The sequence below is a fragment of the Enterococcus sp. DIV1059_2 genome, assembly GCF_051713685.1.
In the GTDB taxonomy this organism is placed as follows: Bacteria; Bacillota; Bacilli; order Lactobacillales; family Enterococcaceae; genus Enterococcus_D; species Enterococcus_D casseliflavus.
The window spans coordinates 983,358-1,214,043 of record NZ_JBIOQK010000001.1 but is presented as its reverse complement, the minus strand read 5'-3'; the positions used below and the strand labels follow the sequence as shown (position 1 = coordinate 1,214,043).

The 230,686-nt window shown below is 43.4% G+C and carries 202 protein-coding genes, 1 tRNA gene, 1 pseudogene and 2 other annotated features (2 of these 206 only partly in view); of the genes and pseudogenes, 43 read left to right on the top strand and 161 right to left on the bottom strand.

Translation table 11 applies throughout. The annotated features are described in order from the left end of the window. Window positions 1-969, bottom strand: partial view of a dipeptidase PepV gene (gene pepV / locus IGI72_RS05695; protein ID WP_005225493.1) — the 5' portion only. Its footprint begins 456 nt before the window's first position; only the first 969 of its 1,425 coding nucleotides appear in the window; its start codon is at window positions 967-969; its stop codon lies beyond the left edge, outside the window. Between the two features lie 159 nt (window positions 970-1,128). Here pepV and IGI72_RS05690 point away from each other — a divergent pair, with 159 nt between their 5' ends. Beyond that, entirely contained in the window at window positions 1,129-1,965 is an 837-nt protein-coding gene (locus IGI72_RS05690) for an NAD(P)H-hydrate dehydratase (RefSeq protein ID WP_034868393.1), read from the top strand. Between the two features lie 73 nt (window positions 1,966-2,038). Here IGI72_RS05690 and IGI72_RS05685 read toward each other — a convergent pair whose 3' ends face one another. From IGI72_RS05685 to IGI72_RS05645, 9 genes are all read right to left on the bottom strand, one after another. Further along, a complete protein-coding gene (locus tag IGI72_RS05685) occupies window positions 2,039-4,093 on the bottom strand; it encodes a beta-galactosidase (RefSeq protein ID WP_413152770.1) in 2,055 nt (684 codons plus the stop codon). Further along, window positions 4,090-6,327 (bottom strand): alpha-galactosidase, encoded by a 2,238-nt coding sequence (locus tag IGI72_RS05680; protein WP_413152769.1) that lies wholly within the window; start codon window positions 6,325-6,327, stop codon window positions 4,090-4,092. Before IGI72_RS05680 ends, IGI72_RS05685 begins: the two co-directional genes overlap by 4 nt. Before the next feature lie 8 nt (window positions 6,328-6,335). Beyond that, on the bottom strand, window positions 6,336-6,803 hold the full coding sequence (locus tag IGI72_RS05675; protein ID WP_413152768.1) for a hypothetical protein: 468 nt from the start codon (window positions 6,801-6,803) through the stop codon (window positions 6,336-6,338). A 52-nt stretch (window positions 6,804-6,855) separates the two neighbouring features. Further along, a complete protein-coding gene (locus IGI72_RS05670; RefSeq protein WP_008379001.1) occupies window positions 6,856-8,190 on the bottom strand; it encodes a PTS sugar transporter subunit IIC in 1,335 nt (444 codons plus the stop codon). Between the two features lie 100 nt (window positions 8,191-8,290). Then, window positions 8,291-9,325: a LacI family DNA-binding transcriptional regulator gene (locus IGI72_RS05665; RefSeq protein WP_413152767.1), complete on the bottom strand. Its 1,035-nt coding sequence runs from the start codon at window positions 9,323-9,325 to the stop codon at window positions 8,291-8,293. A 141-nt stretch (window positions 9,326-9,466) separates the two neighbouring features. Next, the gene (locus IGI72_RS05660) at window positions 9,467-10,069 is read right to left on the bottom strand and encodes a hypothetical protein (RefSeq protein WP_115232086.1); all 603 of its coding nucleotides are present in this window, start codon (window positions 10,067-10,069) and stop codon (window positions 9,467-9,469) included. Next, window positions 10,066-10,926, bottom strand: a complete 861-nt coding sequence (locus IGI72_RS05655; RefSeq protein ID WP_005225484.1) for a carbohydrate ABC transporter permease — start codon at window positions 10,924-10,926, stop codon at window positions 10,066-10,068. The genes IGI72_RS05660 and IGI72_RS05655 overlap by 4 nt, the downstream gene beginning before the upstream one ends. Beyond that, on the bottom strand, window positions 10,926-11,837 hold the full coding sequence (locus IGI72_RS05650; protein ID WP_005234717.1) for a carbohydrate ABC transporter permease: 912 nt from the start codon (window positions 11,835-11,837) through the stop codon (window positions 10,926-10,928). The genes IGI72_RS05655 and IGI72_RS05650 overlap by 1 nt, the downstream gene beginning before the upstream one ends. Before the next feature lie 132 nt (window positions 11,838-11,969). Next, complete coding sequence (locus tag IGI72_RS05645; protein ID WP_008379010.1) at window positions 11,970-13,286, bottom strand: ABC transporter substrate-binding protein; 1,317 nt, start codon at window positions 13,284-13,286, stop codon at window positions 11,970-11,972. A 242-nt stretch (window positions 13,287-13,528) separates the two neighbouring features. On the opposite strand from IGI72_RS05645, the gene IGI72_RS05640 reads away from it, so the two are divergent. Further along, window positions 13,529-14,047, top strand: a complete 519-nt coding sequence (locus tag IGI72_RS05640; protein ID WP_010747758.1) for an isochorismatase family protein — start codon at window positions 13,529-13,531, stop codon at window positions 14,045-14,047. Between the two features lie 55 nt (window positions 14,048-14,102). Here IGI72_RS05640 and IGI72_RS05635 read toward each other — a convergent pair whose 3' ends face one another. After that, window positions 14,103-14,387, bottom strand: a complete 285-nt coding sequence (locus IGI72_RS05635; protein WP_026008050.1) for a hypothetical protein — start codon at window positions 14,385-14,387, stop codon at window positions 14,103-14,105. 287 nt (window positions 14,388-14,674) lie between these two features. On the opposite strand from IGI72_RS05635, the gene IGI72_RS05630 reads away from it, so the two are divergent. The 4 genes from IGI72_RS05630 (at window position 14,675) to IGI72_RS05615 (ending at window position 17,441) form a co-directional block, all read left to right on the top strand. After that, a complete protein-coding gene (locus IGI72_RS05630; RefSeq protein ID WP_438753399.1) occupies window positions 14,675-15,808 on the top strand; it encodes an alcohol dehydrogenase catalytic domain-containing protein in 1,134 nt (377 codons plus the stop codon). A 19-nt stretch (window positions 15,809-15,827) separates the two neighbouring features. Then, a complete protein-coding gene (locus tag IGI72_RS05625) occupies window positions 15,828-16,172 on the top strand; it encodes a YrhK family protein (protein ID WP_015509287.1) in 345 nt (114 codons plus the stop codon). 28 nt (window positions 16,173-16,200) lie between these two features. Next, entirely contained in the window at window positions 16,201-16,416 is a 216-nt protein-coding gene (locus tag IGI72_RS05620) for a DUF378 domain-containing protein (RefSeq protein WP_008379021.1), read from the top strand. A 182-nt stretch (window positions 16,417-16,598) separates the two neighbouring features. Continuing rightward, entirely contained in the window at window positions 16,599-17,441 is an 843-nt protein-coding gene (locus tag IGI72_RS05615; RefSeq protein ID WP_005225476.1) for a hypothetical protein, read from the top strand. A gap of 51 nt (window positions 17,442-17,492) precedes the next feature. Here the strand turns inward: IGI72_RS05615 and IGI72_RS05610 are convergent, their stop codons facing one another. From IGI72_RS05610 to IGI72_RS05565, 10 genes are all read right to left on the bottom strand, one after another. Next, window positions 17,493-18,356, bottom strand: a complete 864-nt coding sequence (locus IGI72_RS05610) for a formylglycine-generating enzyme family protein (protein WP_413152766.1) — start codon at window positions 18,354-18,356, stop codon at window positions 17,493-17,495. Window positions 18,357-18,371: 15 nt separating this feature from the next. Continuing rightward, a complete protein-coding gene (locus IGI72_RS05605; protein WP_153883336.1) occupies window positions 18,372-19,148 on the bottom strand; it encodes a sulfite exporter TauE/SafE family protein in 777 nt (258 codons plus the stop codon). After that, window positions 19,145-20,257 (bottom strand): radical SAM/SPASM domain-containing protein, encoded by a 1,113-nt coding sequence (locus IGI72_RS05600; protein ID WP_074932219.1) that lies wholly within the window; start codon window positions 20,255-20,257, stop codon window positions 19,145-19,147. Before IGI72_RS05600 ends, IGI72_RS05605 begins: the two co-directional genes overlap by 4 nt. A gap of 29 nt (window positions 20,258-20,286) precedes the next feature. Beyond that, entirely contained in the window at window positions 20,287-21,774 is a 1,488-nt protein-coding gene (locus tag IGI72_RS05595) for a sulfatase-like hydrolase/transferase (protein ID WP_142973759.1), read from the bottom strand. 13 nt (window positions 21,775-21,787) lie between these two features. Continuing rightward, a complete protein-coding gene (locus IGI72_RS05590; RefSeq protein ID WP_159160617.1) occupies window positions 21,788-23,722 on the bottom strand; it encodes a beta-glucoside-specific PTS transporter subunit IIABC in 1,935 nt (644 codons plus the stop codon). Between the two features lie 111 nt (window positions 23,723-23,833). Beyond that, window positions 23,834-24,655, bottom strand: coding sequence for a PRD domain-containing protein (locus tag IGI72_RS05585; RefSeq protein WP_010747748.1), 822 nt, complete (start codon window positions 24,653-24,655; stop codon window positions 23,834-23,836). A gap of 214 nt (window positions 24,656-24,869) precedes the next feature. Next, window positions 24,870-26,183, bottom strand: coding sequence for a DUF438 domain-containing protein (locus tag IGI72_RS05580; protein WP_438753395.1), 1,314 nt, complete (start codon window positions 26,181-26,183; stop codon window positions 24,870-24,872). Then, window positions 26,180-26,413: a DUF1858 domain-containing protein gene (locus IGI72_RS05575; RefSeq protein ID WP_010747746.1), complete on the bottom strand. Its 234-nt coding sequence runs from the start codon at window positions 26,411-26,413 to the stop codon at window positions 26,180-26,182. Before IGI72_RS05575 ends, IGI72_RS05580 begins: the two co-directional genes overlap by 4 nt. A gap of 113 nt (window positions 26,414-26,526) precedes the next feature. Continuing rightward, complete coding sequence (locus tag IGI72_RS05570; protein ID WP_086294841.1) at window positions 26,527-27,261, bottom strand: ABC transporter permease; 735 nt, start codon at window positions 27,259-27,261, stop codon at window positions 26,527-26,529. Then, complete coding sequence (locus tag IGI72_RS05565; protein ID WP_438753393.1) at window positions 27,258-27,977, bottom strand: ABC transporter ATP-binding protein; 720 nt, start codon at window positions 27,975-27,977, stop codon at window positions 27,258-27,260. The genes IGI72_RS05570 and IGI72_RS05565 overlap by 4 nt, the downstream gene beginning before the upstream one ends. 96 nt (window positions 27,978-28,073) lie before the next feature. On the opposite strand from IGI72_RS05565, the gene IGI72_RS05560 reads away from it, so the two are divergent. Genes IGI72_RS05560 through IGI72_RS05550 form a run of 3 tightly spaced genes read left to right on the top strand, consistent with a single transcriptional unit; the run spans window position 28,074 to window position 30,256 of the window. After that, window positions 28,074-28,826, top strand: coding sequence for a polysaccharide deacetylase family protein (locus IGI72_RS05560; protein WP_179190629.1), 753 nt, complete (start codon window positions 28,074-28,076; stop codon window positions 28,824-28,826). Then, window positions 28,823-29,800, top strand: a complete 978-nt coding sequence (locus IGI72_RS05555) for an ABC transporter substrate-binding protein (RefSeq protein WP_005225471.1) — start codon at window positions 28,823-28,825, stop codon at window positions 29,798-29,800. The genes IGI72_RS05560 and IGI72_RS05555 overlap by 4 nt, the downstream gene beginning before the upstream one ends. Before the next feature lie 51 nt (window positions 29,801-29,851). Further along, a complete protein-coding gene (locus IGI72_RS05550) occupies window positions 29,852-30,256 on the top strand; it encodes an arsenic metallochaperone ArsD family protein (protein ID WP_413152914.1) in 405 nt (134 codons plus the stop codon). A gap of 56 nt (window positions 30,257-30,312) precedes the next feature. Here the strand turns inward: IGI72_RS05550 and IGI72_RS05545 are convergent, their stop codons facing one another. Both IGI72_RS05545 and IGI72_RS05540 read right to left on the bottom strand, forming a co-directional pair. Beyond that, a complete protein-coding gene (locus tag IGI72_RS05545) occupies window positions 30,313-31,575 on the bottom strand; it encodes a PTS sugar transporter subunit IIC (protein WP_413152762.1) in 1,263 nt (420 codons plus the stop codon). Between the two features lie 109 nt (window positions 31,576-31,684). Then, complete coding sequence (locus IGI72_RS05540; protein WP_010747739.1) at window positions 31,685-32,341, bottom strand: YczE/YyaS/YitT family protein; 657 nt, start codon at window positions 32,339-32,341, stop codon at window positions 31,685-31,687. Between the two features lie 92 nt (window positions 32,342-32,433). Here IGI72_RS05540 and IGI72_RS05535 point away from each other — a divergent pair, with 92 nt between their 5' ends. Further along, entirely contained in the window at window positions 32,434-33,105 is a 672-nt protein-coding gene (locus tag IGI72_RS05535) for a cyclic nucleotide-binding domain-containing protein (protein WP_005225467.1), read from the top strand. A 120-nt stretch (window positions 33,106-33,225) separates the two neighbouring features. Here IGI72_RS05535 and IGI72_RS05530 read toward each other — a convergent pair whose 3' ends face one another. From IGI72_RS05530 to IGI72_RS05520, 3 genes are all read right to left on the bottom strand, one after another. After that, window positions 33,226-34,668 (bottom strand): glycoside hydrolase family 32 protein, encoded by a 1,443-nt coding sequence (locus IGI72_RS05530; RefSeq protein ID WP_015509273.1) that lies wholly within the window; start codon window positions 34,666-34,668, stop codon window positions 33,226-33,228. Window positions 34,669-34,710: 42 nt separating this feature from the next. Continuing rightward, entirely contained in the window at window positions 34,711-36,087 is a 1,377-nt protein-coding gene (locus tag IGI72_RS05525; RefSeq protein WP_015509272.1) for a PTS transporter subunit EIIC, read from the bottom strand. 146 nt (window positions 36,088-36,233) lie between these two features. Then, window positions 36,234-37,229 carry a LacI family DNA-binding transcriptional regulator gene (locus tag IGI72_RS05520; protein ID WP_086294834.1) on the bottom strand — a complete coding sequence of 332 codons (996 nt, stop codon included), beginning with the start codon at window positions 37,227-37,229 and terminating at the stop codon, window positions 36,234-36,236. Window positions 37,230-37,593: 364 nt separating this feature from the next. Between IGI72_RS05520 and mazE the strand changes: the two genes are divergently transcribed. Beyond that, the gene (gene mazE / locus IGI72_RS05515; RefSeq protein ID WP_413152761.1) at window positions 37,594-37,824 is read left to right on the top strand and encodes a type II toxin-antitoxin system PemI/MazE family antitoxin; all 231 of its coding nucleotides are present in this window, start codon (window positions 37,594-37,596) and stop codon (window positions 37,822-37,824) included. A 283-nt stretch (window positions 37,825-38,107) separates the two neighbouring features. On the opposite strand, the gene IGI72_RS05510 is transcribed toward mazE, so the two are convergent. From IGI72_RS05510 to IGI72_RS05490, 5 genes are all read right to left on the bottom strand, one after another. Next, complete coding sequence (locus IGI72_RS05510) at window positions 38,108-38,449, bottom strand: DUF7006 family protein (RefSeq protein ID WP_413134665.1); 342 nt, start codon at window positions 38,447-38,449, stop codon at window positions 38,108-38,110. Between the two features lie 177 nt (window positions 38,450-38,626). Continuing rightward, window positions 38,627-44,155 carry a MucBP domain-containing protein gene (locus tag IGI72_RS05505; RefSeq protein WP_438753387.1) on the bottom strand — a complete coding sequence of 1,843 codons (5,529 nt, stop codon included), beginning with the start codon at window positions 44,153-44,155 and terminating at the stop codon, window positions 38,627-38,629. 247 nt (window positions 44,156-44,402) lie between these two features. Continuing rightward, window positions 44,403-45,881, bottom strand: a complete 1,479-nt coding sequence (locus tag IGI72_RS05500) for a helix-turn-helix domain-containing protein (protein ID WP_413152759.1) — start codon at window positions 45,879-45,881, stop codon at window positions 44,403-44,405. Between the two features lie 551 nt (window positions 45,882-46,432). Further along, window positions 46,433-47,743, bottom strand: a complete 1,311-nt coding sequence (locus tag IGI72_RS05495) for an NCS2 family permease (protein ID WP_016610053.1) — start codon at window positions 47,741-47,743, stop codon at window positions 46,433-46,435. Between the two features lie 160 nt (window positions 47,744-47,903). Beyond that, window positions 47,904-48,503 carry an NUDIX hydrolase N-terminal domain-containing protein gene (locus IGI72_RS05490; protein ID WP_115232071.1) on the bottom strand — a complete coding sequence of 200 codons (600 nt, stop codon included), beginning with the start codon at window positions 48,501-48,503 and terminating at the stop codon, window positions 47,904-47,906. A gap of 189 nt (window positions 48,504-48,692) precedes the next feature. Here IGI72_RS05490 and IGI72_RS05485 point away from each other — a divergent pair, with 189 nt between their 5' ends. Then, the gene (locus IGI72_RS05485; RefSeq protein ID WP_413152758.1) at window positions 48,693-49,697 is read left to right on the top strand and encodes a DUF389 domain-containing protein; all 1,005 of its coding nucleotides are present in this window, start codon (window positions 48,693-48,695) and stop codon (window positions 49,695-49,697) included. Window positions 49,698-49,740: 43 nt separating this feature from the next. Here IGI72_RS05485 and IGI72_RS05480 read toward each other — a convergent pair whose 3' ends face one another. The 23 genes from IGI72_RS05480 to IGI72_RS05370 all read right to left on the bottom strand — a co-directional run bounded on the left by IGI72_RS05480 (window position 49,741) and on the right by IGI72_RS05370 (window position 72,094). Continuing rightward, a complete protein-coding gene (locus IGI72_RS05480; RefSeq protein WP_438753385.1) occupies window positions 49,741-50,367 on the bottom strand; it encodes a kinase in 627 nt (208 codons plus the stop codon). Further along, window positions 50,368-51,234, bottom strand: a complete 867-nt coding sequence (locus tag IGI72_RS05475; protein ID WP_010747730.1) for a class II fructose-bisphosphate aldolase — start codon at window positions 51,232-51,234, stop codon at window positions 50,368-50,370. A gap of 22 nt (window positions 51,235-51,256) precedes the next feature. Further along, the gene (locus IGI72_RS05470) at window positions 51,257-51,649 is read right to left on the bottom strand and encodes a hypothetical protein (protein WP_005225457.1); all 393 of its coding nucleotides are present in this window, start codon (window positions 51,647-51,649) and stop codon (window positions 51,257-51,259) included. Between the two features lie 18 nt (window positions 51,650-51,667). Next, the gene (locus tag IGI72_RS05465; RefSeq protein WP_008379073.1) at window positions 51,668-52,957 is read right to left on the bottom strand and encodes a PTS sugar transporter subunit IIC; all 1,290 of its coding nucleotides are present in this window, start codon (window positions 52,955-52,957) and stop codon (window positions 51,668-51,670) included. Between the two features lie 31 nt (window positions 52,958-52,988). Then, window positions 52,989-53,291 carry a PTS sugar transporter subunit IIB gene (locus IGI72_RS05460; protein ID WP_413152756.1) on the bottom strand — a complete coding sequence of 101 codons (303 nt, stop codon included), beginning with the start codon at window positions 53,289-53,291 and terminating at the stop codon, window positions 52,989-52,991. Between the two features lie 24 nt (window positions 53,292-53,315). Then, window positions 53,316-55,385: a BglG family transcription antiterminator gene (locus IGI72_RS05455; protein ID WP_413152755.1), complete on the bottom strand. Its 2,070-nt coding sequence runs from the start codon at window positions 55,383-55,385 to the stop codon at window positions 53,316-53,318. 235 nt (window positions 55,386-55,620) lie between these two features. Then, on the bottom strand, window positions 55,621-56,670 hold the full coding sequence (locus IGI72_RS05450; RefSeq protein WP_074534970.1) for an FUSC family protein: 1,050 nt from the start codon (window positions 56,668-56,670) through the stop codon (window positions 55,621-55,623). A 261-nt stretch (window positions 56,671-56,931) separates the two neighbouring features. Next, entirely contained in the window at window positions 56,932-58,152 is a 1,221-nt protein-coding gene (locus IGI72_RS05445; protein WP_270273334.1) for an NAD(P)H-dependent oxidoreductase, read from the bottom strand. 26 nt (window positions 58,153-58,178) lie between these two features. Next, entirely contained in the window at window positions 58,179-58,784 is a 606-nt protein-coding gene (locus tag IGI72_RS05440) for an NADPH-dependent FMN reductase (RefSeq protein WP_413152754.1), read from the bottom strand. A 24-nt stretch (window positions 58,785-58,808) separates the two neighbouring features. After that, window positions 58,809-59,747, bottom strand: a complete 939-nt coding sequence (locus IGI72_RS05435) for an FAD:protein FMN transferase (RefSeq protein ID WP_413152753.1) — start codon at window positions 59,745-59,747, stop codon at window positions 58,809-58,811. Between the two features lie 201 nt (window positions 59,748-59,948). Next, window positions 59,949-60,800, bottom strand: a complete 852-nt coding sequence (locus tag IGI72_RS05430; protein WP_208773389.1) for a helix-turn-helix domain-containing protein — start codon at window positions 60,798-60,800, stop codon at window positions 59,949-59,951. Window positions 60,801-60,866: 66 nt separating this feature from the next. Then, window positions 60,867-61,589 carry a deoxynucleoside kinase gene (locus IGI72_RS05425; protein ID WP_005225447.1) on the bottom strand — a complete coding sequence of 241 codons (723 nt, stop codon included), beginning with the start codon at window positions 61,587-61,589 and terminating at the stop codon, window positions 60,867-60,869. A 15-nt stretch (window positions 61,590-61,604) separates the two neighbouring features. Beyond that, window positions 61,605-61,862 carry a nucleoside 2-deoxyribosyltransferase gene (locus IGI72_RS05420; RefSeq protein WP_413152752.1) on the bottom strand — a complete coding sequence of 86 codons (258 nt, stop codon included), beginning with the start codon at window positions 61,860-61,862 and terminating at the stop codon, window positions 61,605-61,607. A gap of 177 nt (window positions 61,863-62,039) precedes the next feature. After that, window positions 62,040-62,618 (bottom strand): LOG family protein, encoded by a 579-nt coding sequence (locus tag IGI72_RS05415; RefSeq protein ID WP_438753379.1) that lies wholly within the window; start codon window positions 62,616-62,618, stop codon window positions 62,040-62,042. 322 nt (window positions 62,619-62,940) lie between these two features. Next, window positions 62,941-63,348: a helix-turn-helix domain-containing protein gene (locus IGI72_RS05410; protein WP_413152750.1), complete on the bottom strand. Its 408-nt coding sequence runs from the start codon at window positions 63,346-63,348 to the stop codon at window positions 62,941-62,943. Window positions 63,349-63,649: 301 nt separating this feature from the next. Further along, window positions 63,650-63,802, bottom strand: coding sequence for a hypothetical protein (locus IGI72_RS05405; RefSeq protein WP_413152749.1), 153 nt, complete (start codon window positions 63,800-63,802; stop codon window positions 63,650-63,652). Between the two features lie 11 nt (window positions 63,803-63,813). Further along, window positions 63,814-66,363, bottom strand: coding sequence for a WxL domain-containing protein (locus IGI72_RS05400; protein WP_413152748.1), 2,550 nt, complete (start codon window positions 66,361-66,363; stop codon window positions 63,814-63,816). 24 nt (window positions 66,364-66,387) lie between these two features. Then, window positions 66,388-66,807, bottom strand: a complete 420-nt coding sequence (locus IGI72_RS05395) for a hypothetical protein (protein ID WP_413152747.1) — start codon at window positions 66,805-66,807, stop codon at window positions 66,388-66,390. Window positions 66,808-67,359: 552 nt separating this feature from the next. Next, the gene (locus tag IGI72_RS05390) at window positions 67,360-68,583 is read right to left on the bottom strand and encodes an amidohydrolase family protein (protein WP_086338556.1); all 1,224 of its coding nucleotides are present in this window, start codon (window positions 68,581-68,583) and stop codon (window positions 67,360-67,362) included. Window positions 68,584-68,599: 16 nt separating this feature from the next. Next, window positions 68,600-69,961 carry a hypothetical protein gene (locus tag IGI72_RS05385; RefSeq protein ID WP_005225442.1) on the bottom strand — a complete coding sequence of 454 codons (1,362 nt, stop codon included), beginning with the start codon at window positions 69,959-69,961 and terminating at the stop codon, window positions 68,600-68,602. Between the two features lie 27 nt (window positions 69,962-69,988). Continuing rightward, window positions 69,989-70,126, bottom strand: coding sequence for a hypothetical protein (locus IGI72_RS05380; protein WP_153883351.1), 138 nt, complete (start codon window positions 70,124-70,126; stop codon window positions 69,989-69,991). A 184-nt stretch (window positions 70,127-70,310) separates the two neighbouring features. Then, window positions 70,311-71,234: a peptide-methionine (S)-S-oxide reductase MsrA gene (msrA, locus tag IGI72_RS05375; RefSeq protein WP_413152746.1), complete on the bottom strand. Its 924-nt coding sequence runs from the start codon at window positions 71,232-71,234 to the stop codon at window positions 70,311-70,313. Window positions 71,235-71,548: 314 nt separating this feature from the next. Then, window positions 71,549-72,094, bottom strand: a complete 546-nt coding sequence (locus tag IGI72_RS05370; RefSeq protein WP_035006689.1) for a cysteine hydrolase family protein — start codon at window positions 72,092-72,094, stop codon at window positions 71,549-71,551. A gap of 120 nt (window positions 72,095-72,214) precedes the next feature. Here IGI72_RS05370 and IGI72_RS05365 point away from each other — a divergent pair, with 120 nt between their 5' ends. Then, entirely contained in the window at window positions 72,215-72,622 is a 408-nt protein-coding gene (locus tag IGI72_RS05365) for an Lrp/AsnC family transcriptional regulator (RefSeq protein ID WP_373193323.1), read from the top strand. Window positions 72,623-72,661: 39 nt separating this feature from the next. Continuing rightward, a pseudogene (locus IGI72_RS05360) lies at window positions 72,662-72,897 on the top strand (recombinase family protein); the annotation flags it as partial. Window positions 72,898-72,936: 39 nt separating this feature from the next. Here IGI72_RS05360 and IGI72_RS05355 read toward each other — a convergent pair. From IGI72_RS05355 to rlmH, 7 genes are all read right to left on the bottom strand, one after another. Further along, a complete protein-coding gene (locus IGI72_RS05355; RefSeq protein WP_096741485.1) occupies window positions 72,937-73,287 on the bottom strand; it encodes a type II toxin-antitoxin system PemK/MazF family toxin in 351 nt (116 codons plus the stop codon). Further along, on the bottom strand, window positions 73,281-73,571 hold the full coding sequence (locus IGI72_RS05350; RefSeq protein ID WP_413128560.1) for an AbrB/MazE/SpoVT family DNA-binding domain-containing protein: 291 nt from the start codon (window positions 73,569-73,571) through the stop codon (window positions 73,281-73,283). Before IGI72_RS05350 ends, IGI72_RS05355 begins: the two co-directional genes overlap by 7 nt. Before the next feature lie 773 nt (window positions 73,572-74,344). Next, entirely contained in the window at window positions 74,345-74,443 is a 99-nt protein-coding gene (locus IGI72_RS05345) for a type I toxin-antitoxin system Fst family toxin (protein WP_123906405.1), read from the bottom strand. A gap of 87 nt (window positions 74,444-74,530) precedes the next feature. Continuing rightward, a complete protein-coding gene (gene map / locus IGI72_RS05340) occupies window positions 74,531-75,289 on the bottom strand; it encodes a type I methionyl aminopeptidase (protein ID WP_413152745.1) in 759 nt (252 codons plus the stop codon). 42 nt (window positions 75,290-75,331) lie between these two features. Next, window positions 75,332-76,069 (bottom strand): tRNA pseudouridine(38-40) synthase TruA, encoded by a 738-nt coding sequence (gene truA, locus IGI72_RS05335; RefSeq protein WP_005225435.1) that lies wholly within the window; start codon window positions 76,067-76,069, stop codon window positions 75,332-75,334. Between the two features lie 187 nt (window positions 76,070-76,256). After that, a complete protein-coding gene (locus tag IGI72_RS05330; protein ID WP_074534952.1) occupies window positions 76,257-77,117 on the bottom strand; it encodes an LEM-3-like GIY-YIG domain-containing protein in 861 nt (286 codons plus the stop codon). 43 nt (window positions 77,118-77,160) lie between these two features. Further along, on the bottom strand, window positions 77,161-77,640 hold the full coding sequence (rlmH, locus tag IGI72_RS05325) for a 23S rRNA (pseudouridine(1915)-N(3))-methyltransferase RlmH (RefSeq protein WP_270273305.1): 480 nt from the start codon (window positions 77,638-77,640) through the stop codon (window positions 77,161-77,163). 372 nt (window positions 77,641-78,012) lie between these two features. On the opposite strand from rlmH, the gene IGI72_RS05320 reads away from it, so the two are divergent. Further along, entirely contained in the window at window positions 78,013-79,317 is a 1,305-nt protein-coding gene (locus IGI72_RS05320; protein WP_015509239.1) for a S1C family serine protease, read from the top strand. Between the two features lie 68 nt (window positions 79,318-79,385). Here IGI72_RS05320 and ytpR read toward each other — a convergent pair whose 3' ends face one another. The 4 genes from ytpR to pepA all read right to left on the bottom strand — a co-directional run bounded on the left by ytpR (window position 79,386) and on the right by pepA (window position 82,555). Then, entirely contained in the window at window positions 79,386-80,000 is a 615-nt protein-coding gene (gene ytpR / locus IGI72_RS05315) for a YtpR family tRNA-binding protein (RefSeq protein ID WP_005225431.1), read from the bottom strand. Window positions 80,001-80,550: 550 nt separating this feature from the next. Further along, the gene (locus tag IGI72_RS05310) at window positions 80,551-81,012 is read right to left on the bottom strand and encodes a universal stress protein (protein WP_005225429.1); all 462 of its coding nucleotides are present in this window, start codon (window positions 81,010-81,012) and stop codon (window positions 80,551-80,553) included. Between the two features lie 12 nt (window positions 81,013-81,024). Then, the gene (locus IGI72_RS05305) at window positions 81,025-81,345 is read right to left on the bottom strand and encodes a thioredoxin family protein (RefSeq protein ID WP_026008043.1); all 321 of its coding nucleotides are present in this window, start codon (window positions 81,343-81,345) and stop codon (window positions 81,025-81,027) included. A 133-nt stretch (window positions 81,346-81,478) separates the two neighbouring features. Continuing rightward, the gene (gene pepA, locus IGI72_RS05300; protein ID WP_005225427.1) at window positions 81,479-82,555 is read right to left on the bottom strand and encodes a glutamyl aminopeptidase; all 1,077 of its coding nucleotides are present in this window, start codon (window positions 82,553-82,555) and stop codon (window positions 81,479-81,481) included. 292 nt (window positions 82,556-82,847) lie between these two features. On the opposite strand from pepA, the gene IGI72_RS05295 reads away from it, so the two are divergent. After that, window positions 82,848-83,192 (top strand): peptidase, encoded by a 345-nt coding sequence (locus tag IGI72_RS05295; RefSeq protein WP_005225425.1) that lies wholly within the window; start codon window positions 82,848-82,850, stop codon window positions 83,190-83,192. Window positions 83,193-83,252: 60 nt separating this feature from the next. On the opposite strand, the gene IGI72_RS05290 is transcribed toward IGI72_RS05295, so the two are convergent. The 3 genes from IGI72_RS05290 to IGI72_RS05280 all read right to left on the bottom strand — a co-directional run bounded on the left by IGI72_RS05290 (window position 83,253) and on the right by IGI72_RS05280 (window position 85,190). Then, on the bottom strand, window positions 83,253-84,278 hold the full coding sequence (locus tag IGI72_RS05290) for a hypothetical protein (RefSeq protein ID WP_413152744.1): 1,026 nt from the start codon (window positions 84,276-84,278) through the stop codon (window positions 83,253-83,255). Window positions 84,279-84,355: 77 nt separating this feature from the next. Then, window positions 84,356-84,757: an Ohr family peroxiredoxin gene (locus tag IGI72_RS05285; RefSeq protein ID WP_005225423.1), complete on the bottom strand. Its 402-nt coding sequence runs from the start codon at window positions 84,755-84,757 to the stop codon at window positions 84,356-84,358. Window positions 84,758-84,941: 184 nt separating this feature from the next. Continuing rightward, window positions 84,942-85,190, bottom strand: coding sequence for a GlsB/YeaQ/YmgE family stress response membrane protein (locus tag IGI72_RS05280; RefSeq protein WP_005225422.1), 249 nt, complete (start codon window positions 85,188-85,190; stop codon window positions 84,942-84,944). Between the two features lie 406 nt (window positions 85,191-85,596). Between IGI72_RS05280 and IGI72_RS05275 the strand changes: the two genes are divergently transcribed. From IGI72_RS05275 to IGI72_RS05265, 3 genes are all read left to right on the top strand, one after another. After that, entirely contained in the window at window positions 85,597-86,856 is a 1,260-nt protein-coding gene (locus tag IGI72_RS05275) for an ABC transporter substrate-binding protein (protein ID WP_271292472.1), read from the top strand. Window positions 86,857-86,948: 92 nt separating this feature from the next. Beyond that, complete coding sequence (locus tag IGI72_RS05270; RefSeq protein ID WP_010747712.1) at window positions 86,949-87,821, top strand: carbohydrate ABC transporter permease; 873 nt, start codon at window positions 86,949-86,951, stop codon at window positions 87,819-87,821. Beyond that, on the top strand, window positions 87,811-88,662 hold the full coding sequence (locus IGI72_RS05265) for a carbohydrate ABC transporter permease (protein ID WP_010747711.1): 852 nt from the start codon (window positions 87,811-87,813) through the stop codon (window positions 88,660-88,662). The genes IGI72_RS05270 and IGI72_RS05265 overlap by 11 nt, the downstream gene beginning before the upstream one ends. 72 nt (window positions 88,663-88,734) lie before the next feature. Here the strand turns inward: IGI72_RS05265 and IGI72_RS05260 are convergent, their stop codons facing one another. Continuing rightward, on the bottom strand, window positions 88,735-89,676 hold the full coding sequence (locus IGI72_RS05260; protein ID WP_270266296.1) for a magnesium transporter CorA family protein: 942 nt from the start codon (window positions 89,674-89,676) through the stop codon (window positions 88,735-88,737). Between the two features lie 186 nt (window positions 89,677-89,862). Here IGI72_RS05260 and IGI72_RS05255 point away from each other — a divergent pair, with 186 nt between their 5' ends. Together IGI72_RS05255 and IGI72_RS05250 are read left to right on the top strand one after the other, a co-directional pair. Beyond that, window positions 89,863-90,690 (top strand): manganese catalase family protein, encoded by an 828-nt coding sequence (locus IGI72_RS05255; RefSeq protein ID WP_223597415.1) that lies wholly within the window; start codon window positions 89,863-89,865, stop codon window positions 90,688-90,690. Between the two features lie 135 nt (window positions 90,691-90,825). Further along, complete coding sequence (locus IGI72_RS05250; protein WP_016610001.1) at window positions 90,826-91,665, top strand: aldo/keto reductase; 840 nt, start codon at window positions 90,826-90,828, stop codon at window positions 91,663-91,665. 351 nt (window positions 91,666-92,016) lie between these two features. Here the strand turns inward: IGI72_RS05250 and IGI72_RS05245 are convergent, their stop codons facing one another. The 12 genes from IGI72_RS05245 to IGI72_RS05190 form a co-directional block, all read right to left on the bottom strand. Next, complete coding sequence (locus IGI72_RS05245; RefSeq protein WP_438753368.1) at window positions 92,017-93,546, bottom strand: hypothetical protein; 1,530 nt, start codon at window positions 93,544-93,546, stop codon at window positions 92,017-92,019. A gap of 67 nt (window positions 93,547-93,613) precedes the next feature. Then, on the bottom strand, window positions 93,614-95,146 hold the full coding sequence (locus IGI72_RS05240) for a hypothetical protein (protein ID WP_438753365.1): 1,533 nt from the start codon (window positions 95,144-95,146) through the stop codon (window positions 93,614-93,616). Window positions 95,147-95,334: 188 nt separating this feature from the next. Then, window positions 95,335-96,852: a hypothetical protein gene (locus IGI72_RS05235; RefSeq protein WP_438753363.1), complete on the bottom strand. Its 1,518-nt coding sequence runs from the start codon at window positions 96,850-96,852 to the stop codon at window positions 95,335-95,337. 67 nt (window positions 96,853-96,919) lie between these two features. Next, window positions 96,920-97,762 carry a hypothetical protein gene (locus tag IGI72_RS05230; RefSeq protein ID WP_438753361.1) on the bottom strand — a complete coding sequence of 281 codons (843 nt, stop codon included), beginning with the start codon at window positions 97,760-97,762 and terminating at the stop codon, window positions 96,920-96,922. A 165-nt stretch (window positions 97,763-97,927) separates the two neighbouring features. Continuing rightward, a complete protein-coding gene (locus tag IGI72_RS05225; RefSeq protein WP_438753359.1) occupies window positions 97,928-98,440 on the bottom strand; it encodes a hypothetical protein in 513 nt (170 codons plus the stop codon). A 90-nt stretch (window positions 98,441-98,530) separates the two neighbouring features. Continuing rightward, the gene (locus IGI72_RS05220; protein ID WP_413152913.1) at window positions 98,531-100,045 is read right to left on the bottom strand and encodes a hypothetical protein; all 1,515 of its coding nucleotides are present in this window, start codon (window positions 100,043-100,045) and stop codon (window positions 98,531-98,533) included. Window positions 100,046-100,208: 163 nt separating this feature from the next. Then, complete coding sequence (locus IGI72_RS05215; protein WP_413152742.1) at window positions 100,209-104,357, bottom strand: S8 family serine peptidase; 4,149 nt, start codon at window positions 104,355-104,357, stop codon at window positions 100,209-100,211. A gap of 399 nt (window positions 104,358-104,756) precedes the next feature. Further along, the gene (locus tag IGI72_RS05210) at window positions 104,757-105,494 is read right to left on the bottom strand and encodes an SIS domain-containing protein (protein WP_413128531.1); all 738 of its coding nucleotides are present in this window, start codon (window positions 105,492-105,494) and stop codon (window positions 104,757-104,759) included. Then, a complete protein-coding gene (locus IGI72_RS05205) occupies window positions 105,495-106,745 on the bottom strand; it encodes a PTS ascorbate transporter subunit IIC (RefSeq protein WP_016610654.1) in 1,251 nt (416 codons plus the stop codon). 2 nt (window positions 106,746-106,747) lie between these two features. Beyond that, a complete protein-coding gene (locus IGI72_RS05200; RefSeq protein WP_005225413.1) occupies window positions 106,748-107,029 on the bottom strand; it encodes a PTS sugar transporter subunit IIB in 282 nt (93 codons plus the stop codon). 12 nt (window positions 107,030-107,041) lie between these two features. Continuing rightward, window positions 107,042-107,470 carry a PTS sugar transporter subunit IIA gene (locus IGI72_RS05195; RefSeq protein WP_368264150.1) on the bottom strand — a complete coding sequence of 143 codons (429 nt, stop codon included), beginning with the start codon at window positions 107,468-107,470 and terminating at the stop codon, window positions 107,042-107,044. Then, window positions 107,467-109,107, bottom strand: a complete 1,641-nt coding sequence (locus IGI72_RS05190) for a BglG family transcription antiterminator (RefSeq protein WP_087627097.1) — start codon at window positions 109,105-109,107, stop codon at window positions 107,467-107,469. The genes IGI72_RS05195 and IGI72_RS05190 overlap by 4 nt, the downstream gene beginning before the upstream one ends. A 201-nt stretch (window positions 109,108-109,308) precedes the next feature. Here IGI72_RS05190 and ypfJ point away from each other — a divergent pair, with 201 nt between their 5' ends. Further along, a complete protein-coding gene (gene ypfJ, locus IGI72_RS05185; RefSeq protein WP_010747705.1) occupies window positions 109,309-110,199 on the top strand; it encodes a KPN_02809 family neutral zinc metallopeptidase in 891 nt (296 codons plus the stop codon). A gap of 285 nt (window positions 110,200-110,484) precedes the next feature. Here the strand turns inward: ypfJ and IGI72_RS05180 are convergent, their stop codons facing one another. Together IGI72_RS05180 and IGI72_RS05175 are read right to left on the bottom strand one after the other, a co-directional pair. Continuing rightward, on the bottom strand, window positions 110,485-110,736 hold the full coding sequence (locus IGI72_RS05180) for a hypothetical protein (protein WP_438753356.1): 252 nt from the start codon (window positions 110,734-110,736) through the stop codon (window positions 110,485-110,487). Between the two features lie 288 nt (window positions 110,737-111,024). Beyond that, window positions 111,025-112,350, bottom strand: a complete 1,326-nt coding sequence (locus IGI72_RS05175; protein ID WP_438753353.1) for a DNA cytosine methyltransferase — start codon at window positions 112,348-112,350, stop codon at window positions 111,025-111,027. A gap of 65 nt (window positions 112,351-112,415) precedes the next feature. Here IGI72_RS05175 and IGI72_RS05170 point away from each other — a divergent pair, with 65 nt between their 5' ends. Then, window positions 112,416-113,594, top strand: coding sequence for an MspI family type II restriction endonuclease (locus IGI72_RS05170; protein WP_123834253.1), 1,179 nt, complete (start codon window positions 112,416-112,418; stop codon window positions 113,592-113,594). An 817-nt stretch (window positions 113,595-114,411) separates the two neighbouring features. On the opposite strand, the gene IGI72_RS05165 is transcribed toward IGI72_RS05170, so the two are convergent. The 6 genes from IGI72_RS05165 to IGI72_RS05140 form a co-directional block, all read right to left on the bottom strand. Next, window positions 114,412-115,227, bottom strand: a complete 816-nt coding sequence (locus IGI72_RS05165; RefSeq protein WP_438753351.1) for an ABC transporter permease subunit — start codon at window positions 115,225-115,227, stop codon at window positions 114,412-114,414. Further along, window positions 115,224-116,108: an ABC transporter ATP-binding protein gene (locus IGI72_RS05160; protein WP_156235938.1), complete on the bottom strand. Its 885-nt coding sequence runs from the start codon at window positions 116,106-116,108 to the stop codon at window positions 115,224-115,226. The genes IGI72_RS05165 and IGI72_RS05160 overlap by 4 nt, the downstream gene beginning before the upstream one ends. Before the next feature lie 444 nt (window positions 116,109-116,552). Then, entirely contained in the window at window positions 116,553-117,383 is an 831-nt protein-coding gene (locus tag IGI72_RS05155) for an energy-coupling factor transporter transmembrane component T family protein (protein WP_074534935.1), read from the bottom strand. Then, window positions 117,373-119,082 carry an ABC transporter ATP-binding protein gene (locus IGI72_RS05150; protein ID WP_438753348.1) on the bottom strand — a complete coding sequence of 570 codons (1,710 nt, stop codon included), beginning with the start codon at window positions 119,080-119,082 and terminating at the stop codon, window positions 117,373-117,375. Before IGI72_RS05150 ends, IGI72_RS05155 begins: the two co-directional genes overlap by 11 nt. A gap of 26 nt (window positions 119,083-119,108) precedes the next feature. Then, a complete protein-coding gene (locus IGI72_RS05145; protein WP_270273278.1) occupies window positions 119,109-119,663 on the bottom strand; it encodes an ECF-type riboflavin transporter substrate-binding protein in 555 nt (184 codons plus the stop codon). Next, window positions 119,660-120,508: an SAM hydrolase/SAM-dependent halogenase family protein gene (locus IGI72_RS05140; RefSeq protein ID WP_413152739.1), complete on the bottom strand. Its 849-nt coding sequence runs from the start codon at window positions 120,506-120,508 to the stop codon at window positions 119,660-119,662. Before IGI72_RS05140 ends, IGI72_RS05145 begins: the two co-directional genes overlap by 4 nt. A 91-nt stretch (window positions 120,509-120,599) precedes the next feature. Beyond that, window positions 120,600-120,839, bottom strand: a binding site (T-box leader). A gap of 631 nt (window positions 120,840-121,470) precedes the next feature. On the opposite strand from IGI72_RS05140, the gene IGI72_RS05135 reads away from it, so the two are divergent. Next, a tRNA-Leu gene (locus IGI72_RS05135) sits at window positions 121,471-121,552 on the top strand. Between the two features lie 93 nt (window positions 121,553-121,645). Here IGI72_RS05135 and IGI72_RS05130 read toward each other — a convergent pair. After that, window positions 121,646-123,298: a peptide ABC transporter substrate-binding protein gene (locus IGI72_RS05130; RefSeq protein WP_413152738.1), complete on the bottom strand. Its 1,653-nt coding sequence runs from the start codon at window positions 123,296-123,298 to the stop codon at window positions 121,646-121,648. A 561-nt stretch (window positions 123,299-123,859) separates the two neighbouring features. Between IGI72_RS05130 and IGI72_RS05125 the strand changes: the two genes are divergently transcribed. Further along, window positions 123,860-124,312, top strand: coding sequence for a DIP1984 family protein (locus IGI72_RS05125; RefSeq protein ID WP_005225396.1), 453 nt, complete (start codon window positions 123,860-123,862; stop codon window positions 124,310-124,312). Window positions 124,313-124,547: 235 nt separating this feature from the next. Here the strand turns inward: IGI72_RS05125 and IGI72_RS05120 are convergent, their stop codons facing one another. The 4 genes from IGI72_RS05120 to IGI72_RS05105 all read right to left on the bottom strand — a co-directional run bounded on the left by IGI72_RS05120 (window position 124,548) and on the right by IGI72_RS05105 (window position 127,816). Then, window positions 124,548-125,264: an NADPH-dependent F420 reductase gene (locus tag IGI72_RS05120; protein WP_413152737.1), complete on the bottom strand. Its 717-nt coding sequence runs from the start codon at window positions 125,262-125,264 to the stop codon at window positions 124,548-124,550. Further along, entirely contained in the window at window positions 125,257-126,318 is a 1,062-nt protein-coding gene (locus IGI72_RS05115) for an LLM class flavin-dependent oxidoreductase (protein WP_413152736.1), read from the bottom strand. The genes IGI72_RS05120 and IGI72_RS05115 overlap by 8 nt, the downstream gene beginning before the upstream one ends. Before the next feature lie 152 nt (window positions 126,319-126,470). Continuing rightward, complete coding sequence (locus tag IGI72_RS05110; protein ID WP_010747697.1) at window positions 126,471-126,833, bottom strand: TIGR02328 family protein; 363 nt, start codon at window positions 126,831-126,833, stop codon at window positions 126,471-126,473. A gap of 14 nt (window positions 126,834-126,847) precedes the next feature. Next, complete coding sequence (locus tag IGI72_RS05105; protein ID WP_015509211.1) at window positions 126,848-127,816, bottom strand: NADP-dependent oxidoreductase; 969 nt, start codon at window positions 127,814-127,816, stop codon at window positions 126,848-126,850. Window positions 127,817-128,083: 267 nt separating this feature from the next. On the opposite strand from IGI72_RS05105, the gene IGI72_RS05100 reads away from it, so the two are divergent. The 3 genes from IGI72_RS05100 (at window position 128,084) to IGI72_RS05090 (ending at window position 132,186) form a co-directional block, all read left to right on the top strand. Further along, window positions 128,084-129,163 carry an ABC transporter substrate-binding protein gene (locus tag IGI72_RS05100; RefSeq protein WP_159160243.1) on the top strand — a complete coding sequence of 360 codons (1,080 nt, stop codon included), beginning with the start codon at window positions 128,084-128,086 and terminating at the stop codon, window positions 129,161-129,163. Continuing rightward, the gene (locus tag IGI72_RS05095) at window positions 129,164-130,768 is read left to right on the top strand and encodes an amidohydrolase (RefSeq protein WP_428209435.1); all 1,605 of its coding nucleotides are present in this window, start codon (window positions 129,164-129,166) and stop codon (window positions 130,766-130,768) included. Window positions 130,769-131,601: 833 nt separating this feature from the next. Beyond that, window positions 131,602-132,186: an SOS response-associated peptidase gene (locus IGI72_RS05090; RefSeq protein ID WP_005225388.1), complete on the top strand. Its 585-nt coding sequence runs from the start codon at window positions 131,602-131,604 to the stop codon at window positions 132,184-132,186. Window positions 132,187-132,267: 81 nt separating this feature from the next. Here the strand turns inward: IGI72_RS05090 and IGI72_RS05085 are convergent, their stop codons facing one another. Continuing rightward, window positions 132,268-132,873: a short chain dehydrogenase gene (locus IGI72_RS05085; protein WP_438753342.1), complete on the bottom strand. Its 606-nt coding sequence runs from the start codon at window positions 132,871-132,873 to the stop codon at window positions 132,268-132,270. Between the two features lie 201 nt (window positions 132,874-133,074). Beyond that, window positions 133,075-133,306 (top strand) — a binding site (T-box leader). A 49-nt stretch (window positions 133,307-133,355) separates the two neighbouring features. Between IGI72_RS05085 and IGI72_RS05080 the strand changes: the two genes are divergently transcribed. Next, the gene (locus IGI72_RS05080) at window positions 133,356-134,195 is read left to right on the top strand and encodes a MetQ/NlpA family ABC transporter substrate-binding protein (protein WP_413152734.1); all 840 of its coding nucleotides are present in this window, start codon (window positions 133,356-133,358) and stop codon (window positions 134,193-134,195) included. 135 nt (window positions 134,196-134,330) lie between these two features. Beyond that, the gene (locus IGI72_RS05075; protein ID WP_413152733.1) at window positions 134,331-135,242 is read left to right on the top strand and encodes a LysR family transcriptional regulator; all 912 of its coding nucleotides are present in this window, start codon (window positions 134,331-134,333) and stop codon (window positions 135,240-135,242) included. A 137-nt stretch (window positions 135,243-135,379) separates the two neighbouring features. On the opposite strand, the gene IGI72_RS05070 is transcribed toward IGI72_RS05075, so the two are convergent. From IGI72_RS05070 to fdrA (IGI72_RS05020), 11 genes are all read right to left on the bottom strand, one after another. Next, complete coding sequence (locus IGI72_RS05070; RefSeq protein ID WP_413152732.1) at window positions 135,380-137,128, bottom strand: ABC transporter ATP-binding protein; 1,749 nt, start codon at window positions 137,126-137,128, stop codon at window positions 135,380-135,382. Further along, on the bottom strand, window positions 137,112-138,866 hold the full coding sequence (locus IGI72_RS05065; RefSeq protein WP_010747689.1) for an ABC transporter ATP-binding protein: 1,755 nt from the start codon (window positions 138,864-138,866) through the stop codon (window positions 137,112-137,114). The genes IGI72_RS05070 and IGI72_RS05065 overlap by 17 nt, the downstream gene beginning before the upstream one ends. Before the next feature lie 463 nt (window positions 138,867-139,329). Next, complete coding sequence (locus IGI72_RS05060; RefSeq protein WP_159160236.1) at window positions 139,330-140,973, bottom strand: peptide ABC transporter substrate-binding protein; 1,644 nt, start codon at window positions 140,971-140,973, stop codon at window positions 139,330-139,332. Between the two features lie 28 nt (window positions 140,974-141,001). Further along, window positions 141,002-141,712, bottom strand: a complete 711-nt coding sequence (locus tag IGI72_RS05055) for a gamma-glutamyl-gamma-aminobutyrate hydrolase family protein (RefSeq protein ID WP_060791746.1) — start codon at window positions 141,710-141,712, stop codon at window positions 141,002-141,004. Window positions 141,713-142,005: 293 nt separating this feature from the next. Further along, a complete protein-coding gene (locus IGI72_RS05050; RefSeq protein ID WP_438753336.1) occupies window positions 142,006-142,488 on the bottom strand; it encodes a single-stranded DNA-binding protein in 483 nt (160 codons plus the stop codon). A 227-nt stretch (window positions 142,489-142,715) separates the two neighbouring features. Next, window positions 142,716-143,777 (bottom strand): ureidoglycolate dehydrogenase, encoded by a 1,062-nt coding sequence (gene allD, locus IGI72_RS05045; RefSeq protein ID WP_015509198.1) that lies wholly within the window; start codon window positions 143,775-143,777, stop codon window positions 142,716-142,718. Between the two features lie 48 nt (window positions 143,778-143,825). Further along, a complete protein-coding gene (locus IGI72_RS05040) occupies window positions 143,826-145,043 on the bottom strand; it encodes a dicarboxylate/amino acid:cation symporter (RefSeq protein WP_015509197.1) in 1,218 nt (405 codons plus the stop codon). A gap of 13 nt (window positions 145,044-145,056) precedes the next feature. Next, window positions 145,057-145,989 (bottom strand): carbamate kinase, encoded by a 933-nt coding sequence (gene arcC, locus IGI72_RS05035; protein ID WP_438753333.1) that lies wholly within the window; start codon window positions 145,987-145,989, stop codon window positions 145,057-145,059. Beyond that, window positions 145,986-147,236, bottom strand: coding sequence for an MFS transporter (locus tag IGI72_RS05030; protein ID WP_213356970.1), 1,251 nt, complete (start codon window positions 147,234-147,236; stop codon window positions 145,986-145,988). Before IGI72_RS05030 ends, arcC (IGI72_RS05035) begins: the two co-directional genes overlap by 4 nt. Before the next feature lie 15 nt (window positions 147,237-147,251). After that, a complete protein-coding gene (locus tag IGI72_RS05025; RefSeq protein WP_438753330.1) occupies window positions 147,252-148,073 on the bottom strand; it encodes a DUF2877 domain-containing protein in 822 nt (273 codons plus the stop codon). After that, window positions 148,063-151,071 carry a DUF1116 domain-containing protein gene (gene fdrA, locus IGI72_RS05020; protein WP_142973709.1) on the bottom strand — a complete coding sequence of 1,003 codons (3,009 nt, stop codon included), beginning with the start codon at window positions 151,069-151,071 and terminating at the stop codon, window positions 148,063-148,065. The genes IGI72_RS05025 and fdrA (IGI72_RS05020) overlap by 11 nt, the downstream gene beginning before the upstream one ends. Before the next feature lie 117 nt (window positions 151,072-151,188). Here fdrA (IGI72_RS05020) and IGI72_RS05015 point away from each other — a divergent pair, with 117 nt between their 5' ends. The 3 genes from IGI72_RS05015 to IGI72_RS05005 all read left to right on the top strand — a co-directional run bounded on the left by IGI72_RS05015 (window position 151,189) and on the right by IGI72_RS05005 (window position 154,909). Then, window positions 151,189-152,766, top strand: a complete 1,578-nt coding sequence (locus IGI72_RS05015) for a PucR family transcriptional regulator (protein WP_270273236.1) — start codon at window positions 151,189-151,191, stop codon at window positions 152,764-152,766. Then, window positions 152,763-153,560, top strand: coding sequence for an alpha/beta hydrolase (locus tag IGI72_RS05010; protein WP_413152728.1), 798 nt, complete (start codon window positions 152,763-152,765; stop codon window positions 153,558-153,560). Before IGI72_RS05015 ends, IGI72_RS05010 begins: the two co-directional genes overlap by 4 nt. A gap of 203 nt (window positions 153,561-153,763) precedes the next feature. Then, entirely contained in the window at window positions 153,764-154,909 is a 1,146-nt protein-coding gene (locus IGI72_RS05005) for a cation:proton antiporter (protein ID WP_015509193.1), read from the top strand. Between the two features lie 156 nt (window positions 154,910-155,065). Here IGI72_RS05005 and abc-f read toward each other — a convergent pair whose 3' ends face one another. The 4 genes from abc-f to IGI72_RS04985 all read right to left on the bottom strand — a co-directional run bounded on the left by abc-f (window position 155,066) and on the right by IGI72_RS04985 (window position 160,798). Then, window positions 155,066-156,535, bottom strand: coding sequence for a ribosomal protection-like ABC-F family protein (gene abc-f, locus IGI72_RS05000; RefSeq protein WP_121262035.1), 1,470 nt, complete (start codon window positions 156,533-156,535; stop codon window positions 155,066-155,068). Between the two features lie 359 nt (window positions 156,536-156,894). Next, the gene (locus IGI72_RS04995; RefSeq protein ID WP_074932367.1) at window positions 156,895-158,163 is read right to left on the bottom strand and encodes a dicarboxylate/amino acid:cation symporter; all 1,269 of its coding nucleotides are present in this window, start codon (window positions 158,161-158,163) and stop codon (window positions 156,895-156,897) included. Window positions 158,164-158,181: 18 nt separating this feature from the next. Beyond that, on the bottom strand, window positions 158,182-159,432 hold the full coding sequence (locus IGI72_RS04990) for an MFS transporter (protein ID WP_005225368.1): 1,251 nt from the start codon (window positions 159,430-159,432) through the stop codon (window positions 158,182-158,184). Window positions 159,433-159,583: 151 nt separating this feature from the next. Then, complete coding sequence (locus IGI72_RS04985) at window positions 159,584-160,798, bottom strand: pyridoxal-phosphate-dependent aminotransferase family protein (RefSeq protein ID WP_005225367.1); 1,215 nt, start codon at window positions 160,796-160,798, stop codon at window positions 159,584-159,586. A gap of 130 nt (window positions 160,799-160,928) precedes the next feature. Here IGI72_RS04985 and IGI72_RS04980 point away from each other — a divergent pair, with 130 nt between their 5' ends. Beyond that, window positions 160,929-162,560 carry a PucR family transcriptional regulator gene (locus IGI72_RS04980; RefSeq protein WP_060791737.1) on the top strand — a complete coding sequence of 544 codons (1,632 nt, stop codon included), beginning with the start codon at window positions 160,929-160,931 and terminating at the stop codon, window positions 162,558-162,560. 30 nt (window positions 162,561-162,590) lie between these two features. Here the strand turns inward: IGI72_RS04980 and arcC (IGI72_RS04975) are convergent, their stop codons facing one another. The 7 genes from arcC (IGI72_RS04975) to allC are packed head-to-tail and all read right to left on the bottom strand — an operon-like array spanning window position 162,591 to window position 170,559. Further along, entirely contained in the window at window positions 162,591-163,526 is a 936-nt protein-coding gene (arcC, locus tag IGI72_RS04975) for a carbamate kinase (protein WP_194194823.1), read from the bottom strand. Next, window positions 163,499-164,362, bottom strand: coding sequence for a DUF2877 domain-containing protein (locus IGI72_RS04970; protein WP_005225364.1), 864 nt, complete (start codon window positions 164,360-164,362; stop codon window positions 163,499-163,501). Before IGI72_RS04970 ends, arcC (IGI72_RS04975) begins: the two co-directional genes overlap by 28 nt. A 38-nt stretch (window positions 164,363-164,400) precedes the next feature. Beyond that, window positions 164,401-165,663: a DUF1116 domain-containing protein gene (locus IGI72_RS04965; RefSeq protein WP_005234461.1), complete on the bottom strand. Its 1,263-nt coding sequence runs from the start codon at window positions 165,661-165,663 to the stop codon at window positions 164,401-164,403. Window positions 165,664-165,675: 12 nt separating this feature from the next. Beyond that, entirely contained in the window at window positions 165,676-167,430 is a 1,755-nt protein-coding gene (gene fdrA, locus IGI72_RS04960; protein WP_375353979.1) for an acyl-CoA synthetase FdrA, read from the bottom strand. Between the two features lie 8 nt (window positions 167,431-167,438). Then, window positions 167,439-168,515 carry an ureidoglycolate dehydrogenase gene (allD, locus tag IGI72_RS04955; protein WP_213356958.1) on the bottom strand — a complete coding sequence of 359 codons (1,077 nt, stop codon included), beginning with the start codon at window positions 168,513-168,515 and terminating at the stop codon, window positions 167,439-167,441. A 13-nt stretch (window positions 168,516-168,528) separates the two neighbouring features. Further along, entirely contained in the window at window positions 168,529-169,314 is a 786-nt protein-coding gene (gene allE, locus IGI72_RS04950) for a (S)-ureidoglycine aminohydrolase (protein WP_005225360.1), read from the bottom strand. A 15-nt stretch (window positions 169,315-169,329) separates the two neighbouring features. Continuing rightward, a complete protein-coding gene (gene allC, locus IGI72_RS04945; RefSeq protein WP_223597438.1) occupies window positions 169,330-170,559 on the bottom strand; it encodes an allantoate deiminase in 1,230 nt (409 codons plus the stop codon). Between the two features lie 169 nt (window positions 170,560-170,728). On the opposite strand from allC, the gene IGI72_RS04940 reads away from it, so the two are divergent. Continuing rightward, window positions 170,729-171,592, top strand: coding sequence for an alpha/beta hydrolase (locus IGI72_RS04940; RefSeq protein ID WP_375353977.1), 864 nt, complete (start codon window positions 170,729-170,731; stop codon window positions 171,590-171,592). A gap of 278 nt (window positions 171,593-171,870) precedes the next feature. Here IGI72_RS04940 and fucO read toward each other — a convergent pair whose 3' ends face one another. The 4 genes from fucO to rhaB form a co-directional block, all read right to left on the bottom strand. After that, window positions 171,871-173,022, bottom strand: a complete 1,152-nt coding sequence (gene fucO / locus IGI72_RS04935) for a lactaldehyde reductase (RefSeq protein WP_142972809.1) — start codon at window positions 173,020-173,022, stop codon at window positions 171,871-171,873. Between the two features lie 84 nt (window positions 173,023-173,106). Continuing rightward, window positions 173,107-173,931, bottom strand: coding sequence for a rhamnulose-1-phosphate aldolase (rhaD, locus tag IGI72_RS04930; RefSeq protein ID WP_005234418.1), 825 nt, complete (start codon window positions 173,929-173,931; stop codon window positions 173,107-173,109). 7 nt (window positions 173,932-173,938) lie between these two features. Continuing rightward, window positions 173,939-175,192: an L-rhamnose isomerase gene (gene rhaA, locus IGI72_RS04925; RefSeq protein ID WP_115232019.1), complete on the bottom strand. Its 1,254-nt coding sequence runs from the start codon at window positions 175,190-175,192 to the stop codon at window positions 173,939-173,941. After that, a complete protein-coding gene (gene rhaB / locus IGI72_RS04920; protein WP_375354786.1) occupies window positions 175,189-176,604 on the bottom strand; it encodes a rhamnulokinase in 1,416 nt (471 codons plus the stop codon). The genes rhaA and rhaB overlap by 4 nt, the downstream gene beginning before the upstream one ends. A 199-nt stretch (window positions 176,605-176,803) precedes the next feature. On the opposite strand from rhaB, the gene IGI72_RS04915 reads away from it, so the two are divergent. Further along, window positions 176,804-177,685: an AraC family transcriptional regulator gene (locus IGI72_RS04915; protein ID WP_005225353.1), complete on the top strand. Its 882-nt coding sequence runs from the start codon at window positions 176,804-176,806 to the stop codon at window positions 177,683-177,685. Between the two features lie 57 nt (window positions 177,686-177,742). On the opposite strand, the gene IGI72_RS04910 is transcribed toward IGI72_RS04915, so the two are convergent. Further along, on the bottom strand, window positions 177,743-179,557 hold the full coding sequence (locus IGI72_RS04910) for a beta-glucoside-specific PTS transporter subunit IIABC (protein ID WP_375353974.1): 1,815 nt from the start codon (window positions 179,555-179,557) through the stop codon (window positions 177,743-177,745). Further along, the gene (locus IGI72_RS04905; RefSeq protein ID WP_375353972.1) at window positions 179,554-182,211 is read right to left on the bottom strand and encodes a glycosyl hydrolase; all 2,658 of its coding nucleotides are present in this window, start codon (window positions 182,209-182,211) and stop codon (window positions 179,554-179,556) included. The genes IGI72_RS04910 and IGI72_RS04905 overlap by 4 nt, the downstream gene beginning before the upstream one ends. 152 nt (window positions 182,212-182,363) lie before the next feature. On the opposite strand from IGI72_RS04905, the gene IGI72_RS04900 reads away from it, so the two are divergent. After that, window positions 182,364-183,332 carry an AraC family transcriptional regulator gene (locus IGI72_RS04900; protein ID WP_005225350.1) on the top strand — a complete coding sequence of 323 codons (969 nt, stop codon included), beginning with the start codon at window positions 182,364-182,366 and terminating at the stop codon, window positions 183,330-183,332. A gap of 71 nt (window positions 183,333-183,403) precedes the next feature. On the opposite strand, the gene IGI72_RS04895 is transcribed toward IGI72_RS04900, so the two are convergent. From IGI72_RS04895 to IGI72_RS04810, 18 genes are all read right to left on the bottom strand, one after another. Further along, window positions 183,404-185,233 carry a lantibiotic ABC transporter permease gene (locus IGI72_RS04895; protein WP_375353970.1) on the bottom strand — a complete coding sequence of 610 codons (1,830 nt, stop codon included), beginning with the start codon at window positions 185,231-185,233 and terminating at the stop codon, window positions 183,404-183,406. Next, the gene (locus IGI72_RS04890) at window positions 185,208-187,472 is read right to left on the bottom strand and encodes a glycosyltransferase family 2 protein (protein ID WP_375353968.1); all 2,265 of its coding nucleotides are present in this window, start codon (window positions 187,470-187,472) and stop codon (window positions 185,208-185,210) included. The genes IGI72_RS04895 and IGI72_RS04890 overlap by 26 nt, the downstream gene beginning before the upstream one ends. Next, window positions 187,469-188,509, bottom strand: coding sequence for a glycosyltransferase (locus tag IGI72_RS04885; RefSeq protein ID WP_375353966.1), 1,041 nt, complete (start codon window positions 188,507-188,509; stop codon window positions 187,469-187,471). Before IGI72_RS04885 ends, IGI72_RS04890 begins: the two co-directional genes overlap by 4 nt. A gap of 59 nt (window positions 188,510-188,568) precedes the next feature. Further along, complete coding sequence (locus tag IGI72_RS04880) at window positions 188,569-189,369, bottom strand: GGDEF domain-containing protein (protein WP_438753319.1); 801 nt, start codon at window positions 189,367-189,369, stop codon at window positions 188,569-188,571. Between the two features lie 60 nt (window positions 189,370-189,429). Continuing rightward, on the bottom strand, window positions 189,430-189,621 hold the full coding sequence (locus tag IGI72_RS04875; RefSeq protein ID WP_438753316.1) for a hypothetical protein: 192 nt from the start codon (window positions 189,619-189,621) through the stop codon (window positions 189,430-189,432). 332 nt (window positions 189,622-189,953) lie between these two features. Next, window positions 189,954-191,063 (bottom strand): GGDEF domain-containing protein, encoded by a 1,110-nt coding sequence (locus IGI72_RS04870; protein WP_015509170.1) that lies wholly within the window; start codon window positions 191,061-191,063, stop codon window positions 189,954-189,956. A 4-nt stretch (window positions 191,064-191,067) separates the two neighbouring features. After that, window positions 191,068-191,775, bottom strand: coding sequence for an EAL domain-containing protein (locus tag IGI72_RS04865; protein WP_375353962.1), 708 nt, complete (start codon window positions 191,773-191,775; stop codon window positions 191,068-191,070). A 375-nt stretch (window positions 191,776-192,150) separates the two neighbouring features. Further along, complete coding sequence (locus tag IGI72_RS04860; RefSeq protein WP_005237322.1) at window positions 192,151-192,558, bottom strand: NusG domain II-containing protein; 408 nt, start codon at window positions 192,556-192,558, stop codon at window positions 192,151-192,153. A gap of 25 nt (window positions 192,559-192,583) precedes the next feature. Next, window positions 192,584-192,979: a hypothetical protein gene (locus IGI72_RS04855; RefSeq protein WP_015509167.1), complete on the bottom strand. Its 396-nt coding sequence runs from the start codon at window positions 192,977-192,979 to the stop codon at window positions 192,584-192,586. Between the two features lie 37 nt (window positions 192,980-193,016). Further along, window positions 193,017-193,187, bottom strand: coding sequence for a 50S ribosomal protein L32 (gene rpmF, locus IGI72_RS04850; protein ID WP_005225341.1), 171 nt, complete (start codon window positions 193,185-193,187; stop codon window positions 193,017-193,019). A gap of 29 nt (window positions 193,188-193,216) precedes the next feature. After that, the gene (locus IGI72_RS04845) at window positions 193,217-193,351 is read right to left on the bottom strand and encodes a putative metal homeostasis protein (protein ID WP_015509166.1); all 135 of its coding nucleotides are present in this window, start codon (window positions 193,349-193,351) and stop codon (window positions 193,217-193,219) included. A 15-nt stretch (window positions 193,352-193,366) separates the two neighbouring features. Continuing rightward, window positions 193,367-193,636 (bottom strand): 30S ribosomal protein S14, encoded by a 270-nt coding sequence (rpsN, locus tag IGI72_RS04840; RefSeq protein WP_005225340.1) that lies wholly within the window; start codon window positions 193,634-193,636, stop codon window positions 193,367-193,369. 16 nt (window positions 193,637-193,652) lie between these two features. Beyond that, window positions 193,653-193,805, bottom strand: coding sequence for a 50S ribosomal protein L33 (rpmG, locus tag IGI72_RS04835; RefSeq protein WP_005225339.1), 153 nt, complete (start codon window positions 193,803-193,805; stop codon window positions 193,653-193,655). Window positions 193,806-194,106: 301 nt separating this feature from the next. After that, window positions 194,107-196,086 (bottom strand): S9 family peptidase, encoded by a 1,980-nt coding sequence (locus IGI72_RS04830; RefSeq protein WP_375353960.1) that lies wholly within the window; start codon window positions 196,084-196,086, stop codon window positions 194,107-194,109. Between the two features lie 90 nt (window positions 196,087-196,176). After that, window positions 196,177-197,121 carry a tocopherol cyclase family protein gene (locus tag IGI72_RS04825; RefSeq protein ID WP_034858240.1) on the bottom strand — a complete coding sequence of 315 codons (945 nt, stop codon included), beginning with the start codon at window positions 197,119-197,121 and terminating at the stop codon, window positions 196,177-196,179. 118 nt (window positions 197,122-197,239) lie between these two features. Next, window positions 197,240-198,073 (bottom strand): hypothetical protein, encoded by an 834-nt coding sequence (locus IGI72_RS04820; RefSeq protein WP_375353958.1) that lies wholly within the window; start codon window positions 198,071-198,073, stop codon window positions 197,240-197,242. A gap of 6 nt (window positions 198,074-198,079) precedes the next feature. Next, window positions 198,080-198,397: a PadR family transcriptional regulator gene (locus IGI72_RS04815; RefSeq protein ID WP_008377296.1), complete on the bottom strand. Its 318-nt coding sequence runs from the start codon at window positions 198,395-198,397 to the stop codon at window positions 198,080-198,082. A 153-nt stretch (window positions 198,398-198,550) separates the two neighbouring features. Then, entirely contained in the window at window positions 198,551-199,588 is a 1,038-nt protein-coding gene (locus IGI72_RS04810; protein WP_375353956.1) for an NADH:flavin oxidoreductase/NADH oxidase, read from the bottom strand. A gap of 263 nt (window positions 199,589-199,851) precedes the next feature. Here IGI72_RS04810 and IGI72_RS04805 point away from each other — a divergent pair, with 263 nt between their 5' ends. Next, window positions 199,852-201,993, top strand: coding sequence for a HelD family protein (locus IGI72_RS04805; RefSeq protein ID WP_375353955.1), 2,142 nt, complete (start codon window positions 199,852-199,854; stop codon window positions 201,991-201,993). A gap of 160 nt (window positions 201,994-202,153) precedes the next feature. Here IGI72_RS04805 and IGI72_RS04800 read toward each other — a convergent pair whose 3' ends face one another. Continuing rightward, a complete protein-coding gene (locus IGI72_RS04800; RefSeq protein WP_375353953.1) occupies window positions 202,154-203,530 on the bottom strand; it encodes a CHAP domain-containing protein in 1,377 nt (458 codons plus the stop codon). A 391-nt stretch (window positions 203,531-203,921) separates the two neighbouring features. On the opposite strand from IGI72_RS04800, the gene IGI72_RS04795 reads away from it, so the two are divergent. Next, a complete protein-coding gene (locus IGI72_RS04795) occupies window positions 203,922-205,322 on the top strand; it encodes a metallophosphoesterase (protein WP_375353951.1) in 1,401 nt (466 codons plus the stop codon). 451 nt (window positions 205,323-205,773) lie between these two features. Here IGI72_RS04795 and IGI72_RS04790 read toward each other — a convergent pair whose 3' ends face one another. The 8 genes from IGI72_RS04790 to IGI72_RS04755 form a co-directional block, all read right to left on the bottom strand. Continuing rightward, window positions 205,774-206,127 carry a nuclear transport factor 2 family protein gene (locus IGI72_RS04790; protein ID WP_005225332.1) on the bottom strand — a complete coding sequence of 118 codons (354 nt, stop codon included), beginning with the start codon at window positions 206,125-206,127 and terminating at the stop codon, window positions 205,774-205,776. A 553-nt stretch (window positions 206,128-206,680) separates the two neighbouring features. Continuing rightward, the gene (locus IGI72_RS04785; RefSeq protein WP_015509157.1) at window positions 206,681-206,881 is read right to left on the bottom strand and encodes a cold-shock protein; all 201 of its coding nucleotides are present in this window, start codon (window positions 206,879-206,881) and stop codon (window positions 206,681-206,683) included. A 259-nt stretch (window positions 206,882-207,140) separates the two neighbouring features. Continuing rightward, window positions 207,141-207,893, bottom strand: a complete 753-nt coding sequence (locus IGI72_RS04780; protein WP_375353947.1) for a hypothetical protein — start codon at window positions 207,891-207,893, stop codon at window positions 207,141-207,143. Then, window positions 207,890-209,116 (bottom strand): glutathionylspermidine synthase family protein, encoded by a 1,227-nt coding sequence (locus tag IGI72_RS04775; protein ID WP_375353945.1) that lies wholly within the window; start codon window positions 209,114-209,116, stop codon window positions 207,890-207,892. The genes IGI72_RS04780 and IGI72_RS04775 overlap by 4 nt, the downstream gene beginning before the upstream one ends. 11 nt (window positions 209,117-209,127) lie before the next feature. Further along, window positions 209,128-210,003, bottom strand: a complete 876-nt coding sequence (locus IGI72_RS04770) for a hypothetical protein (protein ID WP_375353943.1) — start codon at window positions 210,001-210,003, stop codon at window positions 209,128-209,130. Between the two features lie 340 nt (window positions 210,004-210,343). Beyond that, the gene (locus IGI72_RS04765; protein ID WP_438753305.1) at window positions 210,344-211,654 is read right to left on the bottom strand and encodes a PTS sugar transporter subunit IIC; all 1,311 of its coding nucleotides are present in this window, start codon (window positions 211,652-211,654) and stop codon (window positions 210,344-210,346) included. A gap of 11 nt (window positions 211,655-211,665) precedes the next feature. Beyond that, a complete protein-coding gene (locus IGI72_RS04760; RefSeq protein WP_225001336.1) occupies window positions 211,666-213,078 on the bottom strand; it encodes a glycoside hydrolase family 1 protein in 1,413 nt (470 codons plus the stop codon). Between the two features lie 156 nt (window positions 213,079-213,234). After that, window positions 213,235-214,017: a GntR family transcriptional regulator gene (locus IGI72_RS04755; protein WP_428212236.1), complete on the bottom strand. Its 783-nt coding sequence runs from the start codon at window positions 214,015-214,017 to the stop codon at window positions 213,235-213,237. Between the two features lie 209 nt (window positions 214,018-214,226). On the opposite strand from IGI72_RS04755, the gene IGI72_RS04750 reads away from it, so the two are divergent. Beyond that, the gene (locus IGI72_RS04750; RefSeq protein ID WP_010747631.1) at window positions 214,227-214,811 is read left to right on the top strand and encodes a polymer-forming cytoskeletal protein; all 585 of its coding nucleotides are present in this window, start codon (window positions 214,227-214,229) and stop codon (window positions 214,809-214,811) included. 191 nt (window positions 214,812-215,002) lie between these two features. Here IGI72_RS04750 and IGI72_RS04745 read toward each other — a convergent pair whose 3' ends face one another. The 4 genes from IGI72_RS04745 to IGI72_RS04730 all read right to left on the bottom strand — a co-directional run bounded on the left by IGI72_RS04745 (window position 215,003) and on the right by IGI72_RS04730 (window position 219,571). After that, complete coding sequence (locus IGI72_RS04745) at window positions 215,003-216,667, bottom strand: peptide ABC transporter substrate-binding protein (protein ID WP_016610573.1); 1,665 nt, start codon at window positions 216,665-216,667, stop codon at window positions 215,003-215,005. 228 nt (window positions 216,668-216,895) lie between these two features. Continuing rightward, window positions 216,896-217,843, bottom strand: coding sequence for a hypothetical protein (locus IGI72_RS04740; RefSeq protein ID WP_060792887.1), 948 nt, complete (start codon window positions 217,841-217,843; stop codon window positions 216,896-216,898). A gap of 108 nt (window positions 217,844-217,951) precedes the next feature. Beyond that, window positions 217,952-218,791, bottom strand: coding sequence for a Cof-type HAD-IIB family hydrolase (locus IGI72_RS04735; RefSeq protein WP_375354784.1), 840 nt, complete (start codon window positions 218,789-218,791; stop codon window positions 217,952-217,954). A 156-nt stretch (window positions 218,792-218,947) separates the two neighbouring features. Then, window positions 218,948-219,571, bottom strand: a complete 624-nt coding sequence (locus IGI72_RS04730; protein ID WP_375353941.1) for a GNAT family N-acetyltransferase — start codon at window positions 219,569-219,571, stop codon at window positions 218,948-218,950. A gap of 73 nt (window positions 219,572-219,644) precedes the next feature. Here IGI72_RS04730 and IGI72_RS04725 point away from each other — a divergent pair, with 73 nt between their 5' ends. After that, window positions 219,645-220,433 (top strand): MerR family transcriptional regulator, encoded by a 789-nt coding sequence (locus IGI72_RS04725; protein WP_332283293.1) that lies wholly within the window; start codon window positions 219,645-219,647, stop codon window positions 220,431-220,433. Window positions 220,434-220,519: 86 nt separating this feature from the next. On the opposite strand, the gene IGI72_RS04720 is transcribed toward IGI72_RS04725, so the two are convergent. Both IGI72_RS04720 and IGI72_RS04715 read right to left on the bottom strand, forming a co-directional pair. Then, entirely contained in the window at window positions 220,520-222,292 is a 1,773-nt protein-coding gene (locus tag IGI72_RS04720) for an oleate hydratase (RefSeq protein WP_008377255.1), read from the bottom strand. 244 nt (window positions 222,293-222,536) lie between these two features. Then, complete coding sequence (locus IGI72_RS04715) at window positions 222,537-224,180, bottom strand: SH3 domain-containing protein (protein WP_332283291.1); 1,644 nt, start codon at window positions 224,178-224,180, stop codon at window positions 222,537-222,539. 612 nt (window positions 224,181-224,792) lie between these two features. On the opposite strand from IGI72_RS04715, the gene IGI72_RS04710 reads away from it, so the two are divergent. Continuing rightward, on the top strand, window positions 224,793-224,933 hold the full coding sequence (locus tag IGI72_RS04710; protein WP_005237363.1) for a hypothetical protein: 141 nt from the start codon (window positions 224,793-224,795) through the stop codon (window positions 224,931-224,933). A 74-nt stretch (window positions 224,934-225,007) separates the two neighbouring features. On the opposite strand, the gene IGI72_RS04705 is transcribed toward IGI72_RS04710, so the two are convergent. Continuing rightward, window positions 225,008-225,886 (bottom strand): DMT family transporter, encoded by an 879-nt coding sequence (locus IGI72_RS04705; RefSeq protein WP_118214739.1) that lies wholly within the window; start codon window positions 225,884-225,886, stop codon window positions 225,008-225,010. 114 nt (window positions 225,887-226,000) lie between these two features. Between IGI72_RS04705 and IGI72_RS04700 the strand changes: the two genes are divergently transcribed. Then, the gene (locus tag IGI72_RS04700; RefSeq protein ID WP_332283288.1) at window positions 226,001-226,840 is read left to right on the top strand and encodes an AraC family transcriptional regulator; all 840 of its coding nucleotides are present in this window, start codon (window positions 226,001-226,003) and stop codon (window positions 226,838-226,840) included. 255 nt (window positions 226,841-227,095) lie between these two features. Here the strand turns inward: IGI72_RS04700 and IGI72_RS04695 are convergent, their stop codons facing one another. From IGI72_RS04695 to IGI72_RS04680, 4 genes are all read right to left on the bottom strand, one after another. After that, window positions 227,096-227,554, bottom strand: coding sequence for a GNAT family N-acetyltransferase (locus IGI72_RS04695; protein ID WP_005225310.1), 459 nt, complete (start codon window positions 227,552-227,554; stop codon window positions 227,096-227,098). A 72-nt stretch (window positions 227,555-227,626) separates the two neighbouring features. After that, entirely contained in the window at window positions 227,627-227,926 is a 300-nt protein-coding gene (locus tag IGI72_RS04690) for a MazG-like family protein (protein ID WP_332283287.1), read from the bottom strand. A 151-nt stretch (window positions 227,927-228,077) separates the two neighbouring features. Then, window positions 228,078-229,391 (bottom strand): PTS sugar transporter subunit IIC, encoded by a 1,314-nt coding sequence (locus IGI72_RS04685; protein WP_016620624.1) that lies wholly within the window; start codon window positions 229,389-229,391, stop codon window positions 228,078-228,080. A gap of 11 nt (window positions 229,392-229,402) precedes the next feature. Further along, window positions 229,403-230,686: the 3' portion of a glycoside hydrolase family 1 protein gene (locus IGI72_RS04680; RefSeq protein ID WP_332283286.1), read on the bottom strand. 96 nt of this gene lie beyond the right edge of the window; 1,284 of the gene's 1,380 nt are visible here — the last part of the coding sequence; its start codon lies off the right edge, out of view — the gene reads right to left on this strand; it ends in the stop codon at window positions 229,403-229,405.

The following is a 230,686-nucleotide window of genomic DNA, read 5'->3' as shown; positions in this document are numbered from 1 at the left end:
GTCTTCGTACGCCACACCTAATTTTTCACCGTAGAAATCTTCATGGACATAGGCTGCTGCTGCATGGATGAATTGTTTTGCGCCGCCGCCAAAGGCATAGTTATCTAAGAAGACTGCTAAGAAAGTCCCCGCATTGATTCCTGATTGTGGGCTGGCACCATGAGCACCTTTACCGACTAATTCGATCGTCACTTGTTCATTTTCTGTTTCAATCGTCCCCGTCACTGGATTGGCTTCAACGTAATCGAAAAAGGCTTTTTCGATCGCTAATGCTTCTTCTGTTGATGGAGCAATGAAGCTTGCTGTTGCCGTTCCTGGTACCATATTTTCTCGCAAGCCAGCAGTAAAGCTTTGCAGCGTGAAGTCTCCTTCATTGTTGCCTTGGAAATGGATCCCTAATGTCACATTTCCTTTTTCTCCATTAATGATTGGGAAATTGGCATCTGGTGAGAAACCAAAATCAGGCTTTTCTTCATGCTCAAAGTAGTAATCCATATCTGCCCAGCCGCTTTCTTCATCAGAACCAACGACAAAACGGATTTTTTTCGATAATGGCAAGCCCAATTCTTTGATGATCTTCATCCCATAATAGGCAGCCATTGAAGGACCTTTATCATCAGAAGAACCACGAGCATAGATTTTGTTGTCATTGATGACTGGATCATAAGGATCGGTTGACCAGCCGTCACCTGCAGGAACAACATCCATGTGGCCGAAGATCCCTAATGTTTCGTCTCCTTCACCAAATTCGATGTGACCAGCGTAGTTATCGACGTTTTTGACTGTGAAGCCATCACGTTCGCCATAAGCTAGCATGTGTAGCAACGCATCACGAGGTCCAGGACCAAATGGCGCATCCGCAGTCGCTTTATCATCTTCTCTTTCACTTTTCACTTTCAATAGATCAATCAAGTCGTTCAGCAAATCGTCTTTGCGGGCTTCGACCTCTTTTTTCCAATCGATTGTCATAGTGTTCCCTCCATTTCTGTTCTCGCTATTTATGATAACACTCTTAAACCAAAAAAGGAAAAAAAATTGCGCCTTTTTCCATGGGTCTTTTCTATGAAATTTCTAGGAAACAGGTATAATAAATATAACTCGATTTTGATTAACGAAAGGAGTCATTGCATGGAGCAACTTGATTCTGCAATTTTATCCAAAGTGATCCAACAGCGCCCGACAAAAAGCCACAAAGGCACTTTTGGCCGAGCCGTTTTAGTAGGGGGCAACCGCCAATTCGGTGGGGCGATCTTAATGGCTGCGCAAGCCTGTGTGTATGGGGGAACTGGTTTGACCACCGTGATCTCCGATGGCGTCAACCGAACCGCCCTGCACGCCCGCTTGCCTGAAGCGATGTTTGTCGATTGGCAGCAAACAGAACTGATCGATACGGTCACCGAATCGGCGGACGTCCTACTGATTGGTCCTGGATTAGGCGAAGGAAAAAGCAATTTTGATCTGCTGCAGCGGATCGTTTCTGCCCAAAAAGAACACCAATGGTTGGTGATCGATGGTTCGGCGATCAATTTGGCTGCCAAATATCCGCTGATCATCCCCTTTCCTGAACAAGTCGTCTTCACGCCGCATCAGATGGAATGGCAACGGCTCAGCGGACTGGCAATTGCCGACCAGACAGAGGAAAACAATCAGCAAGCCCAACAAAAACTCGGAAGTCTGGTAGTCTTAAAAAGCCATCGCACACAAATTTACGGCAGTAGCATCGCCCAAAATCCCCTCGGAACACCCGCAATGGCGACTGGTGGGATGGGTGATACGCTGGCAGGCATGATCACCAGCTTTTTGGCACAGTTTGAAAAAACAGAGGAAACGATCCAAGCGGCTGTCTATCTCCATAGCCTGATTGGCGAAGCATTGGCAAAAGAGCACTATGTCGTTTTGCCGACACAAATCAGTGCCGCATTGCCTCAATGGATGAAAAAGCACCAAGCAGCCGATTCAGAATGATTTCTGATAAACCATTCATCAAAAAAACGTCCCTTTCTGCATTTGTCGAAAGGGACGTTTTTCCAATGGTCAGCTAATTGTTAAAATAAACCACTCGCACTTCATACGGCGCCAAGGTTGCTGTTTGAGGGACTGCTTGATTGGTCTCTAAATCAACGACTTCTTTGATCAAGTGTAGTGTCTGCTCTTTCTCAGAAAAATTCATGATGAAAAAGTACGTTCGTTCTGGACTGAACCTGCCTTGGATCGAGACTGCAGGATTGGCATGCGCGATCCTTTCCTCTGCCAAGGACAGCTCACGGACCAAAGAGGCATAAAACTGTTCGAAAAAGTCATAGTTGGTGCGAGCCGCCAGATAGTAAGCGGTGCCTGCACCAAAGGCATGTTTGGTGATCGCAGGTGTTCCTTGGTAAAAATCCGCTTGATACTCCCCTAGCACCTCCGCTGTTTCGGCTTCAATGATTGCAGAATAGTCCCGTGTTTCAAAGGGCTGTCCTTGAAAAACCACTTGATTGTGTTCAGTGTCAAAAAGAGTTTCCAGCTCCAGCACGTTGATGCCTAATAATGCTCGCAACGGCTGTGGCAAGCCCCCCAGATACAACAGGTCGGTTTCATTGACCATGCCGCTAAAGTAACTGGAAATCAAGGTACCACCAGCTTCCGTGTACTGGCAAAGTTTTGCCATCGTCTCCGATGACATCAAGTAAAGCATCGGAGCGATCACCAACCGATAGTCAGAAAAATCTTGCTCTGGCGTCAAAATATCGACAGCGATGTCTTGTTCCCAGAAATAACGATAATGCTCCTGCAACGTTTGCGGATACCGTCTGGTTGGTCGACCAAACCCGCCGCCTCGCTTCAATGCCCAGTTGCTTTCCCAGTCAAATAGGATCGCCACTGCTTTTTTTCTTGTGGTTCCTTGAATCTCTTTGATTTTTTCCAAGCGCTTGCCGTAAGCCGCAACTTCTTTGAAGACTCGATTCTCCGTGGAATCATCATGTCCCACGACTGCCCCATGGAATTTTTCTGAATTGCCGCGGGATTGGCGCCATTGAAAATACAAGGTACTATCTGAGCCATGGGCGATCTGCTGCATGGCACTCAACTGATGGACACCAGGCTTTTTCGCTTTGTTGAAGGAATGCCAGTTAACAAAACTCGGCGTGCATTCCATCACTAAAAAGGGCTGTTTCTTCAATGACCAGTACTGGTCATGGACATAGGCGGATTTCATCGCTGTCGCTGCCAAGGATTCAAAGTTGTTGTTCCAATCAGGGTAACTATCCCAGCTAACGATGTCCACATGACGAGCGAACTTGCTGTAATCAATGCCTTCTAAAGGAATAAAATCTTGGGTAGCATGTCCTTCCGCCATAAAATTCGTCGTCACAGGAATGTCCGGTGTCAGCTGACGGATCGGCGCACATTCATGCAAATAAAAATCGATCGTCCTATCTGTGACAAATCGTTTCCAATCAAGATCCATGCCATGCACTTTGTGTTCCCCTAAAGGTGAAGGCGGTAAAACCTGCGACCAATCAGAGTACGTACCGCCCCAAAAAGAAGTCCACCAGGCATGATTCAACGTGGCTAAATCACCATATTTTTTTTGCAGCCAGCTGCGCCAGTTTTCCTGACAATAGGAGCAAAAGCATTCCCCAGAGTACTCATTGGAGATATGCCACATGGCTAATGCCGGATGCTTGCCGTAACGTTTTGCCAACTGTTGATTGATTTGCGTCACCTTTTCCCGATAGATCGGTGAAGAGTAACAGTGATTGTGGCGAAACCCATGGGTATGTTTTTGTCCTTGGGCGTTGGTCCGATTGACTTCGGGATACTTTTGACTCAGCCATTGAGGACGCCCACCGCTAGGAGTGGCCAAAATGACTTTGCCGCCGATGTCATGGATCTGATCAAACACACGATCCAACCAGTCAAACTGATAAACACCTTCCTGTGGCTCCAAGGCACTCCAAGCAAACACCCCTAATGTGACGGTATTGACATGGGCTTGCTGCATATAGGCAAGATCCTTTTGCAAGATTTCTGGATAAGCCAGCCATTGATCGGGGTTGTAATCCCCGCCATGCATAAACTGCTGATCAAACAATTGATTGCTCATCATTCTACTCCTTTTTTGGCTTGTAACTGGTAGACAAATGATTGAAAATCGCCAGTGACTTGCGCTGTTCCATGGTTGACGGCATTAAACTGATAGGGTTTACGCAAGCCTAATTGCCTTAACAGCTGACCAGAGACAGTTTCGCCATTGACCTGGTACACCTGTTGGGCATTGAGAAAGGCTGCGGGCAAAAAGTCTTCCGCCGTCGGATTGGCTTGTGCCAACACGCGAAAGAAAGCAATCAATGCTTCTTCGTTTTGCGGATCATACACCGCCCAAGTCGTTTCATTGGCATGGTCCAACTGCTGCAGCTGGTAAAAAGTGCCAAAGGTCAGCAATTGCCGCTGTTTTTTATAAAAGACGATTTGGGATTTGATTGCCTGCTTTTCAGCTTCAGACAAATGAAAGAGATCGAGTTCATACCCCAAAGGCCCAAACATTGCGACGGTTTGCCGAAAGGCTAAAGACGTTGCCCGGCCGACTTGGTGGTTTGGTGCCGCCGACACGTGATTGCTGAAAGAGGACAAAGGATACCCTAACAACGTTCCGCTTTGGATGGCTAAACGTTCCACTGCATCACTATCATCACTAGGCCAAATCTGCGGACTGTAAAATAAGATCCCTAAATCGTATCTGCCCCCGCCGCCAGCACAGCCTTCGATCAAAAGGGTCGGAAACGCCGCTAAGATTTTTTCATATAAGCGATAAAGACCTAAAATGTAGCGATGATAAAACTCCGTCTGAGAAATCCCCTGTTCTGCTAAATAGGGAGAGTAAGCTTCAGTGATATTGCGGTTCATATCCCATTTGATGTAATCTAGCTTGGTTTCAAGGATCACTTTTTGCATCGCTTCGAAAATCGCCTCGACCACTGCTGGATTGGCAAAATCCAACACGTATTGCCCGCGCCCCACAGAGATCCGCTCATAAGGATGCTTGACTACCCACTCAGGATGCTCTTGGTACAACTGACTATCTGGCGAAACCATTTCTGGTTCAAACCAAATCCCCAGTTGCAGCTGCATGGCATGAATTTTCTCAGCAAAAGACCCGATTCCTTTTGGAAATTTGGCAGGATCCGCCACCCAATCGCCTAATGAACTGCGGTCGTCGTTGCGTTTTCCAAACCAACCATCGTCCAGCACAAAGCACTCCATCCCTAATGCCTTGCTTTCTTGGGCTAAAGTCAACAGCTTTTCTTCATTAAAATCAAAATAAGTCGCTTCCCAATTATTAAAGACGATCGGCCGCTGCCGCTTTTGCCAATAAGGGGCAATCACATGCTTTTCGATAAATTGGGCGGATTCTTGACTCAAGCCATTCAGACCATCAGCGGTGAAGGTGAAGAGACATTCTGGGGCTTCAAAGGTTTCTCCTTGTGAAAGCTGCCAGCTGAAATGCTCAGGATGTATCCCCAACATCAATCGAACGTTGTCCCACTCATCCATTTCCGCTTGCGCCAAAAAGTTGCCCGAATAAATCAGGTTGGCACCATAGACGTGACCAGTGTCATTGGTGGCTTGCTGTTCTTTTAAGGCGACAAAAGGATTGTGCTGATGACCAGACGCTCCTTTTAACGAGCCGACACTGATCGTCCCTTGGGTCAAAGGGACCGTCTTGATGTGCCGTTCTTTCAGCCATGCGCCTGAAAGATGCAGCAGTTCAAAATCGCGATTTTTCAGCTCCAAGACACCACTCAAAAAGCGCTGGATGGTTCTAGGCTTGCTCCCCGTATTGGTCAGTGTTTGCTGCCGCGTGATGGTTCCCGATCCTTTGAAGATCGTATAGGTGATCGCCATTTCCAGCTGCCGCTCTTGATCTACTAATTCAAAGACGATGCTTTGGCTTTCATCAGCAGAAGCAAAGCTGGCTGGTTGCGCCAGCTTTCGTTCTTTGCCCTCAAAACAGTGAAAAGCCACAAGTTTAAAATCAACATAAAGTGGGGTTTCTTCCTCAAAAACCGACACTGCCCCTTCTCGAAAATCAGAAGTCCCATACGTTGGCAATTCTTGAAAACGGTCCGCCAAAGTAAAAAGATTGTCTGCTTCAAAAAATTTGACGGTTCCTGCCGATTTATTCTCTTTTTTCTCAAGGTACGCTTGATCAAACGGCGCCAGTGTGCCTAGAGATGGCCCAAAATAGACATGACCCAGTTGCTGATTTGGTAACACATTTATGATATAACTGATTTTTTCATTGTATAAGTGAAAGAGTTGTTCATTCCTAATTTCTATCATTGCTATCCTCAATTTTCCCCATTTTTTTCATTTGTCCCTGCTCGTTGACAAGCTGCTTCAAGATAACGCAAGCGTTTTTTGACGCCGCGATTGAAAAAGAATTTGTAAAACAGCGCCGCCAGCATAAAACTGTAAGTTGTTTTCTGCTGCGCAAAACGGCTTTGTTCCGAATACGTGACTTGCAGCTTCCCTTTTCGTCCTGGAGCAAAACTGTACCGTTGATCGATCACTCCTTCTTCATGGGTCGTACGAAGCCACAGCTCATCCGCGGCAATTTTTTTGACCGTCATGACGGCAGGTACCAACCGCGGGGAGGTTTTGGTTTGGATCATCGTTTCAATACGGCAGCCTTCCCCGAACGGTTCTTGGGCTTGTTTGGCTAGAAAGAATTTCTCTTGTTCCGCCAATAACACACGGGAAAAGTCCGTAGGTGTGGTATTCATTTGATAACTGCAAGACAATGTATCGGTTCTCATCACAAATTCCTTTCTAAAGGGTGCGCTATTGCATTCCTTTCCGTTTCTGGGCTTATCTTTCTTCTACCCTTTGATTGATCGTTTCAGATGCCGCTTGTTCATTTAATGCCGCTTCCGCTTTTTCTTCTTTCAAGTACCCGCGATCCATTACGATCAAGAATGGCACCCAGATCAAGGTCATTACGGCAACCGTCACTAACTGTAAGATTGCGCCGGCAACAGAACCCGTGCCTAACCAACCAGATAAGAAAACAGGGGTCGTCCAAACCACCGTTGCTCCGATTGGTCGTGGCACCAAGCCTGCGGCGATCGCAAAGTAAGAGATCGTCGTACTGGCTAATGGCGCTAAGATCCATGGGACAAAAGCGATCGGGTTCAAGACGATCGGCAAACCAAAGGTCATCGGTTCAGATACGTTGAAAACAGATGGAGCGATCACCGTCTTCATTAATTTTTTCATCCGAATCGAACGAGCGATAAAGAAGGCCATCGTAATCGAGATCCCCAGCTGCATTCCTTGATTGACGAACACGCCCATAAACGTAGTGTTAATGATATGGGGCAGTTGTTCCGCCCCTGCTTTGTAAGCTTCATAGTTTTCGATCGCTAACGCATTCATGATTGGATCGATCACCGCATTGACCACTAGTGTTCCGTGAATCCCAAACCACCAGAAAAATTGGGTGAACAAGACGGCGATCAGTACTGCTGGCAACGTACCGCCTAAGCCCATTAATGGTTTTTGCAAAATCTCATAAACGAAGTCAACGGCATTGCCCCATGAAGTAAAGGTGAACAAGTAGCGGATCAAATTGAAAAGGAACAACGGTGCCGCCCCAGGAATGATGGCGACAAAGGATTCTGCGATCATTGGCGGAACCGAATCTGGCATTTTGATCGTCAGCCCAGCCGCACTGATTTTGCAATAGATCTGCGTAGCGATAATGGCCGTGATGATTCCGACAAACATTCCCTCAGCCCCTAATTTCGACAAGGGGATCACTGTACCTAACTCTTCGGATGAGCCAAAAGGCAGCAGCATCAAAAACGAAGACAGTGAGATGGCACCCGCAAATAATTTGGCTTGTCCATACTTGCCAGCCAACTGATAGCCGATCCCAAAAACAACGAAAATAGCGGTGATACTCATGGTCGCATTTCCGATAGGACCAAAAAAGTCGTTTAGAAACGTGATGAATCCCTCTGGAAGTTTTTCCGAGAGTCCGAAAGTAGCAGGCAGATTTTGAATAATAATCATAATTGACGCAAACATTGTTGCAGGAAAAGCGACCATAAACCCATCACGAAGACTTAACAAGTATTTGTTGTTGGCAATGATCTGAGCAAAAGGCACCATCTTTTCGGCTAATTTATCAATAAACTTCATTTCGTTTTCTCCTTTATTTTTAACTGTAAACGTTTACTACAATCAGTATAGTTGTTTAGTTAATGTTTACACAACCCCTAAAATAAAAAAAGATCAGACGTCACTGATCTTTTTCGGCAATCGATTCTCTAATGATCAATTCACTGCCACAAACGACGCGAACAGGCATCGTCCGCACCCCAAGGATTTTATTTTTCGCTAATTCGACACTCATCTGCCCCATCTCTTCAGCTTTCATCTTGACGGAAGACAGTGCGGGCGTCATAAATTGCGCCATTTCGATATCATCAAAACTAACGACTGACACATCTTTAGGAATCGATAGCCCCGCTTCAGCGAGTGCCTTGTAAACCCCGACAGCCATAGGATCGCTGGCAACGACGATCGCTGTGGGGCGAGGATTCATTTGCGCGATCTGCTGACCAAAATGCAAACCAGTCTCTGGTGACCATTTCCCCTGCAGCACGGTTGTGAACTTTTCCAATTTATTGAGCAGCATCCATTGGCGATAATTTTCTGCTCGAATCTCTTGTTCATCGTAAACGACTTCGCCAGAAATCGTCACTCGGCTGGCAACACCGCCCACAAAGGCAATATTCTCATGGCCCTTCTCTTTTAACAACGTGAGGATCTGGTGAGTCTTTTGGGCAAAATCGGTTTGGATGCAATCGTAGCTGGGTGCTTCACTATAATTATCCACCAGGATAATATTGGCATTTTGCTGACTGATCTCTGCCAAAGCATCGCTGGTCATCTCTCCAATAATAATGACTGCGCCATACTTCGCCAATTGTGTCAAATCTTTTTGAGGCTCCCGCATGGAAAAGGCCCGAATCGTTTTTAAGCGCCACTTCGCCGCTTCCTTTTCGATCCCATTGCGGATCATCATAAAATACGGATCGTTTCTTTCCGACTCTCGATCGTGGCGGGTAATGATGGCAATCGTGTTTTGGTCACCGACTTCACGGGAATGGGGTTGATTTTTTTCTTTTGAGTAGTTCATTTGGTTGGCGATCTCAATGACTCGTTGCCGCGTGTGTTCATTGATACTGAAGGTTTCATCATTGTTAAGGATTCTAGAAACACTTGCTACCGACACCCCGGCTAATTTCGCGATATCTCTCATACTTGCCATAGCTGCACCTCATCTGTTTACTGTTTACTAAATTTACATTCAGCATAGGCATAATTTTTGACCCTGTCAACCTTCTTTTCACAAAAAAACCGAAACTCCTTAGCTTTTCACTAAGGAAGTTTCGGGATACCCGTTTGTTTTCTATTTGAGCGCTTGATCACAGAGCAAGACATTGACTAAATACAAGGTGCTGATTCCTAAGACCAATAAGTAGACAGGACCAAACAGCAAAAAGGTCAAGACAAGCGTCACCGTTGCTAGAAGATGTGCCAGTACTCGTTTGGGTGAACGAGCAAACTGATAAAAACTATAAAACAATGAGCTGGGCTGCTGCGGATAGGTGTGAAGCAGCCTCGTTTGATAAAGTAAGACCAAGCAAAACAAGCCAAAGGTGAACGCTAACGCGTAACTAGCGATCTGAAACAGCGGGTGCTGCAAACGGCTAAAGATAAAGCTGTCCGCCAAAAGCAGCAGGAAGAATAGACTGAGCAAACGGTCTTGCCCTTTTCTTGTTGCCCACTGCTGATGAAATGCTTGCTGAAAACGAGCTTTGCTGCTTGCCTCCAAGCCATCGTTCCGCAGTTCCGTCAACGTCTCGATCAATGCTCGACTAGCGGTGGTACTCGTGATCAAAGGCAAGGAATACAACAGCCACATGCCTTGTAAAACCAGTAAATGCGGAAGCCAGTTGATGCCAGTCAACAGCGCTTGGTTTAAGCGTTGCGGGGTAACTTTTGTTCTCATCCTTTGGAACCTCCCGTCAGATCCATTCCCTCAATAAAGTAGCGTTGAGCGAGGAAGAACAGCAAGATCGTCGGCAATAGCACAAGCGTTGCTCCTGCCATCAAGTAGTTCCACTGGGTCGTTGATTGGTTTTGGAAGACTTGCAGGCCAATCTGCAGCGTGTACTTTTCTTGGTTTTGAATATACAGTAATGGTCCTAAGAAATCATTCCACGCCCCATTGAAGGAGTTGATGGCAATCGTGATCAGCGCGGGTTTCGTCAATGGGATCATTAGATGGCTCCAAATATAGAGATGATTGGCGCCATCGATCTTAGCGGCTTCGATCAATTCATTGTTGACGGACAAGTAAAACTGCCGCATCAAGAAAATGTTAAAGGCGTTGCCGAAAAACGCTGGAACGATCAGCGGCAGATAGGTGCCGACCCAGCCGATTTTGGAAAACAAGACATATTGCGGGATCATCGTCACAAAGCCAGGAATCATCATCGTAGACAAGACGAGGGCAAAGATCAGATTTTTTCCTGGAAAGGCCAATTTTGCAAACCCATAAGCAATGAAGGAATTTGATAAGACATTCCCGAAGACCACTAAGACGGTAATGAATAACGTATTTTTTGCATACTGCCAAAATGGAAAGGCGTTGATAGTCTCCAAATAATTGCCAAGATTGATTTCTTCTGGGAAAAAGGTCGGCGGGTAGCGCACGATCTCCTCCATCGGTTTCAATGACGTAAAGACCATCCACAGCAACGGAATCAGCAGCACGATCCCGATGATCGACATCACCACATAGCTGATGATTTTTTTGACTCGCTGTTGGCTTGATTTGCTTCGTGTTTTTGTCGTCATTTCCATTAGCTGCCACCTCCGGTATAGTGAACCCAGCGTGGTGCCAGCTTGAGATTGATAAAGGTCAAGACTAAGACGATCAAGAACAAGATCATCGACATGGCCATCGCATAGCCCATATCAAAGGCGACGAAGGCTTTGTTCCACATATGCAAATTATAGAAGAGCAGCGAATTTGCAGGACCGCCGGTACCATTTTTGGTCATCACGTATGCTTCTTGGAAAATTTGAAAAGAACCGATCGTTGAAGTAATCACATCATAGAAGATGATTGGCGTGATCAAAGGGATCGTAATATTTTTGAATTTCGCCCAGACTCCCGCCCCATCGATCTCAGCCGATTCATACAGCGTCGGTGAAATATTTTGCAAGGTAGCTAGATACAAGAGCATCGCGCCCCCCGAACTCCAAATCTTCATCAAAATCAACGCTGGTTTCGTCCATTCGGGATCAAACAGCCATGCTGGACCTTTGATATTGAACCAGCTCAAGAAGGTATTGATCAATCCTGCGGAAGGAGATAATAATTGCATCCATAAGACGTAGACGGCAACCCCTGAAAGGATCGCTGGCAAGTAAAAGGTGGTTCGGAAAAAACTGATTCCGCGGATTTTTTGATTCAATAACGTGGCTAGAAAGACACTGAACAACGTGGTTAAGGGAACATTGAAGAGTACAAAATACGCCGTGTTATAGAGAGATTTCCAAAACAGGGTATCTTGCGTAAACATGCGGGTAAAGTTCTTAAAGCCGATAAAATTCATTTTCGACGTCAGATTGTAATCGGTAAAGCTTCCTACGAAGGAAAACAGCATGGGCCCTAACATAAACACCACGAACCCAAGCAAAAATGGTGCTACGAAGAAGTAGCCCCAAAGAGCTTCTTGCCGTTTACTTTTTGAACGCTTCTTTGGCATTCCTTCCACTCCATTCTATTTTTACTCATTGTTTGTTCAAGAAAACATGTCCGCTTCGCAAAGCAGAAAGCAAAGCCCAGTCCGCTAACCGACTGGACTTTCCTTCTTTTTTAAAAACGCTCGTTTTGAGGTTTATTTGTTTTGCTCAACAAGATCTTCCACCGCTTTTTGCGCATCTGCCAACCCTTCAGCCGGTGTTTTGCTGCCTAGCATGATTTGGTCGATCTGTTCATTGACAAGACTGCTGAAGTCAGGCGCTGTCAATGGCACAGGCGTGATCACCGTATTGGCAAAGTTTTCATCCGCCATTTGGTAGATCATTTGGCCATTTTCATCTAGATTGTCGTTGTTGACCAAGTTTTCGTTGGCTGTCCGATTCGCCATGATATCAAAGCTCTTCTCACCAAATTTCTCTTGAACTTCTGGTGTCGACAAGTATTTGATAAACTCATAGGACGCTTCAGGATCTTTGGCACCGTATGGCACTTCTAGGACGAACCCGCCGCCCCATGACCAGTGACCAGAGCCGCTTTCTTTTTCAGGAATTTGAATGACCCCAAATTCAAAGTCATCTGGTGCATTTTCCGCCAAACTTGAGTAGTAGTTGATGTTTTGCGCACGCATCGCCACTAATCCAGAAATGAATGGATCGGCAACCCCTGAACCAAATTCAGCTTCTAAGCGGTTGATGGTATCTTGACCATAATACTCTTGCCAGTCTAAGATCCATTCCAACGCTTCCACTTTGTTGTCTGTATCGATTTTGACGTTCTCGTCCTTGTCAAACCAGCTGACGCCATCGTCGGCATTCAACGCCCACACGTCAGCGCCTAAATTCCACAATGGGTAAAAGCCGATCCGCTCAAAGTCATCACCGTTTTTGACATCTAATTTCCGAGCAACTGTTTCTAACTCCTCCCACGTTTGTGGCAGTTGCTCTTCACTGATACCAGCCTCTTTAAAGAGTGTCTTATTGTAGAAAATCACTTGCGTATCTGTATTGAAAGGAACGGCATAGGCATCCCCTTCGTACTCCACTGTATCCCATAATTGCGGATAAAATTCATCAGAAAAGCCCTCTTCGATATACTCGCTTAAATTCGTTGCTTGCTGCGCTTCTGCCCGCTGAGCAACAGAATTGATATCTTGTACAATAACATCAGGCGGATTGCCAGCAGTGATTGACGACAGTGATTTTGTCCAAATATCGCCCCAAGGCTGGTAGCTGTATTTGACCTCGATTTTATCTTGTGACGCATTAAAATCATCAATAATTTCTTCAATTACTTCTTGTCTTGCACCAGACCCCCAGAAGGACCAAAAGTCCAACGTCGTTTTGCCATCTGCTGACTCATTCCCCGAGGAATCAGCGGTTTCACTGTTGCCGCATCCTGCCGCCAGTACACCAACTGAAAAAAGCAAAGTCCCCATATAAAATAACTTTCTCATTTAACCTAACCTACTTTCATTTATTTTTAATGTACTATTTAAAAGCTATCACTACTTCTTCTTTTCAGCAAACAAAAAGCATCGTGATTCGAATAAAAAAATAACGTTTTTACCGTTTCTCGACAAGAAGAGCGTTTTCTTTGAAAATATAAAAAAAGTGGGGCATCATAGAAATAGCACCTATTTTTCAACCTCACGTCAGTCCATTTGACAAACGATGTTTATAGAAAGGGAGTAACCACATGCTAGTCATTGTCGATATGCAAAACCAAATTCTCGATGAAGAGAACGAAGCGTATGTGCCAGATGGCGCCGCTCTCGTCAAACGAATCGCCAAGCGCCTAGAACAAGCACGGGCGGATGGGGAGTACATCTTACACACCCGCGACATTCCAATCGAAGTCAAAGGAACACCTGATGAAGAAGCCGATGCCCTGCAGCTGATCCCAGAACTTAAGCCTCTCGAAAATGAAAAAGTCGTCAAGAAATACTATTACAGTATTCCACCTGAGGTATTGATAGACATTAAGAAAAATCTATTTGAACCTGAAGAAGAAAAGAAAATCGAAATCACCGGTGTTGAAACCAACATCTGTGTCCTTTCCAATACCATCGAGATCCAAAGCGCCTTTCCTGACGCTGATTTTACTATCAATAAAACATTAGTCGCTGGTAAAAACCACGAGTCACAAGGACTCGACATCTTACGAGACTTCAATGTCCAAATCATTGATGGCACAAAACAAACCAATGACCAATAGGTAACGAAAGCTCCCTGTTCAAGGAACAGAGAGCTTTTTCAATTTGATTATTCATTTAATTCATTGAGCCATCTAATAGCTCGGTCGGAATCTCAATCCGAACCTCATTTTCAGTCTGACAGTTTGGACATACGAAGGTTCCTTCGATGGCTTCCTTCACTTCCCCGTAAGCATAATGAATAGCGATTTCATCTTCTGCCAATTCATTCGTTTCCAACGGTGGTACCATGGTTAATTGCCCCTCGCTGTCTTCTTGTAAATGAACGACCAGCTTCCCATCAAAGTTTTCATTGCAATTGGTGCAGGAAGCCTTTCCTCGAATCGTTAGATCCATGATCATCCCTCCTCATTTCTTGTCACTGGTTGATGCAGGTTCCGTTAGATACTCGTAACGCATGCATGCTTCACTTTAATAGTGTCACGCTTTCACTTTTTTAGCAAATCATCTGTTTTTCTTTTTTTAAACCATTGATGAAGAAAAAACAAATCAACCATTTTGAGCGTTTTCGTTGTCAAATCGTTAAAATCCTTGCAGAATTAAATTATCTGTTACTAAAAAGTAAAAACGTGTTGTTGAAAAAATTAGTGATTGTCCGAACTTATCTGAACAAACAAGGAGGAAAAATGATGCAAGCAGTAACCTGGCAAGAAAATCAAAAAATGGACGTTCGTCGTGTAGAAGATCCAACGATTTTAGAACCGACGGATGCGATCATCCGAATCACCGCAACTGCGATCTGCGGCTCTGATCTCCACCTTTACCACCATGGCGGCTCGGTTTTGGAAGAAGGCTATGTCGTTGGTCACGAACCAATGGGTATTGTCGAAGAAGTTGGCAGTCAAGTACAGAAACTAAAAAAAGGCGACCGTGTCGTCATCCCTTTCAATATCGGGTGCGGCCATTGCCACTTTTGTCAAAATGAAATGGAAAGTCAATGTGACAACTCTTCAGAAGATACATTGTATGGTGGCTTATTCGGTTTCGGAAAAATGAACGGTAACCACTGGGGCGGTCAAGCCGAATTCTTGCGGGTTCCTTTCGCAGATTTCACCTCGTTTATCGTACCTGAATCAACGATCCCTGATGAAAAAGTATTGTTTTTATCTGACATCTTACCTACAGCGTATTGGAGTGTCCAAAATGCTGGCGTCAAAAAGGATGATACCGTGATCGTCTTAGGCTCAGGCCCAGTTGGGTTGTTTGCCCAAAAATTTGCCGTGATGGCAGGCGCTAAGCGGGTGATTGCCGTGGATCCTGTTGCTCATCGCTTAGAAAAAGCCAGCAGCTACAATCAAGTCGAAACATTCCAATTGGATGATTTGGCTACTAGTGCTGATGAACTGTATGAGCTGACCAAAGGTGGCGCTGATGTGATCATCGACTGTGTTGGGATGGATGGTTTAGAACCCGTCAAAGAAAAAGCCAAAAACCTAGTCAGCTTGCAAAGTGGAACGATCTCACCGATCCAGATGGCCGCCAAAGCAGTCAAAAAATTTGGTACCGTCCAAATCACTGGCGTTTACATGACACCAGCTTCTTCTTATCCATTGCAAGAATTCTTTATGCGCAACATCGATGTCAAACACGGGCAAGCACCTGTGATCCATTTGATGCCAAAAATTTATGACATGATTGCGGACGGTTTGTTTGACCCGTCACAGATCATCACCCACACGATGCCTTTAGCAGATGCTGCCAAAGCGTATGAGATTTTTGACAAAAAAGAAGACAAGAACATCAAAGTTGTCTTGAAACCTTAGCACAAATAAAGGAGCAGTGATGGCACCTATGCCAAAAATCAAACGGAGTGAACATCAATTCGATCCGGGAAAAGAAGAAGATGTGATCATCAAGGCAAGTCGCTTTCGCATCTATTTTCAAAATCGCTACATGTTGATCTCACTTACGAATGATATTTTGACGGGCTTGTTTTATATTTTCGGAAGTATCGTTTCATTAACTAGTTTGCCTGCGATATACGGAACGATCGCCTATTTGATCGGCGGTGTCTTTTTGACCATTCGCCCGCTGATTAAAATCGTTCGCCATGTCTATATCTATAATGAGCGCAATCAAGAAGGCGAAAAAGAAAAAGATGTCACCATCACCGACGATGAACGTTGATGGGGCGACAACTAGAGAGGAGTCTCCTATGTTAAAAACATTTGATGGGATCGCACTGACCTTATTGATCATCGGTGGAATCAATTGGCTGCTGGTCGGCGCCTTCGAGTTTGACCTTGTTGCAGCGATCACCGGCGGCAGCACGTCGATCATTGCCCGCGTCATTTATATTCTAGTTGGGATCAGCGCCTTGTATAGCCTGAAATTCTTTCCAGCTATCGCCCGCCAACAAACCCTCGACTAAATGAAAATAAAACCTGCATCTGCGATGTCCTGACCCCAAAAAAGTTAGATTTTTGGTCTAACTTTTTGAGGTCGCATCTGTGGATGCAGTTTTTTTGTCTACAATCATTGAAAAAAAACACCAGTTGTACTACCCTTGTATTTAACCTACTATTTTCGAAAAAAACAAAAAGGACGTGACTCATGACCCCACCTACTAGACCCTCGCTGATACGTCGGATACTCGGTCGGATGCTTTTGCTATTGATTTTCTTATTTATTCTAAGTATTATTGGCGGAATCATTGTTTTAAATAACCTCACCATCGCGGAAAACTGGTTTGGTCTGAATGAATACCAAGTCGTTGAAACCAGGCATCAGATCATTCGTTTGTTCCCCTACTTTTGGGTAGCAGGGATCCTGCTGGTCTTTTTGATCGGTCTGATCATCGGCATCAAGAAACGCAAAAAATCGCCATTCTATTGGTTATTCTCATTGCTCTTGCTGCCAGTGATTCTCTTTTGTATTGGCGTAGTTTCCACCTTTTTACCTGTAGACCGCCAACTCTTTCGAGAAGAAGCCAGTGCCAAAGAAATTATGGCTGCGCTGCCGAACCAATCCTCACTCAAGGACAAAGAGCTGCAACTGGTCAGCTATAGTTTTCACATCCGCAATGTCCCGCTAAAAAGCGGCATTTATGCAGTTGCGCGAGTGATCAATCCAAACACAGGCCTGCAAGACGAGTATTGGTATTACCCAGAAAATCTGTTGACCAAATGGAAAAAAGACGACGATACGATCGAGCTTTCGATGGAAGATACCATTGCCTTTGATGCCATCGATTGGGGCGTCATTCCCAAGATCATCAAGGATTCTGAGGCACGAGCAGCTCAGCTGGATCACTATGTCCCTGGCGTCAGCATCGTCATTTTAAACGGCTTCCAAGGTGAATGGACTTGGACCGTTGGTTTAAATGGGATTCGTAATCGCACCGAGATCAATTATGTTTATGATCTCAAAGGAAATTATCAATCCGAATGGCAATAAAACAAGCGGCACCTATCTTCGTGAATAGGTGCCGCTTTTGCTTTTATCGGTTTACGGATCCAAGTCTTTGACACACCGAAACCCTAAATTATTGGCTGCCGACATCCCAGAATTACCATTTCTAGCGGCAATTCGGTATCGTTTGCAATAGGATTCGTGGCACAAAAACGAACCACCGCGAGTCGCATACACTTGATCATCTTGTGTTTGATTCCTTGCCCAAAAGGTTTGTCCCGTCTGTTGTTGAAACTGCGTCAGCGGGATGCGGGCAGGATTGACGCACCATTCCCAGACGTTACCGATCACTTGATACAGACCAAAACCGTTGGGCTCATACCATTTCGCTGGCGCTGTATTGGCAAAGCCATCTGCTCGCGTGTTGCTTTTTGGAAACTCTCCTTGCCAAATATTGCAATGATAGGTATTTTCTGCAAAAAATTCCCTTCCCCAAGGATATTTTTCAAAACTTGTCCCGCCTTTTGCAGCGATCTCCCACTCTGCTTCTGTCGGGAGGCGTTTTTTTGCCCATTGGCAATAGGCGATCGCATCGTTGCGAGACACCTGAACCACTGGGTGATCCATCCGCTGGGCAATCGTTGAATCAGGTCCTTCAGGATGACGCCAATCTGCGCCACTAACTGCATACCACCAAGCCATATTCGGTATCTTTTGACTGCGGTGTTTCGTTTGCTCACTTAAAAAATAGTGAAAAACGAACGACCAGCCAAAGCGCTCGGCTTCTGTGACATATCCTGTTGCTTCCACAAAAACTTGGAAAGCTTGGTTCGTCACCGTCGTGGCATCGATGGCAAATGCTGGGCTGTCGAGGCTGATTTGCGGTCCCTCAAGATCCTCGGCAAAGCCGTCCATCGTATTCGTGCCGATTCGATAAGTTCCTGCTGGAATCGTGGGCATCTGTTTGCCTCCTTTTTACAATAATTGATAGCCATTGTACAGATTGATCAGTAACACCAGCACGATCACAGTTTGAAATACCAGTGTCACTCGCTGCGGTGACAGGACGTTGCTGGCCTTGGCGCCTAATAGTCCTCCCACGATCGCGGCTGGAATAACAAACCACAAAATTTGCAGATCATACGCACCAAAACCTGTCGTAAAAGCGATCGTCAAAATTTTTGCCAGCTGTGAGAAAAAAATCGTACAAATTGAATAAATCGTCGCCTCTTTGATCGGCATGGCAAACAGCAGCATCAATAAAGAAACATTGATGGGTCCGCCGCCGATCCCCAGCAAACTGGCTAGAAAGCCGAGAATCAAGCCACAAGCTGCATACCAGCCGACTTTTTCCAGCGCAAACCCGCGCCAGTTATATTTTGTATACAAAAAAGCAAACAATAGTGTCAGCACGGTCACAAGGATTTGGATCAGCTGAACCATCTTGTCGTCTCGAAAGACCAGCAATAGCTGTTCAAAGGCAACATTGCCTAAAACACCGCCTAACACAGCGCCGCCAGAAACCCACAAGGCAATCGACCACTTGATTTTCCGTCCACTGGCTAATTGTCTAGCTGTCGAAACGATGGACATCGTGAAGACCGCTGTCGCCGAGTAAAAAGAGATCGCAGCAACAGAATGGGCGCCGATAAAATCGAAAATCGGTTTGATCAGCACGCCGCCTCCCATGCCCGAAACTGCCCCTACGGCATTTGCTAAGACGATCACGAGAAAATAAATCAGTCCGATCATTGTCTCACCCCTTGCAAAAGCCCCAGTATCTCATTGATTCTAGGTGTAAAGTCTTTTAACAGCTCCTGATAGCCGCAAAAACCCTCACTATCCACGTACATTGCATCTTTCATTCGTTTACAGCCTCCTCGGCACATTTTTTGGAAAGGACATTGCGTACACTTCGAAGGCATGTCTTTTTTCTGGCACAAAAACTGCTGCGAACAGTCTTGAGAAAACAATTCCCGCAACGTTTGCTCTTGGATATAGCCCATGCGAAACTCATCTAATACATAAAAGTCACAAGGATAGACACTGCCGTCGGCTTCGATCACATACTGCACTTGGCAATTGCCTAGAATCCCGCAGGCAGTTACTTGCTGCCGCACCAATAGATTCAATAAGTCATCGAACAGCTTGATACTTAGGTAGTGCCCTTGCGTCAATTCCTGCAGCCAAAACGCCAACAGCTGCTGATAAAAGCCAGCAAAGCTTTTTGGTGTCAAGGCATAGTCGTTGGTTGATGTGGCATCCAAATCAGCCAAACAAGGAATGAACTGCACAAATGCAATCTGCTCTTCCTTGAGAAAATCAAACACACGCTGGGCTTCCTTTGCTAACGGATTTGTCAACACGCACAAGACATTGTACTCGATCTGATAGGCATCCAATAACCGCTTGGTCTGTAAAACCCGCGCAAAGGTTCCCCGCCCTTTGGCGTCTAATCGATGACGATCGTGCGCAAGCGGATGCCCATCGATCGACAGCCCGACTAAAAAGCGATGCTCTTTCAAAAAACGACACCACTTGTCATTGATCACCATGCCGTTGGTCTGGATCGCATAGTGTACTGTCACTTGCTTTTTTTGCGCCGCAACATAAGCCGTTAGTTTTCTAAAATAACTCAGCCCCGCCATCGTCGGCTCTCCGCCTTGAAATGCCAACGTCAAATGATCGCCAGCTTCTAAGTCTGCATAAATGTTTGCAATCATCTTTTCCATTACATCCTCTTTCATTTTGCCAAAGGAACGCACTTCACGCAAGGAACTGACGTTGGCATAAAAGCAATAGGTGCAGCGCAGATTGCAAAGAGAGGATGCTGGCTTGATCAATACGGAGATGTGTTTCATGTGGAGGCCTCGATTCTTTTTTTACTTATTTAGCGTTTGTCCCGTTTCATCGGAACAAAATCAGTCGTTTCCATATAAAAACGAGTAACGCGTTGTTTCATTTTCTCGACAATTTCAGCGTATTCTTTTTCTAGCGCCAAGTTTTTGATTTCCATTGGGTCTTTTTCCAAATCATATAATTCGTCATGCTCATAAAGACGCATCACATATTTATAGTTTCCCATCTTGCACATAACTGCTTTTGTATGTTCCGGACCTTCGCTATACTGTGTCGCAAGCCGCGGCCAATACGGAGATTTCGGTCCATGCCCCAGCTCCATCGCTTGTGTCTCGCCATGAATGCGTCCGCCTTCGCAAAAAACAGCATCTTTGTGCTCTTCGGCTCCTTTGATCACAGGAACCAAGGATTTTCCAAATTGTGTATAGGAAAGATCAAACTCAGCCAGTTCGGCGATCGTTGCTGGTAAATCTAGCAGTTCCGCTTGTGCTTTGGTGATTCGCGGCACACTTTCAATCGTTTTAGCAGGTTTGATGACCAATGGGACATTCGTGATCGGCTCTTCAAAACAGTTTTGGACTTTTTCAGTGATCGTGTAGTCACCAGTATAGTCTCCATGGTCACTGAAAACAATGAGGTTTGTTTCATCATAAAAGCCTGTTTCACGCAGCTTCTCTTTGATCATGCCCAGTTGATGATCAAAACGCGAAACCATTGCTAAATAGGTAGCTCGTAATTCATCAAAACGCTCTTCTGTCCAACCGTTCAAATTCTGTTTCTCATTGATGCCATACAGCATTGAGGCTTTGTTAGGAATATCTTTGATATTCGGCCGGCGTTTCGGCAGTTTCTGACGATCAATACTCGAATACCATGGATCTTCGCAAGCATAGGGTGGATGCGGGAATGAGATCGTACAATAAACGAAAAATGGTTTGTCTGTCTTTTCCTGACTGCGGCGTTCAAGATAGTCCAACGCCTTTTTCACACAATTCCAGTCCGTTTTGCCATAGCCCTCACTGTCTGGTAATTTTCCCATATAAAATGAATAATACGTATCTCCTGAAAGCATCTGGTCGTACAGCTGTTTACTGGCTTCGTTCATATCAGCAGAATGATTGACTTCACTATTTTGAGCATCCCGAGTGTTTTCGTCTACCACACCGTCATAATATTCATCACAATAGTCTGTTTTTGGTTTATCCCCTGGAACCACATCATTTCTGCCGATCCAGATGACTTCATAGCCTTGATTCTTCATTTCTTTCAAAATATTGGGTTCATCTTCTCTTTGCAAATAGTGCATCGTTCGATGCCCATTGACATGTGGATAAAAACCCGTCAGAAAACTATTTCTAGAAGGCACACAGACAGGGTTTTGGCAGTAGGCATTTTCAAATGAAACCCCTTCTTCTGCCAGTTCATCAAAGTTAGGGGTGATTGATGCGGGATTCCCCATATGTGCGAGTGCGTCATTTCTCATCTGATCTGCTACGAATAAAAAGATATTTTTTTTCAACTTGTCTTTCCTCCTAACCGATGACCGTTAATAAGGTATCTTGTTTTTCAACATCTTGTTTGTCTGTTTCAACAATATCTAGGTAATCCGCCGTGTTTGAAATAATAATCGGTGTCACGATGGAATAGCCTTCTTTTTCCAATGCGTCTTTATCAAAACTCAAAAGTAATTGTCCCTTCGTTACTGAGTCTCCTTGGGCAACGGCTGGCTGGAAATACTGTCCTTTCAAATTCACTGTATCCATCCCTACATGAATCAGAACTTCAACACCATCTGCGGTCGTGATTCCCACAGCATGATTTGTCGGAAAAAGTGTTGAAACGATTCCATCTGCTGGTGCGTAGACCTTTCCTTCTGACGGAATGACAGCTAATCCTTTCCCTAACAATCCGCTAGAAAACGCTTCGTCTTTTACTTCTTTTAGTGGGATGATCGTTCCTCTAACTGGTGTTGCTAAATCATAGAGAACAGTTTGTCCAAGTTCATGATTCAGTGTCGATGGCTCCACGTTTTTTTCCTGGGTGCCTTCACTAGCTGGTTCGTCATCACTTTTAGGATTATAGGCATAAAAGAACGTGATCAAAAATCCTAATCCAAAGGCAACGGCACTAGCTAAGGCAAACCCGATAAAGCTGTTATCAATACCATTTTCTGGGTGAATAAATCGTGGTAAAGCGAAAATACCTGTCCCACCATTGATATAGACTCTCGTTTTGAACAATCCCATGATTCCTCCTGCAACAGCGACTGCGATGGAGGTAGTATAAAATGCTTTTTTCCTAGGTAAGGTTACCCCATACAGTGCCGGCTCCGTGATACCAAAGATTGCCGAAAGAAAAGCAGGGAAGGCAATTTCTTTTAATTTTTTGTTTCTAGTTTTCAAAAAGATTGCGAGGGTGACTCCCGCCATCGCCACGGGTGTTGCCAGACCAGCCATCATCACGACATCGTACCCTAGTGTGGCATAGTTGTTCAAAGCGATCGGCACAAAGCCCCAATGCAGGCCAAACATAATGAAGACTTGCCAAAATCCACCGATAACAATACCCGCGATAATCGGACTAAACTCGTAAGCAGCTGACAATGCTTGCCCTAATAATAATCCTGCCCAAGTAGTAATCGGTCCAACGATTAGAAAGACTAATGGAACTGTGATGATCAAGGTCAGAAAAGAAACAAAGAAACTCCGCACTGCTCGTGGAATCAATAAAGAAAAGAAAGCTTCTAGTTTTGATGCCAAATAAGTAGCTGCAATAATTGGAATCACGCTTGAAGTATAGCTCATCAATATAACAGGGATTCCAAGAAAAGTAATATAGATTGGAGATTCTAAGACAGAACCTGCAAATAAGGTATACATCGCTTCGCTTCCGCCATTTGCTGCTACGATCGTCGGATAAACTAATGCTGCCCCGATCGCCATTCCGATAAAGGGTTTACCCCCAAATTTTTTCGAAGCAGTGTACCCTAGAAAGAGTGGGAAGAAATAAAACAATCCATCCCCTGTCGCATTTAAAATCAAATACGTCCCTGATGCTTTATCCAGCACTTCAAATGTTGTCAATAAAGCAAGTAACCCTTTGATCATCCCTGCTGCCATCAAGACATTGATGATCGGCGTAAAAATACCAGCGACAATATCGATAAATCGGTTTAAAATCCCTTTTGGTTCTTCCTCTTGTCCAGAAGTTTCTTCCGTATTCATATCGATCATGTCCGTAAATTCTTTATAAACTTCTGCTACGTGATTTCCGATAACTACTTGATATTGTCCCCCACTTTGGACGACGGTGACAACCCCCGGCAAATTTTTGATCGTTTGGGTCTGGGCTTTTGATTCATCTTTAAGTTTAAACCGAAGACGGGTAATACAATGCGTCAATCCAGCAATGTTTTCTTTTCCGCCGATATTCTTTAAAATTTGTTCATTCAATTCTTGGTATTGCATCTCATTCATTCCTTTCTCTACTATAAAACCAATAAAAAAGGCAAGACCAAACAACACTACATTTCTTGTAGCCTTGTCAAGTCTTGCCTGCTTTACCAGTAACACCTTGAATTATTGATCGATCAATTTTTGTACATGAAGCGTTAAATACAATTGTTCATCGTCATATAATGTTTTATTCAAATATTCGCCAATCAAACGGGTGGTTTCATAGGCTTTAGGATATTTATCAATCACGTGGACTAACAGAGGATTCCCGACGCCTTCAACGATTTCCTTGTTTTCAATCCGTTTAAAAAAGAATCTCAAATGGGTGACGAAGCGATCGAAAGCTAAACTATTCTCATCAATGTGCACACGATTGTGAATACGAATAAGTGAAATAATGTCTTTGATTTTTTGTGTCAGCAATTCGATATCTTCCATCTTCTCTGAATCGTCATTGATTTGCGCATTAATAAAATGCATGGCGATATTACTGATCTCTGCCTCATTTAGGGAGAATTGCGTTTTGCTTTCAATCAATCGAACCGCATGCTCTCCTACTGCATACTCGTTGGGATAGAAACGCTTGATTTCCCAGGTCAAGCGATTGTTAATGCTGATCCCTTCTTCTTTCAAGCGAATCAAATTATAGATGTGATCCGTCAAAGAGATGTAAATGGAATCACTTAATTGGTAGGAAATGACTTGCTTTCCATAACGGATAATATCATCCGCAAGAGACGCATATTGGATTGGAATGTTCTCTAGCAATTCCATCAAACGATCAGAGGATTTCTTATGAAGCACAAACACTTTTTCAATTTTTGATTCATCGGCGGTTTGTCCTGGTTTCATTTTGAAGCCAAGGCCGGTACCGATCCAGATAAAATCTTTGCCATCTTGTCCGACCAAAACTGCATTATTGTTTAAGATTTTTTTGATCTTCAAGACGCTTCTCACCTCCTTAAAATGAAAAAAGGCGATACCTTAATACATGTGTAGGATCCATACACACGTAAAAAGGTATAGCCTGCATTATCAGTAACTACCCATTTGATTGCCTTTACTATACTATTTTTCTAGAAACGTTGCAAGCGTTTTATTGATTTTTCTTTTTTTGCTTCGTTTCAAATAGACACGGATCAGCCTTTCTCCAAACTGCTCACTGATCCAGCAACCGGCTTTGCCCTTCGATTGTTTGGATCTTTGTAATGTCTTGCGTGACTTCTAGACAACCTAAATAGATGCCTGCTTCATTTTTTAATGCAAAGTAGCGAATATAGATTTTACGGCCCCGCATATCGATCCAAAATTCTGCTGTCTCCCTGGTACCCGCTCGAAAATCATCCAAAATCTGTTGCACGAGATGCATGCTTTTCGGTGGATGGCAGTTGACGACTTCACGACCTAAAACCGAATTCGTTCGTGGAAAGACGCGACTCTTGCCTTCTGAATAAAAGCGCACCCGCTCTTCACTATCTACAAAGGTCAAGTCCACTGGCAACGTTTGAAAAATGGCCACCAATTGCTCAAATTGCAGATTACCAGTAGGCAATGAAACGGTCGGCTGTTCAGCAATTTGCGGCGAATCTTCCGTTTCTGTGACTTGAAAGTCATTGAATCCTAAACCGGCTGCGATGCCAGCGGTTGTTTCTTGGGCTTGTTTGATCGCCGCTTGCCGTGCGGGTTCTGCCGCCTGTTCCTTTTCAAGGGCTTCTTGGCTCGGTTTCCAAGGAAGCGGTTCTGGGATAAAGGCAAAGCCGATGTCAAAACTGTCAGCCGCGATTTGTTCCCAATCTTTAAGACTGAAGACATCCAGCGTCATGGGCACCATGATTTCTTCTTCTTTGAAAATCATCTCTTCGATCTCGTTTTTGACTGCTTCCCATTGGATAGCGATTGGATTATAGGCAGCTTTTTCGGATGCCAAAAGCTCATTGAGCGCTTTGATCATAACCCGAATATCATCATCAACACCCCACATCACTTTTGGCGGCGCAGTGATGCCATACTTCTCCATGTAAGAAAAAATCAACGTTTCTTTTCGCGTATAGTGTTTGTCGATGTGCATTAAATCATTGCAGGCAGCTTGTAGACGCTTTTTAGGCGTCCAGTCACCGGTTTTGATTTTGGCTAAGAGGCTGTCGATCTCATCGGTCAACAGGGATTGCAGGACTTGGTTCTCCAATTTCAGGGTATGAACAGGATGGCCTGGTTGCCCATATTCTTCATTGGAGTGATGGATCTCATTGATCGATCCTTGGAAAACAGCAGCATGAATATTGCACAAACGCTGAATCTCAGAAGGGTCCAACCCCGTTTGGATCAAAGCTTTTTCAGCAGCAGTGATCTCCGTCACATCCACACCATCAAATTCTTCGTTAAACAAGCGTTTAGCTTCTTCAAAGGAACCGCCTTGGTGAAGCAAACTCAGTATTTCGACGATCCGTTCTTGTCTTTGACTGTTGGTTTTCATTTCGTCGCTCCTTTCACAAGAAACCCTTGTTTTTCGAAAGCGAGACAAACCATTTCCAAGGGGATCTTCTTCATCTGAGCACCTTTGGGTATCGTCATATAACGTCCAGCAGTTTGCAGCATCCCTGGTTGATTGATCGCCGTAAACCCTAGTTGACTCATGATTTCTTGTATTTCAGGGTATTGTGCCACAAGTTCATAGAGCGTTTTTGACAGATCGATTTCTTTCATAGTAAGGTCTTCCTTTCAGTGAGAATGATTCTCAATAAGATATCCTTAGTATAAATCATTTTGTTCAAAAATACACGAACTGCCGCAAACATTCATCAATCGATCATTTTTTTCTAAGATTGTCGGTAACGGCACACCACTTTTTCCAACCAATCGATACTGGCAAAAAGCAGATAGCCCATCAAAGCAATCAGGAGGATACCCGAAAGCATTTGTGGGTAGTCCATTTTTGACCACGCACTTAAGATCAGATAGCCGACACCATACGTCGTGTTATAATTTTCGGCAAAAAAGAGGGAAGCCAACGCGATCCCGATACTGACCCGCACACTGGCAAAAAGCGCGGGCATGAGCGCGGGCAAAATAACGAAGCGCAAAACATGGCGCCATTGGTTGGTATAATTTTTCATGACCTGAAAATACGCTGGTGGGATCTTCGTGACTGCATCACGAATCGAGACGATCACTTGAATGACGATCACCGCAAAAATCAAGAGAATTTTTGAGAGATTGCCTAAGCCAAAGAAAATCATAAAGACGGGTAAAAACGCAACTTTAGGAATCGGATATAAAAAGTAAAGCAGTGGACCAAGCAGCCGATCCACTCTTTGGGATCGCCCAATCAAGATCCCTAACGGCACCCCGACTAGCAACGCCCCACTCAACGCCGCAAATACCCGCAGCAAACTGGCACCTGCGTGGATCAGTAAGACTTCTCGCAATGCCCAAAAACGTTCAGCCGTTTCTAAAGGATTAGGCAGTGAGCGATTGTTGGTCACCCAGCTTACACCCCACCAAACCACGACAAACGAACAGAAGCCCCAAGCAAAAGATTTGATGGTTTTCATTGCCTCGCCTCCCTCATTTGTTCTTTCAACTGCAAGACGACTTCATAAAATGCCAATGAGTCTCGTTCCTGCTGGCTGCCGTAAAAAGGATTACTGATCGGCGTAACACCCTGATCTTTTAGCAGCAAAATTGTCTGCCCCAAAAACACTGCCTCTTCTGGATCGTGGGTCACCACGATCAAGCTGTTTTGTCTGCGCTGCTGTTGGGCAGCGATCATGGCTTGGGCGTTTGCTTTGGTTTCTTGGTCCAGCGAAGCAGTCGGCTCATCCAATAATAAAACATCGGGCTGTGTGATCAGTCCCCGCCCCATGGCGGTCCGCTGTTTTTGACCGCCGCTAAGCTGATGCGGATAGCGGTCCTGCACCTGCGTCAATCCCAACTCAGCCATACAGCTGGCGACCCGTTTTTTACGGCGCTCACTAGGGGTTTGGTTGATAATCAGCGGCATTTCCAGTGCTTGGTAGACTGTTTGCCAAGGAAACAAATGCAGTTCTTGGAAAACGACCTCGATGTTGTCAGGGGAACAGCCTTGGTAAGTGATCGTGCCCGATTGCGGTCGCTGCAACCCTTTGATCAAGGATAAAAGCGTGCTTTTGCCAATGCCCGATTCTCCCAGCAGCACATAGGTCGCGCCTTGTTCAAAACAAAACGAAAGGTTTTTAAAAATGGCGGTATCTCCATAGGTAAAGGAAACGGAATCGAATAGAATACTCATCAGAGAATAAACTTCTTTCTTCAAATTATTTGTGTTGGTTTTCACATTTTGTGCTATACTATTTTTTGCGTGATTGACAAGAAAGGATGGTTTATGATGTTTCAGACCCTCGTATTTCATGAAATACGTCCCGAAGCAGAACTTTATGATCAGGTTCGCCCGATCAAAGTCGCAGACGGGTATCAAGATGCCTTGCCTCTGCCCTTATTCAATAGCACTTCTCATTTTAAACAACAAATCGACTTTTTGAAAGCAGAAAATTACCATACGTTGACCCTTGCAGAAGTCAAAGATTTTTATTTCCAGCAGCAGCCGCTACCAGAAAAATCCGTGTTGCTGACCTTTGACGACTGCTATCAATCGATGAAAGAATATGCCTACCCACTGTTGAAAGAAGCTGGTTTCAAGGCAACAGCCTTTGTCGTGACTGGCTGGCTTTTTGATGCCCCTCAGCCTTACGAGCCAGAAGTTTCGCGGACATTGAGCAGCGCCGAATTAGCCGAAATGAGCGATGTCTTCGAGTATGCCAACCATACCGATCATTTTCATGAACGCAAGGACCAGCAAGGGCGTTCAATGTGGGAAACACCAGCAGCCTTTGCGCAAGACTTACGAAGCTGCAATCAGCACGTGGCCATCAAGGATGTTTTTGCCTATCCCTTTGGCTTTTATGATCCGCAGACGATCGCTACCTTGGAAAAGGAAGGCTTTGTTCTAGCATTTACCACCAAACCAGGTATCAACACGGCACAAACCAAGCCAATGGAACTCCATCGGGCCGTCATCCCGTTCTCACTACCAATGGCTGCTTTTGAACAACGATTTAGAAACGAGGAAATGAACCAATGAAAAAAACGATTTTAGCAAGTATCCTAGCACTATTCGCTGTTGGCGCTGCCGCCTGCGGCAACACTGGCGAAACAGCAAGTACCAGCAATTCCAGCACTAGCAGTACAGAAGCTGCGGTCACAGATCAAACATTGACGATCGGGGTGTTACCAGCAGAATCAGCGATTCCGATCATTCTAGCAAAAGAAGAAGGCTTTTTCGAAAAGCAAGGATTGACTGTGGAACTCAAATCCTTCACTTCCCCGAATGACCGCAATGTGGCGGTGCAGGCAGGCGAGCTGGATGGTACGATCAGCGATGTCATGACAGAAGCGACCTTTAAGCAAAACGGCATTGATATGACGATCACTTCTGATATTTTGGAAAACTTCAAGATTCTCGCTTCACCGAATTCAGGGATCACTGAGATGAAAGGGTTAGCGGATAAAAAAATCACCCTTGTACCGAATTTCATTTTAGAATACATCATGGACCAATTTGCACAGGAAAATGATTTTACCTATGACATCGTGGATATCGCTTCTTTTTCTGCCCGTTCCGAAGCATTGCTCAATGACCAAGTCGATGGCGCTGTTTATACGGAACCGCAAGCCAGCATGTTGGCTGCCCAAGGGGCGATTGTTTTAGGCAGCTCTAAAGATGCTGGCATCAAAGGCGGCACACTGCAATTTATGGACGAAGTTATCCAAAATCGCCCGCAAGACCTAAAAGCATTCTACACTGCTTACAACGAAGCCATCGATTACATGAATGCTCATTCAGCAAAAGACTATGCCGACATCTTGGCAGACTATCAATTTCCCGATGCTATGAGTACTTACTTAGACAGCCAGGAAGACTATCCGTATGCCCAGGCAGTGCCGCAAGAGCAATTCGACGCAATCATTGCTTGGACGAAAGACAAGGGTCAAATCGACCAAGCGTATTCTTACAACGAGTTGACCAATTTCGATTTTTTACCCGCTGACGAATAAGAAAAAACAAAAAAGACGCATTTGCGTCTTTTTTTGTTTTTTCACTTCTTTTTGATACTCTTTTTTGCTCGTGGCAAGAAATTCAGGTATACTTTTGACAAATCAGCTGCCATGAAAGGATTTGATGCAATGCCAACGATCGCTGTTTATGCCGACCAGAAAGAAGATACTTGGGAAGCCCACTTGACTCACCAGTTAAAAATAAATGAAGAAAGGACCCAGGCTCATCAAACATTCCATAACGAACCTTTAACGATCGACGAATACTTCTTTACAGAAGATCCTGCCCCTTTTCATACGAATCAAGCCATCAGGCAGCAATTAGCAAGCAATGGCCGCAGCTGTCTGCCACTCGTGTATGTCGACGATCAGCTATTTTGCCAAGGTCGCTTGCCAACGATCCGTGAATGGGAACAATTGACGAAATCTGGGATCACTGTGCAATTTGATGCGTAGCAGCCACTGTTTTCTTTGCCAGACAAAACAATGCACCACGTGCCAATCATCAGCGTTTAGTTCTCCCCCTTAGCGGCAACTGCGTCGGTAACGCCTTTTTCTTCTTCTGTTAAACTTCGTTCGCTGATTTTAAAGAATGGATAGTAGATCGCCACACTAATCAGTAAGGAAGCGATACTCCAAAGAACAGCAGGGATATTGCCGCCGGTTGCAAGGTAAGTATTGATAAAGGGCGGTGTGGTCCACGGTGGATTGAACATGATTCGCCCAATGACATTGGTGATCGACAAGAAATACGTTCCGACACATAATACAAGGGGTGTCAGGATGAAAGGAATCATCATAATAGGGTTCATCACGATCGGAAACCCAAAAATGATTGGCTCATTGATACAAAAAATAGCAGAGGGCAAAGCCATCTTCCCTAGGGAACGATAGGCTTTTTTCTTTGAAACTAACATGTTGATGATCAGCCCCAGTGTTGAACCAGTGCCTCCATAGCACAAAAACATGATATAAAACCCGCCTGCAAAAATGTTCGGTAACGGTTCGCCTGCAGTGTAGGCTTCGGTATTGGCTGCTAATAAAGCTAGAAAAATCGGATCGCCGATACTCCCCATCACATTGCTGCCATGAATCCCTAAGCACCAAAGCAACAAAATCAAAAAGGTATACAACAGCATCCCAGGCAATGTGTTTAGACCAACTGCCAGCGGTGAAAAGATGGCTTGCACGAATTGATTGACATTAAATTCCAACAAGACCCGAATCACCCAGGCACCAGTGATGATGGCAGCTCCAGGAAGCAAAACCGAAAAACTCTTGGCAACTGCGGGCGGCACTTCTGCTGGCATCCGAATCACTAAGCGGTGCTTGAGAAAAAAGCGATGGATCACTACTGTCGCAATCGCTGTGACGATTCCTGTAAACAGACCAGACGCCCCCAAAGAAGCTGGATCGATCGTCCATTCTTCCCCTGCCTGCAGCAGCAAAAACGCGCAGACTGCCAACACGACAGAACCGATCCGATCGATCTCATACGAAGCCGCCAAATAGTAGGCGATCCCGATACAAGCGGCCAGTCCCAAAATTCCAAATGTAAAATTGCTGGCGGCGCCTAGTTTGACGCCAAATTCCCCGACAAACTCGGTCCAGCCAGGAAAAGGCAGATTGGCTAAAATCAAAAAGAGACTGCCGATTATCGTCAGCGGCATCGTAACGGCGACTCCGTTGCGCACGGCAACTAAAAACCGATTTTCACTGATCCTAACCAATTTTGGTGCAAAATTTTCCTGAAACCCTTCAATCAACCGATTCATCCTGTCTCCTCCTACTAAATATCTCGCTTTTTTAATAAGAGTAGCATAAAAAACGCTTTCTGCATTTTTAGAACACTCGACGCCTTCCCAATTCCAAGAATACTACTGGCTAACTGTTTCTTTGCCAAATGGGTAAAGCCGCTGCCAAATCACGTTCCTTCGACCAAGCGATGGCACCTGACAGCAAAAAGAAACTAATGACCGTCCCTTCCCTCACCGCTAGCGGTAAGCCCAAACTGATCGCTAGCAAGAGTGCCCCCGAAATACAGACTGCATCAACGCCATAACGGTACTGCTTAAATGTCCAACGACTGCGTTGCGCCAGCAAATGACACCAGTGCTCGATTGGAAATTTCAAGACCTGCAACCGTAGGACTTGCCCCGTCGCCGTTCCAGAAATCAAGATCCCACCGATCAAAGCAGCTAGTTGGCTCCAATAATTCGTCAAGTGCAGCGATGCCAAGAAGTAGTAAACAAAGCCATTGATCAAATAGCCGAATGCCAGCAAAGCAAAAAACATAATCAAGTACTCACTGCCTTTTTGTTTGAGGGACGTCTGCCGCCGATCCAATAGCCAACAGGCAGCTAAAAAGCCCAAGTTGATGGCTGTTGTGATGGTACCGACTTTGATTCCTGACATCGTTGCCAGCGTAACATTCAAGGCATTAAAACTACTGACCCCAACGCTTGCTTTAATGGTCAAGCTGATCCCGAATGCACTCAGCCCATAAAAAATCCCTGATCCTATCCATTGCTTTTTATTCATTTTTTCTCCCACACTTTCTTTTTTGCTTTTCTAAGTATGTGCTATACTGACTAAAAACAAATAGGAGATTTCTCCTAGTTCGGAGGAAAAAAGTGAAAAAAACCGCTTATGCGTTGGCAATAAAGCAGGTACCAATCAAAGAAAGCTGCCCCTTGCCGATTCCTGAGGAGATTTTACAACAAAGTGCCCTCTGGACCTTTGATCATCGAGAAGCGATCCAAAAAGAAACGGTGCCGATGTCGGTCTTTTTCGTCCTATTGACTGGCAAAGCCAAGATCATTCAAACGCAAGAAAACGGCAAACGTGCCTTGCTGCAGTTTCTCCATCCTGGTGATTGCATTGGCGATCTCACGTTGATTGGCGCCGAAACAGTACCGAAAACCGTGGTTGCGATCGGTGAAACAACATGTCTGGGCATTCCGATGCAAGCAGCAGCTCACGGGCTTATGCAAGACCTGGCTTTCGTACAAACACTAGGCAAAACTATCGGTGAAAAATTGCTGCTGCGTATGGATCATTTTTCCGTCAATCAAACCTATCCCTTAGCTTGGCGCCTTGCCCATCTACTGTTGGAAGCTTCGATCGATGATCTTTTTCAAGAAAAATTAACGGAGACCGCAGAATACTTAGGCGTGAGCTATCGCCATTTGACGTATACCTTAAAAGATTTCAAAACGCAAAAACTAGTCACAAAAACTGCAGACGGCTATCGAATCGATGCACCTGCGCTGCAGACCTTTATCCAAAACCAACAAAAGCAGTAACAAGCGAATAACGACAGCAAAATAGTTGGTATGATGCCCCCCTAAAACCAGAGAAAAAGCTGACTCTTGGGGGTGCAACAAGAAAAACCAACTGTTTGCTGTCGTTTTCGGATCGTTGCTTTATTTTTTCGCCAATGCCCAAGCATTGACACAAACCGTGCCGGTTCCGCTGAGAGCGATCGCCTCGGTCTGTTTGGGATACACGCGAGAGGTCAAACAATATTGCCCACCATTTAGGAAGATCTCAATCGAAGACGTATCGACAAAAATCTGCAGCTGCGTCAGTTCATCGACCTTGACACTGCGCTGTTTACGACCGTAGCCAGAAACGCCATGATGGATCGTGAAGACACCAGCTTCATAAGCCAAAGTCGTATCTTGCAAAAGTCCAAGCTGAAACTGCTGCACTGGGACTTCCGCCGTAACTTGCAACTCATATGCCAATTCATCGAAAGACAAGTGCTGCGGTTTCTCTGAAAGCACAATTTTTTGGCTGACTTGCTTGTCTCGCAATTTTTGGAATTCTGGCAAAGGTTCTTGATACAACTGGTCATTTTTGACCGAAAGCTGTCTTGGCAGCGTTGCGGCATGCTGCCAGCCGCGAGGGATCGTAGGATTGCTGTATTCAGGACTGGTATCCCCTAGCCCCATCCAGCCCCACAAGATCCGACGTTTCTGCTCATCTTCAAAGGTTTGCGGGGCATAGAAGTCAAACCCATAATCAAGTTCACGAAACGCAGAAGTTTCTTTAAACGTCAGGTTTTCCCAATCCACCTCACCAATCAGATACCCTGATTGATGAATATTTTGGTAGGCATGTTCTTTGGCTGCCAAGCCTTGCGGTGAGAAGACCAACACATCTTTACCATCTAAATGGAAGTAGTCTGGGCATTCCCACATGTAGCCTAGAGCATAGTCCTCACCGAAAAAGATTCCTCGATAGGTCCATTCATTTAAATCCGTCGATTCATAAATCAAAATTTTGCCTTCGTTTTCCAACGTACGCGCGCCTAGCAGCATATAGTAGTTATCTTCGTGGGCAAAAACCTTTGGGTCACGAATATGATCGGTAAATCCTTCAGGGTAGTCCTCATGAGGAATCACGACTTCTTGCTTTTCGACGGTATAGCCGTCTTTGCTGATTACATGGACCGTGTTTTGTTCTCGTCCACTAAAGGTATAGTCATGATCACCAGGATGTTTGACATTCCCAGTATAGAAGAAATGGATCGCGTCATTCTCGATAAAGGCAGAACCCGAGTAGACCCCGTCTTTGTCATAGTCGTGTTCGGGAGAAAGAAACAGCGCTTCTTCTTGAAACGTGACATAATCCGTCGACGTTTTGTGTCCCCAGTGGGGTGGTTCCCCGCCATGGGGCGTTTGCGGTACATATTGATGGTAAAAATGAACCACGCCTTTGAATTGGCAAAGACCATTCGGGTCGTTCATCCATCCTGTTTCTGGCATCAAATGATAGTTCAAGCGCCACGCATCAGCACTGATTTTTTCTGCTAAATCGTTTTGGGTTTGGGCAAGCTGTGCCCAGTATTCCTTCGTTAACAATGTGGTACCTCTTTTCTCTTGCGATGAACAGCAAGGGATTATTTATTGGTTCAACTCTTTGGCTAGCGGTTTGCGCTGCAATTGGACACCAGCAAAACCGACACCAAAGGCAATCAAAATCACGACAACGTATTTCAGCATGGCACCGAAATCTCCAGTATACAACAACAGTCCTGGTATAAAAGTGATGCCCATCCCAGTGGCAGCTAATTGGAAGACATACGTCGCAAACCCGCCGACTGCGCCTCCCAGCATGCCTGCGCCAAAAATGCGCATCGAGCGTAAGTTGACCCCAAATAGTAAAGGTTCCGTGATCCCAAATAAGGTTGGAACCGCCGCACTGATGGCATTTGAGCGTTTGACTTTGTTTTTATAAATAAATGCCGCAGCGATCGCAGCCCCAAATTGTCCCGCCATACTTGCTGTACCTAAGACTTGTAGGACGTTTTCGCCTGTCGTATTCAATAACCCTAACTCAATAATACTTAACGAATGGTGCAATCCAGTGATTACGATCACTTGCTGAACCCCTCCGTAAATGATATAACCGATGCCCAATGGTGCTTGCACCAAGTAGACGATACTGTTGATGACTGCTCTTTCAGCTACTTGCAAGATTGGTCCTAACGCAAACAAAATCAAACCTAAAGTAATGACAATCGTTAAGAATGGTGTCACGATCAAGTCCATCATTTGCGGAACAAATTTACGGAACCATTTTTCTAGCTTAGAAACTAAGATCCCGACAATAATTGCTGGAAAAATCGACCCTTGATACCCAGAGATCGATAAACCGAATAAGTGCAATGGCTCTGCATCCCCGCTGGCAACTGCCCAAGCGTTCGGCAATTGCGGTGCCACCATCATCAATCCTACCACGATCCCAATGATCGGATTACCGCCGAATTTTTTCGTCGCACTATAGGCGATCAAAACAGGTAAAAAGGCAAACGCTGTATCCGTTAACATTTCAAACATAGCTAACCAGTCAGCACTATAAGTGACCCCCAACTCGGTCAATAATCCCCGAATCCCCATCAAAAGCCCCGTCGTTACCAAAGCTGGAATCAATGGCACCAAGACATCTGACAACGTGCGGACAACTTTTTGGACGGGCGACAGATTCGAATACACATCATCTTTGAAGCCAGCTTTATCAGCGGAAGCGTCATTGCCCATTTCTGCTGCGAAGGCTTGATAAACTTCATTGACTTTTCCTGTTCCAAAAATGAACTGATGCTGTCCCGTGTTGAAAAAATAGCCCTTGCTGCCCTCAACTGCTTCCGCTTTGTCTTTATCTACTAACTGATCGTCTTTCAAAATCAAGCGCAAACGTGTGGCACAGTGTTCAAAGTTTTTGACATTTTCTTTGCCGCCAACAGCTTCTAACACTTGGTCGATCGTTTTTTGTTCCTTCATTTTTCCCACTCCTTTGATCGTCGGTCCATTTGTGGAACCGGTTCTACATTTGTAGATTAACAGAAACCGTTTGCAATTGCAAGCAAAGAAAATAAAAAAACAGAACGCCGCAACTGGACGTCCTGTTCTCTCTAAAAATGTTTGCTTTATTTCTCCTGCTTGTCAAGCTTGGCAGTCGACTGTTTGACCACTAATCGATTCGGTAATTCGATCACCTCAGGAACCTCTTCCCCTTGCGTCAGTTTTTGGATCGTTAAGACGGCATCGATGCCTAATTGGACATAGGGATATTGGGTCGTTGTGATGGTCGGATAGACATAATCCGTCGAATCATAGCCGCCAAATCCGTTCAAGGAAAAGTCTTGCGGCACTTGATACCCTAGTTCATGGGCGGCTTTCAATACAGCAACAGCAATATTGTCGGTAGCACAGGCGATGTACGTTGCCGTTTGATCTTTCAAGAACACAAGGGCTTTTTGGTACGTTTCTCTTCTTGAAAAGGAGGTTTCGATAAAGTCGACTTTGACGTTAGGCGTTTGTGCCAAGACATCAAGAAATCCTTTTTTCCGCAAGACACCTACCGCATAATCATTTTCGCTGACTCCAACAAATAAATAACGTCGGTGGCCAGCGCTGACTGCATATTCTGCCATGGTTTTGCCAGCTTGATAATCTTCATGGACGATGGAATGAATGCCAGCTAACTGTTGGCCTAACAATAAAACCGGCATAGGAACCTCTGCCAGCACCGCTTGTAGCTGCGGCGTGATTTTGCGCGCAAACAGGATCATCCCTGCTACTTTTTGTTTGACCAGCATTTCGATATTTTCTAATTCCCGTTCATCGCTTTGATCAGAGTTGGTGATTAGCATTTGATAGCCGTTTTCCCGTGCCGTCGTATCGATCCCTTTCAACACATCATTTGTCGATGGTGAATTCAGTCGAGGAATGATCACGCCCAGCAATTTCGTGTCTTGGGCTTTCAGCGAACGAGCAAATGTATTGGGGCGATAGCCAGTTTCAGCAATGATCTGATCAATTTTTTTGCGCTTTTCTTCACTGATATAGCCATTGTTCAGATAGCGGGAAACCGTACTTTTCGCTACTCCCGCCTTTTCAGCAATGTCCTTGATCGTTGTCATGATTTCCCACCTTTGCGTTTTCTTTTATTATAACAATAACAGAAAGAAAAGCGCAGGTTTTGCGTGAAAATTGTTGGGATGGGCGGTTTTGGAATGAAGCTTCACTTTTTCGTTGCTTTAATACCCTGATCATTGGTGTGCCATAAATGATCCATCTAAAAAACTTCGTAATTCTGCTTAAAATCTAACATCTATTTTTCTGAGATGTTCATCCATCTTTTCAAACAATATTTCATTGCGGTTTCTTATCTATCTTATGTAAAGTGCGTTTTGAACTTTTGATGTGTTCAAAATACATTAAATCTCACTGTTGTCTTCTCCTTCCATAGTATTGCAAGGTATACTATCTCTAAGAGGTGATATTATGCTTATTACTAAATCAAGTCTACAAGGCAATTCCATCGTCGTTACGCTTCCTTCTGATAACGGAAAAAATCCTCCTGAAAACCAAGAATATATTGTTGTCTACGCAGAGGATGGGACGATCATTCTTGTTCCTAAAATTGAAGATCCTTTTAATGGTGGAGTGAAATCAGAGTTTTATGAAAAAGATGCGTGGGAAGACCTTTCATCTGAAGGGAGAATGATTTTTTAGTAACTAATGTTCAAACATACATTTCCAAAAAGCGACTATCGCTTGGATCGACTTTGCCCCTTCGGCTGGAAAGGAAATTCAAAAAAAGACGTCCTGGCTTAGATATTTAACCGTTATTCGATTCTGATCATTTTTATAGCAAGCAGCATATAATAAAAAAACCAGCTAAGCTGCGCTTAACTGGTTTTTTCATTAGTAGAAATCGTACTTTAACTTTACTTTAAATCACCTCTACCCACGGTCCATCTTAACCCCGATGCTTTTTCCGATAAGTTACTATTTTTCAGCAGACATTAAATACCATTGAATACTTCGTTTGCATACTAAGATCGTACCCACACAATTCTTTAAAATAATTTTGATAATCACTTTCAATAATTCTTATAATGTCGGCTTCTGAAAAATCCTCATACTTTGATAAATCAGCTAATAGACTCAGTTTCGCATCAATCCCAAGAATTTTAGGAAAAACCTTCCAAAACGTTTCTTTCGAAATTTCATCTATCAATTGATTTAACCGTTCCAGTTGTTTTTTTAAGTAGTCTTCCAGCATGTCTTTCTCTCTTGGCAGAGATCTAATCTCTTCTAGAAAATATTCGTTATATTCTTTTTTCGTCGAAAACATCAATTCAATTGAACTCCTTTCCACTTTTTACTGATTATTACCATCTACTATAAAAGTAAACCGTGATCCTCTTCATTTAGTGAATGATTTTTCTGAAGTTTTTTTAGATTTGAGAAAGCAGCAAAACCTCCACGGGCTTTGCTGCTTTCTTTTTATATTGACTATTCTAAAAACTAATTATCTTGTTTTTTTCTTCTTGTCAAAGATAATGAAAATGGCAAATAACAGTAGTAGCGATCCAACAATGATCATGATTCGTTGTCCAACCATCGCTTCCCCAGTATTGGGAAGTTTTGGATCGTTAGAATCTTCCTTCTCATTTTCTGGATTCTCTTTTTCAGGTGTATTTTGCCCACCGTTATTTTCTTCTTTATGATAGACATAAATCACTTCTTGCACGTCATTCGTAAACGTTCCAGATGCGTTATCTGGTATTTCCTTCACGGTCCAACCAGAAATTTCTTTTGGCTTACTCTCGTATGGCAGACCGACTTTTCCGCTTAGAATCGTTGGTTCAGATAGTTGATTTCCTTCGGTGTCTTCATATTTGACTGTTACAGGTGCCGCATCTGAACGGTCATAGATATAGATTACTTCTTGCGCTTCTTCAGTAAACGTTCCAGACACATTGCTTGGCATTTCTGGAACATACCAGCCTAGAATTTCTTTCGGTTTGCTTTCATATGGCAGACCAACTTTTCCGCTTAGAATCGTTGGTTCCGAAAGCTGATTCCCTTCGGCATCCTCATACTTAACTGTTACAGGTGCCGCATTCGAGCGGTCGTAAACATAGATCACTTCCTGTGGATCTTCGCTAAAAATTCCACGAGCATTGCTTGGCATTTCTGGCACATACCACCCTGGAATTTCTTTTGGTTCGCTTTCGTATGGTAAGCCAACTTTCCCACTTAATATCGTTGGCTCCGAGAGCTGATTCCCTTCGGTATCCTCATACTTGACTGTTACAGGTGCCGCATCCGAACGGTCATAGACATAGACCACTTCTTGCGCTTCTTTTCCGAAAATTCCACGGGCATTGCTTGGTGTTTCTGGTACATACCACTCTGGAATTTCTTTCGGTTCGCTCTCGTATGGCAGACCGACTTTTCCACTTAAGATCGTTGGTTCCGACAGTTGATTCCCTTCGGTGTCTTCATATTTGACTGTTACAGGTGCCGCATCTGAACGGTCATAGATATAGATTACTTCTTGCGCTTCTTCAGAAAACGTTCCATGAGCATTGCTTGGCATTTCTGACACATACCACCCTGGAATTTCTTTTGGTTCGCTTTCGTATGGCAACCCAACTTTTCCGCTTAAAATCGTTGGTTCTGACAATTGATTTCCTTCGCCATCTTCATATTTGACGGTTATAGGTGCTGCATCGGAGCGGTCATAGACATAGACCACTTCTTGCGCTTCTTTTCCGAAAATTCCATGAGCATTGCTTGGTGTTTCTGGCACATACCACCCTGGAATTTCTTTCGGTTCGCTTTCATATGGCAAGCCAACTTTTCCGCTTAATATCGTTGGCTCCGAAAGTTGATTTCCTTCGGTATCTTCATACTTAACTGTTACGGGGGCTGCATCCGAACGGTCATAGATATAGATTACTTCTTGCGCTTCTTCAGTAAACGTTCCAGACACATTGCTTGGCATTTCTGGAACATACCAGCCTGGAATATCTTTCGGTTCGCTTTCATATGGCAGGCCAACTTTTCCGCTTAGAATCGTTGGTTCCGACAGTTTATTTCCTTCGCCATCTTCATACTTGACCGTCACTGGTGCCGCATCCGAACGATCATAGATATAGATTACTTCTTGCGCTTCTTTTCCGAAAATTCCATGAGCATTGCTTGGTGTTTCTGGCACATACCACCCTGGAATTTCTTTTGGTTCGCTTTCGTATGGTAAGCCAACTTTTCCGCTTAATATCGTTGGCTCCGAGAGCTGATTCCCTTTAGTATCCTCATACTTAACTGTTACAGGCGCTGCATCGGAACGGTCATAGACATAGACCACTTCTTGCGCTTCTTTTCCGAAAATTCCATGAGCATTGCTTGGTGTTTCTGGTACATACCAGCCTGGAATTTCTTTTGGTTCGCTCTCGTATGGTAAGCCAACTTTCCCGCTTAAGATCGTTGGTTCCGAAAGTTGATTTCCTTCGGTATCTTCATACTTGACCGTCACTGGTGCCGCATCCGATCGATCGTAAACATAGAGCACTTCCTGTGGCTCTTCGCTAAAAATTCCATGAGCATTGCTTGGCGTTTCTGGCACATACCAGCCTGGAATTTCTTTTGGTTCGCTTTCATATGGCAACCCAACTTTTCCGCTTAAGATCGTTGGTTCCGAAAGTTGATTTCCTTCGGCATCCTCATACTTGACGGTTACAGGTGCTGCATCCGATCGATCGTAAACATAGAGCACTTCCTGTGGGTCTTCGCTAAAAATTCCATGAGCATTGCTTGGTGTTTCTGGCACATACCACCCTGGAATTTCTTTTGGTTCGCTCTCGTATGGCAACCCGACTTTCCCTCTTAATATCGTTGGCTCCGAAAGTTGTTTTCCTTCAGTATCCTCATACTTGACTGTCACCGGTTCCGCATCTGAGCGGTCGTAAACATAGATCACTTCTTGCGGTTCTGCGGTAAATGTTCCAAAAGCGTTACTCGGTGTTTCTGTCAAGGACCAGCCTGGTATTTCCTTTGCTTCAGTTTCATAAGGAAGGCCTATCGTACCGTTTAAAATTGTCTCAGTTGACAATGGATTCCCATCGACATCCTCATATCGAACTGTAACTGGTTGTGCTTCCTTTTTTTCCCACACATAAGTACCAGTCTTGCTTCCGTCATATTCATGAAAAAAGTTAGTTGGTGTCAGGGTTAAATGTTCGGTTGAAAGATTTCCCTCAAGGTCTTTTTCAAAGATCCAATTACCTGTATACAAGTCGGCAGGCATCACATTCTCCGGTAAAGTAGGCCGACGATTTTCAGCAAGATTTAAAAAGGTCGTCTTCTCTCCTAAATGTAATCTTTTGAGGCCGTTCATTCCTCTAAACATACCTCCAGCATTAGCGTTTGTAGAAGTAGAAGAGTCCATATTACTTGTGTTCCAATTTGATAAGTCTAATTCTTCTATTTTCGGTGTTACTTCAAATAAATTACGCATACTACTAACACTTGAGGTGTCCCAATTTGAGACATCCAAATGAACTAAGTTTCTAGCTCCTCCAAACATAGACGACATATCTTCAATATTAGAAGTATCCCAATTTGAGACATCAATCGTAGTCAATTTACTGACCCAGTCACCGGTCAAATTGTTGTAAAACATATAATCTGTTCGTTTTACTTTAGAGGTATCCCAATTCGAGACATCGATTTCTGTTAAGCTAGCAGTATTTTGAAAGACCCCCTGCATCCCTTCTACTTTAGAGGTATCCCAATTTGAGACATCCAACTTGGTCACTCTTCTAACACCATTAAACATGTTGTTTATATTCGTGACATTGCCTGTTTTCCAATTGGAGACATCCAGCTCGGTTAATTGACTCGCATTTTGAAACATAAAGAACATACTTGTGACATTAGAGGTATCCCAATTTGAAACGTCCAATTCAGTTAAGCTGCTGTTTCCATTAAACATGTAGTTCATGATTGTTCCATTAGAAGTATCCCAATTTGAGACATTTACGGAACGTAAAGCGCTAGCTCTATGAAACATGTAACCAAAGTTTGTTACATTCGAGACATCGATTTTCTCTGCATTTTCGATTGTCTCCAAACTTGTTAATGGTGTATCTAAAGTATGCCCAGAAAACATGTATGCTGAGTTGGCTGGAAAAACGACCGTACCATTTACAACAATTCGAGCAACATTTCTATAGCTTGTTCGCCAAGGGGATGTGTGTGGTGCGCCGGCTGTTCCTTCTTCTAACTCAACTGTTCGAGTTTCTTCATCCCATGTCCACGGAACGGTTCCCCACGTTCCTCTGACTAATGAATCTGATCGCTCATAAACATAAATGACTTCCTGTTCTTCTTCTGTAAATCTACCTGATGCATTAGCTGGTGTTTCTATAACAGACCAACCGGGAATCTCTTTGGGTTCACTTGTGTAAAGTTCTCCCACCTCCCCATTTAATATGTCTGGTTCGGATAATTCATTTCCTTCAGTATCTTCATACCGTATAGTCACTGGTGCTGAGATTAACCTTTCCCAAACATATGTCCCTGGGTTACTGCCATCATACTGATTCATAAACTCATCAGATGAAGCATAAATTACTGGAGTTGGACCGTTATCCCCCCCATCATTGATACGCTCTATCCATCTTCCAGAGTAGGGTAGACCTGCGTTGATTCTTGGCAATCTTACGTTTGAAGCAAAAATCGATTTCTCACCTAAGGTCAGTTCACGTAACGATTGGGTCATGTCAAACATATTATTCGTATTTGTAACATTCGTTACATCCCAGCTCGAAAGATCAAGACTCGTTAAAGATCTAGCCGAACTGAACATACTCAGCATCGATGTGACATTCGACACGTCCCAGTTTGACACGTCAATAGTAACTAATGAAGTCGCTACTCCAAACATATTCGACATGTTTGTTACACTCGAAACATCCCAACGTGAAAGATCCAAGCTTGTGAGAGAGTTAACCGCATTAAACATCAAGCCCATATCAGTTACACTGGAAACATCCCAGTTTGAAAGGTCTAAGTCGGATAGGGATCTGGCTAGACCAAACATGCTACGCATATTCGTCACGCTTGATACGTCCCAACTTGCAACATCCAAACTCGTTAAAGACTCTGCTGAATTAAACATTCCTCCCATATTTTGTACATTTGATACATCCCAATTTGACACATCTAAGCTTGCTAAAGATCTGGTTTGTCCAAACATTCCATTCATGTCCGTCACATTCGATACATTCCAATTTGATACATCAATATTTTTTAGTGTAGTAACGCCATGAAACATGCGATCCATGTTTGTCACATTTGACACATCGATATTTCCTACATGCTCAATCGTCAGCAAATCTGTTAGACGTTCTGCCGCTTGCGCTTGCGGTGATCCAAACAACCATGAAACGTCTTCTGGAAAAATAACCTTGCCATTAACAGAAATTTGAACAACATTCGTGTAGGTTTTCCAAGGTGCTGTGGCTGACGTGCCGGCTGCCCCTTCTTCTAACACAATTGTTTTCGTTTCTTCATCCCACGTCCACGGAACAGTTCCCCATACGCCTTCCACATTTTCATCTGACTCTTCATGACTGTCTTCCTTACTACTGTCTTCTGCACTACTATCTACTGATTCTTCATGACTGTCTTCTGTACTACTATCTAATGTAGCTTCAGTGGAGCTTTCAGATGAAGAGCTTTCAGATGAATCTGCCTCTATACCACTGTCTGTTTCGGTATGTTCCCCAGATCCATTGGTACTTATGTTTTCTTCAGTTGCTGTCGACGGTTGATCGTCTTTTTTCAATTGGCTTTCTTCATAACGATCTGCATTTCCATCCGCCAATTCACTTAGAAACCCTTCAGCAACAGGAACATCCGTCATTTCCAAATTATTTTCTAAGCTGTCGTTTTGAGAGCCATCCTTTACTGTATTAGCAAATACAGTGAGCGGCTGTCCTAGAGTCATTGCAATGACCAACATTATGTAACCTAACTTGCGTATCACTTCCCTAACACTCCTTTTCTTTTTAACGTAAACTTCTTGAAACATGAAAAATAATTATTCATGCAGACACTGCCGAATTGGTAGAATAATCTATCACAAGCTTGGAAGTTCTAAACAAAAGTATATAAGGATGTTTTTTAATAAAAAAATCATGTTTTTCACCCTAGGGGGAAATTAAGTATAAAAAAACCTATGCAAAAGGCTTTCTTTCCTTCTGAATAGGTAAAAAATAGGGTTATTATTTTAATTATTTTATAAGTTCGAACATTTTTGGTTCGATCGTTTTGAATAAGAGTTCCCAATCTTGTTTATCTGGAACTGTTTTCAATAATAGGCAGTTGGTGCTCACCTTATACTCTGACAAGTATTCACTGTAGTTTGTCACAATTAAATCAATATCTTCTTGGTTTAAGAATTCTTCCGTCAAAGCTGGAATCGTAATAAAAAAGATTTGATGACGATCACCAAAGTATTGATATACTCGCGATCTTATCAATTGACAGACATACAGATCGCCTTCTAATAAAAAAACAATTCTCTTGCTTTTGTACAAATACTGTTCTTTCAATCTTTCTCCCAGCAAAGTTAAGCTCGTCGTAATATCTTCCAAAAAGTCTTCTGTTATTCCTGATTCAGCGAAAAAGGAGCGCAAAAAGTGATGATTGTTGATGTATGATTCTTTGCATTCATGTTTTGTTTTCTCTATGATTTCTGACATTATTCTATTTTGAACTGGTGAAATTAGATGATTCACGTACCTAGAAAGGAAGAACGCACGATAGATCCATAAAAGTTCTGATGTATACAACTCAGGCGAGCAATTCTTGAGATAGTTTTCAGTTAAATGAGCAAAAGAATCAATGCGCTGCAATTGCGTACAGAATACCTTATCTTGGTCTATTTGATCAAAAGGCCGTTTGGCAATCGTTACTAAAAATAGCCAACAGAGCTCATCTGCACATAATTCCACTTGATAGATCTTTTGAATTCTTTGCTGAATCAAGAATAAATTAAGAAAATCCTTGTTATTCCTAACACTCTTGTAAAGATTTGTTGGTACATTGATCCTCTTTCCCTGACGTACTCGCTCGATAGCAATATATAAATTATAGTAAAATTCATTTGGAGAAGTACCTGTACCAATCGTAATTTCCTTGATTTTAGATAAAAAAGTTTGATAGATCAATTCATGAATCTCTTTTGGAGGAACCAACGTATGAGGGGTCATTTCCCCTTCATAGTAAAAATCTTTGAAAAACTTTCGGATATTTGCTTCATCGCCTTTTAAATCAATTGGAGTGAGTGATAGTTTTAATCCGTATTCTTTAAGAACCGGCTCAATTTGTCTCAAATAGCGTCGAAATGACGTTTCTGATATGTGAAATCGGTCAATTAATTCTGCTACGTCCTCTAGCTCTCCATAGAAAACGTTTCCCAATAATTCAAACAAAATTTCATTTTGCAATAGTTTTTCTTTTTGTTCAATAAATCGAAGGGAGTTCTTTTTTTCGAAAAGGTACCCATTGTTCGTTGAAACAATTTGCGCACTATCAGAAAAATACTCCTTTAGCTTATTTATATCAGTTAAAATCGTCCGTTCTGAAACCTCATTTAGTTTAGCTAATTGACCCTTAGTCGCTTTTTGTGTCCGCTCAAAAAGATTCAATATACGAAACCAGCGAATAGTTGTTGGATCAACAATAAACTTTAACTGCAGATCTTTCATCCTAACACCTCCCAACTTTATAGAAAATCATACCATGTATTTTTAACCCATAATCATTTTTTCATTCCTTTTCTAACTTACTACATTTTCTCAATGATGTGAACGTCACTTGTAAATGAATATTTTTTTGCTATTGATTAAAGACTCTAGTTAAAAAATCTCGAAACGATTACTGCTGAAAAGAAGGCGTTATTTATCTAATCTAAGCAAAGAACAAATGAAGTAAGAAAACCTATACAAAATCAGCTACGCCAAACCTTTTCCTTTTATATGTGCTATCATTTGATTGAAGAAAATTATAAGTTAGAATCAATGATTCGTTTTTTAAAATCAGAATAAAATCATATGAATGTTAGGTAAAAATAGATTGCCTTAACCACTCCTCGTATTTGTAAAAAATGAAAAAAACTACTATTCAGCATCCATCGCTTTAATAAACACTGTTTTTACTTTTTTCAGTTTGTATTTATCAACTCTTATTCTCAATACAAAAAAAACAGCTAAGCCACAAGCTTAACTGTTCTTTCTTTTATAATTGATAAACGTCTCTTTCACACATTCAAAATCCACATAAACCCAAGAAAGACAAAGAACAAGCCGTACATGATTGGTGAGACTTCTTTGCCGCGTTTGGCTGCTAACATGGTGATTGGGTAAAAGATGAAACCCAAGGCGATCCCATCGGAGATGCTATAGGTCAACGGCATGCCTAGTAGAATCAAGAAGGCTGGGATTGCGATTTCCATTTCGTGCCATTTGATTTCTCGTAGCGATTGTGCCATCAGCACACCTACGACGATCAAAGCTGGTGCCGTCACTTGGGAAGTAACAACGGATAGCAATGGTGAAAAGAACAAGCCGAACAAGAAGAAAACTCCAGTCGTCACGGCAGTCAAGCCAGAGCGACCGCCCACGGCGATCCCAGCGGAGGATTCCACATATGCGCCTACTGGTGAGGTCCCTAATAAAGAACCAGCGAGCATGGCGGTGGAGTCAGAAGCAAGTGCTTTGCCGACCCGCGGCATTTTGTTGTCTTTCATAAAGCCCGCTTGATTGGCAAGTCCCACCAAGGTGCCTGCCGTATCAAAGAAAGTGACGAGTAAGAAAGTCAGTACTACGACCCACATTTGCAGGGAGTTGATGTCTCCTACATGGTTTAGCGCCACTAAGAATGTGGACGAAATACTCGGTGCAGCAGAAACGATACTGGATGGTGCTTGAATCAAGCCAGTCAAAAGACCTAAAACAGTTGTTGCGGCCATCCCGATAAAAATTCCACCAGGAACTCTGCGAACCATCAAGACGGCAGTGATCACTAAACCAAAAATCGTCAGCCACGTCGTACCGACACTCAATGAACCTAGTGCCACAAGGGTCGAATCGTCGGAAACGATGATCCCGCCTTCGCTCAATCCCAAAAAGGCGATGAACAGACCGATCCCCCCAGAGATGGCATATTTTAAATCAGCAGGGATCGCATCAATGATCAGTTCCCGTAATTTAAAGATTGTGATCACGATGAAAATCAGTGATGCCACAAACACACCCGCTAATGCTGTTTGCCATGGAACCCCCATTCCAATACAGACTGAATAAGAAAAGAAAGCGTTGATCCCTAATGCGGGTGCCGTAGCGATCGGGTATTTTGCTAAAACCCCCATCAAGATGCAGCCCAATGCGCTGGCTAACGCCGTTGCCGTAAAGACGGCACCTTCGTCCATCCCAGATGCCCCAAGGACCGTTGGATTGACGAATAAAATATAGGCCATCGAGATAAAGGTGGTAAAACCAGCTAAGATTTCTCGTTTGACCGTTGTTTGTAAGGCATCCAGCCCAAAAAAGGAATTGATTTGATTCTTCATTTTTACTCCTCCAGCAATCAAGCAAAGGTGTCGCCATTGCTTGATTTTTTATAATGAAAACGACGAAATCAATCATAAACCAACTTTATCTGCAAGTAAATATTATCCAGTTAAAAAAACCAATAAAACGCTTTTTCCAACATCTTACCCTTAGCTGTTTTTAATCAACGTGTAACGACTTCTCATTCACCAATTGCTCCAGTTGTTCCTTGGTGGTGCGCTTGATGGAAAGCTTCGGCAGCTCCTTCAACGAAAAGTAATCGCTGTTGGAGGTTTCACTGTTTTTGATGAAGTCCCCTGCCAAAACATCACAGGCAAAGACCAGCTTATAGTATTGGAACACTTGCGGAATGTCTGGTCTTAGATTCGTATCAAAAATTGCTCGCAGCTCCTTGACCTCAACGAGTAAGCCAGTTTCTTCCAGCACTTCTTTTTTGATGTTTTCCCGTGGCGTCAAGCCAATTTCTGCATAGCCTCCTGGCAGTGACCATTCTTTCGTCAGGCTGTCTTCCACCAGCAAGATTTTTTCGCCTTTTTGGATCAATGCTCGTACATCGACTTTGGGCGTAGGATAGCCCTCATTTTTTTCTGTTAAAAGGGTCAACGCAGCTGCGTCTTGATCCACGACGGTACTCATCAAATGCAATGCCAACTCTTTGATCTCTTGGTAACGTTCCTTATCGTAGACATCTTTGCCATAGTACAAACCTGCTTCAGCGATCGATAACAGGCGTTTGTATTGCGCAAAATAATCTTTCATCCATTCCCCGCCTTTTCCATTTCTCTGTTATGCTTCTTATTCTAGAGGAATTCGGCGGTTTTGCAAAAGATTGGCAACCCAATCATTGAATTCTCGTTGCTATCATCACGTGATAGACGCAGATTTTTGTAAAATCGGCCGATTTAAGGGACAATGAAAAGAGCAGAACGATTTTTCTCAGAAAGGATGATGAAGGTGAACTTAACGCCTGATTTAGTTTCCAAAGAACAATTGATTGGAAAAATTCAAAAAGATATGGACCAAACGATGCTCGTCTATGCACTTTTAGTTTGTGCAACGCTGATTGCTTCGATTGGTTTGAACTACAACTCTACGACAACGATTATCGGGGCGATGTTAATTTCGCCACTTTTAAATGGGATCAACGGGATCGGCTTTGGTTTAGGTCTTTCCCATTTACGTTTGGTTAAAAAAGGACTGCTGGTCTTTAGCATCCAAGTCATCATCGTACTTATCATCTCATTTGCCTTTTTCTTACTCACGCCAGTCAAAGACACAACACCTGAGATCATCACCCAAACGTCTGCGACGATTTGGGATATTTGCGTCGCATTGATCGGTGGTTCAGCACTGGCTTTTGCCAAAGTCAGGGGCCGCGACAACGATGTTATTATCGGCGTCTCCATCGGGACGTCCCTGATTTTGCCGCTTTGTGTGACGGGTTATGGGCTGTCGATCAAAGACTATTCGATTTCATGGGAGTCTGCTCAACTCTTCTTCACCAATTCCTTTTTGATTTGTTTTTCCTTGTTCATTACCATCTGGCTGTTGCAGTATGGCGATTTCCGTCACCAAAAATGGTGGAAGTTTGCCGTGGTTGCCTTACCGATCACGGTCATTGGGAGTTTCTTCGTTTATACGACGATCCAAACGACCATCGCGGAATACCATGCCAAGCGTTTTGTAGAAGCTAAACTGGGGGAACATTATTTGCTGGAGCAAACACTTAATGAGCAGAAACAATCCCTTGAATTAAAACTCGTCGGTGAACCACTCTCGAAACAAGCGGTCGCGCAGCTTGAAGCAAGTCTTAAAAACTATGCTTTGCCCGACTACCAGCTGAAGGTCAATGTCTATTCTGCCAATAAAGAGGGGCAATTTGATGCCAAAGTATTAGCCGAAATCCTACAAGTCCAAAACCAAGGAACTTCGAAATTTTTGGGCTTAGACTAAAAAAACAGGCGCTGCCCTTTTCAGGTGTAGCGCCTGTTTTTCTTCAATTTAAGTCATTGAGTTGTTCATCGATTCTCTCGATCAACGGGCGATAATCCACTTGCTCGTAATCTTCCACATTGACTTCGATAAGCGTTCCTAACTGAAAGTCATCGTAACGGCGATTAGTGATGATTTGCCGAAACGCTTCTTTGGTTATATGGTTGGTTGCAGCTTGTCTATCTTCCAGTACATCCCCGTAATGGTACCGTTCCATGATGAAACTTAAATGACGGTCATCCGCTTGATCACGTAAGTGACGTCTTTCCCATAAGGTTTCAAAAGAAGCAGTCAAGCGAATGGTCAAGCACTCATAACCATAGCTTTGGGCGAGAAATGTTAGCAATGGCTTCTGTTTTTCACTAAAAGGGTATTCCGAGACCACCAAGCGTTTTCCTAAAGACATGTACAAGCCCAATGCCTGATAGTAAAAAGGCCAAACATACTGCTTTTCGATCTGGGCTTTTTCTGCCAATGAATCAAAGCCGAGGGATTCGGCATAGCACTCTTTGATTTCATCTGGCGTAAGAGCGAAAAGATCAGGAAAACGTTTCTTCAACAGATTCAGTAAATAACTTTTTCCAGTTCCAGGGCTGCCTGCTAATAAAACAAGCATCTTTTTGCGTACCATCTATTTGCCGATCGCAGTCGGCGCTTTCGTATTCATGAAAAGGCCGATCTTGTGCTTGACGATTTCTTTGATGGCTTCATTGGATGGGATCACGTTGTGGCGCAAAGATTTGTTGACTTCCGTTGCCCCAAAATTTTCTTTCGCAATCTTCGTCCAATTGACCAACAATTCAGTACCTACATTAAACTTGCGAATGCCGTTATTGATCAATTCAGGATAATCTTCTTCTTTGACGCCAGTTCCTCCATGAATGACTAGCGGCACGTCGACGACTGCATGGATCTCCTTCAATAACTCAACATTCACTTCGGTTTTGGAGCGGAATTGACCGTGATTGGTTCCGATAGCGATGGCTAGCGCATCGACGCCAGTAGCAGCGACAAACTCTACCGCATCTTCTGGGCGTGTGAAGACTTTATCGTCTTCTTCCACATGAATGCCTTCTTCTGTGCCGCCGATCGTTCCTAGTTCTCCTTCGACGGACACCCCATGGGCATGAGCGTATTCTACGACTGCGCGCGTTTTCAAAATGTTTTCTTTGAAGGGCAAATGCGAGCCATCATACATCACCGAGCTATAGCCGCTATCAATCGCTGCTTTGATCTCATCGAAATCTCTGGCATGATCCAAATGCAAGACAGCATCTACTAGCTCGTGATCGGCAATCGTTTTGACGACATTGACCAAGACATCATAGCCGATGTATTTCGCCGTATCGATACTTGTTTGAATGATGATGGGTGCCCCCATCTCTTTGGCTGCCCGCAGCATACTTGGCAGCATTTCTAAATTATGGGTATTAAAAGCCCCCACTGTAAAATTCAATGCTTCTGCTGTTTTCGTTACTTCTTTTAATGTTGTATACATCCTTGATTCCACCTCGTCTAGTTTAATTGCCGCTGATCGTAAGTTGTTTGGCGATTTGCCGCATTTCTTCCATTTTGTCCATGTAATAGTCGATCTTTGCATCGTCGCCGTTTCGTGCGGCGGCGGCACGTTGAGCATTGTAAAGGGACATCAGTTTTTTATAGCCGTCCCCGATCGATTTTTTCGCCTGCAAGCTTTTTTCCAATGCGTCGATCGCTTCTTCTGTGCGGGAAAGTTTTGCCTGCGCTAAGCCTAACGCTTCATACAATTTTGCTTGTTCGTCGATGTCGGTTTCTGCTTGCAACTGACTTTCTAGATTTGCAATAAGCGCTTCTGCCTCTTGGCTTTCTTCAGCGGTCAAAGGAACCGCTGGTGTTTCTGTGGGCTTTTTTTCTTTTTTGAAAAAAGAGAACATGCGTCTTCCTCCTAGCGATTAAAAGTTTTTCAATAAGGGACTGATGATCCAAGCATATAGCAAGGCTGCCGTAACGGTATCCACATCAGTTGCCGTAGCGTTAACAAAGCCCATTTGATTGAAGATCGTTACAAGTAGGGCTGGCAGTAACGTAATGAAGAAGCCGTGAAAGATCCCTCCGATGATCGCCCCTCGACGTCCACCGACCGCATTGCCGAAGATCCCAGCGGTCCCGCCTGCAAAGAAGTTCGTCAGCATCCCTGGCAAGATCATCGCCAAGCCAAAGACTGGTAAAACGAACATGGCGATGACTGTCCCAATCGTTGTAGTAATGAAGCCTAAAATAACTGCATTTGGGCTATATGGGAAGAACACTGGGCAATCGAGTGCTGGTTTTGCATCAGGCACCAATTTCATGGCGATCCCACGAAACGCAGGGACGATCTCGCCTAAGAGCAACCGAACGCCAGCTAACAAAACATAGACCCCAACCACGAATTGAATGGCTTGCAAGAAGGCATACATGATGTAATTTTGATCACCAGAGAGCGTAGAAGCAAAGGTTTCTCCAGCAAATAAGACCGTCACGATATACAGTGGAACCATCACGACCATGACAGAAAGATAGGTATCTTGTAAAAATTCAAAAGAACGTGGCAGTTTGATGTCTTCGATCGATTTTTTCTTCTCGCCTCTTTCTCCAAACAGATAGGCAACGCCTGCTTCAAAGAGGTAGCCGATCGTACAGAAATGTCCGAGAGCAATGTCGTCTGACCCAGTGACTTTGCGGATGATGGGCTGAGCCATCGCTGGCATCGCTACGGCAAAGATCGCCCCAATCAACCCACCGACAAGAATCAAGACAACGCCGCGTAAACCAGCGAAATAGCCAAAGACCGTCGTCATGGTCGCCATCCATAAAATGGCTTGACCCGTCAAGAAGATATATTTCCATTTTGTAAAGCGTGCCAATAAAATATTAAAAACAAAGATGGCTAAAAATGTCAGCGCTATGTCCCGACCCAAGCCCAACTCATTCATCGCTTGCCCGTTGATGGCTTCGATGGAAGGAATTATGCCTTGCATGTCGAATCCTTCTGTGAAAATCTCGCCGAAATAGGTCAGACTACCGACGATGATGCTAGAACCAGCGCTTAAAACCTGGAAGCCCAATAGCGTCTTCAAACTTCCTGAAATGACTTGACCTGCTGACTTTTTCTGAAGCAGCAGCCCTAACATCGCGATCAAAGCGATCGTGATCGATGCCTGCGTTAAAATATTATCAATGATAAAATTGATGATGCCCATTTTTTCAAACTCCCTTCGTCATGCCTCTTCCTTACAGTGCGCCTTTTTCCGTTAATACTGGGATGATTTTTTCTTCGATTTCTGGTTTTGAAACGATGTTGCGTAAATAAATGATTGCGGTTGTCGGGTCCAAGGTAAACTTTTCAAATTGCGTTCGGAAATTCTCTGCTGTAATGATGATGTCTGGTTTCATTGATACCGCTGATGAGATATCGACATGATCCAATTTCGCCTCCACTCCTAATTTCGTTAAGACATCTTCTGTTGACATTTGAGCCGCAAAGCTGCTGCCAAGACCTGCACCGCATACGAATAAGATCGATAATTTGTTCATGATTTTTTCCCCTTTTCTTGTTTTTTATGAAAATAGCAATGATTGAAACGCTTCGATCGTAGAGCAAGCCAGCAACTGCGTGACTTTTTCTTCATCATTGATCAGTTCGATCAATTCCTTCATGATGGCAAGATGAGAGTAGGAGTCCACCGCAGCCAAGCAAAAAATGATTTTGACGGGGTCCATTTCTGGGTTCCCAAATGCGACTGGCGGCGCCAAGGTGAGGACACTCACACCCAACTGCTGGGCGCCATCTTCTGGTCGTGCATGCGCCAGCGCCAAATGTTTGCCAATGACGATATAAGGACCGTATTCCTCCACCGCCGCAACCATTGCCTCGATATAGCGTTTTTCGATGATCTGTTCTTTTACTAGCGGCTGCGCAGAGCGTTCAATGGCTTCTTCCCAATTTTGAACAGGAACGTTTAATTGAATATGATTAGCGGATAAAACATCTTTTAACATTGGCTGAATCTCCCTTGCATTAATGGCTAATTGATTTTGTTCAAACAAGTGTGTCAATTTGCGATAGGCGGCAGCATCGACTGTCCCGCCGCTTTCTTCAATCACTGTAAGCAACTGATTGAAGAACAGCGTGGCATTTTTTTGGTCAAAGGCGATCCGCTTGAATTGTTCATTGTTGTTTAAGAAACGTCGGATCACTTGGTGATTTTCTTCATTGATGATCGGTGGGATCAGTAATACCGGCTTTTCTCGATAATCGATCTCATAGGTTGAAAAAACCAGATCCACATCGAATTTCGTAATCAAATTGACTTCTTGTGAATTCAAGACTGCCGCAACTTCTACTTCTGGAAACTTCTCCTTGAGGCTGGCTGCCAGCAGATTGCCGGTTGCCATTCCATGGTTACAGACGACGACCGCCTTATAGCTCGTAATGAGCTCGTGGTTCAATGAACTTAGGGCTGTAGAAAAATGGATCACGAGAAATGTCAGTTCATCTTCTGATAGTGGTTGACCGACGATCTCTTCGATCGTAGGAGCGAAGCCCTTGACGGCTTGGTAGATTTGTCCATAATTTTTGCGAACGGTCTCTTTGATCGGATTGGGTACTTGAATGCCGCTCTTGGCTCGAACGATCAGCGCGGCCATATGTTTATACAATCCCTCTAACAGCTCTTCTTCCTTTTTACTAAAAGGGATCTTGGTTTGGCATTCGACAAATTGGATCAGCTGCAGCGACAAAAGTTGCGCATGCGCCCATTCGATGGAATTGGACAAATCTTTAAAGTTCAGTGACTCGATGATGAAAGAAAGATAGTTGACTTCGATTTCTGGTGGCTGGATCGAAAAGGTTTCAGCGATCGCCTGGATATAGGCTGACCCTTGGAGCGGATTGCTGGAAGTAGACCAGTTCATGCGAGTGATAAATTCCTTCATTCTGATACGCATCAGCCAAATGGCGGTAAACAATAAGATTTGGCTGCTATACAACTCATTTTGATTTGGCGGCAACACAGCTTGCATCACTAGTTGGATCTGTTTGATTTCTTTTTGCGGCAAATAGCGATAAAGCAATTTCGTAAAGACTAAATCTGGGGTCTGTTTATCAAGTGGCAACCTACCGATCCGCTGATTGATGATGTCAAAAATCATCGTCCGAATCGCTCGTTCCGATCCATTCAACCGCAGTCCTTTTTTTCCTAGGCTGATGATCTCAATGCCATATTTATTGATGTCCGCCCGCAAACGGCGCATGTCTTCATCCATGCTGCTTTTTGATATCTGGTACGCTTCTTCTTTTTTATTCAACACCAGGATCTCTTTTGAAAATGTCAGATGCAGCAGCAGATCAAAACGACGCTCTTCACGGGTCATATATTCCGACTGTTGTGCGTGTAATGCCTGCCAAACGATGGCTTGCTGTTTCGAGGTCAGTTTCAAAAGGATGCCCTTTCCTCGAAGGGTTTGGATCGGTCCGATGTGTAAGTCAGCAAGAAACGTGTTGATCTCATTCAAATCATTGCGGATCGTCCGCCCACTGGCTGCGGTCTCTTCTGCCAGTTGCTCGATGGATAGTGGATAATCAGTCACTAACAGGCGATGCAAAACATCTACGATTCGTTTTTTCACAACTTTCTCTCCTTCTCTGATTTGAGTATATGATTTCGCTTACAACAAAAAAAGTAGATGTTTCTGCCACTTTAGTTTGCAAAAATGTAAACGCTTCTATTTCAAAATAGGAACCTTTGCTCGATTATTTCATATTTCCCTTATTTTTCCTATCCGATGGAGATAACGTTTAGATAGAGAATCAAAGGCAAAAAAAGCAAGAGCTACAGCTCTTGCTTATCGATGATGGTGCATTCTATTGTGTTTGATCCGTCGTGTCTTCTGGTTTGTTTCCCAGTGCTTGCTCCATTTGCTTTACTGCCCAATCCATTAGAAAGATCAACAGCATTGCCAGCACGCTGCCGATCAATGCCCCTGAAAAACGCAATGGGATCAATTTCAGCGGCGTAAAACTAGTACCGATGGTCATTAACAGCAGCACTTGCGGATTGGTAAAAAAATTAGCAACGGTATAATTGACTGGCATAAAAAACTCCGTCAATATGTTTAGAATGATCAAGACCACTGCGATCGCTTCAAGGGGCATATGCAAGGACATCAATAAGAAACCCAGCAGCAGCCCCACGATTCCTCCCAGTACCCTGCCGATCGTGCGATTTTTGATTTTTTCCATATGTTCTCCTGCCAAGACGGCAGCAGCAGAAATCAAGATCCAATAGCCGTTGCTGTCCCGCAACAGATAGGCAATGTAGGTCGCAATGAACAATATCAAAGAAAAGTGCAGCGCCTTGATGACCATTTCTGGTTGCTGAGATAATGCTAGCGAATATTTCTCGTGCAAGCTCAGTTGTTGAAAGGCCGTTTTTTCTTCTTTCAACGGCAGCTGTTCAGCCAACGAAATCACCAGTCCAGCAAGCAGTGAGCCTGCGATGCCATAAAGCAAATAGGAACTGTGGTGCAAGATCTCTCCAAGGTGCGCTGCGTGAAAATTAAAGCCGGTGGCATAAAGCATCAACACGAAGAAATAATCGGGCTTGGGGATTCGCATCACTTTTGACAACAAAAACGCAGAAAACGATAACGCACCGATGATAAAAGGTGCGCTCCAAGGAATCAGTGCTGTCCCAGCGCCTAAAATAAATGCCAGCAGCAGCGCAGCGCCGTGGGTCAAAATGGCGCGCAGATTATAAAAAAGGGTCCGATGTTGAAAAGCCAAGTAGGAAAAAGCCCCCATCGCCCCCACAGAACTTATCAAAGGGTCCTGAACGAGGATCCCTATAAACAAAGGAACCGCCATCGCAAACCCTGATCCTAACGGACGCAAGACTTTTCGTTTGTCTTTCATGCAATTCCTCCTATCAAAAAATATGTACGATGATACAGCCGTTTTATAAGCAACGTCCTAAACTAGTATACGAAGCAAAAGATGAATATGCAAATTTTTTTCAGAAACTTTGTGAAATCTTCGCAACGATGTCCTTGATCAACTCAATCGCTCATAGAAAACCGTTCATTCATGAAAAAGCAGCAAAAAGAGAAGCATTCGCTTGGCAACTGATTGCAAGCGAATGCTTCTAGCGATTCCTTTTCTCCCTTTAGACAACCCTTATTTCACTGAAGCGCTGGTGACCGCATCTGCTGCAGGTGCGTCATGAGTACTGGCACTAGTGACCGCATCGGTCGGTTCTTGGTGCACAGAAGCACTGGAAATGGCGTCTTCATTGCCGACAAGTTTTTGACCGGTTTGTTGCAAATACCATTCGATGATTGGCTTGAAATCAAGGATGTATTCGTTGATCCCCGCATATTCACCGTTTTCATCGTGCATCGCTTGATAATTGTGGACGATGTATTTTTCTGGCACCTGTTTCGGCACATGGACCCGAACCGCGTCGGTCGCTCCACTGCGCAGCTGTTGGATCACCCACTCAACATTTTTGAAGGATTTTTCAGGATGGCATTTTGCTAATGGATTGCCGACTTGTCCTGGCACACGTGCTGCCAGCATATTTTGGGCTTCTTCCCGAAGATTGTAATACAAGAATTGGTTGTTGCTATCGGCAAATGTCAATTCCATCGGCATCGAATCTAAGAAGTAATTGATCTGATCGACTGTCAGCAAGCCGCGATTTAGTTTGACGTAGGTATTGCCAGAAACGGCACCGACTGCTTCAGCGGCTTTTTCCAGCCATTGATCATCATACATATCCACCCCTTCCACGGTGGTTGCGATTTTCCCTGTGGCGTAGAGGTCTTCGGGCGGCAATTGTTTGGGACCCGCTAAAGCAGAAACGACTTTGATAAATTGCAAGAAGCTGTTGATCGTCGCATCTAAAAAAGCAACCGTTCGGGCATCGATCAAATCACCCGCTTCATCGAAAGCTTCTTTGGCTTTGCCCAACAAAAACTCATTTCCTGGCATCACTAAAGCATTGACTCCCGGTGCGTCCAAAATCTGGCGCAGATGCAGCTGGGCCCTTGAAGTTCCTTGATCATAGTAAGAGGCACCCACGATCATTACTGGTTTGTTTTCCAGAGGATGGATCTTGAATGAAAGCCATTCTAGCAAGCTTTTCAGTCCTGCCGTCACGGTATGGTTGTGCTCTGGTGTAGCAATGATCACACCGTCTGCCATCAATAATTGCCGATTCAAACGCTGGATGGCTGGGCTTTGGGTTTGATCTTCCTCTTGATTAAAGAGAGGAAAGTCTTTGATCTCTACAAGTTCTAACGTGAATTCCTTTTTGTATTGCTTTTTGATAACGTTCAGCAGCTGACGATTGGTGGAGACTTCAGCGGCTGATCCGACGATTCCGATCAATTTCATTGTCTTTACGCTCCTATCTTTTGCGATTAGATGGTTTCCCATGAAAATTCAGCAGCTTCTTTTTGATTGGCGGCATGGGCGTGCTGCAACTGGCTGGTAATTTTTACAAATAAAAGAAAATCGTTGAACAGTCCTTGCAGTTTTTGGGTCTGCTCTTCATCGATCAAGTTGCCTTGCTCGTCAAACGCTTGCAGCGAATGACCTAAGAGAAATTCAGAGCTAGGCATGATCCGTGCTTTTAACTCTGGAGAGTCCAGAATCTGTCTTAGATGGGCTTGGGCACGAGAAGAACCTAACGTCCCATAAGAAGCACCAGTGATCATCACTGGCTTGTCAACAAACGGGAAAATTCCATAGGACAACCAGTTCAGGGCATTGATCAACGCTGCGGGTACGGCATGATCATATTCTGGTGTGCTGATGATCACACCGTCTGCTGCCGTGATTTTTTCGGCAAGCTGGGTTACTTTTACGGGCAACTCCTTTGATTCTGGTTTGTTGAACATTGGAAGATCTTTGATCTCGACTAGTTCGATCTCTGCCTCATTGGCAAACATTTTTTTCATAAACTGCAACAACGTGCGATTGGTGGAACGAGTGGCATTGGTTCCTACGAATCCGATAAATTTCATCCTGTCTCTTCCTTTCTGGTTGGGCTATCTTAAAAGTCTTGCCTGAATGCCTTTAGAGGCAATGACTTCATTTTCTTTGGTTACGATGATTCCTTCGATTTCTGGCTGCTGCTGAATCTCTTGCAAAACAACTGGAATTGGCTTGCCAAACAAGCGCGAAGTCCAGATTTCCCCCAGTAACGATGTCGCTGCAATGATCGTGATGCTCATATACCCACATTCGATGGGAAAGCCACTCTGAGGATCAATCAAATGATGATACGTTCCTTCAGCGGTGGTCAAGACCCGCTCATAGATCCCCGAAGTGACGACGGTTTGGTCCTTGATTGGTAGAATGCCCAAGGTGTCTGCCCGACCGCCTTGGGGATCTCGGATCCCGATCCGCCAATGCCCGTCCGCATGATTTGGTGCAGGACCGAAACAGACAATATTTCCGCCTAAGTTGATCAATCCATACGCTACGCCACGGGCTTGGCAAAGGGTGCGTAATTTATCAGCGATGTAGCCTTTTGCTAATGCTCCGAGGTCGATCCTCATTCCAGCTTTTTTCAAAAAAACCTTGCCTGCTGCCAGTTGGATCTGTTGCGGGTCTGTTAGCGCAAGCAATTCTTTGACCTGCGTCTTGGATACGGTGCGAGCATCTTCAAACCCGATGCGCCATGCTTGGACCAGTGGACCGATGGCAATATTCAGCTGACTGTGGGGAGCACAGCTATGATGTTTGCCGATTTCGATCAGCTGGTACAATTCTGGATCAAGCACAAGCCCCTTTTGTCCTGCCAACTGATTCAGCTGATTCAATTCCGATCGCGGATCATTGGCACTAAAGCGATGGTCGTATCCTTTCAGCTGGTTCTCCAGCTCGTCCAGTACACTTTCTGGTTTTGTATGAGCGACTTTTAACTCAATGGACGTGCCCATCCGCTGAATCGTGCGAGCGGCTTCTCTCACTGCTGCCTTCATAAAATCCCTTCTCCTAAAAACGATATACCTCAAATTATGTTAGTTTTTTCACAATTAAAGAATACTCCCGATATATTTTTTTGTCAACACGATTATATATTTTTTTATATAATGAAAATCAAAAAAAGCAGTCCCTTCGTCGAAAGGACTGCTAGTTATCAAGCATTTGCGCAACAAAACTTTTTTTTCGAAAATATATTTTTAATCGATCGTTTCCTCGATCGATTTTAAATGCGCCAGTAATTTTACGTTTTTATTGATTTTGGCATACGCTCGTGCATCGTGTAACATTTCCAAAATTGTTTCTTTCGGCTGTTGTTCACGAATGGCATTTTCGGTCAGTTGGGCTGCCGCGCGAGCCAAGTAGTAGGTCAAATGATTGTCGGAACAAATCGCCAACACATAATTCAACAAGGTATCACTAGTTTCCAAATCATCGACTTTCGCATAAAAGACGCCGCAATGAAAGACGATGTTCAACACCCGCCACGTGTCTTCGATCGTTTTGATCGGATAGGTATAAATTTTCTCAAAGACCTTCGTCACATAAAACTCAGCCTTTGCCCATTCCTCTTCTCTGGCATACACCAAACCGATCCCAGTATACGCTAAGAGATCAAACAATTCCTCCGCCGTTTCATTCATCAATAACTGATCGAATTGAAACAGGACATCGGTAATCGCAGCTTCATTAAAAATCATTTCAAAGCCTTTTAAATAATCATATTGCGCTTTTAATGCTGGTTCATCGATCAGCTTCACTTCGATTTGACTTAGCAATGCAGCCAACTGTTCATACTCGCTTGTGATCAAGTAGAATTCGGCTTTTGCTAATTCTTCTTTGATTTTGGTCGTTGCGACATTCATGGAAGAAAACAAGTCGACCAATGGCAAGCCGATCCGATTACACAATTTGATCAAAATTTTGAGGGACGGTGCTTGACCGTTGTTTTCAAATTTACTCAAAGTGGCTTGCGTACAGATTCCTTCCGAAAGTTCTTGCTGCGAGAAGCCCGCCTGTTTCCTCGCTTCAATAAATCGTTCAACATTCATCGCCTTGCTCCCTCCCATTGTCGATAAGACACTTGTTTTTTCCCTAAGCCGTCCTCAACTGCTGGATCAGCTTGTCACAGATGCTGCATTTTTCTTAGAAAAATCACCTTTTGCGATGGCTTTGTCCGTACAATAGTGTCCTTTGCCATGGGTCTGACGGACTTCCGCCAATTTTTCTTGGATCATCTCGAGGATCACCATGAGGTTGTCTTCATTGGCAACAAAGTCCAATTGATCCCCATCAATTTGCATTTTCGGACAAACGTCAAAGTTTTCATACCATTCATCATATCGCTGATTCAACTCTTTGTAATAGTCGTACAATGTCGGATCGTTGGCAATTTGTTCATAGGAACGACCACGTTTGTTGATCCGTTCAATCATTGTATCCAAGGAAACCTTGATATGAACCATTAGATCTGGATGCTTCAACGGCGCTGATTCTTCCAATTCCCGCAACATCGTGTTCAACAGGTTATCGTATTGTTCGACTTCCATCGGTGCGATGCGACCTAGATCCGCATTTAGATGAAACATCAAGCTATCCTCATAGATGGAGCGGTCAATGACATTGTCATCATTGGACAAAGCTTCCCGCATCCCTAAAAAGCTTTTGTTTAAGAAAAAAATCTGCAATAAAAAGGCGTATCGTTCTGGATTGGAATAAAACAATGGCAGAACATCGTTGTCCTCCACGTTTTCATAGAAAGGCTTCGACGCCATTTCCTTCGATAAAAAATCAGTCAAACTGCTTTTTCCTGCCCCGATCGTTCCTGCGATTAATAACACATTCATCATCCTTTATTAAATATAGTCACCGACAAATGCTCGGTGCGCCATCGCTTCAAAATCATACGCTCTTCGTGCCGCCAAATCAGTCAAATACGCTTGCTCCGACTCCGTCAACATCAGATTGACCGCCGCGGCTTTTTCCTGAAAAGCGATCACTGGTTTATTTCGTACGTGTGCTGCGCCGATTTCACAGGCTGTTCCCGGATCGGAGATCCCTTCATGGTCATCCAAAACGGCAACGACGACGTCGGCTCGTGTCAATTCCAGCATGTCTTTTTCAAAAATTCTCTCGCCTATTCTGGTGTATTGGGTTCAGATGAACCTTCTTGATACAAACGCGGCGAATAGACCGCCAAAGGCTGCGGGTTTTCAGCTAAACTGCGTTCTACCTGTTTGAGTCGGGCGACTTGTTCGTTTGAAAAATAGGTCCCGTTAAATAGACATGCTTCATCCTGCCAAGCACTCCTTTCTTGACCCCTTCGCAGCCAATCGTTGGATCAACGACTCAACGTCAGATAGGAAAAAGAGCGTTTCAGACAGTTCAGCCCAAGCAAAGCTGGAAGCTTCAACCATTTTTAGCAGCGGCTTCAGTCCATCATTTAAGCCTTCGGTCATCAACACACCGATCGGCTTGCCTGACAATGGCCCAAGAGTCGTAAAAGAGCATACTGATGACAACTCCTCTAGTGTACCAAATCCACCAGGTAATACAAGGTAGGCATCGCTCATTTCCAGCAATTGTTGCGTTTGTTCCTCCCTCGTATCCGCATAGAACTCGGTATAGGTGCTTGATCCAGCGACGATTGGTGGCAATTCTTCTGCAAAGGAACCTGATGGATAGATCCCTGTCACTGCGCCTTCTTTCTCAAAGACCCCTTTCACGATCTCCCTCATCAAGCCAGCCAAAGGGCCGCAATAAACCAACTCGGTGTGATTTTTTGCCAAGGCATTGCCGATGGCACGAGCGGTCTTTACCAACTTTTTCTCATTTTCTAAACGGGTCCCGCAACATACAGTTACTCTCAAAAACAACAGCTCCTTCTTCACTACACCTGCTATTTTACACAATCTCTTAAAAAAGTAAATACTATATATTGTGCTTCATTTAGATAAAAACCGTTCTATTCACTATATATTGTATATAGCCATTAGCATCTTTTCTCTTTTTCTTAAACGTTACAAACCTTGAAAATAGCAGAAAAGAAAAAGTAGAATCAGCTTTCATCGATTGCCTCAACCCTTTTTCATCCCACATAAAAAAACACGACGCAGCTAGGCTCGTGTTTTTTTATCCATCACTTTTTTTCTCTTGTTCAAGCAAAATTCAGCAAAATACTGCATAAAAAATTTATTTTTCGTCAGTGGCTGCTTTCAGTTTTTTCATCTCCTCTTGCTCGACAAAAAAGGTCACTTCTCCTGTTTCTAAATCGACGGATGCTTTGACTTCAACCCCTTTTGGGAAAAACTTGCTGGCATCGGTCTCGATTTTCAAACGCATCGTTCCATCTTTCAATCCAGCACCATAGGTCATCGTACGAAAGTTCTTTTTCATTCCTGCTCGCTCCTTTTTTAATAGCTCATCGACACTGCACCCATAAAGGGTACTCAGTTTTAATAAATTCAAACTGTCTGGGACCGTCTTGCCGGTTTCCCAATTTGAGATCGATGTGCGGGTCACTAAAATTTTTGTTGCTACTTCTTCTTGGCTCATTTGCTGTGTGACTCGATGGTTCTTTAGTGCTTCCCCAATCGTCATCTTGGCCTCCTTCTCCTACCTTAACGCAGACCTGCTGTGATTTCTGCTCAAATCCATTGATATTACAGCATTGTCAAGCAGCTTTGACAGGATTTTCTTAAACGAACTCTCCGTGATAGCGGTTTTCTTTCTATCATAGTTGAAAAAAGAACAAATGACTAGAAAATGATCTTCTTATTTTTAAGGAAACATTTGGCGAAGGACTACATTTTTAGTGACAGAATGTTTCCGAACGGTTTCTAGCCCTTCAACGTGAAGGAATAAAAATCAGCATCTGCTCTAGTAAACGGAATGAATCCCCTCATTTCTCTAAGCAAAGAAGATCCGCCAAAGCACAATGGGCGCTATCAGTGATTTCATCATCGATGGCTGCTTGCAGATAAAAAAACAGCTGCAGATTTTCTCTGCAGCTGCTGTCTCTATTTTCTTCCTTTTTCCGATTACTGAGAAACATTTGGGCGACTCTCAGTCCATCTCTGGAACAAAGCTTAATTCCCAATGAATGATGCCCGTATAGCTTGTTGCTTGCGGCGTAGCGTTGACAGGAACTTCCAGCATCACACTTTGATCCATTGTTTCTCCATCACCAAAGCGTTGGATCCATGTCCCGCTACCTTGTCCCTCTTCTGCTTTTGCCAAGATTTGTCTGCCTGTATTTAATTCACGGCTTTCCCAGTAGGTTGGGGTGCTGGATGTATTCGAACTTGTCGTTGCCATGCGGATATTGTTGAGTAAGAGTTGTACTCCCCGCAGCTGATGGCCTTCCTCACTGACAAACCCTGCTTCATCTAGCCGTGCGCTCAGTGTCCAGCCGGTGGACTCCTCACGCCGATCCGAGATTTGAACATAATTCGGACGTTCTTCACCAGCAGGATCATCCTCCGCATTCCGCAGCTTTTGCGGCAGTGCTGGATAATAGGCTTGACTCGAACGAATCGGCACGTGTCCGAAATCAAATTGCGAGATAAAGTCGATACTGATCAATCCTTGATTTTCAGGAAGCGTCGGGCGATTATCTGGATCAACATCTACATCAGGATTCAGAGGATCCCGAGGATCGACACCGTCTACGATGACGGAGGTCTCATTGCGTCGTCCGTTTAAAAATGCCGTTGCCGTTACAACTTCTTGCCCGCGGAAATAATCAAAGTCATCAAATTGGGAAAGATCAAATTCAAAGGAGCCATCTTCTTCGGCAATGACATGGAACCATTCTGTTTCGCCCTCAGCATTTACAACAGTATCTAAGGTTGGTTCTGGTAAACTCAGATCCCTACTGAAACGAACGTAAGCGCCGGGACTGGTTTCTCCCGTGATCGTATAGGAATTGCGTTGAGAGCGATCATTGGTCAGAGGATCAAGCACGATCTCGACAGGAGGAATATTCTCAAACAAGAGACGTTGCGCTCTTGGCGTAAAGTTCGCTCTAGCATGTTCTGCTATATTGGGGTCTAATGCGCTAACCGTATTAGTCGGTATTCCTGCTCCGTTAATATTCGCGTTCAACCTCAAGATATTCTCCCAATCAAAATTAGGATTCTCGTTTGTATTTCCAGGGATCCATTGCTTAATCGACTGATTACTTACATTTAGTATTGCATTTCGAATCACGTGTGCCGTACTTGAGGTGATTGATCTAGTCTTTTGTAAATTTACCCTTGCAGCATCATCTATATTGATCGTTGAGTTATTCGTATTATTATTGGTCGAAAACATAATTAAGCTTTGACTTGCTGAGAGACTGTCTGACTTAATATCTAGGGTAGCATCTTCATCAATATTAATTTGTCCAGATGCGTGAAAAAAAATAGGATGACTAGCAGAGTTATTTTGATTGACTGCTTCGATAGCAAGCGTACTCCCTTTTCTGAGATTAATACTGCTACCATGACCAGGTGGCATAGAAATGATATTGGTCGTATCATTATTAAGACCCGTATTACGTCCAGAATTGGAGATTTTTAATGTGCTTTCCTCTAGTAGATTGATATGAGTAGTCTGAGCCGGAACCCAACCATTAGTTGAAATAGCAGGAAAATTGCTTTTAGGCGTCAAATCAAGGGTCGCACCTTTACCTACGGTTAAGACAGGACTATATCTAAAGAATATATTTGCCCCCCATGCTTCACCTTGTCCTGTACCATTTGCAATGATCGTAACCTCCGCATCGTCTCCAATCGTAAACGTTGGATTGGGACTATAGCGAAACCAAACATTTCCTGCATTGATTGTCGAAAGGTGAACTTTAGCCCCCTCTAAAACTTCCAAATAACCGACTTCAAAATTCGCTTGGTTGGTCGCATTAATATTCCAATTACCACGTCCTAATCCTGCATCATAAGGATTCCTTTGTACAGAAGAAACATTCCCCGATAAAACAGCTGTCGATTGATACCCATGGAATACTTGATTGCCGACATGATTGACATTATGGTACCGTATCGTCGCTGCTCTTTGATTATCAGCTTGTAAGTCGTTATATTGTATAGGTCCATAGTAATTTCCACTATACATCTCAATATTCTGGAGGGTAATGTCCCAAGGCGTCTCTGGATGTGCTGTAATATTATTAAAACAAACCGACACTGACCGAAAATCGATTGTGTGTCCTTGTCCTTCGATGATTAATGTTCGAGAAATCCTTGGTGAATTGAGATAGAGGTAGGTAGGAAATCCAGAGGGGTTTTGATTCCCCAGCCAGTCAGTCATTGTAACGTTACTCAATCCTTCTGCAGGGCGATCAGGAGAGTCAAAGTTCTCGGTCAAAGTTATATACTTAACCGTTCGGGTTTGGATTGCTAAGATAAACTCTTGCCAATTAGCGACATATCGCTTAGGATTCTCCGAATCATCGTCATCATTGGGAAGTGCTCCCTCTTTTGGCTCTGTTTGGTCAGGATCGGTTGTATCTTTCTGCTCTTCGTTCTCGGGTTCTGCTTCCTCTCGATCGTTTTCTTGCGCTTCTTCCTGACCTTCCTCACCTTCTGCTGGTGAACCTTGGATTTCTACTGCCAACCGTTCTTCTCCTACTAGTACTTCTTAGGTTCCTTCTTCTTCAAAGATTATCGGCAAAAGCCAATTGCTCTGAGGTGTTTCGCTAAGCAGCTGCCACTGGTCGGCTTCCATCTGTTCAATCGTCATTCCTTCGGGAAACAAGGAGGGCTCGATCACTGCCTCTGGCGGCAGAACCAGCGCCACTTCGGTTACTGGCTGATGTGCCACGATTTCGATGGGGATTTTCTCCCCTAAATAGCCTTGCTTGTTGCTTGTTAAAAATTGAAAATCAACGTCTTTTAAATCAGCCATTTCTTCCGCTGAAGAAAGCTCATTCTCTTCTCGTTCTTGTTCCTGCAGCGCATACAATGGCGCAATAAAAGTATCTCGTATGAAGGGAAAACTCAACGGAATACTCACTAGCCCAATCACTAGGAGCAGCAATTTTAGCGGCTTCTTTTTCATTTTGTTGATCTCCTCCTTTCTTTGTCTAGGTACTATGATTGTGACGATTGGCTAGTGACTGCTCACAACAACTAGGAAACACAGCCAACGAAATACTCAAAGCCAATACAGTTTTTGCCCCTTTTCTTCGCTTAAGCTGAGCAATGCGTTTCTTATGGATAGCTGCCAGAGGACCCAGCCTAAATGCTTTTGAAAAATCTGATTTTAGAAGTGAAAAACAGGTGCCTACTCCTCTTTTCCTGCGGAGAAAGACCCACACTCCTTGATTGTCTCTTTAAGTATAAGGGACAGCTCCACAGATCAAAAATCAGGATATTCATCAGTCAAGGAAATCCTTGCATGGGCGGCATTCCCTATTTCTAGATCAGGAAGGTTCATTGAAGCGAAAACGTCCCACTGTCGGTTTCAGAAAATCAAAGCGCATACCCTTTGACCTCGTTGCTCCTATACAAAAAAACATCCGTCAAAAAGCAGTCAGGCTGCCTTTGACGGACGTGTTCTTTCCTTGATTCACTTTTTTTGTGACAACCACCATAGGGGGCGAAAAATCGCTTAGCGGTGGATCGTCACTTCTTTTTTGACTTCCACCGTGATGCGGCCATTTTTGATGACCATCAAACGTTCAGGAATATCGATCAGCACATCGGCTTTTCTCTGAGTATCTAAAAGAATCAAATCTGCGCGGTTGCCAACAGCGATCCCATAGTCTTTGATATTTAATGCTTTGGCGGTATTGGTCGTAATCATTGGCAAGACCGTCGGCAAGTCATCGGCGCCACCTAAGTGTGCCACTGGCACAGCCAACATAGCGATTTGGATCAAATCCCCATTACCATAGGGCGTAAAGGCGTTTCGGATATTGTTGCTGCCTAAGCAGATATTCACACCAGCATCACGTAGTTTGCGAATCGGCGTCACGGCACGGCGAACGTTGTAGGCATCGTTTCTAGCACCTAAGTGCAAGTCGGTCGCTGGCAACGGCATTACATTGATTTGGGCTTTGACCATCAAATCGATGACTTCTGCTAGCTGATTTGGTTCCATGGCGTGCAGCGCAGTCAAGTGTCCTACTGATACCCGACCTTGGTAGCCTTCTGCGATGGTTTTTTCACACAGATAGACGATCGATGTATCGTCTGCTTCGTCAGCAAAATCTTGATGCAAGTCAATGTCTTTGTCAAATCGTTTGGCGATCTCAAAGATCAAGTCGATGTGTTCATTGGCTGGCGCATCATTGTAAGGAATACCGCCAACGACATCGGCGCCTTTTTCCATCGCTTCGATCATCATTTTGTCCGTCCCTGGAGCTTTAAAAATCCCTTCTTGCGGAAAGGCAACGACCTGAATATCGATCAAGTCGCGGTATTCTTCTTTTAAGCGCATGATGGTGTCAAACCCTGTGAAGCCTTGTGCTGGATCAAATTCGGCATGGGTGCGCACAGCAGTCGTGCCATGTACGATCAGCATTTCTAATGCGCGTTTCGCTCGATCATAAATGTCTTCTTCGGTAAAGGTCGGTTTCAGCTTTGCCGTAACTTGGATCGCTTCTTGCAATGTACCTGAATTATTGGGCTCACGATCGGCGATCAAGGCTTTGTCTAAGTGGATATGGCTTTCGATCAATCCAGGGATCACCACTTTGCCTTTCGCCTCAATCGTTGTTGCTGCTGATTCTTCAATGTTGGGTGCAACTGCGGTGATTTTTCCTTCTGAAATTGCAATGTCTACTAGTTCTGCATCGTCTTCAAGACGTGCTTGCTTGATCAATAAATCCATGTTTTCCTCCTATCCATCAGCCAAACACTAAGCCGATGACTAATAATAATACGGCTGCTAAACTCAACCACTTCACGTTTCCTTTGACTACATCCAGAATCGGAATTTGGAAACCAGAAGATAAAGCTTGCATCGTAATGTTGACGAAACTCATTTGACTGCCGAGGCCAACCCCCATCGTGACAAAGCCAAGAGCTAAGACTGGGAAGCCTAATGAAACGGCAACTGGTAGCACGAGTGTTAAAACGGAGCCGACATAGGCACCTGCGGGAATCCCAATCAAGACACCCGTCAAGATCGCCACGGGAACGACGATCGCTGCGGGGGCATTTTGTGCCGCACCTGCAATTACAGCAAACGTCCCAGTTTCAGCGATTACGTTGATGAAGGCTAAAAAGATCCCCACTTGGAACAAGCGGGTCAAAATATACGTCGATCCGTCCACCATCGCTTCCACCGATTGATTCATCGAAAAGTCGGTACAAACAAAAATCAACGCCAACGTGACCACCATATAAACTAGCGGTGTAAAGAGGACAAAGCCGATCAGGTCATTGATCAACGGACCAAAGATGACCGCAAAAAGCAAGAAGATCGCAGGCAGTGTCGTTTTGAACAATTCACCATTGCTTTTGTTTTCATACTCTTGGTTGGCAGATTCTTTGAAGCCCAAATGACGACGCTTGGTTCCGAAGAATGCCAATAAAATCGCCAGACCAACGAATAGCAACCAAAATGGGCGCATTTGATCGACATAAGAAGCGACACTAAAACCGCCTAGTTCAGACACGATACTAGATTCCAAAGAGGCAGGAGACGTCGTAAAGGAGACCGCTGCCGCTAACGACATCGCTGCGATCAATTCGGGTACCACCCCAACTGCCGCAAATGCTAACGGTGCGATCACCATTGCACTCCCGCCGCCGATCCCAGACATATAAGTCGCTGCTGCCAATAAGATGACAATAAAACCAGCCACATATTCCACTTTTCCTTTGGTCCCTCTTTTGGCTAAGGTTAAGGCCGCCGTATAACTACCCGCTTTGAAGACCGCCATCGCCACAGCGGAATTGATGATTGGCACCGTAATACTCAACATCGTCGGAATAGCTTCCAACAGTTGCGAATTGGCTTCAGCTAAACTGATCCCGCCAATAATCATCGCCAAGATCCCAGCAATCAAGCCAGCAATGATCATATCTACTTTTTTAAAGAGCAAAACCAGCACTAACACTAATGGAATCAGTACTAGAAATGCTTTGACTCCTGTTGGTGCGACGATCTCATTGATCGCTTCTGCCGCAAACACTGTTCTTTCTGAAAAGATAAAAAGAATGAGAGCCATAAACAGTGAGACGAACGTTCCCTTTTTTTTCATCACATTTCTCCTAACTTATATGAACCTTCATATAATAAATGTTGTGTTGCTATGGGGTGTTGCCGATTGATTTTTCCGCTGATTTTTCTCTGGTGTTTCCCACCTTCTTTCCTCGAAGAAAGGAATCAAGCAAAAGACACCTGCTTTTTCGACCTTTTTCGCCACTTTTTCTTTCTCTATTATAATTCTTGTTGTTAACGCTTTCTTTGGACATTATTCTAAAATAAATCTACGTTTTTTATCCAATTGGCTAAAAGCGCAGAAAAAAGCACGGCTTGTGGAGAAAAGAGCCTTCATTTGATCCTTTTGCCCTTTTCTCGGAGCCCCGCTTTTTTTAGTGATCTTCTGTTTATGATCGTTTTTTTCCTCGGTTTGTCCAGCGTTTCAGCCGATAAAAAAGCATCAGTTGTTTGCGCGCTCGCTTGATCCGCTGGTAGCGCTTTGGCTGCTTCTTGTAAAATGCTTGATGGTAGTTTTCCGCTGGCCAAAACTGCGTGACCTTGCGGATCTCAGTCACGATGGGTTGCTGATAATAACCAGATTGGGCTAGCTCCTTTTTGGCTTCTTGCGCAAGCACTTCCTGTTCAGCAGTCGTATAGAAAATGATTGGGCGATAAAAATTGCCGCGATCTTGAAATTGTCCGAAAGCATCTGTCGGGTCTGTCACTTGCCAGTACAACTGCAACAAGTCCTGATAGGTGATGATTTTGGGATCAAAAACGATCTCTACCGCTTCGACATGTCCTGTTGTTCCGCTTAGTACTTGATCATACGTCGGATTCGGGACTGTTCCCCCGGTATACCCCGACAAGACGGAAAGAATGCCCGGCTGGTCTTCAAAAGGCTCTACCATACACCAAAAGCAGCCGCCAGCAAAAATAGCCACTTCTTGTGCTTTTTCACCTGTTTCGTTCGGCTCCACGGAAACTTCTGCTGGTTGGACTTTGCCTGTATCTTCATTCATTGCCTTTTTCGGTGCTGACTGGCTGATTGTTTGATAAAACTCTGCGACATTCGGGGTCAGATTGTTTCTCAGTGCCAAAGGACGCAACGACGCTTCTAGTTTTTCCAAAACCCGCTTGATCTGTTGGTCTTCAAGGCTATTTGACGATTCTTTTTCGTCTTTGCCTGCTTTTTGTTTGGTCGCCAGCTGAGTTTCCAGTGTATTTTTTGCTTGCACCAGTTGTTCTCGTTCCCACTGTCTCGTGCCAGAATGCAAGATCAAATTATAGATTTCTGACAGCCACGCCATCGTTGTTTGCTTCATCACCATTGCCCCTTTGCCTCATGAAGGAGCGGCTCTCGCTCCTTGTTTGGTTGCACTGTACCATAGTTTCGCCGATTCGCCCAATTTGATGCCCAAAAACGTTCGAGAGAAATCCTCGAACGTTTTTGGCTTTTGTATGGGTTGGTTCTTATTCATCCTCTGAGGGATCAGCTCAGTATCATTGGTGGGTACGCAACTGGGCATTCATTTTTTTTAGAAACATTGAAGCGGAATGAGTTAGGATCATCAATTTCAAAGAGTGATCAAGAACCACTCAATGCAAATGAACCTTTGCCTTTGTTAGTAAATACGCAATTTTTCTACAATCCGTTTAAATAGTCATCGGTTTTCATCACTGTAGAGAAGGTTTCCAACGCCGATAAAAACGCTCGTTGAACAGCTTCCGCAGGAATTTCGTGTGCTTCAAATGTTAATGCTTTCGTTGCCGTGGCATCAGAAATCAGTATGGGCTGATAACCGAGTTCTTTGCTAGCTCTTGTGGTTGAGTCGATGCACATATGCGTCATCATCCCAGTGATGATAACTTGTTGAACACCTAAAGAGTCTAAAGTCTCTTTTAAATTTGTTTCAATGAAGGAGTTAGGAAAGTGCTTTTCGATAATAATAGAAGAATGCGTTGTTTTTAACTGTTCATGCAGCAGTACACCTTTGGTCCCTCGTTCAAAAAAATCAGCTGCTTCTTGATCGTTGATGTGTTGGATATAGATGATCGGGAGTTGCTTTTCGATAAAAGACGCTTCTAGTTTATTTATGTTTGCAAGCGCCTGTTCAGGGGAATGAAGGGCCATTCTTCCTTCTTTAAAATAGTCATTTTGGACATCAATAATTACTAAAGCTTTTTTCATAGAATCACCATTTCTTTTCTTATTTGTTATAATCCAGTATAAATACATATGACCCTACAACAAAGCGTCTCTTGAAAAAGATAATGTCAATTTACTTTCATTATGAAAAGAGGAACCCTTATGGACATCATCGATGAACAAATTCTAGCTATCCTGAAACAAAACAGCAAATTATCGAACAAAGAAATCGGCGAAATGGTCCACCTGACGGGACAAGCCGTGGGCAATCGGATCTTGAAATTGCAAGATGAGGGAATCATTCAGCGATTTAGTATTGTAGTAAACTACCCAAGTACGCAATACATCCGGTTTTTTATGGATTCAAATCGCTATACAGCTTTTGAAGCCTTCGTGAATCAATACAAAGAAATTGAGGTCTTTCATAAAGTTTCAGGTCAAGCTTGTTATCTCTTGGTCAGTCATTTTACAGATGTAACCTTCCCTTTATTTATAGAGAGTCTCTCAAACTGGGGCAGGTATAGTGTAGAAACCTTTGTGGCTGACAAACTCAATCATGGGGATGTTTGATGTTAGCGGCTGTGGGCTAGTCCTCCATTCATTAGATTCCTTGATAAATTTATCAAAGACTTGATCGGCGAAATTTTGGCAATGATGCCTAGCAGCAGCGTGCCGAATTCAACCATCGCCAAGCACAAAGTATTAAGATTGCTAGTGCAGACACAAAAGCGCCCCCGTTGCCTTGTTTATAAACGTATCGTTCAGGATCACGGGAATAGAGCTAGTATCTCAAAGATTTTACAGCGTATAATGTTACGAGACAAAGCGTTTATAGAATAAAAGAAAACAGCATGGTCAACATCGATAAGATGAGCATGCTGTTTTTATTTACTTACTTTTTGAAATACTGTTCTAACTTTCATCAATAACTCATCAACCAAGTGCTCATGCGCTTTTTCCAAAAAAACACACGCTCTGGCTTCATAATCAATTGTCGTTAATTGATCCAACAATACTTTTCCTGTTGTCTTCATTCCATAGTCTGGATCAATACTTACATATAACGGATAGTTTCTACTTGTACTAGAAATCGGAGCAACGGTGGCAACGTTACTATAATCTGCAATCATGTCATGACTTAAAACAATATAGGGTCTTTTTCCCGTTTGTTCATGTCCAGAACGAGGAGCTGTATCCAATAACAAAATATCCCCTTGTCTAGGTTTTCTTACCATTTTTCATTCCCTACTGCTTCACCTAAATGTTGAATTTCCACATGATTTTTCTCAGCAGTGTAATTTTCAAATAACTCTTCAATCGTTAACTCGTTTTCTACATTTGCTGCTTCGATGATTAGCCGTTTATGTCCGTTTACTTCTTCTTGTATTATCTTCACTTTGTCATCAGTATGAATGCCAAGATACTCCATAATGTACTTTGGCAATCTAAGACCGTTACTATTGCCCCATTTTTTTATAGGTAACATTTCCATGAGCAACACCTCTTTCTGTATATACATAGTATAACTCATATCGCGACAGAGTATATACATAATTATCCTTTTTGGTCGATTCACCTAAATTCCATTAAAAAGAATTGTTCTTAAAAGTTTACTCTGCTGTGCTAATAAAAATTTGTAGTATGCCGAAATGTCAAATTGCAGGACAATGACTGACATAAACGATTTGATTATAACCACGTTGATACGCTCTTTAGGTATTAACAATATTTGGATGCAAGTAAGTAGTAAACAACAGGGATTGCTATCCCTCCGCTACTTATTCCCTCATGTGTTCTATATTCGATAGCATAGCTAGTTCGAAAAAATAGTTAACTTTCCCACTAATCAGGAAGCCAATAATTTCTTCAATTAGAATACCTGCAAAACCGTCACCCATGGCTTTATCAGAAAATTCTGGGTCGTTTACTTTATCCGAATTTATCACTTACATGTACACCTAATTTAAATTTTTCTCTATTTAAAAAAAAGAGAAAACAATAACTCCTACTATAGACTATTTTTTTCACGGTAATACCTCAAGTGGGGGTTACCATCCATATTTCGGAAAATAGAAGTAGAGGTAATTAAATTTCAAATTTATTAGGTTTTCTTTATCTATTCAAGTGAATATCACGGGTAGTTTTTTATTTTTCCTGTGATATAATAACCTTGCGAAACGATAGAAAACTTATAGCACTACAGCACAAAGGCGCTCCCTAACCGCGACGAAAGGGAGCGCCTTTTTTTATGCTAGTTGCGACTGCTAGCATGTGAGTTGGATAGCAACTTGCTTAGTTGTCGTCTTTGTCTTTCTCATCCAACCAGTGAGAAAATAGTTCGATGACTATACCAACAATAATTGGTGCGACAACCAACGATAGATAAATCATATACACTACCCCCTACACAGGGGGAGTAGAAAATATTCATGTTACGGAAATTACACACAGTTATTTTTCAAAGACATTAAGTGATGCTCACGTTTCTTCCTTTTGCAACGTCATGATGACTGGACCTTCTTTGGTGATGGCGATCGAATGTTCATATTGGGCACAATAGCTGCCGTCAATGGTGCGTGCTGTCCAGCCGTTCGGGTCCATCTTCATGTGCCAAGTGCCGGTCGTGATCATCGGCTCGATAGTGATCGTCATGCCTTCTTTCAACCGAATTCCTTTGCCAGGTAACCCGAAATGAGGAAAGAATGGTTCTTCATGAATGGTTGGGCCAATGCCGTGAGCAATAAAGTCCCGCACGACACCATACCCTTTTTCTTCAGCGAAGCTTTGGATCGCATAACCAATATCGCCAACTCGGTTGCCAACCTGTGCTTGCTCGATGCCTCTCATCAAGGCTTCTTTCGTGACTTCCATCAGTGCTTGATGTTCTGGTGAAATCTCTCCTACCGCATACGTCCAACAGCTGTCAGAGATTGCCCCTTTGTAATCGACACAAAAATCGACTTTGACGACATCGCCTGATTTTAAAACATATTCTGAAGGGAAACCATGACAAATCTCTTCATTGACACTGATACACGTCGCAAATTCATAGCCTTCAAACCCGATTTGCGCGGCTGTTGCCCCTGCAGCTTCTATCTGTTGATGGACAAAGGCGTTGATTTGGTTCGTGGTGATACCGGGAACGATTTTCTCTCGTAGCTTTTCGTGAATACTTGCCAAGATACGACCAGAAGTTTTCATTTGTTCGATCTCTCGTGGGGATTTTAATGTGATCAATAGATGATCTCCTTTCCTTAAATAGCCATTACGATGTTTCTTTTAATAATACACCTCATCTAGAAATAAGCCATGAGAAGGCACTGTTTCACCAGCTGCTTGTCGTACTTTATCGGCTAACACTTGATCGATCACTTCTGGTGGCAGTGTGCCATCGCCAATGGCAATCAGTGTGCCTGTCAAGATTCGGACCATTTTATGCAAAAAGCCGTTGCCTTTGAAGGTAAACCGCAATAGGTCGCCTTCTGGTGTGATGGTGATTTCATCGATCGTGCGCACCGTTGATTTTTTTGATTTTTTCAATGCAGAAAAGCCGATAAAATCATGGGTGCCGATCAACTTCTCAGCCGCTTGCTGCATTTTTTCCAAATCAAGGGGCTGCGGGCAATGAAAACTAGTATTGCGAGCAAAGACCGATGGGATCGCGTTGTTCCAAACATAATAACTGTATTGCTTGCCTTTGGCGTGATAGCGTGCATGGAAGCGCTCAGGCACTTCTTCAATCTTGTTGACGACGATGTCTTGCGGCAAATAGCGGTTAAAGAACTGCTGCATCTCTGGCAAACTCATTTGATGAGTCGTCTTGAAATTCGCCACTTGTCCTCGAGCATGCGTGCCCGCATCGGTTCTACCAGAACCGACGATCTCAATTTCTTCTCCCGTCAATAATTTGATGACCCCTTCAACTTTTTCTTGGATCGTTTTTTCAGAATCTCCTAGTCGTTGCCACCCTAAGTAGCGCTTGCCGTCATATTCAATCGTTAATTTGATATTTCGCATGGTTGTTGCTCCTTTTTACCGATACTATCGGTGGATAGTTGTGATTGTTGTTTAAAGTGACTTTTAAAAAATATACAAGTGCATTTATACAAGAAACAGTACACAAAAATTTTTCTATTTTTCATACTATTTCTATTATTTATAAACGTTTAGTCAACCTAAAAGTTCTTAAAAGAACAATATGACGTTATCTCGCTTGTTTTGTGTTTATATAAGCGATCGCACTGCCGCTTCCAAATTTAACTTCTGGCAATGAACGCTTTACTAAATTGAGTTCCTTCAGTGTTTCTTCTCTAGTTGATAGTGCACGGAACGCATATCGCGTTAGACCGTTTTCTAGTTTCTTTGATTCTGAAAACTGCTCAGATACTTTATAAGCTGCCACAACAGCATTTTCTGCTCCTGTGTTAATAGCGATGATATAACGGATGTGTTGAATTTTATTGCGCCCAATAACCCAGTTCCCTAAAGTTCGCGACTTTAGATTTGAAATATCCCGATATTCTTCATCGATAGGGTATTCTTTAGATTCATCTTTACTCAAAGAAAAAGCATCTCTTACTTTTACTGCTAATATCAAGTCATCCGTTGCTATTTCACTGATAGACATTGGTTGGAAGCCAAAACGCTCTTCGATTTCCTCAACGAGCATTACTTTAGAACCATGTCCTTTCACCAAATTTGTCAGTGAAAGCCCCTGTACCAGCTGTGCATAATTGATCATAACATTTTCGCTTGCATATGCTTCATTTTCAGATAACCCATAACTTAGGATATAACTTAGTACTTGTAAATTTGATTCAATAATTTCTTGAATCGTTTTAATTTTTAAAGTAATTGCTGTTTCATTTTCTCCAACTAAATTTGCTTGTTTCATCCTATTTAAAGCAGCTTGCCGATGGGCAAAAATACGATTCCCTTTTCCTTTCCCAATATAAAAAGGCTGGTTGTTTCTAGGATCAACTAAACAATATACATAATATAGATGCTTCTCATCTTTTTGTAATGTTGCGAGCGTAGAAGCGGAAAACTGATTAATTTCCTTCATTTTTTCTTTCCTTTTATTGATAGATTATCCTTACTAATTCGTTTTACTTATGATACGGCGCCCCCGTATTGATTCGATACGCGCGATAGATTTGCTCCAATAAGATCAGTTTCATGAGTTGATGCGGGTAGGTCATTTTGCCAAAGGAGATTTTGGCATCACTGCGGGTCATGACTTCTTGGCTTAAGCCTAGGGAGCCGCCGATGACGAAGGTCAGTTGGCTTTTTCCTTGGATGCCGAGTTGATCGATTTGTTTGGCGAAGGCTTCGCTGGTGGGGTTGATGCCTTCGATCGCTAAGGCAAAGACATATTCGGTGTCTTTGATTTTGGCTAAAATGCGCTGCCCTTCTTTTTCTTTGATTTGCAGCATTTGGGCTTCACTCAAGGTTTCTGGTGCTTTTTCATCTGGTACTTCGACAAACTCAAGCTTTGCGTATGCCCCCAATCGTTTGGCATACTCGTTGATTCCTTGAACGAGGTACTTTTCTTTTAGTTTTCCTACTGTGACGATTTTGATTTTCATAGGTTCCTCCTCGTTATCCCCTTATTTTATGAAAATGTGGACAATGCTATCCACAACCTTTTACACACTTTGACTTTCTTTGAAATTCTTCTATCTTATCTATAAAAATGCGACACTTCAAGGGTTTCTTCATCCACCCAACCAAAGCTTCAAGTTTGTCCACACACTGTGGATAAAAAGACCTTCGCTTCTCCCCAGTTTTGACTGCTATTTTTATTCAAAAATGAACGGGTTTTGCGAAGAAAATTTCATCGTTTGAAACAGATTCTTACGCAACTTCTTCATATTTTTTTCAAAATCTCTTAGTAGACTAATCTCAGATAGAAGGAATATACTGATTATAACGAATTATTCATTAAGGGGGAAATAGTAATGGCAAGAAAATATGTCACACCAGGCAAGAAAACTTCTCCTGGTTTATTAAAACGATTAGGTATTGGGATTTTAGGCGGTATGGTCGGCGGTTTATTGACCTTCGGCGGTCTGTATCTGGCAATGGGTTCCTCTTTGACTTCAACACCAGAAACCACGACCAACAGCGGGGTCCAAGATTCTAACGGACAAACCCAAGTATCCAATGTAAAACTTGATGTGACTAGCGATGTCACTGAGGCAGTTGAAAAAGTACAAGATTCTGTCGTTTCCATCATTAATCTACAACAAAGTCAAAGTAACGACTGGAACAGCCTCTTTGGTCAGCAAGGCGGACAAAGTGAAGGCGATAGCCAAAGCGACGACGACAGTGCTTTAGAAGCTTCTTCTGAAGGGAGTGGGGTCATCTACAAAATCGATGGCGACGATGCCTATGTCGTAACCAACAACCACGTCGTAGAAGGTCAAGACGGTTTAGAAGTTGTTTTAGCTGACGGTACGAAAGTCAAAGCTGAATTGGTCGGTACTGACGCTTACACAGACTTAGCTGTATTGAAAATCTCTTCAGAGCATGTGAAGACTGCCGCAACATTTGGTGATTCAAGTGCCTTGAAAGTCGGCGAACCAGCCATCGCGATTGGTTCTCCTCTCGGCTCTGACTACGCAAACTCTGTGACACAAGGGATCGTTTCTTCCTTGAATCGTCAAGTAACAAGCCAAAACGAATCTGGTGGTACGATCAGTATCAATGCGATCCAAACGGATGCTGCGATCAACCCAGGGAACTCAGGTGGCCCACTGATCAACGTTGATGGTCAAGTGATTGGGATCAACTCAAGTAAAATCGCCAGCACCTCTGGCTCTGCTTCAGGTGTTAGTGTCGAAGGGATGGGCTTTGCGATCCCAAGTAACGATGTCGTTGAAATCATCAATCAACTAGAAGCAGACGGCAAAGTGGTTCGCCCTGCACTAGGGATCCAAACGATCGATTTAGGTTCCATCACATCACAACAACAAGAACAAATCTTGAAAGTTCCTTCATCCGTAACTTCTGGCGTTGTGATCTACTCAGTCAACAATGCAACACCAGCAGAACAAGCAGGATTGCAACAATATGACGTTATCACGAAGATCGATGACACAGAAGTCAGCACAACAACGGATCTGCAATCTGCGTTGTACAAACACAAAGTCGGTGACACGATCACTGTAACCTTCTATCGTGGCGATGAAGAAAAAACAGCAGAAGTAAAACTTTCCGTTGATACGTCGATCAACGAACAATCAACAGACAGCAGCAACTAATCACCAAAACCAATCGAAACAATCAAAAAATGAACTGCCGCAAAAACAGGAAGCGGCAGTTCATTTTTTTAGGCTTTACCGACTGGAAAAGCTTCACCTACAACGGCATCTTGAGGCAGCTCAAGGATGCCTTTTTTCATTGGTGCACCTTCTAAATGCAGTTCTTTAGCAGAGCAGATCATTCCGAAGCTTTCTACGCCACGAAGCGTCCCAGGCCAAATCATCAAGCCATCTGGCATCATTGCCCCAGGTTTTGCGACAACGACTTTCAAGCCTTTACGGATATTGGCAGCACCACAGACGATTTGCAAGACTTCCCCATCTCCAACTTCTGTTTCCGTGATAGACAGATGGTCGCTGTCTGGATGTTCCACACAAGATTTCACATAGCCAACGACGATTTTTGGTTCCGTATCTGCAGGCAGTTCTTCGCTGAATCCTGCTTCTTTGATCATGGTGTTCAATTGTTGGATTTGTTCTTTCGTCAACGTCACTTGGCCACGGCCTTCGATCGTCATCACTTCTGAGATCGCAAAAAAGTTCCAGCCGACGATCGTGCCTTCTTCATTTTTGATTTGGGCAACATTGCCTTTGCGTTCGACGGTTTGTTCTAATCCTTTATCATCTGCTGTGATGGCAAGCAGTGTATCACTGACATATTCTTTGTTATAAGCAAAAATCACGTTTTTTCCTCCTTAGGTACTTACACATTCCGCCCATAATCTTAACAAATTTTTCGGCATCCGTCATGGAATTTCTTTGTTTTCCTTGAAATTCTACTTATTTTCAAAGACAAAAAACGCCTGAGAACCAACTTCTGCTGGCTGGCTTAGGTTGAGAATTGGCGAAGGAGCAGAACCTGTGGCTTCTCAAGAACTTGCTGGTAGAACTACTTTCTACGAAAGAAGGCAACAACAATAGTTTCCCAAAATACGGATACAGAAAAAAACTAAGAACCAGCTGCGGCTTATTAGCTAAGACGCTGGTTCTAAAAACTTCTGTTTGGCACTATTACCTACGAAACAAGACAACAGCGACAGATGTCTTCCCTCAAAACGAGCACAAAAAAACCTAAGAACCAGCTGCAACTCATTAGCGAAAGACAATGCTTTGCTAACAAGTGAAACATCGCTGGTTCTCAGGAACTTTCTTTTAACCCTTGTCTGCTTTTGCTGCCATCTTCTTTAAGGAAAAGAACTCGGCAACGACAAGCTTATTTTTTCAAAAATGACCTTACGCTTTGGTTTCTTCAGGTGATACGATCAGCACGTCGCACCGGGCTTCACGGATAACGAAGCTGGCGACACTCCCCATCATGAAGCGTTCCACGGCATTCAGCCCAGATTGCCCCACCATGATCAAATCGATGTCGTATTGGTCTGGTAATTGAGTGGCAAGAGCGTCTTTGATGGAGCCGTAAGCGACGATGCCTTCTACTAAATCAAAATCCACTGATTTTGCGTAAGCTTTGCAGTCGTCGATCAGATTTTTCGCCGTATCTTTTTCTTGTTCCAAGATCGAACTATCCAAAGGTGCATAGCCCATCATGGTCGGCACTTGCTGATCGATGATCGTTGCGGCATAGACCTTCCCTTGATTTCGACGAGCGACTTCCACTGCTTTTTTGAAGGCAGACATCGCTTGATCTGAACCGTCGATCCCTACTAAAATGTTTTGATATCTTTGTGCTTCCATCTTTTTCCCCTCCTATGCTGATTGTACGCTGGTTAAAAAGGCTTCGATCTCTTCTTTGGTTTTGCGATCCTTGTTGACTAACCGTCCCAGCTCCTTGCCGTCTTCGATAACGACGAGGCTAGGAATACCAAAAATGTTCCATTCAACCGCTACATCCATGTATTCATCACGGTCGACTTCGATAAATTGAAGATCTGGAAAGTCCGCTTCGATCTCAGGCAATTGCGGTTTGATGTATCGGCAATCGCCACACCAATCGGCGGTGAAAAAGAAGACATTTTTGCCTTTCTCCACATATGTTGCTAACTCTGCTAAATCTTTTGGTATAATCAAATGCTCACCACTTTCTTTTCTTTCAGTATACACCTTTCTTTCAGGGACTACCAACTGACATGCTGATCTTGCAAACACCTGCAGAAAAAAAGAGACAACAGATGGCTGTCTCTTTGCTTTCGTTCGTTCTCGCTTATTGTCCTGCCAAGATCGTATCAACAGTGGAACGATCCAAACCTTTCAAGACTTGAATCACCATTTCCCGTGCCGCTTCATAATCAGCGATACTGAATAATGTTTGGTGAGTATGGATGTAACGTCCAGGAACACCGATGACTGAACTTGGGATCCCTTCATTTGCCATGTGTGCCGCACCAGCATCGGTACCGCCTTTGGAAACAAAGTATTGGTACGGAATGTTGTTGCTTTCTGCTGTATCCAACAAGAATTCTTTCATCCGTGGCAACATGATCATGCCTGGATCATAGATTCGCATCAAAGTCCCTGCCCCTAGATGACCAAAGGTACCATTTTTGGTGACTGTGTCATCTGCTGGCGAGCAATCGACTGCAAAGAACAAGTCGGGTTTGAATTTTGTCACAGACGGACGAGAACCCCGTAAGCCGACTTCTTCTTGAACGTTGGCACCAGCAATCAGCGTATGGCCTAACGTTTCCTCTTTCAAGGCTTCAAGTGCTTCTAATACGACTGCACAGCCGTAACGGTTGTCCCAAGCTTTCGAGATGATGTTTTTCCCATTGGCAGTTTTGATGGTTTCCACTTGTGGGACGATCGTATCGCCAGGACGTACACCAAAGCTTTCTGCTTCTTCTTTTGATTCAAACCCAGCATCAAATAAAATATCTGTGACTTCAACATTTTTTTGACCGCTGCTTCCTCGCAACAAATGTGGCGGTACTGAAGAAGAAACACATGGATAATCGCCTTTCGCTGTTTTCAATGTAAAGCGTTGGGCAGAAACCACATAAGGGTTCCATCCGCCTAAAGGAGTGACTTTGAATAAGCCACGATCGGTGATCGTCGTCAATAAGAAACCAACTTCATCCATGTGAGCAGCTACCATCACTCGCGGTGCATCTGCTTCTTGGTGGTGACGCAAACCGAAGATGCCGCCTAAGCCGTCTTGTTGGATCTCGTCCACCAAGGGGGTCATCGCTTCACGCATATACGCCCGAACGTCGTGTTCAAACCCGCTGGTTCCTTGTAACTCCGTTAGTTCTTTGATGCGTTGAAATGTTTTTTCTTCCATGATCATTCGAGAAACACGGATCGGTTGTTTGCTGCCCTAAAGAAACAAAGCTGCTTTTTTTGAAAAAGCAACGCTTGCTGTTGCTGTGTTTTCCAGCAATTTTTGGGTGAAACAACGGATGTGCTCTCTTCCTCCTTATTCCTACTGATATTCTTTATTATAGCGCAAATTTCTATTGTTGGTTATTTTTCTTATAGAATATTTCTAAACTATGGTAAACTATTGTTAAGAGAACCTGTGCTTTCACCGAGATCAAAACATTCGGGAAAACTTACTTTAGGAGGGACATTAGATGGAGAATGAGCATCCATTGCATTATTTTAAAAATGGACTGACCATCGGTTTAGGTCTTGGCTTTGCAGGAGGGATTTTTTCAACGATCTGGTTGAAGAAAAGGCAAGCCATGAATGCCGATGATGTCTTAGACAATATAAAAGCGGCGTTTATCAAAGAAGGACCGATCGAAGGTTCTTGGATCAATTTCGAAAAACAACCTTTGCGCAAATTTGCGATCACTTCCCAAGGTTATACTGGCGGCATCACCCGCACCGAAGACGGGCAGCTTGTCACCTATGAATTTTTGGCAGATGCTCATACAGGCACCGTCTTAGATATCCAACGAGCAATCGTGGACTAATCACTGCACTTACGACCAGCTTCTTAAGAGGCTGGTCTTTTTTCTTTTTAAGCAGTGCTTTTACTGGAGCAAGGTCGCAAGATCCAATACTACGACTTCATCGATGCTGCCGCCTTTTTGCCGATACGCCCATGCCCCACTTTCAAACAAGCAGTACAGCTGTCCTTTTTCTACCACGATCTGTTCAAGGTAATGGGGAAACTTGATGCGCCGCAACGCATGTTTGCGGGTCAGCACCGTTGCATCCTTTGAAAAGACCCATAACTCCGCCGACCCGGGTCCAAAGGAACGTGCCAGCAACATGTATTCAGTGGTAAAGGCGATACTTTGGACTTTCGTGGTGGTGACCCTTCTCTTACTAGGCTTGATGCGAGGAGGCGCTTTGCGACCGCTGGCTGAAAGAACAGGCAGCGGATAATTCGCCACCACGCCTCCTTGTTTCAAGGCAAAAGTCCCTGAGACAAGTTCACCGCTATCGGCTGCCAAATAGGAGCTGTGAGTGATGCCTGCCAATTCGATGATTTGCTGATAAGCGATAGGCTGATTGGTTGCCAAGGAATCATCTTCCAGCAGTGCTTGTAGAGAAACACACGCCACGCGCCCCATTCCTTTCCCTGTAATGGTTAGCCACAGCATTTGCGTTGCTCGATCAAAGACTAGCCCACCGACATGGGGGCGTTTTGGCAGAACCACCGTTTTCAGATGCCGCCCGCTCGTTCTTTCTATTATATAAAGCTGTGAGTGATGTTCCTGCTGTGAACAATACGCTGAGATGAACAAATAGTCTTCTGAAACGGCCAACCCTTGTGGGGTCATTGCCTGACATTGATCCGCATGCTTGTGCAGCCTCGTTTCTGCTTTCGCCGTTGCCACTGCGGCAGTGGCTTCTTTTAAACCAGGAACCAAAAGAACTGCTTCCCTTTTCGCCCCGGCTGCCAGCCACGCCTGCCGCACGCTGGGATAACGCTTCAGTTGAGCTGCCAGTGCTTGGTTGTGGCGTGTATGTCGGTGCTTTTTCAGCCAGTACACCACAAAAAGGCCAACCGCAAACACGCCCAAAAGCAGCAAGCTCTCTGTTTGTCTCATTGATTGGCCTCCTTGATGAATTCCCTCTTGTCGGTTGATTTACCAACCGCTTATTGTTGGTCTATTCGTAATACTGCTTAGACTACTTGAACTTCGACATCAATGTTGCCGCGAGTGGCACGAGAATACGGACAAAAATCGTGGGCTTCTTCTGCGATTTTCTCTGCCTCGGCTTTTTCAACGCCTGGTAACGATACTTCTAAAATCACGCCGATTTGGTAACTACCGTCCTCATGCTGATACAAAGACACTCTTGCTTTAACTTCGGATTCGGATTCGATGTTATGCTCTTTCAGCATATGCTGTACGGCACCGTTGAAGCATGAAGCATAGCCTGCGGCAAATAATTGCTCAGGATTGGTCCCTTCACTATGAAGACCTGGCTTGTCGATTTTCAGGTGAAAACTACCGTTTGGTGCTTCGACCTCTCCGACACGTCCGCCTCGATTGATCATCGCTGTTTCATATTGCTTTTTCATTGAACCTCTTCCTTTCTTTTTTTGACCTACTTCAAGTGTAACGACAATTTTCTAATCTGACAAAAGGATTGCTTATGCATCCTTTTAAAAAACAAAAAAGGCAAACCCAGAAACTCTGGATTTGCCTGTCTATTCAAGGTAGTTCCTACCCGAAATAAATGAATGAAAACAATTGCTGAATGGACTAGCCGTTTGAACGTCCTAAGAAGAATGAAACAACAGCAACTACAATAACCGCACCAATAATTGATGGGACGATTGCCATTCCAGCAAGTGATGGACCCCAAGAACCTAAGATCGCTTGTCCAATAGCTGAACCTACTAAACCAGCAACGATGTTGGCGATCCAACCCATTGATCCACCTTTATTTGTGATAGCTCCGGCGATCAAACCGATAATAGCTCCTACGATTAATACCCATAACCAATGCATATTTTTCTCCTTCTTTCTTTTAAGTAGTTATTACACATATTATGTTACGCTTAATCCCCGTTTTAGACAAAAGATTTGCACTCAATTTGCAAAAATAATTTTCAAACCTTGTTATATTAACGTTTATCAGCACTTCTTAATTATCGTTGTAAGAGCTTTAATTCGTTTTTTTTAGTATTGGTGCATTTTTTGAAATCGTTTTATTTTGTATTTTGCATCTTATCCGCTAAACTGAGGGAGAACCACTCTTATTTTGTCAGATAATTGGCACTTTTCACTCCTCGATCAGTCCTAGGACTGCTATCTTTTCAGTACATCAGCTATTTTTCATTGGGGGACGTTTCGATCGTTTTCGATTGGAAACGTTTTTTTGAACAAAAATCATTCAATAAAGGAGAGGAACAAAATGAACAAAAAAATAGGGTATTCAGTTTTGTCTTTGGCGGCAGTGATGTTAGGGGTCGCTGGCTGCGGCAGTGGTGACAGTGCCAGCGACAGCAAGCAGATTCGTATGTTCGTTTCTGGAGATACCAGTGAAGGCGGCGCTTATTCGAAAATGGCGGAAAAATACAAGGAAGAAACTGGTGTGACTGTCGAAGTCACCGACGTGCCTTATGCAGACTTGCTGACAAAAATCACCAAAGCTGTTCAAGCGGATGATGCGCCAGAAGTCGTGCGGGTTTCAACCGTTCAACCTGACTGGAATGACTATCTGATGGATCTATCGGACATCGCCAGTGAGGCAAAAACATTGGAATCGATGACGATCAAAGATGAAGCAGATGTCGTCAAAGCACTCCCTTCTGATGTCACTGCCACTGGGTTGTTTATCAATACGGATTTGTTTGACGAAGCTGGTGTGACCTACCCCACTTCGGAAGAGGACATTTGGACTTGGGATGAATTTTTAACCGCGATCAATGAAGTCGTTGAAAAAACCGATGCCAAATACGGCATGGTCATGGACGCGTCGGATCACCGTTTACGGGCTTTCACCTATCAATACGGAGGACAAGATTTCTTTTTAGATGACAGCGGTGATTCTTACACGACCGATGATGCTACGAAAGCGGCTTTGCAAAAATTTGTTGATTTGAACAATGACGAAGTGATGCCAAAATCGGTTTGGACCTCTGGAGAAGATGCTTCTGCTATGTTCAAGAGCGGCCGTGTTCCAGCTTACTTTTCTGGCAGCTGGCAGATCGTTGATTTTTCTACCAACATCAGCAACTTTAACTGGCAATCCACCTATTCTCCTTATGAAGAGACCCGCGCGGTCAATATGGGCGGCAACTTCATCACTGGCTTCAACAATAGTAAAAACAGTGAAGAAGGCGAAAAATTCATCAAATGGTTGTACGAAGAAGAAAATTACAAACAGCTTTGTACCTATGCTGGTTACTTACCTGCGGTGGAAGATTTGACGGTCGACTATGAACAAGGCCAGGATGCTTATGAAATCTACAACCAAGAGATCGCAGCCGCTGCTCAACCAATCAGCAGCAAGCAAACCACCGATCAAGTGACGATGAGTATGAAAGGCTACACTGGATTGACAGGGGCTTACCGTGATGCCATCGTGCAAGTATTAAATGATGAAATTACATTAGATGAGGCAATCGACAAGACGATCAAGGATTACAATGATGGGTTTTTGAAGAAATAAACAGACGTTCAACCACAAAGAACCCATAGTCTGACTTTTTGCAGACTGCGGGTTCTTTGTTGCTGATACGATCGTCGGAGGAGGAATTTTCTGTGAGTACTTTACAAAAAAACAAATGGCCGTTGCTATTCACTGGCGCAAGCATCATTTTGTTCATTATCTTCTTTTTGATTCCAGCACTCTTAGGACTTTATTACTCGTTAACCGACTATAAAGGCTTTGCGACAGCCAATTTTATCGGCTTGGCGAATTATCAAGAACTGTTTCAAGACGCCAGCTTCTATAAAGCACTATTTCGTACATTTCGTTATGTGATCATTCTGGTCCCAAGTATCTATGTCGTTTCTCTCGCCGTCGCTTTGATGTTGAACAGTCAGTTGGCGAAAGGCAAATTTTTCGCAAAGATCATTTTTTTCTTACCATGGACCATCTCTGGGATCATCGCTGGGGTTATCTGGAAATGGCTGTTTGGTGAAAACTTTGGCTTTATCAACTTTATTCTAGAGCAAGCGGGACAACAAACTGTCCCGTGGTTTACCGACTCGAATGCTGCCTTTTCTGTCATTATTTTGGCTGCCATCTGGGGCGGGACTGCCTTTAACATGCTGCAATTTACTGCAGCTTTGAAAAATATCCCTCGCTCATTGTATGAAGCTGCCGAGATCGACGGCGCCAGCTTTGGGCACAAATTACGCTACATCACCTTGCCTATGCTGCGGCCGACTTCCTTTATGGTCATCTTATTGGCTTCGATCGGCGCTATGAAAGAGTTCGCCCTCGTGCAATCGCTGACCAATGGTGGTCCAGGAACCGACAACATGTTGATCGTGCAATATATCTATACGACTGGGTTTGACAAAATGCGGGTCGGCTATGCCAGTGCTGCCTCCATGGTACTTTTCGTAATTCTTTTACTGTTAGGCTTAGCACAAATGAAGATTGGAGGCGGCAAGAATGACATCTAAGACCATCAAAACCAAACGACCTGTCACAAGAAAGTCAGCGATGTTTTTTTTAACGCTGGCACTGATCATCACTTCCCTGCTGTACCTTTTTCCACTACTTTGGTTCTTATTAAGTGCCTTTAAACCAGGGACTGAACTATTTGCTTATCCCTTGAAAATCATTCCTGAAAATCCAACCATTCAAAACTTTATTGATGCTTGGACAACATTGGATTTCTTTCGTTACTTCAATAATACGTTGATTTCAGCGGTGGTCACCACTTTATTGACGATCCTAGTCAGCGCCGCCTGTGGCTATGCCTTTGCAAAATACGATGCCAAATGGCTGCGTTTTTTCTTCATCTGTATCATCGCCACCACCATGCTGCCGACGGAAGTTATCATGAACCCAACGTTTTCTGTCATTCGTTCACTAGGCTTATATGATAACTTATTGGGGATCATCATCCCTTCCATCAATACAGCAACAGGTATCTTTATGTTCCGAACCTTTTTCGTCTCCGTTCCTGACGATCTGATTGAATCAGCCCGCATCGATGGCGCTTCGGATGGGATGATCTTTTTGAAAATCATGCTGCCGATTGCCCGACCAATCATTATGACACTGGGGATCTTTTCCTTCCAGTGGCGGTGGAATGATTATATCTGGCCCTTGATCGTCTTGAATGATCCGAAAAAATATACCTTGCAAGTGGCGATCCGCAGCTTGGTGGGCGCGGAAAATATCAATTGGACGATTTTGATCGCTGCCTCGGTAATTTCCATTTTGCCTTTGCTGCTGGTCTTCCTCGCCTTTCAGCGCTGGATTCTCGACAGCAATTTAGACAGCGGGTTAAAATAAAAAAAGTGCCGACTGCTTCGTCGCACCTTTCTCCTTTTATGGATGAACGGTGCCACAGAGCAGCGGCGCTTTTTATTTTGAAAAATCTTTTCGTGACAAGTAGACGGCAGTTAAAATGCCGACTAAAATAGCCAAGCCAAAGACGACGATCGTACCGATCGCATTGTCTTTTCCTGGCAGTCCCCCGGTGTTGATCCCCCATAGCCCCGCGATCAAGGACGGCACAGCCACCACTAATGCCGCAGAGTCTAAGTATTTCATCAGATGGTTTAGATTGTTGTCCATCATATCGGAGAACAAGCCACCGATGGTTTCTAACAAGTCGCGATAAATAGTGACCATTTTCATGGCAAATTTCTGCCGCAGCTTGATGTCATAAACGAGTGCTTCATTATCCAAACGATCCAAAAATTCTTTGCGATCCATCAATCGATCGACAGTATGATTTTGGTCTCGCAAGGTGTGATCAAGATAGACCATGTCTCGCTCGGTATCGGCTAAATTAAACAATTCCTTGTTTTCCGTCGTTTTACGGGCTGCTTGATCCAAATCATCGATTTGCTTCTTCATCTCCTGCAGACCTTTGATGTAATGGGTGTAGATCATCAACGTGGCATAAGCAACAATATCTTCATACCGCTGGATATCTTGCTCATGCTTTTCGATCAATCGTTTGATCAGATTGGATTGTTCAGATACGTAGGTGATCAACAGATCCTTGGTGTAGATAAAAGTCACAGGCTCAAGACGGTCTTCGATCCGATCTTGTGTCACTTCCGACAAATCGATCAAAGTATAGAGAATCGGATGATTTAACTTGGTGTTGCGCAAGTATTCCAAACGTGACACTTCTTCCGGTTCATTGGCGCCAATAAAAATATCTTCAGGCAGTTGATACTTATCTAACAAGTGTCGTTGTTCCTCTGGATCTGTGCCAGAAACCACTAGCCAATTGTAATCCTCCTCCGAAGATTTGCTTATTTTTCGGTCTTCCATTTTGTAATACTGAAACATGGTGACTCGCTCCTTTTCTAATTCTCTCTTAATTTAACTATCTAACGCTTACGGCTTTTTGTCAAAATAAATGGCTTTTCTTTTCGATGCTTTTTTCATTTTGGCAAAGTGCGTTTTATTAGACGAACGTTTCGATTCATGAGAAACTTTTTATGGGCCCAATAAAAAAATTTTAGGAGGAATCGTATGTTTCGTCATCAGAAAGAATTGCAGTTTGAAGCTAAGCCAGAAAAACCAAATCCGTTAGTTGCGAAATACCTTCAAGAATTAATCGGTGGACAATATGGAGAGATGAGTGTTGCCATGCAATACTTATTCCAAGGATGGAGCTGCCGTGGGGAAGAAAAATACAAAGACATGTTAATGGATATCGCTACTGAAGAGCTTGGACACGTTGAAATGTTAGCAACGATGGTTGCACGTCTACTGGAAGGTGCACCTGTGGAAGATCAAGAAGCGGCTATGAAAAAAGACCCAACGATCGGTGCGATCATTTCTGGAATGAATCCGCAACATGCCATCGTTGCAGGCTTAGGACCACGTCCTGCTGATAGCGTCGGCAATCCATGGTCAGGTGCGTATATCATTGCTAGTGGCAACTTACTTGCTGATTTCCGTGCCAACTTAAATGCGGAATCACAAGGTCGTCTGCAAGTAGCACGCATTTATGAAATGATCGATGACCGTGGGGTCAAAGATTTACTTTCGGTCTTATTAGCACGTGATAGCTACCACCAAAATCAATGGGCAGCTGCTGTCAAAGAACTGGAAGAAAATGAAGGAACGATTTTAGTGCCAAGTACTTTTGATCGCAAAAACGAACGCTTAGACATCGCTTATGATTTCTATAACTTCTCAGAAGGCGATCAAAGCAATGAAGGGCCTTGGGCAAAAGGCAAAGCCCTCGACGGTGAAGGCGAGTATCAATGGTTAGCTGAACCAAAAGTCGAAGGAGAAGCGCCAAAACTCGATCAAGTCACACCTAAGATGTATGGCACACCACCTAAAAAATAACTTGATCAAAAAGAGCAATTGTTTCTGAAACAGAAACTGTTGCTCTTTTTTCTTTGTCTGTTTGAGCAAGTTGGTTACTTTCCTGTCAAAAAAGCGTTAGAGTAGAATGTAGAGAAGAAAAGGAGGAATCATTTTATGAAAGCACCTTTACTGACATTAAACGACGGCAATTTACGCCCCGCAGTGGGCATCGGTACCTATCAGATCCGTGGTGGCGAAGGATTGAGCCAGCTGCAAGCAGCGATCGCCGACGGGTATCGCTTGATCGATTCTTCAACCAATTATGACAATGAAGGCATTGTCGGCAAAGCGATCCGTCGCTCGGGTATCCCACGTTCAGAATTTTATATCACCTCAAAATTACCAGGAAAATACCATGGCTATGATGATGCCTTAACCAGCATTCAAGAATCCCTTGCTCGCATGGGGCTCGACTACTTCGATGCCTTTTTGATCCACTGGCCATTACCAAAACGCGGCAAATATGTCGAAGCTTGGCAAGCCTTAGTGACCGCCCAAAAATTAGGCTTGATCCGTTCCATCGGCGTTTCCAATTTTGAACCAGAACATTTGGATGCCATCATTGAAGCAACTGGTGTGACTCCTGCACTAAATCAAATTGAGATCCATCCTTACTGGGTCCAAGAACGAATGGTCGCAGAAAACAAAAAACGCGGCATCGTAACGGAAGCTTGGAGCCCATTAGGTCGTGGCAGCGATGCCCTGAAAGAACCACTGATCACTGAATTAGCTGAAAAATACCAAAAATCAGCTGGTCAAATCATCTTGCGCTGGCATGTGGATCGTGGCATTTTGCCCCTTCCAAAATCAAGAAACCTCGCCCATCAACGAGAAAATCTTGCGATCTTCGACTTTGAACTGACTGAAGATGAAATCAATCAAATCAATCAGTTAAACAAAGCAGACGGCCGCATCGATGGTCAAGACCCAAATGAGTATGAAGAATTTGAATAAACAATTTCAACTGAAAAAAACACCATAGCTATCTCTTGGCAGACAAAGCCTCTCAAAAATCAGCGACCAGCTGCTTTTGAGAGGTTTTTTATGTAACCAAGGCTCCAGTGGTTAGCTTTGCGTGGATCAAAGTCGTACGATCAAAATATTCTTTTTGGCAGAAATTCCCTTGCTAGCAGTTCGATTTTCTTAAAGGTGACAAGCGTCAGCTAGGCGTTCATCACAGCTTTTAATCGAATGTCGGTTTCTCGAAAGAAGGTTGTCCTTCACTGTTTCGACACTTAAAGACAACAGCGTTTCCCCCGTTCTCCTTCAGCTTGAAAGGAATTTCCACACGCCCATCAGTGAACATTATCCCCAAAATTCGTGTTTCTTGCGAGGAGGTCTTTTTCGGTAAATGAAGATGGCGAAACTCAGAATGCCACAAAATAGACCGGCACCTCCTAGTAGTTTCACGATAGTCGGCAGCCCTCTTAAGCCCATATCTGCCATTGAAGAAACTGTGCCATTTTCATTAATCCTTCCCCAAAATTGATATATTTGTTGTTCTAAGTGATTTAATCGCCTATCAAGAGGTTTTCTTTCGTATTCAGGAATTGTGGCATAACGTGGTGTTTTTATGTCTGCCAATATAGCTAAACGTGCTTCTGCAAAAATGTTGGGGTGCTCTGCCAATAGTTTTTGGGCTTTTTTTATCAATTCTCTAGGTGTCCCATCAGCAACCTTTACGCGGAAAAGAGAATAACTAGAAGGATTTCTTTCCAATCGAATCCCATCTATTGCTGTAATTGTTTCATCAATCTTATTTTCTATCAGTTTTTTACTAAGGTAAGTCTCTGGAAACGTTTCAGCATTCAAAAAAGATGTTTCTTCATGCAATTGAAAGCTCAACACATTGTTTTGATACCTTCTCAAAAACAATCCAGGAACAAAACCAACTCGCACCATTTCAGGTTTTAACTCAAAGGAGCGGTTGACAGATTCTTCCTCACTAGGCAATAAGTCTGATGTGGCTAAAGCTATCTCTTGGATCTTTCCATCAGCGATAAATCCATAGGATTCTGAGATTGACTTCTGTATAATCCTTTCAAGCTCTTCATAAGAAGTTCCCTTCAAACGAATTGTTGCAAAATCATTTTTATCTGGACCGGATAGAAGTTCACCACCAAAATATGAAAGTTCATAAAGTAATTTGTCTAAAATCGTTTCATGGTTTGACCCGAATTCTCGATTAAAGCGCTCCCTATCCAGTTGAAATTGGAGCCGATTGTTAATGAAGGTCACTTCTTCACCGGAATACTCTTCCGTCGTTACATCAGCGATAGTCGGCAACGGCGGCTCGGGATTTTCCGATAACCAAAATGACTGCTCTATGGGATAATAAGTCCTTTTGTTACTGCTATCGACGGCGACCAATTCAAATTTACTTTCCTGTTGGTCACTAGAGAGAAAAAGCCTCGCCTCACCAAATGTTCGCTCCGTGAACTTTGGCTCTCCTATCGCTCTTTGATACAAATGCCGATCATATTCACCGTTCACATTGACATAGACTTCTTTCAGCGTTTCCCCCTCGCTTGGTGTTACCGCATAAATCAATTCAAAGAAGGGAACCATTAGTTCTGAATTGGGAAGTTCCGTGACGATTTCCAACAATGGTTCAGTGAGCGGCTCTGTGGGTTCTGGGGTATTCCTTTCGCTGTTGAGGATGGCGGCTAAGGTGCCTTGGGACTGGTCGGTTGGTCCTTCGGCTGCTAATACTTGCCAACTGGTCATATGATAGATGGCAAGAGCAAAGAAACACAGACTAAAGATTTTATAGATGGGAAAGATATTTTCAAAAAATTTCTCTTCGGTTGAATTTATTTGCGCAGCGACTTGCATTCACTTTGCTCCTTTCTTCTTTGGAGGTAACAGAATTCTATTAGAATTTAAGAATGGCCAACGAGAATCAGTTTTTACCTGATTGTCTATTCCTTTTCCGTCTTTCTGCCCTTTGACAAGCAAAAAGTTCAAATATAAACACAATAAAGCCGATAGAACCAAATCCTATCACTAACGCCATGCTGACAGTCACGCCGTGCCAACCCATACTCGTTAACGACGAAACTGTGCCATTCGGGTTGATGATTGCCCAGATAGGATAGTTCCGTTCTTCAAAGGTGCTCATAACACGCCATCGTCGTTTGTATTCGGCTGTGGTAGTATAGCCATAAATAATTTGCCTTCCTCTGATTATTACATACCCTTTTGAAAAGACTTCGGGATAATTCGTCAGTAGTTGCTGCCCTTTCTTCACTAAATTCCTTGGTGTATTTCCTCCTACAGCTATTTGCACATAAGGATAAGAAAGTCGATTTTCTTCTAAACGAATGCCGTCAATCGCTGCAACAGCTTCGTCGATTTTTTCATTTATCAGTTTCTTACTGAGATAAGTTTCAGGAAACGACTCGGGATTTAAAAAAATGGTTTCTTCATGCAGCTTGAAACCTACCACGTTGTCCTGATACCTTCGGAAAAACAAGCCCGGTACCCAGCCGATTTTTAACATATGACGTTTAAACTCAACCGAGCGATCGACAGGTGCTACTGTTTTGGGTAACTGGTCCGCCTCAGCTAAAGTCATCTCTTCAATTTCTCCATCGGTAACAATACCAGAAGTAAATGTTTCTAAATCACGAAAGAATCTATTAAGCTCTCTATAAGGAGTTTGCTTTAACTGAATCGTTACTCTCTCATGCTTGTCTGGTCCAGCAATCAACGCCATGTCATAGTAAGAAAGTTCATCCAACAGCTGATCTAAACTCGTTTCGCCGTTTTGCTCGTTTATTCCTGTAAGTATCTCATCATTATATTGGAGCTGGAGACGATTATGTACAAAAGCTATCTTTCCTTCATAACGATCAAGTATTGATATGTCGGCAATAGTCGGCAACGGCGGCTCGGGATTTTCCGATAACCAAAATGACTGCTCTATGGGATAATAAGTCCTTTTGTTACTGCTATCGACAGCGACTAATTCAAATCGGCTCTCCTGTTCATCGGTAGAAAGAAAGAGACGAGCTTCACCGAATGTTCGCTCCATGACCTTCGGCTCCCCTATCGCTCTTTGATACAAATGCCGATCATATTCACCGTTCACATTGACATAGACTTCTTTCAGCATTTCCCCCTCACTTGGTGTCACTGCATAAATCAATTCTAAAAAAGGAACCATCAATTCTGAATTCGGAAGTTCCGTGACGATTTCCAGCAATGGTTCAGTGAGCGGCTCTGTGGGCTCTGGGCTATTCCTTTCGCTGTTGAGGATATCGGCTAAGATGCCTTGGGACTGGTCGGTTGATACTTCGTCTGCTGGTGCTTGTATGCTTGTAAAGTGATAAGTGGCAAGAGTAAAGAAGAGCAGGTAGCAGATTTTCAAGTGGCGAAAGAGTTCCCTAAAGACTCTCTCGACGATTGATTCCGCATAATCAATGAATTGCATCTATTTAACTCCCTTCTTTTATTGATTTGAGATACGCACCACATCGTATGCTGTATCAGATTCTAATTTGTTACACATTTGGAACCAAAAGGTTTACACAAAAACATTCTCTACCTTATAGAAATAAATCATTGCCTTTGAAGCCTGCCTTCGTAATGAAAGGAGATTCATTTGTCCTTCAACGAATTTCAACCCCAAAACTCGTGTTTCTTACGAGGAGGTCTTTTTCGGTAAATGAAGATGGCGAAAATCAGAATGCCACAAAATAGACCGGCACCTCCTAGTAGTTTCACGATAGTCGGCAGCCCTCTCAAGCCCATTTTGTATATGGATGATACTGTGCCATTCCTATTGATGGTCGCCCAGATAGGATAGTTCCGTTCTTCAAAGGTGCTCATAACACGCCATCGTCGTAGATAGACATCTGGCACACTATGAAGTTTTTGACTTTCTCTGATTATTACATACCCTTTTGAAAAGACTTCGGGATAATCAGTTAGTAGTTGTTGCCCTTTCTTCACTAAATTCCTTGGTGTATTTTCTCCTACACCTATTTCCACATAAGGATAGGAAGGTCGATTTTCTTCTAAACGAACGCCGCCAATCGTTGCAACAGCTTCATCGATTTTTTCTTTTATCAGTGCCTTGCTAAGATAAGTTTCAGGAAACGACTCTGGATTTAAAAAAGCGGATTCCTCATGAAATTTGAACAATATCACATTGTCCTGATACCTTCGGAAAAACAAACCAGGTACCCAGCCGATTTTAAGCATCTCTGGTTTGAATTCTACAGAACGATTGACAGGTTCCTCTTTTTTTTGGAGACGATCAGCCGCTGCTAAAGTCATTTCTTCAATTTCTCCGTCGGTAACAATATCCTCAGTAAATGTTTTTAAATCACGAATAAATCTATTAAGCTCTCTATAAGGAGTTTGTTTTAACTGAATCGTTACTCGGGCATTCTTGTCTGGACCAGCAATCAATACCATGTCGTAATATGCAAGTTCATCAAGCAAATCATCTAAATATTTTTTGGCATTCACTTCATTTTCTTGCAGGAACTTCTCATTATACAATTGGAGATGAAGCCGATTGTTAATGAAGGTTACTTCTTCCCCATAATAATCTTCCGTCGTTACATCAGCGATAGTCGGTGATGACGGTTCGGGGTTTTCTGACAACCAAAATGACTGTTGGAGGTGATAACTGCCGACAGCACCACTACTATCGACGGCGACCAATTCAAATTTACTTTCCTGTTGGTCAGCAGAAAGAAAAAGCCTCGCCTCACCAAATGTTCGCTCCATGACCTTGGTTTCTCCTATCGCTCTTTGATACAAGTGCCGATCATATTCGCCGTTTACATTAACATAGACTTCTTCCAGCGTTCCCCCGGCACTTGGTGTCACTGCATAAATCAATTCAAAAAAGGGAATCATTAATTCTGAATCGGGAAGTTCCGTGACGATTTCCAGCAATGGTTCAGTGAGTGGCTCTGTGGGTTCTGGGGTATTCCTTTCGCTGTTGAGGATGTCAGCTAAGACGCCTTGGGACTGGTCGGTTGGTCCTTCGGCTGCTGATACTTGCCAACTGGTCATATGATAGATGGCAAGAGTAAAGAAAAACAGACAAAAGATTTTATAGATGGGAAAGATATTTTCAAAAAATTTCTCTTCTGTTGAATTTGTTTGTCCCTCGGCTTGCATTTGCTTTACTCCTTTCTTCTTTAGAGGTAACAGAATTCTATTAGAATTTAAGAGTGACCAACGGGTATCAGTTTTTACCTGATTGCCTTTTCCGTTTTTCTGCCCTTTGACAAGCAAAAAATTCAAATATAAACACAATAAAGCCGATAGAACCAAATCCTATCACTAACGCCATGCTAACAGTCACGCCGTGCCAACCTATATCCGTTAACGAAGAAACTGTGCCATTCGGGTTGATGATTGCTAAGATAGGGGAGTTCCGTTCTTCAAAGATACTCATAACACGCCATCGTGGTAAATAAACATCTGACACATTATGAAGTTTCTGAATTTCTCTGATTATTAAATTTGCTTCCGAAAATATCTCTGGATAATCAGTTAGTAGTTGCTGCCCTTTTTTTACTAAATTCCTTGGGGTATTTCCTGCAACGCCTACTTCCACATAAGGATAGGAAGGTCGATTTTCTTCTAAACGAACGCCGCCAATCGTTGCAACAGCTTCGTCGATTTTTTCTTTTAGCAGTTTCTTACTGAGATAAGTTTCAGGAAACGACTCGGGATTTAAAAAAGTGGTTTCTTCATGCAGCTTGAAACCTACCACGTTGTCCTGATACCTTCGGAAAAACAAACCAGGTACCCAGCCGATTTTTAGCATCTCTGGTTTGAATTCTACAGAACGATTGACAGGTTCCTCTGTTTTTGGGAGACGTTCAGCCGCTGCTAAATCGATTTCCTCTCTCCTCCCATTGGCAATCACATCATACGTAAATAACTTGAGATCAGAAATTAGTCTGTCCAGTTCCTCATACGAGGTTTGCTTCAACTGGATCACTACTCGATCATTTCTGTCTGGTCCAGCAATCAGTTCCATATCGTAGTAGGAAAATTCATCAAGAACAAGGTCAAGCATCGTTTCGAACCCTCCCTCATTTTCTCGCGAAAAACTCTCATCGTTCAATTGGAGATGAAGACGATTATTTATATAGGTCACTTCTTCCCCATAATACTCTTCCGTCGTTACATCAGCGATAGTCGGCAACGGTGGTTCGGGATTTTCGGATAGCCAAAATGACTGCTAAATGGGATAATAAGTCCTTCTGTTACTGCTATCGACGGCGACTAATTCAAATCGGCTCTCCTGTTCATCGGTAGAAAGAAAGAGACGAGCTTCACCGAATGTTCGCTCTGTAACTTCAGGTTCTCCCGCTTTTTTTTTATACAAGTGCTGATCGTATTCGCCGTTCACATTGACATAGACTTCTTCTAACGTTTGCCCTTCGCTTGGTGTGACCGCATAAATCAATTCTAAAAAAGGAACCATCAATTCTGAATTCGGAAGTTCCGTGACGATTTCCAACAATGGTTCAGTGAGCGGCTCTGTGGGTTCCGGGGTATTCCTTTCGCTGTTGAGGATGGCGGCTAAGGTGCCTTGGGACTGGTCGGTTGGTCCTTCGGCTGCTAATACTTGCCAACTGGTCATATGATAGATGGCAAGAGCAAAGAAAAACAGGCTGAATATTTTATGATTCCCAAAGAAGTTTTCATAAATTTTCTCGTCGATAGATGCCGCGCAGTCAGCGGATTTCATTTGCTTCACTCCTTTCACTTATGAAGGTCTAAACACTTTAAATGATCTGTTTAATAACATTCATTGCCATCTGAGAATGACCTATGAGAATCAGTTTCTACCTGATTGCCTATTCCTCTTCCGTTTTTCTGCCCTTTGGCAAGCAAAAAGTTCAAATATAAACACAATAAAGCCGATAGAACCAAATCCTATCACTAACGCCATGCTAACAGTCACACCATCCCAGCCCATACTCGTTAACGACGTAATTTTGCCATTCGGATTGATGATTCCCCAGATAGGGTAGTTCCGTTCTTCAAAATTACTCCTAACACGCCATCGTCGTTTGTATTCGTCTGTGGTACCATAACCATAAATATTTTGCCTTTCTCTGATTATTACATACCCTTTTGAAAAGACTTCGGGATAATCCGTCAGCAGTTGTTGCCCTTTTTTCACTAAATTCCTTGGTGTATTTCCTGCAACGCCTACTTTTACACTAGGGTAGATGGGTTGATTTTCTTCTAAACGAACGCCGCCAATCGCTGCAACAGCTTCATCGATTTTTTCTTTTAGCAGCGCCTTACTGAGATAGGTTTCAGGAAATGACTCTGGATTTAAAAAAGTGGTTTCTTCATGCAGCTTGAAACCTACCACGTTGTCCTGATATCTTCGGAAAAACAAACCTGGTACCCAGCCGATTTTTAGCATCTCTGGTGTGAATTCTACAGAACGATTGACAGGTTCCTCTGTTTTTGGGAGACGTTCAGCCGCTGCTAAACCGATTTCCTCTCTCCTCCCATTGGCAATCACATCATACGTAAATAACTTGAGATCAGAAATTAGTCTACCCAGTTCCTTGTACGAGGTTTGCTTCAACTGGACCACTACTCGATCATTTCTGTCAGGCCCAGCAATCAGCTCCATATCGTAGTAGGAAAATTCATCAAGAACAAGGTCAAGCATCGTTTCGAACCCTCCCTCATTTTCTCGCGAAAAACTCTCATCGTTCAATTGGAGATGAAGACGATTATTTATATAGGTCACTTCTTCCCCATAATAATCTTCCGTCGTTACATCAGCGATAGTCGGTAACGGCGGTTTAGGATTTTCGGACAACCAAAATGACTGCTCAATAAAATAGCTACTGACAGCACCACCACTATCGACGGCGACCAATTCAAATCGGCTTTCCTGTTGATCAGCAGAAAGAAAAAGCCTCGCCTCACCGAATGTTCGCTCCATGACCTTGGGTTCCCCTATCGCTCTTTGATACAAGTGCCGATCGTATTCGCCGTTCACATTGACATAGACTTCTTTCAGCATTTCCCCCGCACTTGGTGTTACCGCATAAATCAATTCTAAAAAAGGAACCATCAATTCTGAATTCGGAAGTTCCGTGACGATTTCCAGCAATGGTTCAGTGAGCGGAACTGTGGGTTCTGTAGTATTCCTTTCGCTGTTGAGGATGGCGGCTAAGGTGCCTTCTATCTGAATTGAATCAGCATCTGAAACCTCGGCTGCTTTTACAGGTAAAACTAAAACGTGACAGTTGGTGAAACAGATAAATAAAATACAAAGAATGATACATAAGGGATCTGCTCTATCAGCCTCTTTCTGACTCATTGCTGTTATGCGTTGATCTGATTGCATTCAATTCACTCCTTACATCTAAGATTTTGTAAGTTTATGAAAAATGTTCATCAAATGATTATTTTTTCATTAGTTAAACATCAACTAATTGATAACCATTTGATGAACAACAATTTCATATTCCTTAAAAAGAACCTTATGCTGCTAAACGTTCAGACTCCACATTGGTCGTCTGAAGATTGTGAGCACTAGTTTCTGAGAGTTCGATTTGCAGCTTTTGAATATCTTCGTCAAATAGTTCGTAACGAATTTTTTCAAAAATTTCTGCTAATTGTTGAAAGTTAGAGATATGGAAGAATTCACCACCTGTTTCCCTTGCAATAGTATCGAGAAAGCGCTGATTAAGACCATTCCCCACCCCTATAGAATAGATTGTTACATCGTTTTCTTTAGCCTGTTGGATCAATTCTGCCTCTGGTGGACCTGAAATATTATTGTGGCCATCTGTAAGAACAACCATTACTTTTTTGGCGCTTTTTCGTCCATACTGTTCAAATTCTTGATTACCTTGTGCGATTGCTTGGTTTAAGGCAGTATTACCGCCAACTCGCCTAGGAAGCTGATCTGCGGCAAGTAACGGATTTAAAAATGAGAAATGCTTTGTCACCCTTGAATTAAAAGTGAATAAACCAATGCGATCATCATTAGTGAAAGCATTCTCATCCAAAAATAGTGATCGAGTTTCGTTGATCATACGCGAAAAATCATTTGAACTAATACTACTGGAATCATCGAGTAAAAATACAGTGTCGATTCCAGTATAAAATGATTCCTGTAAAATTATTGTGCCTACATCCGTAGTTACACTACCAGCAGTAGTTGAAATATTATTGACTCTACCTGCTGCATACCAAGGATGGTGGACTGTTATTCGATAATTGTGACCAGGAGCTTGACCAAAAAAATAAAACTTTCCTGATGAATTTGTCCACGTTTGTTCTAAAATCTCATTATCCTGATACAATCGAACACGTGCCCCCGCTACTGTATTACTGCTATAGTTCAAACTAACATTCCCATGAATCACAATACTTCCAATCTGTTTATCCACACCACGAGCTTTATTTAAAGCAGCCTCAGCATCCACTTGGTGATAAATCGATTTAGGTGTTTTTTCCCTAGTATCTTCGACTTTTGTGCCTGACTCTTTTGCAGATTCTGTAATGACTTCCTTAACCTGTGCACTCCTAAGCCCTGGATTTTCCGACCAGACAAGAGCGGCAAGACCCGCAACATGAGGTGCTGCCATGGAAGTACCGTTTTTATTAACATATAAATCTTTGCTAACCGATGAAGCACTTTTTATCTTATGCCCTGGAGCAACAACATCTATAATCGTTCCATAATTTGAACTGCTCCACATTTCAATTTGATTGTTCAAATTCATTGTTGCTCCGACTGTTATAATACGTTCTCTTAATGGATGGTTTTCTCCTATATGTGAAAAAGATTGATTGTTTCTAGCATCCGCTGCACTATTGCCTGCAGAATGTACAATAACAAACTCATAGTTTTCATCAACTAATCGTTGAGTTTTTCTAATGAAAGGATTAAAATATCCCCATTGTGGAAAGCGAAGTCCGCTCCCACCAATACTCACATTTACAACTTGGACCCCATTTTCGACATTCCATTTTAAACCACTTAATTGAGCAGAATTACTAGTTAAGAGTTTATACACCTTTACCTTATTACCATATTCGTCTTCCCTTATTTCTGAACCTATCGTATCAAAGGAATTATAACTAAGAAGATTCTGCCGTGAAATATTAATCACTCCACTAACTCCTAATTGATTATCTTGAATGGCTCCGATCGTTCCTATAACATGCGTCCCATGATCGGCTGTAAATAGATCCGTCTTTATTTTAGCGTTTGGATCATTTTGTATATTTTCAGCTGGTATTTGTAGGTCCTCATGCTTCCCCCATACACCATCATCGATAATCCCTACTTTGACATTCTCCCTTTCATGTGTGCCAAATAACGCCCATGCTTCGGGTAAATTAATCGCACGTAGCCCCCATTCACCGTTATTCCACCATGGATCGTCAGGAAAATATTCCTTATTGCTCATTGTTTCCACAGGGGTGACTTCGTTGAATGATGCATCATCTAATGTATCAAGATTGCCATCTTCAAAGACTTCCGGGAAATTTTCTATCACATTTTCAATCATTTCAATCAGCTCTTCTGCCGTACTTTCTTTCACTTGAACAGTAAGCTGACCGAGCCAATCAGGTTCGATCAATAAAGTGGCATCGATGGAAGCAAGTGCTTCTTCAACCATCTCTGGCGTCACATTTTTTCTTTCCTCAACGGTAGCTCCTGTAAGCCATAACTGGAAGCGATTATTCACAAAGGTGCGTTCATCTTCCCAAAAGAACTCCGTACTAATTTCTTCTGGTTTTGGTGAATCTGGAACAGGATGTTCCACCACTTTCACAGGCTGATCAACTTTATAACTTCCTGTCACACCACTACTATCAAAAGCCACGACCTCAATATGATTTTCTCCTTGTATCGGTCGGAAAAAGACTCTCCCTGTGCCCAACTCACCCTTGGGCGTAATACCATTCCCGCCTTTCAGATACAAATAACTATCAAAATTACCGTTGATTTTCACATAGACTTCTATAATCTCATTGCCTATTGTTGGGGTTGCTGTATACTCAATGTCAATGAATGGGACAGTGACTTCTCCTTCTGGAAACGCTGTATGAACAATGATCATGGGTTCTTCGATCTCCTTTGGAATGTCAGGTTCTTTATAGGAAAATTGAAATACTGGATAGCCCTTATCAATGATCCAAGTATCTTCAAAGTCCCACCCATCGAATGTCCCTGACTGTGAAAATTCTTGCGTATCTTTTCCTTGAGGTCTAGCACCACTCGTTTGCTCGCCGCCTGCATTACTTAAATTTTGTGTGATACCAGCTATTTGCTGATCAAAATAATTCGTCCCTGCATATTGTTGCCGTGTGCCAAGATGTTGACCGGCAAAAGCACCTGCACGCTCTTGATTTCTTTCATCCGTATGGATCGTATTCGCTGCATAGCTGTTTTCAATGATCGCTGAATCATAGAATGTACCAACAAAGCCACCTAGTTCGGTTGTTCCAGTCACTGCTCCTCGTGCGTAAGAATTACTTACAGAGGCCGAGTTATACAACGCTCCGACAAAGCCACCTGTATAGCGCACAGCCTCGACAGAACCATAAGCCGCAGACTGGTCAACCGTTGAACGATCGTAAATAACTCCAGCAAAGCCGCCATTGTAGGCCCCTTTGCCGACTACTTTCGCATGCGTCAGTGTTTGCCGCACTTCACTGCCTTCATAAATTGCCCCGAATGCCCCTCCGGCATAGGAGCCTCTTCCCTGTACGCTGCTTTCAGTATCGACAATGTTTTTCGTTACTAATGTGCCATTGCTGTGCGCCTGAGCAGAGTATCCATAAGTAACCCCAGCTATCCCTCCAGCATAGGAATACGCCTCTACCTTGGCACGATTGATTGCATTATCGAATAATGAAGAGTTACGAGCAGCACCGACAAGTCCTCCGGCGTAATTGCTAACGCCATTTGTCAGGACATTGATATGTTCTACCTGATTGTTTTCCAGTCGTGTATTATCTCCAGAATAACCAATCAGCCCGCCGGCATACCCAAGCAGCGCCGTGGCTCTAACTGTATGCCCGTTGCCAATCACCTGATTGTTTTCTAAAACGGCACCATTGTTTGTTACATGCGTCGTTCGCCCTGCAATGACACCAACAGCGGAAGATCCTAGGATATCCCCACCAAGTGCAACGGTCACATTTTTGATTGTCGCTCCATTGACTGAACCAAATAAACCTAAAAAACTACTACCTGTTCGATTTATCCGCAACCCACTGATCGTATGGCCATTACCATTGAACACACCCGTAAAGTTTGGGATCGGTAGCCATCCTTGATTCGCAGTATTTGTATTAGAACGATAGTCGGATAGATCAATGTCCTTAACTAGCTTAAAATTACCGTTTAGTTCCTTACGTATTAAGGTATCTAATTCTTCTGCTGAATGAATCTCTGTATATTCGATACCATCTTCACTATTTTGCTTTTGTTCTGTAGAAGTAACGGCTTCTACCACATTGTCAGCATAACGACCAAATGGAAATAGATTAAGTACAAGGACAACGATCAGTCCGACAAGCAGATACTTATGTAGTTTCCGACTCCTTCGCTTGTCTGTTTCTTCACAATAACTTTTATCACCTAACATTCTCTTTTCTTTTTTCACATTCTTCCTCTCCTTCTTATCGAAAAATCGATACCCACTACCTACTCCATAAGCTGCTCCTTTCTAATCAACGGTTTGTAGATTTTTTATTCATTATTTGTTGTCTTGCTGTAGCTCCCAAGCTAATTATACCGAGCGGGAAGTTAAACAACAATCGTTTTTGTAGTATTTTATTCATATTTCAGCTATTATTTTATATATTTTTATTTTTAAAGACCATTGTTAAGTAAAAATACATAATTCTAGTTTAAGCCTTCTTTGCTTGAATCGCATTTTCATCCCTATGCTCCTGCCCTTTTCTAACAAGTAAGCAAAAAAAGACATTCTCTCGCAAGGAGAAAATGTCTTGAATGGTTTCTTTGACCGTCTTAGTTCGCTAAGGAACGACTAACTCTTGACTTACAGCTGATAATGGATCGCTTCTTGGTACTTTTCAAACAGGGACTGGTTCAATTCATCCCCGCCGTCCAGGTTCGCTGAGTAAAAAATCGGCGGATAGTCGACACCGGCTTCTTTTAGTTTTTGGCAAACTTCAACGATGATCGCATTTAAGATCGTTGCGCCGACTACGGTGGATGTGGGGCCGACTTTTTGTTCGACGTCAGGAATCGTACACGCAGCATCGCCAATCTCCCCATGATTGTCGATGACGATATCCGCCGTTTCAAACAAACGCAAGCCTGAAGTATGGCGGCTGGTGACTGTTTTCGAATAGGTAAGATTCGTTAATGCGATGATCTTGACTCCTTTTTCTTTGGCATGAAGCGCCATATCGATGATAACTGGGTTTCGCCCAGACACCGAATGCAAGATCAGCACATCACCTGCTGTAAAGGGTTGGGTCGCCGCCAAGGCACTACCGTAGCCTTCTAAGCGCTCCATTTTACTAGTGAAGGTGATTGGGCTGCGATCAAGCATCAGTTCTCTTCCAAAGATCGCATTGATGGTCATCATGCCACCTGCTCGATAATACATCTCTTCAGCTAAGATCCCAGCGTGACTTGCGCCAAAAATGTAGATGGCTTTTTTGGTCAAGTTCGTTTGCGTCAGTAATTCAATGGCTTGCTCAATCACTGGTGCTTCTTTTTCTTCTACAATAGACAATAGTTCTTTTGCTTTTTCAAAGTATTGAAACATTTAAAACCCTCCAAACAGCTTGCCGATCAATTCACCAAGGATGCCCCATAGAGATAAATCGTTCCCACCGAAAATCAAGATCCAGTTTTGAATCGTCGTTGAGAACAACGCTGCAGAGATCCCAACGAGTGCTACCATAACGACAGAAGCTGTGATCGTACCAATAATGGCACCTCGCAAGCCCCCTTGTCCTTCGCCGATCACCGCAGCACCGCCACATTCAAAAAAGCTGGTGATGACTAAAGGAACGATCAAAATGCCAAAGACGTTGGTCGTATTGGCAATGACCACTAAAATCGTTGAGGTGATCATCGCCACGATAAAGCCGATGATTACAGCATTTGGACGATAGTTGAACAAGATTGGTACATCAAAAGCTGGTTTTGCTCCAGGAACGACTTTTTCTGCGATCCCTTGAAAGGCGGGAATGATTTGGTTGATCAATAGACGTACCCCATACAACATGATCAATAGTCCTGCACCGAAGTTCAAGCCAGCATCAACCGCAAACATCACCAAGTTGCCCCCTTCAGGAACTAATACGGGCGCAATCAAACCGATGACGACATTCATCAAAAACATCACTAACGCGCCAGTAATCGATATTTCACGGAAAAACGAGAGATTTTCAGGCACTTTCAAATCTTCCGTCGATTTTTCTTTGTTTCCGACCCGTTTTGCAACAAAGCCTGAAACCAATGACAAGATCCCCGTTGGATGACCGATCAAGAATGAATCATCGCCTGTGGCATCCCATACATATTTACGCATGATCCATGGCATGAAGGACCAGTAACAAGCAGATAGAACAGCCCCTAAGATCAACAGTGGGATTCCGGTAAGCCCGCCTTCAACGCCCCCAGCGACGATGACGAATGGGAACCACCACAACATGTGACCGGTGAGGAAAATCGTCTTCACAGGTGTAAAGCGAGCAATCAATAAATGAATGACAAGTCCGAAAAACATCGCTAAACCAACTGTTCCGCCGTATTCTGCCGTAAAGGTGATGTCAGAGAGTCCATCTGACACAGCAACGCCTAATTGGGTTTGAACCGCTGCATTGATCGGTGCGATCGTTCCCACCAACATATTTACCCCAGCCGTCAATGCCACCATCCCGAAGGAAGCTGTTAAGGTTCCTTTGACGACTTCTGCAAAAGGTTTTCTTTGTACCAATAACCCAATCATGGCAATGATCCCCAGTAGGACTGGCGGATTTTTTAAAATATAATCCGTGACAAAATTCATGATTATCCCTCTCTTTCAGCTAAAAATTTTTCCATTTGCTGTTTGACTTCTTCTTTATCCATATACTTTTTGATTGGATAAACGGGTGCTTTCACGGATGCTTTTAACTCATTCAATAATTCATTACTCGTAAAATAAACATCTGCTGGTGTCGCTTTTGCCGTTGATAAATCAGTATTCTCGGCAGTTGCCGTCAACCCTAACTCTTTGATCACCTTGTCGATCGTCATCTTCAATACCATTGAGCTTCCTACACCAAATCCACATACTGCTAAAATTTTCATATCCTTTTCCTCCTATTGGAATAATTGACAAATTTGTTCCCGATCGCCATTTAATATCACGTTGTATTTTTCTTCATCCATAAAGATCGCCATGATCTCTTTCAAGCTTTCTAGATGGCTTTGACTATCTGCGGCGGCTAAGACAAGAAATATCCGCACCGGTTTGCCCTCAAGATCGATGGGCTGTTTCGTTACTAAAAGGCTCATACTTTGTTCCAAAACCCCTTCTCCAGGACGGGCATGCATCAGCGCAAAGTAATCCGCCAACACCATGTAAGGACCATTTTCTTCCACACTTTGAATCATCGCTTCGATGTAAGCTGACGTAATCAGCGCTTCATCCAGCAAGGGCTGGCTGGCTAATTTTACGGCTGAGCGCCAATCTGTCACTGCCTCATCCGTTTGTATATGCTTTTCAGGCAAAGAATCCTTCACTTTCATTCTGATTTAACCTCCAACATTTTTGATAGGAACCATTCTTTGTTTTCGATTCCTTGCATGATCAATTTCATCATTGGTTCCACCTTTTGCGTCTCATCCTCTCTGATCATCAATAAAATAATGATGTCGGCTTTTTGGTTGCCCCATTCTACTGGCTGATCCAAAAGCAAAATCGAGATGGCTGTTTTTTCGACATAATTCGGATTGCCATGAGGGATGGCAAAGCCATTATCTAAATAGGTTGATTGTAGCTGCTCTCTTTCAATGACGGATTGCTGAAACTGCGCTTTTCGTTTTTCATCACTAAAAGGGGTTTGTTCGATCAGAAAATTGATGGCTTCTGTTTTGCTGGCAAATCGCTCGAAAAAGACCGTTGGCTGGATCATCGATTGGGCTTGAAGAAGTAAACCATTTTGATCGACCGCCGCCTCATTATCGATGACTAAATCGATGTAGTGATTCATGATCCGCTTCATGTCGCGATTGGTCACCATAGGCGAGATCCGCACCACAGGTTTTTGAATTCCGACGAGATCGATGGTTGAAATAATAAAATCGATCGCCGAGATGTCCATCTGCTTTAATTTTTCTACTGAAACGGTTTCGATACTGTCGATCTCTGGCAGAATGCGACGAATTTTCGCAGAGACAAACGAGCTAGTGCCGACGCCATTGGGACAGACAAAAATGATTTTGTTCATGCGGCGCATTCGCTCGATCGCTGCTTGAAAATGGATTGTGACAAATCCGATCTCATCATCAGAGATCCCCACTTGATACGCTTTCAAAAAATCATGGAGCGAGAACCAGACCACGCCATACAAGGCAGGATAGTTTTGTTTGATTTCCTCTAACAAAGGGTTGATGACTGTGGTTTGCGCTTCGATCCGCAACAGCAGTTGATACAGATGGATCGTCACATCTTCTTCCAATCGATTGTCTTGGGTCAAGTCGGTGCCTAAGCCTTCGCTGATTTTTTGAATCAAGTTGCGCACTTTTCCCCGAAAGACGAAAGGAACTTTTTCACTTTTCATAAAAAATTTCAAGCCGCTACCGACAATCAGGTAGGTTAGATATTGCACTTCTTTTGGTGAAAATTGATAAATGTGCTGTTCTTCGATTTCTTTCAGTAGCTCATAGACTAACGGATATTTGTCGAACTCCAAAAACAGCTTCCCCACTTGGCGATTTTCTTCAATCACTAAGTTTTCCGCATGACTCGCCCGTTCGATCAGCAGCACGATGGAAAGGACGATACTTTGGATGTAGCTGTCGGGCATTTCCACTTGTTTTTCCATTAACGCTCGACGAAACGCCTGATTTACTTCCTGGTATTTCGCAGGTTCCACCAACAAGGAAAACGCCGCTGGTTGATCCAGCATCATTAAGCAAAAGCGTTTGAGCACCCGATGGATCTGGGATTCACTTCCTTCAAAAAATGTACCTGAATTATCAAATCTCAGACGTAAGCTTTCTTTTTGAAACAGTTCTTTTAAATAAGAAATATCTTTTGCAATACTGCTGCGAGAAACGAAATAATCCTCTGCTAACTGCTGATAGCTGAGGTGCTCGCCAGCAATCAACCGTTTAAAGATCAAAATCCTTCGTTCCGATGTCCCCGAATAATTCATTTTCATACGCTCACCCTCTACCTCTATTTTATTGCTACTGTACCAAATTAGAAGGCTAATTGTTAGATTAAAGAATGATTAAAAGGAGTGTACACTTTGATTTTCAAGGCTCCTGCTGGCATTTTATAACAATTTCAAGGCGCTTTTTTTCACAATCTGCCGCCTTTCTCTTATAATTAAGCTAGGATTTATATAGGAGGAGATAACATGAAATGGCGTGGGGGTAGACAAAGCAGAAATGTCGATGATCGAACGGGGCGATCATCTGGCTCAGGCGGGATGCTGGCTGCTGGTGGCGGGATCGGTACGGTGATCATCGCTGTTTTATTTTTCCTGTTTAGCGGTGGTGATTTAAATTCGCTGCCGGATGTCTTGGGTGGCAGCGGTCAAGCAGCCAATTACCAGACAGAAAATGTGGGCACTAGTGAGTACACGGAGGAAAAAGAGTTTTCCGCAGTCGTATTCGGCTATTTAGAAGATTATTGGCAAGACGTTTTTCAAGAGCGGCAAGAAACCTATCAAGACCCGACACTCGTATTATTTACGGGAAGCGTGCAGTCGGCATGCGGCTATGCCACGTCACAGGTTGGTCCGTTTTATTGCCCAGCAGATGAGAATGTGTACCTTGATCTGAGCTTTGCCAATGAGCTTTCCGATAAATATGGCGCAAGCGGCGACTTCGCAATGGCCTATGTCATCGCCCATGAAGTCGGTCATCATGTGCAAAATGAGCTGGGGATCACCCAACAATTGGACAAAATCCGCCAGCAAGTTTCAGAAAAGGAATATAATCAGTACAGCGTTCGTTTGGAACTGCAAGCTGACTACTTAGCTGGTACTTTTGCAAAGTATCTACAAGGTGAAACCTATCAAGGACAACCGATTTTAGAAGCTGGCGACATTCAAGAAGCGATCACGGCTGCCAATGCTATCGGGGATGATACGCTGCAAAAAGAATACCAAGGCTATGTTGTTCCAGATAGTTTTACGCACGGCACATCGCAGCAACGCGTGGACTGGTTTAACCGTGGCTATCGTTATGGTGACTTAGCCCATGGCGACACCTTTAATGTCGATAGCCTTGACTTGAGCAAGTAGCTTCAACTAAAAAATCACTCCGAAACAGCATGAACCGCCTGCTGCTTCGGAGTGATTTTAGGTTCTTGTTGCCCCTTCAAGCCTTTTGGTGAAGGGACGCTTTACGCTTTCTTAACTTTCGCAATGATTTTTTCGCAAAAACGTGCCTGCTTCGTCATACTTTTTTCACATTTCGAGACTATTATATAAGCATACCAACAAACAACCCTAACACTTTTTCATTTTTACTCCTTTGCCTGTCAGTCCCCGCTGACAGGCTCTTTTTTTGGGTTTTGATTGATATACTCAGACTTGCAAGTCTTTGCGCTCATAACGGAAAAAGGTGCCAAAGAAACAGATGATACCGATCAGCAGTACCCATAGGACTGATGTCGCGCCGTTATCCATGAGTTGGACGGGTAATGCCATCCGCACGGGTGAAAGTCCTGCCAGCCATTCCAATTTATCGTAGAGTTCCCCCACGATGCCGAGCAAATACAGACCGAACACGCAGCCTAAGCCGACGCTGGCGGTTTGTTTGCTGGTGGATACACACAATAGCTTTGTGCATGTTTTTTTGATTCAATGGTTTTTTGATTCAAAAGATTTATTTTTTAGTTTGAGTATATCGTTTTACTTAATTAAATAGTTTTTCATTTTTTAAACAAAAATTATTCAAACGCTAAAAACTAATCAATGAATAAGAATTATAGAACGGAAAAAAGAATACGGCATCCTTACTTATAAAATTAAAAACACATACAAAGAAAGTTTTTCATTCAGAACTTCGCCTAATTTAAAATTTAAATCTGACAGAGTCAGATAACGCTTAGATTAAAATCCGTTTTATGATTTATATTTTTCATGGATTTTTATTAATGTTCTTGAGACCTCGACTCCTAACGCATATGCCAACAACGGAGGAATAGCATCACCAATCTGCTCATACTTATCCTGCTCTATATCCCCATGAAATTTTACATATGGTCCACTAAATTCATACCAGTCTGGAAATGATTGAAGTCGTGCTGCTTCTCTAGGCGTGAGCCCTCTATCCTCATATGGATGAATCATCTCATCCAAAACATGAGATGTAACAGTAAAACTCGGTTTATATGGAATTAAACGCCTGTTTCTCGCAGCATACAATTTGTTCGGAAAATATTCGGACACTAAATTTGCTCGATTTTCTTTTATTAATCTATCTGCGGCATGTTTCATCCCTTCTCCAATTTTAATTAAGTGCATGCGCTTAATCATCTTTTCTCTATGGTTTACTGCCTTATGAAAAGTTATTTTGTTTACATCATATTCTATATTAGCGGGTGGCTCAAACCCCTCTTTTACCCCATGAAGCATTGTAATGAAATCAAGTTGCTTATCATTTAAATTAGTATAATCAAAATGATAGTCTAATACCTCGGCTCCTTGTCCAGAATCAATTTTTGGCAAGTCCTTTAATGCATCATCGACTGTAACATAATCAAAATTTTTTCCTTCTCCATGTGTTTTTTGAGGATAATGAAACTCCGTATCAAATTCATTATTTATTCCTACAAGAAAAATTCGTTCCCTTACTTGAGGAACACCATAATCATTAGCTTTCAGCAAAACCACATTTCTTTCCCTACTTGCTAGGTGAAATGAAGCCTCTCCTTCAGTAACACGCTCGAATTCATTACATATATCTTGGAACATTTTACCATGTATCCCATCGTTCTTTTTTGAAAAAAGACCTTTCACATTCTCAAATACGAACATTTTTGAATTAATCGCTCTAGCAATTCTGGTTACGTTTAAAAATAATGTATTCCGTTCGTCTTCTTCCGCTCTCTTTCCAGCTTGAGAAAAACTTTCACAAGGTGCTCCTCCGGTAACAACATCTACAGTATCAACAGAAAATCTCTCTTTAAGAATCTTTTTTATTAAATCATTGGTTACTTTTCTTATATCACCATGTATAAGCAATGTGTTATCATTTTTTTCAAAAACAAAATCATCACTTTGCTTTAAATAACCTTCTAAATCAAGTATTTCCGCGCCATGTGACGCAGAATAAGTTTGAACAGTATGGTCACTCCACTCAACTGCAATAAGGGGTTTGATTCCGGCCCAACGAAAACCCGTAGCTAATCCACCAGGACCACTAAATAAATCAATTGAAGTTAACATTAACATTGCTCCTTTAAATATGTATAATTAGATTATCTCTTCTTTTAGAAAGGAATGATTAGGTATTGATTAATCTCGATAATTGTAAAAAAAGTAAAAAAGGTAGTGATGTAAAAAAAGCACTGTCAAATATATTAAATAGCTTTTATATACAAAAAAAATTCAAAAATTTTAAAATCAATTACTCATTAAAGTACCCTGAGACAGAAAACTATTTTAAGTTTGATTTTTTGATTACATTCAATGATGATATCACATGGATAATTCATTGTACATCGACATATAGATCAGATAGAGCTCAAGGAATTGAGTATCGCTCTGAACATCTAAAAAAACTGAATCCTTCCATAAATGCTTCCTATTTAATAATTCCTAATGGGATCAATGAAGAAGAGAAAAAATTAGGCTATGATGCTTCTAAAAAAATCCGTACAGGAAAAAGGTTTAGTTCTCTAGATGACGTTTTGACTTTTAGAGAGTTAGAACTTTTAATAGAATCTAAAATATCCTCACTAGATTCTGTGGGAAAAAGAAACGCCGATAGAGGAATTAGTTTAGAGCAGAGACTTGCAAGAATATTTAATAATGAGAATAACAAAAAATGTTGGAATCACAATTCTGATAATTCAATTGTGGGAGATAATTATGACTGGTTTTATATGCTCTTAAAATCATTTGGCATAAATGAATCTGAAAAAGTATTACATATCGAAGCAACAAATAAACTTCCAAAACTCCCATCAAGAGGAACACCCAAAACAGATGTCTATATTGAAATAGAAACCGATATACAAAAATACGATATTAAAGTCAGTTGCAAAAATTCCCACTCTAATTCAGTATCCGTTCATGAATATTCGGCAGATGACTTCATTAAAGTTTTAGGAATAGAAAGTCCAACCATGGCAAATTCAATAAGAGAGTTTCAAAAACATGGAGGAAAAAAAGCTTTTATGGAAAATTCTTTAGATTTGTACATAGAATTTTCAGAAAACATTAGTAAATACAATAAAAAGTTAATTGAATGGGCATTTTTTGGCATTGGAGGCGAAGGTAATAATAAACAAATAGCAAACTATATGTTTACTTACAAACCACATGTTGATTCTTTTTCCATCTACAATAGTCAAGAATATATAGAAGTACAGTCAAAAATAAAAAAACAATTCAACACTCCATTTACTTGGACATATCCATCTGGTAACAAAGGAAATAGGATTCAATTAAAAGCCCAAGTCCTATGAATTATAACACCAAACCCCCTAAAATACAAACATACATTCTGTTTATAATAATCAGTGATTTAAAGTAGTAGGTTCGAAGAACTTGCTACTTTTAATATTATTTAATTCCTAATATTTAGATAAGTCTTTCTCTTCAAACAAGATTTTTTCTTGCACTAAAACACTCTAATATTAATATACTCATTTTTCTTATGATTTTTTTATTTACCATTTAACGAAGGAAAATAAATCATTCAATGATACGATCGATCGTTTATGTGGGTGACAGGAAACTAGTATTAAAATGCCATAATTTTTTTATACTTCACTTTTTTACATTGTTTGATCAAACAAATCTGTTTTTCATGTTCTTAAATGATTTCAATCAATAAAATACTCGTTTTCATGTGTTTAAATTGGTATTATTCATCTCTATTTTCCGTTATATTTAGGGGATATCATCGTAGGAAAGATACCTATATGATTAAAAGATTTTGAAATTTTTCCATAAATTTTTTATCAAATATTTCTGTAAATGATTTCAATGAAATAAGCAAGTCGAGTTCTTTGTTTTGATAGACTTCAATCAACTTTAAAAAAACTGTTACGCCTCCTTCAGTGGTAAAAAAACAATCTACCATTTACTTTATGACGATTTACTCTTACTTGAATGCGACATACTTCTTAATATACAAATCGATAATAGGTCTGAAGAATGCAGCGCCCCCGAAAATTTAACTTTTTGGGGGCGCTGCAGAATCAATTCTGATTATTCAGTTCTATAAGTTTTAACTCATTCGTCTGACAGGCTCTTTTTTTGGGTTTTGATTGGATGTGCTCAGACTTGCAAGTCTTTGCGCTCATAACGGGAAAAGGTGCCAAAGAAACAGATGATACCGATCAGCAGTACCCATAGGACGGATGTCGCGCCGTTATCCATGAGTTGGACGGGTAATGCCATGCGGACGGGTGAAAGTCCTGCTAGCCATTCCAATTTATCGTAGAGTTCCCCCACGATGCCGAGCAAATACAGACCGAACACGCAGCCTAAACCGACGCTGGCGGTTTGTTTGCTGGAACGCAAGATCGTGGATAAAAAGAAACCTAGACAGAGGAAGAAGACTAAAACACCGTACTCGGCAACGAAGATTTTGCTGATTTCTTCCATAAAAGCGGACAGGTCGTCTTCTGGCAGTTTGAACAAAGCAAATGATGCCAGACTACTGCCATAAGCAATCAGCCAAAAGCCAGTCAGCAACAACAATCGAGCGAGGAACTTCCACCCAACGATTTCTCTGCGGCTAATAGGCTGAGCATATAAATACTCGATCGTTCCTTCTGATTCTTCAGTGATCAGGCTGTTCAAGCCTAAAAGCATCCCATAAATACACGCAGCGATAAATAAGTATTGAAAGTAGTACCCGAAAAAACCTGTTGGAGAAACCAAACTTGAGGGTCCTGTCAGTTGGATGTTAAAGATGCCTAGTAATTCTGGGCTGAAAGAGCCCAACATCTGGTCTAACGACGTTTTCATTTCTGGCGTGATCATTTGAGGATAGATAGCCGTAAATGCAAAAATGATTGCTGCAAAAAGGATCGCCCAGACTAGCCAGCCTTTGAAGGTATTTTTAAGATCGATTTTCATTAAAGTCATTTTTGAGAACCTCCTTCATACAGGAGCATAAATTGCTGTTCAAGGGTTGGGTGTTCGATCGTGAACTCTTTAATGGCAGGATTGGTTAAAAAATGTGCCAGCTGATTCATGTCCCCTTGATAGAAAAAACGCAAGCTGTGTGATTCCTGAGCAAGAACTTGTACGTTTTCCAAGCCGACTAATGAGAGACTGTCCTCATTCGTGAGCGTTACAACTTTGCCGAAATTTTCTTCCTCACTCAGTTCTTTCACGGTGATGATCTGTCCTTCACGAATAAAGGCGGTCCGATGGGCATAGGTCTGAATTTCATGCAGATCATGACTGGATAGGAAAATCGTCATCCCCTGTTTGTTTCTTCTGAGAAGCTCTTCAAACAGCCGTTTTTGGATCAAGGGATCTAAGCCATTGGTCGGCTCATCTAAAATCAACATTCTCGGTTGTGCAATCAAGGCGCTCGCAAGCCCGACTTTTTTCTTGTTCCCTAAAGAAAGTTCTGCGATCGATTTGTTTGGATCAATTTGAAAAAGCTCCATCAACTCCTGAATCTCTTTTTTTGGCTGCTTGACTTGATGAAAATCCGCCGTAAATGCCAGTAGTTCTGCTGTCGTCATTTTTGAATAAAACCGTACATCACTGGAAACATACCCAGTAAACGTTTTGATCTCTTTGGCTGCTTGTTGGCAATCTCGTCCAAAAATCGCCGCCTGTCCTGCATCTGGTTTGATAAAATTCAACAATACTTTGATGGTCGTTGATTTTCCCGCACCATTTGGTCCGATAAAGCCAAAAATTTCTCCTTCTGCCACTTGCAATGATACATTCTCGATGGCGTACTTCTTGTTGTATTGTTTGCTTAGTCCGTTGATCGTAATGGCATCCATCCTGTCCCCTCCTTGTACTGCTTTGATGCCATCAGTGTAGCCTTATTTCGCGTTTCCGTCAATCAAAGATCTAAAAGGCTTCCGCTGGAATGTTTTACGAAAATCATCAACAGATTGACACACTTCTATTGCTTTCTCTTCCTATTTTTTTCACATTTTCCCGCTATTATCAATACATACCAACAAACAACCCTAACACTTTTTCATTTTTACTCCTATCCCGCCAGTCCCCGCTGGCGGGCTCCTTTTTTTAGCGGCAAAAAAAACGCAGGCCTAGCAGCAACTGACATTAGCAAATGTAGCACTCGCTAAAGTCAATTGACTGACTATCCTGCGTTTTTTGGCTCGATCATTTCTGGGACGGATGAATCAACTCTGATTTATCCGTCCCACTTTCATTATTGACAATGCGTCCGTTTTTTTAAGTTTTCATGGGGTGATTTGTTAACGAAATGGATTGTAGAAACGTCCGCCATTAAGGACCATCAAGGACAATCCGAGCGCCACGATCAAGCAAACGACAGCAATCGCCAAGAGATCTTTGCCTTGGATCGGCTTAGCTTTCAGCCAGGTACGCTGCTTGTGCTTGCCAAACCTTCTTAGCTCCATAGCAGCAGAAATATGGTCGATCCGTTCCAAGCTGGAAAAAATCAAAGGAATCGCGATCGCGACATTGCCTGCCACTCGCTTGCGCAAAGGTGCTTTTTTAGAAAGCTCCACGCCCCGTGCTTGCTGCGCTTTGGCAATGGTCCGAAAATCATCTTGAATATCAGGGATGTAACGCAAAGCGAGTGCAACTGCATAGGCGATCTTGTAGGAAATCCCGATGCGGTTGATACTGGACGCTAACTCACTAGGATTGGTGGTAAACAAGAAAATCAACCCTGGAGGAATCGTGACAAAATATTTGATCAACAGATTCAGCTCATAAAACACTTGCTCTTGGGTCAATGTATACCGACCGATCCCTTCGAAAATCACGTGGCGCGTACCGTAGATCTCCACCCCATATTCTGGTGCGAAAAGATAGACCGCCACCAAATTCAAAAGCGAAAAGAAGATGATAAATTTCAATACAAAAGCGATATCTCGGTAGCGAATTCCAGCACTGGCAAATAGAAAGACCGAAAACAATGCCAGTCCAATGAGAAAGCGCGTATCATAAGAGATCATCCCGATGATGGATAGCAGCAAAAAACAAATCAGTTTTGCGGCACCGCTTAATTGGTGAATCCACGTTTTGCGGTCAAGATAGCCGATTAGATTACTCTCCATCGTATCCCTCCTTCTCGCTGGCAATGAAGGCGGCAGTAAAAGCGGCGGGATCTGTCAGCTGGTTAAGGGTCGCCAGTGTGTACAAGCTGGTTTCTTTGAGGTTTGCGGCACTCACCACTTGTTTGTCTGCTAAGACAACTTCTGGCGGTGCGTCCAGCAAAATCGTTCCTTGTGTCAAAACGATCGTCCGCTGTGTATACTCCAACATCAAATGCATATCGTGGGTGATCATAACGATCGTTAATCCCCGCTGGTTCAACTCCTGTAAAAATTGCATCATTTCGGTGTAATGGCGATAGTCTTGTCCCGCTGTCGGCTCATCCAATAAAATGAGTTCAGGATCTAAGACGAGGATCGCTGCAATGGCGGCTCGGCGTTTTTGCCCATGACTTAGTGCCGACAATGGCCATGAACGAAACGGATAAAGACCACAAATTTTCAAGGTCTGATGAACTTTTTCTGTAATTTCAGCCTCTGGAACGTTTCGGTTGCGCAAGCCTAAGGCAACTTCGTCAAACAGGAAGTTTTTTGACAGCATTTGATTGCTGTTTTGCAACACATACCCGATTTTTTGCGCTCGTTCTTTGATGGAATCATTGCCCATATCCGTTCCTTGCCAAAGCAACTTGCCAGAAGTCGGAGTTAAAAAGCCGGTAATCAAATGGGACAAGGTCGATTTTCCTGCGCCATTATGCCCGACCAAACTAATCATTTCTCCTTGATGGATGGTAAAATCCAGTGCCTGCAAAATGGGTTTGCCCACTTGGTAGGAAAACGATAGATTTTTTGCTTCCAACAACGGCGGCTGGTGGCTAGGAAGCGCCGTTTTCGGAAATTTTTCCTGAAACTGAGTCAGTTTTTCGGCAATCTCAGGTGATGCAATTGCTTCTACCGCGACCAAATCAGCAGCCTCGGTCACGGGAACCCCCGCTTTTTTTAAAGCAGCTAAATACAGCGGTTCACGAATGCCGACTTGCTGCAGCATATCCGTTTTTAATAGTTCATTCGGTGTACTGTCGGCAAGGATGCGGCCTTCTTCCATCACGATGATGCGATCGACAGCTGCGGCTAACACTTCTTCTAAGCGATGTTCAATGATGATGGTGGTAAAACGCTTCTCTTGATACAGCTGGTCGATCATTTTGATGGCTTCCACACCTGTTTGCGGATCCAAGTTGGCTAGCGGCTCATCAAACAGTAGAATCGGTGTTTCATCGATCAAAACACCTGCCATTGAAACACGTTGCTTTTGGCCACCCGATAATTCCTGCGGTTTTTTCGCCAAATGATCCATTAAGTCAGTCTTTTCTGCCCAAAAACGCAGCGCCTCTTGCATCACTGCTTGACTGCGCTGATCGTTTTCCAATGAAAACACGATATCTTCTGCTACGGTCAAGCCTACAAATTGGCTATCGGTGTCTTGCAGCACCGTGCCGACGGTCAAAGACAGCTCGTAGATGGAAGCTTGCCCAAAGGCATTGGTACCGATCGTCAATTCTCCAGTACTACTGCCTTTGTCATTTTGCGGGATCAAACCGTTCAAACATTTTCCTAATGTACTTTTGCCAGAACCGCTGGCACCGACGATCAGGACTTTTTCTCCTTCATAGATCGTTAGATCGATGTTTTTCAAGGTCGGTTCCGCTTGTGCATCATATTGGAAAGAAAAATTCGTAAATTGAATGATTTTTTGTTTCATTTTTTAGCCTTCACACATTTCTTTGGTTAGGATTCCTTGCTCAAGCTGCCTTTTTTGGTTTTGGTTTGGGCATAGGCTTTTAGCAGGATCACTCCGATTATCCCAGTTACGACTGCATTGGTCAATCCCGCAATGACTCCTTGCGTAAAGACTTTGTTCGCTGGTTCGCCATAGATCAAAATATCCCCGATCGGCGCAATGATCACCCAGACGACCAAATTTGCGATCGTTTCACCGATCAAGAAGGTCCGAATTTCTTTAGCGCCAAAGGTTCCTTGCTGGATTGGAATCCAACGAGTCAAAAATCCAAAGAACACCCCTAAGATCCCAGAGGCGGCGATCCAAGACCACCATGGACCATAAGTCGTTAAATCTCCTAGAGCATGACCGATAAAGCCTGCTAAACCAGCCACGATCGGACCGTAGACAACGCCTAATAGCGCCAAGAAAGGATAGGCTGTGGCGATATCTGTATTTGGGAAACCCGTCGGAATCGTGACGAAACGTTTTAAGACGAAAAAGACCGCAGCACCGATACCGATTGCAACAATGTGTTTTACTGTAAATTTTGATTGATTCATTTTTCATTTCTCCTTTTTTTGAGGGTAATTTTCCAATTTGTGCCAGTTCCGATTTTATAGGTTTCAGCAAATGAAGCCAAGTTGAGCCCTAAACCGATATTCAGCAAGGAATTGACATATAAGACGGGTTCTTTTTCTGCCACTTGCGCAAAGGAGCGTCCGAAACGCACTTCTTCTTGATAACGCAGGGTATCTTGGTAGTAGATACTGACGAGCAGCGACTCATTGTATTGGACCTGCCATTGCTTAAAGAACGTGTGGGGAATATTCGTCCACAACGAACCAAAGCGGATATCGAGAATATCGATCGTCCCTGTGATCGTTTCAGCTGTTTGGCTTGGCTTTTCAATGGCAAAAACTTGGATTGTTTCTTTAGGTTCAGGTGTTCCTAGCTCTTCAAAGCTGATGGCGCCGCTGGCGAGCCGAGCGGCATTATACATATAAACATCCCGACCATGAAACGTATGGCTTTCGGCTGATCCTGCCAAGCGCTCAGTTGCCTCATTGATCACCCGAAGTTCAGCGATTCCGATATAAGTCGCTAAATAGGTCAGGGTGCCGTTATCTGGTGTCAAAACCAACTGCCCGGTCGCCAGCTTGGCAACCACACTTCGTCGATCAGACCCTACGCCAGGATCGACCACTGAAACAAAGACTGTTCCTGCTGGCCAATAGGTGACGCTTTGTAGCAGGCGATAGCTGGCGTCATGAATGTTGTATGGCTCGATCTCATGAGTCAAATCCGCGATGACCAGCTCTGGTGCCACTTGATAGGCTACCCCGTACATCGCATTGACCGCTCCATCTTGCAAACCAAAATCGGTTTGAACCACTAATTTGTGCATTTTCTCTCCTCCCAACAACCTTTCTCCTTTTCAACAAAACCTTCGCATGAAACAGCTGACCCTACAGACACAAAAAAAGCCCTTAGCCAAAGCTAAGGGCATCACCTGCGGTACCACCTTAATCTGTAAAACCTTCACAGGCCTCACCTCATTCAGTACCCGAAAACACTCGGAGACTGTCGCTTGTTAACGGGGCAACCGTATTTTCCTAATTAGTCAGAAAATCCGCTCCAAAGTCATTTTCAAATCATTTGTTGTCGTTCCTTCTCACCTGCTGGAACTCTCTGCTAGACAACGCCCGTGATTCTACTTTCTTTTTCATCGCGTTTGCATTTTGTTTCATTAAAATTATCAAAGCTTGTGCCTTTTGTCAATTCTCTTTTAAGAAAAAATTCAAACAGAAGCCATAATTTGTCAAAAGATTCACGCAATTTCTAAATTTCACGCGAAAATTCTTCATATTTTCTCGGTATGATACTTGTATACCAACAAACAACCCTAACACTTTTTCATTTTTACTCCTTCCCGCCAGTCCCCACTGGCGGGCTCCTTTTTGTCTTCTGACTGTTTTATCTGGTTTCACTTTTTCTTGGCTATTTCTTCTCAGAATTCTGTTTGATTCGTCAATTTTTTTTCACATTTTCCCGCTATTATAAATGCATACCAACAAACAACCCTAACACTTTTTCATTTTTACTCCTATCCCGCCAGTCCCCGCTGGCGGGCTCCTTTTTGTCTTCTGACTGTTTTAAATGGTTTCACTTTTTCTTGACGATTTCTTCTCAGAATTCTGTTTGATTCGTCAACTTTTTTTCACATTTTCCCGCTATTATAAATGCATACCAACAAACAACCCTAACACTTTTTCATTTTTACTCCTATCCCGCCAGTCCCCGCTGGCGGGCTCCTTTTTGTGAGATTGGACTTGCATTTCTTCCTAGAAAGGATTATCTTTATCTTATGCGGAAGTGGCGGAATGGCAGACGCGCACGCTTCAGGCGCGTGTGAGTTTATCTCGTGTGGGTTCAACTCCCATCTTCCGCATTTAGCAGTTCAGCTTTCTGAACTGCTTTTTTTGTTGCAAAACGCGCATGTTCATCGAATAAACATGCGCGTTTCATTCAACTATTTTTCCCCTTATTCACTAACATAGGCGGTGCGGAAAAAGAAATGCGCGCCATAAGCTGGGAATTGGATGTCTTTAACATTTGATTTGATCAGATAATTTGAAGCACTTTGGTAAAGAGGGACTTGCGCAGCATCTTGCTCCAACAAAATTTCTTCTGCCGCTTTGTAATCTTCAAAATATTGATCGGGGTCGTTGGCATGAACGGTGCGCGCATCTTCCGTCAACGCCGTATATTCTTCATTGATATAGCCGCCGTAGTTAAAGGAAGCGCCGTTTTTGTATAAGATAAAGAACATATCCATGTCACTGCTTCCAGCGATCCAGCCAGAAACGGAAAGCTCATAATCACTATTTGCTCTTGATTGATTCAAGCTGGCACGTGGCTGTTTGTTGATGGAGATCGACAAGCCTGGCAAGTTCTCTTGGAGTTGGCTTTGCAAGTACTCCCCGATTTTTTGGCCATTGTCATCATCTGTCACTAACAAACGCAGCGTCGTACTTTCGCCAATTTCCGCTTGGGCTTTTTCCCACTCTTCCTTGGCAGCCTCTAAATCATACAGGTTGTAATCACCGCTATATTCTCGAAAATCTTCGCCAGTATTTGGATTCGCAGCTAAGCCGGTAGGGATCAATCCATTTAAAACTTTCGCTCCATCGTTCAACACATTATCCACGAGACTTTCTTTGTCGATCGCCAACGCGATCGCTTTACGCACATGAACCTTTGCTAAGGCATCGTTGGCGGTTTTATTGAAGTCTAAGAAAAAGTTCGCCACATCGTTTTGCGTAACTAGTTCTTCATTGTCCCCGTATTGTTGGACGTAGATCCCGCTGATTTTTTGCAAATCAAGGTCGCCGCTTTCAAACAATTGGATCCCCGTATTTTCTTCTTTGATGGTGGAGCCTTTGATTTCCTCCAATTGAACGACATCAGCATCGTAGTATTGGTCGTTTTTCACTAGCGTCCACTCGTCTCCTGTCTGTTGCCAATCGGTTAAAGTAAAGGGACCAGAATACAACAAATCTTCACTTGTCCGGGCATAGGTCTCGCCTTTTTCTTCAACAAAGGCTTGATTTTGCGGTGCCAACCAGCCGATGGAAATCAAGGATAAAAACGAAGGCTGCGGCTGCTCCAACTGTACGATAAAGGTCGCGTCATCTGGGGTTTCCAGACCAATCGTTTCTACGTCTGCATTGCCTTCACGAATGTCTTTACTATTGACTACATTATCCAACAAATAGGCGTTTGGTCCCATCGTTGCTGGATCAACTAACTTTTTCCACGCATAAGCAAAGTCAGCCGAAGTGATCGCTTCGCCATTGCTCCACTTCGCATCGTCTCGCAAAGTAAAGGTATAGGTTTTGCCATCTTCACTGATTTCGACTCCTTCTGCCAAGCCTGGAACTGGTTCACTGTTTTCATCGAAACGATAAAGCCCTTCGAATAAATGTTGTACGATGGTAAACGTTGCTTTATCCGTCGTTTGGGTCGTATCGAGAGTCGTCAGCTCAGCTGGTAGACTCACCGCAATCGCTTGATTCGGCGCTCCGTTAGATTCAGCCTCTGATCCCTCGGTATTTCCTGTTGTCGTGCAGCCAGAAAGGGTCAACCCAATCACTCCTGCTGCAACCAATAAACGCTTCTTCCAGATCATTTTCATTCTTCCTCCTATGTGATTGCGCAACCAACGCAAGTGTTTTTCATGACAGCAAAAAACGCATTCAACGATAAAAAGAAAAAACCTCATCCCTTTGCTTATCAACTTTGACAAACAAAGGGACGAGATTTTCGTGTTACCACCCTTTTTCGCACCATTCTCACAAATGGCACCTCAACAGTACGCTAAGATACTTGGCACGGTAACGGCTGCTTTCCGTCTGATTTGCGTGAACAAATCGGATCACTCAGAGCTCATCTTCACTTTTTTTCTGCTGCCCTTTCTCACCATCCGGGTTCTCTTCTAACAGATTCCAAAGCTACTCTTCTCTTCATCGTCTTTCTTTTTATCTAAAAAACAGGTAAATGACGTTTTTTTGTCTATTTCATGATTGTTTTAAAGTATACTATTGGTGTTTTTGGAAGTCAACAAGAATTGCGAATATTCAGTTTTTTATGATTTTTCTATCAGAGCTTGTTTTGCGTCTTGCTTGCCTTTCGTCACGTTCTTCTCTAGGATAAGGATTAGATAAGCCTTCTCATTTGTAAAAAGGAGTGTGCCAAAATGAAATTAGCAGAAGCGTTACTTTTAAGACGAGATTTGAACAATCGTCTGTTTCAATTGCGCAACGAAATCTCTAGCAGTGTGTTAGTCCAAGAAGGCGATACCTTGGATCGCAGTATCACAGAATTGTTCAAGGAATACGATGAGATCAATCAACAATATTCAGAATTAGTCGTAGCCATCAATCGGAAAAATGCGACTGCCTCTTTAGCAGATAGTGCGTTATTGTTGATGGAAGCACTAGAACAGCGAGAACAGCTGCGCCGCAAGCATGCACTGCTTACGCAAGCACTGGATGAAACCAAAGCAGCTCCCCGAATGGGTCGCAACGAAATTCGACTGGTGCGCACGATCGATACAAAAACGCTAACGGAGCAATTGAATGCGACCGCCAAACAGCTGCGAGAATTAGATGGAAAGATCCAACAAACCAACTGGCTAGTCGATCTTTAACAAACATGGGTGGGGGTCAAAGGCGAGCACAAAGCAGGTACAGGCTGATATGTACACTATGGATCGTCTGGCAGAGACGTAAACGTAACAACCACTGCTTACGAATCACAATCGTAACAATCACATTGCATTTTTAGCGACCACGTGCTGATTTGACTGGATGGGAAAAACCCTCTTCTTTTTTTGAGAAGAGGGTTGTTTTTATCGTATCCAGCCGTACGTGGAGCCGGCTCTTTTACTGGGGAGCCTGCTGCTTGTTACTCACAGCGGAAGGACGCGCCAGAAACGCTTGCCCTTTCTCACTGCTCCAAAACGCCTTCATCAATGCCGTCAATCCCTCTTTGGTTTGATTGGCACCAAAGAAAGGACTGCCGGGTTCTAACATGATGCCATTAGCTAAAGCACCGATAGGAAAGGGATCAAAGCCGAAGGCAGCAACGATTTCTGCTGTCTGATCGAGGGCGGTTTGGTCATCACCAGCAATGGCGATGGCTTTTTTGGCAGTTCCTTGAGCAGCCGTTCTCGTCAGCAAAGATTCCTCTTGGATGTCGTGGTACCCCATATGATTGAATCCTTTGACTACTTTACTTTGGGAAAAATAGCGTTGCACACGTTCCGAAGAAGTCTGCTCGATGGATGAGTATTCTGTTTCTTTGCCATCGACTTCCCACCAATAGTTCATGGCATCGATCACTAGCTTGCCAGCCAAAGCTTCTGCTGGCAGCTGTTGGTACTTACTCAATGGGATTGCCAAAATGATCGTTTGGGCTTCTGTCATCACCTCAACGGCATTTTTTGCGATCGCTCCCGGAGCCAACACAGAAACGGACAAGGCGATTTTTTCTGCTGGCTTCGTACTGGCGATCAAGACCCGATAGCCCGCCTTGGCACCAAGATTTGCGAGCGCTAAGCCTAACTTGCCTGCGCCTAAAATACCGATGGTTTTAGGCATTGCTATCACCTGCTGCCAACAATTCTTTCACCCGTGGAATCACTTTGGTTCCATACAATTCAATCGTTTTGAAACGGTCTTTTTGCAGCTGTCCGCCAGTACCGTAAACCAGATCAAAGCGTTCTACACCGACTTGCGGCATCATACGGGCGATTTTTTGCGCCACGGTTTCTGGACTGCCTACATAGTAAGATCCATGTTCGACTTCAAAGTCAAAGCGCTCTTTGCTCATGGCTGGCCAGCCGCGATCAAGACCGATTTTGTCCATGCTCTTTTTGATGTAGTTCCAGCCGATTTCATAGGCTTCTTCGTCGGTGTCGGCGATCACACCATGGGAGTGCATGCCGATTGGCAGAATCGGTTGCCCCAATTGCTGCGCTGCCTTTTTATACAGATCAACATACGGCGCAAAACGAGCAGGTTCGCCACCGATGATCGCTAACATAACGGGAAACCCATAACGGACGGCACGAATGATCGATTCAGGGGTTCCACCGACACCCACATAGGTATCTAATTGGTGTCCCTCGATTTTTGGAAAAACGTCGACATTTTTTAAGGATTGCGTGAACTTGCCTTCCCAAGTTAATGGTTTGCCTTTTCTCAGTTCACTAAACATCGCTGTTTTTTCTTCAAATAGTTCTTCATAATCTTGCAAGTCATAGCCGAATAGAGGGAATGATTCAGTAAAAGATCCTCGTCCCAGCATGATTTGTGCACGACCGTTCGACAACGCGTCAACGGTCGCAAACCGTTCGTAGACCCGCACGGGATCATCCGAACTCAAGACAGTTACACCGGTACCTAATTTGATGGTTTTGGTAACCATCGCTAACGCCGCTAGTACCGTATCAGGACTTGAGATCGAATATTCTTCCCGATGGTGCTCCCCTAAGGCAATGACATCGATGCCGACTTCATCGGCTAATTTTCCTTCTGCCACGATATTGCGCAACGATTCGCTATAACTGATCCGTTCTTTCGTTGTATCATCAAAGGCTAGATCGCCAAAAGTATCTAACCCAAATTCAAGATTTCTGTGATTGATGGTCATTTTCTTTTCCTCATTTCTCATTACTGATTCTCTGTTCTCACTATAACAAGGAACAAAAAAAGTTGCGAACAATATGCTTACTTTTTGTAAGTTATCGATTTTAAAGCAAAAAAACACTTTCCCGAACAAAAATTCAGGAAAGTGTTTGGTCTTTAAAGATAGATCCCTTTACTATGGAGATTCACTAAGCATTCTTCCAAGTATGCTTCATCATGTTCTGGATAGATCGGCGTAGTCAAAGGAACAGCTTGAACGGAGGGTTCCAGCGGCAGATTTTTGCCACGATATGCTGGATCGTACCATTCAGGTGCTGGCCGATAGCCTCGATAGGTCATTTCATCCAGCACTAACTGATGGTATTGAAACAATTTATAGGGCGGATGGGTAAAAACGTAATCGACGGTTGCGTGCTTCTTACCCCAGCCTAGCCCCCGTAAGGCTGCTGCTTCACGATGCTGGCCTAACAGCTGCTGCCGAGGCAAAGCAGGTATCAGCGCTTCATGCCATAAGCGCATCGGTTCAGCCTCCTTTATTCTGCGTCTTGGCTGATGAAATTGTCTTGGTTTTCAATAACGATCTTGCCGACTGCATGGTGTGTCTCACTCAATGCGTGGGCATCGTAAATTCCTTGTGCTGTCAATGGGAAGGTTGCACCGATGATACTGTTGACTTTTTCTGCTTCGATCAGCTCTGTCAATTCTGCCAATTGTTTGCCGTTGGTTCGTAACCAAATTGCTTTGGCGAAGATGTCTTTTTCTTTTGCCAAGTCTTCGTCTTCAATACTCAAAATCGAGATCAGACGGCCCTTAGGTTTTAAGACAGTGAAACTTTTCTTCTGGGTGTCGCCCCCCATCGTATCAAAGACCAAATCGATGTCTTGCAAGACTTCTTCAAAATCTGTCGTATGGTAATCGATGATCTCATCGGCACCAAGTTTTTGCAATAACTCATGGTTACGAGGACTAGCCGTCGTGATGACGTAAGCGCCAGCTGCTTTTGCTAGTTGGATCGCATAGGTACCAACTCCGCCTGCTCCGGCATGGATCAAGACTTTTTCCCCTTCTTTTAAACGACCGTGTTCAAACAACGCTTGGTAAGCAGTCAAACCAGCTAATGGCACTGCAGCTGCTTCTGCGTAGTTTTGGTTTTCTGGTTTGATCGCTGCTAACTCAGCATCCACGATGGCGTAATCAGCATACGTCCCAAAACGAGTCGTTTCAGGGCGGGCATAGATCGCATCACCAACTTTGAATTCTGTCACGTCAGCACCTATTTCTACGATATCCCCTGCGACATCCCAGCCTAAAATAATTGGGAAGTCCCACGGAAACATTTGTTTTAAATAGCCTTCTCTTAATTTCCAATCGATCGGGTTGATGGACGTTGCGGCAACTTTGACTAATAATTGATTTGCTTTTAATTCTGGTAATTGGACCGTTGCTTCTTTTAATTGGTCTTTTCCACCATAGGCTTCAATAACGACAGCACGTGTTTCCATTGATGCTTCACTCCTTACATTCATTCTTCATCAAAGAGAGGTTCCTGTTTTTCCATCCCTTGATTTCTCACTTCCCTAGCTTAGGCAAAAGGAGGGAATTTGACAAATGATATGTTTGGAAACTGCCCAAGTCACCTGGCCGTTCCTCCTTCAAAGCCTTGAAAGAAACGGGTTTATTTTTTCTTCATTTTTTTATTGCCTTTTCTTTAAAAATCAATTACGCTACTCAAGAAATACGAAATTGTAGAGAAAGAAGGAATTGATGAATTGAAAAGGTTGTGGGTATTTTTTGGCGGTGTGATCGGCATCACCGCGTTGCTGTTTTTAGGTGCTTCGGTGTTAACGAAAGAATCGGGGGCAGCAACGTCGTCCGACAAAAATACAGTGATTATTTACAATTGGGGCGAATATATTGACCCCGAATTGATCAAAACATTCGAAACTGAGACTGGTTACTCAGTGATTTATAATACATTTGACTCCAACGAAGCGATGGAAACGAAAATCAAACAAGGCGGCTCGCGCTATGATTTGGTTTTCCCTAGCGAATCGATCATTCCGAAAATGATCGAAGAAGGATTGTTAGTGCCTTTAGACCATCAGAAATTGACGGGAACGGAAGATCTGTCGCCTTTTTTGATGGATCAAGCCTTTGATCCTGACAATACCTACTCGATCCCCTATTTTTGGGGCACGATCGGAATCATGGCAAATACTGAAGAAGTTGATGTTTCTTCGATCCATGGCTGGAGTGATTTATGGGACCCTGCATTTAAAAATGATGTATTGATGGTGGATGGTGCGCGCGAAACCTTAGGAATCGCGTTACAGACGCTCGGTCTTTCCCAAAATGAAAAAGACCCGACCAAGGTCACCAAAGCCTTGAAGAAGCTGGAAAGTATCCGTCCCAATGTCAAAGCAGTTTTGACCGACGAGATCAAAACCTTGATGATCAACAACGATGCCCCTTTAGGAATCGGATATTCGGGCGATGCCGCTTATGTGATGGCGGAAAATCCTGCCGTCACCTATATCGTTCCCAATGACGGCGGTGCGATTTGGACAGACAATTTTGCGATCCCGAAAACCGTTGGCAATCTTGAGGGAGCCTACGCCTTCATCAATTTTATGCTGCGACCAGAAAATGCCGCACAAAATGCCGAATACGTGGGCTACGCCACGCCGAGTGAAACGGCCAAAGCTATGCTGCCAGTAGAACTGACTGCTGACAAGGCTTTCTACCCTGAGCCAAGTGCGATGGAACAAATGGAACATTATGAATACTTAGGAAAAGAAACAGTTGAGCTTTACAACGACCTTTTCCTTGAATGGAAGTTGGGATTATAATTGTCACTATTACTAAAATCTGAACACATCTTTGATACCAAAACAAAAACGACTTTTGCGGGCTTTCTCCTGATTGAAGACCAGAAAATCACGGCTGTGGGTCCTCTTTCAGCGCTGCCAACACTTGCTGAAGACACCCAGGTCATTGATCTCAAAGAACAAATGATCATTCCAGGCTTTATTGATGCTCATGTTCATTTTTATCTTTCCGCATTACTCCATCAAGGGGCACTGACCCATCTTACGGGAGTGACAGAAGAAGCCGTTGCCCAGCAAGTGCCCGCCTTGCCCATCACCCATGGATGGAAAATCGGCATCGGCTGGTTCAGCAGTGATTTCGGTCAGCAAGTCTACCCGACGAAAGATTCGATCGACAACTATTGTGCCGACACGCCTGTCATGCTAATTTCCGGTGATGCCCACAGTATTTGGTTGAATAGCCAAGGGATCGCTGCTTTAGGGATCACACCTGAGAACTTACCAGCAGGGATCAGCGGGGAGGCACTGCTTGACGAAAACAGCGGACAATTAAGCGGCTGCTTTTTAGAAGCGATCGCCATTCATTATTTAGCAAAGGTCTTACAGTCTTTCCAAGCACAAAGCCCTGCTGCCTTTCTGACCTATATGAAGCAGCTCAATCAATACGGCATTACGACGATCGGTGATGTTGCCTTGACAGGAGAAAGCTGGGACGATTTGGTTTACCCCACTCTTTATCGGCAAACAGAAGCAGAAGCGACCTTGCGCGCTGTCTTTTATCCAGCCATGCGAGAAGACATCACGCAACTGAAAGAAACTTACCGTACTTATCGCTCCGAAAAAGTACAAATGGGCGGCGTCAAACAATTTTTTGATGGCGTGACGAGTACGCACACGGCTTTTTTAAAAGCGGAATATGAAACACCTTATTTTGCTGGTGATGTCGGGATGCCGTTGATCGATGTTCAACGGATGCGCCGCTTTATTTTACAAGCCAACCAGCAAGACTGGCCGATGCGCATCCATACCATCGGTGATGAAGCGATTCGACAAGCACTCCTCTTCTATCAAGAAAGTGCTACTGCTCACCCGCTTTCTAAAGGCAAAGCCAATACCTTGGAACACTTGGAAGTGATGGATGCCGCTGATCTGCCACTAGTTCGCCAAGAACAACTGGTACTCTCCGTACAGCCTAGCCATTTATTAGTCGGTTATGAGACCCTCGATGAAGAAGTAGGCCCTCAGCGTGCCAGTCAAATGTTTCCTTTTCAGTCCTTTCTAGAGCAAGGCGCAACCTTGGCTTTTGGGACTGATACGCCAGTCGTGATCGACGTGACTCCTTTAGACTCGCTGTATTATGCGGTTGCTCGGCAGGAAAAAAACGGCCAGCCAGCAGGCGGATTGATGCCACAAGAAAAAATCTCCATCGCCGATGCCCTCTATGCCCACACCGCAGGCGCCGCTAAAGCCTTGAGTCGGCAAGATATCGGGCGATTAGAAGTTGGCTGTTTAGCCGATCTTTGTATTTTGTCCCAAAACATCTTGCCTTTGACTGCCGAAGAATTGCTTCAAACGACTGTTGAAGCGACCGTATTTGATGGGCAATTTGTTTATCGGGGCAACTAACATGAACCACCAGATCTTGTGAAAGTACAAGGTCTGGTGTTTTTCTTTGATCAAAAAATACAGAAACAGGTGCTTAGTTTGGACCACTCTCCCTTTTCGTACTTGCCCCTATCCCTTACGATGGATTCCCTGCTTGGCAGCTATGCTTTATCATAGGTTTTCTTTCGGCCATTTTGATTCGCGTGGATTGGTCTATTCGATTGGCGCAGCAAAAGAATAATTTAAGCGGTTGCCAGTTTCTTTATTTGATGGAAATTCAGAAACATGCCTCTTTTTCCTTGGAGTTTTTTCCATTTAACAGCAATCATTGGTCTATTCCACAACCCCTTACTTTCTCCTTCAATCGTTTCTTAAACCTTTGAATAAATTCTTAATAAAATAACTAACAAAAAATAAACTTTTACTATATCCCTTGAATGTAAGCGGTAAATTTGTTATTATTACCAAGGATAAGGAGGTGTTTATCTATTGTATGCGATTAAAATCTTTCATGGTTATCTAACCGCCGAAGGAAAAAGAACACGGGACAAAACAATTGCATTGACCTATACGTGCAGAGAAGATGCTGAACGTTTCGCAAATAAAATCGGCGGGAGAGTTAAAAAAATTGGCTAACCAACTAGAATAAAAAAGGCTGTCAACCTCAGTAGGTGACTGCCTTTTTTTGTTATCTGATTTCCAGCAAATCAAGCGATACTCCTGACTTTTTACATATGTTTAAGCTCCTTTTCTTGTTGAATCGAGAAGTGAAGCAAGTTAGTTGGTTTTGACGCCTTGAGTCTTTATACTGAAACAAAGGCACCAGCCAATCCAAAAAAAGGAGTGACCCGTCCATGTGCGGCCGATACTTATTTGACCCAACAACTGGCGAATTGTCAGAATATTATCAAGAAGCCGCGGCGAAAGCCCGCAAGCGCCAACAGACTGTCGCTGTCAATGATGTTTTCCCTTCCAATCATGTCGTAACCATCGGTGCAAATCAACAACAACAAGTTGTAGCTGGTGTGACAAGATGGGGCTTTACCGGCTTTAAAAAAGGGCATTTGATGATCAATGCCCGTTCTGAGACCGTTGAAGAAAAACCGACTTTTCGCAAACCTTTCCAAGAGCATCGCTGTGTCTTTCCGATGTCTGGTTTCTATGAATGGAATCATGAAAAGGAAAAGTTTCTCTTTTCGCAAGATCACGTGATTTATGCCGCTGGTTTTTATCGCATCCTTCAAAAAGAGGATCAGATCGAAACCGAATCAATCATTCTAACGACTGCCGCGAACGATTCTGTTGAACCAGTCCATGATCGAATGCCTCTGTTCTTAGAAAAAGAAGCGATTGCTTCTTGGATCAATGACTTGGCTTTTGCTCGCCAACAACTCAAAGCAGAAATGCCCAAGCTGAAAACCCAATTGCTCTCTTCTTAACTGCTTGCTACTTCTTTTTCAGCAGAACAAAAACCGCCAAGTCAGCTTTGATTTGGCGGTTTTTCCTACTTCTGCTTTTTCTTAATAAACGGTGAAGGTTTTGCCAGTCATGATCTCAAAGACTGCTTTTTGATACGCTGCAAAAACGGGTGCGTCACCAACGGGAATAAAGCCTTTGAAAGAATCGGCGAAGGTTTCCCAAGAGCCCACAAGTGCATTGGGACTGACTGCATTGATTCGTACCCCATGACCGATCTCAAAAGCTGCCGATGCCACGAAGGCTTCTAAACCGCCGTTGACCAGTGCTGAAGGCGTGCCCATTGGGATAAATTCGTCTTTGATAATTCCAGAAGTCAGTGTGATACTGCCGCCTTCATTGAGAAAATGCTGGCCAATCAACGCAAGGTTGACTTGTCCTTGCAGCTTCGAAGCCACCGACTGTTGAATATCTGCTGGCGTCAATTCCTCAAAGGGTTTAAACACTGTGCTTCCCGCAGCGGAAACAATGGCATCCACTTTCCCAGTAGCTGCAAATAGCTGGCTGACACTGTCTGCATCCGCAATTTCGACTTGATGATCGCCGCTGCTACGGCTAGCCGTGATCAGCTCCACCTCTGGTAGCTGCTGAAAGCCTTCAACTAAAAGCTGCCCAAGTGTGCCGGTATGTCCAATCAAAAGTAATTTCATTTCCTCGCCTCTTTTTTTGTTTTGTGCTTCGATTCTAACCCAACCAAGCGATTTCGACCATTCATCTGCTTTTCCTGCCTTATTGATCTATTCTTACCCTTCCCCATTTGTTCCCCTACTACCTGCGTAGTGATTGGAATCACCTATCACGAAAGCAATTGACAACTTTCTCATCTTGTTCTAAGATACTACTAATTTCATACACATGCAGTGAGAAGAAGAGTACGATCCCCCCTTTCTTTCAAGAGAGCTCGGAACTGGTGGAAACGAGTAAGGAAGACGATCCGAAGATGACCTTTGAGCATTCGTGGACGAACAATCCCCGACGGAGAAAGCCCGATAGCGCAATGCAGTTTATTTGATGAACTGACTGAGGTTTTTTGTTTCAGCAAAAAACAAATGAAGGTGGTACCGCGAAATGATCGTCCTTCCCAAAGAATTGTCTTTGGGAAGGTTTTTTTTATAAAAAAGGAGGAAGAGGTATGAAACGAAGGATTCGATTAGGTATGGGCATTGGTCTGTTGTCCTTGGTCTTATTTACGGGCTGTGGCAACCAAGAAGAAGTGACCGGAAATGCCGAAGAACAGCAGACAGAAATCAGAGTTGGTACGACACCAGGACCTTACAGCGAGCTGTTTCTTCAGGGAATCAAACCGATTTTAGAAGAAGCTGGCTATACCGTGACCGATATTGGCTTTACTGGAGTGTTGGAAGCAGACATTGCACTGAACGATGGCGAAATCGACTTAAACGTGGATCAGCATACCGCCTATTTAGAGAACTTTAATGAAAACACGGGTGCCGATTTGGTGGGTATCACACCGATCCCTACCGTTCCAGCTGGCTTGTATCCTGGCAGAAAGGACCATTTAGCAGCGATTGAAGCAAACGATACCATCGGGATTCCCAATGATCCGTCAAACAGCGCCCGTGCCCTGTTGCTGCTGCAAAAAGCTGGCTGGATCGAACTTGACCCCGAAGTGGCGCCCATTGACGCGACGTTAAGAACCATTACTGACAATCCTTATAACCTGGATATCGTCGAGATGGATTCTGCGCAAATCCCCCGCAGCTTAGCAGACTTAGACTATGCGGTGATTCCCGGCAGCATCGTTTATAGTGCTGGAATTGCTGCAGAGGAAAGTTTATTAAGTGAAGACATTTTGCAAGAGTATGAACTGGTGGCAACGGTCAAAGAAGCCAACCAAGACAGTGATTGGGCACAGGCAGTGGTGGCAGCATATCGTTCTGAAGCCTTTAAAGAACTGCTGGCAGAAGAGAATCAAACGGGCTATTGGTTTATTCCTGAAGAATTGCAATAACCGCTTCACAAGTAGTAATAAGCAGCAACTGTCGTCTTATTTTTTAAGAAGCTTCTATTATAGAAGGAAAAGAACTGACTACTATTGATTAATGGACCCTTTTTCCGTCTGAATCTTTGTAAAGGAGGGCAAAAATTGAATATTCAACAAATGCGGATCGTGCAAGCGATCGCTGACCATGGAAGTTTTCGTGAAGCAGCCAAACGGCTGTATCTCTCACAGCCAAGTCTTTCCCAAGCCGTGAAAGAGTTGGAAGCAGAATTGGAGGTCCAGCTTTTCGAGCGTACGAATCAAGGTGCCCGCTTGACTGCCGAAGGCTCGGAATTTCTAGACCATGCCCAGCCGATCTTGAGTCAAGTGGCGCAGCTGCAAACGCGTTTTTCCAGCAAGCAAGCAGCGAGTCAAACCTTCGCCATCGCAAGCCAGCACTATGATTTCACGGCTGGAATTTTCAGTGAACTGCTACAGGAATTTCCCAAATGTCGCCAGTTTCGTCTATTAGAAACCACGACCTTAAAAGTGATCACGGACGTGCAGCAATATCGAAGTGAATTTGGGGTTCTTTATTTGAATGAGCAAAACCAAGCAGGATTGGAAAGACTGTTACAAGGCGCCCAATTGTCCTTCGAGGCGTTGGGACGGTTTCGCCCCCATGTCTTTTTACGAGCGACTCATCCCTTGACAGAAAAAAAGCAACTTTCCTTAAAGGATCTTGCGCCTTATCCGCAAGTACGCTTTTTGCAAGAAGATGAACGCTATTCGTTCTTTTCCGAGGATTTGATCGACTTTGCTCAAAGCCCTCAAGTGGTGCATGTCAGCGATCGAGGCACAATGGTCCAGCTATTACAGCAGACGGATCTTTATGGAACCGGCTCGGGGATCGTTGCCCAACCAGAACGCCAAGGCTTGGCTTTTCTTCCTTTGATCGACGCATCCGAGGGTGAGATCATCCTCATTAAAAAGAACGCTCGCCCATTATCAGTGATCGGCGAGTGTTTCTTAACAAAATTACGACAACACCTTGCCGCTTTTCCTACTGATATATAAGCGAAGGCCTCCTCTTCCTACTCCCCATAGATGATTGGCTGCACCTTCGCATTATATAAAAAATCCTTGAGCCACTTCCCATGCAGGAGGCTCAAGGATTTTCTTTTACGGTTACTGTTGTCGGCAATCACCGCTGATTACAGCTGCTCTGCCTGCATTTGATACATTTGCTGATAGATTCCCTGCCCTTGGACAAGACTTGCATGGGTTCCCCGTTCCACGATCTTCCCTTGGTCTAGGACCAAGATTTGATCGGCTTGTTTGATCGTTGACAAACGGTGAGCGATCATGAAGGTCGTCCGTCCTTTTTGCAAGACAGTCATCGCCTTTTGAATGATGGACTCTGTTTCAGTATCCACATGGCTCGTCGCTTCATCCAGAATCAAGATTTTTGGATCAAACACCAACGCACGGGCGAAACTGATCAGCTGGCGTTCTCCACTAGAAAACTCATTGCCTTTTTCAACGACTGGATGATGGATGCCTTTTTCGTAGCGGCTCAAAAGGTAGTCAGCGCCGACTTGCTTCAAGGCATCGATAATCATCGCTTCGGTAATCGTTGGATCATTCATCCCGATGTTGCTGGCGATCGTTCCAGTAAATAGATAGGGATCTTGCATGACGATCGCCATTGAATCTCTTAAACTATGACGATCATAATCAGCGATCACTTGTCCATCCACAACGATTTTTCCCTGCTGAGGATCATAAAAACGGAACAACAGGTTCAAAATACTCGATTTTCCAGAACCAGTATGACCAACTAAAGCAATGGTCTCTCCTGCGGCAACGTCAAAGTTGATATCGTGCAAGATCGCTTGCTCAGGGTCGTAGCCAAAGGTCACTTGTTGGAAAGAAACATCGCCATTCGTGACAATCAGCTGCTCACTTTGTTGTTTTTCAACCGGCTGATCAGCAAACTCAAAGACCCGCTGTCCAGCAGCTAATGATTGCTGCACATTGGTGATGGTTTGGACAAGCCCTTCGATGGGATCATACAGGCGGTTGATGTAATCAATAAAGGCATACAGCAAGCCTGCTGAGATCGCCAAGCGGCCATCAAGGAAAAAGGCGGCCAAGGTCGTGATCAAAATCAAGATCGTTGAATTTCGCAACAAGTTGCCTAATCCCCAAGCGATACTTGAATCAAGCAAGAGGTATTTACGTCCAGTTTTGAACCATTTCTCTACTGTTTCATTAAATTCTTTCTGCAACTGATTTTCTCGTTGGAAGGCTTGGATGATCGCCATTCCTTGGACAAATTCATTCAACTGCCCACTGATTTGTGAGATGTATTCCCGCATTGCTAAATTGTAACGAGAGGCATATTTGGTATAAAAATGCTGCCAGATTCCTAAAATCGGGATCAAAATCAGCATCGCTGCTCCTAAGGTGCGGTTCAAAAGAAACAATGCAATAAACGCACCAATGATTTGGATGATGTTGCTTAACAAATTACTGATCACGATCACGTAGAAATTCGACCGCAAGACTTCGGTGTCATTCGTGATTCGTGCAACGACTTTACCTGCTGGGATTTGGTCAAAGTAAGAAACCGGTAATTTGTGCATATGGTCAAAAAGTTGATCCCGCATTTTTTTGACGATACTGTTGGACATTTTTCGCAATTGCAGCAAGCTGATATAACGAAAGAGGGAACCAATCAAATTGACCAGCAAATACCCAGCGAGCAATTGGATCAAAAGCATCGTGTCTAAATTGCTACTGTTAACCGCTGGTGTCATCACTCGGTCGATCAGCTGCTTGGCAATCAGTGGGGAAGTCAGTTCGAGCGCTGCAGCCAGCAACAGCAAGATCGCACCCACGGTAAATTGTTTTTTATAATAGCTCAAATACGTGAGCAAACGTTTAATCGTTGAGAACACTCGTATCGTCCTCCTTTAACTGTTGATGATAATACTGCTCTTGGTACCAGCCTGGCGTTTCGATCAACTCCTGATGGGTACCACGTTGTGTGATCCGACCGTCTTCTAAGACGATGATTTGATCCGCTTCGGTGATGGCGGACAATCGATGGGTCACGATGATGGAGGTCGGTGCCTGCTTCATCGTTTTCAAATTCGTGATGATGGCTTGTTCCGTTTTGGCATCAACTGCCGAAAGGGCATCATCCAGTAAGAGGACTTCACTGTTTCGTAAAAACGCCCGTGCTAAGGACAAGCGTTGTTTTTGTCCACCAGAAAGGGAAACGCCTTTCTCACCGACGACCGTTTCGAGCCCTTCTGGCATCCGCTTGATGTCTTCGCTAAAGCAAGCAGCTTCCAGTGCTTCCCACAATACTTCTTCGGAAGCGTCTGGTTGCCCGAATAACAAGTTCTCGCGAATCGTTCGTGAAAACAAGGTATGTTCTTGCGGTACTTCTGCAAAGTGGTTGCGCACTGCTGTTGTTTGATAGGCCGTCAACGGCTGCTCGTTGATCAAGGGGACTTGATCAGAGTATGGATAGCGGTGACCGAATTGTCTTAGCAGCGTCGTTTTTCCGCTGCCGGTCTTCCCAACGATCCCTAAGACTTCTCCACGAGTGATCGTCAAATCCAGTCCTTCTAACACATAACGAGCTGCTTGCGGGTATTGGAAATGATATGCTTCAAAACGGATCGTATTGATGGCTTGCAGGTCGGCTTCACCTGGCGTTTCTAATTCATCCCCCGTCTGCAGCACTTCATTGATCCGACGCCAGGATGCGGCACCTTGCTGCATCACATTCACAAGATCTCCTGCTGAGATCATCGGCCAAACGACCATTGTCAAGTACACTTGGAAAGAGACCATCGCACCGATGGTGATCGTTTGGTTGGCAACAAGAAACGCCCCGACACCAAAGCTCATCACAAAACTGATTGCTAAGATGATGGTAATCAGCGGCCCAAAACGGGAATCGATCTCAGAAACGATATTGTTTTTCGCTCGTGTTTCCAGTGTTTTCTTTTGAAACTGTTCCGTGGTGGCTCCTTCTAGTCCATAAGCTCGGACGACCCGAATGCCATCAATGATCTCCAGCACTTCACTGTTCATCTCAGAAACAGAATTCTGCGCTTCCGTAAACGCCTTATCGACTTGCGAGCCCCATTTGAAAATGTAATAGGCTAAAAGTGGCATTGGAATCAAGGCAATCAAGGTCAGTAGCCAAGAAACCGTCCCAGCCATCATCGCTACGATAAAACTTAGATACAAACTAGTATTTAAGAAAACCATCAGTCCATACCCAATGGTCATCCCCATCACTTGGACATCGTCACTGGAACGAGTCATTAAATCACCTGTTCGGAAACGGTGGTAAAACGGCGCCCCCATTTTGAGAAAGTGGCTCATCAATTGTTCCCGTAATTGTTTTTGCAGATCGTAGGAACCAATAAATAAATTAAACGTCCAAACAAATTCCGCCAAATATCCTAACAAGATAGCTCCCGCGAAGAGGCTCACATATTGGATCAGTACGGAGTAATCAAAATTATCTTGAATCAACGCATCGATGAACAAGCGCAGAATATAGATCGGTGCGACATACATCGCACTAGCGATCACCATAAAGACGAATACAAAGGTATAGCGCACCTTATGTTCTTTAAAATACGTTGTTAATTGTTTTAATACATACTTCATGTTTTATCCCTCACATTCTAAAAAAGTACACAAAAAAGCTCTGTCCCTTCGGAAAAAGGACAGAGCATAAACGTCGTTATTATAGACATTATCTGTACACTAATGGTTACCGAATGAGGGATTCACTTTATTCAATTTGGTTGTTTTTTTATCAAATACTTTTTGCATCGTAATCCCTCCTTCTCTTTTTATTTTTGCTGACTACACCTAACACTTTACAGATAAGTTTCTGAGAATGCAACAACTTTTATTAATTTTTTTTCAAAAAGATTGACTTTTCTAAAAAGGCGTTTCTCAATTTCTCGCTTTTTAACAACTATTTTTTGAAAACGAATTCTCGATTTATCCTAAGCGCTGCAAGGAATTTGGCAAAATAAAAAAACAGATGCCCCTCTCTTCAACAAGCGTTGTTTGGTCAGCACACTTGGTTGAAAAAAAGTTCCTCTGTTTTCTTACTTCTTGTTTATTCTGAGACAGATGCTAGGCGATAGGATACTGTTCGTCCAAAAGGAAACACTTGCACCCCTTGCAAACGATCTGTTTTCAAATACGCTACCGCTCCTTGATATAACGGCAAGACGGCTGTATCTTCAACGATCAATTGTTTCTCGAGTTCTTTCAATAAGTCCCAACGGGCAGCTGGGTCGTTTGCTAAAGTCGTCCGTGCTTCTTGTAACCCTTGGTCGTACCTTTCACTAGCATACCCAGAGGTATTCAAGCCACCTGTCGAATCATAAAATTCTAAGAAGTTGATCGGGTCCGCGTAATCTGGTGTCCAAGTCCCGAAGACGAGATCAAATTCACCTTGGGATTGCAAGTCCAAGCGGTTTTGTAAAGGAATCGACTTGGCATCGATGGTTAATCCAGGCAAATTGGTTTCTAACTGTCCTTGGACAAATTCGATGGTTTTCTTGGCTGCTGCTGTATCTGCTGACAACAGTTCCAAAGTGATCTCGTCTTGTCCCAACTCTTCTTTGGCTTGTGCCCAAAGCGCTTGTGCGGCTGTTAGATCATACGGCAGTAAATCGCCATTTTCTTCACGAAAATCTTGGTCTGTTTCAGGATCTTTGGCAAAGTTGCTTGGCACAAAGCCGTTCAATGCAGTGGACCCGTCACCTAAGATATTTTCGGCAAATGCCTCTTTGTCGATGGCTTGTAAAATCGCCTGACGTACCTTGACATTGCCTGTGACTTCTCGTTTTTGGTTGGCACTTAAATACCCCACCAGCGCCTTTGGCACATAGTTGGCTTGAGCTGAGTTTTGGTATTGCTGCGCGTACGTATCCGTTAAGGTGGTGTAGTCCAGTTCTCCTGTTTCAAAAAGGCTGACACCAGTTGCCGTTTCCTTCACTACTTGCACGTCGATCTTGGTCAATTGGACATTCTCAGCATCCCAATAATCAGGATTTTTCGTTAACGTCCATGATTCATTGGTTCCGTTCCACCCTTCGATCAAGAATGGGCCGTTGCCAACAAAATTTTCCGCTGATAACCCATAATCGGCACCTTTTTCTTCAGCAAACGCTTGATTTTTTGGCATAAAAGGTGTCCCGACCAGAATCTGATCCAAATACGAGATCGGACTTGCCAATGTCAGCTCTAACGTCTGCTGGTCCAATGCTTTGGCTCCTAACTCACTGACCTCAGCATCTCCTTGACGTACTTGACTGCCATTTTTCAACACATCCATTTGATTGCTGCTGCTAGAACCGTTCTCTGGATTGGCAACATATTGAAAGGCGTAGACAAAATCATCCGCTGTAACAGGATCGCCATTGCTCCATTTTGCATCACGAATGGTGAAGGTATAAACCAGTCCATCTTCTGATACCGTAGGCTCTTCAGCGGCCATCGCAAGCTCAGGATCCCCCTCTTGATCCAGACGGTATAACCCTTCTGCCACTTGTCCGATCATATCGGAACTGTTGACATCCGTGTATTGCCCGCTATCAAGGGTCGATAAGGCGCCCGCGGTTGACACTTGAATCTCTTGCGCAACAGCGCCTTGCTCCTCTTGCTGTCCAGAATCCGTCGTGGGACTCGTGGTACTGCAGGCACTTAAAACCAATACTGTGAAAGCAGTGATACCAATCATTTTCTTTTTCATTTTTCTCCTCCTTGCGTGACCCTCTTTCTTACAACACATCAACGACATACTTGAAAACCGCTTGTTCTTGTAAAAGCGCATCATAGGCAAAGTCAGGATGCCACTGAACCGCCAACAAGCGTTGACCCACGTGTTCAATGCCTTCAATGATGCCATCAGGACTCCAAGCTGTCTTTTGCAATGGACGAGCCAATCGATCCACCGCTTGATGATGAAAGGAATTGACCTTTGTTTTTTGACCGTATACACGAGCCAACATGCTTTTTTCAGCCGTCGCGATGGCATGGGTCGGCACTTCTTTCGGAATCGGCGCCTGCATATGAATGATCTCACTGAAGGTACTGATGTCTTGCTGCAGCGTGCCCCCAAAGGCCACGTTGACCAGCTGCATCCCCCGACAAACCGCAAAAATTGGTTTCTTTTGCAGCAGCGCTTCATCGATCAGCGCCAGTTCAAACTCATCCCGTGCCAAAAAGCCGCTTCCAGTTGCCTGATGGGCCTCCTGCCCATAAAACTTGGGTGAAACATCTTGTCCACCAGCTAACACCAGTTTATCGATCTGTGAAACATAGTCCTTGGCTATAGCTGGCTCACTGATTGGCAAGAGCAATGGCAGTCCGCCCGCTTGCTGGATCGCTCGCACATACCCTAATGGTGTGTAGGCGATCGGCAAATGATGCAGCACATCGCCAGCATCTTGCACTTCATTCGCAGCGATCCCTATAATTGGTTTGCCCATCGACATCCCTCCCTGATTAACGATTTTTTCAGAAAAAAGCGACATCTAGCAGTTGAACAAGGCAAGCGCCGCTTTTTCCCTCAAGATATGTTTCAACTATTCTAAACCAATCGACACTTTTTGTGAAACACTATTTTCACTTTCGCGATCATTTATTACAATCACCATTCTATTCAACCGCCTCTTTGATTCGCAATAAAGAACACCGCAAGTCAGATATAGTTGAATTTTGCCAATGCTTTCTCTACGTAAAAAAACATGCGAGAAGCCGTGGCTTTCCGCATGTTTCGTCATTAAAATAATCGATTGTCTTTTAAAAACTCCAGCATCTGTGTTTTTAGGGGATCTTTTCCATTACGGATCGACTTTGTTTGCGTCGGTTCATCAAGTGTCGAGGACCGCTTTTTAGGAAAAGGTGCCGCTGGTTCTTCTGCTAACTCTAAAATTTGAAAGGTATCCACCACCACTTCTGCCGCACAAAATCTTTGCCCTTCTGCTGTTTCATACGGACAGCCTTGCAAGTGTCCGTTGATTTTGATACTTGCTCCTTTTTGAGTATACCGTAAAAAGGTCTCTGCCTGTTTCCCATGAACGACACAAGCAAACCATTCATGATGCACTTCTTCACTGTTTTGCCATTGAGATACAATGACAAGATCAAAACGTACGCCCTGATCGTCCGCCGCATCAAACGCTTCTTTACTAGGCATCGCTGCGATTTTCTCAGTAAGAACCACTTTATTCATTGCCACGCTGCATCCTCGCTTTTCTCTCATTTCTTGAGTGATCTAAACTTATGCGACCTATTCTACCATATTCCAAAAAACAAGCAATCAAAGGGCGAATGGCTTAAGAAATGCTTTGAAAAAAATGAACCAACTCAAAGAATTCGTCTGCTCCTGTCAAAAAGCTGCGATTTTTTGACGGAAAAATTCTCTTTGCTCCACACAGCAAAAAAACAGTTGGTTCAATACCCTATGAACCAACCGTCTTCTGCAAATCTTTATTTAGCAAAGGAATCTTGACTCCCATAGCGATCAAAATGGAGGGTTTCGCTTTCGAGATAATCGATGATCGCTTTGGGGATCAGGACCCCTTCTTGCTGAGCTTTTTCAAAGTGTATTTGACTGATCTCTCCAGGATAGTAGACTTGTGATTGCCCTTTTACTGGCGGGATTGCATGCAGCTCAGTCACCATCTGATCGATGCTTTGCTTGAAGGTTTCGGTGTCCGTAAAACGAGACGGATCGATCACCAAAAGGAATTGTCCTAAGCGACGTTTTTCCGTCAAGTCCGCATACATGGAGGTGACCTGTTTACCAAAAGCCAAGCCCAACATCGAGCCGGCTAAAATATCCACCATCATCATCAAGCCATACCCTTTGGCACCAGCGATAGGCAATAATCCTTGGACTGCATAGGGATCGGTGGTAGGCAAGCCTTGCTCGTCTACTGCCCAAGTATCGGGGATCTGCTGTTTCTTCGAGCGAGCGTCCAAAATTTTGCCCCACGCTTGAACCGTTGTCGCCATATCAAAAACCACCGGCGGATGATTGGCTCGTGGTGCTGCAAACGCGATTGGATTGGTGCCAAAATAGTTTTCGGTCCCACCAAAAGGTACCGCCATCGGATCCGATTGACACATGGCGATCGCCACTAAGTCGGCTTCAGCAGCCTGTTTGACGTAATACGCCATCGTCCCGCTATGGCTGGTCTGCTCGATTCCTACTGCAGCGATCCCTGCTTCTTTCGCCAGATGAATGGCGATCGCAATCGCTTCGTTGCACACATAATGCCCCATGCCGTTATCTCCGTGAAAAATTCCAGTAGCGGCGCCTGTTTTTTCAAAAGACATGTTTGGTTCTAGCGTGATGCCGCCTTTTACTAAGCGCTCGGCATAGTAGTCCATCCGCACGGCACCATGAGAATGGATCCCGCACGCATCCGCAAAGGTCAAATGCGCCGCTGTTTCACTGGCAGCGGCTTCTGGCAAACCAGCAGCCAAGAGTTTCTTTTTCATCAATGCTTCTAATTCCAGCAGAGATCGTCTGCTCATTTCTTCCATCTTTTCTCCTCCTTAGAAAAAGAGAAGCACGCTTGGCAACGGCTTCTCTTATTGATTAAACACGCGATGATCGAGTTCATCAGCAGACTTAGCGATCAAAAGCGCTGAATAGACGTCTGAGTTCACGTTCAAGATCGTCCGCAGCATACCAACAAACCATTCGACACCAGCAAATAGCGCAATGCTTTCGATTGGTAAACCGAGCTGGGGAACAATGATTGCCAAGGAAACTAACCCCGCTCCGGGAACAACTGCATTGGCTAAAGAAACGAAAGTCGCAGTTACAGCTACCGTCACCATTTGGATCCCGTCAAAGTTGATTTGATACATTTGGGCGATCGTCATGACTGTAATCGCCATATGCATCGCTGACCCATTGCTGTTCAAAGACATTCCTAATGGCAATACCAAATTGGTGATGCGGCTACTGAGTCCTAATTTATTCTGGGATTCTTCCATAGCGATCGGCAGCGTGATGGCAGAGGAGGTTGTTGCCAATGCCATGACCGACATATTTTTCATATTTTTGATCAACCGTAACGGATTGATCCGACAATACACGGTCAACAAGACTAGCCACAGCCCAAGGAACGTGACGGTGGCTAGACCGTAGACGAGCAAATAGCTGCCTAATGGCAAAATGATCTGCAAGCCCAGGGAGCTGATCGTTGAAGCGATCAAAGCAAAAATACCGATTGGTGCCACGATCATCACGTAACGAATGATGGCAATGACGACCTCATTCAGATCCACGATCAGCCCATAAAGAGCTGACTCAGGTTTCTTTTGCATAAAGCGATTGAGGGCAACACCAAAAAATAACCCAAAAACGATGATTTGAATAATTGACCCTTTACTCAACGCATCGAAAATATTCGTGGGAATAAAGTTGATCACTGTCTCTGATATAGAAATTTCTTGTGCTTGCAGAGGTTCGCCGGCAGCTTGTGAAAAGTCGATCCCTTTGCCTGGAGCAAAGAAGAGCGCCATCAGCACGCCCCATGCAGCAGCGAATAAGGAGGAAATCCCAAAGACAGCGATCGTTTTTCCACCCAAACGAGTGAGTTCTTTCGGGGCAATCCCCCCAACTGCTTGAATGATTTGGCCAACGATCAATAATGGGATCGCCATTTGCATCAGACGCAAGAAAAGATCGCCCAAAATTTTTAGGAACGAAGCGGCTTGCCCAAAGAACAAACCGCAAAGAATCCCTAGAAGAACGGCAATAACGATCTGCGTCACCATCGGTAGTTTTTTTGCTTTCACTTTGATCCCCTCTTTATTTTCGAAGTATGGTTCCTGTATGCTGATCCAGTTCAGCTAACTTTTCGATTGAGGTAATAATCGCGGTTCTGGCTGCATCTTCTTCGACAAAATCAATCGCAGCTTCTATTTTTGGCAACATACTGCCCGCTGCAAAATGGCCTTCCTCGATGTAGCCCTTGGCTTGTGCCACACTGATTTCCCCTAAGGCTTGCTGATTCGGCTGGTTGTAATTGATGTAGATATTGTCGACACCAGTCAAAATGATTAGGCGATCGGCCTGCACGTCTTTTGCTAAGACACTAGCGGTAAAGTCCTTGTCGTTGACGGCTTCCACGCCAGTAAACCCATTGTCGTTGCGAACGACAGGTACGCCACCACCACCGGCGCAAATCGTGATCACACCAGCATCGACCAATGTTTTGATGGCTTCTTTTTCAACGATTTCTTGCGGTTTCGGGGATGGAACCACTTTCCGGTAACCACGCCCAGCATCTTCTTGATATACCCCGCCATTGGCTGCCATCGCATCATTGGCTTCCTCTTCACTATAAAAAGGTCCGACTGGTTTGGAAGGTTTCTCAAAGGATGGATCTGCTGGATCGACACGAACTTGGGTGACTAATGAGATCACCGAAGGATGTGCTTGACGTGTGGCAAACTCATTGATCAAGGCATTTTGCAGCCAATAACCGATACTTCCTTGGGTCATCGCCACGCAGCTGTCTAATTTCAATTGGGGATTTTTTTCACTTTCCCCTGCTTTTTGCTGCAACAGTAAGTTGCCGACTTGTGGTCCATTGCCGTGACAAACAATGACTTTTTCCCCTTTTTCGACAAAATCGGCAATATAACGTGCTGCTTGCGCAACAACTGCTTTTTGTCCTTCATCACTAGGGTCTTTATCTAAAATAGCATTGCCGCCTAACGCGATCACATTCAAACTCATTTTATGCTCTCCTTCTGATTTTCCTTTGCTAATACGGCAAAAACACCTAATCCGATCAGCAGTAATAGACAAGACAGGTAAAACCCGACCTGCATCGATCCTAAAGAATCGGCTAAAAAGCCAGTAACATAAGGTGCTAAGATCGACCCCGACATCCCGATAAAATTATAAGCACTCAAGGTCGTTCCTAAGGCGCCTTTTGGTGCGTTTTTCGTCACAAAGGTCACGACGATTGGATCAAGCGCCAGCTTGCCAGTCAATCCATACAAAATCAAGACAGTGATCAATAAGGTACGATCCGTTACAAAGGCAATGGCAAATACGGAAAGGGTCGCCAATGGGACCAATAAATAGACTAATTTTTTCGTTGCGCCCGTTTTATCATTCAATCGAGCAAAAATCAACGCACCTGGAATTGATGCCCATGGGACTAAGGAAGCAATAAAGCCGACACTCGCCCCTTCAAAACCACGCTCGGCAATCAAGAATTGCGGCAGCCAAGTAATGATCACAAAGTTTGCATAAATGCTGGTAAAGCATAGAACAAAGGCTGCCACGAGATTGCGGTTTGAAAAAATCTGCTTCAAGGAAATCTTTTCTTTCGGCCCTTCTTCTTTTATTTCTTGTCCTTCATCTTCTGGACGAATCACTTTTTCTTTCAAAACAAAATAGAACAAGACACCGACGATCAAGGTCGGAATTGCCATTAGGAAGAAGGGTTGGCTCCAATGGCCCCCGTTATCCAAGACTAATTTACTAGAAAGCAAGTACCCACCAGACGTTCCAAACGCCATCCCACTGTTGATAATGGCATTTCCGACGGTTCGTTTGTTGTCGGGAATCGCTTCGGTAGACAATGCGTATTGCGGACCGTAATAGGCACCTTGACCAATCCCTGCAATGGCACGAATCACTAAAAACAAAACAAAGCTTGTGGCTAGCCCACTGAAGTACGTAGTCAGCGCCAATAAAACAAAGCCTAGAGCGATCACTAATTTGCGACCGATTTTGTCGCCGATGATCCCAAAAGGAATTTGCGCAACGGCATAAGTCAAAAAGAAAATACTATTGGCAAGTCCTAGTTGTGTGTTACTTAAATTGAATTCTTCACCGATCACACCCATGATTGGATTGAAGATCGTCCGTGTGGCGTACATTAAAATCCAGCCGACAAAGAAAATAGCAACGACTTTTTTCCAGTAAGAATTGCTTACTTTGACCGCATCTTTCTGGTTACTGATTTCCATGATTTCTCCCCTTTTCTATTCTTTCTCCTCAAGTGACAATGACTCCAACGCTAACAACAACCCAAAGCTAAGATCTTTGCCTGACGAATGACCGATGGACATCAGCTGCTGCACGTCGTTTTCCAGCACCTGTGGGTTTTTACTTTTTACGTCTTGGAATAATTGCAGCATTACCGAATTGACATACCCTTGACTGGCACTTTGAATATATGCAAGGCTGACATCCGTCGTAGACAGCGGTTTTGCCAATGCTTGCGCTAACGTTTCGGCTTCTGGCTGCTGCAAGGCATAGAGCATCGCTTGATAGGCAACGAGAAGATCATCGCCGCTAGGTGTCAATCCTTTGCCGCGACCAATCAGGTGGTCAATGATTGGTTCCCAATCTGAGACAGACTGCCGCAATGCCGCAAACACTGCTTGGGTTTTCTCATCTTCTGGCAACCCAATCTTGGTTTCTAGTTCTTGTTGAAGTAGGATTTCTTTCAAAAGCTGCAATTCCGCAGAGGTGAAGGATAACTCCTTCACCTGCAGCGAAACCAATTCTTTCTCCTCTAATGAAAGAGAAAATGTTCCTTTTGTGCTGTAAAAGGTCAGACCATGCTCTCGGACTTGCACGTGATTGCCGACTTCGATCAAAGGCAAGACTTGTTCAAACAATGCATCGGGTAAAAAGACCCCGAAGCCAGTCAAATAGTTGCGATAGTTGTTGATATTGACCAGATGCTGCCCGATCATCACATTGAATGAACGATCAAACACGCTATGCACCCGACCGGTACGACCGAATCGTTGCAGTGGGTCTAGATAATCACTGATTTTGATTTTCTCAGTCAACATCGATCCCCAGATCCTTCGCATAAGCCGTCAAAGCATTTTCAAAACAGCCTAACGGTGCACGCACCGTGCCTGCGCCGACTTGACCGACACCTGCTTCTTTATGGGCGATCCCAGTATTAATGATTGGGGTGATGCCTGTTTCAACGACTTTGCGGATGTCGATCCCCAAACAAGTTCCTTGGAAATCCCATGTTGGGATCGAGAAGGTCGGATTATGACCGAAACAGATTTTTGCCATTTCATTGGAAGTTTCTAGCGCATCTTCAAAACCACCAGCGCCGACAAAGCGTGTTACACCTGGTGCGGCTACCATCGCCATTGCTCCGACACCGACGGTTTCAGTAATGGCACTGTCCCCAATATCGGGATTGCCATCTGCTTCGGTAAACCCAGTAAAGTACAAACCTTTCGGCGTATTGACTGGTGCAGTATGCCATTGGTCTTCTGTTTGGGCGACACGAACCCCAAAGTTAACACCGTTTCTCGTCATGGTGGTCACGATCGTTCCTTTGGCATCGACACGGGCACCGTCAACGATGGCTTTCCCGGTTGCCATCATGATATTCAAGAAGAACTGATCGGTATCTGCTAAGAACTTGATCACTTCATATTTTTGCTTTTCATCGATCTCTGTTTGGATGATCAACGGCGCGATTTCTTTCAAAAAGTTCAATGATGCTGCAATATTTCGTTGATGGAATTCATCCCCCATTGTGATCGACCGGGCAATCAATACATTCAAGTTGATGCCTTCTTCTGTTAATTGCAATGCCTTGGCAATGGTTGGTCCTAAGACGTCTTTGATCCAATCCAAACGATCGATGACTTCTTGTGAATAGGCACCAAATCGTAAGACTTTACCGATCCCTTCGTTCAAAATACAGTAGGCTTTGTTGCCGACAAGGCGGTTCTCAACCACAAAGACAGGCATATTCCCAGAAGTGATTCCCCCCATTGGTCCAACTGCCTGGACATGGTGACATGGCATAAAGCGGACTTCCCCACTTTCGAGTAAGCGGCGGGCTTCGTCTTCATCCTTCGCCCAGCGTTCAAACAAGGCAGCGCCGATACAAGACCCTTGCATCGGTCCCGTCATTTCCGACCATTGGATCGGCGGTCCTGCATGCAGCAAGGTTTTCTGGCTTTCGTTTAATTCAGCAATCACTGATTTAGCTGGAACGACATCGATCAAGAATGGTTGGGCATTTTTGATTTTATCCGTCACTGCTTGGTTTTCAGCTGTGATTTTTTCGTCAAATTCTTCTAACGCGTCTAAAATGCGGATCATTTTCTTGTTGCCGTTGGCACGAGGACGCCAGTTAAATTGTTCTGTTTTCCCGCCATATTGCAGGATCGATTCATTGAAGCTTTGCAAGCCAACATTGATGATCCGTGGTTTGGTGGTCAACAGCTCCATCACTTTCTCGCTAACTGTCGGCACCTCAACTTTGCTACCAGTATAATCATTGACCGCTTTGTCTGCTTCAGAAAGAGTCGCCCCTTTTAAGGCGAGGGCTAATTGCACTGCTTGAGCATTGCTTGGTGCCACATAGACGCCAGCTGCTTTCAAACGGTTGACTGCTTCTTGATAGTTTTGCGGATCTTTTTCAGTTCCGCAGACGGTAGCAACAAAGTATAGCGCGCGATCAGCTGCTTGGGCTGTTTGCTGTGCAGCTTCGATGGCTGGTAACAGTGCACCTACCATATCTGCATGTGCGCCGTAACCTAACACCACATCAAATAAAATGACCCCGGTTTGCTCATCTTGCGCATAGTCTTCGATTTTTTTGATGCGCACTTCAGGATCGATCATTGGGTGCGGTTTGCCTTGGGTATAGATATCATCACCAAGGTCGATCACATCATAGCCGTGGGAATGCAAGATATAGCCTTCTTGTTTTACAAGGCCTTCTAGATTCAAGGCTTCGGAGATCAGCATTCCTGCTTCGGCAGCTAATGTACCGCCAGAATAAAGACCTTTGACCACTTTGTCTTCAGCGAGTTTTGGCACATCTGGGGTTGCCACGCGTTCAAAATAGTTCGCTTTGACGGGTTCTTCATTGGCAAGATCAACAGCGATGCGCGCTGTTTCTTCCAGAGTATGTGCCAAATAGACTTTTCCTTCATGGGCTTCTGGTTTTTCTCCTAAGAAAATCGCTACCACAGGTTTGCTGATACTTTGCAGCAATTGAACGACTTCATCCCGCACTTCTTTTGCAGGTGGTTTCGAGATCACGCAAATCACATCTGTCGGTTCATGATTTTCTAAAGCAACGATGGCATCTTTGACAGTGATCGCCCCAACTTTGTCGCTTAAGTCACGTCCGCCGGTCCCAATGGCATGAACGACACCACCGCCTAATCGGTCAATGATCGTCGTCACTTCTTGAATCCCCGTACCAGAGGCACCAACGACGCCGATGTTTCCTGGTGCCACGACATTCGTGAAGGCAATCGGAATGCTGGAAATAATACCGGTCCCACAGTCTGGCCCCATCATCAATAAGCCTTTTTCATGAGCCAGCTTTTTCAAACGCACTTCATCTTCGATAGCGACATTGTCCGTAAACGAGAAAACATGCAAGTCATTTTTCAAGGCTTTTTCCATCTCGGCTGCGCCATACTCCCCAGGAATACTAAATAGTGCAACATTGGCATCTGGCATTGCGCTCAAGGCTTCTTGCCATGAAGCCGCCGCTGGCGTTTCTTTGCCTTGATCTTTTGCTGAAAGATCAGCTAAAAATGAATCGATCGCTGGCATTACTTGATCCATGATCTGTTCGTTTTGGCTATCGACTACGATCATCATATCGTTAGGTGAAGCACCTTCTGCCTCTTTAGAAAGCAAGCCAGTGTTATTTAATATATCTTTGTTTGCATCCGTCCCCATCATGATTTGACTCATTTCGACATCGCCTAGATCATTGATCGTATTCGTCAGCAACATTAAGTTAATGGAATCTTGGTAGTTATTCTTTAAGATTACTGTGTGCAGCATTTGTTCTCCTCCTTTTCTTATACCCTCATTCTAACGAGCCTTGTTTGCGTTTTCATTGGATAAAGTTCTAAAAAAATGCTATACTTTTTATCCAAAAGAGAAAAAAAGGAGCATTTTATGAAATTAAAAGAATTGGTTGAACTGCCGCTTTTTGAAAAAAGTAAAGTCCTGACTGGCTCCATTGGTTTAACAAATTCCGTTGGTTCCGTCATGGTGCTGGAAGCGATGGACATTGAGAAGTGGAGCAAAGCCCATCAATTGATTTTGACTTCTTTTTATGCCTTCAAAGACCAATCCCCTGAGGAACTGCGTGTTTTTTTTGAAAAAATGCAGCGAATCGGTGTCAGCGGTTTAGTGATCAAAGTGGATCGCTTGATCCCTATGATCCCAGATTGGGTGATCGAACTTAGCTTTGCTTATCAGATCCCTTTGATCAAAGTGCAGCAAGAAGTCAGCTATGAAGCCATCATGCTAGCGGTTTACGAACCATTACTGAATCACCAAACCCAGCTGCTGCGTACCTATTACGAAGTTCGCCAGCGCTTCATGAAAGTTGAGCGCAACCACTCTTCTTTCGATCAGATCATGCAGGAGTTCTATCAATTGATCGAAAAGCCTTGTTCGTTGCGCATTCCTCATTTAGATGTGCATGTGTCCGTCGGTCAATCCTTTAAGAATTTCGTGGTGACCAAACAAGAACCCATGAAAACCATCGAGTTTACCAAGAACCACTACGAATATTTGGAATTATTTTCTCATGAGAACAATCAATATGTGACCGCCATAAAAGTAGAGATCATCAATCCTTACAATGATCTGTGTACCTTGATCGTTTATCAGAAAGATTCGCAGATCCCTGAGGCAAAAGTCATGATCATTGAAAATGTGATCGACGTCATTTATGAACGCCTCCAAATGGAGTATTTGTTGAAGAAAGAACGCTACAATCGCATGAACAATCTTGCCGATGCGATCTTACAAAACACTCCTAGTAATTTGGCTGAGCTGGATCTTTTGTTAGAAGAAGCGCAACTGGATCGCTACGATTTCTACCAAGGCATTGCCTTTGCTTCCAACAGCTTTAAAGATAAGGAGCGTAAGTCCGTCGTTTTGCACAAGCTACGGGCGTTGAAAACACCCCACGTCTTTTTTGAACACCACAATTATTTGGTGATCCTCTATAATTTCCAATCGATCGCCCATCAGGTGACGAAACAGATGCTGCAGACACATTTTGATGATGCCCTGTTAGCCGATGAACATGGCTGCTTGGTGGTTAGCGAAGTCTTGCGCAAGGAACAGATCAAAGAGATCCTGCCAGAGTGTTTGGATGCGATCCGCTTCAATCGGCAGTTTTATTTGGCGCCGATCATTGCCTATAGCGACTTAGGTATCTTTAGTTCCTTTATCAAGGAGAACCAACTGGAAAAGCTGCAGCAAAGCATTCCCCCGAAGCTGTATCAACTCTCGGAAGAAAATGAAGAGCTATTCAAAACGCTGTATACCTTTTTTATCACGAATCGCAATTACAAAAATACGGCTGAAACCTTGTTTCTTCATGCCAAAACGATTCGTTATCGGCTAAGCAAAATCGAACAGCTACTAGAGATCGATCTGACAAGTCCGATCCAATTAGTCAATTACGAGATCGGCACCTATTTATTAGAGCTTCAGAAAAGGAGTCAAGCAAAATGAAAAAAGAATGGCAATTGACCACCGGTGCTTCGGTGTCCCTTTATCCTGCTTCGGAGAAATACGTGATTTACTTTCACGGCGGCGGTTTTGTTTATGGAACCCGTCAAGACATTCCCGCATCACTGATCGCATTATTTCAAGAGCAGCAATACAGCGTCCTCACAGTCGATTATTTACTGGCGCCCAATTCCTCGTTAGCGGAGATTTTGGCGCTGAACTGGCAAAATTTTCAAGAATTGCAAGCAACTGTGCTTAAAGATAACCCGTTTTGTTTCTGCGGACGCTCAGCTGGCGGTTATTTGATGCTGGCGCTGACCCAGCAATTACTGAAGGAACAACAGAGATTGCCTGAAAAACTGGTCAATTTTTATGGGTATACCGATCTTTCTTTTATTGAAAACAAACGAGTCTTGCAGCAGCCGCTCTTAAGCAAAGAGCAAGTCCCTTCTTTGAATCAAACCGAGATCGTTTGGGATGATCCGCAGTTTCAGCGCTATTTGCCTTATGTTTATTGGGTTCAACAGCAAGAACTCACCACGATCTATGGTCTAACAGCTGAAGCTCTTTCTGACTATGCCATTGATCCTGAGCTGCTTGCTCAATTTCCTCCAATTTTCAGCAGTGCCAGCAGTACCGATGAGGAAGTTCCTTTTCGTTACAGCAAAGGCTTGAAGAAAGTGCCTAAAAGCAAATTTGTCCCTGTCTATGATTTGCCCCACGACTTTTTGAAAAACGTCGAGGAGCCGCAAGTCCAAATGGTGTTTCAGCAGCTCGCCCGTTGGCTCAAACAATAATTTGATACAAGTAAAGTGAAAATAATGTTTTTTTATTTCGACGAGTACACAGAAAAACTCTGATTGCCTTCGCTTCCTCCTTATCTCAAAAAACGTGCGGTTTAATGAAACTCTTTTAATAAAAAAGGCTTGATACAGGCTCAATTCAAGAGAGAATGCTATACTAAAGGGGAGTATGTTATAGGAAAGAAGGATGAGGTTTTATGCATTTTGTCGGGATTTTGTGTTTGATCCTAATCACGACGACCCTCTTCTCGCATCTGGCGAGACGGATGGGCGTTCCTGCTGTCATCGGGCAGTTGTTAGCGGGGGTTTTATTAGGAGGCGCAGGACTCAATTGGGTCCATCCAGATATTCTGGTTCATGATTTTTCAGAGATTGGTGTTATTTTGCTGATGTTTTTAGCGGGATTGGAAAGTGATATTTCTTTATTGAAACGCTATTTTCGTCCTGGGATGCTCGTTGCCCTTTTGGGGATCGTGTTCCCAATGCTCTTCGGGTATGCCACGGGGATCGGTTTTCAAAGCAGTCCCACAGAAGCGTTCTTTTTCGGGATCGTATTAGCTGCCACCTCAGTCAGTATTTCTGTCGAAGTATTGAAAGAGTTGAATGTGGTGAATACGAAAGAAGGGTCGACGATTCTTGGTGCTTCCGTCGTGGATGATATTTTGGTCGTGTTGGTTTTGAGTCTTAGCCTTTCCTTTTTAGGCGGCGAAAGCAGCCAAGCAACACCACTGCCGGTCACCTTATTGGTAGAATTGATTTATTTTGTGTTGATTTTTCTATTAGTGAAATGGATCGCTCCGTTCTTATTGGCACTTGCAGAAAAGCTATTTGCAAATTCCGCAGTGATCATCATGTCACTGATCATCTGCTTAGGAATGGCGTATCTTGCTGACCTCGTTGGGTTAAGCTCGGTCATTGGTGCCTTCTTCGCAGGGATCGCTGTCAGTCAAACGAAGGTTCGTGAGGAAGTGGAACACAGTGTCGAAGCATTAGGTTACGCCGTCTTCATTCCGGTGTTCTTTGTCAGCGTTGGCTTAGAAGTTGATTTTTCCCGCTTAAATGAGCAATTATTCTTTATTCTTGCCTTTACCGTGGTCGCGATCTTGACCAAACTGGTCGGCGGCTATGTCGGGGCGAAAATCGCGAAATTCTCAAACAACAGTGCTTGGATGGTGGGAGCTGGAATGATTTCCCGAGGTGAAATGGCTTTGATCATTTTACAGATTGGTCAACAAAACCAATTGATCTCGTCCGCATTGTATTCCCCTTTGGTGATCGTTGTCTTGTTGAGCACCTTGATCTCTCCCCTGATCTTAAAATACTTTACGAAAAAGATTTATTAAGCGATGTAGCAACAGCTAGGCTATACCGATGATTGCGAAAAAAACAGTGCGGGTTTTGTAGTGACCGCTCAACGGCCGATTGTTGATCGAACGTTGGGCGGTCGCTTCCTTTCCCGCGCTGTTTTTCTCTATACAGGTATAAAAGCGACAATGCTGCTAGTTACTGGAAACCAATGTTAATTTTCCATGATCGATTTGATACACATCATCCGCGACGGCATCGATAAACGCTTGATCGTGCGATGTGAACAAAACCATGCCTCGATAGCTGCGAATCAATTGTTCCAAGACGGTGATTGTCGGCAGATCAATAAAGTTCGTCGGTTCATCAAGTATCAAAACATTGGCAGGTTGAGTAAAGATGCGTGCGAGCTCGACCCGTGTCGCTTCTCCGCCGCTTAGCACATTGACTGGCTTCATCACGTCAATCTGGCTAAATCCCAGATTGTGTAAAATACTGCGGACCAGTGGTTCCTGATAGTCTGTTTGAGCCATCAATTCCGTCAAAAGCGGTGTGGTGCTGTTTTTTCGATAGCCCATTTGCTCGTAGACCGCAAAGACGATTTTCGGTGATACATAGATTCCCTCTCCGCCTGCGATGATTTCTTTTAGTAAAGTCGACTTTCCCGAACCGTTCGGACCCACGATAGCGATTTTCTTCCCGGCAGCAAACTGGAAACTGCTGCTGTCTAGCAAACGTTTCGCCCCTCTTTGAATGGTTACTTGCTCCCCACGAATCGGTCGTTTATTATGCAGCTCAACTGCAGGGACTACTGGAAAACGAATCACCTGCTGCCGGGCGACGCCCTTCACTTCTTCCAATTGATCCAAGCGGCTTTCCATGGCTTTGACTGTTTTTTGCAATGACTTTTGCACCGTGTCTTTTTGTTTTGATGACGACAAACGGTCTGGTCGGATGTTCTGCTGTCGCTTTTTTTCAGAAATACGACTGCTCTTAATCGCTTGTTCTTTTTTCTTTTGGATTGCTTGGGTCAACTGCTGTTTTTGTTGCTGATACTGCGCAGCCTCCCAGGCAATACGCTGTGCCGCTTGCTCTTTTTGCTGTCGGTAACTGTCATAATTGCCAGCATACTCGGTGACTTTTCCTTGATCGACTTCCCAGATTTTCGTTGCCAGCTGATTCAATAGATATCGATCATGACTGACCACGATCAGGGTGCCATAATAATACTGCAATTCCTCAATCAAGACTTGAATTCCTTGCTGGTCCAAATGGGTCGTTGGCTCATCGAGCAAAAGTCCTAACTGATAGGAAGATAACGTTTGTGCCAACCGGTATTTGGTCTCCTCCCCGCCGCTTAGTGTCGCCAATTCATTTGTTGGGATCGAAAAACGACCGAACAGCGCCCAGTCAAGGGCCTCCGTCTTTTCAGTCACCTCAGCGATTTGCGGGAAATAGTGAAACGAATTTTCTTTTTGAATCGTTCCTGAATCAGGATCGATGACTCCCGCAATCAATTTCAGCAAGGTAGACTTGCCTTGCCCGTTTGCTCCCACGATCCCGATACGATCCGTTTGATAGGTGCTCAGTTCTTCAATGTTCAGTACTTCTTTGGACCCATAATTTTTGATTAGATTGTTTATTTTTACACTTAATTGTTCCATCAGTCTGTCCTTCCCGTCTAGGAAAACGCAAGCACAAAAAAAGGGCATAGCCTACCGCTATACCCTGATTTTAATAAGAAATTGGAAAAAAGAGGACACTCATCCCTTGAAATCACGATTGCCTAGACTTTTGAAATAGATTTAAATTAGCTATTCAAAAGGTCAATCCACAATTTCATCGATGCTGTCATGTTTTTTCCTCCTCTTTTTGTCGTAGTTGTCTGTTGAACGACGAGCGGAAAATCAGCCGCTACTGTTTACCGTTTACGGTATTTCAGGAAGCTTCTTTCGTCTATCAACGAATCAATCGTAGCACGTTTTCAAAAAAGAGTAAAGTTTTATCACAAGAATGATTGGTCTTATACGCCATCGGTGATTTTTTCTGCTAATTTGACCGAGGCTTTTTCACCATTGAAGACTGCATGATCCAGTTCTCCTTCATCATGAGCAACGATCAACGCCACCGTGACGTCAGGGTCAACATTCAAGAGGGTCCGAAACATCCCAGAAAACCAATCGATCCCAGCCAGTAAGGCGATGCTTTCATTAGGCAGTCCTAACATAGGTAAAACCGTAGCCAGTGTGACTAATCCGCCGCCTGGAACGACGATCGTTCCCAAGCATGCCAACGAGGACAACAAGACCACTTGCAAAAGATCTCCCCAGCTCAATTGGATCTGGTACGCCTGAGCAACGGTTACGATTGCCAGGGCTAAAAATAAGGAGAGCCCATTGCTATTTAAGGTCATGCCCAGAGGCATCACGAGCTTATTGATTCGATCACTGATCCCAAATCGCTCTTTGCCATCTTCCATTTGAAACGGCAATGAAACAGCAGAGGAGGTGGTCGTAAAGGAAACCACCGAGAGGCGCCACATGTTCTTTATCAAACGAAACAAGGAAACTTTGCAATAGAGCGACGTCAAGAGAAACCAAAGAAACAAAAAGAGCAAAGATGCTGCTGCTAACGTCAATAAAAAACTGGCTAACATTCCCAACACACGAATACCGGTATCTTCTACTAAGGAAGCAACCAGGCCGAAAATCCCGATCGGCGCCAACTTCATGATCATGCTGACCATTTTTATCAAAATATTATTAAAACTACTGATCATATCTAGAAACAGCTGATTCTTTTTTTCATGCTTGATCAAGCTCAAGGCAAGGCCAAAGAAGAGCGAAAAAATAATCACTTGGATCATATTCTGCTCCACCATGGCTTGAATAATGTTCAGTGGAACAAAGTTTAAGATGACTTCTTCCATGCTGCTGGTACTTAATGCGGTTTCTGTACTTTGCAGCAGGGACTGATCAAGGCCTGCGCCAGGCTTGAGAATCAAGGCGAACAAGAGACCGAAAATAGCGGCGACGAGGGTCGATCCAGTAAACCAAAGGAAGACTTTCCCGCCGATCCCACCTAATTCTTTTGGATCAAGTCCCCCCACCGCTTCAATCACCGAGCCCATGACCAGTACGACCACAGACATTTGAATCAGCCGCAAGAAGAAGTCCCCGACTAGCTGCATTTGATCACCTAACCCGGGAAAGGAAACGCCCCAAAAAATCCCCAATACCGTTGCAATCATGATTTGGTTGGTCAAACTGATTTTTAAGGATCGTTTTTTCATCTGTTTTGCCTCACTTTTCTACTTCGCTGTTTTCTTAGAGTTTACAGTCAAGAATAAGAATGTACCACCGATCAACAAAATAATTGCGATATAAAAGCCCATTACTTTTGACCCTGTTGCATCCGAGATCGATCCGGTCAATGTTGGTGCGATAACGGAAGACATCATGCCGAAAAAGTTGAAGACCCCTAATGTCGTACCGACCCCAACTTTGGGTGCATTTTCCCCTAGCCAAGAAATGATGATTGGTTCAACCGCTAATTTTCCAAGGAACCCGTACAAGATCAACGCGATCATTAAGAAGGTCGAATTTGTCGCTTGCACCGTTACTAATAACATCAACGCCGCCAATACTTCTAAGATAACGATAAAGGTTACTTTTTTATGCATGTATTTGTCTGCCAAGCGGCTAAAGAACAATGCCCCAGGAATGGAAGCAAATGCTACCAATGAAGAAGAGAAACCGATCGCGACTCCTTGGAAGCCTCGTTCTGTTCCTAAGAAGTTTGGTAGCCAAGTAACCGTCATATAGTAGGCATAACACGTCGCAAAATATAACACATAAGTAAAGAGCATCCGCAGTGAGAACAAGGTCGAAAGGGAAACTTTTTCTTTCGGCTGATCCGTTGTTTCTTCTTCAGCTGCTGCTTGGCTCTCCAAGAAAGCCACGTCTTCTTTGTTGCTGCGGATCACCAATGCAAAAGCGATCGTCATACAAACGATCAAGAAAGCGGATAAATACATCATTGTTTGCCAAGGCATGTTCATCTGAATAACGATAAAGCTTGATAAGATCATCCCAAACCCTGAACCAACGGCAGAACCACTATTGACGATCGCTGTTGAGAAGCTCTTCTTTTCTTTCGGAATGTTCTGTGAGGTCAAAGAATACGCTGAACCGTAAAATGACCCACAGCCGATCCCTGCTAAAAAGCTACCGGTATAGATCATGGAGATTGAAGAGGCTTGTGAAATCAGTAAAGCTGCCAGTGCAAATACTACGAATCCTGGAAGCAGAACTGTTTTCTTCCCAATCTTATCCACCAAAAAGCCGGCAGGAATCTGCATGATCACATAGCCGAAAAAGTAAAAGCTGGCAATCGATCCTAATGCTGTATCAGAAATATTGCCGCCAAGTGACTCATTGATTTGCGGATAGACTGGCGATAATGCAGCGCGATAAATCCAGATAGTGACCCAGCCTGAACACATTAAGATAATAATTTGTTTCCAGTAGGCAAGCCCACCACGTTCTTTATTGATTTCCATTTTTTTCCCTCCATCAGTTACACAAGTAAAGTTTGTGAAGCACGCCAACGAAAGCGCTTTAAGATAGTCTTAGTGTACGTTTTTTTGCCGACGATTGCATTTGTCATTTTTCACAAAGCGCTTTCAGTCGTTGTGCATTTGTGCTAAAAATTTAAGTCGTTTTTTGGTAGTAATTTAACGCAGCGATGAGTGCTTTGCCAGCAGAAATTGGTGCTTGCTGGTACAATAGTGCCCCTTCTAACGCGGCTAGGACATGTAAAATATTTTCTTTGCGGCTGCTGTAGCCCATATTTCCAATCCGCCAGATTTTTCCTTTTAGATCACCAAATGAACTAGCAATCTCTACACCAAAGGAGTGAAGCATCTCTTCTCGGACAGCTTCGCCATCAACCCCTTCTGGAATAAAGATAGGGGTAACTGTCGGCATTTTGGTTGCTTTTTCGCCATAAATCGACAGCCCCATTGCTTCCAGTCCAGCGACCAACGCGCCTTCATTCGTCAAATGACGTTGATAGGCTGCATCGAGACCTTCATTTAGCAGCATCCGTAATCCTTCATGAAGCGCATAGATCATACTCGTCGCTTCTGTGTGATGGTTGATTCGCTCTGTGTTCCAGTAGCGTTGCAGTTGACTCAAATCCAGGTAATTGCTCATAATGTGCCGCTTGTTTCGATCCGTTTTACTCAAGCCTAATTCTTTTTGGTAACGGGCATTAAGGACGGCTTCGACTCGCTCGTTGTAGGTCACTAATGAAAGACCAGACGGCACACTTAAACACTTCTGTGTACCGGCAATCGCTAAATCGACACACCAATCATCGACTGACAGGGCCACGCCACCATAAGTCGCCACCATGTCAACGACAAAGAAAATATCTTTTGCGCGACAATACTGCCCGATTTCTGCCAACGGCTGCATTTGCCCATTGGCGGTTTCCCCGTGGACCATCGCCACGATCTTGGGTTGAAATGCGTCGATTTCTTTGATGACCTCTGCGGGTGCAAAAGGAGCTGTCCACTCTTTTTCTACATATTTGACTTGTGCTTGGGCACGTTCACAGATTTCTCCCAGTAAGAAAGCAAAGCGCCCATAGGCTGGGATCAAGACTTTGTCCCCTGGTTCGATCAAAGCGATCAGCGCCGCTTCTAAACCAGCTCGGGAAGTCCCGTCAATGGCAAATGCCTCTTTGTTTTTGGTTCCAAACGGTTGTTTGATCATTTCTTTGACCTCATCCATGATCGCCAAAAAATTCGGATCAAACTGCCCCAAAATGCGATTGGTCATTGCTTGTAGAACAGCTGGATGGGCTTCTACAGGCCCAGGTGTCATGATCGTACGTTGTGCGATCGTTAACTCTTTATACATCTTTTTCCCTCATTTCTCTTTTTGATTTCACTGTCCAACGCCTTGTCAACGTTTCCAAGTTTGTTGTACAATAAAGCTAAAAAAGGACATGTTTTTGTTTATTTTGTTCAATTCCAAAAGGAGTTTCTCTATGAAGTTAGTTGCTGAATTGCTTGCTATACCACGCTTTTCCAATTTGCGTTTATTGACAGATCCCCTGACTGCGGAAATTCCCGTCGACAGTATCGAAATCACCGAGACCCCCGATATCGCCCACTATATTCCTGAGCATACCTTTATCTTAAGCACGGCGATGGTTTATAAAGATAATCAAGGAGCGCTTCTAGAGCTGATCGATTCTCTTGTAGCCAAAAATGCCGCCGGATTAGGCATCAAGATCGGTCGTTTTTTAGATGTCATCGATCCTGAAGTGATCGCCTACGCCGATAGCTTGGGTTTCCCCATCGTAGAAGTACCTGCCACGATGCCGCTGGGTCGTTTGATGCACCAGCTTTTGAATTTATTGTGGAACACCAAAACCGAGCAGCTGAGCTATGCCTTAGACATTCAAAAACGGTTCTCTGCTTCCTTGATGAAGGATGTCAGCATCGCTCGCTTTATCGCTGATTTTGGCCAAATGGTCAATACACCGATCATTTTGTTGAATCCTTTTAAACAAGTGATTGCCCACTCCAAGCATTTCACCCGCATGTCAAAACCCGCGGAGTATTACATCCATCAATTAGGACAAACGAAAGGGGTTTTTACTGGTGAAAAAAGCGGGGCGATCCCTATCAAAGATCTTCATGAAAAAACGTCACAAATTTCTTATTATGCTATTGAAACCTCCACTTATTTCCCCCATTATTTAGTCATTTTGAATCCTGAGGCGATTCCTTATCCTGTCTCGGATTTTGCGCTGGAACAAGCAGCCTTGGTCTTGTCGTTTATGCTTTACAAGAACCAAAAAGTGCAAGAATCTTTTGAAGATTTAAAAAGTGACTTTTTAACACGGATGATCGAATACCAGCAATCCACCAAGCAAGAACAAAAGGATTGGTTAGATCTCGGAAAGACTTACGGTTTGGTCAAAGCCCGCCATTATCGTGTCATCTATGGTGCCTGTGAACCAACCAAAGAAACCAAAGGCAAAGACAAATACCTAAAAGAAGAAAGTGACTTGGTCTATCAGTGGTTTAGTGAACAACTGCCTTATCGCATCAAAGATGTTTGTCTCTTTCGCTTAAAGGGCAGCAATCACTTTGCGATTTTCGTGCAGCACAAGTGTGATGCCTTAGAAGACCATTTGATCGAGACCGCCAATGCTTTGACCAATCGGTTGCCATTTCGAATGGCCTTTGGGGTAGGGAGTGTCTGTGAAAGTATCAATGATTTAGCCAGCTCCTACATCGAAGCAAAAACTGCTTATGAAGAACGAAGAGGCCAACATGATTCGTCCATCGTCTCTTTCTACCATCAACGGGGAATGCGGAGTCTCTTTGAAAAAATGAGTCCTGAAGATATCCATTATTTCTGCCGTACGATTCTTAAAGAATTGGCGTTTCCGCAAGAAGATGCCACCATCGAATTGCGCAAAACCTTACGGGCTTACTTGGATTATCAATGTGAGATCACCCGCACCGCCAAAGCCTTGTTCGTTCATCGCAACACGATCAAATACCGCATCGAACAGTGTCAAAAGCTACTAGGAAAAAACGTGCATGATCCTAGCATCAGCCTGGATCTGCGTTTAGCCCTTGAGCTGTCCGAAGAAGGCGACTAATAGGCGAATCAAGCAGTTGGATCGCTGGTGTTACCCAGCGATCCTTGTGCCTGCTTCACCTAATAATGCTAAGTCCGCTTCTTCCAATGAGCAGATGATTGCTGTCTTTCCTTGTTTGGCAAATGCAATCGCCGCTTCCATTTTCGGCCCCATACTGCCTTCTGCAAAATGCCCCGCATCAAAATATGCTTGCGCTTCACTTACGGATAAGCCCGTTAATTTTTCTTGTTTCGGTGTTCCATAATTGATATAAACGTTGTTGACGTCGGTCAGCATCATAAATACATCGGCATCCACTTGTTCTGCCAGTTTTTTCCCAGTTCGATCTTTATCGATGACTGCTTCGATCCCTTTCAAGCCTTCCGCTTGTTTTACGACTGGAATCCCACCGCCGCCACCAGCGATCACGATGGTATTTTGATTCAATAAATGAACCATTGATTCCACGCCGTGGATCGTCACAGGTTGTGGAGATGGCACGACGCGACGGTACCCACGTCCAGCATCTTCTTCCATCACCCAATGTTTTTCCTCAGCCATCGTTTTTGCTTCTTCTTCTGAGTAGAACAAGCCGATCGGCTTCGTTGGCTTTTCAAACGCGGGATCATCCGCTGCCACTTCCACTTGGGTCAATAAGGTCACGACATTGCTGGTCAGTTCTTCTTGCTCGATTTTATTTTTGATGCTTTGCTCCATTAAATAACCGATAAAGCCTTGTGACTCTGCATTGCAGACATCCAGTGGAAAAGGCGGCACGACTTCTTTGGCTTCTTCATTTTGTCGTAAAATATTGCCGACTTGCGGACCATTGCCGTGCGTCACGACGATTTGATGGTCAAGCTTCTCGATTTTAGCGATCTGTTCCGCACTTAACTGGATATTTGCAAGCTGTGTTTCTACGGTCGCTGGTTGATTCGGTTTTAAAATTGCATTGCCCCCTAGAGCGATGACCACTCGTTTTGCCATATGAATTCCTCATTTCTATTGTTTTGAAATTGATCGATACTGCGAGCAAACCCTGCCAAAAAGTCAGCCCCCGAGGTATGACCGATCGCTAGTATCTCTTTGATTACTTGGGAAAAAGCCACTGAATCGGTACACTTGGTCAAGGATAATGCCGATTGATTGAATGCGCCTGTCAGTGCATGCAGAAGATAGTGTTTACTGACGTCAGTCGTTAAATCATTGACTGTCAACAGCCTTCTTTGTAGATAAGCCACCAAGCGGGTATCTTCTTGCCCCATCACTCGGCGAGCCAGTAAATGACCAACTAGCATATCATCGCCTGTGGGGGTCAATCCGACACCCCGTCCGACTAAATAAGCGACTGCTTGCCGTTGTTCCTTAAATGAAGGCGTGCATAGCTGATCGATTGCGTCATAAAACGGATGATTGCTGCGGATGGTTGCTGAAACAGCTTCTTGAATCCCCGTCTTTTCCGTGACGTTTTGAAGGATTGACCAAAACAGTTCTCGATCAAATGGGACTGTGCCAGCCGGAACGGTCGTTGTAAATTTGGCTGCCTTTTGAAAAGACAGACGATGATGCGGAAAATGGACCACCCGTTGCTGAACCAAAAGAGTGGTACCAGCAACTAAGCCTGTCGCCAACGCTGCATAATCGTCGGCAGCTAAAATCATCCCTTTGGGCACGCGAGCCGCTTGTTTGGAGACACAGATCAGCTGATCCTGACGAGGATCTTGTAGATTGAAACTATGCTGAAACACACTGTGAACGAGCCAGTTGCCATTGATAAATGCGGGTTCAAATAAAGCTTGGTCGATCCATTTTGCCTGTATCATCGCTCGATTGCTCCTTTTTCACGTTTTCAGTCCCTGATTTATTCTTCAAATCCTAATTTTTTTGCATAAGCCAAGACAGCTTTTTCAAAGCAATCCATTGGTGGTGTCACTGTCCCGGCACCAATTTGTCCTCGTCCAGCTTGTTTGTTGGCGATCCCTGTATTGATCACCGGTAAGATCCCTGTTTCCACGACTTTCCGAGCATCGATCCCTAAACAGATCCCTTTGAAGTCCCATGTAGGAACGGGAAAATTCGGATTGGTATCAATGGAGATCTCTAACATCTCATTGCTGGTTTTCAACGCATCGTGAAATCCACCAGAACCAACGAAGCGTGTCACAGCTGGGGCAGCAATCATTGCCATTCCCCCAACACCAAAGGTTTCCGTAATGGCACTGTCGCCCATATCTGGAGAGGCATCTTCTTCACTGAATCCTGAGAAATACAGCCCTTTTGGTGTATTGACAGGACCAGTAAACCACTCATCTCCCATGCCAGAAATACGGATACCGAATTCATGCCCGTTGCGACACATTGCGGTCACAACCGTTCCTTCTTCAATCGTCCGGGCGCCATCAAGCACCGCTTTTGAAGAAGCCATCATGATATTCAAGAAGAACTGATCCGTGTCTGCTAGAAACTGAATGACTTCTGGTTTTTCTTTTTCAAATCCTTCCAGAGTAACGATCGCTGGTGCTACTTCTTTTAAGAACGCCAACGAAGCAGCGATATTCCGTTGATGGAACTCATCCCCCATGGCGATTGCTTTTGCGACTAAAACATTGATGTTCAAGCCATCGGGTTTTGTTTGTAGTGCAGCACTTAAAACTGGTGCTAACGTATTTTTCATCCAATGCAAGCGATCAATGACTTCTTGAGAATAGGCGCCAAATCGTAAAACTGCCCCGATCCCTTCGTTCATCGTACAATACGCTCGGTTGCCATCGGTTTTGTTTTCCACTACGAGCACTGGCATATTGGCAGAGGTGATGCCCCCCATTGGGCCAACCGCTTGCACGTGGTGACAAGGAATCAGTTGAACTTCCCCAGATGCTAATAAATGACGTACCTCTTCTTCCGTTTCGCCCCAGCCTTCAAAAAGCCCCGCACCAACACAAGCACCTTGAATCGGATCAATCATCTGGTCGTAGCGGATCGGTGGTCCTGCATGCAATAGGACTTTTCCTTCACCTAACTCTGGAATGACACTGACTGCTGGAACGACATCCAGCAAAAAAGGCGAACCGGCAACGATCTTGGCAATAACGGCTTGGTTTGCTTCTTCAATAGTTTCGTACACGATAACTTCCTCCTACTCTGATAGTGACACTTGTGCTAAGAAACGTAAGGCTTTTTGTAACGTTACGTTTCCACCAGCAATTGGCTGCCAGTCATATTGAACGACTTGACCGTGATGCGCCTGGATCGCTTCCGCAAAGCTACGCAACCCTACATTGATGAACGCGTCATTCGCTAACAATTCGCGGCTCTTTTCAGATGGCTCTGGCAACGCATCGGCAGTTGTCACTGCTTTTGGCAACAGCTTACGACTAATTGGTGAAAACGGGTGACCGAGCATTGCTAAAGCTTGTTTGACTGCTTGGGCATTGCTTTGACACAAAATCACGCCAGCTGCGGTTAAAATCTCTGCTTGCTCGTTGCTGTCTTGGGGGTCTAAATCAGTTCCGACGATCGTAGCGATCACCGCTAACTCCCGGCCAGCTGCTTGCGCTGCTTCCTTCAACGATTTGATGGTCGGTGCCAATTCACTCGCCATATCTTGATGAGAGCCGTACCCTAAAACGATATCTAACAAAATCACTGCCGTTTCAGGATCTTCTCCGGCTTGTTTCAACAGTTCGATCCGCTTTGTTGGGTCGATCATCGGATGGGGCTTGCCTTGCGTATAAATGTCATCACCTAAATCGATGATCTCATGGCCAGCTGCTTTTAAGATATACCCTTCCTGATGGGCATCTTCTTGTTCTAGATTTAATCCTGCTTTGACCAGCATCGCTGCTTCGTACGCCAATGTTCCGCCAGAATAGTAAGCTTTGATTTTTTGCTGTTCAGGTCCAAAAGCGGCAGCTGCCGTTTCCTCTTTTACTGGCTCTAATCCAATCTGTTCTTGACGTAGCAGCTGCACGGCTAATTGAGCCGCTTCTTCCAGCGTGTAAGCTCGGTAAAGATTTTCTTCGTGATCCGTTGGTTCTTCCCCAAGAAAAATCGTGACTGCAGGTTTTGTTCCTCTTCTTAATAATGCCAATACTTCATCTCGGACACGTGGTGCAGGTGGTTTGGAGATCACCACGATCACCTCCGTATCAGGATCATGTTCCAAGGCAAGAATGCTGTCTTTCATGGTGATCCCACCGACGGCTTCTTTGAGATCTCGTCCACCGGTTCCGATGGCTTGTGTCACACCGGCACCCAATTTATGAATGATGGTGGTGACTTCTTGGATGCCCGTACCCGAAGCGCCGACAACACCGATTTTCCCTTTACGGACGGCATTCGTGAAGGCTACTGGTATCCCATTGAGAATCCCTGTGCCACAATCTGGTCCCATTAAAAGAAGTCCTTGTTCATGAGCCATTTTCTTTAGCCGAACTTCCTCTTCCAATGAAACATTATCACTGAAACAAAAAACATGTTTGCCCGCTGCTAATGCGGTTTCAATTTCTGGTGCTGCCATAGTACCAGGAATCGATAAGACAGCGACCTTCGCATCTTTTCCAAGATCTAAGGCTTTTTCCCAAGTTTTGACGCTTTGGGTTTCTTCTCCTGCGCTATCGCTTTGGTCCGATAAGAAGGCATCGATTTCTGACAGGACTGTTTCGATGATTTCTTGCTCTTCAATGTCTAAAACGAGCACCATATCGTTGGAGGTCGCATTGTTCATCTCCTCGGTATAAAGACCACCCGTCTTGAAGATATCCTTATTGGCAGGTGTACCCATCATGACCGAAGCGTTGTTGATCCCTTCGATCGTCAGTAAACGATTGGTCAAAAGCATTAAAACAATGGAATCTTGGTAATTGTTTTTTTGAATAATAGTGTGTAACATGGGTCTCCTCACTTTCCTGTTCCTGTCTGTGCAAAGGCATCTGACCCAGAATACTGGTCAAAATGAACCGTGTCGCTAATGAGATAGCGATAAATGTTCTTTTCGATAGGAATGCCTTCTGCCATATATTTTTCATAGGTTAGTTGATTGATCTCGCCTGGATAATAGACTTGCTGGAACTGTTCAGCAGCCGGTATGGCGTGTAGCTCTTCGATCATCGTTTCGACTGACTCTTTAAATGTGTCTAAGTCAGTGAAGCGTTGAGGATCGATCAGCAAAATAAACTGCCCTAAGTCGCGACCTTTCGTCAGATCGTTGTACATAGAGGAAACATGCTTGCCAAAAGGCAGCCCAAGGAGCATTCCAGACAAGATATCCACCATCATCATCAACCCAAAGCCTTTTGGTCCTGAGATTGGCAATAACCCATGAACATGATGAGGATTCGTCGTTGGCTTGCCATGGGCATCAACGGCCCATGTTGCTGGAATCTCTTTATCTTTGGAACGAGCATCTAAAATTTTGCCCCACGCTTGGACTGTCGTTGCCATATCAAAAACCACCGGCGCACCATGCTTTCGCGGTGCCGCAAAGGCAATCGGATTGGTACCAAAATAATTTTCTTTGCCGCCAAAAGGAACCACCATTGAATCCGATTGGCACATAGATAATGCAATCAAGTCAGCTTCTGCGGCTTTTTTGACATAATAGGATAGTGCCCCACTATGACTCGTTTTCCGCACACCAACCGCCGCGATCCCAGAACGTTTGGCCATCTCAATGGCATGCTTTGTCGCTTCTAATACGACGACCTGCCCTGCGCCATTTTGCCCGTGAACGATCCCGCTGCTCGGTCCAGTCTCTTCAAACGTGATCTGCGGGGTGCGATTCATCCCACCTTTAGCGATCCGCTCTGCGTAATAGTCTACCCGCACAGCCCCGTGAGAGTGGATCCCGCTGGCATCGGCAAAGACCAAATGCTCTGCAACGATGGCTGCGTGCGCTTCAGACAAACCAGCAGCCGCTAATTTGTTTTGGATCAATTGCTGTAACTCTTGTGACTGTACAATAACCGTTTCTTCCATCTTCTAAACTCCTTTAAATTTCCGGATCGCGGTTGCAATCTTTGGAATAAATATAGGTCAATGGTTCGTCACGACCAACACCATAGGCCGCTTGCTGTACATAGGCACTCATGAAAATGTAGTCGCCTTTTTCCACTGGGAACCACTCATTATCTAAGTTATACATCCCTTTACCTGACAGTAAGTACGCTCCATGTTCTTGGTAGTGGGTCTCAATGTAGCCATGACTTGCCCCTGGTTCAAAGGAAAGGATATGGATATTCATGTCAAAGCCCAGCTCTTTTGGCAAGAAATCCCAAAGTAGGACGTCTGCCATCCCTTCGTATTGGATCGGTGTCAACTCTGAAAGATTCCCCACTACTTTGTAGGCTTGGTGATTTTCAAGTGGTTGGTAACGTTTCTTATACAAGAACACTTCTGTCGCTTCTTCTTGGAGATTTTTCATATACAGTTTTTCTCCAGCAGGCAGATAGATATAGCCTCCGTCCGTCAATGTATGGGTTTCTTTGCCATCACTTACTTCCAGTTTGCCCGAGATGACATACAAGAAACTCTCGATCTCTGGACCGCCGAAGCCCAATTGGTTGGCGCCATCTTTTTTGAATGAAATGATGTAATCGACAAAAGACGCCCCTAATTTTGGTGTGCCGAGTATCGAACATTCACAGTTTTCGAAGCCTGGAATGACATTATTCACTAGCCCATCATGCGGCAAGATCGCAAAATTATTTTTTCTAATGACTGCTCGTGATTGCAGCAATCCATCTAAATAGCCCGTATTATTATTTTTATATCCCATGTGTGTCCCTGCTTTCTATTCTTTGTATGCTAGCTCGTAAAGGGAAGCTGCTAAAACTTCAACCCCAGCTACTAAATCTTCGATAGTCGTTGCTTCGGCTGGGTTGTGGCTAATCCCATCAATACTTGGTACAAACAGCATCGCAGTTGGAAAATGTGGTGCAATGATTTGGGAATCATGCCCCGCCCCACTATGCATGACTTTGTAACGTTTACCGGTTTGCTTCACCGCTTGTTCCACCGTGGCAACGATCGTCTCGTCCATCGGCACAGGGCGTTCATCCATCCATAGATCCATCTCCACTGTCAGTTCGTGCTCTTTGGCGATCGCTTGAATGATCTGTTCTGCTTCAGCAGTAAAGGCATCCAATAGCTGCCCATCGGTATGGCGACAATCCATCGTAAACAACACTTCACCAGGAACCACGTTGACCGTATTCGGTTTTGGCTCAACTTTACCGAATGTCACTACTAATGGATCCCCAAGCTCTAAGCCACGGTCGATCACTGCGGCACACATTTTGGCAAAACCATACACAGCATCTTGGCGATAGCCCATCGGTGTGGTTCCTGCATGATTGGCTTGTCCTTTTAAAACAAAGGTGTAGCGCTTTTGACCAGCGATACTATTGACGACACCGATCTGCAAATTTTCTTTTTCTAAAACACTGCCTTGTTCGATATGGATTTCCACGAAGGCTTTGATGTCTGATCGAACCGGTTCTTGTGGGTCGCGAAAATCAAAGCCTTGGCGTTGCATCTCTGCCACGAAGCGATTGCCTTCAAAATCTGCGATCGCTTCAACATCGGCTTTTTTGGCTTCTCCGACAAAGTTTTTGCTTCCCCAAAAAACGGTTGGAAAGCGACTGCCTTCTTCTTCTGCCATTGAGATGACTTCCAAGGAGCGTAAAGGTTGCCCATAGGTCTCTTTTAAATACTTGATTGCTAAAGCAGCAGCAACGACCCCGTATTGACCGTCTAATGTGCCACCGTTGACGACGGTATCGATATGTGACCCTGAAAGAATCGTTTCTTCTGGATACTGGCTGCCTTCCATTCTGCCGAAGAGATTGCCGACTGCATCATAGGACGTCGTTAAGCCAGTTTCTTTTAATTGTTTTTCTACAAATGATTGCGCTTCTTTCCATGAATCGGTATAAAGCAGTCTAGTCATTCCTCCAGTTGGATCACTCCCAATCTGAGATAGTGCATCGATCATTGCCGCTACTTCTTTTTTCAACTCCATTGTTCTGCCTCCTTTGATTTATACGGTTATTGTAAGCGTGTTACTGAAGGACATCATTGTTCACTTTCGACAAAACCGTTTCTATTTTTAGTCATAACGCTGTTTTTTAAACCGCTTCCTTCTCCTATACTCTTCCTTATACTATCGAAGAAGAGAAAGGAAGAAAACAATGGTTTATCCTAAAAATGCCTTTGCGCAAACAGAAAAAATCCAATTTGACACCTATGGCACTTTGCCGTTAGAAGTGACGATCCTAAAAGCAGCGCAGCCTCGGATCAGCCTTTTGTATTTTCATGGTGGTGGCTTCCTCTATGGTCAGCGGGAAGACCTTCCGCAGGATTATGTCCACCAATTGCTGGCTGCCGGTGTTAGCCTTTACCTGTTCGATTATCCACTGGCTCCCGAAGTAGCACTACACGATATCTACCTTCATGCCAAAAAGGCAGTGGCGTGGTTTTTGGCCGAAGGCTGGCAGTTCAGCGGCGTTGGTACAAATGAGTACGTTTTGTTCGGTCGCTCCGCCGGCGGTTTTTTAGCGACCTTACTGACCGCACGCACAAAGCACTCGGAGCAAAAGGGCTTGATCCGATTTTACGGTTACCAAGAGTTGTTTTGTAAAGAATTTTTGCAGCCGGCACGCTTTTACACACAATTTCCGAAAGTCCCACCACTCGCCGCTGAAGCCATGAGCAAAAGCCAACCCATCACCCACGGCACGTTAGAAAAACGATTCCCTTTGTACCTTTCCGCCCGTCAATATGGCAACTGGCAGCGTTATTTAGGGAATCGGGAACAGCTAGCAGCCTTGGCGATTCCTGCTGCCGCTTACCAAGACTTTCCTCCTTGCTTTGTCGTTCATTGCAAAAAAGATCCAGATGTTCCCTTCAGCGCATCCCAAGCTTTCGCTGCACAAGTCCCCCATGCCAAAACACTTTGGCTCGACTTAGATCAGCATGACTTTGATCGGACACCAAATGCGATCGCTGATGAGTACTATCGAGAGATGATTGGGTGGCTGACTGACCAATTCTGAAACTCTCAGCTCTTGATAGGTGATGATTTTGAAGCGATCGGTACGCTGTGATCTTGCGTACAGCAAAAAAGTGACCATTAGAGAACCAACTCTAATGATCACTTTTTTTGATTTGATTACTAGTATATGGGCACAACGATTTCTTCAAAAATCTAACGCTTTGCCTCGCAATTTTACTGAAGTCTTCAGAATAAAACAGCAACTGATCAGCAGATCGTTGTTAAGGGAAACTTGCAGAAGTATCGTTCATTTCTTCGAATTTCGTACCTTTAACAAGATTACATCAACGAACGATAAAGCTCAATAATCTCTTCTAAAGTTGTATCCCGCGGGTTGCCTGGTGTGCAGACATCGTTCAAGGCATCTTTGGCGATGGCTGGGATATCTTCTTCTTTGACGCCTAATTCAGAAATGGTCGCTGGAATGCCCACATCTTTGCTTAACTGATCGATTGCTTGGCAAGCAGCATCGCGGACGTCTTCAAGTGACATCGTTTCTGCCCCCTCAATGCCTAAAACGATCGCGATCTCACGGTATTTTTCACCCGTAAAGTCTTTGTTGTATTTCATGATGGTTGGCAACAAGGACGCGCACGCTACTCCGTGAGGAATGTTGTACCAAGCGGACAATGGATGGGCCATGCCGTGGACTAAGCCCAAGCCGACGTTTGAAAAGCCCATACCGGCAATGTATTGTCCTAACGCCATCGCTTCTCGTCCTGCTTGATCGCCATTCACGGAATCTCGCAATGAGCGGCCGATGATCTCGATTGCTTTGATGTGCAGCATATCAGTCATTTCCCATGCGCCTTTGGTGATGAAGCCTTCGATGGCGTGGGTCATGGCATCCATTCCCGTTGCGGCTGCCAAGCTCTTAGGCATCCCCATCATCATATCGCTGTCCACAAAGGCTACCAGAGGAATATCGTGAGGATCTACACAAACAAATTTCCGATGATTTTCTTCATCTGTAATCACATAGTTGATCGTTACTTCGGCTGCAGTCCCAGAAGTTGTCGGTACCGCTAAAATCGGCAAACATGGATGTTTCGTGTCTGCCACGCCTTCCAAACTAATCACATCAGAAAATTCAGGATTCGTAGCAATGATCGCGACCGCTTTTGCCGTATCGATCGGTGAACCACCGCCAATCGCAATGATACAATCGGCTTGTGCTTCTTTGACAAACGCTAAGCCGTCTTTGACATTTTGGATCGTTGGGTTCGGCACGATCCCATCATATAACGCATAATCGACACCTGCTTCATCCAATAATTTCGTCACTTTGGTCGCAACTTCAAATTTCACCAAATCTTTGTCGGTGATCACTGCTGCTTTTTTAAACCCTCGTGCCTTGAATTCGGTCGGTACGTTCTCGATCGCTCCTTTTCCAAAATACGATGTTTCATTCAAAATCATTCTATTTGCCATTCTTCCTACCTCCATTTGTTTGTTTATTCACAATATATTTTAAATAGAAAAGACTGAAAGCCTTTTCCATTCTTCTACCATTGATTATACCTCAAGATAGCCTGCTCGGGGAGTGACTTTGAAAGCGTCAGCCAATTTTTTCAGATTTTCATCTGTAATGGTTTGTAAAATTGGGCCTTGCGCTTTGACATAGGTGTACACTTCCGCAGCTTTCTCTGCCGTTTCAATCAAGCCAAAGACTTCGTCCATATCTTTGCCAGCGCCATAGATGCCATGTTGTGGCCAAAGAACCAAACGGGTCTCTTTCATTTTAGCAGCCGTTGCTTCGCCGATCTCATTCGTTCCTGGGACCATCCAAGGAATGATGGAAACACCTTCTGGGAAGACCACCAAGCACTCCGTACACATTTGCCACAAGGTCCGCGTGAAACTGCGTTCATCCAACTCATGGGTAAAACTCATGGCTAAAAGATGCGATGCGTGGTTATGCATGATGATTCGGTTTTCTGGATCGACCGACAAGCGTGCGATATGACTCATGAAATGACTTGGCAGTTCACTCGTTGGCACCGCACCATTTTCCAAGCCCCAAAGCAATTCCAATGTTTGCCCATCTTCTTTGACTCGGATCACACCAAGGTTTTCCGCTGGATGTGCCGCTACATTTTTAAAGTATTTTCCTGAACCTGTCACGATAAAGTACTTGCCAGCTAGTGCCGTGGCATCAAAAATCATGGGAATTTCCCGCAAGACGCTTTGCGGATCGATGAAAGGCAAGATCTCTTCTTCTGTTAATAAGTAAGAAATATTGCCGCCGTTGCGCTCATCCCACCCTAAACGGTAAAGATTTGCTGTCGTTTCCATCATTTCTTGTACAAAATTCGCTTGTAAAATATCAATCTTTTTCATCGTTCTCCTACTTTCTGGCTTTTAAGACGGTTTCTTCATAGGCTTTCACTTCTGATAGCCAATCCAGACCTGCTGGTACCCCTTGGCTTTCACAGAAGTAATTCCAAACATCTGCATACGGATAGTCTTTTAATTCTTCCGTCATGGCTAAACGAGTGGTGAAATCACCTGACAATTCGATTGCTTTTAGTTCTTCGATCGGTTCTAGCATCGCTTTTAGCAACGCTTTTTGAGTATTGCGCGTCCCGATCACCCACGCAGCGACCCGATTGATCGTCGCATCAAAGAAATCTAACCCAATGTTGGTTTTTGGCAATAAGTCATTGCGAACCAATTCGCGGCCAATCTCTTGCAATTCATCGTCCATGATCACGACATGATCACTATCCCAGCGTACAGGACGGCTGACATGCAGCAAAATGCCTTTGCTGAATAGTGCCAATGAAGACAGTTTATTGGAGATCACTTCGGTTGGATGGAAATGTCCAGCATCCAAACAAATCAATTTATCGCGCGTCAAGCCATAGCCCATATAAAATTCATGAGAGCCGACGGTGTAGGCTTCGGCACCAAGACCAAACAACTTGCTTTCCACGGCATCTACCGTGTATTCCGCTGGCAATTCTTCAGCAAAAATCTCATCTAATGCTGTCATCAAGCGTTCCCGTGGTGTAAAACGATCGATCGGGTTGTCTTTGTAGCCATCTGGCACCCAGAAATTATTGACACAGACTTGCCCAGTTTCTTTCCCCATATAGGCAGCGATTTGACGAGAACGTTTGCCGTGTTCGATCCAGAACTGACGAACTTCTTCATCTGGTGAAGCAAGGGTAAAGCCATCTTTGAACATGGGATGTGAGAAAAAGGTTGGATTGAAGTCTAAACCTAAGCCTTGTTCTTTCGCCCAAGCGACCCATTTTTCAAAATGCTTCGGCTCCAATTCATTTAGATCCACTGCTTCCTCGGTGTCTAAATAGATGGCGTGAAGATTCAATTTGTGTTTTCCAGGAATCAAAGAGTAGGCTTTTTCTAAATCTTGGCGCAACTCCTCTGGGGTATGGGCAGCACCAGGATAATTCCCCGTTACAGAGATCCCACCAGATAATGCTTCATCACTCAAAAATCCTTGGACATCGTCCCCTTGCCAAACATGCATCGAGATTTTCACATTGGCTAATTTTTTCAAAACCGCATCCGTGTCGACACCTAATTTGGCATATGCTGTCTTAGCTTCTTCATAACGCTGTTGAATCGTTGTCATTTTTTTCCTACTCCTTCTATAAAACGTTGATAGTTGCTTAAAATCTTGTGATCAAAAGGCTGTGGTTCATGAACACTGCAAGGAAATGAGTGTTTGACCGCACGGCGTGCTTCAGCCAGCGACGTGAAGATGCCAGCACTCATCATCTGCATTAAAAGATTACCGATCGCCGTTGCTTCACTTGGGCCAGCTTCGATCGTCAGCTGCGCAGCATCAGCCGTCAGTTGATTTAAAAAGCGATTGTTGGAACCGCCCCCCACGATATGCAGTTTTTGCAGCTTGCTCGTCGTACCTGTCAGCTGTTCCAGCTTTTGCAATTCACTGGCATAGCAAAGCGCTAAGTTATCATACACACAGCGAGCCAGTTCCCCTGCGGTTTCTGGAACTTTCTGCTGGGTTTCTCGACAATACGCTTGCAGTTCAGTAATCATGTTTTCTGGATTCAAAAAACGAGGATCATTGACATCGACAAACTGTTGAAAAGCAGGTGTTGCTTGCGCCAATTCCGCCAATTCTGCATAGGAATATTGATAGTCTTGCTGCCGAGCCACTTCTTGGATCAGCCACATGCCCATGATGTTTTTTAAAAAGCGAATCGTGTTGTGGGCACCCCATTCGTTCGTATAATTTTCATTAAAGGCGGCAAGGGAAACATTGGGTACTTTGGTTTCGATCCCCAGCAATGACCAAGTCCCGCTGCTGATGTAGCCCCAATCTGACCCCTCTCCAGGTGTACCGATGATCGCTGATGCCGTATCATGACTAGCGACAGTGACAAAGGTCGCTTGTGGCAAATCATAGGCTGGAAACTTCTGTGTTTGCAGTGTGCCTAAAACCGTTCCAGCATCAACCAATGGTGGGAATAGGCCTTCTGTTACGCCGATCTCAGCTAACAATTCTGCATCCCATGTTTGGGTGTTGGCATTTAGAAGCTGCATCGTCGAAGCATTGGTTTTTTCCGTGACCATCTTGCCAGTAAAAACGTAGCCCAAGTAGTCTGGAATCAGCAGCAGCTTGTCGGCTTTTTGCAGCAGTTGCGCTTCTTCTGCGGCTAACTGAAAAATCGTGTTGAAGGGCTGCAGCTGAATGCCTGTTTTCTCATACAGTTTTTGCAAAGAATAGCGCTGACCAAAAGCTGCGATCGCATCATTGGTGCGACTATCTCGATAAGCGACTGGGTCGCCTAAACGTTCGCCTGCTTGATCGATCAAACAGTAATCCACTGCCCAGGTGTCGATTCCGACGAAGCAGTCATTGATACCTGCTTGTTTCACTTTTTGCAGTCCTACTAAAATCTCTTGGATCAAATAATCGATCGCCCAACGGTCAAAGCCTTCATGAGGACGAAAGCCGTTTTTAAAGCGATGGATCTCTTCTAAAGTGATCTGCTCATTTTCCCAACGGCTCAGCATCAGACGACCGCTTGATGCACCGATATCGATTGCGATAAATGTGTTCACTGGTCTCCACCTTTCATTATCTTGTTTAAAAATAAATCGATTACAATTCACTGATTCATTCTTGTTGACTCAATTTTAGCTTGACAATCAACGAGTTTCATCACACAATTTTGATAAAGACTTGCACAATCTTGGTAAAAAGGAGGATTCGATGGATTACTGGGAAAAAGCCAACCACTCATGGTCAACTGATTCACTGCGTTACATCAATACTTCAACCCAAAAGCAGCGTGAACTTTTCTATTACATTCAAGAGATCGGCTATTTCAAAGCCAGCAAACCTTACTTTACAGAACGAGAGAACCTGCCTTCTTATTTGATCAAATATACATTGTCCGGCTGCGGTGAATTGCGCTACAAAGGAAAAAGCTATCAATTGAAAGCAGGTGATGTGTTTTTTATCGACTGTCTAGACTATCAATACTACCGTACCGTTAGTCAAGAGCCCTGGGAAATGGACTGGATCCATCTATATGGCGCCAACGTCGCAGCGTTTTATGAGGAATTCCTCAAAAATGGCAGTCCAGTTTTTCACACCAATCCTGCCAGCAGCCGCCAAAATCCGATCCATTTGGTCTTACAAGATTTATTGATGTTACAGCCAGAACCAAATGCGAAAACTGCCTTCCAAAGCTCTGTTTTGATTCATCAGTTGCTCAATGAACTGCTCCTGCAAAAATATCATCTCGACTTTTCGGATAGTGAAATCCCGCCTTATATTTTGCAGATTCGTGACCAGCTAGAAGAAGATTTCCGTCAAGGGATCACCTTGGAATCTTTGGAGGAAAGGTATCATATCAATAAGTATCAAATCGTCAAGGAGTTTTCCAAATATATGGGCTTGCCCCCCATCGAGTACCAGATTAGCAAACGCATCTCTTATTCGAAAGACCTTTTGCGCTATTCTCGGCTTTCCATCAAAGAGATCTCATTGGCGATCGGCATCGAAAACACCGCCTATTTCAGCCGTTTATTCAAGAAAAAAGTCGGCATTTCACCTAGTGATTATCGACAGACGGAGAATGGACGGTAAAAAAGAAACATGAAATCATTCACTGATTTCATGTTTCTTTTCATTGAATCTAACGTTTTAGTTGGCAACAATAAGAGACTCTTTTTCATTCGTGATTTTCTCAAATGCTGACGCATTCGTTACCACAACTGGCGTAATGGTCGCATATCCCTCTGTTTGGATAGCTGCGAGATCGGCTTTTATCAGCGGTTGTCCCTTTTTGATTGTTTGATTTGCTTCAACAAGGGGCGTAAAGTGCCTTCCCTCTAGCTCTACGGTGTCAACACCGATATGGATCAAAAGTTCGACGCCTTGATCACTGGTCAAGCCGATCGCATGCTTTGTCGGAAATAAAGCAGTGACCACGCCATCAAAAGGGGCATAAAAGGTATTTGATTCCGGTTTGACAGCTTTACCTTGCCCCATCAAGCCTTCTGAAAAAACTTTGTCAGGAACCTCAGTTAAGGGAACGACTTCTCCTTGAACGACTTCATGAAAATTGATTTTTGTATTCACTGCTTCTTTTGATTTAATTGTTTTACTTTTTTCAGGTTCTACAATCCCCCAAAAATAAGTGATTAGAAATGCCGTAACAAGCCCTACTACCTGCGAAGCGATCCCACCATAAAATCCACCATCGATTCCTGCTGGATTGATGATCAAAGGAATACCCAATAATCCCGAACCACCAAAAGAATACTGCACTGTCTGCATAAATCCTGCAATAACACCACCTAAACTTCCACCGATAACAGCAGCGATCAGAGGACGCTTATAAGGAAGTAATACTCCGTACAATGCTGGTTCGCTGACACCAATCAGGGTTGTCAGACCTGTTGAATATGCGAGTGCTTTCGTTTTATCATTTTTCGTTCGTAGACCAACCGCCACGACAGCTCCAGCCATTGCCATTTGGTTCGCTAGGAGCAGACCCATCACAGGATCGAATCCTTGCATCGCCATGTTGTTAAGAAAAATCGGAATGAATGCCCAATGCAATCCGAACATGACCATCAAGATCCATGGTCCCCCAATCACCAGCCCACCCAAAACCGGACTGAATTGATAAACATTATTTACAAGCGTTGCCAGTAGACTGGATAAGTTGGATATAATTGGACCAACCACCAGCAAGGCAAGGGGGACAGAAACTAGCAACACGATAAGAGGCTGTACCATGAATCGCAAATCCTTCAACGGCCATTTCTGAACGAAACCATTGATTTTGGCTGCCACCCAGACAGCAATGATTGCAGGAAAAACGGAAGAAGTATAGTCCATCATATTCACGGGAATCGACAAAAAGGTCAAACTACCTTCTGTCGCATACGGGAGCAAAGTAGGATAGATCAACGATGCCCCGATCAACATTCCGACATAGCTGTTTAATTTAAAATAATTTGCCGCCGAAGCACCTAATAAGATTGGCATGAAATAAAAGAAAGCATTAGACAATGCGTACAAAACGATATAGGTTCCCGATGTTTCTGACAAAATACCTGCTACTGATAAAATCGTCAAGATTCCTTTGATCGTTCCTGACGCAGCCATCGCGCCTAATGCTGGCGTGAAAATCCCTGAAATTGTGGTCGTAAATTGATCAAAAAGAGACTTTTTTGTTTTTTCACGAGTATTGTCCTCTTTTAGTTCGCCAACTTGTTGCAAGACCGTATCATAGACATCGTTCACGCGATTTCCTAAGACGATCTGGTACTGTCCGCCCTGTTCAACGACTGAAATCACTCCGTCAAGACTAGCAATCGTCTCCTTATTTGGGATATCGGTATCATGCAATACAAAACGCAGACGTGTGACGCAATGGGTCACCGATTCGATATTGGCTTTTCCACCAATTTCCTTCAAAATATCTGCTGCCAACTGCTGGTTGTTCATTTTTGCTCCTCCTCAATAAAAAGTTTGATTTCGCCAGTGATTCCCAAAGGTTCGAACAGGACAAACTGCGAAAGATAATCCCTCATACTGCGACCTAAATTATTGATCACTTCAATCTGGATCGAATTGTTCGTTTCTTGAAGCAGGTCCGTCAACTCAAATGTATACGGTGTACTGATTCTTGTGCCTACACAATGACCGTTCACTGAAACAGTCACAACTTCTGAAGCATCTTCAATACTTAATAAAACCTCTCCTACTGCTTTAGGGAAGTCCACGGTATAAGTGATTTTCCCGCTAAACCGACTGAAATCATCACCGACACCCAGTAAAGGCAGTGACGAATATTGTTTTTGACAGGCAACTGCTGCTTGCTCTTTCCCGATTCCTTCGAAAGTGACTTGCCATGGCTGATCGTTTAGATGAACTTCTTTCATTGGTTTGCTTCTTTCAATACGCAATGGTTGTTTCGAGGTAGCTTCAAAAAGAATCATACTCTCTGCTGGTGCTAAATAAATCTCATAGCTGCCATTTTTATATGACACAGGTTTCAGTTTATTTTCTACTGGATCGTATTGAGCTAATGGCTTCTCAGCAGGAAAAACAGCCTGAAACTGCATCGATTCATTGTCATTTTCATTGAAAAGCATGAACACCTCATCTGTTTGCTGCTGATAATGATAGTACCGCAAATACGGTAGAGCTTTTGACGTGTCTAAACGATCCCGTACCTTCAAGCCAGTATTATCAGTAAGTGCTCTGAGCGTCGTTACTTCTGTCAGACGAGCGAGAAGCCGCAGCTCATGGGTAAGCAGAGTTTGTTCAAGGGATTCTTTCACCATTTCCTCAATAAAAATAATTTGAATACCAGATTCTGCGAGAGCTGTCAGCTTTTTGATCAATGGATCAGGCATTCGCTCAGTATATGGAATGACTAGTGTTTGAAAGGCGTGCTCATTGATGACAAACGTTTGATCCGTAAATTGTGCATCAAGCATCATATCAACCGAAACGATTTCAAATTCGTATTGATGTTCCATCAGTTCACGAGCAACTTTTTGAATCGGCATATAAGCGCCTGCCCACTCCGCTTCAGCATGGTACAGCACAGCAATATCCGCTTGATGTTTCCCATCACTAAATAGATAACTCAAACGATTCATATACGTCATCAGCTGTTTGAAGCCCTCAAATTGTGGATTATGGCCTTGCGCATAAAAATGTGGCGGACAATCGGCATCAGGAAAGTCATTCATTGAAAAGGCATGAGGGACAAAATGATTGACCCCTCGCACCAACATGTGATCGGTTAGCCATTTCATCAGTTTGGTTCCTTCTGACCAACCATATGCGCCGAATACTTCGCACATCGTTCGACCTTGTTTCGCAGGGTCTAAGTTTCCTAAAGACGCCCCCATTTTTCCTAATGCGTAATGGAAAAATTCGCCATCCCAGCCAGTAGATGTCATGGCTTCAAAGTATCCGTCATTTTGTTGCGGCATCAATTGATGCAAAACGACATCGATTCCTGCCATCGATTGTCCTTTCATCGATTGAAAGAAGTGACCCGCCCCATAACCTAAACGTGTATGGGCATTGTTATCCTCAATCACATGTCCGATATAGTCGACCTTATGTTCACGACACCAGCGTCCGATCCGCTGAGAAAAATGTTGACTATATAGCTCAGAAACCAACGACATATAATTGTAACGAATCTTCGCCGCCTGTTTTGATTCACCACGATAGAGAGCCGGCAACAGCCCTCGCAGCTCAGTTTCAGATATTGCTAGCTGGTTTGCTAACAAAGTCAACAAATCATACCGCCATGGCAATGGCATATCTACTTTTCCAAGGACTGCATCAGGACCCTTGATATTCCCAAACCGCGGTTCATCTGAGAAAAATCCTTGAATCGTTGTGCCAAATTTCTCTCCAAAGTGTCGATAATGACTTTGATAAACTGTTTCCAGCAAAATATCTGTTGCTTCTGGTACCAAAGGATTCAAGTACCCTTGTGTCGAAGCTTCCCCTCCTTCTTGTGTCGTGTAAAAGACAAAGATACTCCACTCTCCTTCAGGAATAGACCAATACAATGTCTCATCAATCATTGAGTCTGTAAGGTCGATCCACTCCTCCTCACTGATCTGCTTAAATCCAGTTTTCTTGACCGCAACGGCGCTGATGATTTCAGCTGAAAAAAATGACTTGCCACTCTCCTTAACCGTTTCCCCTTCTGAATTCAAAATATTCGGTCTTTCTGCATTAAAACACCAATCCAACATAATTCCAGCATTCTTTTTGGGACCTACAAAATCAAATTGTCGGAAATTCAAAAATTCTTTCTGCAAGTGACGATGATTCTTTTCAATTTCCCCTGCGGCATAGCCTGTTGGAAAGTGTTTATCATCCAAAATCCAAAGTGTCATCTGTCTTTTTTCACACTCTTCAATGATGATCGCCAACTCATCCCACCATTGTGCTTTCAAAAATTCTTCATGGGGGCGTGATTCGATACAGACAGATCGGATGCCTGCTTCATAAATTTTACTGATGTAAGTTTGAATCGTTTCCTTATCTTCTCCATGCATCCATAAAAACGGAAAAACATGATTATCATATTTTTCGTTCAATAAATTCGTTATCTTTTTCATACAAATTCCTCTTTCTTTCTCATTCAACTTCATTTAAAATCATAATAAATACGCTTACAAATGTATCATAAGCAATTCTTTAGCTTGAAACAATGTCATACGCTTTGTAGATAATTATCATATTTTTAGATTTACGAAAGGAGGAGATCGTAATGACAACCGAAGAAATGGAAGCAAAACTTTTTCAGTTATCTGAACGAGAATGCTATCACAGAGACCATCCAAACCACCTTTCTGACTATTATCAACAGCTGGAAAAAGTGACGATCAATGGCCGACAAGTTTACTTATTCGATAATCTGATGGAAGAACAAGAAAACTTTACTCTGGTAAAGCAAAGCCGCTTCAGTCCAGTTCCTTATCATAACCACAGTTTTATCGAGTTAAATTATATCTACTCAGGAACATGCACCCAATTGATCGATGATCAGAAAGTTACGCTGACAAAAGGACAAATTTGTCTGATTGATACCGGAATTCCCCATTCGATTGAAATGACCGGTGAAGAAGATGTTTTGATCAATCTTTTGATCAAGCGGGATTATTTCGCTCAATTGATCAGTCGGGAACAGTTTAATGAAGGGGTCGTGCTTGATTTTGTTCTGACTGCATTGTCAGACAAGCACGCGCATGACCAATATATTGTCTTTAAGAACAATAAAGATGATCGGATCCATGCTGTGATTCAAGAAATGCTGAAAGAAACTTATGAAAAAGCCATTGGTAGTAAACGAATCATCAGCAATCTGATCGCCATTCTTTTCACTTTTCTCGTGCGCGAGTTCGACTATCAGACCAACAAGCAAGAAGCGGCAAAAAAACAGCATATTCTAGCAATCTTGACCTATATCGAAGAGAATTTTCAAACCGTTACCTTACCAAAACTCGCCACCCTTTTTAACTATTCCCCTTCCTATCTAAGTGCATTGATCAAACGAGAAACTAGTAAAAATTTGACCGAATTGATTATCGAAAAGAAATTGAATCTCGCCCACAATTTAATTGCTTCCTCCACCAAACCAATCACCCAATGCGCGGCTGAAGCAGGTTTCACCAATATCACTTTTTTCTATAAGAAATACAAAATTTATTATGGGCATACACCGAAAAAGAAGAAATGATCCTATTACGCTACTTGAAAAAAAAGAAGCCGAGAAATGTTCCTTCTCGGCTTCTTTTTATTCGTCATTTTCTAACGCCCCAACACCTCCGCCACCGAATAAACGCCTGGGGCAAAGGTCTTGCCTGTTAGCTTCTTCGTCATGGCATTAAAGGTATAGTGATCTTCTAAGACGACGACTTCATCGTATTGCTTTAATAGCGTGCGAAAATCTGTATCGGATAAGAGGAAATTCTCTCGGCCATCGACATTAGGTGAAAACAAGTAATATTTTCCGACATAGCCAACTAAGTAGCTATCTACTGCTTCTTTGTTAGTACTGACCACCAAATATTTTTTCTCGTTTAGGTCAAAGTGATCGCCAGTAACGGCTGAAACTTGTGCTGGAATCGAAGCAGCATATTCACGATTGGTATAACGCATGCCATTATTCTCTGAAAGGATCAGCAATGTCGCAAAAAATAACAGAATCAATGTACTGTATTGATAGATTTTTTTCGTGGTCAAGCTGGCAAAACTACGGTAGTTTCGCCGATCGATCGCTTGTTCATGATACAAATGATCAATGCCTCTGACCATGAAAAAGGTCATTAATCCAAGTGCTAAAATCACGATACTTGAGGCATAGCGATCGAACCCTGCCAAAGACAATGCTTCATCAGTGGGCATCGAGAACAAGAACATGGCATAGATTCCTAAATAATACCCACCAATGATACCATCGATCAACAGCAGTTCTTTGAAAAATGGATTGCGTTTTTTCATGATAAATCGGACAAATAGCCAACTGCCCAACAGGATGACCTGGATCAAGAGAATCCCTTGCGTGGAGATCGTCGCAACATCCGTGATGGTTTTGACAAAAACATCCGTAATCTGCTGCAGTATCTGAGAATCCTTTTCGCCAAAAATCTGTTTATAAGCGGTCACGCTGACTTCATGCTTCGATTTAGGAAAATTCGCTTTGACATGCAGGTTCCAAAGAATCGCTGGCAGGACAGATAGCCCAATGGCAGCTAACCCTACAATCATCATGCCCAGCCGTTGCCGCCAACGAACTGATGTCTGCCACAAGCAGACTAGTAAATAGCCGCCTAAAATCAGCAGGAAAAAGACGGCGCTATTTTTGACCAAATCAAGAGAGGCGCCAATCAAAAGAAAGAAACCGATCGACGGTAGTACGTTGCCTTTTAAAGCGAATAAGCCAGCGATGCCAGCTAAAGTCAACACTGGCAGGATAAAGTCCACTAACAAATTATTCATTCGAATCGCAATATTAAAATAATTGAAAACCGCCATACTGGTGAAGATCAGGGCAAAAGCCAGCTTTCTTTTCGGATCACGAATAATCGCAAAGAAACTATACAGACTGCAGAAAATCAAAATCAATTGACCAATCAGCAAGACATTCTCATGATAGCCAACAATGATCGCTGTATAAGTAACAAACAGCGAGCTGCCTAAAGGATAGGAAGTAAAACTGATGATGGCATCGGCTGCCGTTGGCAATTGTCCCTGCGTATAAAGGAATTTAACGATCGTCGCCCAATGGGAGAAGTTGTCATAGTGGGTCAAATGACTGTGAAACAAGGTTAAAACGAACAAAGCAAAATAGCCGTAAAACCACAACAGTATGGGCTCTTGCAAGCCCCAACGTACCTGATAGCGCTCCTGCCAAAAACGCCAAACGCATAATAGTAAGCCAAGACCAAATAAAACCCATGCCCCCCAGATCAACCATCCTTTTGGACCATATGCGACAAAGGAAAGAACGAGGATCGGCAAACAGCAAGCAGCGATCCAGCTGATGTGTTTGGGAAAATGGCAAACTCGTACAAAAAGATAGGCATAGCCAGCTAATGATAAACCAAAAAGACTAAATCGCAGCAGGATCTCGATCATCATCTTCCTCCTTTCTCAGCAAGCTGTCTACACATTCTTGAAAGGCTGCTGTAAAACGCAGCTCGGAAAGATTGCTTACTTGATAAATCACTTGATTTTCTGTTGGTTGAAGCGTTGCTTTTTCAGCGTGAAGCACAAGATTACTGATCGGCAAGGTTAGACGGGCAGGCATCTCGACTTCTTCTGTTTTTACCAACGTGAGCTGGTCAAAACCAAACGTTGTGACCGTATAGGCTCCTTCTTCAAAGACCCATTCTTGATCAATCGACAGGACAGGCACTCGTTGAGGCGGCAATGGCTTTTGTTTGGCTTGCAGCAGATGCTTACCGAGATTTTCAAAAAGACTGTCAAAGAAGGTCATCCACGGATCACGCAGAACTGGCAGGCTTTGATTGAAGCCATCATAAATGATCTGCAAATAAGCCAAGTAATCTTTTTCTGATAATTGGTGTAAAGCAACCCCATAGACCCAGCGATCCTTGCCTGAAAAAACGCGGACGACGTTTCCCGTCATCTCTGCTTGGTAGCCATTACGGGTGATTTTAAACGTCAGCTGCGCATCTGGCGGAAAATAAAGAGGAACGTCAGAAACGAAGGACAAGCCGTTTTCTGAGATATTTTCTGTCATCAAAGAATAGCTGGCGTCTTGGTCGGAAACTTCAACAGGATAATGGGCTCTGAACCGTTCCGTCGTTCGGTAAATCGGGCGACCGAGATAAAATAAGACCGCAAAGGTTAAGTTAAAGAAATGGGTCAGCAGCCAGAAGGTCAACACGCTGCCATAGAAAATCTCTGAACCGAATTTGCCGTAATTAAACTTCACTAAGCCGATAATCGTCAAAATCAACAGCAACAAATGCGGCACCACAAACAACAAGTCTTTTTTAGACTGAGTTGCTGCTTTATTGGTCACTTTGAAACGGGTCTCTTTGATGCCAATGGCTTGTAAAAAGACAGGAATCACTAGGTAAGGTGCAAAAATCGTTTCCTGGATCTCGCCCCAGCGCTGCGTTCGAATATCACTGCTCAAATCCTGCATCGCCAAATGCAAGAACGTATAGCTTGGCAGCCAAAACAGCAGCAAGACCCAAAAGTTGGTCTCTACGACCCTTACATTAAAGACGGTGTACAAAATCGGCGCGAAAATAAACAGCAACCGACGTAAAAACGACCACCAATACAAATAACTGTTTAAGAAAACCATTTTTTGCGCCAAAGACAACGTCTTGTTCTTAAAAAGATGGAGATTGTGGACACTTTGGACCACTCCTCTTCCCCAGCGAATCCGCTGCTTTAAGGCACTTGGGATATCAATGGGAGACAGACCGCTGGCCATGGGCTGCAGTGTTGATAAACTGCGGTAACCTTGGCAATTGATCAAGGCGCCTAATTCAAAATCTTCCGTGATGGTGTCCGTCGGAAATCCGCCGGCGGCTTCGATCGCTTCTCGTGCGATCACCGTATTGGATCCTGTATAAATAGCTGTATCATGGGCGTTGTTCAAAACATTGACTTCTCTGGAAAAGAAGTCCTGCTCGTTAGGGATCGCAGCTTCTGAAAAAAGATTGTACTGAAAAAGATCCGCATTGTAAAAGCTTTGCGGTGTTTGGACAAAGCCCAACGGTTTGATGGTCTGATCTTTGCGGCGTTGCTGCTGATTTGCCACAAAATATGGCACTGTTTCCAGCAAAAAATCTGAGTAAGGGATCATATCTGCATCAAAGGTCGCCACTAGCGGCGAATTGGTTTTTGATAATGCATGATTGAGATTGCCTGACTTGGCATGCTGATTGCCTGTCAATCCGATATAGCCGATGCCAAATTTATCTGCCAGTGCTTTGACTTCTGGACGGTTGGTGTCATCTGACAAGTAGATGTGAACTTTTTTGGGATCGGGGTATTTCATATGAACTGCCGCATTGACCGTTTTTAATAAAAGCGGCACTTCTTCATTATGGGTCGCAATCAACACATCGATCGCTGGATAGTCGGCTTCTGGCACGATCGGTTTTTCAAAAGGCTTTGCTTTGTTTTTGTTCCAAATCAACAGCAAACCTGTAAAGTTCGATACGATCTCACTGCCCCAAAGCAGCAAACCAAACAGCAGGGCAAACCAAGACTCGTGCCATGGCAATGTATACAGCCCCCGCCATGATAAATAGATCAGCGAAAAGACAAACGCCAGAAAGTAAACGACTTTTTTCGCCCAAGGCAAACGTTTTTGTTCCACCTCAATCACTCCTTAAAGATGACATTTTTTTGCACATGGTAACTAAAGAAAAAGAGCAGGCAATCGACGCCTATTTTTAACAACACAGAATCCCCGATCGGCAGGATCAAATAGATCAGGTAGACGAGGAAAGAGGACAGCAAAATCTGTATGATCACTAATAAAAAATACTGCAGCATACTGTTCTTTGTCCGTTGACCAAAAACAAGCTCGCGATTGATGTAGTAATTGACGATCGCCGAAATCAAGCGGGCACCCAACGAAGCGATCACGATGGAGGACAGATCGATGACAGACAAGAAATGGATCAATAACGCATAGGCGATCACATCGACAAAAAAGGAGACCACAGATGAAAACAAATACTTCAAAAAGACGCTATAGATAGCGACGGAATCTGCCAAGACCCGAAAATGGGAAGAGGCATTTTCTTCAATATAGATGGTGGCGATCGGTTGCGAGAGAATCGGCCACCCCCGTTTCTGGGCTTCGATCAGCATCCGCGTTTCATATTCAAAGCGCTCACCTGAGATCGCCAACAAATCTGTCATGAATTTCCGAGGGAAAACCCTTAAGCCCGTCTGCGAATCCTCGATGGCAAGACCAGTCGCTAAACGTAGGATATTTCGGGTCAAAATGTTGCCGAACTTACTCCGCAAGGGCACTTCTTTGCCAAAGGATCGGGTCCCTAAAATAATACTGTCGGGATGGGCTTGGGCCTTTGCTAAGCAAGCCATCATATCGGTATACTCATGCTGCCCATCCGAATCAATGGTCACCATAAATTCAACAGCTGGCTGGTTTGTCAGCACTTCAGTGAGAGCGGTTTTGATGGCTGCGCCTTTTCCCTGATTCTTTGGATGGGTCAAAACCTGACAACCAAACTGCTGTGCCAATGCCGAAAAGACAGGCTGATAAGCAGCCCCACTGCCATCATCCACGACCAAAATCGGCAGGTGCTGGTTATGCAAACGAATTTTCTCCACCAGAGCCAGCAGTTTGTGGTCAGGTTCTAGCGAAGGAATCATGATTAAACTATTTTCCATATGCGCTCCTCATTTAAGGTAGTATTTTTGAAAATAAAAAAGAAAAGAAGCCAACCCCGTCAGTAAAGACAGAGTTGGTCGCGACCGCTGCGCTTGGCTCGATACAATGCTTGATCGGCTCGTTCTTGTGTTTGCTGTAGCAACTCGCCCTTTTGCCGTTGTGCGATCCCAATCGACAACGTGATGCTGACCGAATCGCCTGCATCCAAGATGATCTCTTGGTAACGGATGCGCTTTTGGATTTTTTCGAGGAGATAAGCAGCAGCCTGTGCGTCTCCTTGGATCAAGATCGCAAACTCTTCCCCACCGATGCGATAGACCGGGTTGCTCGCCGTACAGTAGGTCGAAAAAATACGAGCGATTTCTTGCAAAATCAAATCCCCAGCACGGTGTCCGTAACGGTCATTGTAATTTTTGAAATGATCGATATCGATCAAAGCGATCGATAAGTCCACCTCGGTCGTGTCTAGGCGTTGGCGGTCATCTTGAAATTTACGGAAGTTGTTCAACTGCGTAAGATCATCGATTTTGACCAATGCCAAAATGCGCTGCATATCATTTACTATCGAGTAAAGGAAAAACGCCAACGTATAGGCGAGAATGCCATAAACTATATAAATTAGGGTCGTTTTTTGAATATCACCCGTCAGATAAAAACCAAAAAGAAAGGAGATAGCGATCAAGTAGGTAATTGATAGGAATAACTCTTGTTTGTCAGTAAATCGCCGTTTGGCCCAGGCATGCAGAAATGTCAGTGTCACTATCAAAAAAAACGTAAGATATAAGTTCAACCAAGACGATTTTGATACTTCAAACAAGAAACGCCCTAACGCTAGATTGACCATCGTCGGTACGGTCACCTTCCACCCCAGATATTTCATGGAAAAAGCGTAAAGCAAAAAGCGCAGGTCAAATCGCGTTTAGTATACGACGTAAGAGAAATTCATCATCAGCATCCCCACCACGGTTTCACAAGCAATCGCAGCTGCGATCTGTTTCGCTTTGAACGTCCCTTGGCCAACGAATCCGTCACTGATTTTGAATAACAAATAAATATTGATGATAATTGCGCCTAAATTTGCGAGTGTATTGACAACCAGCGTATTTGCCATTTCCTGTGCTTCCTTTCTAAAAAAAAGAACCCTTACTTGCTGATTCGACGGGACAATTCCAGAAACATTTCATTGGAAAAGCGGACAAAGCATCAAGTAAGAATCACTATTTATTATTGACAGTTTTTATCACTCTTGATTTAGAATAATTTACCAGAAATTATACATAGTTTCAATCTTTTTGTTGATATGCGAAGATTCTCAAGATAAATAAAAAAAGCAAAATGTATATTTTTTAAATAAATAACATTATTTCTTTATTATTACTAACTTTTTGTGCATAAAGATTTAATTCTTTGTGAATTTGTGCAAACCATTTTTTCATTATTTTTTTACGTCTCAGGTAAGGTGCACACCCGATTTCGACCACTTTGTTTTGCGAGATAGAGTGCTTGATCGGCTCTTTCGACGGCTGCCAAGATATCGCCATGACAAACGGTGCTCGCTTCAACGCCGCAAGACAAAGACATCGTCCCTTTTTCAAAATTGGCGACAGGAAACATACTGCTGGAAATAGTTTGACACAGTGTCGTCATCGCAGCTACGGTCTTTTCTTTGACATCCCCTTCGATCACGACACAGAACTCTTCGCCGCCATAACGATAAAAGGAAAAGGTCTCAGCAAAATGCGCCTCTAAAAAAGTAGTCGTCCGTGTGGCAAAGGTTCTCAACAGCTCATTTCCAGCGATATGACCATAACGATCGTTGACCTTTTTGAAGTGATCGAGATCGATCATGGCGATCGTCACAGTCTTTTTCTGTGAAACGGCTTGAAGCAGGTCGTGGTTATAGGTCCCATAGTTGAAGCAGCCGGTCAACGCATCGATCTTACTATTCGCCAACTCTGCCAGTACTTGGTACTCTTCGCCTTCAATCAACCGATGCAGCCACATAAAGCCGCCCAACAGCACAAAAGAACCAACAAGTACCGCCAACATCGCTTCCCAGTCATAGGTCGTCGTATGATGGACCAACATCGAAAAACGCGGTGAGAGCAGACAGGTTAAAAAATACATCAAATAAAATTGCTGTTGCGGACGCAGCGGCTTGATTTTTGATAAGAGAAAATCAAGGACAAAGACGCCGACACCTAAGAGCGGTAAATAAAAGGCTTTGCCAATGTCAGAAAAACCGACAAACAGTAAATAGAAAACGACCATACACGGCGTTATCAAAATCAAGATCTTGCCACGATCACCATAGAAAAAATGACTCGCAATAAAAGCAGTTGTGTATTGATAACAGATAAACCCAACTGAATTCATTGAAAAAGAAAGAATAAAATACAAATGCGTAAACGTCAGAATACCAATAATAAAATACTTAAATGGACGAGAAACCGATATTTTTTGCACACTTCGTACAAAAACATCTGCGGTCACCAGCAAACTGGCAATCATCAGCGGCAAACCAAACGCCAAGAGCACGCCTCGTTCTAACATTCCATCACAATCGCTCTCCTTTAGACCATAAATATCCTTGTTGTAAATGAACCCCCATCTCAAGCAGCTGCGTCATCTTATCGCGGGTCTCGATGCCTTCAACGATCAACTCAAGCTGATACTTTTTGGCGACCTTCAACCAACAGGTCAAGAAACTAAACCCGATCTCCTCATCGAGCTGAATAAACGGCAGTAGTGAAAATTTCAAACAATCCACATTTTCAAGATTGGCAAAGACCAATGACAGGGTATTTTGGCCACAGCCGATGTCATCGACAGCGATCACATAGCCATAGGCTTTGATTTTTGCAAGGGCAGTAGACAAATCAAAAGAATCATGCTGACCTTTTACAGGATGCTCTGTTAATTCGATCTGCAACTGCTCTTTGTGGGCAGTCATCCCCTCAAAAAAGGTCCACGTTGACTGCCACAGCAGCTGTTGTGGATGAATATTGACACTAAAGCGGGTTTTCGGCTTTTTTTGGCACAACCGTCGCAGCTCCTTGGCATACCACCCCATCAACTGCTGGTTGCCGCTTTCAGATTGAATCATTGCGCTGAATTCTTGTTGCGGAAAGCGGTTGTTTTTCTCGCTGCGCAGCAAGACCTCATAGCCGTTCACCTCTTGCTGACTTAGCGATTCTACCTGCATGATTGGTTGACATAACAGATAAAAATTGTCTGTGTTTTCCCAAATTGTTTCATTTCCCATCTTCGTTAAGCCCCCATCTAGTAAAGTTATCACTTCCGAAAATTGGTCATATTCGTATCATCGCTCGTTCATAGTCCTTAGAAAAAGAAGCTTCAAAGGAACTGACTTGCCTAAGTATACCAAATAGAGCCGCAGTTCCCCAACTATTTTAGATGATTGGGCAGAATTTTTTGTGAACGATTGGACAGAGATTGCTATTTCCACCCATAGTTCCCGTTTCTTCTGACGGTTGGAATTCTGCGCTTTTCTTGTATCAAAAACGCTGTTTCTGGCTGACTTACACGTTGGTCGATTGGCGTTTTTGACAGCTTCTTCTGCTCATCCTCATAAAAAAGCCAGCTGAACAGGAATTGTTCAGCTGGCTTCCTTTTTCTGTTAATAAATTAAATAGTCAGAGGCACCGGCTTGCTTGATCTCGATCACCAGCTTATGAGGCAGGCAAATGCTCGTCTGCCCATTGCGATAGATCCAGCTGGTTTTGACAGCAATCTGGTCGGGACTATTGTCTTCACGAACTCGGATCGCGCCATCTTTGATCTCGACGATATTGTACTGGCCTTCTGCTGGATAGTAGGTTTTTTCCATCGCATCGATTTCTTCTAAGTTAAAACGGTCAACCTCTTCCCCGTTGATCCGCACGATTGCATACCGATCGCCGGTATCACTTTGAGCTTGTGCTTCAAATAGAAAAAGCGGTAAAAAAGAGCCGACAACTAACAGAACAAACAGCAGATAATCATAGGGCTTTAAAAGTTTTAAAAATGGCTGGATCGTCTTTTTCATCACATGTACGCCTTTCACGGTTCATTCACTGTTGCTTTTTAGAAGGTAATCGCTCTTCAAAAAAAGCAGTTAGGTCGATGATCTCTTCCTCTGTGAAGGTTTCTTGCTCCCATTGGGCAAGGATTTGTTCTTGCAAAGCCAAATCCATTTCCCAAAAATGCTCGATCTTCTTGAAATGCTTTGAGTCAAAGGAACGAAACACGGGGTAGATCATCAAAAATTCTTCAAAGGTAAGATCCCAGTCCTCAGTATAATCTTTAACGACCCCTTCTGACAAGGCTTTTTCCGTCGGATCGCCGTTTTCTTTGATCAAGCCTGCTTCGTAAAAATGGCGATAGATTGCCTCTTTGGTGATCTCTGGATGAAATTTTTTACTGTGACGATAGGCTTCTTCAATCAATGACGGATAGATGATCTCCATTTTCCCCCTGCTTTCTGGACGGCGTCATAAGACGCCGTTAATTCTTTTCGATTGGGTGCTGCGCTTTATATTCTGCTAATGATACATGGTGGCTGCGCTTGAAGGTTCCTGTTGTCCCATCAAACGAAATCGCTGGTGCTTTGACGCCATAGTGGGTCCGGCGCTTATTCTTTTTTGCTTTTGATGTTTTTCTTGCAGGTACTGCCATGTCATTTCCAACTTTCTTTCACTTTCTCATTATGCACGCAGCTGCAATGCATTTTTTCGTTTATTTCGCTTACATTCATGAATGATCTTTAATGCGCGTTTCCTTGTTTTGATGTTCGGGCTCTTTAAACGTCGATACGCACTAGACAAGTCCGTTTTTTCCATATTGACTCCTTTCTGTTACCAGCTTGCTTTTGTAACGCCGGGAATTTCTCCGAGATGTGCATGCTTACGGAAATTGATCCGTGACATGCCGAATTTATTCATGTAGCCGCGCGGACGACCATCGATCATATCCCGTTTCTTCAAACGAGTCGGATTCGAGTCCTTCGGTAGTTTGGCCAATGCTTGGGTATCTCCTTGTGCTTTTAGTTCTTGACGTACTGCTCGGTATTGTTCGATGAGTTGTACTTGTTTGTTGTATTTTGCAATTTTTGATTTTTTTGCCATTCAGTTATTTTCCTTCCTATTTCTTGATTTCACGAAAAATCGCTCTGCGCCGCAACTTTGGTGAATATTTTTTTAATTCTAAACGTTCCGGCGTATTGCGCTGGTTCTTATTGGTCAAATAAAGTCTTTCCCCTGTCTCCACACATGCCAAAATAATATTGTTTCTCATAATAACCAGCTCCTTTCTCTTGCGTCACACCAAAAGAACACTCAAAGTGTAACGATTACGTTTTGTATCATATCACACTAAAACACAGGAAGCAAGCAAAACTATTTCTTCTTTTTGTTATTTAACACGTGAAGAAAACGTCATATGAATTTGTTTTCAACCGTCGCTGTCATTGGCGGCAAGATAACAGAAACCTATAGCTTTTGATCCCGCAAAAAAATCACCTGATTTTTTAAGAAATCACTGGTTGGGCTTTTCAAGCAGCCCAAGTCGTGATTCTTTGTCAGGTGATTTGATTCGGTTAATTTACTGATTGGTTCTCATGTGATGCAAGCCATTCACTGATCGCCTGCAAGCGTTCTATCCGCAGGTTCGGCAAGCCATTGCGCGACAAACCATGAGAGGATTGAGGAAACAGCATCAGCTTCGTATCGACGCCTTGACGTTGCAATGCCATGTAAAACTGCTGTCCTTGTTCTTGCGGACATCGCAAATCATTTTCCCCATGGAGGACTAGCGTAGGTGTCTTGACTTGGCTGGCATAGGCCAAAGGCGACATCTTCCAAAGTCCTTCGGTCTCATCAAGTTCCCGCAACAATTGGAATTTGACAAAGGCAGGTCCAATGTCACTCGTCCCATAAAAGCTGATCCAATTTGAGATCGAGCGTTGCGTAACGGCCGCACAAAAACGATCGGTATGGCCAACGATCCAGTTGGTCATAAAGCCACCATAACTGCCGCCAGCCACATGGATGGTGTTCGTATCGATTTCTGGATGGTTTGCCACCACGGCATCCACCCCTAACAGCAAGTCTTGATAATCTTTATTGCCATAATCACCTAAAATCGATTTGACAAATGTTTGACCGTATCCTTGCCCGCCACGAGGGTTCAACAAGATGACCCCATAGCCATTAGCGGCATGGACTTGCATCTCATGGAAAAATGTTTCCCCATAACAGACCTGCGGACCGCCATGAATGTACAAAATCGCTGGATGATTTTCCTTTGTTTCGGTCGGAGGCAAATACCAGCCTTGAATTTGCCAGCCATCTGCTCCTTCGTACCAAAACGCTTCAGGTTTACTGATCGTTAATTGTGACATAACTGCTTGGTTAGGATCATAGAGATCGGTTACCTCGCCACTTGTTAAGTCAATCAACGCTAAGCGACTAGGGATCGTTGGCGTCGCATAAGCAACAGCAAGTTTGGCTTCTGAATAGATCGCCGCATCGAGGATATCCATTTTTTCATCAAGTAGTTTGGTCCATTCTCCTTGGGTCGTGGCACGGTACAATTGTAGCTTGCCATGTTCTGTTACGGGTACAAGGAATGTGTCATCCGTCAACCAGGTGATCGCTACGCCACGATTTTTTTGTTGAAAATCACTGATGATCGCATTGCCAAAGGCAACATCTAACTCCTTGGAAAGATTTTTGACTGCTTTCGTTTTTAAGTCGATCAAAAACAAATCATCCAAGGTCACAAATCCGTAAGAGAGATCATTGCCTAATAGTAACAGCTGATCATTGCGCGCAGCAGCAAAAGTGTAGGTTCCTTCTGGCAGGATGTTTTCTAAACTTTCTGTCTTTTTCGTCTGGCTATCAAGGAGACAAACCTTCGAGCCATAGTCCCATTCATCTTCTTCCTCTTTGTCAAAGGTGAGGAACAACGTCTTCTGATCATCCGCGATGCCAGAAAAAACAAAGGGAGAATCATGCTCAAAAATCAGTTCCGTTTCTTGTGTCGCGATCGTTTTTTTGATGATCGAATGTTTTTTTTCTTTTAAAAAGCCGACGCCATCCGCCAAATAATTGACTTTCGTAGTAGCTTTTACTTCTGGAAATTCCTTTTGCTTGTCCGTCTTTTCTGTGTCGTCTTGATTCTCTGAGAGCGGCTCTTCTTGTGCCAGCTTATAATAGACCGCCGTTGCGTCTTGCTTCCAAAAATAGTCCCCCAGACCCTTCTCAGTGACAAGTGCTTGGGGCTTGCCGCCGGACACTGGCATCGTCCATAACGTACTTTCACCTTTCTTTGGATCGGTCGTCACAAAACTGAGCCATTGCTCATCTGGCGAGACCTTTAGGTTGTTGTGGGTCGTCGCTTCGTTTCCCCACTCACGCCGTTCGTTGGTCTTTGGGTCAATACTATAAATCGCTGAATCATACGTATTGGTCTCTTGGTTGACTGCCGTTTCCAAGTAAAAAACCTGATTTTGCCCCACTGCAGGCTGCGCAATCGTTTTCAGTTCAAACAGTGTCTCATTCGTTATTTTTTCCATCCGTTTCCCTCCAAAGATACGTGTTTTCGCAGTAACTATCTACTAGTATATCAAAAGAAACGAATTTTTCTGCTTTTTTCCCGCCTTTTTTTAATAGTGAAATCCTCGCAGATTCGCTACTTCTTCAAAACCAGCCGACGTTCCCGTCTGCCGCAAGATCTCCTGCCCATTTTCTAAAAGGGTCAAGGCAATTTCCGTACTGGCGCTTTCGCGAATGATCCGATTCATTTGCCCAATAGAAGGTGCTAACAACGAATGGCCTTCTTTCGTCAACACTTCGATCGTCAGCAGCCACTGTTTTTGTTTGAGATGGATCACTAAACGGTCTTCCGTACGTTTGACATCATGAATCTTTGCACCATGATAAGTAGCAAAACGATATTCTTGGCTGCCGACTTGCAGAACACAAATCGTTCCCAAAAAAGCAAAACCAGCAAAGGGAATGTCGGCTGCGGAGAAAAAGAACCGTACATCTGGTGCATCAAAACTGTTGCACTGAACCCAGATATAAGCTGCTGGAAAGGAGGTACCCCAGTCTTTTTCCAAATAACCGATCCCGTTCGTAAAATCGATTGGTTCTTCGTTCCAGTACAGCGTACCTTCTAAGGTATGACTCATGCTCAAGACACCGTGGTAGCACTCCATAAATGACAGATACGAAAAAGGCCCCATGATACTCGGCGCATAACGTGTCCGCTGAATCGGTTTGTGGTCGTTATATTTTACTGCTCCTTGTACTTGGAGATCGTTATTTTTTAAAGAAACTTGAATGCCTGCTTCACTAAAGATATTGTCACCAATCGTTACTTTTCGCTCCTCTTCTGAAACCTGAAAATCAGTTTCTGGAAAGGAGAAGTAATGCGCGCCCTCATGATTGATCACTTGAATGAACACTTCTTTGGTACCGTCTTCTTGAATCGAAAGACCAGGAATAAAAGCATAGACTTCTTCACCAATTTGGTGCTTATGGTACCAGCCTTCAAAAAAAGCGGTCTGCTTGTCGTGGCCGTGAAAGAACCGATCTGTTGTCAACATCTTGATTTCCCTCCGTTTCTTTTTTAAGTGTAGCATGAAGCAGAAAGATTCCTCAGGATAATGCTTTTGTCCATGTAAAAAAGCCAGAAACAAGCAACACACTTGTTTCTGGCTTTGCTTATTGCTTTTTCATCACTCGACGGGTCCACCAGAGAAAAATAAGAAACCCTACAACGAGCAGTGTCACAAGTCCGCCGGTCATCCACGATGGATCCCCAATGTGATAAAATGCCATGGCTTTTTGCAGGCAACCAAGCAACACAAATACCCCCAGTAGAAAAACGATCGGATAAAAAGCTTTTTCTTTGCGTGATACAACAAAAACGATCGCCGCTACTAGCAAACTGCCAACCAATACTACATCAAAAGGAAATGCGATCGTCAGGAGCCACCAGTTTGGGGTCAGCAGATTGATCAACAGTGAAAGACCAATCCAGCCACTCACAACGAGCCAAAGGGAGCCGAAACGAATCACCTTGCTTGTGTCCTTCTTTTGATAGATGGTTTTGCTGATGATCGCAAAAATCCCGATGACCGCTACCACAGTTACCAATCCTGTCAAAAGATAATCCAGCAGGTTAAGAACCAGTGGTCCTTGATTTGTAAAATCAGCTATAAACTTGATGCCCCAACTGATGCCAACCGCTAGATACGCCAATTTGAGACGCTCTTTGAGATTGCTCTTTGGCGTGTTTGCCAACAGTTCATCTGCCACCCCTTTCGGATCATTGCCAAAATAGTGTTGCGCCTCTTCTCCATGAGTTTGTGCTTCTAATAAATCCATTGCAATCGCGTATACCTGCTCTGTGACTTTATGCTCATCGTAAAAAAGGCTGGAAAGTAAGAGGTAGCTTCGAAAATCATCAAAAAATTGGCGATTTTTCTCATTGAATTGTTGCTCGATCAGATTGGTTTGCTCTCGCCAATAGGTCGTCTCTTGTTTATTTGCCATGTTTCCTCACTCCTTAAATAATCCTTCGACTTTCTTCATTAGGTTGGTCCATTGTTCTCTAAATTGTGCCAAATAGTCTATGCCTTTCGGGGTGATCGAGAAATACTTGCGATCAGGTCCTTCAGGTGATTTTTTCATCTCAGAGGTAATAAGTTCTTGTTTTTCCAACTTCTGCAGCAAAGGATAGATCGTGCCGCCAACGATCGTTTCAAAGCCTCTTTGCTTCAGTTCCTGTACCAGTTCATAACCATAAATCTCTTTTTGAGCAATCACTTGCAAAACACACCCTTCCAAAACCCCTTTTAGCAATTGCGTCTCTTTCACGATTTCCCTCCTTTAGTTCCCTTTATCTAGTTTGTTATACAAACTAGTGTTGTACCTAGTATACGTGTTTGTCACTAGTTTGTAAAGCATACTAGTAGAATAATAAAATCTCCTAAGAAGATTTTTCTTCTAGGAGATTTTTTATCAGATGAATCAACGCTTCACCCCGCGTTGATAGGAATCATTGTATGCTTGAAAGGACTTATCGTGGAGTTTAGCCGCTGCATCTGCCAACCAGTTGACATTTCTGATCAATGCGCGGCCTTGTAAAACCAAATCCACTTGATTGGTTTGCAAAAGATATTCGCAAAGATCAGGATTATCCAATAAACCGACTGCTGCTACGGGAATATCGACCACTTGCTTGATAGCTGCAGCAAAGGACACTTGGTAGCCATCATAGATCGGAATATTAGGCTTTTTATCCACCACACCGCCTGTGGAACAGTCAAGACAATCAATGCCATCTGCTTGAAGCCATTGGGCTACTTGCTGCCAATCTTCCAACGAATTTTGGCGTCCTGGTTCTTCATAGTCTGTCAGTGACAAGCGCATCCACAAGGACCCAGAAAAGACTGCTCGAACTGCTTGTACCGTTTCTTTTACAAAGCGATACCGATTCTCTAAGGAACCACCATACAGGTCGGTTCGTTGATTGACGAGAGGCGAAAGAAATTGATCCATCAAGTAGCCATGAGCCCCATGAAGTTCGATCATCGTGACACCCGCTTTGGCTGCTCGTTGGGCAGCCTGAACAAAACTATCTTGCACCCGTTTGATTTCCGACAGGGTCATTTCTGACGGTAACGGGTAGCGTTCGTTAAAGGCAACGGTACTTGGTGCCAAAGGATTGCTGGCATCAACTGCTTTTCGTCCTGCATGGCTTAGTTGGATTCCTACTTGCGCATCGAACCCATGCAGCAGTTCCACCAATTTCGTCAGCTCTGTTTGCTGCTCTTCATTCCATAACCCTAGATCATTATTTGTGATTCGTCCGTCTGGTTCAACGGCAGTCGCTTCAATAATGATCAAGCCGACTTTGCTTAATGCTCGTGCCCCGTAGTGAACAAAATGAAAGGGTTCCGCAACACCGTCTTCTTTTTTTACTTCATACATACACATCGGCGACATAACGACGCGGTTGGCCAATGCTAAATTCGCTAGCTTCACTGGTGACAATAATTTGGACATGCTGACACTCCCTCAACGATTTTTCGCTTTGTATTTTTCTCTATATTCAGTATAAACAGCCCCTTCAAAAACACAAGCAATGACCCTTTTTCTCATTTTTAAAACAAAAAAATAGACGCATTCTGCTTGCTCCCATGACATTGGAACAATCAGCTGCCTCTTCCCACTATTATTATACCGCATCCAGAGTCAAAAAAATAGACTAGTATTTTTGGTGGATGCTCGTATAATTGAGATACTTTGGAGAATGGATGTGAGTCTAAATGAACGACCTAAAGGCTGAAAAGAAGCATCTCGCAGACACGTACCAGCAATTGCTGACGCGAAAGACAGGGCTGAGCAGTTTCTTGACTGAAGGCAGAAAAAAAGATCGCCTTGCGATGCAAAGCATCGGCGAAGAGATTCGCTTAAACTTTGATAATTTTGCTGACCGTTTAGATACTTTTGCTGCCATCGAAAGTAAGAACCGTGAGATCGACCAAATGAACGCCGCTCTTCAATCTGCTGAACGTGAATTAGCTGCCATCGATCGTCTACTGGATAGTCCCTACTTTGGTAAAATCTCCCTACAGTTTGAAGATGAGGAAACAATAGAAGATTTTTACATTGGGATCAATGGTTTTGTTAATGAAAATAAGGAAGGGCTGATCTATGATTGGCGCTCCCCTATTGCCGAATTGTTCTATGCCAAACGCTTGGGCCCGGTCTCTTATCAAGTGAACAATCAGACGATTTCTGCCGTTCTTGAACATCGCCGACAATTTATTATCGAAAAAGATCACTTGAAGCAAGCCTTTGATACCTCAGTCGCGATTCAAGATGAAGTGTTACTGGCAGCCCTTGAAGCCAATAATAGTCAAAAAATGCAAGATATCACTGCTTCGATCCAACACGAACAAAACGTCATCATCCGTGACTTAGCGCATAAAAACCTACTGGTCAACGGTGTTGCTGGAAGCGGAAAAACGTCTGCTGTCATGCAGCGAATCGCCTTTTTGCTGTACCATTTTCGTGAAGAGATGACCGCTGAGAATGTCTTGATCCTCTCCCCGAACTCTCGGTTTATTGATTATATTTCGCAAGTGCTGCCTTCCCTCGGTGAAAAAAATCCATTGACGCTGACCATGCGGCAGTTTTGCCAAGCATTTCCTAGCGTTGACTTAGAATCGGAAGAGGCGTATTTTGACCGCATCCAGCAAACACCCAGTGAAGCAATCGACCTTTTGCGCAGTGCTGACTTTAGTCGCTTTCTTCAATCCTTGAGCAAACAGCTGCCAGAAGAACTTGTGCTTCAGTTTAAACCAATCAAAAGAAAAAACGTCGTCCTTTTTTCTGAAGAAACGATCGACACTTTCTTCCAAGAGACACCGAAACAGGCATCCTTGCGCGATCGCATCCAAGCAGTCAAAAAGAAATTGGCTTACGCTTGGGAGGAGCGACTGCAAAAAAATGCCTTAGCAGCAAATGTTCACGACCAAGTTCGTTCTTTGACTGAAGACGAACAGCGCTCCCTATTAGGGACAGTTTTAAAGGATGATTCAGAAAAAACAATTCAGAAAGCAGCCATTCGCCTCCTGAAGAAAAAATACGCAACGGTTTCCAAACAAATCAAAGACCTTACTTGGTTTGATACGAAACGATTGTTAGCAGACAGTGCCGACTATTTTACTCAAGGACAGATCACTTTGACGCAAACAACAGATAGTTTGGATTATACCGTTTGTCTATTGCTGATTCGTCATTTGCTCGCCGAAAAACAACCTGTCCCTGCGTTACGCTATCTGTTTATCGATGAAGTCCAAGATTATACGCCAGCACAAATTCAGTTTCTATTATGTCTTTTTCCTATGACCGCTTTTACCCTCGTGGGGGATCAGCAACAGGCGATCTTTACAAGTGCCATCACCGTATCAGAAATCCAAACGTTGTTTCAACAACAGGCGAAATCCCTCGAAACGTATCAGCTGACTACGAGTTATCGGTCTAGCGGTGCAATCACGCGGTTATTTGCCCAAATGCTACCAAAAGAAACCAATTTAAACATCTCTGCCGTTCGACCAGAAGGAAAGTTGCCACAGTTTTATGCCAATCTGTCTGATATTGCCTTGGTAGACATAGTAAAGGAACTTAAGCAGCCAGTAACGATCATCACCAAAGATAGTCGGTCCAGTGAGGAGCTCAAACAGTTCTTCGATAAACAGGCCGTGTCATTTCATGGAACGGTTTTACCGATTCATCTTGCCAAAGGATTGGAATTTAAGCAGGTCCTCTTATATGATGTCTCAGAAGAAAATTATCATACCGATCAAGATCGAAGGATTCTCTATACGGCGATTTCTCGTGCAATGGAAGAACTGGTGGTAACTTCAAAAGGAACCTTTTCGCCATTTCTCACTCCTTGCTAGTAGAACGAAAAACCTCCTACTTTCTATAGAATCTTGATAAGATTTGAAAGAATCCTGTCTTGTCTCTCTGAGTAGTTCTCTTATCTGACTGATTTAGAAAGCTATCGATCAAATAAAAAAGCATCAACGCGATTGCGTTGATGCTTTGCTTTTGAATTGATTAGCGATGGATGTAAGTATATCCAGATGCGCTCATTGTTGCAGTGTTTGGTCCACCAGGACTGTCAAAGCCCATTCCGCCTTGAGAGATTGTGATGGTATTGTTTGATGGGTTGTATGATTCAACATAAGCAACGTGTCCATAAACTGGATCAGCAGTCCATTCGCCACCAACTGATTGACCAGCGGCAAAGACTACAACGGCACCGGCTGCTGGTGTACCATTGACAGTGTATCCATCAGCTGCAGCTGATGCACCCCATTGTGCACCATTACCCCAGTAAGTACCTACCCAAGGAGCGCGGCTTTTCACGTACCAAGTACATTGACCCCAAGCATACATGTTACCTGAGCTTGAATGATCTTTTCCGCCGCCAGTAGAAATACTTCCGGTAGAATTATTGTTTGATGCAGAATTTGAACCTGAGTTACTTGAGCTTGAATTGCTTGAACCAGTGTTTGAAGAGCCTGCGTTCGATGAACTTGAGCTGTTAGAACTGCTGGTATTGCTTGAACTTGTGTTGCTTGAAGAACTACTTGTTGCTGTTTCAGTAGAAGCTGTTGTATTCTCTGTCGTGCTTTCAGTTGATTGAGCAGCAGCTTCTTGTTGTGCTTCTTTCAAAGCAGCAGCTTGTCTTTCTTCTTCTGCTTTTTGAGCAGCAGCAGCTTCTTGTTGTTCTTTCAAGATACGGGCTTTTTCAGCTTCCGCTTCTTGTTTTTTCTTGTTCAAAGCATCTTTGTCTTTTTCAGCAGTCGCTTGTTCTGCTGCTAAGTTTGCTTTCAAGACATTTAAATCAGCTTGTTTTGCTGCGATGGCATCTCTTTGTTGGCTAAGTTCTGCTTGGTTCACAGCAACTTCTTGGATCTTGCTTTCGTTTTCTTTGACTTTGTCTTCAACATCTTGTTTGTCTTGTTTTTGTTGTTCAACTAAATCATTGTTTGCATTGACGATCGTTGTCATCGCTTGTACGCGACCGATAACATCCGTTAAAGAATCTGCTTCTAAAACAGCATCAATGAAATTGGTGCTTTGACCGTTAACTTGTACATCACGGGCTTGCTTTTGGATTGCTTCTTCACGTTTGGCAATACGCAATTTCAATGTTGCGATTTTGTCTTGCAATTTCTCAGCTTCTTGACCTAACTCAACTTGTTTCGCTTCTAATGAAGCAACTTTTGCACTCACTGTTTCAATTTCTGCTTCTAGAGAATCGATTTGTGATTGGGCGTCAGCTTGCTGACCTTTAAGAGAATTGATTTTTTGGTCTTGCTGCTCGATTTGATCATCAATGGAATCTGCAAATGCTAATGCAGGTGCTGCAACTGCTGTTAATGTTAGTGAACACACCATTAATGCTGATAACAAACTATTCTTCACTCGTTTTTCCTCCGACTAGCTGGTTGATTTGACAGATGAACTGCCTTTATAAAAACTTAATTTTGTCTAAGAAAGTTTAATGTTCGATTTAACGACAAATGAATTCTACCATAATGATATGACACACAGATAAAGGAAATGTTACAAAAATGTTTCAATCTAACACTCCCTTTATCTCAACGATAAATAACAGGACAATTAAAGACCGTTAAATCAACGTTTCTAAATAAATTACCGCATTTTCTTTTCATTTTCATCATCTAAAATAAATTCAACTCATGTTATCTTTATCAAAAGTAAGGCTAATTATTCAAGGTTTAAAGCTTGATCACACTTATTTTAATAAGAAAAACTATGAAAACAAGAAATCATTCAAAAAAAGACCATTTATGTGACAAGATCCCTATTCCTTTCTATAATAAATAAAACAAGCGAGGAGGGAATCGCGATTCCTACACACAAAAAATGGTTTTGGCCATTGGCACTACTTACACTTTTTGTCACCTGTTTCCTGTTATTCTTTCAATTTCGTAAGGTGCATGAAGCCGATACTCCATTGCAACAGGCGAGCAACAGTGAGTTTTGGCTCTTAAGTGATATTCATTTTCTTTCCTCCACGCTCCATGATAACGGCGCAGCCTTTCAGACCTTCACAAAGGGAGCTGCTGGCAAAGAGATGACGTATCAGGAACAATCGATCGAGGCCTTCACCGCTCAAGCCTTAAAAGAGAAACCCACGGGAATTATTTTGACCGGTGATATGACGCTCAATGGCGAGAAAGCAAGTGCTCAAGAGTTGGCAAGATTGCTTGAACCATTGCAAGAAGCTGACATTATGGTTTTAGCATTACCTGGCAACCACGAGATTTACAATGGTTGGGCGCGAGCATTTAAAGGTGAAAAGGAATACTACGCAGATCAAATCAGTCCTGAGGATTTTCAAACGATTTTTGCTGAAGGTTACGAAAAAGCCAACAGTATCGACAAGTCTTCCCTTAGCTACAGCATTCAGTTAAACGACAAGTATCGTCTCTTTTTGCTCGATTCATGTATCTACGATTCTGAGGTTAATTGGGATGATCCTACTACGAATGGTGAGTTGAAACCGGCTACTCTAACTTGGTTGGAGGAGCAATTAACCCTGACGAAAGAAGCGGAGCAAGTACCACTGGTCTTTTTGCACCATAACTTGTTCGGTCATAATGAACTCTTACAAGACGGTTATGTTCTTGACAACGCCTCTGAGACTGTCGCTTTGTTGGAACGCTTCAACGTGCCAGCCGTTTTCTCTGGTCATATCCACATTCAAGACATTAACGAAGGGAATGATTCGCTTTATGAAGCAGTCACTGGGTCTTATTCAACGGCAGAATTAGGCTACGGCGTCCTTTCTCTTTCTGACAAGGAAATCAACTATGAAGCTCGGCAGATTGATCTCGATGCTTGGGCGGCTGAAACGAAGCAAACTGATGAACAGTTGCTGAACTATCAAAACTACCAGAAAAGTATTTTTGAAAAAGACACCGACCAACTGGTCCGTGACCAATTGTCCGCCGTGTCTGAACTGTCAGATGCCCAGATGACAAAACTTTGCACGTTTGTCACGAGGCTGAACACTGCCCTTTTTACTGGCAATGATACTTACTCAGCCGAAGAAAAAGCTGCCATCAAAGACTCCGAGGAGTATCAGTGGTTAGCGACCTATTCTTACTTTTTGAAGCAATATGTCGATTCAATGCTGGACGATCAAACCGATGATCGCAAGCTGACGATCCCCCTCACAGCAGAATAAAGCCAAAAAGTGTCTTCTTCCTTTCTTTTAGGAAAAAGACACTTTTTTCTTTTCTAATGAACGATAGCCCTCTCGTTTGGGTAAACGAGAAGGCTATCTGACGAGTCAATATTTATTCTTTGAAAGTGCAGCATACTATTACTACTATTATTTATTTCTCATTTAAACGATACAATCCCTAACCTCTATTGTATCCTTGTAACTCTGAAGTTACGCCAGGTTTGAATAAATTTCTTCAAAACAAGTAACGTGTGGTACAAAAATATTTGTCGCTTATCAATAACTATACCACGCAACAAGGCGCCAACGGAAGTAAACTAGCTTATTCTTAATCATTACTTAAACAAAAGGTATTGTTTTCAAACAGTGTTGCTCCTTTAAGAATTCTACGTAAAGCGATCAACCTTCCTGTCATGCATATCTGCTAACCATTCCTATAAGGGAATTCCTTTTATTCAATAGGCAAGTCGTGCTGTTTTAAGAAAGATAATTTATCCCAGTAGCCTCTTTGAAATAAAATTTTATCATTTACTATTTGAAAAAAACCGCAGCCTCTCAAACCTAAGGGGTCACGCCACTCTAAAATTGCCCATTGTCCATCTTCGAAAATGTTCTCAACGATACAAACCATGTTTGCGTTAGAAAATTCTTGCTCAAACATCTGCTTGATCGCTTCTTTCCCAATAACTGGCTCATTGGCAACCTGATGGTTTATTGCATTCTCATCATATAATTCTGAAATACATTCTACATCTGCCTGATTAAACGCATCAACCCATTGGCAAAGTATTTCTTTTGGCTTCATATAAATCCCCCTCGAAATGTAATCATCTGTGTTCCAATCGCAATAAAAAAAGCAGCTAATTTGTACCAATATATTCTACTTTTCCAATTTATTCAAGACAATATCGAGGAAACGAATAAGAATTATCGATCTTTCGCATCGTTTACTCTTGTATAAGTACGGGGTACCTGAATCGTGGCATGTTCCGCTTTACCTGTTTCTTTATTCCATTCACATGAGTCATGCCATTTGAATCACTAGTAACCATTGCTTTTAATGGTAGCAACGCCACTAAACCTATTCAACCACTTTATTAATTTATTGAATACGGTATACAGCCCCTCTTTCTTTTTATACGCTTATCATCGAATGAGAAATCATGGGTAAGTAAACCGCGACGCTTAGGGCTAGTTGAATAGTGAAATCAAAGATGTACTATTTACCATGTTAGGTCCTCAAAGCCTGCAACTATTCTCTTATAGCAGATCATCAACACCCGATCCATTTCAATATTTATATAAAATAAAACAAAAAAAAAGCGAGAACCCAATGGATTCTCGCTTGTTAACGTCAATTAACCTTTAACGATATTTGTTGCTTGTAAGCCACGTTGGCCTTCTTCAACGTCGAAAGTCACTGCTTGACCTTCTTCTAAAGTTTTGAAGCCTTCGCCTTGGATAGCTGAGAAGTGAGCAAATACATCATTGCCGTCTTCACCTGTAATAAATCCAAAACCTTTATCTGCATTAAACCATTTTACTGTACCGTTATTCATAAACGTATACCTCCATATTACACATCGACTGTGTTTATTTGTTTGTAATAGAAAATGATGTGTAATTGAAGTGTGTATCAATAGAAAAGATAAACAAGTATTAACATATCAGAACTTTACCCATTCATCATAGCATGGTTAAAATAAAATAGCAAATAAAGTTGGCTTTTTTTCTTGATAAAAAGGTAAATTGTTAAGAAACCTTATGATTCAGTTGCCGTTTTCTCTTGCCTCCAAGGCTTTACAATCCATTATTGGATTATCCTACTCGATACTTTTCACCGCCTGAACTGATTTCAGGGATCGACATACCAAAACCGCCAGCAGCATTTCGGTTGAAACCCAGTAAAACGAAAAAGCGGTAGAACAGCTTCCAGCGCTGAGGATTGCTGATTTTTACGGTACTGATCCCGCCACGGTGATTACAAAACATGATAGTAATACCAGCTTTTTGGAATTGATACAGCACATATTCTAAATCACGGCGCACTTTGTCCGTCTGAACAAGGATCTCGCGGATACCATGCTCTAAAAGTAGATTTGCGGAAGGAAAATCTTGCGGAACAACGCACCAGCGATTATCAAACTTGCCTGATTTTCGTTTGATCTTCGTTAAACGATTGCCATCCAATAAAAATACTGGATTGGCATCATCTGCTATTCGGTTTTTATCAAAAGCATATGCGCCATCGACAACTGACTGAACAAGGTTTCTCATCGGAACGATGGAGGAACTGCCGCCATTGACCCCATTAAACAGCAATACAGGGCAATAACCCGATAATGCGGCTGTCAGCCCTGCCTCGACACTTTTTTCTCCCGGCAGATCAACGATCACTGCTCGTCGTCTGCGGTACTTGGCCCAAGGCGCTTTTTTTAGTTGAGAAAAAGCGCCCGGCTGTTCATCAGTGATCCCCATAAATACCACCGGTTTTGTCCAACGTGTCCATAGCAATCGCTCAGCCGTCCATCTTTGGTAGAGATATTGGGCGGCGTCATGATTTTTTCTCACATTTCCCCCTCCTTTTTCCGATGAATCAGTACTGGAAGATCTTGCGCTTTTTCATCGATTCGAGCATAGGAACTGATACGACCATAGATCCCAGCGAACTTGCCATCAATTACAAAAACGCCTAAACACAAATGAAACGCTCGCCCGTCTTCTGTTAAAATCGGTTGACTGTCAAACCGCTTTTGAACGATCCATTCCTTTTTAAAACGCAATGCATCACGACGGATTTTTTTAAACTCATTTTCCGACGTACGTTCACGAATTGTAATCGACTCCCCAACTCGACCAAAAACTGGCTTATACAAATAGTCGCTATCTTCATAATCAAGAGCCTCCACAGCTTTTGTCTCCGGCAAAAGCTTGTTCCATAAGGTTGGCTGCCCCAAATGTTGAAAAAGCAGCGGCAAGCGTTTGGACTGGGTCAAAATCGCAAAAGGATGATTGCATGATACCGTACTCGTTTGATAAAAACCTTGCCACTGCGTACGAAATGGCAGGCACAGCATCCATTCTAAAGGAAAGAAACGGACGATTCCTTGAATGTTTGTCTGATTATCCTTTTCATAGGCAACTCCCTCACGAAAGCTTAACCGATCGGGTGCCAAGTAGACAGCTTGGTATCCGTTATGCTGGAAATGATCCCCCATAAATTGCATTACTTGCCGATCATCCGCGTAAGAAGTCGCATGCACAAAAGCGATTCTTGCCCCTAATGATATCCTTTTTTTAAACGCCAGCAACAGATGCTCTGACACTTTTTGGCTTTCCTGTACATCTGTTAAATATCTCTTAGCGAGCTCTGGCAAAATCGAACTTTCCGCAAAACCGCCGGGGACATCACTGTTTACTTCTGAAATTTGCCATCCTTCAGTCGTGGGATGAAAGTCAAACCGCATCAAGCGGATGTGCCGTGATGAATCATAGTTCCGATGTTTTTTGAGCTGGTTTCTGATTCTTCTTGGCAGCTTCAGTGCGTTGATCAATGAACGGTCTGCCAACAGCTGCGCTTCGATTGCTGTTGTTTCAGCGGCCAGTTCTTCTGACAAGGACGCCAGTTCTTGCTCCGTCTCTTCATTCAAAACTACGGCATATTCACTGACCGTATTGCTGTCATAGACTTGCGGATCCCATTTATACCCTTGAAAAATCACCTGTTGCCGATAAGAGGTATACTGTTTATCTGGTATTTTTATTAGCTTGATTTGTTTTTTCGTCGATAGCATAAAATCAACTCCTAAAAAATGGATGGAAGCAGCGATATGACAGCCACACTGTACAGCAGATAAAGAGCGCCGACGAGCTTGGCGATCAAGGCAAATCTTTTCACGTTGTTTTTCGCATGTGCTTTTTGAAAACAGAAATATTCAAAACACACGGCTGTAAAAAACAATGGTAAAACTGGCCAAGCAGTTGAAAAGTCGGTCACGGTAGCGACTGCTGAGACCCAATCCCCTCCAGATGCTCGTGCAAAAATCAGTCCAGAAGCTGCCAAATAACTGCCGAGATGTATGCCGCTAGGCCAAGTACGTTCTCTGACAATTTTCGTGATGACTTGCGTACTTGTGTCAAAAAGATGAAGCAGTAACAGCCATAGCACCGTCCCAATTCCACTAGCAAGAACGATCGTCCACCATCCCGGTCCATCACCAATATTACCGCCAGCAAAAATTACGCCGATACCTACAAGAGCACCGGCAAGCACTGCAACTGCGCCTTTATTTTCGCCTAGTAATGCATCATCTCTGTAGGAGAACTCGACTGCCAGCAAAACACCGTTTAAGCCTAAAGCCAGCCAAGTAATTCCCATGAAAATATAAAAATAAATATAAATTCCTTTAACATCCCAAGATGCAGCATTCAGTAAAATCAAGAGATGCAGTAGCGTCACTAGCAAAGGCAGGCTTGACAAGTAAAGGAATCGGCCATAATGTTTAAAAAAACGAGCGTTGCGATAAATGCTCAAATACCAGCTTCGAAGAAACCGTATGCTGATAAAAATACACAAGAGAAATAGGATCAATTCTGGTACGGAGTAAGACAGGTGGTGATAGACAAAGCCTAAGATCATCAGTACTGCAAACAAAAAGATTTGTAAGTAAAACGAAACCAACCCCTCCTTCTTGTCAAATTATTCTGCAAATGAATCATTATTCTTCATTTTACCGAAGAAAATAATCAAAGGGTAGGGAACATACCGCTCTTCTTGCATTTTCCAGCTTATTTCAGAGAATGAAACAGTGATTAGCGAACTGTTCTCATTTGAAGGTAAGAAGCCAGATAGTTTCATTCACTATTACAAGCAGCTAAAAGAAAAGACATTATACCTAAGTTCAAGCAGTTGACTGATCGAAAGCGCATGTAGCACAAAAAACACACGCACAGCCGATAGCGGAAAGAAGCTTCCGCTCACATGACTGGACGTGTGTTTGTTTTTTATAGGAAAAATCTGCTTATTTGTTGCCCGTTTCGCTACCTCCCATACGGTTCGAAGCTAAAACAAATGGTGTATAGATCAAAAAGGCTAGCACCAAAATAACTACTTGAACCAAAATGGCCGCAAAACTTTGATAACCTACAAACGCATTGACAAATAAGGGCAATCCAAACGGCACTTCCACACTAGCTGCTGGAATAATCTGGGTCACTGTAGCAATGTAAGCAACAACGGTAGCCATCAATTGCGAAAGGATAAATGGAATCGCGAAAATTGGATTCATAACGATTGGTAATCCATAGACTAGCGGTTCATTGATACCGAAAATCCCAGGAATCAAAGCTAGTTTTGAAATGAGTTTTTGATCTTCTCTTTTTGAAAAAACCAGTAAAGAGAGAATCAAGGCAATCGTCACTCCAGCCCCACCCATTACCACATATACTCGAAAGAATGTCATGGTCAATGGATTTGTAGCAGCTTCTCCTGCTTGAACTTGCGCAATATTGTCTGCAAGACCTGCTAACGCCAATGGACTTAAGATAGGCATGATCACCATATTGCCATGCAGACCAAAGACCCAAAAAATGGCTGAAGCAAAAGCCAATAAAATGATTCCAACAGGACCGTTTTGCATCACTTTTTGCATCGGTACTTGCAATGTATTATAGATAATGTCACTTAAATAATTGCCCGTCCAATTGAAAATAACGGTACTAATAATTGAAAATACTAAAAGAACGAGTAGTACTGGTATCAAAGAATTAAAAGACCGAGCAATTCCGCTTGGTACACTTTCTGGCATTCGGATTTTCAATTTTTCTTTTTTCATTAACCAAGAAAAAAGTTCTACTGAAAGAGTAGCAATCAGCATCGCTACAAACAATTCTTGTGCATTGATACTTGTTGTTGCAATACCACTGGTTAAAATGTCCTCCATTCCTTCCACCACTGTTACGATCGTTTGTGGCACGATCGTCAAAAATGAAACAACTGCTACTAACGCACTATAGTTTTCATCCACACCATTTCTTTGCCCAATAATTTTCCCAATCAAAAAGGCAATGGCAATACTCATCGTCGACATAGTTGCATAATTAATTGCTGTAAAAGCTGGACCGATAGCGCTTAAAAAAGAAAAAGCTGCAAATTGCGCCAAACCGACTTCTTCAGAACAAAGAATGGTGTTAAATAAAGTTGCGAACGAGCCAACAATAATAAATGGCATATAAACGGTAAAGGCTGTTTTAATACTGTAAAGATATTTATTCTGGTTGATCGCTTCGGCAGTGTGGCCGATTTTATTCGCAAAAGAATCAAAAAAAGACATAATTTCCCCTCCTACATATCAGCTAGATTATTATTTTGTTCGATTATTTTTTTGTAATACGCAAAGCTGTCTTTCTTGCGACGCTCAAATGTTCCGTTCCCTTCATTATCAACATCTACGTGGATAAAACCGTATCTTTTATTCATTTCTCCTGTGCCTGCACTTACAATATCTATGATTCCCCACCACGTATAAGCAAGGATTTCACAGCCATCATGGATGGCTTCAGATAAGGCAAGCAAATGATCTCTTAAATAGTTTTGGCGTTCTTTATCGATAATCTTGCCATTAGCGTCGATGTGATCTTCCATGCCGAGGCCATTTTCAGCAATCATCAAAGGAATTTGATAGCGATCATGCAATTCATTACAAACATACCGCAATCCCAAAGGATCAATTTGCCAGCCCCAAGGCGAAGTTTCTAAATAGGGATTTTTTTTCCCTTGTGGACCGCCAGTTCCCGTCTTCATCTTTAAATCATGAGAGTAGACTGTCGTTAAATAGTAACTGAATGCTAAATAATCACTCGTATAGGATTGAATCGTTTCTAAATCGCCTTTTTCTATTTCAAGATCGATAGATAACTCTTCAAATAATCGTTTAGAATATGCTGGATAGGCCCCTCGGATCATCACGTCTGAAAAAAACAAAGATTTTCTGCGAAACTCATAACTACCAAATATATCTTTCGGATTGGGCGTATCAGGGTACACCCCACTAAGTGAAAGCATACAGCCCATTTTTGCTTTAGGATTTATCTTCTTCAATGATTTGTTTGCTAAAGAATGGGCAACGAACATATGATGAGCTGCTTGATATTGTGCTTGTGCAGGATTTTCGTCTTCCTCCGTTCTTAAAGCGCCCGCAAACCACGGAATTTTTACAATATTATTGATTTCATTAAAGCTCATCCAATAAGTGACCTTTTTACCATATTCTGAAAAAATCACCTCACAATAATTGAGAAAAAAAGAAATCAGTTGCCGATTTTTCCAGCCACCGTATTCTGTCGCCAAGAATAATGGTGTTTCATAATGAGAGATGGTCACGATTGGTTCGATCTTGGCAGCTAGTAGTCCATCAATCAAGCGATGGTAAAAGTCTATTCCTTCTTGATTCGCTTCTTTCTCATCGCCACGTGGAAAAAGTCGCGCCCAGTTGATCGAAAAACGAAAGCATTGTAGACCCATTTCTTTTAACAAAGCAATGTCTTCTTCAACATGATGATAAAAATCGATTGCCTTATGGGAAGGATAATAGTGATCTTTTTTTAACTGAGGATCAATCGTCAGTAATCGTTCTTTCCCCACCGGTAAAATGTCGCAGATCCCCAATCCCTTGAGCCCCTCTTGGTAGGCTCCTTCCGCTTGGTTTGCTGCAATGGCTCCGCCAAATAAAAACTTGTCGGGAAATCCTTTGCTCATAACTATCACTCCTCTTTCTTGATAGCTAAAATTTATCATAGAAAAAGAAAAGCACAATTTTATAAAAAGGCTTACAATTTTTGATTTAAAAAGGTTTTACAAAAAATCTGGTACCTTTTAAAGATAGAAATCCATCTATAAAAAGTACCAGAAAAATCAAAAATCATAAAGTTTATCTTGTTGATGTCGAAAATCGAAGGTTTCTTTATTAAATGGCAAACGGAAAGTCCCTTTATAATCTACAGCAATTCTTGAAGTTAACTCAACGATCAGCCCCTCAGTAGTAATCGTTCGGCTGGTGACTTTCATTGCAGCACTATTTTTTTTAAGATGAAAGACTTGCGCATCTTGCTCCGAGAGATTTACTGCTTCAAAACTCGTCAAACTATGAGAGATATAATAACCAGCATCAATCAATAGTTTCTGAATCGAACCTTTCCCCATCTCTTCATCAAAATAAGGAAATACTTTTTTAGGAAAAATCGACTCTTGAATCTCCGTTACCTTTTGATCAAGAATGCGTAAACGCTTCAATTCCCAAACAGATCCAATCAATTGGGCATCAAAGATATTCGCTTCTCTTTTTGTCATTTCTCGTTCTTTTAATAAAAGGACTTTTGATTCTATTTGATTCGATTTTTTTTCAGTTACCGAGCTGTAGATCAAGCTTGGGTTTACTTTTGTCTTCTTGATTAGATAACCTTTTTTAGGGACAGCTTCCAAAACACCTATATCGATCAATTTTTTTAACGCTTTTCTAACAGTATTTCGCGATACTTCATATTTTTCCGCAAGATTTCTTTCTGAAAGAATTTTTTGGGAGGGTTTGCTCTTCTTTTGATAGATTTTGCTTAATAAATCCTCCACAATAAACTCAGCTTTACTCATTCTTTTTCCTCCTCCCCTTTTCAGACTATAGCTTCCTTCAAATTTTAGCATTAATCTTTGTCAATAAACCACCTACGATTTTTTTATCCTACAGAAATTTTCCTACCTCTCCCATCTGTGAATTTGAAATTTTTTTAATCCTAGGCTGCTATTTATTAAATTTCTCCTCATTTATGTTTTTTGTTTCACAAACTTCACCTCGGTATGGTATAATCATTTTGTTTTTAAGAAAACTATGGGAATACAAAGGAGAAGGAAACATGAAAAAAACTAAAATCACTTTAATCGCTGCATCATTGCTTATGGGAGGCACTCTTTTAGCTGCATGTAGTTCAGATAACGATACAGCTGCAAGCTCATCATCATCAACAGCAGCTTCAACTGCTGCATCAACTGAATCATCAGATGACGTTGTTTCAACTGCTTCTATCAGTGACCAAACTTCAGTGATCGAAAAAGCATTGAGCGCAGATGGTAACTGGATCGTTGCTGTAACTGGCGACATGACATTTGATAACGATGTAACCGTTGATGGCGAATTCCACGACAAAGGTGACGACTCTGCTGATATCTACCGTAAATTTGCATTGTACTCACAAGATGAAGACCGCAACGTAACAGCTGAATACACAGTAACTGTTCCTAAATTGATCGTTAACTCAGAAAACTTCAACATCGTTCACGGTGTAATCAAAGGTGACGTTGAAGTGAATGCTAACGGCTTTGTATTGAACGGTGCAAAAGTTGAAGGTAACGTAACATTCACTTCAAAAGAATTCCAAGATTCAGCAACACTTGACGAAGATGGCGCTTCTGTAACAGGTGACGTAACAGTTAGCGAATAATCTTTCACTGGATTTCTGTGAAATAGATGAACAAAAAACGAGGTTGGCAAGTCGATCGTTGATCCCTTGCCAACTTTTTTTGTTTTTTTATAAACAATTGCATCCGCTCTCATTACTAACATTGTGTAAGTAAGAACAAAGCCCAAAAAAAACTGGCTTGCTCACGCAAAACCAGTTTCTTCTTTAGGCGCTTATTCTTCAATAACTGCCCACTTGTAGTCATATTGCGCACCAGCACCGTGTGATACGACCCCTTTTACTTTTGGTGCACGTAAATGAGCTTCAACGTTTTGGTACACAGGGATGACCCCTTGTTGATCCATAATGATTTTCTCTGCATCTAACAAATCTTGCCAGCGAGCATCTGGATTGCCAGCGTTTGTCGTGGCAGACGATTTCACTGCTGCATCGTACTCCTCACTTGTCCAACGACCGCGGTTGTAGGAATTGTCGGTAACAAACAAATCAGTAAAGCTACTAGCATCCGCATAGTCAGCTCCCCAACCACCCATGACGACATCAAAGTCACCTGAGTTTGAACGATCTAAACGAACGGAGAAAGGAACAGGACTTAGGCTAACTTTCACCCCATCCAGCGTGTCTTGGATCGCACTTTGAATATACTCAATGGCCTTTTTGGTTGAATCTGTATCAGAAGCCAAAATTTCAAAGCTTAAGGAATCGATTCCTAACGCCTCTTTGGCTTTTTCCCAATGTTCTTTGGCCTTTTCTTGATCGTATTCAATGACACTTTCCGCTTCATCGACAAAATCAGTATTATCAGTTGGGTTAAAGGTCATTCCTTTTGGTATCAATCCTGTGGAAGCCAATGAACCGTCCCCTAAAATCGATGTCACTAATGCATCACGATCGATGGCATAAGAGATTGCTTTACGCAGATCCTCATTGCGGAATGGCGAATCTTCTTCGCGCTGATTCAACTCGATATAGGAAGTACGGGCTAATGGTTCTGACACAAACGCTTCATCATTGGCCATTTGCTGTGCCAATTCTCCTGTTAAGATGACGTCGTCTGCTTGCCCATCTTGGAATAGATTCAAGGAGGTCGATGATTCTTTTACGACACTAACATTGATGGTATCAAGTTTCACCGTCTCTTTGTCCCAATATTGGTCGTTCTTTTCATATGACCATTCTGTATCGGTTCCTGGCCCATCAAAGCCAGCCAACACAAAGGGTCCATTGTAAACGGCATTGTCGCTTGTTGAAGCATATTGATCGCCGTTGTCTTCTACGACTGCTTGGCTTTGTGGGAAGAAGGATGGAAACGCCAATAAGTATTGGAAGTATGGCGTAGGTGTCGTCAGCGTGATTTCTAATTCATAGTCACTGACTGCTTTGATCCCTAATTCTGAGGCATCTTTTTCACCTGCTGTTATCGCTTCGGCATTGGTTACGGGCGCAAATAAGTACGCATACTCAGAACCTGTTTCCGCACTTACGGTGCGTTGCCAACCAAACACATAATCCGCTGCCGTTACTGGTTCTCCATTTGACCATTTGGCATCTTCTCGTAGTTTCAATTTATAGGTCAGACCATCTTCACTGACTTCCGCTAATTCGGCGGCACCTGCTGGTTCGGGCTTACTATCAGCATCTAAGCGGTACAACCCTTCATACACATTATTTAAAGCACTGAAACTGATCGTATCGGTGGCTAAGGATAGATCGGCACTCGGCATTTCTTGTTGAACCACAACATTAAAAATTTGTTCGGCAGCTGCTGTCCCACTACCACTTGAACTTTCACCTGTACTTGATGTCCCTCCTGTTGAGCAACCTGCTAATACGATTCCACAAACAGCGACGACACCATATCCCCATTTTTTCTTCATCTTACCTACCCCTTATGAAAATCCAAAATTTTCAGAATTATTACAAAACTCTGAATGTAAATAAGATTTTAATAAATATTAATTATAAAAGCAAGCTATTTTTCTCATTTTATTATTATTTATTTTTTATGTTAACACTGCATGTTATTATTTATGACACAAAAACAAAAAACACAAAGCGAAAAAGATCTCACTTTGTGTTTTTTTATCTTTGGATAGAAACGTGGATTACTCCATTTTATAGCTTTGACGCGTCACTTTCCCCTCTCGTACCGTAGCGATAATAGTTGGCACAGCCCCAATCGCCGTAAAGAGATAGACCAGACCTAAGTTCCCGTAATATTGACTCGCTTCCAAATATCCTTCACGAATCAAATCAGGTAAAATACGGAAGGCATAGAAGACATCAACGTCCGTGTAATAATTTGCTACACTGATCGACCAGTCGATACGATTCCCGACATAGACCATGATGATCATGACGATAATACTACTAATAATACCTTTTGTGCTGAGTTTTCCACCTAATAATTCATACCCTTTGATGGCACAGATCGCCATCGCGATCCCAGACAATGCAGCAACATACCCCAGTTGTCCTAATAAAATAATTGCGCCGGCACCAATCAGTGAGCCAAGAAACGCACCCACGGTTCCAGCTAACCAATTTTCTTTTTTCTGCCCCTTTTCCCGTTCTTGCGCAAGGACTGCTTCTTGTTGTTTCTTAAAGCAAGCTTCACAGGCAATGACGGGAGCGCCGCCAATCGCATACAGCGAAACCGGCTCAGTGACCGCGCCGCAGAAGGTACAAGCATTTTGGAAGCCTTTCGTCTTCAAAAAATTCGTCAACTGGTCCAACGCAGTACGTAACTTGTCCACGGTTTTCCCTGCAGTCATCGCTCCGCGTAATGTATAGGCAACTTGATATCCTTGGATCACACAGTCGATGATCTCTTTTGACTCACTTAAAACTTCTTTGACTTCTTCTTGGTTGGGAAGTTCGCCATCTTTGCTAAGTGAAAAATGAGCCACTAGAGAATAACTATTGTTATTCTCTTGAACTAAAAAAAGTTTATAACTATGATACGTTCCATAAATCACCCCAGTGGAAGTATCAACGGAGAGCCCCAACGGCTCGGCAAATTTGGTCAATGTCTTCTCGATCTTCTTATTCATTTTTCTCCTTCTTTCCAACAAACACTTACCTTTTTAGGTATAGCTAAAAGTTTAAGGAGAGTAGAAATGAAAGTCAATCAATTTGTTCAAAAAACCTAGTTTTTTTATCTATTCTGTGACAAATTGCCGCAACGCATCAGCAACCCCATGGTCTGTATTGCTAGTCGTCACAAAATCAGCTTTTGCTTTGACCAATTCGGGCGCATTCTCCATCGCAACACCAATACCAGCTGAAGCAATCATTGGCAGGTCGTTAAAATTATCGCCAATCGCTAAGGTTTGCGCCAGCGGCACTTGAAAATAGGCCGCCAATTCATTTAGCGCCTTATCTTTTCCCACAGCTTGATGAGTGACTTCCAAATAATTCTCTTTGGATAAGTAAAAGGCGCTTTCTAAAAATCCAGCGTTCTGGCAGGCAGCATGAAGCGCTTGGATTTCTGCCGTTGTGCCGATCAAAAGAAACTTATGAACCTCAAAAGCTTCTTGTGCCAACAGTTGTTCTAATGAAGTTTCTACAGGAGTCTCTTTGGTGATCGCCGCTTCTGCTCGTGCCCATTGGTCCACTCTTTCGCAATACCACTGATCACCAGAGTAGACATTGATGGAAACACCAGGAAAATCAGCTTTGATGCGCGCAACCAAAGTTTTTGCTTCTGCTTTTTTGACCTCATGACTGAAAATCGGTACCAGTGTGCCCTTTTGATCGTACCCTCCAATCAGGGCACCGTTGTAACAAGCCAAGGGCCAGTCTTCTATCCCTAATTCTTGAGCTATCGGTAGCATTCCTTTCGGGGAGCGAGCGGAAGCCAAAACAAAAGGAATCGCTTGCTGCTTCAATCGTTTGATTTCTTCAATCAAATCCAGATCGATTTGATGCTTATGATCCAAGATCGTCCCATCAATATCACTTAAAATAAACCCTATCTGCTTTTTTTCCAAATAAACCATCCTTTCCCATTCCCCATCCTTTTTACGAAAGCGGGTTGAGCCATCGCTTTCGACCAAAATAAGCGCCGTTTCCATAAAACGAAAACAGCTTCCTTGACCTTCTTTGCTTCCAGTTTACCATACTAGCCAATGAAAAAAGAGTGCATCGCTGCACTCTTAGGAAGTATAGATATAAAACTCGATTTCCTTCTTAATCGGTTTTTTGATCCAGCGTTTCACAGCAGCTGCCCGCTTCAAGCCCATATGCTCATAAAAACCGAAATTACAGGTGGTATCGGTATAAAGGAAAAACGGAGCCGTTTTGTCCTGCTGGACCATCGCTAAAAAGGAAGTAAAGAGCTGCTTGCCTACACCCAATCCTTGTGTTTTGGGACTAACGGCAAACAAACCAACTTCGGTCTGAGAAGGAGTTTGTAAGTCTTTCAACATCGCTTGATTTAACTCAGCCACCTCCTTGGCATAATGCAGCAGCGTGTTTCTCCCTTCTTTCGTAAGCAGTAAGCAGCCAGCATGCCAAATCGTTTCCCCCCAATAGCGCGCTGGATGAAGCTTCTTCCCGCTTTTACTGTCTGCTAACAAGATGCCGACAGCTTCACCATTTAAAAGAGCCACCCGCGAATAGGTCGCACGGGCAAGTTCGTAACACAAAAAGACATGAGCAAAGTGCTTGGCGGTCTTCTTGTCAAATTGCTTGTCGTAGTTCCAGCTATCAATAATTACTTGCACAAGCGCAGGCAGATCTTCTCGTTTAAATGGTCGATATGTTACTTTTTTATTCATTCTATCTTCCTCCCAGTAGTTGACTATCCTTAGTATAAAGTTTACAGTAACTGTAAAGTCAAGGAGGAGCTTCATGAAAACCAAATTAAAAGTATCGGAAATGGCACGCTTCGCGCGGATCAATCCTCGGACACTCCACTATTATGACGAGATTGGGCTATTTCAACCAAACAGGAAAGACGAGAACGGGTATCGGTATTATTCCCTTGATCAACTTTTGGATCTCGGATTGATCCTGTCATTGAAAGAATTATCGATGCCCTTAAAAGAGATCCAAACAGCGCTGCAGGGGGATGCCGAGACCATGAGAAACTTATTGGAAGCCAAGCGGCAAACCATCGATGAAAAAATTCAGCAGTTGACCAACATCAAAAAAATCATCGAACGAAAAGCTGCGGATTTGCGCCTGGCTGCAGAAAAAACTTCCCCCTTCACCTTGAAGGAACAGCCAGAGGAATATTTCTCCCTTAGTCCTAGATTAAACGGCAGCTCCATCCCAGAGATGATCACCCAAGCCTACGACCTTTTGATCGCACAGCCTTATCTTTTTTCGAATAACGAGTACGGTTTTATGATTCGGACGAACAAAGACGATACGCAAGACATCGACTACGTTTACGTGCGGCAAGAAGAGCCGCAAGGGACTTCCTTCGTGAAACCAGCAGGATGCTATTTAACCGCCATTTATCAGGGGGATGACGAAGGATTGAAGCAGTTCTATCAAAAACTCAAGCAGCTGATTGCGACGCACCAATGGCAAATCGATGACTACTTCTATGAACGATCGATCCACGAAACGACCCTTAGCAACGAGCAAGCTTATTTGACAGAGATCCAAGTTCGGATTTTATCTGAGGAATAATGATTCGTTCAAACTGCGCTAAAAAGCAAATAAAAAGCGCAACGACAACGAGCAGCTTCTTTCGCCTCGTTGTCGTTGCGTTTTATTTAAATCAAATGGTTTTCTTTCAACAGATCGCCAATGTAGGTATGTTCGGTTTTCTTAACGAAGCCTTCCAAGAGTTTCCGTTCGATAAACGGCAGCTCCATTTCCGTAATTTTTTTCTTATCGGTCAGATAATAGACAGCTTTGGCCAAAGTACGTAGATCATAAGCGGAAGCAAACACTTCTGGTACCCCACGTTCCACATCTAATAGCTGATAAACAGCCTCCATTGCAGTCCGAACGGAATATTCTGTTGTAAAAACAGTGTCTCGTTCAGTCTCTGCGAAATTACCGATAAAAGCTAAGTTTTTGGAGCCATTTGGAATAACCAATGGCCGATCCCCTGGTTCACGCAGCATGAAGTAAGAAGTGATAAACGGCATGTAGACTGGAACTGCCACACTTGATTCTTTTGAAATGCGTTGGATTTCTGCTTCTGGCACGCCTAAATGGTAAAGCAGTTCTTGCACGATTTCTTGTCCAGAACATTGTTCAATTGGTTTTTTGATGTAGTTCCCTGGTGTATTTGACAACAAGCCATACACCCATGTGATCGTTTGTTGGTCTTTTTGTTCTTTAAAGTGCGGTTGGCGATGGGTCGCAAAGCTCATCATCCAATTGGAATCTTTGATGGTGATGATCCCGCCAGTGACGATTCTGCCTGTTCGTAACTTGCGATGGGTCAATTTTTCTAAATAAGGTTCCACATCAAAATTTTGCCAAGTCACGGTTGCCGAAACAAACCAGCTTTCTTCAGGTAAGTTTTCATAAAAGACTTCTGGATGACCAAACTCAGGCGATTGCGCCGCCAAGTTTTTCCATAAACGCCAGCTGCCACCAGGTGCTTTTGAGATAGGCGCTGGAGTATAATGGTCCCCTTGCGTGGAACTTTCAGTAATCGATCCGTTGGTAACAAAGACCAAGTCATCTTCTGATAAAGGAATTTCTTCGATTGCTCCCGCTTTTTCCAGCACAAGTTTTTGAGCAACTTTTTCCTCGCCCACGATCCGAACATCGATATTGCTGACGGTGCATTCATATTGGAAGTCAACTCCTTGTTCTTCCAAATAAGCAAGTAGTGGTTTGACCAATGACTCATATTGGTTGTAACGGGTAAATTTTAACGCAGTAAAATCAGGCAAGCCATCGATATGGTGCACAAAACGCAACACATAGCGGCGCATTTCAATCGCCGAATGCCATTTTTCAAAGGCGAACATCGTACACCAGTATAGCCAAAAATTGGATTCAAAGAATTCTTCGCCAAAAACATCTTCGATTTTTTTCCCGATCAATTGATCTTCTGAAGTCATAAATAATTGGGTCAATTCCTTTTGTGCTGTAGCAGACAAGGTAAATTCTCCATCATCTGCTGCTCGTTGGCCGCGATTGTGAATGATCCGACAGTTAGACGAATTTGGATCATCGTGGTCCAACCAGTAAAACTCATCTAGCACCGAAGCATCTTCCACCTCCAAAGATGGAATCGAGCGAAATAGATCCCACAGACACTCAAAATGATTTTCCATTTCTCGACCGCCGCGGGTCACAAATCCATCATGGGGAATGAATTTTCCGTCCAATGAACCGCCTGATAAAGAAAGTTCTTCAAGGACGTGGATTTTCTCACCCGCCATATGGCCGTCACGGATCAAGAAGACTGCCGCAGCAAGTCCTGCTAATCCCCCACCAACAATATAGGCTTCTTTCTTTTCGACATCTTTCGGTTTTCTGCTTCTTGCAAAAGCTTCGTAATTTCCGTTCGTATATCTCATGTAGATCCCTCCTAATATTGGTACGTTTTTATGGTATCAGTAACTATTTTTTTTGACAAAAATTTGTACTAATAAAAACAAGTGATTTTGACAAATCGGCCTTTTTGTCAAAAAAACAGGGCAAAGCCCCACCTTTTAAAAAGATCTGCGCCCAACCCAAAAAGCGCCCCTAAGAAAACTGATGGCAGCTTTCTTAGGGGCGTTTCTAACAAAGGACAAACCCTTTGCCTATTCAATGAAACATTTATTTCACTCGTAGAGCGAAGCTAGCAGTCGAAAAGCCTGATTGTGCTTCGGTGACTGTATAACCCGTGCTTGGCGCATGGATATAGCTTGTATTACTGGTAGCGATCGCTACGTGGTAGGTATTCCCTTTTTGACCCCAGAACAGCAAGTCGCCAGCTTGTGCTTGCGAGACAGGAATGATCGTCCCTGCGCTTTCTTGTGGGACTGTCCAATCACCGATGTTTTTGCCCGTCACTTTTAAGAAGACGTAGCGTGTAAACCCAGAACAGTCAAAGACATCTGGTCCTTTGCCTCCCCATTGATAAGGAGTGCCGATATGTTTTCTAGCTTCTGCAACGATCGCTGCTCCGTTCACGCTCATCGGAACATTGGTATTGCCTGCGTTGTTATTGTTACCAGGAGTCGTTGCACTGACTTCCTTCACATACGCTGCAGATACCCAGCCACCCGTTGATAACTTATACCAAGTGGCATTGCCATTGACTGACGTTCCTTGTTTTTGAGCGACTGCTTTGAAAGTCGCATTGCTGCCCAAACTGCTGACTACACTTGCAGAAGTTGATGCATTTGAGCGGACATTCATACCAGTGGTTGTTTGGAACGTTTTATTGATGGCTTGCTCACTCGCATTGTTTGAGCCGTTTGATGAACCGGTGTTGCTTGAACCTGTGTTTGAATTATTGTTATTACTTGTATTTCCAGAACTAGACGTGACGTCACGTACATATGCCGCTGTGATCCAGCCACCAGTCGATACTTTGTACCAAACATTGGTGCCGCCAACGGATGTGCCATTTTTCTGGGCAACGACCTTCACCGTCGTGCTGTTGCTTAGGCTGCCAACGACACTACCACTTGTTGAGGCACTCGAACGGACATTCAATGCCGCTGTTGTTTTCACGTTCTTGTTGATAGCCGTTTCTGCAGAAACACTTGTGTTGCCGCCAGAAGAACTATTGCCTGTTGAGCTGCTGGAAACATCTTTGACATAGGCCGCCGTGATCCAACCACCTGTGGACAATTTGTACCAAGTGGTCGTGCCATTCACCGACGTTCCACTCTTTTGTGCAACGACTTGTACTGTCGCATTGCTGCTTAGTCCACGTACGACACTAGAACTAGTCGTTGCATTTGAACGGACGTTCAATGCAGTGGTCGTTTTCACTGATTTCGAGATTGCTTTTTCCGATGAAGACGACGACGAATTGGACGAGCTAGTATCGGCAGAAGAAGAGCCTGAGGTGCTTTTCACATAAGCACCTGAGATCCAGCCCCCTGTTGATAGCTTATACCATGTTGTATTGCCATTCACTGAGGTACCGTTCTTTTGAGCCACCGCAGTGATTGTTGTATTTGCTCCTACGCCACTTACGATAGAGGCACTTGTTGAAGCATTTGAACGAACATTCAGTGAAGCTGTTGTTTTAAATTGTCGATTGATCGCCGTTTCAGCTGACGATCTGGCAAGAGTAGCAGTTGTGTTGGTTGATGACGAAGCGTTTGTCGTTTCGGTCGCATGAGCAAGAGACGTAAAGACACCTGAAGTCGATGCTAACGCTGCTGTGATACCCAATCCTTTTTGTACGAAAAGGGACCGTTTTTGTTTCACTAAACGCTTACGTTTGATTTTCCGAGATTCCAATAAAACACCCCCTGTACCCCATTTTAACAAAAATTAATATTTTTTGATATTGTTTTCGTTTTGTATTTTTTTAATTTGCGTTTAATAAAACGTGTCATTTATTTTCCTGCGTTATTCTTTTTGATCACTTTCTCTTTGGTGTTGCTCAATGGCACACTATTTACAAAGATTTCTATAAACGACAGAAAAACGCTATTTCATTCAACGTTATTTTAATTCGCGAATAAAAACAGGAATTTTTTTGCAAACAAACCCACTTTTTGAAAAACAAGACTGTTATTTGAATAACATTTCTTTCCTGATCCCCTTTTTCAAAAACCGATACTAAAACCACCCATTTATCATTCCTTTTTTACACGAGGGATTCTGTGAAAAAATTGTTTCAAAAAGAACGCTACTTCCAGCTGTGTGATCGACGCTTAGATGAAATCCTGTTACATCGCTTCCAACCGGATGCGAATTTCTTAATAGAGAAGTCCCTCATCTCTGCCAAAAGAAATATTTTCACAATGTATTTCACGAAAAAGATTATAATACCAAGGAGAAAACCAAGGATTTGCATAAGTTTGTGAAATCATGCTATACTTTAAAAAAAGGAAGAGGTGACCGAGTATGAAAACAAAGACGAAAGAAAAAGTGTATGCTGAACGACAACATAACTATAAAACGAAAAAAGAAGAGATTTTCAAAAAAGCCCTAGATTCCGTACCGACCACAGACAAGAAAAAAGAAGAACAGAAAAAGAAAGCGTAGACTCCTGCGTTTTCTTTTTCTGTTGATTTATAAAAAAGACGAGACTTCACCGATTTTGGCGAATCTCGTCTTTTTCACAATTTTTTTTGTAAACACATGATGCTCCCTATAACTGCCATAAATCCTACTAGCTCCACCACTGTGAAGTGATCATGAAAAACAATGATCGATAAGAAAGCAGCCAGCAGTGGCTCAACTGCTGTTAAAACTGTTGCAAGTGTTGAGGATAAATAGCGTAAACTTGTTAAAAAAATCAAGTACGCTAGTGCTGTTCCAAATAAAATGACCACCAGCAAATAAAGAATCACTTGAACGTTCAGTTGACTATCGATCTGCCACATTGGATGAACCACATTCCCCAAGCCTCCACCAATCAACATCCCCCAGCCGACAATTGGTAAACTCCCATATTTTTGCAAGAGTTTACGCGGCTGTATAGAATAAAAAGCTAGTGATATCGCTGATGCTAACCCCCAGCCTAGTGCAGATTGGGAAGTCGCTAATTGCTCAATCTGTCCTTTTGATGCCACAGCCGTCACACCAAGTAAGGTTACCAATAACCAGAAACATGTCTTTAAAGAGGGGAGCTGCCTTTTGGCTATCGCGGCATAGAGTAAAACAAAGAAAGGTCCTGTATATTGAATAATCGTTGCAAACGAAGCATTGCTTTGCTCAATCGTTTTAAAGTAGGTAAATTGAACGAGAAACATGCCTAAGAAAGAAAACAAGAGCAGCTGAATGAAGTCCTTTTTCTCACGAAATGGGGAAATCAATCGGGCGCGATCCTTTAACCCAATGCTGAGCAACAAACACCCTGAAAGAACCAATCGTGTTGAAACGAGCCAATTTGCTGAAATACTATATTTCGTAAATAAAATTTGTCCAGCGATGCCAGAAACTGCCCACAAAGCTGCTGCTGAACAAGCATAAACAATCCCAACTGTTTTTTTCATAAAAACACCTTTTGTCTTTCACTTTACTTTGTTAGTATTATACCGAATCAGATAGTGAACTTTTGTCAATATCCTGATTGTTTTTAACACTATTCTGTAAAAAGGTGGTGCGGTATGTACTTTGAACGCACAGAAGAAAACGAAGAAACGACCAAACATACAACTACAAATCGCTCCTTTGCAATTTATCAACGTTGCTTGCAACAAAAGCGTGGCGACCAATTGCCTCTACATTGGCATGACGAGCTGCAAATCGTATGGGTCGAAGAAGGTAGCTTCATGTATACGATTGACGACGAGCAAATTTTGCTAAATAAGAATGAGGCGATCATTATTAATAGCCGTGTACTCCATGGTGCTGTTTTAGCTTCAGAAAACGTCCGATATTGCTGCTTTGATTTTTCTTCAGGCTTTATTGCTGACCCTGTTTTTAAAGAAGCGATCGAACAATTAGTCCACGATCGCACCCGCAGCTATCGGCGCTTAACCTTAACCGCCCAACATCAAGCATTTGTTCAAACCGTGCGTCTGCCTCTGCTTATTGAACAACGATTTACTCTCTATGAATTGTTTCTAGCTGCCCTTTCACAGCTAATGGCTGCAAGACCTGCTTCACCAAAGAAAGAAACTATCTACTTAATGCTGGCATTTGTCCATGAGCATTATCAAGAACCATTAACGGTTCCTGCGATCGCTAAAGCTGCTGCCATCAATACACGTACTTGTACCGCCCTTTTTCGGCAATACACGACATTGACCCCAATCAACTATCTGATTGATTATCGATTGTCTCAAGCCAAAAACCTATTGATCGAAACGGATGAACCGATCTCAACCATCTGCTACCACGTTGGCTTCAATCACTTGAGCTACTTTAGCAAAAGATTTCAGCGTAAATTTGGTTTAACGCCGCTACAGTATCGCAAGACCTATCGCGAAGATGATAGAAATTAGCTGATCGGTACCAACAGAGCCTCTCATCTAGATAAATTTTGCTATATTCTATAAGCGTTTCAGTACTTTTTTCACTTTTACGCTCATTGGTCCATAAGAATCTCTTTGAAATCCTTTTCTAAAAACCACACACCCAATATTTAGTAGGCGAAAACACGTTCCTACAACATATTGTGGATAAACCTGTTGAAACTGTGCATAACTAAAAAGCCTGCGATTTTTTCGCAGACTTTTTTATTTATTGACAAGCTATTATTATTCTAGAGATAAATAATAGCTCACATTATCTGGTAGCGGTTTAAAGCCATTCTTTTTATAAAAATCCGCTGCTGGCATACTTTCTTCAGTATCTAACAGGATCGTTGGGATCTCTTTCTTGAGCAGATCCTCTTTGATCCTTTCTAAAAAAGTGGAACCCAAGCCTTTTCCTTGGTGCGTGCCAGTAATTAAAAAAGTATCGATCACATACTCTTTTCCTTGATACCAGGGCTTGATAAAGCCTAATGAAAGACCAATCAATTCATTCGATGCTCGGTCTGTTAGTCGATAACCAATAAAAGTATTCATTGCCATCATTGATGATACATAGTCGGTGATTTGCGGCACTGTCAATTGGTCATTCCATGGTTCTGCTGAAAATACAGCAATATAGTGGTCCACGACTTCTGCTAAATCCGCCGTGGTTAATTCACGCATGCTTACATTCTTTTCCATCCTATCTCCTGCTTCCATTTCTATTTCGGTAAGGGCCTATACTCGAGGAATCTACTAGTTTTTGTGCGTGTATCAATTATCGATTCGTTTGGTATAGCCATTGCCATAACTCGTATAACGACGCTTTTGGTTGACGGCCATTTTTTTATGAATCTCTGCTTCAAGATCGATGGAAAGGATTTCCGCTAACCCAAGAAGATAAATCGCCACATCCGCCAATTCTTCTCCTACCTCTTGTTGCTTCCGATACGCGTCAAAGGCTTCCCCTACTTCACCATATAAAGCCAAAAACTCTTTTTCAATATTTGTGACATTGAATTGGTGATCGATTTTGTTTTGATAAATCGCTTTTTGCATTTCTGAAAGTTTCATAGTCGCTCCTTTTGGGATAGTATACCATTTAATTAAAATTCAAAATAGAAACTTAGTAAAAAATCACCTCAAAAAATAGTGACCCCCAAAACGTTAGAATTTTGTTCTAACTTTTGTAGGTCACTCTAGTATAGGATTCATCCTGTTTTGTTTATTCTGCCCGCTCCAATTCAGCAGATTTGATTGCAACCCGTTGAGCGATTTTTAAAAATGGAAAATAGATTGCTACACAGACGACGATGATGATCACTTGAACCAAAACAACTTTAAAATCCCCTTTTGATGCCAACAATGCACTAAGAATTGGTGGTGTCGTCCAAGGAACCATCACAGAAAGCGGTTCAATGAATCCTACTGCGGTAGCAAAGTAGCCAATCAACGTCGCCACAATTGGACTTGCAACGAAGGGAATGATCATAGGTAAATTGAAGACGATCGGTAAACCAAAGATGATTGGCTCGTTGATATTAAAAATACCCGGAGCTAGGGATAGATTGACGACATCCCGAAAAGGTTGGTAATTGCGGACGAATAAGAGCACTGCAATGATCAAGCTGATCGTAAATCCAGTCCCGCCTAGTTGTGCGAAAACCGTCACGAATGCTGAATTTAAGATATTGGGTGGCGTAGCGCCTTCTTGCACGGCTTGCATGTTTTCATTCATATTGACTAACAGCAATGGATCTAACAAGGTGCCATTGATGACGGTTTGGTGAATGCCTAAAGTAAACAGAAAATTGCCCGTTGAATAGATGATCAAGAACCCAAAAATCGATGTGTTCAATAAACGCAGTGGTTCTTGGATCACTGTTGAAATGATTTGAATCAGGTCGGTATCAAAGGCTGCTAGCACGGTCGCAACTACGGCAAAGAAGGAAATCACCAAAATAGCAGGGATCAACGTGCTGAAGGATTTGCTGACGGCAGGAGGAACTTGATCCCCTAAATTGATTTTTAGGTGCTTGTTTTCTGACAGTCGAATAAATAATTCCGTGGCAACTAACCCACAAATGATTCCAGAAAACATCCCTTTGGTCCCGACATCGTCAAATAGCATCACACCACTGATGGTCACTTCTGCTTGAGCGCCTTCTGGCATCACGGCATGAGCCATCGCCAACATGACCACTAAGCAAGTCGTTGCCACAAAGGTTGCATTGATGGCGCTCGGATTGTTTTTATTGCGGCAAAGAAAATAAGCGATCATCGGGGCGATCAGCAGACCGGCGATATTCAATGTTCCATTGGTGATGGAATTGCCAAACACTTGCATTCGCGCCAAGGCAGCCCCTTCTAAAAACCATGGAAAGAAGACATTATTAAACAACACAGCGATCCCTGCGATAATAAAGGCAGGCATTAAGGTCGCAAACGCATCACGAAGACTTTTGAGATGAACCTGATTGCCGAGACGGACCGAAAACTCTGTAAATTTATCTAAAAACGTGCGCTTTTCTGCTGCCATTTTTGTTCCTCCTATTCTGTATATGGGTTTGTATAGATCGTACTACCATTGGTTTTGATCACTTCTTTGAACCATTCATACGATTTTTTCGGTACACGTTTCATATCTCGCAACTCATGGTTGCCACGATTGACATACACGAGTCCGTATCGTTTCTCCATATCACCTTGCGAGCTCAAAATGTCGATCAGCCCCCAACCAAGATACCCAAGACAGACCACTCCATCTTCCACCATCGCTTCAAACATCGCTCGAATATGCTCTTGATGATAGACAATACGGTAATCATCTTGAATCGGTTCTTTGCCATCCCAATGCTCTCTGACCCCAATCCCGTTTTCAATCGGAAACACTGGCAACCGGTACCGCTGATAGACTTTATTTAAGACATCACGGAAGCCAAGCGGATCAATTTGCCAGTTCCATTCCGTCGTTTCAATATACGGATTGTCTTGTTTTCCAAAAGTCATGTACCGATTCGGCGGCGTTCCTTCAGGAATTTTTTCAGCATTCAAGGTAGAAGAAGCATAATAGCTAAAGGCAATGTAATCATTTTTCTGCGCTGCGATCGCCTCTAATTCCCCAGGTAAAATATTCATATTGAGTTGATGATTTTTCACGTATCGGTCTTGTGCTGCCGAATACTTGCCGTGCGCATAGCAATCTAATAAAGTAAAGTTCGCAAATTCATCAAACTCTCTTGCTGCTTTGATGTCTTGTGGACGACAAGTCGCTGGATACGCCTCAGAATACGCCAGCATGCCGCCGATCTTCGCATTTGTTGTTTCATGAAGATAATTACAGATTTCTGCATGGCAAACCATGACATTGTGGAAAATCTGATACAATTCTTCTGTCGTTTCTTCCCCTTCTAAATAACCGCTGATCTTAAAACCATGGTCTTGGTGAAAAAGATTTTGTTCGTTAAAGGTTAACCAATAATGGACTTTATCCGCAAAACGATCTACCATTTCTTTTCCAAAACGAATGAATGCGTCCTTCACTTCTTTGCTGATGAACCCGTTATAGGTTTTCGCCAGATGCAGAGGCATATCAAAATGGTACAAACAAATCATAGGCTCGATCCCTCGAGCTAACAGATCATCAATAAAACGATCGTAATAGGCGATCCCTTCTTCATTAAAGGCACCATCTCCATCGTGAACGACCCTTGACCAAGAAATTTGGAAACGATACATGTTCATCCCCAAATCTTGCATATAATCAAAATCTTCTGTATACGCATGATAGTTATCATTTGCTACATGCCAATCGCTAGCCTGTTCCGAAGCTTC

Excerpts from the sequence above, each read along its gene's own strand:
- IGI72_RS05690 (WP_034868393.1), top strand. The coding sequence starts at position 1,129 with ATGGAGCAACTTGATTCTGCAATTTTATCCAAAGTGATCCAACAGCGC.
- IGI72_RS05685 (WP_413152770.1), bottom strand. The coding sequence starts at position 4,093 with ATGATGAGCAATCAATTGTTTGATCAGCAGTTTATGCATGGCGGGGAT.
- IGI72_RS05680 (WP_413152769.1), bottom strand. The coding sequence starts at position 6,327 with ATGATAGAAATTAGGAATGAACAACTCTTTCACTTATACAATGAAAAA.
- IGI72_RS05675 (WP_413152768.1), bottom strand. The coding sequence starts at position 6,803 with ATGAGAACCGATACATTGTCTTGCAGTTATCAAATGAATACCACACCT.
- IGI72_RS05670 (WP_008379001.1), bottom strand. The coding sequence starts at position 8,190 with ATGAAGTTTATTGATAAATTAGCCGAAAAGATGGTGCCTTTTGCTCAG.
- IGI72_RS05665 (WP_413152767.1), bottom strand. The coding sequence starts at position 9,325 with ATGGCAAGTATGAGAGATATCGCGAAATTAGCCGGGGTGTCGGTAGCA.
- IGI72_RS05660 (WP_115232086.1), bottom strand. The coding sequence starts at position 10,069 with ATGAGAACAAAAGTTACCCCGCAACGCTTAAACCAAGCGCTGTTGACT.
- IGI72_RS05655 (WP_005225484.1), bottom strand. The coding sequence starts at position 10,926 with ATGGAAATGACGACAAAAACACGAAGCAAATCAAGCCAACAGCGAGTC.
- IGI72_RS05650 (WP_005234717.1), bottom strand. The coding sequence starts at position 11,837 with ATGCCAAAGAAGCGTTCAAAAAGTAAACGGCAAGAAGCTCTTTGGGGC.
- IGI72_RS05645 (WP_008379010.1), bottom strand. The coding sequence starts at position 13,286 with ATGAGAAAGTTATTTTATATGGGGACTTTGCTTTTTTCAGTTGGTGTA.
- IGI72_RS05640 (WP_010747758.1), top strand. The coding sequence starts at position 13,529 with ATGCTAGTCATTGTCGATATGCAAAACCAAATTCTCGATGAAGAGAAC.
- IGI72_RS05635 (WP_026008050.1), bottom strand. The coding sequence starts at position 14,387 with ATGATCATGGATCTAACGATTCGAGGAAAGGCTTCCTGCACCAATTGC.
- IGI72_RS05630 (WP_438753399.1), top strand. The coding sequence starts at position 14,675 with ATGCAAGCAGTAACCTGGCAAGAAAATCAAAAAATGGACGTTCGTCGT.
- IGI72_RS05625 (WP_015509287.1), top strand. The coding sequence starts at position 15,828 with ATGGCACCTATGCCAAAAATCAAACGGAGTGAACATCAATTCGATCCG.
- IGI72_RS05620 (WP_008379021.1), top strand. The coding sequence starts at position 16,201 with ATGTTAAAAACATTTGATGGGATCGCACTGACCTTATTGATCATCGGT.
- IGI72_RS05615 (WP_005225476.1), top strand. The coding sequence starts at position 16,599 with ATGACCCCACCTACTAGACCCTCGCTGATACGTCGGATACTCGGTCGG.
- IGI72_RS05610 (WP_413152766.1), bottom strand. The coding sequence starts at position 18,356 with ATGCCCACGATTCCAGCAGGAACTTATCGAATCGGCACGAATACGATG.
- IGI72_RS05605 (WP_153883336.1), bottom strand. The coding sequence starts at position 19,148 with ATGATCGGACTGATTTATTTTCTCGTGATCGTCTTAGCAAATGCCGTA.
- IGI72_RS05600 (WP_074932219.1), bottom strand. The coding sequence starts at position 20,257 with ATGAAACACATCTCCGTATTGATCAAGCCAGCATCCTCTCTTTGCAAT.
- IGI72_RS05590 (WP_159160617.1), bottom strand. The coding sequence starts at position 23,722 with ATGCAATACCAAGAATTGAATGAACAAATTTTAAAGAATATCGGCGGA.
- IGI72_RS05580 (WP_438753395.1), bottom strand. The coding sequence starts at position 26,183 with ATGAAAACCAACAGTCAAAGACAAGAACGGATCGTCGAAATACTGAGT.
- IGI72_RS05575 (WP_010747746.1), bottom strand. The coding sequence starts at position 26,413 with ATGAAAGAAATCGATCTGTCAAAAACGCTCTATGAACTTGTGGCACAA.
- IGI72_RS05570 (WP_086294841.1), bottom strand. The coding sequence starts at position 27,261 with ATGAAAACCATCAAATCTTTTGCTTGGGGCTTCTGTTCGTTTGTCGTG.
- IGI72_RS05565 (WP_438753393.1), bottom strand. The coding sequence starts at position 27,977 with ATGAGTATTCTATTCGATTCCGTTTCCTTTACCTATGGAGATACCGCC.
- IGI72_RS05560 (WP_179190629.1), top strand. The coding sequence starts at position 28,074 with ATGTTTCAGACCCTCGTATTTCATGAAATACGTCCCGAAGCAGAACTT.
- IGI72_RS05555 (WP_005225471.1), top strand. The coding sequence starts at position 28,823 with ATGAAAAAAACGATTTTAGCAAGTATCCTAGCACTATTCGCTGTTGGC.
- IGI72_RS05545 (WP_413152762.1), bottom strand. The coding sequence starts at position 31,575 with ATGAATCGGTTGATTGAAGGGTTTCAGGAAAATTTTGCACCAAAATTG.
- IGI72_RS05540 (WP_010747739.1), bottom strand. The coding sequence starts at position 32,341 with ATGAATAAAAAGCAATGGATAGGATCAGGGATTTTTTATGGGCTGAGT.
- IGI72_RS05525 (WP_015509272.1), bottom strand. The coding sequence starts at position 36,087 with ATGAAGGAACAAAAAACGATCGACCAAGTGTTAGAAGCTGTTGGCGGC.
- IGI72_RS05520 (WP_086294834.1), bottom strand. The coding sequence starts at position 37,229 with ATGACAACGATCAAGGACATTGCTGAAAAGGCGGGAGTAGCGAAAAGT.
- mazE (WP_413152761.1), top strand. The coding sequence starts at position 37,594 with ATGCTTATTACTAAATCAAGTCTACAAGGCAATTCCATCGTCGTTACG.
- IGI72_RS05510 (WP_413134665.1), bottom strand. The coding sequence starts at position 38,449 with ATGTTTTCGACGAAAAAAGAATATAACGAATATTTTCTAGAAGAGATT.
- IGI72_RS05500 (WP_413152759.1), bottom strand. The coding sequence starts at position 45,881 with ATGAAAGATCTGCAGTTAAAGTTTATTGTTGATCCAACAACTATTCGC.
- IGI72_RS05495 (WP_016610053.1), bottom strand. The coding sequence starts at position 47,743 with ATGAAGAATCAAATCAATTCCTTTTTTGGGCTGGATGCCTTACAAACA.
- IGI72_RS05490 (WP_115232071.1), bottom strand. The coding sequence starts at position 48,503 with ATGAAAGATTATTTTGCGCAATACAAACGCCTGTTATCGATCGCTGAA.
- IGI72_RS05485 (WP_413152758.1), top strand. The coding sequence starts at position 48,693 with ATGAAGGTGAACTTAACGCCTGATTTAGTTTCCAAAGAACAATTGATT.
- IGI72_RS05480 (WP_438753385.1), bottom strand. The coding sequence starts at position 50,367 with ATGGTACGCAAAAAGATGCTTGTTTTATTAGCAGGCAGCCCTGGAACT.
- IGI72_RS05475 (WP_010747730.1), bottom strand. The coding sequence starts at position 51,234 with ATGTATACAACATTAAAAGAAGTAACGAAAACAGCAGAAGCATTGAAT.
- IGI72_RS05470 (WP_005225457.1), bottom strand. The coding sequence starts at position 51,649 with ATGTTCTCTTTTTTCAAAAAAGAAAAAAAGCCCACAGAAACACCAGCG.
- IGI72_RS05465 (WP_008379073.1), bottom strand. The coding sequence starts at position 52,957 with ATGGGCATCATCAATTTTATCATTGATAATATTTTAACGCAGGCATCG.
- IGI72_RS05460 (WP_413152756.1), bottom strand. The coding sequence starts at position 53,291 with ATGAACAAATTATCGATCTTATTCGTATGCGGTGCAGGTCTTGGCAGC.
- IGI72_RS05450 (WP_074534970.1), bottom strand. The coding sequence starts at position 56,670 with ATGAAAGACAAACGAAAAGTCTTGCGTCCGTTAGGATCAGGGTTTGCG.
- IGI72_RS05445 (WP_270273334.1), bottom strand. The coding sequence starts at position 58,152 with ATGAAATTGATCGGAATCGTCGGATCAGCCGCTGAAGTCTCCACCAAT.
- IGI72_RS05440 (WP_413152754.1), bottom strand. The coding sequence starts at position 58,784 with ATGAAATTTATCGGATTCGTAGGAACCAATGCCACTCGTTCCACCAAT.
- IGI72_RS05435 (WP_413152753.1), bottom strand. The coding sequence starts at position 59,747 with ATGAAGGCAGCAGTGAGAGAAGCCGCTCGCACGATTCAGCGGATGGGC.
- IGI72_RS05430 (WP_208773389.1), bottom strand. The coding sequence starts at position 60,800 with ATGAATGTTGAACGATTTATTGAAGCGAGGAAACAGGCGGGCTTCTCG.
- IGI72_RS05420 (WP_413152752.1), bottom strand. The coding sequence starts at position 61,862 with ATGCTGGAATTGACACGAGCCGACGTCGTCGTTGCCGTTTTGGATGAC.
- IGI72_RS05410 (WP_413152750.1), bottom strand. The coding sequence starts at position 63,348 with ATGACGATTGGGGAAGCACTAAAGAACCATCGAGTCACACAGCAAATG.
- IGI72_RS05405 (WP_413152749.1), bottom strand. The coding sequence starts at position 63,802 with ATGTTTCTCAGTAATCGGAAAAAGGAAGAAAATAGAGACAGCAGCTGC.
- IGI72_RS05395 (WP_413152747.1), bottom strand. The coding sequence starts at position 66,807 with ATGAAAAAGAAGCCGCTAAAATTGCTGCTCCTAGTGATTGGGCTAGTG.
- IGI72_RS05390 (WP_086338556.1), bottom strand. The coding sequence starts at position 68,583 with ATGGATTTATTGATCAAGCAAGCACGTCTTGAAGACGATGCAGAACTA.
- IGI72_RS05385 (WP_005225442.1), bottom strand. The coding sequence starts at position 69,961 with ATGAAAAAAAAGGGAACGTTCGTCTCACTGTTTATGGCTCTCATTCTT.
- msrA (WP_413152746.1), bottom strand. The coding sequence starts at position 71,234 with ATGGTGATGAAGCAAACAACGATGGCGTGGCTGTCAGAAATCTATAAT.
- IGI72_RS05370 (WP_035006689.1), bottom strand. The coding sequence starts at position 72,094 with ATGAAAAAAGCTTTAGTAATTATTGATGTCCAAAATGACTATTTTAAA.
- IGI72_RS05365 (WP_373193323.1), top strand. The coding sequence starts at position 72,215 with ATGGACATCATCGATGAACAAATTCTAGCTATCCTGAAACAAAACAGC.
- IGI72_RS05355 (WP_096741485.1), bottom strand. The coding sequence starts at position 73,287 with ATGGTAAGAAAACCTAGACAAGGGGATATTTTGTTATTGGATACAGCT.
- IGI72_RS05350 (WP_413128560.1), bottom strand. The coding sequence starts at position 73,571 with ATGTATATACAGAAAGAGGTGTTGCTCATGGAAATGTTACCTATAAAA.
- IGI72_RS05345 (WP_123906405.1), bottom strand. The coding sequence starts at position 74,443 with ATGATTTATCTATCGTTGGTTGTCGCACCAATTATTGTTGGTATAGTC.
- truA (WP_005225435.1), bottom strand. The coding sequence starts at position 76,069 with ATGCGAAATATCAAATTAACGATTGAATATGACGGCAAGCGCTACTTA.
- IGI72_RS05330 (WP_074534952.1), bottom strand. The coding sequence starts at position 77,117 with ATGAAGGAAATTAATCAGTTTTCCGCTTCTACGCTCGCAACATTACAA.
- rlmH (WP_270273305.1), bottom strand. The coding sequence starts at position 77,640 with ATGAAAATCAAAATCGTCACAGTAGGAAAACTAAAAGAAAAGTACCTC.
- IGI72_RS05320 (WP_015509239.1), top strand. The coding sequence starts at position 78,013 with ATGGCAAGAAAATATGTCACACCAGGCAAGAAAACTTCTCCTGGTTTA.
- IGI72_RS05310 (WP_005225429.1), bottom strand. The coding sequence starts at position 81,012 with ATGGAAGCACAAAGATATCAAAACATTTTAGTAGGGATCGACGGTTCA.
- pepA (WP_005225427.1), bottom strand. The coding sequence starts at position 82,555 with ATGGAAGAAAAAACATTTCAACGCATCAAAGAACTAACGGAGTTACAA.
- IGI72_RS05295 (WP_005225425.1), top strand. The coding sequence starts at position 82,848 with ATGGAGAATGAGCATCCATTGCATTATTTTAAAAATGGACTGACCATC.
- IGI72_RS05290 (WP_413152744.1), bottom strand. The coding sequence starts at position 84,278 with ATGAGACAAACAGAGAGCTTGCTGCTTTTGGGCGTGTTTGCGGTTGGC.
- IGI72_RS05285 (WP_005225423.1), bottom strand. The coding sequence starts at position 84,757 with ATGAAAAAGCAATATGAAACAGCGATGATCAATCGAGGCGGACGTGTC.
- IGI72_RS05280 (WP_005225422.1), bottom strand. The coding sequence starts at position 85,190 with ATGCATTGGTTATGGGTATTAATCGTAGGAGCTATTATCGGTTTGATC.
- IGI72_RS05275 (WP_271292472.1), top strand. The coding sequence starts at position 85,597 with ATGAACAAAAAAATAGGGTATTCAGTTTTGTCTTTGGCGGCAGTGATG.
- IGI72_RS05265 (WP_010747711.1), top strand. The coding sequence starts at position 87,811 with ATGACATCTAAGACCATCAAAACCAAACGACCTGTCACAAGAAAGTCA.
- IGI72_RS05260 (WP_270266296.1), bottom strand. The coding sequence starts at position 89,676 with ATGTTTCAGTATTACAAAATGGAAGACCGAAAAATAAGCAAATCTTCG.
- IGI72_RS05255 (WP_223597415.1), top strand. The coding sequence starts at position 89,863 with ATGTTTCGTCATCAGAAAGAATTGCAGTTTGAAGCTAAGCCAGAAAAA.
- IGI72_RS05250 (WP_016610001.1), top strand. The coding sequence starts at position 90,826 with ATGAAAGCACCTTTACTGACATTAAACGACGGCAATTTACGCCCCGCA.
- IGI72_RS05245 (WP_438753368.1), bottom strand. The coding sequence starts at position 93,546 with ATGCAAGTCGCTGCGCAAATAAATTCAACCGAAGAGAAATTTTTTGAA.
- IGI72_RS05240 (WP_438753365.1), bottom strand. The coding sequence starts at position 95,146 with ATGCAATTCATTGATTATGCGGAATCAATCGTCGAGAGAGTCTTTAGG.
- IGI72_RS05235 (WP_438753363.1), bottom strand. The coding sequence starts at position 96,852 with ATGCAAGCCGAGGGACAAACAAATTCAACAGAAGAGAAATTTTTTGAA.
- IGI72_RS05230 (WP_438753361.1), bottom strand. The coding sequence starts at position 97,762 with ATGCTTGACCTTGTTCTTGATGAATTTTCCTACTACGATATGGAACTG.
- IGI72_RS05225 (WP_438753359.1), bottom strand. The coding sequence starts at position 98,440 with ATGAAATCCGCTGACTGCGCGGCATCTATCGACGAGAAAATTTATGAA.
- IGI72_RS05220 (WP_413152913.1), bottom strand. The coding sequence starts at position 100,045 with ATGAGTCAGAAAGAGGCTGATAGAGCAGATCCCTTATGTATCATTCTT.
- IGI72_RS05210 (WP_413128531.1), bottom strand. The coding sequence starts at position 105,494 with ATGTTTCAATACTTTGAAAAAGCAAAAGAACTATTGTCTATTGTAGAA.
- IGI72_RS05205 (WP_016610654.1), bottom strand. The coding sequence starts at position 106,745 with ATGAATTTTGTCACGGATTATATTTTAAAAAATCCGCCAGTCCTACTG.
- IGI72_RS05200 (WP_005225413.1), bottom strand. The coding sequence starts at position 107,029 with ATGAAAATTTTAGCAGTATGTGGATTTGGTGTAGGAAGCTCAATGGTA.
- IGI72_RS05195 (WP_368264150.1), bottom strand. The coding sequence starts at position 107,470 with ATGAAAGTGAAGGATTCTTTGCCTGAAAAGCATATACAAACGGATGAG.
- IGI72_RS05190 (WP_087627097.1), bottom strand. The coding sequence starts at position 109,107 with ATGAAAATGAATTATTCGGGGACATCGGAACGAAGGATTTTGATCTTT.
- ypfJ (WP_010747705.1), top strand. The coding sequence starts at position 109,309 with ATGAAATGGCGTGGGGGTAGACAAAGCAGAAATGTCGATGATCGAACG.
- IGI72_RS05175 (WP_438753353.1), bottom strand. The coding sequence starts at position 112,350 with ATGTTAACTTCAATTGATTTATTTAGTGGTCCTGGTGGATTAGCTACG.
- IGI72_RS05165 (WP_438753351.1), bottom strand. The coding sequence starts at position 115,227 with ATGACTTTAATGAAAATCGATCTTAAAAATACCTTCAAAGGCTGGCTA.
- IGI72_RS05160 (WP_156235938.1), bottom strand. The coding sequence starts at position 116,108 with ATGGATGCCATTACGATCAACGGACTAAGCAAACAATACAACAAGAAG.
- IGI72_RS05155 (WP_074534935.1), bottom strand. The coding sequence starts at position 117,383 with ATGGAGAGTAATCTAATCGGCTATCTTGACCGCAAAACGTGGATTCAC.
- IGI72_RS05150 (WP_438753348.1), bottom strand. The coding sequence starts at position 119,082 with ATGAAACAAAAAATCATTCAATTTACGAATTTTTCTTTCCAATATGAT.
- IGI72_RS05145 (WP_270273278.1), bottom strand. The coding sequence starts at position 119,663 with ATGAATCAATCAAAATTTACAGTAAAACACATTGTTGCAATCGGTATC.
- IGI72_RS05140 (WP_413152739.1), bottom strand. The coding sequence starts at position 120,508 with ATGCACAAATTAGTGGTTCAAACCGATTTTGGTTTGCAAGATGGAGCG.
- IGI72_RS05130 (WP_413152738.1), bottom strand. The coding sequence starts at position 123,298 with ATGAAAATGATCTGGAAGAAGCGTTTATTGGTTGCAGCAGGAGTGATT.
- IGI72_RS05125 (WP_005225396.1), top strand. The coding sequence starts at position 123,860 with ATGAAATTAGCAGAAGCGTTACTTTTAAGACGAGATTTGAACAATCGT.
- IGI72_RS05120 (WP_413152737.1), bottom strand. The coding sequence starts at position 125,264 with ATGCCTAAAACCATCGGTATTTTAGGCGCAGGCAAGTTAGGCTTAGCG.
- IGI72_RS05115 (WP_413152736.1), bottom strand. The coding sequence starts at position 126,318 with ATGACCATCAATCACAGAAATCTTGAATTTGGGTTAGATACTTTTGGC.
- IGI72_RS05110 (WP_010747697.1), bottom strand. The coding sequence starts at position 126,833 with ATGCGCTTATGGCATGAAGCGCTGATACCTGCTTTGCCTCGGCAGCAG.
- IGI72_RS05105 (WP_015509211.1), bottom strand. The coding sequence starts at position 127,816 with ATGGAAACACGTGCTGTCGTTATTGAAGCCTATGGTGGAAAAGACCAA.
- IGI72_RS05090 (WP_005225388.1), top strand. The coding sequence starts at position 131,602 with ATGTGCGGCCGATACTTATTTGACCCAACAACTGGCGAATTGTCAGAA.
- IGI72_RS05085 (WP_438753342.1), bottom strand. The coding sequence starts at position 132,873 with ATGAAATTACTTTTGATTGGACATACCGGCACACTTGGGCAGCTTTTA.
- IGI72_RS05080 (WP_413152734.1), top strand. The coding sequence starts at position 133,356 with ATGAAACGAAGGATTCGATTAGGTATGGGCATTGGTCTGTTGTCCTTG.
- IGI72_RS05065 (WP_010747689.1), bottom strand. The coding sequence starts at position 138,866 with ATGAAGTATGTATTAAAACAATTAACAACGTATTTTAAAGAACATAAG.
- IGI72_RS05060 (WP_159160236.1), bottom strand. The coding sequence starts at position 140,973 with ATGAAAAAGAAAATGATTGGTATCACTGCTTTCACAGTATTGGTTTTA.
- IGI72_RS05055 (WP_060791746.1), bottom strand. The coding sequence starts at position 141,712 with ATGGGCAAACCAATTATAGGGATCGCTGCGAATGAAGTGCAAGATGCT.
- IGI72_RS05050 (WP_438753336.1), bottom strand. The coding sequence starts at position 142,488 with ATGAGAGAAAAGCGAGGATGCAGCGTGGCAATGAATAAAGTGGTTCTT.
- allD (WP_015509198.1), bottom strand. The coding sequence starts at position 143,777 with ATGGAAGAAATGAGCAGACGATCTCTGCTGGAATTAGAAGCATTGATG.
- arcC (WP_438753333.1), bottom strand. The coding sequence starts at position 145,989 with ATGAGTTTGAATGTGATCGCGTTAGGCGGCAATGCTATTTTAGATAAA.
- IGI72_RS05030 (WP_213356970.1), bottom strand. The coding sequence starts at position 147,236 with ATGGAAATCAGTAACCAGAAAGATGCGGTCAAAGTAAGCAATTCTTAC.
- IGI72_RS05025 (WP_438753330.1), bottom strand. The coding sequence starts at position 148,073 with ATGTTGACTGAGAAAATCAAAATCAGTGATTATCTAGACCCACTGCAA.
- fdrA (WP_142973709.1), bottom strand. The coding sequence starts at position 151,071 with ATGCTGCACACAGTAATCTTAAAGAATAACTACCAAGATTCCATTAAC.
- IGI72_RS05015 (WP_270273236.1), top strand. The coding sequence starts at position 151,189 with ATGAAATTAAAAGAATTGGTTGAACTGCCGCTTTTTGAAAAAAGTAAA.
- IGI72_RS05010 (WP_413152728.1), top strand. The coding sequence starts at position 152,763 with ATGAAAAAAGAATGGCAATTGACCACCGGTGCTTCGGTGTCCCTTTAT.
- IGI72_RS05005 (WP_015509193.1), top strand. The coding sequence starts at position 153,764 with ATGCATTTTGTCGGGATTTTGTGTTTGATCCTAATCACGACGACCCTC.
- abc-f (WP_121262035.1), bottom strand. The coding sequence starts at position 156,535 with ATGGAACAATTAAGTGTAAAAATAAACAATCTAATCAAAAATTATGGG.
- IGI72_RS04995 (WP_074932367.1), bottom strand. The coding sequence starts at position 158,163 with ATGAAAAAACGATCCTTAAAAATCAGTTTGACCAACCAAATCATGATT.
- IGI72_RS04990 (WP_005225368.1), bottom strand. The coding sequence starts at position 159,432 with ATGGAAATCAATAAAGAACGTGGTGGGCTTGCCTACTGGAAACAAATT.
- IGI72_RS04985 (WP_005225367.1), bottom strand. The coding sequence starts at position 160,798 with ATGTATAAAGAGTTAACGATCGCACAACGTACGATCATGACACCTGGG.
- IGI72_RS04980 (WP_060791737.1), top strand. The coding sequence starts at position 160,929 with ATGAAGTTAGTTGCTGAATTGCTTGCTATACCACGCTTTTCCAATTTG.
- arcC (WP_194194823.1), bottom strand. The coding sequence starts at position 163,526 with ATGGCAAAACGAGTGGTCATCGCTCTAGGGGGCAATGCAATTTTAAAA.
- IGI72_RS04970 (WP_005225364.1), bottom strand. The coding sequence starts at position 164,362 with ATGATACAGGCAAAATGGATCGACCAAGCTTTATTTGAACCCGCATTT.
- fdrA (WP_375353979.1), bottom strand. The coding sequence starts at position 167,430 with ATGTTACACACTATTATTCAAAAAAACAATTACCAAGATTCCATTGTT.
- allD (WP_213356958.1), bottom strand. The coding sequence starts at position 168,515 with ATGGAAGAAACGGTTATTGTACAGTCACAAGAGTTACAGCAATTGATC.
- allE (WP_005225360.1), bottom strand. The coding sequence starts at position 169,314 with ATGGGATATAAAAATAATAATACGGGCTATTTAGATGGATTGCTGCAA.
- allC (WP_223597438.1), bottom strand. The coding sequence starts at position 170,559 with ATGGAGTTGAAAAAAGAAGTAGCGGCAATGATCGATGCACTATCTCAG.
- IGI72_RS04940 (WP_375353977.1), top strand. The coding sequence starts at position 170,729 with ATGGTTTATCCTAAAAATGCCTTTGCGCAAACAGAAAAAATCCAATTT.
- fucO (WP_142972809.1), bottom strand. The coding sequence starts at position 173,022 with ATGGCAAATAGAATGATTTTGAATGAAACATCGTATTTTGGAAAAGGA.
- rhaD (WP_005234418.1), bottom strand. The coding sequence starts at position 173,931 with ATGAAAAAGATTGATATTTTACAAGCGAATTTTGTACAAGAAATGATG.
- rhaA (WP_115232019.1), bottom strand. The coding sequence starts at position 175,192 with ATGACAACGATTCAACAGCGTTATGAAGAAGCTAAGACAGCATATGCC.
- rhaB (WP_375354786.1), bottom strand. The coding sequence starts at position 176,604 with ATGCTGAGCCGTTGGGAAAATGAGCAGATCACTTTAGAAGAGATCCAT.
- IGI72_RS04915 (WP_005225353.1), top strand. The coding sequence starts at position 176,804 with ATGGATTACTGGGAAAAAGCCAACCACTCATGGTCAACTGATTCACTG.
- IGI72_RS04910 (WP_375353974.1), bottom strand. The coding sequence starts at position 179,557 with ATGAACAACCAGCAGTTGGCAGCAGATATTTTGAAGGAAATTGGTGGA.
- IGI72_RS04905 (WP_375353972.1), bottom strand. The coding sequence starts at position 182,211 with ATGAAAAAGATAACGAATTTATTGAACGAAAAATATGATAATCATGTT.
- IGI72_RS04900 (WP_005225350.1), top strand. The coding sequence starts at position 182,364 with ATGACAACCGAAGAAATGGAAGCAAAACTTTTTCAGTTATCTGAACGA.
- IGI72_RS04895 (WP_375353970.1), bottom strand. The coding sequence starts at position 185,233 with ATGATCGAGATCCTGCTGCGATTTAGTCTTTTTGGTTTATCATTAGCT.
- IGI72_RS04885 (WP_375353966.1), bottom strand. The coding sequence starts at position 188,509 with ATGGAAAATAGTTTAATCATGATTCCTTCGCTAGAACCTGACCACAAA.
- IGI72_RS04875 (WP_438753316.1), bottom strand. The coding sequence starts at position 189,621 with ATGGCAAATACGCTGGTTGTCAATACACTCGCAAATTTAGGCGCAATT.
- IGI72_RS04870 (WP_015509170.1), bottom strand. The coding sequence starts at position 191,063 with ATGTTAGAACGAGGCGTGCTCTTGGCGTTTGGTTTGCCGCTGATGATT.
- IGI72_RS04865 (WP_375353962.1), bottom strand. The coding sequence starts at position 191,775 with ATGGGAAATGAAACAATTTGGGAAAACACAGACAATTTTTATCTGTTA.
- IGI72_RS04860 (WP_005237322.1), bottom strand. The coding sequence starts at position 192,558 with ATGAAAAAGACGATCCAGCCATTTTTAAAACTTTTAAAGCCCTATGAT.
- IGI72_RS04855 (WP_015509167.1), bottom strand. The coding sequence starts at position 192,979 with ATGGAGATCATCTATCCGTCATTGATTGAAGAAGCCTATCGTCACAGT.
- rpmF (WP_005225341.1), bottom strand. The coding sequence starts at position 193,187 with ATGGCAGTACCTGCAAGAAAAACATCAAAAGCAAAAAAGAATAAGCGC.
- IGI72_RS04845 (WP_015509166.1), bottom strand. The coding sequence starts at position 193,351 with ATGGAAAAAACGGACTTGTCTAGTGCGTATCGACGTTTAAAGAGCCCG.
- rpsN (WP_005225340.1), bottom strand. The coding sequence starts at position 193,636 with ATGGCAAAAAAATCAAAAATTGCAAAATACAACAAACAAGTACAACTC.
- rpmG (WP_005225339.1), bottom strand. The coding sequence starts at position 193,805 with ATGAGAAACAATATTATTTTGGCATGTGTGGAGACAGGGGAAAGACTT.
- IGI72_RS04830 (WP_375353960.1), bottom strand. The coding sequence starts at position 196,086 with ATGGAAAAAATAACGAATGAGACACTGTTTGAACTGAAAACGATTGCG.
- IGI72_RS04825 (WP_034858240.1), bottom strand. The coding sequence starts at position 197,121 with ATGTTGACAACAGATCGGTTCTTTCACGGCCACGACAAGCAGACCGCT.
- IGI72_RS04820 (WP_375353958.1), bottom strand. The coding sequence starts at position 198,073 with ATGGCAAATAAACAAGAGACGACCTATTGGCGAGAGCAAACCAATCTG.
- IGI72_RS04810 (WP_375353956.1), bottom strand. The coding sequence starts at position 199,588 with ATGTCCAAATTATTGTCACCAGTGAAGCTAGCGAATTTAGCATTGGCC.
- IGI72_RS04805 (WP_375353955.1), top strand. The coding sequence starts at position 199,852 with ATGAACGACCTAAAGGCTGAAAAGAAGCATCTCGCAGACACGTACCAG.
- IGI72_RS04790 (WP_005225332.1), bottom strand. The coding sequence starts at position 206,127 with ATGAAGCCAAAAGAAATACTTTGCCAATGGGTTGATGCGTTTAATCAG.
- IGI72_RS04785 (WP_015509157.1), bottom strand. The coding sequence starts at position 206,881 with ATGAATAACGGTACAGTAAAATGGTTTAATGCAGATAAAGGTTTTGGA.
- IGI72_RS04775 (WP_375353945.1), bottom strand. The coding sequence starts at position 209,116 with ATGCTATCGACGAAAAAACAAATCAAGCTAATAAAAATACCAGATAAA.
- IGI72_RS04765 (WP_438753305.1), bottom strand. The coding sequence starts at position 211,654 with ATGTCTTTTTTTGATTCTTTTGCGAATAAAATCGGCCACACTGCCGAA.
- IGI72_RS04760 (WP_225001336.1), bottom strand. The coding sequence starts at position 213,078 with ATGAGCAAAGGATTTCCCGACAAGTTTTTATTTGGCGGAGCCATTGCA.
- IGI72_RS04755 (WP_428212236.1), bottom strand. The coding sequence starts at position 214,017 with ATGCTAAAATTTGAAGGAAGCTATAGTCTGAAAAGGGGAGGAGGAAAA.
- IGI72_RS04750 (WP_010747631.1), top strand. The coding sequence starts at position 214,227 with ATGAAAAAAACTAAAATCACTTTAATCGCTGCATCATTGCTTATGGGA.
- IGI72_RS04745 (WP_016610573.1), bottom strand. The coding sequence starts at position 216,667 with ATGAAGAAAAAATGGGGATATGGTGTCGTCGCTGTTTGTGGAATCGTA.
- IGI72_RS04740 (WP_060792887.1), bottom strand. The coding sequence starts at position 217,843 with ATGAATAAGAAGATCGAGAAGACATTGACCAAATTTGCCGAGCCGTTG.
- IGI72_RS04735 (WP_375354784.1), bottom strand. The coding sequence starts at position 218,791 with ATGGTTTATTTGGAAAAAAAGCAGATAGGGTTTATTTTAAGTGATATT.
- IGI72_RS04730 (WP_375353941.1), bottom strand. The coding sequence starts at position 219,571 with ATGAATAAAAAAGTAACATATCGACCATTTAAACGAGAAGATCTGCCT.
- IGI72_RS04725 (WP_332283293.1), top strand. The coding sequence starts at position 219,645 with ATGAAAACCAAATTAAAAGTATCGGAAATGGCACGCTTCGCGCGGATC.
- IGI72_RS04720 (WP_008377255.1), bottom strand. The coding sequence starts at position 222,292 with ATGAGATATACGAACGGAAATTACGAAGCTTTTGCAAGAAGCAGAAAA.
- IGI72_RS04710 (WP_005237363.1), top strand. The coding sequence starts at position 224,793 with ATGAAAACAAAGACGAAAGAAAAAGTGTATGCTGAACGACAACATAAC.
- IGI72_RS04705 (WP_118214739.1), bottom strand. The coding sequence starts at position 225,886 with ATGAAAAAAACAGTTGGGATTGTTTATGCTTGTTCAGCAGCAGCTTTG.
- IGI72_RS04700 (WP_332283288.1), top strand. The coding sequence starts at position 226,001 with ATGTACTTTGAACGCACAGAAGAAAACGAAGAAACGACCAAACATACA.
- IGI72_RS04695 (WP_005225310.1), bottom strand. The coding sequence starts at position 227,554 with ATGGAAAAGAATGTAAGCATGCGTGAATTAACCACGGCGGATTTAGCA.
- IGI72_RS04690 (WP_332283287.1), bottom strand. The coding sequence starts at position 227,926 with ATGAAACTTTCAGAAATGCAAAAAGCGATTTATCAAAACAAAATCGAT.
- IGI72_RS04685 (WP_016620624.1), bottom strand. The coding sequence starts at position 229,391 with ATGGCAGCAGAAAAGCGCACGTTTTTAGATAAATTTACAGAGTTTTCG.